Raw genomic sequence first — 225597 nt, 5'->3', positions numbered from 1 at the left:
CCACCACCAGGTGCTCGCCGCCCGGCCGGCCGCCGCGGCCGCGGACTACCGGGACCGGGGCGACCGCTGGCGCACCGGCGTCGCGGCCGAGGAGGAGATCCGGGCCTGGAAGGAGGGCCGCACCGGCTACCCGGTCGTGGACGCGGCCATGCGCCAGCTGGCCCACGAGGGCTGGATGCACAACCGCGGCCGACTGCTGGTCGCGAGCTTCCTCACCAAGACCCTGTACGTCGACTGGCGCGTCGGAGCCCGCCACTTCATGGACCTCCTCGTCGACGGGGACCTCGCCAACAACCAGCTCAACTGGCAGTGGGCGGCGGGCACGGGCACCGACACCCGCCCCAACCGGGTCCTCAACCCCGTGCGCCAGGGCCTGCGTTACGACCCCGACGGCGGCTACGTCCACCGCTGGGTCCCCGAACTGGCCGGACTCCCCGCACCGCGCGTGCACGAGCCCTGGCGGCTCCCCGGCCTGGAGCGGGCCGGCTACGACTATCCCGACCCGGTGATCGGCCTCGCCGACGGGCTGGACCGCTTCCGCAGGGGCCGCGAGGCGGGGGCGGAGTCCGCGGACGGGCCGGAGCCGGGCTCCACGGGCCGCCCGGGGCCGGGGTGAGCGCCCGCCGGTCGGCCGCGCCGTACGGTGGAGAGGTGGAGCCCGACCCCTCGCAACCGCAGGATCAGCCCCGGCCGCAGCCGCAGTCACAGCCCGAGCCCCCGTCCGTCGGCCTCGGCACCGGGGCAGTCGCCCGCCGCCTCGGGGTCTCGCCGACCACGCTGCGATCCTGGGAGCGCCGCTACGCCATCGGCCCGGACCGCCGCGAAGCGGGCCGGCACCGGCTCTGGAGCCCCGCGGACATCGCCCGGCTGGAGCTGATGTGCCGCCTCACCGCCCAGGGCGCACCCCCGGCCGAAGCCGCCCGGGTGGCCCGGGGAGCCCCCACCGACGGCCCGGCCGCTCCCGCCGCCCCGACGCCCGGAGGGCCCCGCGAGCTGCGCCTCGGGGACGTCCGTCCGGAGTGCAGAGGGCTCGCGCGGGCCGCCGTACGACTGGACGCGCCGGCCGTGGAGGACCTGCTGGCGTCCGTGCTCGCGGACCTGGGCCCGGTCACGGCCTGGGAAGAGGTCATCGCGCCGACCCTGCACGCGGTGGGCCGCAAGTGGGCTTCGGCGGGGGAGCGTTACGTCGAGGTCGAACACATGCTGTCCTGGTACGTCTCCGCGGCCCTGCACCGGATCCGGCCCGCCTCCCAGCCGCTCCCGGCCCCGCCCGTGCTGCTGGCCTGCACGCCCGGGGAGCTGCACAGCCTCCCGATGGAGGCGCTGGCCGCCGCCCTCGGCGAACGGGCCCTGCCGGTGCGGATGTTCGGTGCGGCCCTGCCCGCCGACGCCCTGTGCGAGGCCGTCCGGCGGACGGGTCCGCGGGCCGTCGTCCTGTGGGCGCAGTCCCGTACCACCGCGGACGCCGCTCTCGCCAGGGCGGTCGCGGGAATCGAGTGGGGCCCGCGCGGTGCCCGCGGCCACTCGGCGCTGCTGCTCGCCGGACCCGGCTGGGGTGCGGGAGCCGCTGCCCCGCCCGCCCGCGCCGAGCGGTTGTTCGGTCTCCGCTCGGGGCTGGCCGTCATCGAATCGGTTGTGGCACCCCGCGCTCAAGGGACTGCCGCAGGACGTGCAGCGCCCGCCTCATGTGGCTCTTGACCGTGCCCAGCGGGAGCCCGGTGCGGTCCGCGATCTGCGATTGCGTCAGGTCCGCGTAGAAGGCCAGCCGCAGCACCCGCTGCTGCGCCGACGGCAGCCGGGCGAGCTCGCCGAGCATCACCACCCGTTCCACGGCCCGTTCGGGTCCCGGTTCCGGTTCCGGCCGGACCTGGGCGCAGACCCGCGCGGCGGCCTGGGCCGACCGGGCCCGCCGGGTTCGGGCCTCCAGGGCGTCGGCCACCTTGTGCCGGGTGATGCCGGTGAGCCAGGCCCCGAGACCGCCCGGTCCGGGCCGGTAGCCGCCGCGGCCCCGCCACGCGGCGAGGAAGACCTGCTGGGTCACGTCCTCGGCCTCCCGCTCGTCACCGAGGGAGCGTCGCGCGAGCGCGTGCACCAGCGGCCGCCAGCGCCGGTACACCGCCGCCACGCAGTCCTCGTCGCCCGCCGTGAAACCCGCTGCCAGCCGGGTGTCGTCCTGGTCGTCCATGCCCCGAGCCTCGCGGGGACGGCACCCAGGGCCAACTTGCACCGTTTCCGCAGCGTTTTCAGCACGCGACAGAGAGGGGCCTAGGGCGTCTCTTTCGGATCTTGTCGGCCGAGTCCGCGGCGTCTGGTGCCGTGCCTGGGCGTGCTGTCGGGGCGCTCGCGTACTGGGCGTACGTGGTCGCCTTGGCAGTGCGGCCAGGCACGGCACCAGGCGTCGCGGGCCCGGCAAGATCCGAAAGAGACGCCCTAGCCCGATGACTCCCCGCCGGGGTGCATCAGCGGCTGCGTCAGGTACGCCAGCGCCACCGCCAGGACCAGTACGGCGGCCGGCAGCAGCAGCCACCCCACCGACCAGCCGGTCCGTACGAGCAGCGCCCCGGCCAGTCCGCCCGCGAACATCGCGCCGACCGACCACGCCCGCCGCACCCAGGCCGCGGTTCCGTACCCGAAGGCCCGGTCCTGCCCGATGACCGAGCCGCCGAGGAAGGAGGTCAGCGAGCGGGTCACCAGGGTGGTCGGCACCCCGGCCAGGTTCACTCGCAGGCTCGTCACGTTCCGGATCCCCATCGCCAGCGACAGGGCCGCCGAGACCAGCAGCTGCCGGGCGCCGGGAGCTCCGAAGCGGGGCGCCACCCCCCATCCGGCGGCCGCGGCCGTCAGGATCAGCACCGCCTCGGCCGACAGCCCGGTCACGAACCAGCGTCGGCCCCGGCCCTCCACGAAGGCCTCGAGCCGGGCCCCGCACACCACGCCCAGGGCGAACGCGGACAGCGAAACGGCGGGTGCCAGCGAGGGCACCGGGCCGGCGTGGGCCACGCCGAAGGCCAGGAACAGGACATTGCCCGACTGCATCGCCGTGAAGACGGGCCCGAGCGCCAGCAGGCTGACCGCCTCGATCAGTCCGGTCACCGCGGTCAGCACCAGCAGCAGGAGGGTCAGAGGAGGCCGCGTCGTACGGGAGGAACCGGAGCTCATGAGCCCCGACACTGACAGATCCGGCCCGCTCGTCCGGCGCTGACATGCCGCAGGGGCTAGGGTCCGAAGGGTGAGCGATCTGCTGCTGGTGAGGCACGGCGAGACCGCCTGGAGCGCGACGGGACGGCACACCGGGCGCACCGACGTCCCGCTGACCCCGCACGGGGTCGAAGAGGCCATCTCGCTCTTCCCGTACTTCCGGGACAAGCACCCCGCCCTGGTGCTGACCAGCCCGCTCCGCCGGGCCGCCGCCACCGCCGAGCTCGCAGGCCTGACCGGGGGCGTCACGGACCCCGACCTGTACGAGTGGGACTACGGCGCCTACGAGGGCGTCACCACCGTCGAGATCCAGCGCGAGCACCCCGCCTGGTCCCTGTGGACCGACGGAGTACCGCCCGGGGACGCGGAGCACCCCGGCGAGAACGCCGCCCAGGTCGGAGCCCGCGCGGACCGGGTGCTCGCCCGGGTGGCCGGAGTACTGGGCGAAGACCGGGGCAATGTCGTCCTGGTCGCCCACGGACACCTGCTGCGCGTACTGACCGCCCGCTATCTCGGTCTGCCGCCCGAGGCCGGACGGCTCTTCATGCTCCGGACGGGCACCTTCAGCGCGCTGTCCACGGAGCACGGCCTGCCGGTCATCGCGAGCTGGAACTCCCGCCCCTGGGGCACGCGGCCCGCTCCCGTCCCTCCCGCCTCGCCTCGCGCGCGGCCGCCTTCTGCGTGACGATGCGTACATGGCCCACCATGGCTCGGACGGCGTGCCCCCTGAGCCCCCGGAACCACCGCTTCCGGGAGCGAGGACCGTCACGGACCCCGCCGACGCCGCCGGGGAACCCGGGCTCAAGGCCAACGCGATCGGCTTCCTCGACGCGCTCGTCATCGGCCTGAACTCGACCTCGCCCGCCTACTCCCTGGCCGCGGTCATCGGGCCGATCGTCGCGCTCGCCGGCATCTACGCCCCCGGCGTCATGCTGGCCTCCTTCGTCCCGATGCTGCTGATCGCCGCCGCCTTCTACTACCTGAACAAGGTGGACCAGGACTGCGGGACCACCTTCTCCTGGGTGACGCGCGCCATGGGCCCCTGGGCGGGCTGGCTCGGCGGCTGGGCCATCGCGATGACCGGCGTCCTCGTCATCGGCTCGCTGGCCGACGTGGCCGTCCACTTCGGACTGCTCGCCGCCGGACTCGACGGCTGGGCGGCGAACGAGGCCCTGCGCCAGACCCTGACGGTCGTCGTGATCCTGGCCATGACCGCCGTCTGCGTCATCGGCACCGAGATGTCGGCGCGCCTCCAGGACGTCCTGATCCTCGCCCAGGTCTTCTTCCTGCTGGTCTTCGCCGTGGTCGCCCTCTACCGCGTCTACGCCGGCACCAGCAGCCTCGACGGCACCAGACCCGCGATCGAGTGGCTCAACCCCTTCGGCGCCGGCGGCGCCGCCCTCACGGGCGGACTGCTGCTCGGCGTGTTCATCTACTGGGGCTGGGAGTCGGCGGTCAACCTCACCGAGGAGGTCGAGAACTCGGCCACCGCACCCGGCAAGGCCGGCATCTGGTCCACCGTCGTCCTGCTGGTCACGTACCTGTCCGTCGGCTTCGCGGTCGTCGCCTACGCCGGTACGGAGTTCCTCGCCGCGAACGCCGGCGAGGAGGAGGCCGTCTTCGCGGTCCTCGCCCACGAGGTCATGGGCGGCTGGGACTGGATCGTCCTGCTCGCCGTCTGCACCTCCGCCCTCGCCTCCACCCAGACCACGATCATCCCCGCCTCCCGTACCGCCCTGTCCATGGCCCGCCGGCACGCGCTGCCGCCGAAGCTCTCGCACATCCACCCCCGGTTCCGGACCCCGGACGTGAGCACCTGGTGGGTGGCCGGCATCGCGATCGTCTGGTACCTCGCCGTCAACCAGATCAGCGAGAACGCGCTCCTCGACTCCCTGACCGCCCTGTCCCTGCTGATCTCCTTCTACTACGCGCTCACGGGCCTGGCCTGCGCCGTCTACTACCGCCGCCACCTGCTGGAGAGCGTGCACAACTTCCTGCTGATCGGGCTCGGGCCGGTGCTCGGCGCCGGCTTGCTGGCCTGGCTGCTCGTGCAGTCGGTCGGCGACATGTCCGACCCGGAGAACTCGGCCGGCGGCGTCTCCTGGTTCGGACTCGGCCCGCCGCTGGTCATCGGGATCGGCATCGCCGTCGTCGGCGTGCTCGTCATGTGCTTCTGGCGGATCAGGGACGGCCGCTTCTGGCTGGAGCGCCGCGGCGTCGCCGACCCGGCCCTCGTGCACGCGGTCAGGAAGCCCTGACCCGCTGAATCTCCGACTCACCGACTCACCGCGGAACCCCGACCCCCACCCCAACCCCGACCGGAAGCCGGAGAGGAGCCCCGATGTCCGTCGTCCTCGGGTACGACGAGTCGCCCGGTGCCGAGCGCGCCCTGCGCGTGGCCCTCGAGGTGGCCACCGCCTTCGGCGAGCCGCTCGTGCTCGTCTACGGGGCCGCCGCCCCGGGTCTCACCGGCGAGGAGTACCGCGCGCACCAGGCGGCCGTCCGGGAGGCCGGCCGCAGCGCGCTCGCCCGGGCGGTGGAGGCCGCCGACGAGGCGGGAGTGCCGTCCATGGTCGAGGTGGCCGACGCGAAACCGGCCCAGGCGCTGCTCGACGCCGCCGAACGGCACGACGCCCGGGTGATCATCGTGGGGAGCTGGGGTGACAGCCCGATCCGCGGCGCCCTGCTCGGATCCACCCCGCACAAACTGCTGCACCTCTCCCCGGTCCCGGTCCTGTGCGTCCCGACGGAGCACGCTCCCGGGGACTGATCCGCCGCGGCGGGTCCGTTGGCCTCGCCGTGGCCGAAGATCGCCGCTCCCTCCTGGACCAATGGCCCACTCATCACCTCCCGAGTTGAGCCATTGCCCCTGTGGATGCTTATCTGTGTCCTATCCATGTATCTACGGCGCCACGCAGCGCCGGACGGCAACGAGGCCGCTCCGGACCGTGGCGCCTTCGCCGTGCCCGTGAACCGCCCACCACCCCCGGGCGGACGCGGGTCCGGCGTGCTCCATCGCAAGGGGGGCGGCACACCGCCGTGAAGAGGATGTTCGTGGCTCCGGATCCGGGGCGGGCAAGACTCAGGAACGCGTCGCGGGCCGTCATCGGCGTCGCCCTCGCGGTGGCCGTGGCCGAGCTCTGCGGGCTCTCGCTCGTCGCGTCGATCACCGGGGGACTGGCGGCCCTGCTCGCCCTGTTCACGGTGACCGATTCCACCGTGCGCGCCCAGCGCGTGACCACCCTCCTGCTGCCGGCCGCCGGTTTCCCCGTACTGGCCCTGGCCACCACCCTGCACGGCGTACCGCTCGCCCGTGACGCGGTGTTCGTCGCGGTGGTGTTCGCCGGCGTCTACGCCCGCAGGTGGGGGGTGCGCGGCCACGCCCTCGGCATCTTCGCGTTCATGAACTTCTTCATCACGCAGTTCCTGCACGCCCGGCCCGCGCAGCTGCCCGAGCTCTACGCGGCCGTCGGACTGGCCCTCCTGTCGGCCGGCGCCGTGCGGTTCGTGCTGTGGCCGATCGAGCGCCGCGTACCGCCCGCCGCGGTACCGCCCGCGCCGCCCGGGACCGGGCTGGCCCGGCCGACCACCCGCCAGGCCTTCCAGGCCACCGCGGCCTGCGCGGTCGCGCTGGGCATCGGCCAGAGCCTGTCGGAGGACCGCTGGTACTGGGCGGTCGGCACCGCCTGGTGGATCTTCGTCAACACCGCTTCGCGCGGCGAGACCCTGGTCCGCGGCTTCCGCCGGGTCCTCGGCACGGTGTTCGGGATCGGCGCGGGCCTGTTGATCGCCATCCCGCTGAACGGGGCGCCGGCGCCCACGGCCGTCCTCGTGGCGCTCTGCGTCTTCGGGATCTTCTACACCGCCGCCGTGTCCTACAGCTGGATGATGCTGGCCGTGACGGTGATGGCCGGCCTGCTCTACGGACTGCTGGGCGTGCTCGATCCCGGTCTGCTCGTGCTGCGCCTGGAGCAGACGGCCGTCGGCGCGGTGTGCGCTGGGCTGGCCGTGATCCTGGTGCTCCCGGTGACCACCCACGCGACCAACGACATGTGGATCCAGCGCGCCCTGCGCTGCGTGCGCACCTGCACCGCCGAGGCCGCGGCCCGGCTCGCCGGCTCCCCGGTCGCCGACCCGGCGCCGCACGCCGCGGAACTGGAGCTGTTCCTGGGCCGGGTACGGCTTTCGCTTGCTCCGCTCGTCCACCCGTTGAGCCCCTACCGGGGCCGCAAGGCCAGGGCCCGCCGGGTGCTCGCGCTGCTCGACGAGTGCGCCGTGGAGGTCCGCGGGCTGGTCGCGGTGGCGGCGGACCCGGACGCGAGCCACGACGCCCGGCTCGCGGCGGCGTGCTGGCGGGTGGAGGCCGCCGTGGAGGCCCTGTTGGCACCGGAAGCGGAACGCGACTCGGAGCACCGGCCGGCCGCGCCGTCGGTGAACCCGGTGCGGGCCGCCGCGGAGCCCGCGCTGGCGCACCTGCACGGTCTGGAGCGGCTCCTCGCGCAGCTCGACGGACCCCTGCGCACCACGTCGCGCGCCCCGCTGGTGGGGACCTGATCCCGGAGGCCCGCAGGCTCCGGCGATGTCGCGGATGATACGACTCCCCAACTCCCGTCCGCAGGCCGATCGATGAAGATCACACGGAGGAGTGTTCCGGGCGCGCCTTCCGTACGCCGCTGACCTGCGACGTGTACAACGGGTGATTGTTCATTGCACATTCATCCGGCAGGGCGCCGCTTCCCGGCGCGCGGGGTGGACCTGGTCGGACAGGGGGTAACCGCCCGGAATGGAAATACTTCGAGAGCGTTCCAGCACCGCTCGGGTGTGGGAAGCGGCCGAGGAGTTCATCCGCCTGTTCCACAGGGAGAATCCGGCCGCCGGTGATCCGCGCGAGCGGCTCGCCGCGGTACGGGCCGAGCTCGCCGAGACGGACACGTACCGGCACACTCCCGAGGAACTGGAGCACGGCGCCCGTGTCGCGTGGCGCAACAGCAACCGCTGCATAGGCAGGCTGTACTGGAACTCGCTGCGCGTCCGCGACCGCCGCGGGCTCACCGACGCCGACGGGATCGCCGAGGAGTGCTTCGAGCACCTCCGGGAGGCCACCAACGGCGGCCGGGTCCGGCCCACCATCACGGTCTTCGCCCCCGACGCCCCGGACCGCCCCGGCCCGGTCATCTGGAGCGAGCAGCTGGTCCGGTACGCCGGGTACGGAGACCACCACTCGATAACCGTCGGCGACGCCCGCAACGCCGAGCTCACGAGCGCGTTGCTCGCGCTGGGATGGTCCCGCGGCCCCGGCACCCCCTTCGACCTCCTTCCGCTGGTCGTGCAGGGGGTCGACGACAAACCCCGCTGGTTCGACGTCCCCCCGGACGCCGTCCTGGAGGTGCCCATCGAGCACCCCGACGGAGCGGCCGGCGGTGACGGCTGGTCGGACTGGGGCCTGCGCTGGCACGCCGTACCCGCGATCTCCAACATGTGCCTGGAGATCGGCGGCATCCACTATCCGGCGGCCCCCTTCAACGGCTGGTACATGGGCACCGAGATCGGCGCCCGCAACCTCGCCGACACCGACCGCTACAACCTCCTCCCCGCGGTCGCCCGCCGCATGGGCCTCGACACCGCCAGCGACCGTTCCCTCTGGAAGGACCGCGCCCTCGTCGAGCTCAACCGGGCGGTGCTGCACTCCTTCGACCGCGCCAAGGTCACCATCGCCGACCACCACACGGAGTCCCGGCGCTTCCTGACCCACCTGGAGAAGGAGGAGCGCAAGGGCCGTGACGTGGGCGCGGACTGGTCCTGGATCGTGCCGCCCATCTCCGGTTCCGCGACCCCGGTCTTCCACCGCACCTTCGAGGACCGCCCGAGCTCGACCGCCTACGTCCACCATCCCGGCGCCCAGGAACGTGCCCAGGGGCGGGACTTGGTCTAGACCTTCTGTTACCGTCGCTCACGAACGGATCCGGAACGGCGGAGAGGGGCCTCCCGTGGACGACGCGGACAGTGGTGTGGGCGGTACGGACCTTACGGCCCACAGCGGCGGACACCTGGCCTGGATCGGCTCGTTCACCTCGGGGGGCGGCCGCGGTGTCACCACCGCGGCCGTGGATCCGGCCACCGGAGCGCTGACCCCGCTCTCGGCCACGGACGCGGTCGCGGAGCCCTCGTACCTGGCCCACGACCCCGCGACCGGCGTGCTGTACGCCGTGAGCGAGGCCGAACAGGGCGCCGTGGGCGCCTTCCGGACCACCCTCGCGGGGCTCGTCCCCCTCGGGGCGGCCGTCCGCGTCGGCGGCGCCGGCCCCACCCACCTCAGCGTGGCCGGGCGCAGGCTGCTGACCGCCAACTACACCTCCGGCGGCGTCAGCAGCCTGCCGCTCGCCGCCGACGGCTCGATCGGGGAGCCCGCCGCCGTCTTGGCCCACCGGGGCTCCGGCCCCGACTCCGGCCGGCAGAAGGGCCCGCACGCCCACCAGGTGGTGCCGGCCCCCGGCGGGCGCTGGGTGCTCAGCGTCGACCTCGGCACCGACTCGGTACGGGTCTGCGCGCTCGATCCCGCCACCGGAGCCCCGGTGCTCCACGCCGAGACCGTGCTGCGCGCCGGGACCGGCCCCCGGCACCTCGCCTTCCACCCTTCCGGCGAGGTGGTCTACGTACTGCACGAGCTGGAGCCGCAGCTGACCGTCTGCCGCTGGAACGGGGAGGCGGGTGAGCTGGAACCGGTCGCCGAGGTTCCGGTCGCCCTCACGGGCGCCCCAGGGGCCCCGACGCCCTACCCCTCGGCGATCGTGGCCTCCGCGGACGGCCGTTTCGTCTGGGCGGCCGTCCGCGGAGCCGACACGATCGTCACCCTCTCCCTCGCCGACGGGGCGGAGAAGCCGCAGCTCACGGGCACCGTGCCGTGCGGGGGTCGGTGGCCGCGCGATCTCGCCGCCGACCCGTCGGGGCGCCGGCTGTACGCGGCCAACGAGCGCTCCGGCGACGTCACCTGGTTCGACGTGGACCCCCTGACCGGCGAACCGCGCCGGGCCGGCACGGTGGCCGTACCCGCCGCCACCTGCGTGGTCTTCGGCTGACACCGGGGCCGCCGCGGTTCCGGCGCCGTACGCACGAGGGCCCGCGCCCCGGTTCGTTCGATCGAGAACGGTCCGGGGCGCGGGCCCTCGTACGTACGGCATGAGCCGGGGAGGTCAGTGGGCGGCGGCGCCCTGGGTGATGCCGAGCGCGGTGGAGTACTGCGCGACGGCCAGCTTGCCGAGCGCGGGGTACGCGCCGAGCACGTCGGCGGCGCTGCAGCCGGCCTCCTTGCAGGCGGTGTCGAGGAGTCCCTCGGCGGCCTCCGGCCCGACCAGGTACGGGGCCAGCGCGAGCTGCGTCGAACCCTCGCGGCGGAGCTGGTCGGCGATGGCGGCCACCGAACCCTCCTCGTCCAGCGCGGCGGCCATCACCGGCACCGCGAGGCGGGCGGCCAGCAGCATGCCGGTGATGCCCGCGGCCTGCACGGCCTCCTCGCCGCCGGTGGTGACCAGCACGATGCCGTCGGCGGCCGTCGTAACGCTGAAGAGCCTGGCCCGGTCGGCGCGGGCGAGACCGGCCTCGGACAGCCGCACGTGCAGCCCCTCGGCGAGCAGCGGGTGCGGACCCAGCGGGTCGGCGAGCTCGGCGGCGGCCGAGGAGTCCATGAGGGCCTGGCGCATGCGGCGCAGCAGGTCCCCGTCGGGGCCGGCCAGCAGCGGAACGACCACGGCGTCCGGGCCGGTCGGCGTGGGCACCTCCTGCCCGGCGGCGCGGGCGGACTCCGCGCGCGCGGCGCGGTCCCGGGCGACGGTGGTCAGCACGCCCGACAGGGACGGGAACTCGGTGGCGTCGTCACCGTCGAGGAAACCGACCCGGGCGTCCAGGCCGGGCAGCTCGGAGCGGCCGATGCTGATGATCTCTTCCGCGAGCCCCCGCGAGGCGGCCGAAGGGGCACCGGGCACGGCGAGCACCAGCGCGGGCGCGCCCTCGGGCGCCACCGCGGGCTCGGGCCGGCGGTGCCGTCCGGTCTGGCGGGGTCGCGGCATTCGTACGGGCAGGCCATTTGCGGGCCCAGTGGGGGAGCTCATGGCGCCGCATGCTACTGGTTTATCGAAACCGGGTGTTCGGGCAGGGCCTTCTCCGGCGGCATCTGTCCGTATTTATCCGGGGAATGTCAGATACCGTTCGGCTCTTCGGTCACCCGGTCGGTGACGCGGCCGGTCACCCGGTGGCGGGAAGCCGCCAGTCCACGGGCTGCGCGCCCTGGCGGACCAGCAGGTCGTTGGCCCTGCTGAACGGCCGTGACCCGAAGAACCCGTTGTCCGCGGACATCGGGGACGGATGCACCGATTCCACGGCCGGCAGATCGCCCAGCAGCGGCCGCAGGTTGCGCGCCTCGCGCCCCCACAGCACCGACACCAGGGGTTTGCCGCGGGCCGCGAGCGCGCGGATGGCCTGCTCCGTCACCGCCTCCCAGCCCTTGCCGCGATGGGCGTTGGGCTTGCGCGGGGCGGTGGTGAGCGAGCGGTTCAGCAGCAGGACGCCCTGCCGGGTCCATGGGGTCAGGTCCCCGTTCAGGGGCTTGCCCGTGCCGAGATCGGCGTGCAGTTCGCGGAAGATGTTGTCGAGGCTCGGCGGCCACGGACTGACGTCGGGGGCGACGGAGAAGGACAGGCCGATCGCGTGCCCCGGCGTCGGGTACGGATCCTGCCCGACGATCAGCACCTTGACCTCGTCGAAGGGCTGTTGGAACGCGCGCAGCACGTTCGCCCCCGCGGGTACGTAGGTCCTGCCCGCCGCGATCTCCGCGCGCAGGAAGTCGCCCATCGCGGCGATCTGCGCCGCCACCGGCTCCAGAGCCCGGGCCCAGCCCGGCTCGACGATCTCGTTCAACGGTCGTGCTGCCACGGTGGATCACTCTACTGGCCCAGTCCGCCGCCCGCCGCCACCCGTCACGGGGCCCGCCTCAGGCGCTGTCCTCGACGCCGCGGCCGGGGGCGCTCATGTCGCCTGTTCCGGGAGTGCCGTCGGCAAGGCCGTAGCGCAGGTACACCGTTCCCTTGGCGCCGGTGGCCGGGGGCTCGAGCAGCGCGAGGTTGGTGGGCACGGCGCCGTCCTCGAACACCTTCTTCCCGACGCCGAGCACGATCGGGTGCACCCACAGGTCGAGGCGGTCGAAGAGCTTCTCCCGCAGCAGCGTCTGGACGAGGTTCAGGCTGCCGACGACCTTCACGTGCTCGTGCCGGTCACGGATCTCGCGCACCGCGCCGGCGAGGTCCGGGCCGAGGTGGGTGGAGCCGGCCCACGAGAGGTCGGGCCTGCCGCGCGAGGCCACGTACTTCGGGACGCCGTTGAAGAGCGTGGCGATCGCGCCGTCCTCGCCGCCCTTCTGGCGCGGCCAGTAGGCGGCGAAGATGTCGTACGTCCGCCGGCCGAGCAGCAGGGCGTCCGTCCCCTCGTACGCGGCTGCGACCTGCGCCCCGGTGACCTCGTCCAGCAGGGGTGCCTGCCAGCCGCCGAAGGAGAACCCCGCCGGGTCCTCGTCGGGGCCGCCGGGCGCCTGCCCGACGAGGTCGAGGGTCGCGAACAGCTCGATGTGGATGAGGCCCATGGCGTACTCCCGGTGCGTTGGAGGGTTCCTTCACAGGGATAGACCTTCCGGTGCCCGAAAACTCATCGCCACGACGGAGCGCTCCTGCCTTCGGCGGCGGGAAACCCGGCCCCCGTTGTCGCTTCGATATCTGTTCGCAACAGGTTCGATTGCTCCAACTCCACGTCCCGGACGTCCCATTCAACACCGACGACGTTCGAGGGAGACCGTATGGAGCCCCACGAGGACCGCACGCACAGCGCACCCCGCACGCCCGGAGCACCCCGCAGAGGCGGCCCCGGACGACGGAGAACCCACGGCAGACTGGCCGCCGCGCTCCTCGTCGGCGGCCTCCTGCTCGCCGGCTGCGGGAGCGGCGGCTCGAACCGCAGCGCCGACGGGCGGTGGAACGGCGGCGACGCCGGGCCGCGGCCGTCCGCCACCCGCTCCGGCGGGGAAGCCGCGGAAGGGGAGAGCGACGGGCGGCGCCCGACCGGACCGCCCGCCGACTACCTCTCCACCTTCGCGCTCGACGTGGACACCGCCAGCTACGGGTACGCCCGCCGCACCCTCGCGGACGGCAAGCTCCCCGATCCGGCCACCGTGCGCCCCGAGGAGTTCGTCAACAGCTTCCGGCAGGACTACCAGGAGCCCGACGGCGACGGCTTCTCCGTCACCGTGGACGGAGCCCGCACCACCGAGCCGAACTGGTCGCTGGTCCGCGTCGGCCTCGCCACCCGGGTCGGCAACGGCGGGGCGGACGGCGCCGAGGCCCGGCCGCCCGCGGCGCTCACCTTCGTCGTGGACGTCTCCGGTTCCATGGCCGAGCCGGGCCGCCTCGACCTCGTCCGCAGCTCCATGGGCCTGATGACCGACCAGCTCCGCGAAGACGACTCGGTCGCCGTCGTCACCTTCAGCGGCAAGGCCCAGATCCGGCTGCCGATGACCCAGGTCAAAGGCAACCGCGACCGCATCCACGAGGTGATCTCCGCGCTGCGCACCGCCGATTCCACCAACGTGGAGGCCGGGGTCACCACCGGGTACGAGGTCGCGGTCGCCTCGCTGCGCCCCGGCGCCACCAACCGGGTCGTCCTGCTCTCCGACGCCCTGGCCAACACCGGGGCCACCTCCGCCGACACCATCCTGAAGCGGATCGGCGAGGCCCGGACCAAGCACGGGATCACCCTGTTCGGGGTGGGCGTGGGCAGCGAGTACAACGACGCCTTCATGGAACAGCTCGCCGACAAGGGCGACGGGCACACCACCTACGTCTCCGACAAGGAGGGCGCCCGCAAGGTGTTCTGCGAGGACCTCCCGGCGCAGGTGCAGCTGCGGGCCCGCGACGCGAAGGCCCAGGTCGCCTTCGATCCGGGGACCGTCGAACGGTTCCGGCTGATCGGCTACGACGACCGCCGCGTCGCCGACGGCGACTTCAGGAACGACGCCGTGGACGGGGGAGAGGTCGGCTCAGGCCACTCCGTGACCGCCCTGTACGCGGTACGGCTGCGCCCCGGCGCCACCGGACACCTGGCGACGGCGACGGTGCGCTGGCTGGACCCGCGCACCCGGGCGCCGCACGAGGAGTCCGGCCGGATCGAGGCGGGGGCCCTGTCCGGCGACGTGTGGACCGCGGCGTCCCCGCGGTTCCAGGTCACCGCGGTGGCCGCCTACTTCGCCTCCGCCCTGCGCGAGCGCGACGGTGGCTGGGAGCGGGTGCCGGGCTCCGTCCCGCTGGCGAGCCTGGCCGGGCACGCGGAACGGCTGGCCGGGAGCACCGAGGATCCGGCCGTACGCGACCTGGCGCAGGCCGTCTACCAGGCCCGCGGGCTCACCGGCTGAGGTCGCGGCCAGGGCCAGGGCCCGGGTCCGGGTCCGGGTCTGGGGCCGGGCGCCCGGCCCCAGACCCGGGCCGCCGCCGCTAGCCGTTCAGCACGGCGGCCCGGACGCACAGGACGTCGGGAAGGTGTTCCGCCAGCAACTGCCAGCTGTCGCCGTCGTCATGGCTGGCGTACAGCTCGCCGTTGCGGTTGCCGAAGTAGATGCCGGCCGGGTCCGCGTCGTCCGTGCAGAGCGCGTCGCGCAGCACGGTGCCGTAGTGGTCCCCGGCCGGCAGCCCCTTCGTCAGGGGCTCCCAGGTCGTGCCCGCGTCCCGCGTCCGGAAGACCCGGCAGCGGTGTTCCGCCGGGACGCGGTCGATGTCGGCGTTGAGCGGGAAGACGTAGGCGGTGCCGGGCCGGTGCGGGTGGGCGGCCACCGCGAAGCCGAAGTCGGACGGCAGACTGGAGCCGATGTCCGTCCAGCGGGCCCCGGCGTCGTCGCTGCGGTACACGCCCCAGTGGTTCTGCAGGTACAGCCGGTCGGTGTCGCCCGCGTCCTGGGCGATCTTGTGCACGCACTGGCCGAACTCGGGATCCGGATCGGGCAGGAACACCGCCGAGACCCCGCGGTTGGACGGGGCCCAGCTCGCCCCGCCGTCCGTGGTCCGGAATACCCCGGCCGTGGAGACCGCCACCGTGACCAGGTCCGGGTCGCCCGGGTCGGTGATCACCGTGTGCAGGCCCTCGCCGCCGCCGCCCGGGACCCACTTGTCCCGGGTCGGGTGCTCCCACAGGGGGCGGACCAGCTCGAAGGACTCGCCACGGTCGGCCGAGCGGAACAGCGCGGCCGGCTCGGTCCCCGCGTAGACCACGCCGGGGGCCTCGGGGCCGGCCGGGTGGAGCTGCCAGACCCGCTCCAGGGAGGCTCCGGTGTCCTCGGGGAACTTCACGGCGGCCGCGGCGGGCTCCTGCCAGGTCGCGCCCAGGTCGTCGGAGCTGAAGACGGAGGGCCCCCAGTGGGTGCTGTCCCCGGCGACCAGGAGCCGGGGCGCGCCGCCCCGCCGGTCGATGGCGACGGCCGAGACCGCCTGGGCGTTGAAGTGCGGATCGCCGAACTCCCAGGTGCCGCCGGAACCCCGGCGGCCGATGAACAGTCCCTTGCGGGTCCCCGCGAGCAGTAGCACGTCGGTCATGGCCGACACCTCCGGACGTCTTTGTCCTGCACGGCAGCTTTTCCGTCAGTCTGCACCCGGCCACTGACAGCGGCAGGTCGCCGCGCGCGGGCCCGCTCCGGGCCGCCGCCCGGTCATACGAAAGGTCTCGTACTACGAGAGATTTCGTAGTACGGTGAATCTCGTACTTAGCGGCGCCGATTCCCCGGTGCGCTTCCAGTCGCCTCTGGAGACCCCTCATGAGTGCTGCCCCCGTTTCCTTCGCCGCGCTGTTCCAGCCGTGGACCATCCGCTCGGTCACCATCCCGAACCGGGTGTGGATGGCCGCGATGTGCCAGTACAGTGCCGAGCCCTCCGGCCCGGACGCGGGCGTGGCCAACGACTGGCACTTCGCGCACTACGCGGCCCGCGCCACCGGCGGCACCGGCCTGATCATCCAGGAGGCCACGGCCGTCGCCCCCGAGGGGCGGATCTCGCCCTACGACCTCGGCATCTGGAACGACACCCAGGTCGAGGCGCTGCGCCGGATCACCTCCTTCGTCGCCGGCCAGGGGGCGGTCCCCGGCATTCAGCTCGCCCACGCCGGCCGCAAGGCCTCCACCGACCGCACCTGGAAGGGCGGGCAGCCCGTCGGCCCCGAGGCGCACGGCTGGCTGCCCAGCGCCCCGAGCCCGGTGCCGTTCTCCCCGGACCACCCGGTCCCGCACGAGCTGACGGTCGGTGAGATCCAGGACGTCGTGGAGCAGTTCGCGGCCGCCGCCCGGCGCTCGCTCGCCGCCGGCTACCGGGTCGTCGAGATCCACGGCGCCCACGGGTACCTGATCGGCGAGTTCCTCTCCCCGCACAGCAACAAGCGCACCGACGCGTACGGCGGATCCTTCGAGAACCGCACCCGCCTCGCCCTCGAAGTCACCGACGCCGTACGGGCGGTGTGGCCCGAGGAGCTGCCGCTGTTCTTCCGCATCTCCGCCACCGACTGGCTGGAGGAGGACGGCTGGACCGCCGACGAGACCGTCCGGCTGGCCGGACTGCTCCAGGAGCACGGAGTGGACCTCCTCGACGTCTCCACCGGCGGGCTCGCCCCCGGGGTGACGATCCCCGTCGGCCCCGGCTACCAGGTGCCCTTCGCGGCCCGGGTCAAGGCCGAGACCACCCTCCCCGTCGCCGCCGTGGGTCTGATCACCGAGCCGGAGCAGGCCGAGAAGATCCTGGCCAACGGCGAGGCGGACGCCGTCCTGCTGGGCCGCGAGCTGCTGCGCGACCCGTTCTGGGCCCGCCGCGCGGCCGCCGAGCTCGGCGCGCAGATCCGTACGCCCGAGCAGTACCACCGCTCCTGGTGAACCGGTGCGGTGCGGGGACGGGGGTCCCGCACCGCACCCACCGGTCGGATCCGCTCCTACGACCGTTCTCGTACGATGGTTCTCGTACGATGGGGCACGGCAGGAAGCGCGGCATCACCCAGTGAGTGGAGTACGGACATGACGGAACGTGAAGCGGCCCGTGTCCTCGCCCACCCCGAGGCCGCCGAGATCCGGCTCGAAGGGGTCCTGCACGCCCTCTCCGACCCGGTCCGGCTCTCCATCGTCCGCGATCTCGCGGCCACGGAAGCCGAGCTGGCCTGCTCGTACTTCGAGCTCCCGGTCACCAAGTCCACGACCACGCACCACTTCCGGGTCCTGCGCGAGAGCGGTGTCGTGCGCCAGTGCTACCGCGGCACGGCCAAGATGAACGGGCTGCGCCGCGCGGAGCTGGCGGAGCTGTTCCCCGGGCTCCTCGACGGCGTCCTGGCCGCGGCCGCCGCCGAGCAGGCGCGCGACCTCGCCTGAGGCGGGACTGCCGAGCGAGCAGGCCTCATGAGACGGGACGGTCGAGGCGGCCGGACCCCGGCCGGGGAGTCAGTCCGTGCCGCCCGCCGCTCCCAGCAGCCCCGCCCAGTCGGGGATCTTGACGGAGCGCCGGCCCAGGGAGCGCCCCAGTTCCGCCTCCGCCGTCTCGATGGCCAGCCACCCCGGCCACCGGACCGGTCGCAGCCCGGCCTCGCGCAGGGCCTCCAGCGGGTCCCGCTCCCGGTCGCGCCGGGCCAGCGCCCCCGCGTCCTGGAGCAGCGAGGAGGCCGTCTCCTTCGCGCAGGGCCGGTTGGTGCCGATGACCCCGGTCGGGCCGCGCTTGATCCAGCCCGCCACGTACTCGCCGACGGAGGCGCGGCCCTCCCTGAGCACCCGGCCCGCGGCGTGCGGGACGGTACCGCGCCGCTCGTCGAAGGGCAGCCCGGCCAGCGGCACGCCCTGGTACCCCACCGAGCGCAGTACCAGCTGCGCCGGCACGTCCTCGTAGACCCCCGTGCCGGTGACCCCGCCCAGGCCGTCGGGGGCGGTCCGCTCGAAGCGCATCCCGCTGACCCGGCCGTCCGGGCCGCCGAGCACCTCCACCGGGCGCAGGAAGAACCGCAGGGCGATCCGCCGGTCCCCGCCGCTCGCCGGATCCGCGGCCCAGCCGCGCAGCACCTCCACGTTGCGCCGGTTCACCGCGGGCAGGGCCGCGCCCGGGTCCGCGTACGCCGGGTCGAGGGCCAGTTCCGCCGGGTCGGCCAGCGCGTCCACGCCCGGCAGGGTGCCCAGCTCGCGCAGCTCCTTGGTGGTGAACTTGCCCTGGGAGGGCCCGCGCCGGGCCACCATCTGGACCGTGCGCACCGCGCTGGCGCCGAGCGCGCCCAGGGCGGGCTGCGGCATGTCGGTGGGGGCCAGCTCCGGTACGCCCCGGGCCAGGATCCGCGTCACGTCGACCGCCACGTTCCCGGCGCCGACCACGATCGCCGCATCCACCCCGGGCAGCCCGAACGCCTCGGCCGCGGCGTCCGGATGGCCGCTGTACCAGGCCACGAAGGCCGTGGCGGAATGCACCCCGGCGAGGTCCTCGCCGGGGATGCCGAGCAGCCGGTCCCGGGCGGCGCCGACGCAGTAGACCACCGCGTGGTACAGCTCCAGCAGCCGGGCGGTGGGCAGGGCCTCCCCGCCGACCTCGACGTTCCCGAGGAAACGGATCCGCTCGTCCTCCAGCACGGTGCGCAGGCTGCCCTGGAGGGACTTGATCTTCTCGTGGTCGGGGGCCACCCCGTACCGCACGAGCCCGTACGGGGCCGGCAGCCGGTCGATCACGTCGACCCGGATCCCCGGCACCTCACGCTGCTGTACGAGTGTCTGTGCGGCGTAGACCCCGCTGGGGCCCGATCCGACGACGGCGATACGAAGCACGGCCGAGCTCCTCCCGCAGGTGTTCCCAGCATGACACCGGGTGCCGGGGCCGTCAGCCCATCGCGCGCATCCGGTGGATCTCGGCGCTCTGGGTGGCCGCCACCTCGTTGGCCATCTCCTCCACGGCGGCGTTGTTGCCCGCGGCCAGCACCTCGCCGGTCATCTTCAGGGCGCCCTCGTGGTGGGCGGTCATCAGGGAGAGGAAAAGCCGGTCGAAGTCCGGCCCCCTGGCACCGGTCAGCTCCTTCAGCTGCTGCTCGGTGGCCATCCCGGGCATGGCCGCGTGGTCGTGGCCTCCGGGGGCGCCGCCGGGCGCCGGGTTGCGGGCGGTCCATCCCTCCATCGCGCCGATCTCGGGCTTCTGCGCGGCCGCGATCCGCTCGGCGAGCCGTTTGACCCCGTCGGCCGAGGCCCGGTCGGGGGCCAGCGCGCTCATGGTCAGCGCCTGCCCGTGGTGTTCGATCATGTTCCGCACGTACGCTCGGTCCGCCGCGTTGGGGCTGTCGTCGGGCAGTTCCTTCGCCGCCTGTTCGGGGGAGAGGGTGCGGGCCTTCTCGCCGGGTTTGCCGGGAGCGATGACCGCCGGCCCGCCGCCGTCCGCGGCGTCCGCGGAGCCGCCGTCGCGGCAGCCGGTGAGGGGGAGCAGGAGCCCGAGGGCCAGGGCCGCTCCGACGATTCGCCCGAGTGAGACTTTCGCCATGTCCATGCAAAGGACCATACTGCCGGGGTCCGCGTTCCGTTCCCACCACGGGCGGAACCGACCGGACCTTTGGGAGGGCACAGTGACCTCGATGCACACCAGCAGAGCGCGGCGCATATCCCTGGGAGCGGCCGTGGCAGCGGCCGGACTCCTCACCTCGTTACTGGCGGCCGGACCCGCGGCCGCCACCCCGGACCCGGGGGACCTCGTCCCGGGCGCGGGTGCGCCGCAGAGCGCCGCCACCGCGGCCGGCGCGGGACGGGAACTGGCACCCGGCGAGATACCCGGCCAGGACGAGATCGTCCACAGCCGCAACATCAAACCCCTGGCCAACATCCCGAGCACCGACCCGAACCAGATCAACTCCGACATGACGTTCCAGGGCAAGTACGCCTATGCGGGCAACTACAACGGCTTCGTGATCTACGACATCGGCAACCCCAAGGCGCCGAAGAAGGTCACCGAAGTGCTCTGCCCCGGCGGGCAGAACGACGTCTCGGTCGACGGGGACCTGCTCTTCCTGTCCACCGACTCCTCGCGCAGCGACGACTCCTGCACCAGCGTCTCGCAGCCCGCCACGGAGAAGTCCTCGTGGGAGGGCATCAGGATCTTCGACATCAAGGACAAGAAGAACCCCAAGTACGTCAAGTCCGTCGAGACCCCGTGCGGCTCCCACACCCACACGCTGGTGCCGGGCGGCCGGGACGCCTACCTCTACGTCTCCTCGTACAACCCGAGCGACGCCTTCCCCGACTGCAAGCCGCCGCACGACGGCATCTCGGTCGTGAAGGTTCCCAAGAAGAACCCGACGCAGGCCGCGGTCGTGGCCTTCCCGATCCTCTTCCCCGACGGCGGCAACCCGGGCGCGCCCACCAACCCGGGCGTCTCCAAGACCACCGGCTGCCACGACATCACCGTGCTGCCCTCGAAGGACCTCGCGGCGGGCGCCTGCATGGGCGACGGCATCCTCTTCGACATCAGCAAGCCCGAGCAGCCGCGCGTCATCGACCGCGTCCAGGACAACGTGAACTTCGCGTTCTGGCACTCGGCCACCTTCAACGAGCGGGCCAACAAGGTGGTGTTCACCGACGAGCTGGGCGGCGGTGGCGGCCCCACCTGCAACGAGGCCACCGGACCCACCCGGGGAGCCGACGGCATCTACGAGATCACCGGCCGCGGCGACCAGCGCAAGCTCGTCTTCAAGAGCTACTTCAAGATCCCGCGCATGCAGGCCGACACCGAGAACTGCGTGGCCCACAACGGCTCGCTGATCCCGGTCGGCGGCGGCCGCGACATCATGGTCCAGGCCTGGTATCAGGGCGGCATCTCCGTCTGGGAGTTCACCGACTCCACCCGACCGAAGGAGATCGCCTACTTCGAGCGGGGCCCGCTGACCACCGACAAGCTCGGTCTCGGCGGCTCTTGGTCCGCGTACTACTACAACGGGCACATCTACTCGAACGACATCGTCAAGGGCCTCGACGTGCTGCGGCTCGACGACTGGCGCACCGACAGCGCCAAGTGGGTGTGGCTGGACCGGCTCAACGTGCAGACCCAGCCCGACTACCGCTGACGCGGCCCGAATTCCGCCGAGGCACCCCGATCACCGCTGACGCACCCGACTACCGCTGACGCGGTGTGGGAAACGTTCCGCCGGGCGGCCCACCGTCCGGCGGAACACCCAGCTCCCAGTCCAGCCCGTACCGCTGGAACAGCTCGGCCCGCAGCCGGGCCGCCGGCATCGGCGCTCCCGGCAGCAGCACCGCCACCACCGCGCCCATCAACAGGGCCCGCAGCAGCGGATAGTCCGTGTCCACGTCCGCCGATCCGTACCGTACGACGGTGCCCCGCAGCAGCTCCGCGAGCCGCCGCTGCTCGGCGCACTGGACGAAACCCTCGGCCTGCAGGATCCCCGCCATGTGGGTCCGCATCAGCCGGGGCCGCTCCTTGGTCAGTCCGAGGATCGCGTCGATGGCCCGTGCCAGGAGCTCCCGGCCGGCGTCGGGCCCGTCGGGCAGGGGCGGCCGCTCCAGCGCCGCTTCCAGCGTGAGGTGCATCAGCCGGTGCACGGCGGACTGGAGGAGCTGGCGCTTGCCCGGGAAGTAGTAGGACACCAGGCCACGGGCGGTTCCGGCCCGGTCGGCGATGTCGCCGAGGGTGGTGGCCTCGAAGCCGCGCTCCGCGACGAGCTCGACCGTGGCGTGCAGCAGTCGCTCCCGGGAACGCCTGCGCAATTCTTCATTGACCGATGCGCTGCGCGGGGACATGCTTGCTCCTGCGTTGACTGGCTCGCGGCCAGTATACTCAGCGCGCCGGACCGCCTGCTCTGGGCGACACGGGGGATCGCCCAGAGCAGGCACCGTCCGAGACGGCGAGCGCCAGCAGCACCGCGCCCAGCAGCCAGCCCGCCAGGACGTCCGAAAACCAGTGGACGCCGAGGTAGATCCGGGTGAAGCCGACCCCGAGGACCGAGACCGCTGCCAAGACGCCGAGCAGGGCCAGGCCCCGGCGGGGGCGGGTGAGCGGGTGGGAGGACGGCCGCGCCGGCCCGCGTGCGACCAGCCACACGAGCAGGCCGCAGACCACCGTCGCGGTCAGGGCGTGCCCCGACGGATAGGCGGCGTAGTCCGCGGAGACGACCGGATCCGGCCAGACAGGCCGCTCCCGCCCCACCAGGAACTTCAGCCCCTGACTCACCGCCGACGCCGCGAGGGTGGCCAGCGCGATCCGCACCGCGCACCGGACCTCGCCCCGCCACCACAGCCACAGGCAGGCCGCGCCCGCCAGGATCCGCATGGTCCACGGGTCCCAGACCCAGTCGCTGAGCACCCGTACCGGCCGGGTGACCCCGGGGTGGGAGACGGCGTAGGAGTGCAGCCCCCGCGCGATCCGGCCGTCGAGGGACATCAGGGGACCCCAGCGGACGGCCACCAAGACCGTCAGCACGATCGCCGCGGCGGACAGCGCGCACACCAGTGGGATCCGCATCCGTACGTGATCGCTCCGCATCGGCCGATCCTCGCACCCGGCCCGGCTCATCCTCGGCAAGAGCGGCGCGCGTTATCCCGGGAGCCCGTGATTCCGGGAGCCCGCGATTCCCGGCGCCGGTAATCCCGGCGCCCGTGATCCCCGGCGCGCGGCCGCCCTCAGGTCAGCGCGCCGAGTCCCGGTCCGAAGGCCACCAGCAGCGGAACCGCCGGAGCCAGCGTCGCCAGGGCCGTCAGTCGCATCCGGCGCACGGCCGACAGCCGGGGCGCGGCCGCCAGCAGCCGCCGGACCCGTTGGGGGACGTGCCCGTGCGGCGCGGGGGACGGGCCGAAGACCCCGCGGTCCTCGTTCAGGCCGATCAGGGCGAGGGCGGTGGTCAGGCGCCCGTACCGCCGCGAGGCCACGTCGTCGGCCGCCAGCTCCACCAGCCGGTGCATCTGCGCCTCGAACGCGGCGAAGACCGGGACCCGGGGGAACCCCCCGGACAGTGCCCGCGAGCAGTGCAGCAGCCAGTCGTGCCGGGCCGCCGCGTGCCCCTGCTCGTGGGCCAGTACGGCGTCCAGCTGACTCCCCTTGAGCCGGCCCAGCGCCGCCGTCGTGACCACCAGCTGCGGAACCGGACCCGGCAGCCACCAGCTGTCGGGCCGCTGCCCCTCCAGGACCACGAGCCGCGCCCCGGTGGCCTGCTCGCCGGGCAACAGCGGGGCCCGCAGCAGCAGTTCAGCGCCCTGAGCCCGCCGTCGGGCACGGGCCCGCAAGATCTCCCGGGCGAGCATCGCTCCGGTCCACAGCCCGCCGCCGGCCAGCGCGACGGCGGTGCCCGCGGCCCAGAGCCCGCCCACGGCGTCCAGCGCGTAGGCGTCGACCACGCCGTGCGGGGCCGGGGCGAACAGGCGGCCCCGCACGGCGTGCCAGGCGGCGGCCGCGCTCAGCAGCATCGACAGGGCGAAGCACAGGAGCACGGCGCCCACCGCGCACTGCCACGCCCACAGGGCCACGACGGGCTCGCGCTCGGGCCATTCGGCCCGGGCCAGCAGGCGGGGCGCGAGCACCGCGGTCAGGGCGCCGAGCAGCAGGAGAACGGCGGGGACCATCATGGGCCCAGCCTAGGAGCGTGCGGCTACCTGCGGGTATGGTCCGGGCCAAGGGTGACGCAGGACACGTTTGGCCGTTCCGTTCCGTCCGCGGCTCCGCGGCCTCACATCGTGAGCAGCATCGCCAACATGCCGATTCCCATGGCGAGTCGGCAGGCACGGATCACTTCCGCCGGTCCGGCGGGGGCGCCGGTGCCGACCGCGGCACCCCCGGCATCCGTGGTGGCCGCGGCGCCCGAGGCGCCGACGGTGACCAGCCGGGCGCCGCCCAGCACCACGTACCCCGCGTAGTAGACGAGCAGCAGGCCGGTGAGCAGCGGCAGCCCGGCGCCCTGCCCGTGGGCGTGGCCCGCGGACCCCGGCGCCGCGTCCGCGCCCGTCCCGGCGGCCAGCGCCATGTAGACCATGGTCAGCGAGCCCACCAGATGGTGAGTGTGGTGCGGGCCCCCGCGCAGCAGCCACAGGGCGTGCAGCGCCGCTCCGCAGAAGACCGCGCCCAGCACGGGCGCCTGCCAGCCGCCGCCCAGCCGCAGCGGCACCGCCATCAGGGCCATGCCGAACCCCATCGCCGCCTCCCCGGCCGCCGCCCCGCCGCCGGCTCTCCCCGCGCGCCGCAGACAGTACGCCCCGCTCACCGCGCAGAGCAGGACGAGGAGCCAGGCGGAGACGGAGGTGGAGAGGGACGTGGCGGGACCGTGCACGGCGGAACCTCCCGGTTCGTCGGCTTCACCGGAAGAGATGCCCCCTTCACACGGCCATCACGCCGGGCGAGGTTAGGCTCTGTGCGACCACCGGAAGACGCATGTCGCATGACCTCGCGTGACCCAGCGCAGAACGGAGCCCTCGATGCCGAGCGCCGCCCCCCAGGCCTTGACCTACCGCAGTGCCGTGGAGGCGGACATCCCGGCGCTCGTGGAGCTCGTGGAATCGGCGTACCGGGGGGATTCGAGCCGCGGCGGCTGGACCACCGAGGCGGACTTCCTGGACGGACAGCGGACCGACGCCGAGGACGTGGCCCGGATCGTCGGCCACCCCGACGGCATGCTCCTCGTCGTGGAGCGCGCCGGCGAGATCGTTTCCTGCTGCCACCTCGAACACCGCGGCGACCACGTCTACTTCGGCATGTTCGCGGTCCGTCCCGGACAGCAGGGCGGCGGGCTGGGCAAGGCGGTCATGCTGGAGGCCGAGCGTCGCGCCCGCGAGCAGTGGGCGGCCAAGGAGATGCGCATGACCGTGATCAACGTACGGGAGGAGCTCATCGCCTTCTACGTGCGCCGCGGTTACGAGCGCACCGGCGAGATGAGCCCCTTCCCCTACGGAGACGAGCGGTTCGGTGTTCCGCTCCGCGACGACCTGGCCTTCGAGCTGCTGGTCAAGACGCTGTAGTCGCGGCGGCGGGACCCACGGGACGGGCCGTCCGTGGGCCGTCCGCCGTGCGGCACTTCGTACGTGCCGCGCGTGCCGTACGCGTTCGCCGGGGATCAGGCGGTGAAGCGGCCCGTGGAGCGGATCTCCGGGAAGTCGGTGAGCACGCCGTCGAGTTCGAGGGCCCGCGCGAGGCGCAGCCGCTCCAGCGTGTTGACCGTCCATCCCGTCACGCGCAGTCCGGCCTCGTGCGCGGCCTCCACGGTGTGCAGGGTGAGGTGGCCGATGTTCAGGGCCACCGTCTCCGCGCCGGCCAGCGCCGCCCGGGCGACGACCTCCGCGGCGTCCGCCGGGGTCTGGTTCGCGTAGAGCACGGTCCGTACGCCCGGCACCAGCCGGGCCGCCTCCACGAGCACCTCGTCGCGGAAGGAGGCCACTTCCACCCGGCCGGTCAGGTCGCGGCTCAGCAGCAGCCGTGCGAAGGTCCCGACGGCGGCGAGGTCGTGGACCTGGATCCGGAGCGGGGCGCGGACCGCGTCGAGGACCTCGTCCAGGACCGGCACGTGCTCGCCGTCCCCGGCGTCCAGCTCGCGCAGTTCGGCCAGGGTCAGGTCGGCGACGGATCCCGAACCGTCGGTGGTCCGGTCGACCTCGGCGTCGTGCAGGACGACGAGGGCGCCGTCCTTGCTGAGCCGCACGTCCAGCGCGACGACGTCCATGCCGGAGCGTTCCGCGCGGACGAACGAGCGCAGCGTGTTCTCCGGTTCGACACCCATGACCCCGCGGTGTCCGATGGTGAGGAAAGTCAAGGTTCTCATCCTTCCGTCGACGGCGGCTCCCCGCGCGGTCGCGGTGTCCCGACCGGCCGCGCGTGATGTGAGGCGCATGCTAGTGCGCCCCGCATGCGATGAAACCGCCTTTGCGGGGCCTCGGCAATGCCGTCCGGCCGCTCCCCGACGGGCCCGCCGGGGGTTGGGAAGCCCCCGGCGCGGCAAGCGTGGTCACCCGGGCGTGGGCGCGTCCCCACCGGCTTGACGTTCCTGCGCGTGCGGGCCCTCCGGGCCGTCCAGGTCCGCGAGCAGGGCGCGCGTCAGCTCCAGTTCGGCCAGGTGCTGGCGTTCGCTCCAGCGCAGGGCGAGCACCGGGAAGGCCCAGTCGGGCTCGGTGGCCGCGTGTGCCATGGCCTCCCGTACGGAGGCCAACTCCTCGGTGGTGCGCTCCAGATGCTCCGTCACCATCGTGCGCAGCCGCTCCGGCTCGGCCAGGTGCCCGAGCCAGACCCGCAGCAGCAGACCGTGCTTGAGCACCGGGGGGCCCGCCTCGGCGACGTCGGAGGCCCAGCCGGCCAGCGCCTCGCGCCCGGCGGGGGTGATGCCGTAGCGGCGCTTGGCCCGCGCCTCCTCGGGTCCGGAGCGCACGGAGGCCGCGTAGCCGAGCTCCTCGAGGCGGCGCAGTTCGGCGTAGATCTGGCTGATGGCCGGGGACCAGTAGAAGAAGCGCAGCGAGGAGTCCGCCCACTTCTTCAGCTCGTAGCCGGTCCGCTCCCCGGGGAAGGAGAGCAGGCCGAGGACCGCCCACGCGGTCGGTGGCAGCTCTTGCTTCTTCGACGTCTGACTACTAGTCATATTCCGAATAGAAGTGAGACCGGGTACGGGACGCAACCCTGGAGGCACCGTGAAATTCTCCGTGATCTTCGAAGCTCAGCTCGCCGACCCGACCGTGGAACGGGAGCACCAAGTCATCCGGGACTGCGTCGAGCAGGCGGTGCTCGCCGAGCGGATGGGGTTCGACCGGATCTGGGCCGTGGAGCACCACTCCTTGAAGTGGTACGCCCACATGAGTGCTCCCGAGATCTTCCTGACCTGGGTGGCGGCCCGGACCAACACCATACGCATCGGCCACGGAGTCGTGTGCATGCCCTTCGCCTTCAACCACCCCGTCCGGGTCGCCGAGCGCGCCGCGATGCTCGACCTGCTCTCCGGTGGGCGGGTCGACCTCGGGGCCGGGCGGGGCGGCACCGTGCAGGAGACCTCGCTGTGCGGGGTGGACAGGGACCGCACCACGGCGGAGGTGGAGGAGGCGCTGCGGATCATCGGGAAGGCCTGGCAGGAGGAGGAACTGGAGTACCACGGGGAGCTCATCGATATCGATCCGCACCCGATCCTGCCGCGGCCGAGCCAGCGGCCCCATCCGCCGCTGTTCCTCGCGTGCAGCCGGGCCGAGACCCTGGTGCAGGCCGCGGAACTGGGGGTCGGGGCGCTCGTGATGGGATTCGCCGGGCCGGAGTCCATCGCGGGGATGCGCTCCGTCTACGACGCCGCGATCGCCGGCCGGGACGGCGGCCGGTTCGTCTCGACGGCCGTCAACGACCACTTCTCGGTGCTCTGCCCGACGATCGTGCTCGACGACCCGGAGGAGGCGCGGCGGATCGGGATCCGGGGGCAGCGGTTCTTCGCGCAGTCGATCGGCCACTGGTACGGCGGGGCCGGGGTGCCGGACGAAGCGGTGGTTGCGGGTGCCGACGAGGGGGCGGAGATGCGCAGGGCGGCCGAGCAGGTGGTGGCCCGGCTGCACGAGCAGGACATCCCGGTACGGCCGACCGCGACGGCCACCTTCAACGCGGACCACGCCTACGGCAGCGCGGACGAGGCGATCGCGTACGTGGAGCGGCTCCGGGAGGCGGGGGCCGACGAGATCATGTGCCTGATACAGATGGGCACCGTGCCGCAGGCGGCCTGTCTGGAGACCCTGCGCCAGTGGGGCGAGAAGGTCATCCCGCACTTCGCGAACCAGCGGGCGTAGGGCCGCGATGACGGATCCGATGACCGCCGGGGCCGGCCGGGCGGATGGGGTCGACGGGGCCGACGGGGCCGACGGGGCCGACGGGGCCCGCGGGGCTGGTGGGGCCATCGGGTGGGGCGGGGCCGGTGGGGGCGACCGGCTCGATCCCGCCGCGCGGCCCTATGCCGACGCGCTGGCCTCACTCTTTCCCGACCTCGGCGGGCGCGTCACCGATGCCGACGAGGCCCGTCGGATCCTCGCCGCGGTGCCCGCGACGGCCCGGCCGGCCGTCGTGGGGGCCGTGGAGGACCGGGAGGTCCCCGGGCCGGCCGGGGCGCCGCCGGTCCCCGTACGCGTCTATTACCCGGACCCCGAGCGGTGGCCCGGTCCCCGGCCGACCGTGGTGTTCTGCCACGGCGGCGGCTGGGACCTCGGCGACCTCGACGGCTACGACGCCACCGCGCGGGCTCTGTGCCGGGCCTCCGGCGCCGTGCTGGTCTCCGTGGACTACCGGCGGGCGCCCGAGGCCCGCTTCCCCGCCGCCGTCCACGACGCGTACGCCGCCCTGTGCTGGGCGGCCGCGCACCTCGACGAGCTCGGCGGGGATCCGGACGCCCTGGTCGTGGCCGGCGACAGCGCGGGCGGGAACCTCGCCGCCGCCTGCTGCCTGCTGGCGCGTGACCACGGGGGCCCCGCCGTCGCGCTCCAGGTGCTGATCTATCCCTGTCTGGACGCCGCGCAGGACACCGGTTCCTACCGGAGCAACGCCGAGGGGTACTTCCTGACCGCCGCGCACCTGCGCTGGTTCTGGGAGCAGTACCTCGGCCCCGACGGCGACGGCGGCCATCCGCTGGCCTCCCCGCTCGCCGGGGACCCGCACGGGCTGCCACCCGCCCACGTGGTGGTCGCCGGTTGCGATCCGCTGCGGGACGAGGGGGAGGCGTACCACCACCGGCTGCTCGGCGCCGGGGTCCGTTCGGCCCTTGACTCCCACCCCGGGATGTTCCACGGATTCCTCGCGCTGACCGGAGTGCTCCCCGAGGCCCGCCAGGCCTTGGCGCGCCTGGGCGAAGCAATCGTCTCCACGCACGAGAACGGGAAGACTTCCCGTGAAACTGGGGGTGACGCAGGATAATTTCCCGGATCTCCTCTTGAGTGGAAGAGCCTCACCCGCTTACGCTGTGCCGACGTGAGGTTCTCCTGTGGAGGAAGTGACATGACGGAAACTCTTGTGCCGGGTATCGGCGGTGCCGTGATAACCGCCGGTGTACGGGTGGTCGACCACCCGGCGTGGCCCGAGCTCAAGGCCGCCGTGGAGGAGATCCGGCCCTGGCAGTCGGCCGACGGCTCCATCGACTTCGAGGCCGAGGGTGAGCACGCCCGTGCCACCGTCAAGGCCGCGGTCGAGCGCGTGATCGAGGGCATCGAGGCGCTGTCGCCGCTGCTCCCGCACGCGGCCGCGTACCACCGCGCCCTCGTCGGCGACCTGCGCAAGTGGGCCGACGGCGGCTTCGGCGTGCCGGACTTCCTCGACTCCCTGCTGTCCTTCGCCCCGGCCGCCGAGCGCGCCGACGGGCTCCAGCACCTCGTGGTCTTCCCGATGTACACCCAGAACGGCAACCCGGACCGCAACCTCGAAGCCGTCGTGCTGAAGATGGTGTGGCCCGAGTGGCTCTCCGAGCTGGAGCGCACCCGGTACGACAACCCGCTCTTCCTCGGCATCACCTTCGAGGACTTCACCCCGGGCTACGACACCCACTCCGCGGTGCTCTTCCCGGAGACCATCGCGGTGCGCGAGGCCCCCGAGCGCTTCACCTGGGGCGGTATCTTCTGCGACCGCGAGGCCGCCCGCTACCGCAAGGTCACCGAGGCCGCCGTGGACATCCTGGGCATCGAGCTGCCCGAGGACATCGCCCGGATGGTCGAGGACCAGGACCGCTGCGAGAAGGCCTTCGTCCTGTGGGACATGGTCCACGACCGCACCCACAGCCACGGCGACCTGCCGTTCGACCCCTTCATGATCAAGCAGCGCCAGCCGTTCTGGATGTACGGCCTCGAAGAGCTGCGCTGCGACCTCACCGCCTTCAAGGAGGCCGTGAAGCTGGAGTCCGAGGGTAACGAGCACGGCCGCGACGTGCAGTACGCCGTCCTCTTCGACCGGATGTTCCGCTTCCCGGTCTCCGGCGACCGCAACCGCAACTACGACGGCCTCGGCGGCCAGCTCCTCTTCGCGTACCTCCACAAGCACGACGTCGTGCGCTGGACGGACAACAAGCTGAAGATCGACTGGATGCGCGCCCCGCAGGTCACCAACCAGCTGTGTGCCGACATCGAGAACCTCTACCGGGCCGGCATCGACCGCCCGAAGCTCGTCCACTGGTTCAAGGCGTACGACCTGGTCGCCGAGTACCTCGCCCCCCACCCGGGCTCCAAGTGGGCCAAGGGTCCCGACGCCCTGGACCTGACGCAGCCGCCGCGCAAGCTCGTGGACGACGTGCTTCCGGACGAGTTTCCGCTGAGCATGTTCTATGAGGCCCTGGCCAAGAAGCTCAAGGGCGTGATCGCCTCGACCAAGGGCATCACGGCAGGGAACGCCGCGGAACGCGAGACCGCCGCGCGGGTCGCCGCGTGAGCGCTCGCCCACAGGAGGCTGCACAGATGAACGGCTCCGGTAACGGGAACGGGAAGCTCCACGGGGCGGTAGTGGCGGTGGCGGGGGCCGGCGGGCCCGCCGGCCGCGCCACCCTGCTCCGCCTCGCCGAGGCGGGAGCCGTGGTCATCGCGTCCGACGCCGACGCGGCCCGCCTCGCCGAGGCGGTGGACGCCGCGCGCTACGCCCATGGCGGCGCCACCATCACCGGTGACACCGTCGACCTGCTCGACCTGGAGGCCACCAAGGCCTGGGCCGAGCAGACCGAGAAGGAGTTCGGCCGCATCGACGGCCTGGTCCACCTCGTCGGCGGCTGGCGCGGCAGCAAGACCTTCACCGACGTGGACCTCGCGGACTGGGACTTCCTGGAGAAGCTCCTCATCCGCACCGTCCAGCACACCTCGCTCGCCTTCCACGACGGGCTGCTGCGCAGCGACCGCGGACGCTACGTCCTGGTCAGCCAGTCCGGTGCGCACAAGCCGGTCGCCAACAACGCCGCGTACAACGCGGGCAAGGCGGCGGCCGAGGCCTGGACGCTCGCGATGGCGGATTCCTTCCGCAAGGCGGGTGGCGAGGACGGTCCGCAGGCCGCTGCTGCGATCCTGGTGATCAAGGCATTGGTACACGACGCGATGCGCGCCGAGCGTCCCACTGCGAAGTTCGCGGGCTTCACCGACGTCAAGGAGCTGGCCGAGGCCATCGCCGGCGTCTGGGAGCGGCCCGCCACCGATGTGAACGGACAGCGCCTGTGGCTCACCCCCCAACCGTGAAGACCGGTGCCGTGAAGACCGCGATACGCAAGTCAGCCGCGCAGACCGACGCCCGCCGGCACCACGACCCGGCGGTGCGCGGTTTCGCGAGCGACAACTACGCCGGGATCCACCCGGAGATCCTCGCGGCCATCGCGCTCGCCAACGGGGGCCACCAGGTCTCCTACGGCGACGACGAGTACACCGAGAACCTGCAGCAGGTCTTCCGCGGTCACTTCGGCCCGCACGCCGAGGCCTACCCGGTCTTCAACGGCACCGGCGCCAACGTGACCGCCCTGCAGGCGCTCACCGACCGCTGGGGCGCCGTGATCTGCGCCGAGTCGGCGCACATCAACGTCGATGAGGGCGGTGCGCCCGAGCGGATGGCGGGCCTCAAGCTGCTCACCGTCCCCACGCCGGACGGCAAGCTCACCCCCGAGCTCATCGACCGGCAGGCCTGGGGCTGGGAGGACGAGCACCGGGCGATGCCGCAGGTCGTCTCGATCACCCAGAACACCGAGCTCGGCACGGTCTACACCGTGGACGAGGTACGCGCGATCTGCGAGCACGCGCACGCCAAGGGCATGAAGGTCCACCTCGACGGTGCCCGGATAGCCAACGCCGCGGCCTCGCTCGACGTACCGATGCGCAGCTTCACCAACGCGGTCGGCGTGGACGTGCTGTCCTACGGCGGCACCAAGAACGGCATGATGGCCGGCGAGGCCGTCGTGGTGCTGAACCCGGACTCCGTCCGGCAGATGAAGCACATCCGCAAGATGTCGATGCAGCTCGCCTCCAAGATGCGCTTCGTGTCAGTACAGCTCGAAGCGCTGCTCGCGAAGGACCTGTGGCTGCGCAACGCCCGCCACGCCAACGCGATGGCGCAGCGGCTGGCGGCCGGAGTGCGGGAGACCGACGGGGTGGAGATCCTCTACCCGGTGCAGGCCAACGCCGTGTTCGCACGGCTCCCGCACGAGGTCTCGCGGCGGCTGCAGGAGCGCTACCGCTTCTACTTCTGGGACGAGATCGCGGGCGACGTCCGCTGGATGTGCAGCTACGACACCCAGGAGGAGGACGTGGACGGCTTCCTCCAGGCCCTCAAGGAAGAGCTGGCCCGCTAGACCCGCCGGCCGTCCTCGCGTTCCACGTCATAAATCTATAGGCATGCAGTCAAATGCATGAGTATGCTCCTGGATCATGGAATTGATCCAGGAGCATACTGACCTTGCCGCCTATCTGGCCGCCGATGACGTGGTCGATCACGGGCATCCACTGGTGGAAGAGACCGCCGACGCCCTCTGGACCGCCACAGGCGATGCATATTCATACGCCAAAGCGGCCTTCGAATTCGTCCGTGACACCATCCCGCACTCCGCCGACTCCGGCGACGACCGCGTCGCCTGGCGCGCCTCGGACGTCCTCGGTACGCGCAACGGGATCTGCTACGCCAAGGCGCACGCGCTGACCGCGCTGCTGCGCGCCCGGGGCATCCCGGCCGGCCTCTGCTATCAGCTGCTGGGCGACGACGACGGAGCCGACCTCGTCCTCCACGGCCTCGTCGCACTGCGCCTGCCCGACGGCGAGGACTGGTCCCGGGTGGACCCCCGGGGCAACAAGCCCGGCGTGGACGCCCAGTTCACCCTGGACCGCGAACAACTCGCCTTCCCCGTCCGCCCGGAGCTCGGCGAGATCGACTACCCCGGGCTGTACGCGGCCGCGCACCCGGCCACCCTCAAGGCGCTCCAGGAGTCCGCGAACCGGGCGCAGTTGTGGCGGAACCTGCCGACGGGGCTGTAGCCGACGGGTCGGCGACCGCGGAGTCGGCGGCCGCGGCCGGCTCCCGGTCGGGGCCGCGCGCCGCCACCGCGGTGTGCAGCAGGGCCGCGGCCAGTTGCAGGGCGGCGATCGCCAGGACCAGGATCCAGGGCGGTGCGTCGGCGGCGAGCCCCACGAGGGCGGCGCCCGTGGACGCGGCCGTCACCTTCAGCCCGGCGCCGAGCGTGAACACCTGGGTCCGGGTCCCGTCGGGTGCGAACTCCGAGCGGATCCGCAGGGTGGCCGTCAGCAGCGGCCCGTCGCACACCCCCGCCGCGGCGAACGCCACGGCCGCGAGCGGGAGGGACGGGGTGAAGGCCGCCACCGTCAGCGCCACCCCCGTCGCCGCCATGGCCCAGCGGGCGAGCCGGCCCGGGGGGACGGTCGTGATCCTGCCCAGCGTCAGGGAGCCCGTGAGGGCGCCCAGGGCGAATGCGGTCATCAGTACGCCGCCGCCGCCCGGGCTGCCGAGCGAGGTCGCCAGGAGGACCGAGGTCACGGTGAGCGCCCCGAGGCCCAGGAAGGCAAGGGTCGTGGCCGAGGTGATGGCCCGCAGCTGCCGGATCCGCCACAGGGCGGCCAGCCCGGCGCCCATCCCGACCCGGGGCGCGCCGGGGCCCGGCTCCCGGCTTCCGTGCGGACTCCCGTACGGAAGGGTGGCGGCCAGCGCCGCCGCCAGCGCGCCGGACGCGGCCAGGAGCCCCATCGCGGGCCCGGCCGAACCGAAGGCCGCGACGAGGCTCACGGCCGCCGGGGCGGTCACCGCCGCGCCGTTGTAGGTGGAGGCGTCCCAGCCGTACGCCCGGTCGCGCGCGGGGCCGGCCGGAACCAGGCCCGCCACCAGGCTCGACAGCCCGCCCGTCACCATCGGCCCGCAGGAGCCGCCGAGCACCGCCACCGCGAGCACCACGGGCGTCGGAGCCCGTCCGAGCAGCAACGCCAGGGCCGCCACGGCCGTGGTGAAACCCGCCAGGGCGCCCACGTGGAAGAGGCGGGGCCGGCGCGACCTGGCCGCGGCGGCGCCCGCGAGCGGAGCCGCGAGCACGTGCGGGGCCAGCCAGGCGGTCAGGACGAACGCGCCGTGGGCGGCGCTCCCGGTGCGCTGGAGGGCGAGCAGCACGACGGCCATGCCCATGCCCTCGGAGGCGAAGCGCGCCGCCAGTGCGGCGGCCAAGTACCGTCCGAGCCCCGGCATTCCGGCCCCTTTCGCCTTGTGTCCGGATGACGTGGCAGAAGGATGCGAGGTTACGTCATACGGGTGTAGGGCGAAAGCATCGCGATTTTCGGTCAATAGGAAACTTTCCTGTCTGACATCGTTGTCAGCGCGGCGCGGGCATGCGTATCTTCGGCCGCAGGATTCCCCCCACGGAACCCCCCCACGGAACCCCCGATCCCCCCACGGACCCTCCGAAGGAAGGCGCTTCATGCGTTACGGAGTCCCCGCCGGGCTGCTCGCCGCGGCCCTCGGCCTGGTCGCGGCGCTGACCCTCGCCCCCACCTCCGCCGCCGTCACCCCGGACACCCCCACCCCCGCCGTACTCGCCGCCGCCCCCACGGCCTTCGCCCACCCCGGGGTCCTGAACAGTCGCGCCCAACTGGACTTCGTACGGGCCAAGGTGCAGGCAGGGCAGCAGCCGTGGAAGGCGGCGTTCGACGACATGCTCGCGAGCCGGTACGGCTCGCTGTCCCGGACGCCCAAGCCGCGCGAGATCGTCGAATGCGGCTCCTTCTCCAACCCCAACCTCGGCTGCACCGAAGAGCGGGAGGACGCGATAGCCGCGTACACCGACGCGCTCGCCTGGTACATCACCCGCGACGCCCGGTACGCGAAGAAGTCGATCGAGCTGATGGACGCCTGGTCCGCGCGGATCAAGGACCACACCAACAGCAACGCCCCGCTGCAGAGCGGCTGGGCGGGCTCCACCTGGCCGCGCGCGGCCGAGATCGTCAAGCACACCTACACCGGCGGCTGGCCGAACCAGGGGCGCTTCGCCACGATGCTGCGCGAGGTCTACCTGCCCGAGGTGATCGGCGGCAAGCCGAACAGCAACGGCAACTGGGAACTGATCATGATGGACGCCGCCGTCGGGATCTCCGTCCACCTCGACGACCGCGCGAGCTACGACAAGGCGCTGACGGTCTACCTCGGCCGGGTGCCCGCCTACTTCTACCTGGCCTCCGATGGGCCGCAGCCCGCGTACCCGCCTCGCTCCACGATCGACACCAGGAGCGAGCTGATCGACTACTGGCACGGCCAGAGCACCTTCGTGGACGGCCTGGCGCAGGAGACCTGCCGGGACTTCGGCCACACCGGCATGGGCATCGCGGCGGCCATGCACGTGGCGGAGACCTCGCGCATCCAAGGGCGCGACCTGTACCCGGAGTTCAAGGACCGGTTCCGGCACGCGCTGGGCTTCCACGCCAAGTACGAACTCGGTGAGGCCGTGCCCTCCTGGCTGTGCGGCGGGAGCCTGACCAAGGGCCTGGGTCCGGCCACCGAGGTCGGCTACAACGCGCTGCACACCCGGCTCGGCGTCACGATGGAGAACACCCGCCGGCTCACCGAGGGCCGCCGACCGGCGGGAACCGAGAACCACTTCGAGGCGTGGGAGACGCTGACCCACGCGGAGAACCCGAACTGACGCACCCGCGACACCGCGGAGTGCGACACCGAGCGAGTACGACACCGAGCGAGTGCGGCCCCGCCCGATGGGCGGGGCCGCACTCGCTCGCCGTGAGAACGGGCCTCAGCCGGCTTCCTTGACCTGCGCCGGGGTCGGCGCGGTGCCGCCGAGGTGGGCCGGCAGCCACCAGGAGTCCTCGGCGCCCTTGGGCTTGGCCGGGTAGGCGGCCTGGGCGGCGTCCAGCAGCTCCTGTACGCGCTCGCGCAGCCGGCGGGTGATGGCGCCGGCGTACTGGTCGGCGGGCGCCTCCAGCGGTTCGCCCACCCGCATCGTCACCGGGATGTGGCTGCGCTTGAGGTCCTTGGGGCGACCCTTGGTCCACATCCGCTGCGTTCCCCACAGCGCCACCGGGATCAGCGGGACACCGGCCTCCTGGGCCATGCGCGCCGCACCGGACTTGAAGCTCTTGAGCGTGAAGGACTGGGAGATCGTCGCCTCGGGGAACACGCCGATGATCTCGCCGGAGCGCAGCGAGTCGAGCGCGTGCTGGTAGGCCGTCTCGCCCTGGGAGCGGTCCACGGGGATGTGCTTCATGGCGCGCATCAGGGGACCGGACACCTTGTGCCGGAACACCGACTCCTTCGCCATGAAGCGGACGAGCCGCTTCTGCGGGCGCGCGGTCAGCCCGGCGAAGATGAAGTCGAGGTAGCCGATGTGGTTCGAGACCAGGACGGCCCCGCCCTTGCGCGGGATGTTCTCGGTGCCCTTCATGTCGATGCGGACGTCGAGCGCACGGAAGAGGGTGTGCGCGGCACCGATAACCGGGGGGTAGACGAGCTCAGCCATGGTGGGGAGACCCCGCTTTCTGCCTGGAGGTGCTCCCGGCCGGAAGTTACGGCAGCGTAGGTACGCGGCCATGGGGATCGTGCCCCATACGGGAGCCGCAGGCCAGCCCAGGCGCCCGTGCCCGGCGAGATTCTCGTCACGCCGGGAATGCGGCGGGTCCGCGGGGCGCTCCGATCAGCGTACGACCGTACCGGGATGATGGACGAGCGGCCGGACGGGCCGGGTGACGGCGGAGACGGGGGACCGGGTGCGCGCAGGCGAGCGGGACGATGGCGCGGGCAAGGGCTCGGGCACGGGCGAGAGCGAGAGCGCGTGCCGGCTGGGTGCCGCCGAGCTGGGTGCGGAGCCGGGGGAGCGGGCGACGCTCGTCCAGTTCTCCAGCGCCTTCTGCCAGCCCTGCCGGGCCACCCGGCGGATCCTGGACGAGGTCGCGGCCATGGTCGGGGGCGTCCGGCACATCGAGATCGACGCCGAGAAGAACCTGGACCTCGTACGGGTCCTGGGCATCGAGAAGACCCCGACCGTACTGGTCCTGGACGGGGCCGGACGGATCGTGCGGCGGGCCGTCGGCATGCCGCGCAAGGCGGACGTGATCGCCGCCCTGGGCGCCGCCGTGTGACGCCGGGCGCGTCCGGTGAGCCGGTACACACGTCCGCACGCAGCGTGACGCGCCCTACATCTGCCCGTTGAGGCTTGACTGTGTACACGAGAGATCGCCAGGCTTGCGATATGCGGTATGAACTCCTGCTTTACGGACGGGGCACCTTCTGATGACGGCTCCGACAGCTCCGTCCCCGCGGGCCGGCGCCGGCCTGCCCGGCTCGCCCGCGCTGCTGCGCTCGGTGTTCCGCCGGCACGCCGCGGGCGTCGCCGTGATCACTGCCGAGAGCGGCGGCCGGCCGGCCGGTTTCACCGCCACCTCGCTCAACTCGGTCTCCGCCGACCCCCCGCTGCTGTCGTTCACCATCGGCACCGGGTCCTCCAGCTGGCCCGCGATACGGGACTCCGAGCACCTCGGGGTCCACATACTCGGCGAGCACCAGGGGGAGTTGGCCGGCCTGTTCGCCCGCAACGGAGCCGACCGCTTCGGGCCCGCCACCGACTGGGCGCCCGGCCCGCACGGTGTGCCGGTCCTGGGCGGAGTCCTGGCCTGGCTGGTGTGCCGGGTCGTGGCGCGGGTTCCGGCCGGCGAGCACCGGGTGATCATCGCGGAGGCGGTGGCCGGGGACCCGGCGGGGGACCCCGTGGGGGATCCGGGCGGCGAGGCCCGTCCGCTGCTGTACCACCAGGGGCGCTTCAACGCGTTGCGGGACTGAATCGTCCCTGCTGGGGCCGGTTCCGCCGGCGTTGGCCAGATCACAGTTCACCGGCCTTGCAACCTGGCGGCACCCGCTGTGTACTGACGAGTAACATTCCTGACGGGGCGCGGGTCGCCCCGGCGGGAACGGCCCGAGATGGCGCCTATGCTGCCTGAACAAGGCGGTACCAGAAATGTCGATGCGGTAGGAGAGCCGGCGTGAGCCTGAGGATCGTTGTCTGTGTGAAGTACGTGCCCGACGCCACTGGCGACCGGCAGTTCACCGAAGACCTGACCGTCAACCGTGACGACGTCGACGGCCTGCTGTCGGAGCTCGACGAGTACGCCGTCGAGCAGGCGCTGCAGATCGCCGACGAGGCCGACGACGCGGAGATCACCGTCCTGACGGTGGGCCCCGAGGACGCGAAGGACGCGCTGCGCAAGGCGCTGTCGATGGGTGCCGACAAGGCCATCCACGTCGAGGACGACGACCTGCACGGCAGTGACGTCATGGCCACCTCGCTGGTGCTCGCCAAGGCGATCGAGAAGGCCGGTTACGACCTGGTCATCACCGGCATGGCCTCGACCGACGGCACCATGGGCGTCCTCCCGGCGATCCTGGCCGAGCGCCTGGGCGTCCCGCAGGTCACCCTGCTCTCCGAGGTCAAGGTCGAGGACGGTGTCGTCACCGGCCGCCGCGACGGTGACACCGCGAGCGAGCAGCTCCAGGCCTCCCTCCCGGCGCTCGTCTCGGTGACGGACCAGTCGGGCGAGGCCCGCTACCCGTCCTTCAAGGGCATCATGGCCGCCAAGAAGAAGCCGGTGGAGTCCTGGGACCTGGAGGAGCTGGAGATCGAGTCCGACGAGGTCGGTCTCGAAGGCTCCTGGACCGCGGTCGACTCCGCGACCCAGCGTCCGGCCCGCACCGCCGGCACGATCGTCAAGGACGAGGGCGAGGGCGGCAAGTCGCTGGCCGAGTTCCTGGCCGGCCAGAAGTTCATCTAAGAGCTTCGGCCCCTCTCACAACGCCCCCTGACTACTTCGCATTCGCAGGAGCATCCCCAATGGCTGAAGTCCTCGTCTACGTCGACCACGTCGACGGCGCCGTCCGCAAGCCCACCCTCGAACTGCTGACGCTGGCCCGCCGCATCGGCGAGCCCGTCGCCGTCGCCCTCGGCAACGGCGCCGAGGCCACCGCCGCCGTGCTCGCCGAGCACGGCGCCGTCAAGGTCCTCACCGCCGACGCCCCGGAGTTCTCCGACTATCTCGTCGTACCGAAGGTGGACGCGCTCCAGGCCGCGTACGACGCCGTGTCCCCGGCGGCCGTACTGCTCCCCTCCTCCGCGGAGAACAAGGAGATCGGCGCCCGCCTGGCCGTCCGCATCGGCTCCGGCATCATCACCGACGCCACCGACCTGGAGGCGGGTGACGAGGGCCCGGTCGCGACGCAGGCCGCCTTCGCCGCGTCCTTCAGCACCAAGTCCCGCGTCTCCAAGGGCACCCCGGTCATCACCGTGAAGCCCAACTCGGCCCCGGTCGAGGCCGCTCCGGCCGCCGGCGCCGTCGAGGCGCTCGCCGTCACCTTCGGCGCCCTGGCCACCGGCACCAAGGTCACCTCCCGCACCCCGCGCGAGTCGACCGGCCGCCCCGAGCTGACCGAGGCCGCGATCGTGGTCTCCGGCGGCCGCGGCGTCAACGGCGCCGAGAACTTCCACATCATCGAGGCCCTCGCGGACTCCCTCGGTGCGGCCGTCGGCGCCTCGCGCGCCGCCGTGGACGCCGGCTGGTACCCGCACTCCAACCAGGTCGGCCAGACCGGCAAGTCGGTCTCCCCGCAGCTGTACATCGCCTCCGGCATCTCGGGCGCGATCCAGCACCGCGCCGGCATGCAGACGTCCAAGACGATCGTCGCGATCAACAAGGACGCCGAGGCCCCGATCTTCGACCTCGTCGACTACGGCGTGGTCGGCGACCTCTTCGCGGTCGTCCCCCAGCTGACCGACGAGATCAAGGCGCGCAAGGGCTAAAACCCTGTCGCAGGCGTTGACCTGCGAGTAAGTGGTCTCCGGGGCCGTGTGGTGTTTCTCACCGCACGGCCCCGAGTCGTTTGTCCAGGACGGCGGAGGGACCATTGACTGAGCGGAACCCCGTGACTAAATTCTGTAATGCGGATCTAAGATTCCGTGAAGCGGAAAAGAGGAGAGTGCACGATGGGTCAGCAGGAGAAGGTGGCGACGAGCCTCGCAGGCGCGGTCAGCGAGGGCATCAGCGCTTCCCTCAAGCCGGTGGACGCGGAACTCGCGCGCCACTACCCGGGCGACCCCGGCACCCGTCAGCCCATCCACACGGTCTACGTGCCCGGTGACGTCTTCGCCGCGGACACCATCCGTACCTGGGGCGACCAGGCCCTCGCGGCCCTCGACGAGCACGCCCCGGACGCCGCCACCTTCGCCAAGGTACTCGGCATCTCCGACGAGCTGGCCGTACCGGTCTACGACCGCGTCCGCGCCAAGCTCGCCTCCGAGCCCATCGAGGACCTGCGCGTCGACTTCGAGGACGGCTTCGGCGTCCGCTCCGACGAGGAGGAGGACCAGGCCGCGGCCCGCGCCGCCCGCCTCGTCGCCGAAGCCTTCTCCAACGGCACGAACGCCCCGTACATGGGCATCCGGATGAAGTGCATGGAGTCCAACGTCCGCGACCGCGGCATCCGGACCACCGACATCTTCCTCTCGGGCCTGCTCGCGCACGGCGGCCTGCCCGAGGGCCTGGTCCTGACCCTGCCCAAGGTCACCTACCCCGAGCAGGTCACGGCCTTCGTGCAGCTGCTGGAGGCCTTCGAGACCGCCCGCGGCCTGCGCCCGGGCCGGATCGGCTTCGAGATCCAGATCGAGACCAGCCAGTCCATCCTGGCCTCCGACGGCACCGCCGCGGTCGCCCGGATGATCGAGGCCTCCAAGGGCCGCGCCACCGGCCTGCACTACGGCACCTTCGACTACAGCGCCTGCGTCGGCGTCTCCGCCGCGTACCAGTCGAGCGACCACCCCGCCGCCGACCACGCCAAGGCGATCATGCAGGTCGCGGCCGCCGGTACCGGCGTACGCGTCTCCGACGGCTCGACCAACGTCCTGCCGATCGGCACCACGGAGCATGTCCACGAGGCCTGGAAGCTCCACTACGGCCTCACCCGCCGCGCCCTGGCCCGTGCCTACTACCAGGGCTGGGACATGCACCCGGCGCACCTGCCCACCCGCTACGCGGCCGTCTTCGTCTTCTACCGCGAGGGCCTCGAAACGGCCGCCGCGCGTCTGAAGGCGTACGTCGCCAAGATCGAGGGCGACGTCATGGACGAGCCCGCCACCGCGAAGGCCCTGGCCGGCTACCTGGTCCGCGGCCTGGACTGCGGCGCCGTCGGCGCCGACGAGGTCACCGCCCTGACCGGCCTGACCCGCGCGGAACTCGACGCCTTCGCCATCCCGCGCCGCTCGGCGACGCTGACGGCGACCAACTGAGGCGAGTAGCCCCCGAACAAGGCCCGGCCGGTCTGCCCCCGGCCGGGCCTTCGGCATCTCAGGGCCCGGCCTCGGATCACCGGGGCCGGGCCCTCGGTGTGTGCGGGGTCGGCAGGAGCCAGCAGCGCAGGGTGCCGTCGTCCCCGGAGGAGGCCAGCAGGCTCCCGTCGGGGGAGAAGGCGACTCCGCGGACCGCTCCGCCGTGACCGGTCAGCGGCAAGGCGGTGGTGGCCTCGCCCGTGTCAGGGTCCCAGAGCTGCACGGTGCCGTCCGCACCCGCGCCGGCCAGCCGGTCCCCCAGCGGGGAGAAGGCCAGGTCGTACACGGCCCCGGCATGCCCCGGGAGGCGACGGCTGGGGGGAGCCGGGACACTCAGGTCCCACAACAGGATGTGTCCGTCGGCGTCGCCGGTCGCCAGCCGGCGGCCGTCCGGAGAGAAGGCCATGGCACAGACGGTGCTGGAGTGAGCCGCCAGCTCCAGGTCAGATCCTTCCGGGGAGGCCGGAAACCACAGGAATACCCGCTCGCCCACGGCTGCGGCCAGCACGTCCTCGTTCGGGGATGCGGCGAGGGTGGACACGTCTGACAGGCCGGAAGAAATGAGCAAGGTTGCCCTCCGGCCGCCGGACCAGTCCAGGACCGCTACCCGACCTTCGAACCCGATCGAGATCGTCTGCCGCGCCGCGGCGCGGAACACGACGTGCCGTACCAGTGACACGGGGTGGTGGGGCGGTCCGCCGGGTGTCCACAGCCGGGCGGGCTCGCCATAGGAGGGGAACTCCAGCCCCCAGGTGGCCACGTCGGTCGGCACGGACAGGGACTCGGACACCTGGACGCGTTCCGCCGGATCCCACGTGAGGATCCGGTTGTCCTCAGAGTGGACGAGGAGCCGGGTACTGTCCGGCGAGAAGGCCAGCCTGCGCAGAGCGACTCCGCTGTCCGTCGACAGGGCGGGCAGCGCCACGGCGTGACGGGTGCGCAGGGCGGATGCGAGGGCTTGTGCCGCGAGGGGCGCAGAAGGCGAGGGTGGCGCGTCCGGCTCGGCGTGGTAGATCACCAGGGTGTCGGTCTCGCCGCAGACGGCGAGCATGCGGCCGTCGGGGGACACGGCCAACCGGTCGAACGGACCCTTGTGCCCCTCCAGGGGCGGTCCCAGGAGAGCACCGGTCGAAGGGTCCCAGAGGCGTACGGTGCCGTGGTCGCGGAGGGTGGCCAGCAGGCGGCCGTCCCGGGAGAAGGCCGTGCTGTCCCCACGGCCCGCAGCTGTGGGCAGCTTGTACGCGACGGTGCCGGTCGCGGTGTCCCACAGCAGGGTCTCTTCCCTGGAAGTCGTGGCCAGCAAGGCCCCGTCGGCGGAGAACGCGGCCCCGATGGTCTCCGTGATCTTCTCGACGAGGGGTCTGCCGATGCTCCTACCGGTCGGCAGGTCCCACAGGTACAGCGTGCTCTTGGTCCTGAGCGCGGCCAGGATGCCATCGTCGGAACGGCAGAACATCGCCTTGATCTCGCCGATGAGAGGTGATCCGGCGGGCTCGCCGGTCGTCATGTCCCACCGGTGGACGACAGCGTCGTCGGCTGTGACCAGTGTCCGGCCGTCCGTCGTGAAGGCGACCAAGTCGACGCAGCTGTCGTGGCCGAGCAGGGGCGGCCCCGCCCGCTGGAATGTCTCGGTATCCCACAGGGTGACCGTGCCGCCGTCGTCACCGACGGCCAGGAGGCGGCCACTGGGAGAGAACGCCAATGCGTGGGCCACGCATGCGCCTTCGAGCAGGCCGACGGGGACTCCGAGGACGGGATCCCACAGTTGAACCGCCGAACTCTCTGCGTTCTCCCCGTGTTCTCCGGACACGGCGAGGATCCGGCCGTCGGGGGAGAATGCCGCACACCAGTTGTTGTCCGCCCGGGTAGTGAGCACATGGGCCACGGCGAAGCCGGTCTCGCCGACGGGAGCGGGTGAGGGCCCCGGAAGGGGGACTCGCTGTGTGCTGAGGGGTACGGGAGCCGGGGAGCGCCGGACCGGATCCAGGGCGGCCAGTTCGCGCCAGCGCCGGCGCCAGGGTTCCAGCTCGGGGGAGTTGTGCGGTGGGACGGGCCGTTCCTGCCCGAACTCGTCGTACGAGTGGAGGATCCGGACCAGGCCCATGAGGCGGTCCAGGCCTGGAAGGCGGTCCCCGCGGAACGCGTCGCTCTGGGTGGACACGGGAAGCCGGATGCCGGTCTGGGACTTCGCCGCACGCGCGGCCAGTTCACGGTAGGACGGCTTGCCTCGGTCGAGTCGCAGTCGACGCAAGTCCGCCGCGAACGACTCCAGTTCTTCGCTGAATACGCGCACGCTGTCCATCACCGCACAGGTTAGGGCCGTGCCGGGCGCTCCGCCGGACGATCCCGAACAGTGCCGGTCAGTGCCGGTCAGCGCTCGTGTTCGGCGGTGTTCGGAGGCGGTCCGGGTCGTTCGGTCCGGGCGGTGCGTGGGGACGCAGGGCGGTGCAATCGGGGCATGACCACACCTTCGGACCCCGAACCGTCCTTCCTGAGCCTGCACACCGCAGTCGTGCTCCTCGGCGCCCTGTTCGCCGGCTTCGTCACCAGCGGGCTGAGCTCCCTCGGCGGCGTGCACCCGGCCCTGTCCGTCCTCGCCGGGCTCGGCGCCGCGGGCGGGGCCGTGCCCGTGCTGCGGAGTCTCATCCGCTGACCGGGGGGATCTCGCCCGAGCCGCGGGGGATCAGGCGGGTGGGGAGTTCGATGCGGGACGGGGGGAGGTCGGCGCCCGACAGGCGTTGGAAGAGGCGGTCCGTGGCCACGCGGCCCAGGGTCGCGGCGTCCTGGGCGATGACCGTGATGCCGGGGTTCAGCAGGTCGGCGAGTTCGAAGTCGTCGAAGCCGACCAGGGCGACCGGGCGGGGCAGGGACGCGAGGACGCGTACGGCCGTGACCGTCACGCGGTTGTTGCCGGCGAAGAGGGCCGTCACCGGTTCCGGGCCCGACAGCATCGACCGGGCCGTGGCCGAGACGCGTTCCGGGGCCGTTGTCCCCAGGGAGACCCAGGAGGGGTCGACCGGGAGGCCGGCGTCGGCCATGGCCGCGCGGTAGCCCCGTAGCCGCTCGGTCGCCGTGTGGATGTGCGGCTGGTCGCCGATGAAGCCGATCCGGCGGTGGCCGCCCGCGATCAGGTGGGCCACCCCGCCCCGGGCGCCCCCGAAGCTGTCGGACAGCACGACGTCCGCGTCGATCCGGCCCGCCGGCCGGTCCACGAACACCGTGGCCACCCCGGCGCGGATCTCGGGCTCCAGATAGCGGTGGTCGTCCCCGGCCGGGATGACGATGAGGCCGTCCACCCGGCGGGCGCACAGCGCGAGCGCCAATTCCCGCTCGCGGTCCGGGTCCTCGGCGCTGGAGCCGTTGATGAGCAGGGCGCCGTGGGCGCGGGCCACCTCTTCCACGGCCCGGTTGAGCGGCCCGTAGAAGGGGTCGGAGAGGTCCTCCAGGACCAGACCGACGGTGGCGGTGCGGCCCTTGCGCAGCACGCGCGCGCTGTCGTTGCGGCGGAAACCGAGGGTGTCGATGGCCTCCTGGACCCGCTGCTCGGTGTCCGGGGTGACCCCGGGCTCCCCGTTGACCACGCGGGACACCGTCTTGAGGCCCACGCCGGCCCGGGCCGCCACGTCCTTCATGGTCGGCCGGTTGCCGTAGCGGGGTTCGGACGGGCGGCGGGTGTGCGGCACGGTGTCGGACCTCCGGGAGGGCTGGTGCTGGACGGTGCGGGCCCGGCGCTGCCGACAGGCCCCTGACCTTGAGGATAAGCACTCGGCGGGGCGCCGGGGTTTCCGTGGCAGGGTGGTGCGGGCAAGCCACTGGGGGCATCGGGAGAGGGGTAGTCGTGATTGTCTGGATCAACGGCACGTTCGGCGCCGGCAAGAGCAGCACAGCGCGCGAGCTGACCGGCCTCCTGCCGGAGAGCACCTTGTTCGACCCGGAGTTCATCGGTGACGCGCTCCGCGTGCTGCTGCCGCGCAAACGCCTCGCGGAGGTGACCGACTACCAGGACCTGCCGAGTTGGCGGCGACTGGTCGTGGATACGGCGGCGGCCATGCTGGCGGAGCTGGGCGGGGTGCTGGTGGTCCCGATGACGCTGCTGCGGCAGGACTACCGCGACGAGATCTTCGGCGGTCTCGCGGCGCGCAGGATCGCGGTGCGGCATGTGCTGCTGGCCCCGGAGGAAACGATCCTTCGGGAGCGGATCGCGACCCGTGAGGAGCCCGGGGCGCCCGCGGACGTGGACCTGCGGGTGAGGAAGTGGGCCTACGACCACATCCCCGCCTACCAGCACGCGCTGGGCTGGCTCGCGGCGGACGCGCACGTCATCGACAACGGAGCCCTGACCGTACGGGAGACGGCCGAGCGGATCGCCGAGGCCGTACGCACCGACGCGGCCCGGGTCTGCGACATCGTGCAGACTCCGCCGCCGACCCGCGAGACGGTCGCGGCCGGGGTGCTGCTCTTCGACGACGCGGACCGGGTGCTGCTGGTGGATCCGACGTACAAGCCGGGGTGGGAGTTCCCCGGCGGGGTCGTCGAGGCCGGGGAGGCGCCGGCGTGCGCGGGGGTGCGGGAGGTCGAGGAGGAACTCGGTCTCGTACTGGAGCGCCTACCGGAGCTCCTGGTCGTGGACTGGGAGTCGCCGGAGCCCCCGGCGGGCTACGGCGGCCTGCGGCTGCTGTTCGACGGGGGCCGGCTGTCGGCGGCGCAGACCGGGCGGCTGCGGCTGCCCGGGCCGGAACTGCGGGCCTGGCGGTTCGTGTCGGAGGAGGAAGCGGCGGACCTGCTGCCGCCGGTGCGGTACGAGCGGCTCCGGTGGGCCCTGCGGGCGCGCGCACGGGGACGGGCGGCGTACTTGGAGGCGGGGCGGGCGGTTCCGTAGGGGTCGGGCGGGCGGGCGGGGGTCCGGGGCTTGGGGCGGCGGGCGCGGGCGCTTGGGGCGTGTGGGGCCTGGGTGGGCCCCGGCGCCGCAGTCCGCGTCAGCCCGTCGGGGTCGGCGGGGCCTGAGCGGCGGGTGTGGCCCCGGCCTACGACCCGGCTTCCGATCCGGCCTCCGCTTTCGCCGCCGCCTCCGCCGCCGCCGCGAGGAGGGTGGCCGCGGTGTCCGACGTGAGGGGGTCGCCGTGGCCGAAGCAGGCCACCGCGGGGGCCAGCGCGGCGAGCCGGAGCATCGACTCGACGGCCCGGGTGCGGTCCACGTTGAAGACGCCGAGCATCACCTGGCCGACACCGGCGACGCAGTCGCCCGTGAACAGCACCCCGTGCTCCGGGAGATGGACGCCGATGCTGCCCGGCGTGTGACCCGGGGCGTGGACGACGACCGCCCCGCCGCCGAAGGGGAGTACCTCCCCGTCCGTCAACTCCTGCTCCACCGGGGTCGCGGGGGCCTGAGGAACCGTCATCGCGTGTTCCCACAGAGGGAGTTCCCAGTCCAGCAGCACCGGATCCGGCACCGGCCGGTCGCCGCGGATCACCGGGGCGTCCAGTGTGTGCGCCAGTACGGGGGCGCCCCAGCGGGCGGAGAGGTCGCCCGCCGAGCCGAAGTGGTCGCCATGGCAGTGGGTCACGACGACGCGCTCCAGCCGCTCCGGCAGCAGCCCGAGGGAACGTATCGCCCCTTCGATCGCGTCCGCCGAACCGGCGTGGCCCGCGTCGATCAGGGTCAGGGCCTCACCGTCGCGCCAGAGGTAGGCCTGGCCGATGGGGAAGCGGAGCATGTGGAGGCGGCCGGGGATGACTTCTGCAAGATCCATGACCCGAACGTACGAGGGCGAACCACACCATCGGCGGAGATTGCGCCGGTAGCGTGGTTCGCCCGTAGCGGAGAGTCGGGGAACCGCCCGCGACACCGTCAGGCGCGCTTGGACTCCGCGTAGTTGAGGAGGAACAGCGCCTCCGTGACCGACAGGCGCTCCAGCTCCTCCGGGGAGACGCTCTCGTTCACCGCGTGGATCTGCGCCTCCGGCTCGCTCAGGCCGATGAGCAGCATCTCCGCGTCCGGGTACAGCTCGGTCAGCGTGTTGCACAGGGGGATGGAGCCGCCCATGCCGCTGATCTGCATCTCCTGGCCGGGGTACGCCACCTTCATGGCCTGCGCCATGGAGGCGTACGCGGGGCTGTCCGTGTCCGCCTGGAACGGCTGTCCCTGGCCGACGACCTCGAGCTCCAGGCGCGCCTTCCACGGGGTGTGCGCCACCAGGTGCGCCTCCAGCAGCTTGATCGCCTCGGCCGTGTCCACGCCCGGCGGCACCCGCAGGCTCACCAGCGCGCCCGCGCTCGCGTGCACGGAGGGGGTGGCGCCGACCAGCGGCGGGGAGTCGATCGCCAGCACCGTGACGGCCGGCCGGGACCACAGCCGGTCCGCGATCGTGCCCGCGCCGATCAGCTCGACCCCGTCGATCACCTTCGCGTCGGAACGGAAGTCGGCCTCCGGGTACTGGAGCCCCTCCCACACCGCGTCCGAGGCCAGCCCGTCCACCGTGGTCGACCCGTCCGGCGCGCGCAGCGAGGCCAGGAGCTGGATCAGGGCGGCCATCGCGTCGGGGGCGGCGCCGCCGAACATGCCGGAGTGCAGGTTGCCGCCCAGGGTGTCGATCTTGACCTTGAGCAGGCACATGCCGCGCAGGGTCGCGGTGACCGTCGGCAGGCCCGTACGGAAGTTGCCCGCGTCGCCGATCACGACGGCGTCGGCGGCCAGCAGTTCGGGGTGGGCGGTCGCGTACTGCTGGAGACCGCCGGTGCCCTGCTCCTCCGAGCCCTCGACGATCACCTTCACGTTCACCGGGACGCCGCCGTTGGCCTTCAGTGCGCGCAGCGCGAGCAGGTGCAGGATGAACCCGCCCTTGCAGTCGGCGCTGCCGCGGCCGTACCAGCGGCCGTCGCGCTCGGTCAGCTCGAAGGCGGGGGAGATCCAGGCCGCGTCGTCCAGCGGGGGCTGCACGTCGTAGTGCGCGTACAGCAGGACGGTCGGCGCGTCCGCCGGGCCGGGCAGGAACCCGTACACCGACTGGGTGCCGTCGGGGGTGTCGAGCAGCGCCACGTCCTGGAAGCCCTCGGCGCGCAGCGCGTCGGCCACCCAGTTCGCGGCCGCCTGGCTCTCGCTCTGCGGGAACTGTGCCCAGTCCGCCACCGACTGGAAGGCCACCAGCTCGGACAGCTCCTGCTTGGCGCGGGGCATCAGCGAGGCGACGGTCTCGGCGATCGACTGAGACGGCATGGGCACGCTCCTCTTGGGTGCGACGTTGGTGTACGTGTACGGGTTACGTATACGCGACCCGCATGCGCGGGGTGTGCGTATGCGGGCTACGGCAAAGGACTCTTCCGATCCTCGCACAACGGGGCAGTCGATCTCGCGCCGTAGGATTTCCCCGGCATCGGAGCAACGGCATGAACCGCATGATCAGGAGCAGCAGCACATCGTGAGCAGCGACGAGAGCGACAGCGGCGACGTACGCGACGCGGCGGCAGGACAGACCGCTCAGGGGGCGGACGCGCAGACGGCCGGGGAGACCGGCGAGGTGTGGGACGTGGTCGTGGTCGGCGCCGGGCCGGCCGGATCCTCGGCCGCGCACGCGGCGGCCGCCGCGGGGCGGCGCGTTCTGCTGTTGGAGAAGGCGGAACTGCCCCGGTACAAGACCTGTGGCGGAGGCATCATCGGCCCCTCGCGCGATGCCCTCCCGCCGGGTTTCGTGCTGCCCTTCAAGGACCGCGTCCACGCGGTCACCTTCTCGCTGGACGGGAAGTTCGCCCGGACCCGGCGCTCGAAGCAGATGTTGTTCGGGCTGATCAACCGGCCCGAGTTCGACGCGGCGCTGGTCGCCGAGGCGGAGAAGGCGGGGGCCACGGTCCGTACGGGTACGGCCGTCGCGCGAGTGGAACAGCACGGGGCGTCCGTGCCGGACCGGCGGACCGTCGCGGTGATCCTCGCCGACGGCGAGACCGTGCTGGCCCGGGCCGTGGTCGGCGCGGACGGCAGCGCGAGCCGGATCGGTGCGCACGTCGGCGTCGAAATGGACCAGGTCGACCTCGGCCTGGAAGCCGAGATCCCCGTCCCGGAGACGGTCGCCGCGGACTGGAAGGGCCGGGTCCTCATCGACTGGGGGCCGTTGCCCGGCAGCTACGGCTGGGTCTTCCCCAAGGGCGACACCCTCACCGTCGGGGTCATCTCGGCGAAGGGCGAGGGCGCCGCGACCAAGCGGTACCTGGACGACTTCATCGCCCGGCTGGGCCTGTCCGGCTTCGAACCGGCGCTCTCCTCCGGGCACTTGACCCGCTGCCGCAAGCCCGGATCGCCGCTTTCGCGCGGGCGGGTCCTGGTCGCGGGCGACGCGGCCGGACTGCTGGAGCCGTGGACCCGGGAGGGCATCTCCTTCGCGCTGCGCTCGGGGCGGCTCGCGGGGGAGTGGGCCGTGAAGATCTCCGAGGCGCAGGACCCGGTGGACGCGCGCCGCCAAGCCCTCAACTACGCCTTCGCCGTCAAGGCGGGGCTGGGCGTGGAGATGGGCGTCGGCAAGCGGATGCTGGAACTCTTCGAGGCCAAGCCGGGGCTGCTGCACGCGGCGATCACCGGCTTCCGGCCGGCCTGGCTGGCCTTCGCGCGGATCGCGCGGGGGTCGCTGACGCTGGCGGAGATGGTGCGTACGTACCCGCTGGCGCGCAAGGCCCTGCACGTGCTGGACGCACGGCAGGCGCGGGGCCGGGCCGGGGCCGACGCCGAGGCCGGCGGCGAGGTTGGCTCCGGGGCCGGGACCGGGGCCGATTCCGGGTCCGTGTCCGGGTCGGGGGAGCAGGGCGGAGCCCAGGGAGGGGCCAAGGGCTGATCCCGAGGCTGATCCCAGGGCTGGACCCGGGGTGAAGTCGCCGTCTCCGGTGGAGAACGGTGGCGACTAAGTGCGGAATGTGGCGGTCTTGCCGGGGGTAATCGGCGAGGCCGCCGCCGCGTTTCGCGGGCTGGGGCTGGGGCTGGGGCTGGGGCTGGGGCTGGGCCCGGGGCCGGGGGCCGGGAGGGGCGGGGGACCGGGAGGGCGGAGGGCCGGGAGGGCGGAGGGCCGGGAGGGGCGGAGGGCCGGGAGGGCCGGGCCGGGTTCGCGGGCCGGGTCAGGGGGCCGGGTCAGGAGGTGATCGTGATGCGGAAGACCGGGTGGTCCGGGGCGGCGGCTCGGAGGTCGGAGTCCGAGGACTTCGCGGTGACTCCGTTGAAGAAGCGGTTGACCTCCCAGCCCCACTTCCTCAGGTAGCCGCGCAGGACCACGGCCTGCTCGGCCGGGTCGGTGAGTTCGGTGACGGTGAAGGTCTGCACGGTGCGGCCCAGCCGCAGTTCGCCGCCGCCCGCGGCGCGCATGTTGCGGACCCACTGGGAGTGGCCGCGGGCGGAGACCAGGTACCGGGTGCCGTCCTGGAGGTAGGGGTTCACCGGGATCCGCTGCATCGTGCCGGAGGTGCGGCCGCGCACCGACAGCTCGGCCGTTCCGGCCAGGCTCATCCCCGAGCGGGCCAGCTTGCCGATGAGGGCGTTGAAGCGGGTGCCGAGCGGGCCGGCCTGGACGTAGTACGGCTTGGGCGCGTTCATGGTGGCCTCCGGGGCGTTGGGAGAGCACTGCTCTCGCTTGAGAACAGTGTGCACGGATCGGCGCTCCGAAACAAGAGCAGTGCTCTCGGAATGGGGCACTGCTCTTGTTGGTGGGCGGTGCTCTGGCCGCGTGGCACACTGGCCCCCATGAGCACCGTGCGAGGGGCGAGGGAACGAGCCCGCATCGAAGTCACCGCCGCCATCAAGGACGAGGCGCGCCGCGCACTCGCCGCGGAGGGCGCCGCCAAGCTCTCGCTGCGCGCCGTCGCCCGCGAGCTGGGCATGGTCTCCTCCGCCCTCTACCGCTACTTCCCCAGCCGCGACGAGCTCCTCACCGCCCTCATCGTCGACGCCTACAACAGCGTGGGCGCCGCCGCCGAGGCCGCCGACGCCCGCTCGCTCGCCGCCGGCGACACCCCCCGCGCCCGCTGGGCCGCCGTCTGCGCCTCCGTACGCGCCTGGGCGCTGGAGCACCCGCACGAGTACGCCCTCATCTACGGCTCGCCCGTCCCCGGCTACACCGCCCCGATCGACACCGTCGGCCCGGCCTCCCGCGTGGGCAACACCCTCATCGGCATCGTCCGCGCCGCCTACGGGGGCCGTGGCATCGCCCTCCCGCCGCTCCCCGCCGAGCTGCGTCCCGAAGCCGCCCGCATGGCCGCGGACTTCGCCGAAGGGCTGCCCCCCGAGGCCGCCGCGGCCCTGGTGGCCGCCTGGGCGCAGCTCGTCGGACTGATCTCCTTCGAGCTGTTCGGCCAGTTCAACCGGGTCGTCGAGGACCGGGACGCCTTCTTCGCGCACGCCGCCGGGCAGTTGGCGCACGGGGTCGGACTGCCCGCCGTATAGGGCGGGGCCGGGCCGTACCGGCGGGGTCGGGGATAGTTCGCTTGTCAGTTCCTCGTACGGAAGCGGGGGAATCGGCCCTGGTGCGCCCGGCGGCCCGTCTAGTGTTCCTCGGGCCGGGGTCCGCCCCGGTTGCCGTCCCCGGCGCCCGGCCATCGCCCCGGCGCCGACCCCTCCGTCGCTCTGCCGTCGCCCCGAGGAGCAGTCATGACCCGCGCCGCGAAGGCCGTTTACGCCGTCCTGGCCACCCTCTTACTCGCCGCGCCGGCGCCGGCCGTCACCGCGTCGGCGAGTTCGGAGCCGGGCCGGTCCCAGGCCCGGGACCGAACCCCGGCCCTCGCCCCGGCCCCGACCCCCGAGGTGAGACCGACGCCCCGGGCGGCCGGCGTACGGGGCCTGGAGATAGCCGTCCCGGCGTACGTCTGGGCCAACGACCCGATGCTCGTCGATCTCACCGCCACCAGCCCGGCCGCCTCGGTGGTGGTCCTCAACCCGGGCAACGGCGACTCCCCGTTCGACGCCCCCTGGCGGGCCCGCGCCGACGTCCTGCGCACCGGCACCACCGCCACCGGCGAGAAGACCAAGGTGCTCGGCTACGTCCACACCGACCACGGCAACCGCGACATCGCCGCCGTGAAGGCCTCCGTGGACAACTACCTGAAGACCCCCGACGGCCTCCACGTGGACGGCATCTTCTTCGACGTGGTCAGCCGCGACTGCGGCCCGGCCAACGCCACCCGCGACCACTACGCGGAGCTGCGCCGCTACGTGCAGGACACCATGGAGGCCGTCGCCCCCGGCACGCCGGAACTGGTCGTCAACAACCCCGGGACGGCCATCGCCGACTGCTTCCTGGAGCCAGGCCGCCGCACGGCCGACGTCTTCGTCACCTTCGAGGACACGTACGCGGCCTACACGGGCGCCGGCTGGCTCGGCGGCAACGTCTTCAACGCGCTCACCGGCTACCGCTCCGGCGCCGAACTCGACCCGAGCGGCACCGCGTTCTGGCACCTCGTGCACGACGTCCCGGACGCCCCCGCGATGCGCGCGACGCTCCGTACGGCCTTCGAGCGCGGCGCGGGGTACGCCTACGCCACCAGCGCGCAGATGCCGAACCCCTGGGACGCCCAGCCCGGTTGGAAGTACCGCGCCCAGACCTCGTACGCCTCAACCCTGGGCTGAGCCGGCCTCCGTCCGCCCGACGGCGGTGACCTCGACGGTACGGCCGTCGGGATCCACGAGCCGGTGGCGCCCCGGGGCGAGGCCGCCGGCGGAGCCGTCGAAGGCCGGGACGGCCAGGCCCAGCCGCAGGGCGCCGGTGAGACGGTCGTCCCGGGCCGGATAGAGCTCGATCACCATGCCGTCCGGGAGGACGGCGGCGTAGTGCTCCGGTCCGCGGCCGTGGCGTTCCGCGGTGAAGGCCAGGCCGAGGTCCCCGTAGAACCGGCGGCATTCCTCCCACCGCGTTGTGTACAGCACCAGGAGCGACACCCGCACCGCGGACGCCTGCCCTTCACGGCCGGGGACGTCAGGGATCACGCCGGGCCGCCGTCCCCTCCCGGGCGGCGGGCGAAGCGCCACAGGACGTGGGTGATCCGGAGCAGGAACACCGTCGCGGCCAGGACGCCGCCCACCATCGCCAGGGTCCGGTCGGTCGTGGAGGAGAGGTCGAAGGCCAGGGCGGGACCGTACAGCGCCGCGAAGACCAGTCCGGCGGCTAAGGCACCGCTGACGAAGGCGAACACGATCTCGATGGTGACCGTGTCCCGGTCGGCCTGGCTGCGTCGTTCCATGCCCGCAGTCTCGCCGCCCGAGCCGCACCACGACAAGGGGGCTCCCGGTGCGCCCGGAGGTCAGATTCCGGCCGTGTCCACCCAGAGCCGGGCCAGTTCGGCGTCGCCCGTCACGCCCGGCCCGGTGAGCGGCTGCCGGTTCCACAGCGCCGAGTAGAGCCAGGCGGCCTCGCCCGTCAGGGTGCAGTCGGCCTCCGCGCCGTCCGCGCCGTGGGCGTCCGCGCGTACCGTGCGGGCGGGCTCCTGCGACAGGTGTACGGTCCACACCGCGCCGGTGTCGGAGGCCCGTACGCGCAGCACCCGCGGCTCCGCCGTCCGTACCCGGCTCTGCGGCCGCGCGTGGAATCCGGTCAGCAGCTCGTCCACCCCGTCCTCCGCGAAACCGGGGGCCACGATCCCGAAGGGCACGCCGAGCGCGGCTTCCGCGTCCATCCGGTGCACGGTGGTCTCGTGCGCCTGGCGGCGCGCCCAGAAGGCCAGCGGCGAAGGCGGCGCGGTCGGCAGGAAGGTCCAGCACCGCGCGTCGGCGGAGGTCCCGGTCAGGGTCCGTACCAGCGTCGCGTGGCCCTCGCGGAACCAGGCCAGCAGTTCCGCACCCACCAGCTCCGGCGCGTCCGGGAACGGAGCCCGCTCGCTCAGACCCTGCGCCACGTATCCGGTGGCCCAGCGGTGCACGGAGCCGGTGTGGCGCAGCAGATCGGCGACCCGCCACTGCGGACAGGTGGGCACGAGGGCGTCCGTACCGGCCCGTTCCGCGATGTCGGCGAGCCGCTCGCCCTCGCGGGCCACGGTCTTCACATAGCTGATGATCTCCATGGCGGGAGTCTCTCAGCCGCCCGCGGACACGCACAACGAAGGATGATGGAGGTCATGGGACATCCGGAGGGCGAACTCTTCCCGCGCGAGCGCACCGAGATCGTGCCCGGCGCCGTGCACGTGCCCGACTGGCTGGGGCCGGGGCGGCAGCGGGAGTTGGTGGAAGCGTGCCGGGGGTGGGCCCGGCCGCCCGCCGGGCTGCGCACGGTGCGCACCCCGGGCGGGGGGACGATGAGCGCCCGGCAGGTGTGCCTGGGGCTGCACTGGTACCCGTACGGATACGCGCCCACGGCCGTCGACGGGGACGGCGCTCCGGTCAAGGCGATGCCGGACTGGCTGGCGCTGCTGGCCCGCGGCGCCGTGGCCGCGGCGTACGGGAAGGCTCCGGATCCGGCCATCGCCTACGACATCGCGCTGGTCAACTTCTACGAGGGCGACTCCCGCATGGGCATGCACCGGGACGCCGAGGAGCGCTCCGATGCCCCGGTGGTCTCGCTGAGCCTGGGTGATTCCTGCCTCTTCCGCTTCGGCAACACCGCCTCGCGCGGGCGTCCGTATCGGGACGTTGAGCTGCGCAGCGGGGATCTGTTCGTCTTCGGCGGGCCGGTCCGACGGGCCTTCCACGGGGTGCCGAAAGTCCTGCCCGGCACCGCTCCGCCGGGCCTCGGGCTGACCGGGCGGCTGAACATCACGCTCCGGGTCGGCGGGCTCGGGTAGCGGGCGGCGTCCTCGGCGCTCCGATCATGCGAGGATCGCTGTCATGAACGGCAACGGGGCCCCGCGGCGGGTGGGGGATGTGACCGCGGTGTCCGCTGGGACGGACGGGACCGCAGGGGCCGGCACGGCCGAGGGATCCGGCAGGGCGGACGCGTCCGGCGCGTCCATCGCGCCGAAGGCGTCCGCTCTGGGATCCGCGTCGGGATCCGCTCCGGCGTCCGCCTCCGGGTCCGCCGCGGCTCCCACGGTGGCAGCGGCGGCAGCGGCAGCCGGCTCCGCACGGACCAAGCTGGAGCGGGGCCGCGGCGCGCTCGGCCCGGCGCTGGAGCTGGTCCACACCGGCCGGGCCCCGACCCGCGCGGTCCTGACCGCCGAACTCGGCGTCACCCGCGCCACCGCCGGCGCCGTCGCCGCCGAGCTGGAGGCGCTCGGGCTGATCCGCGTGGACTCCCGCCCCGGTGGGGCCGGCGGAACCCAGGGCCGCCCCTCGCACCGGCTCTCCGTGGACGAGAACGGCCCGGTGGCCCTGGCCGCGCAGGTGCACTCGGACGGGTTCCGGGCCGCCTTGGTCGGCCTCGGCGGCCGGATCGTCGCCACGGCTCCCGGCAGGGTCCCCGTGTCGGCCGACCCCGCGCAGGTGCTCGGCGCGGTCGTCGAAGCCGGGGCCGCACTGCTCGCGCAGACCGGCCGGCGCTGCATCGGAGCCGGCCTCGCGGTGCCCTCGGCGGTCGCGGAGCCGGAGGGGACGGCGCTGAACCCGCTGCACCTGGCCTGGCCCGCGGGTTCCCCCGTCCGGGCCATCTTCGCCGACTGTGTGAAGGAGGCCGGCATCGACGGCCCGGCGCTGACCGGCAACGACGTGAACCTCGCCGCGCTCGCCGAGCACCGGCACGGCGCCGGCCGCAGTGCGCAGCACCTGCTGTGCGTGGCCACCGGACACCGCGGGGTCGGCGGCGCGCTGGTCCTGGACGGCCGCCTGCACAGCGGGAGTTCGGGCCTGGCCCTGGAGGTCGGCCACCTCACCGTGAACCCCGAGGGGCGGGCCTGCCACTGCGGCAGCCGGGGTTGCCTCGACGTGGAGGCCGACCCGCTGGCCTTCCTCACCGCCGCCGGGCGCACCCCGGGCCCCGAGGTGTCCCTGCTCCAGCAGGCCCGCGACCTGCTGCGCGAGGAGTCCGCGGACCCCGGAGTACGGGCGGCCACCGAGGAGCTCATCGACCGGCTCGGCCTGGGCCTCGCGGGCCTGGTCAACATCCTGAATCCGGACCGGATCATCCTCGGCGGACTCCACCGCGAGCTGCTCTACGCGGACCCCGAGCGGCTGCGCGCGGTGGTCGCGGACCGCAGCCTGTGGGGGCGCAGCGGCGGCGTGCCGATCCTGCCCTGCACGCTCGACCACAACAGCCTGGTCGGCGCCGCCGAGCTGGCGTGGCAGCCGGTGCTGGACGACCCGCTCGGGACCCTGGGGACGGCGGCCTGACCGCTGTTCCCACGGCTCCGGGCGGGTTCGGCGACCGGAGGCTACCCGGGCCGGGCGCCGACCGAGGCGGTCACCGACAGGCCGGCGGAGACCGGCTCCGGGGGTGCGGCGACGGGCGGGGCCGGCGCGGGTTCCCGTACGGGCTTCTTCGCGGCCCGGTGTGCCGGTTTCTCCGCCAGGAGCACCGGGTGGTGTTCCGGTGCGGCCGGCCCGGGGGCGGCGCGCAGGGAGAACCACACCACCTTGCCCGGGCAGTCGTCCTGCTGCCGGGCCCCCCACGCCTCGCTGAGGGCCTCCACGAGCGCGAGCCCGCGGCCGGAGGTCTCCAGGGCGTCGACCGGGGAAGCGGCCGGGGGAGCGGCCGCGGGCCGGGTGGCCCCGGCGGCCGCGGAGTCCCTGAGCTGCGGGAGGCGGGGATCGCTGTCGTAGACGGACACGGTCAGCCGGCCGAGGCGCAGCTCGATCTCGACCGTGCAGGTCTTGTCCGGCTGCGCATGACGGTGGACGTTGCTCAGCAGCTCCGTCACGCCGAGCGCAGCCCGGTCTATGAGCGGGTCGAGCTGCCAGTGGCGCAGTTGCGCCGAAACGATTCGGCGGATCTGTCCGATCCGCAAGGGCAGGGCCTGCAGTTCGACGACGCAGTGCCTGCGGGAATGACTGATCACGGCTGCGACTCCCCGACATCAGTGTTACGGGTGCTGCACCCTCGGTGACGCCTCCCCAGGGTCACCCACTGTGGGCCGGTGTGCAACCGAACGCGATCGAAAGGGATTCGCATAGATACCCAAAGTGACCGTTTGTGCAGGTGGGCGGAGTACATTTCGAAAGCGGGCGGTGGGCTGAAACGCCCGGCGCGCACTCGGGACATCGAGAAGTACGAAGGAGCACGGCGCATGAGCACCACCACCGGTACGACCGCCACGACCGTCGACGTCGACCGCAGCGACGCTGACTACCGCGCTTGGCTGAAAGAGGCCGTCCGCAAGGTGCAGGCGGACGCGAACCGCTCCGCCGACACCCACCTGCTGCGCTTCCCGCTCCCCGAGGCCTGGGGCATCGACCTCTACCTCAAGGACGAGTCCACCCACCCGACGGGGTCCCTCAAGCACCGCCTCGCCCGCTCCCTGTTCCTCTACGCCCTCTGCAACGGCTGGATCCGGCCCGGCCGCCCCGTCATCGAGGCCTCGTCCGGGTCCACGGCGGTCTCGGAGGCCTACTTCGCCAAGCTGATCGGCGTTCCGTTCATCGCCGTCATGCCGCGCACGACGAGCCCCGAGAAGTGCCGGCTCATCGAGTTCCACGGCGGCGAGTGCCACTTCGTCGACGACTCGATGAAGATGTACGAGGAGTCGGCCGAGCTCGCCGCCCGCACCGGCGGCCACTACATGGACCAGTTCACGTACGCGGAGCGGGCGACGGACTGGCGCGGCAACAACAACATCGCCGAATCGATGTACCAGCAGCTGCGGTTGGAGCGTTACCCCGAGCCCGCGTGGATCGTGGCCACGGCCGGCACCGGCGGCACCTCCGCGACGATCGCCCGCTACGTGCACTACATGCAGCACGACACCCGCATCTGTGTCCCGGACCCGGAGAACTCCTGCTTCTTCGACGGCTGGACCCGCAGCGACCCGCACGCGACCAGCGACTGCGGCTCGCGCATCGAGGGCATCGGCCGGCCCCGGATGGAGCCGAGCTTCGTCCCCGGGGCCATCGACCGGATGATGCGGGTCCCGGACGCCGCGAGCGTCGCGGCGTGCCGGGCGCTGGAGCGGGTGATCGGCCGCAAGGCGGGCGGTTCCACCGGTACCGGGGTGTGGAGCGCGCTGAAGATCATCTCGGAGATGGTCGCTGAGGGCCGCACGGGCAGCGTCGTGACCCTGCTCTGCGACGGCGGCGAGCGCTACCTCGACAAGTACTACTCCGACGCGTGGCTGGCGGAGCAGGGGCTCGACATCACCCCGTACGCGCGGACCCTCGACACCATGCTGGAGACCGGCGTGTGGAGCGAGCCCATCAGCTGAAACGTTTGTCCTGGCCGCCTGGTCCGTGCCCGGTCCGCTGGCTACGCTGTGCTGACTTTGGACGGGGCGCGGCGCGGGGCGGGGAGCCATGGCGGAGTTCACGGACGGCGACGGTAAGGACGTACGGGCCCAAGGCGGGGGCGGCGACGGATCCTTGGCCTGCCCCCGGTGCGGCCGGGAGGACCAGGTGCTCGGCGTGTCCGCCGCGTATCTGCGGTCCAAGGCCAAGATGCGGGTGGAGCGCGGGGGCGGCGAGGACGACAGCGTCACGCTCCGCGAGGAGAACTCGGCGCTGGCCAAGGCCCTCGCCGTCGCCCCGGAGGAGCCGGACGGCGACACCAAGGGCTGCCTCGGCGTGCTGTCCGTCCTGGTGGCGGTCGGCGCGTTCATCTGGGGCGGAATCGCGGGGAAGTGGTTCGAGGGCGACGGGTTCCCGCGGTTCTACGGGGGCGACGGTGACCTCCCCTTGGGAGTCGAGGACCCCACGGCCTACCTGGGCTGGATCTCGGCGGCCTCGCTCGTCCTGGCCCCCCTCCTGCTGGCCTTGTCGGGCCGGGCGGAACGGGTCTGGCGCCGCCGGACCGAGCCGGGCCGGGTGGCCGCCGACCGGGTCTGGGCGGACGGCTGGTACTGCGGACGCTGCGGCACGGTGCACTTCGCCGGAGAACGGGCCATGACCTTGCAGGAGTTCCGCACCCGGGTCTGGTCGGCAGGCGGCTACGGGGACCTGGCCGTGCGGCACCCCGCGGTCTGAACCGGGACGGGCCGCCGGCGAGAAACCCGTAGGCGCGGCGGCGCCGACTGCTTACGCTGGGCCGACTTCGATCACGGCGGGCCTCGGGGGGACCATGGCAGGCATCGAGTACAACAGGCCGGACCGGGACGCGCGCTCGCTCCCCGTGTGTCCCGGCTGCGGCGCCTCCGACGAAGTACGGGCGGTGCAGGCGGTGTTCCTGGAGGGACACCGCGACGTCCGCGAGGAGACCGGCGCCGGCAGCGACCGGCGGACGGTGAACCGGGAGGTCGTCTCGCGCCTGGCCCGGGCCCTGGCGCCCACCCCGCCCACCCCGTCCGTCCAGGGACGCGGCTGCCTGGGCGCGGTCTTGGTGCTCGTGTCGATCGGCACCTTTCTGGCCGGTTCCCTGGCCGGACACTGGTTCACGACGGAGCCCGGGCCGGAGTATCCGTACCCGGGATGGAACGAGCCCCCCGGGCAGGAGGCGGACCTGCTCCTCCTCGGCGTGATCTCGGCGGTCGCGCTCCTGGGCGCCGTCTGTCTCTTCGTCGCGATCGCCCTGGCGAACCGGGCGTACGGCGCGAAGGTTCGGCCCGGCCTGCCCGCCGCCGAGCGGCTCTGGCTCCAGGGCTGGTACTGCGGACGCTGCGCCAGGGTCCACTTCGACGGTGAAGGGGCGGCCCTGACCTTGCACGAGTTCCGCCTCCGGGTGTGGACCGCCGGAGGCTACGGAGACCTGGCCGAACGGTACCGGGAGGTCGACCGGATCGTCGGCATCCGCCCGGACGGCTCCTCCGGGCGGGTACCCCCCTACTGATCCGCCCCGCGCCGCCGCCGCGCCAGCCGCAGGTCCAGCGCGCGGACCGCGGAGCGGAACGAGTGCCCGAGTGCGGGTCGGGCGGCGGTGAGCGCGAGGCGGACCGGGGTGGGACCGTCCGCGGCGAAGGTCCACTGGACGTGGGTGCCGGAGCCGGAGGGGGTCAGGTGCCACTCCTCCAGCAGGGCCCGTATGCCGGGGGCGTTGGTCTCGTCGACCCGGTACGCGTAGCGGCGCTCGGGATCCGCGGCCATGATCGTTTCCTGGAACCGGACCCCGCCCACCAGCCTGATCTCGCGCCCGGCGCCGCCGTGGGTGGGCCGGGCGAGGGTGACGGCCCGGAACCAGCTCGGCCAGCCCTCCAGCTCCTCGGCCAGCGCCCGGTACACGTCCTCGGGGGCGGCCGTCGTACGGCCGGCGAAGACCAGGCGGACGGGGGCCACCTCGATGAAGTCCAGCCCTACGGGGCGGAGTCGGCGGGCCATGGGGAACTCCCTCGGTTCGACGGCCGGCCGGCGGCGTCCGGCGGCGGGCTGTCACCCTAGCTGTCGGCCCGTCAGTTGTCGCTCCGTCCGGGGAGGCGGCGTCCGGTCAGAGTTCCGGTAGGTCCGCCGGGTAGAGCAGGGTGAGATCGTCCTTGCTCGGTTCGGTCAGCTGTGCGACCCGTCCCGCGTGCCGCTCGACCATCGACTCGAAGGTCTGGCGGGCCGTGCGGCCGTTGCCGAAGGCGGGGCCCTTGGGCAGGTCCGTGAAGTAGGTCAGCAGCGCGTCGGAGGTCTTCTCGCCGAGCAGGTACTCGTGCTCCTCGGCCTGCTGCTCCACGATCCGCAGCAGCTCGCCGGGACCGTAGTCCCCGAAGGTGATGGTGCGGGAGAAGCGGGAGGCCACCCCCGGGTTCACGGTGAGGAAGCGGTCCATCTCCGCCGTGTACCCGGCGACGATCACCACCACCGCGTCCCGGTGGTCCTCCATCAGCTTCACCAGCGTGTCGATCGCCTCGCGTCCGAAGTCGCGGCCCGAGTCCTCGGGCGCCAGCGCGTACGCCTCGTCGATGAACAGCACCCCGCCGCGGGCCCGGTCGAAGGCCTCCTGCGTGCGGATCGCGGTGGATCCGATGTGCTCGCCGACCAGGTCGACCCGGGACACCTCCACGAGGTGGCCGCGCTCCAGCACCCCGAGGGACGCCAGGATCTCCCCGTACAACCGGGCCACGGTGGTCTTTCCGGTGCCGGGGGAGCCGGTGAAGACCAGGTGGCGGCGGACCGAAGCGGCCTTGAGTCCGGCCTCCTGCCGGCGCCGGCCGACCTCGATCATGTCCGTGAGCGCGCGGACCTCGCGCTTGACGCTGTCCAGTCCCACGAGCGCGTCCAGGTGCCCCAGCACCTCGACCGATCCGCGAGCCGCCGACTGCCCGGCCGCGGGGGCGTCCGCTTCGTCGGCCGGCCGCTGGGCCGGCACCCGCTCGGCCGTGGCCGCGGCCACGGGGCCGGGCGCCGCCGATACCGTACGGATCCCCGTACGCTCCCCGGCCGCCGTCGAGCCCGCACCCGTGCCCGTGCCCGGGCCGGCGCCCGCGCCGGAGGCCGACCGGGCCGCGAGGCGCGGTCCGGACTCGTCGCTCGTGCAGTCCTCGGCGACGGGACCGTCCTCGGCGAACTCGTAGCCCCCGCGCGCGCAGCGCTCGGTGTGGCAGCGGTGCAGGGAGGTCCGGCAGCCGTCGATGACGTGGAAACCGAAGCCCGCGCTGCCCGTGACCCGGCATGCCGTGAAGGTGCCGCGCCCGCCCGCGGACACGTAGAAGCCGGCTTCGGCGGGGGAGCTGACCGTGCACCGCTCCAGCGCGGGGTCCGCGCCCTTGGTGACGATCACTCCGGTCTGGACGGAGTCGATGGAGCAGTTGGCGAGGGTGCCGCCACTGCCGTGGTCGCGGAACCAGGCGCCCGTGGCGGCCTCCCGGATCCGGCAGTCGTCCAGCTGGGCCGTCGCCCCGTCGCTCACCGAGACGGCGGTGTTGCGCACTTGGGAGATGTCGCTGTCCACGACGTCCACCCGGGAACCGCGGTCCAGTACGAACAGCGCGTCCGGTACGTCGTGCACCCGGCAGGAGTCCAACGAGACGGCGGCCCCGTCGCTGATCCAGACGGCGGGGTAGTCGCCGGTGCTGTCGTGGATCTCGCAGGAGTCGGCGACGACGCGGGTGCCCGGATCCCACACCGACAGGCCGTTGCGGCCGAAGCGGCGGACGGTGGTGCGGCTGAGGGTGAGCACCGAGCGGGAGCGCAGGTCGACCGCGTTCTCCGGGATGTCGTGGATGTCGCAGCCCGCGAGCGTGAGGACGGCGTCCGTGTCGAGGGTGACCCCGTCGGCCGTGGTGCGGTGGACCGCGCAGTCGGTGAGCACGGCCGTGGCACGGGCGGCGACCTGCACGCCGGCGCCCTTGATCTCGTAGACCTCGCAGCCCAGCGCCTCCAGGCCCGAGCCGTCGCCGGTCACGGCGATGCCGGCGCCCGTCGTGTGGTGGATCCGGCAGCGCTCCAGCCGGGGGCGGCCGCCTCCGCGCACGGAGACGCCGGTCTGGCCGGCGGCCACCACCTCGCAGTCGGCGAACACCCCGCCGCCGCCGTCCAGTACGGCGATGCCGGTTCCGGCGGAGTTCTCCACCGTGCAGCGCCGGACCAGCGGGCGCGCGCCGCTCCCGCGGACCTCGATGCCGGCCGCCGAGCGGGTGCTCACCCGCAGGTCGGTGAGCTCGGGAGAGCCGTCCTCGATGAGGAGCGCGGGCGCCGTGGGGTCCTGGCCCTCCAGGTGGAGGTCCTGGATGACGGCCGAGGCGCGGACGGTCAGCGCCACCCCGTCGAGCGGTGCGATCCGCACCGAACCCAGCGAGCCCTCCGGGCCGCGCAGGGTCACGGCGTGGTGCAGCACCAGATTCTCCCGGTAGGTGCCGGGCGCGATGGACAGGACGTCGCCGTCGCCCGCCGCGGCCAGCGCGGCGGTCAGCGTCGGATAATCACCGGAGCGGCGACGCCACCGCGAGGAACCGCCGTGCGTCACCTGGACCGTGCCCTGAGCCATGGTGCTGTCGTGCCCCCACCCTCGTGTTCCGTGTGTCCGGTTCCGTGTGCCCGGCTGCTGATCGTGTCCGGCCGCTGGTCGGAGCAGCCGCTCCGGCGCTCCACCGTAGCGCGCGCGGAGCCGGTGAGTTGCCAGGTCAGTTGCCCGCGTCCGCCCGGCCCCAGTCAGGTCCCGCCGCGGCCCACGCGCGGTCCAGGCGGATGTACCGCCGATGCATGAGCCTTCGTACGACCAGACGGCGAAGCGTCTCCACGAGCGCGGCGATGCCCAGGGCCGCGGCGAGCCCGGCCGCGCCCGCGTGGAAACTGGCGGAGGAGGGATCCAGGGGCTGCCCGACGAGCCGGCCGTGCGTATCGGTCCATATCCGGAACCGGTCGCCGGGATGCGGCGGTTCCTCCGCGGCCGGCACCGTGCCCTGGTGGTTGCTGCCGTCGGGCGCCGTCCACGAGGCCACGATCTGCGTACGCTGCGGGGCCTGGCGCTGCGCCGCCGGTTCGGTGGCCGCGCCGAGGAGCGGATCCGGTGTCGGCCGGACCACCACCGCCGGTACGAGATGGCGCTCCTCGCGCTGTTCGCGCACGGCTCGCTGCAGGGTGCCGTCCACCCTCAGGCCGGCCGCGCAGCCGATGGCCGGAGCCACCAACAGGACGCACACCAGCGCCGCGAAGGCCACCCAGGCCTCGAATAGATCCGTCTGGCGGCGCAGCGGATTGCGCCGCCAACGCCACACTCCCATTGCTGTCCGCACGGTCCGGCTCCCCCTACTTGTGCCAGTCTGCGCCTGCCTGCCGTCCCAGCCTCCCGCATGCCCCGGTCACCCGCATTCCGGGACGCGCGAGACGTGTGTCACCCGATCCGGTACTCACGTCCCGAACGTTCCAACGGGCAGGCGGTGGCGGTTGGTTCCAGGGTGACGCGAGAGCCCCTCGAAGGTGTCATTCCGGGTGGTCTCACCGGCCCTCTGGCGGCTCATCGGTCCCTCGCGCCGTCACTCCAGGACGCGCACCTCGTCGCCGACCCGCAGGGTCCCCAGCCGTACCGGCACCAGTTGCCGCCCGAAGGCCAGCGACTTCCCGATCCGCCGGTGCCTGGCCAGGGTCTGGAGCGGCTCCTTGCCCCGGAGCGCCGTCGTCTGGTCGGTGGTCGTCACGATGCAGCGCCCGCATTCGCGCGCCCCGCGGAAGACGGCGTCGCCGATCGCGACGCGCAGCCAGTGGTCCTCGGCCCAGGCCTCGGCTCCGGACACCACCACGTTCGGGCGGAACCGGTTCATCGGGAGCGGGCCCTCGTCCGGATGGTCGCCCCGGGCGATCAGCGCGTTGAGCGCGTCCAGCGAGGCGAGGGTGGTGATCAGTAGCGGATAGCCGTCGGCGAGGCTCACGGTCTCGCCGGGCAGCGCGTACTGGGGATCGACCGGCCGGCGGACCGCCGGGTCGTCCAGGTGCACCAGGTGGGCCGGTACGCCCAGGTAAGCGGTGAACCAGTCGGCGGCGGACCGCGCCGCCTCGACGGTCTCGATCTTCTTGCCGAAGAGCATCACCGGCTCCAGCGGACCCCGCCCCGGGACCTCCACCGTCAGATCCGCCATGCCCGGCGCCGAGACCTCGAACCCGCCGCCCCCCAGCGGGCGGGCCCGTGCCAAGGCCAGCCTCGGCTGCTGGCGTTGGGTGATGACCGCGCCCTCCGCGTCCACCACCGCCCAACGGCGGTCACCGGACAGACCCCAGGGCTCCACGGCCACCTCATCGGGTGCCGTCCCCGCCACCGATTTGACGGGATGGACGTGGAGCGCCTGGACACGCAGATTCACCATGGGCAAATACTGCCAGCCTCCCTCACGGACTCCGCGGCGACCTCGTCGCGGGGGGCCGGCCCGGCAAGGCGGTCAGTAACCGCGCCCCTGCGGCTGGTACGGACGCCCGTACGGGTCCTCGAACGAGGCGGCCGGTACGGGCGCGGGCTGCGCCTGCATCGGCCGCGGCGCGGCCGGGCGCATCGCCTCGTACCCGGTGCCCGTGGCGACCGGGCGGGGCTGCTGCGGCTGGGGCTGCGGAACGTACCCCGTGCGGGCCGCGAACGGCTGCGGCTGCTGCGGCACGTACGGCACCGGTGCCTGCTGGAGCGGCATCGGCATCGACATGGGCTGAGGCATGGGCGGCATCTGCTGCATCTGTTGCATGTGCGGCATCTGCTGGGGCGCGGCCTGCTGCTGGTACGGGTACCCGTACGCAGGGGCCTGCTGCTGTTGCGGCCGGGCCGGCGGCAGTGCTGCCGGGAGGGCGGGGAGCGCGGACGCGAGGGCCGGGAGGTACCCACCGCTCGAGTAGCCGGCGCTCGGGGAGTCGTAGGCGGCGGGGACCCGGATCGGGGCGATCTGCGGGGTCCCGCGTTCGGCGACGAGGGAGTCGTAGATAGGGGTGTCCGGGAAGGAGGGCGCGGAGTAGTAACCGCCGCCATAAGTGGAGCGGGGGGAGGTCATGGACCTAAGTTAAGCCCACGACTTCACCGGGTCCATAGCGAGGTTCCGTCAACACCGCCCTGACCTGCATATTCGCAGGTCAGGGCCACAGCTTTCACTTCTTGTTCACGTGCACGATTTGGCCACTTCCGCCCCGTCTTGCTCCTACTCGTACTGACCGGTTGGGTGTTGCACGGATGGTGCGCCGACCTCGCGCTGACGAAGCGTCACAACCCCGTGACCTCGAAGGACGTGAAGTTGAAGGGTGGAGTCCGGTTTCAGGCGTCACTGGGGCGGGCATAGGTACGGCCCTTCCACGCCGCTCCGCGTCCGCGGTAGTGCTGCACGGCCGAGTCGACGGTCATCAGGAGGTAGAGCAGCGCGGTGACCGGGAGGAGCGGCGCGAGGACCGCCGGCTGGCGGTAGTGGCGCAGCATCGGCAGGTAGGTTCCGGCCATCAGCAGCCAGGCCAGACCGCCGGCCCAGGCGACGGCGGGCCGGCCGGCGGCGAGGCCGGCGAGGAGCGCGGCCGGCGGCACCAGGTAGACCAGGGCCAGCCCGGCCACCGTCCCGGCCAGGAGGAGGGGCTGGTGGCGCAGTTGCGCGTAGGCGCTGCGCGAGACCATCCGCCACAGGTCCCCGAGGGAGCTGTACGGGCGCACGCTGTCCACCCGCTCCGCGAGGCCGAGCCAGATCCGTCCGCCGGTGCGCTGGACCGCCCGGGCGAGCGAGACGTCGTCGATGACGGCCTGGCGGATCGACTCCGGGATCCCGGCCCGCACGGCGGCCTCGGTGCGCAGCAGGACGCACCCTCCGGCGGCCGCCGCGGTGCGGGAGGCGGGGCGGTTGATCCAGCGGAAGGGGTAGAGCTGGGCGAAGAAGTACACGAAGGCCGGCACGATCAGCCGCTCCCAGACGCTGACGGCGCGCAGCCGGGCCATCTGCGAGACCAGATCGAGGTCGGCGGAGGTCGCGGCGGCGACGAGCTCGCGCAGGCTGTCGGGTTCGTGGGCGATGTCGGCGTCGGTGAGGAGCAGGTACTCGGGGCCCGGACCCGGGCCGGTGGCGGAGCGGGCGTGTGCGATGCCGTGCCGGAGGGCCCAGAGCTTGCCGGTCCAGCCGGCGCCGGGCTCGCCGGGGGAGAGGACCGTCAGGGGCAGCCCGGCGTGCGCGTCGGCGAGCCGCCGGGCGAGCTCGCCCGTGCCGTCCGAACTGCCGTCGTCGACCAGGATGACCTCGGCTGCGCCGGGATAGTCCTGCGCGAGGAGCGAGGGCAGGCTGTACGGCAGCACCTCGGCCTCGTCCCTGGCCGGGACCACGATCGCGACGGACGGCCAGCGGGCGGGGGCGTGCCGGGGAGGCAGACGCGTATCGGTCCGCCAGAACATGCCGTGGCCGAGGGTGAGCCAGAGCCAGACGGCGAGCGAGGCGCACGCGGCGACGAGGAGATAACCCATCCCGGCAGTGTGCCGCGAGCACGGCCGCGGAGACCGGCGGGACACCGGGGTGCGGCGGTCGGGTCCTGCGTGCGTGGGGGCGGTGGGCCTGTTGCCTCGGGTGGGGTGGGGGGATCGATTAAGGTGACCAAGTGAAGATCGCCCTCATGGACTCCGGTATCGGCCTCCTCGCGGCGGCCGCCGCGATGCGGCGGCTGCGGCCGGACGCGGACCTGGTGCTGTCCTGCGACCCCGACGGGATGCCCTGGGGTCCGAGGACCCCGCAGGACCTCACCGGGCGGGCCCTCGAGGTCGCGCGGGCCGCCGCCTCGCACCGGCCGGACGCGCTGATCGTCGCCTGCAACACCGCTTCCGTGCACGCCCTGCCCGCGCTGCGCTCGGCACTGGAGCCCGCGATCCCGGTCATCGGGACCGTACCGGCGATCAAGCCCGCCGCGGCCGCCGGAGGGCGCGTGGCCATCTGGGCCACCCCCGCCACCACCGGAAGCCCCTACCAGCGCGGCCTGATCCGTGACTTCGCCGACGGGGCGCGCGTCACCGAGGTGCCCTGCCCGGGGCTGGCCGACGCCGTCGAGGCCGGCGACGAGGCCGCCGTCGTACGGGCCGTCGCCGCGGCCGCCGCGCTGACCCCGTCCGACGTCACCGACGTGGTGCTCGGCTGCACCCACTACGAGCTGGTCGAGGCCCCCATCCGGGCCGCGCTCGACCGGCGCACCGGCGGCGGCGCGTACGTCTTCCACGGCTCCGCCGAGCCCGTCGCCGTCCAGGCCCTGCGCCGGCTCGGAGCCCGCCCGGAGCCCGGCCTGCCGGCCATCGGCAGCCTGACCGTCCTGCTCAGCGGCCGCCCCGGCGGACTGCCGCAGCCGGCCCTCGGGTACGCGGAAGGCCGTCTGCTGGCCGGGCGGAGCACCGGCGTCGGGGAAGTCGTCGCAGGACCCGTTACGGGCTGACCGAGCGCGGAGGTCAGCTGAACGCGCGGCGGTAGGCGTGGGGGCTGACCCCGGTGGTGCGTTTGAAGCGGTCGCGGAAGGCCGTGGGCGAACCGAAGCCGACCTGGGCGCCGATGCGTTCGACGGAATGCTGCGTGGTCTCCAGGAGGTGCTGCGCCTGGCGGATGCGGGCGCGGTGCAGCCACTGGAGCGGGGTGGTCCCGGTCTGTTCGCGGAAGCGGCGGATCAGGGTCCGCGTGCTGGTTCCGGCGCGGGCGGCGATGTCGGCGAGCGTGAGGTCGGAGGCCAGGTTCTCCTGCAGCCAGGCGAGCAGGGGTTCCAGCACGGAACCCCTGGGGGTGGGCGCGTGGTCGTGCACGATGAACTGCGCCTGCCCGCCCTCGCGCTCCAGGGGCATGACGGACAACCGGGCCGCGTCGGCGGCGACCGCCGAGCCGTAGTCCTTGCGGATCATGTGCAGGCACAGGTCCAGGCCCGCGGCGGCGCCGGCCGAGGTGAGGATCCGGCCGTTGTCGACGTACAGGACGTCCGGGTCGACCTCGATCTCCGGATAGGTGGCGGCGAGGAGGTCGGCCGCCATCCAATGGGTCGTCGCCCGCAGGCCGTTCAGGAGCCCGGTGGCGGCCAGCGGGAACGTGCCCGAGCAGATCGAGGCGATGCGGGTGCCCTGCGCGGCCGCCGCCAGCAGCGCGGCCCGGACGGCGGGAGGGAGCGGGGCCGTGGGGACGTCGGTACCGGGCACGATGATCGTGTCCGCACCCTGGAGCCCCTCCAGTCCCCACGGCGCGCGCAGGGCGAAGGAACCCGCGTCGACCTCCGGCCGCTCCGCGCACACCCGGATCTGGTAGCCCGGGCGGCCGTCCGGCAGGCGGGTGCGGGTGAAGACCTCGATCGGGGTGGACAGATCGAAGGGGATCACCCGGTCCAGGGCGAGGACGGCGACGGTATGCATGTCCGGAACATACCCGGGAACTGTGCTCGATGACCGACCGCAGAAGGCTCCGTACGTAGCTTTGTGCAGGTCGGAGAAGGTTTTCAGGGGGATGGCGTTATCCCGTTGGAAGGTGTCATTAATGCCACTGGGGCGATGGCCGCAGGACCCATAGCGTCAAGGGCGAGCCCGGCACGGACCGGACCGCCGCACGCGGAGGAACCCTTCATGCACGCCCAGATCGTCCTGTTCGACGGCTTCGATCCCCTCGATGTCATCGCCCCCTACGAGGTGCTCCACGCAGGGGGCGCCGCATCCGGCGGCGCGGTGAGCGTGGAGCTGGTCTCCGCCGAAGGACCGCGCGAGGTGGTCAGCGGCACCGGGGGACTGGTGCTGCGCGCCACGGGCGCTCTGGACCCCGGCCGTGCGGGCCTGGTGCTGGTTCCCGGGGCCTCGGGCCGGGTCGGAGAACCGGGTGAGGCCGCGGACCTCGAAGCGGGCGAGGGGGCGTGGCGCGAGGACGAGTTCATCCCCGTCCTGATCGGCCGCACCCTGACCACCGAACTGCCCGCGCTGCTCAAGGCGGCGATGGCCAACCCGCGGATGACGGTCGCCGCCGTGTGCGGCGGCTCGCTCGTCCTGGCCTTGGCCGGCCTGCTGGAGGGCCGCCACGCCACCACCCACCACCTGGGCCTGGACATGCTCGACGCCACCGGCGCGCACGCCGTGCGCGCCCGGGTCGTCGACGATGGCGACCTCGTCACCGGCGCCGGTGTCACCTCCGGACTCGACCTGGGCCTGTACCTGCTGGAACGCGAGGTGGGTCCGAGGATCGCGCAAGCGGTCGAGGAGCTGTTCGCCCACGAACGCCGAGGCACCGTCTGGCGCGACCGGGGCCCGGCCCCGGTCGGCTTCTGACCGAAGCGTCCCTGCCCTGCCTCCCCCTGCCTCCCCCTGCCCTCTCCCTCCCCATCCGCGTGCCCGCTCGCCCCGCACCCCGAGGAAAGAACCACAGCATGTCCGTTGAAGGAACCTGGGACCTGACCGTCTCCACACCCATCGGCCGGATCAACGCCGTCATCGAGCTCCTGCGCCGGGACGGCGACGGCGCCCTGACCGGGATCGCCCGAGGGGCGGGAGAGGAGGTCGCCCTCGCGGACCTCGAATTCGTCCCCGCCGGCGACGGCGACGGAGCCGGCGCCGGTGACCGGCTCACCTGGAAGCAGGCCGTCACCAGGCCGATGCGCCTGAACCTGGCCTTCGCCGTGACGGTGACCGGCGACTCCCTGGCCGGGACCTCCAAGGCCGGCCGCCTGCCGGCGTCCAAGGTCACCGGCCGGCGCCGCGCCACCGGCGTACGGACGGAAGCGGAGCCGCGCCCGTGACCAAGCTCTACCTGTCCCTCCACGTCCTCGCCGCCGTCCTGGCCATCGGGCCGGTCACCGTCGCCGCGAGCATGTTCCCCGCGGCGCTGCGCCGCGCCGCCGGCGCCTCGGCCGCCGATGCCCCGGGTGACCGTGACGCCCTGGCGAACCTGCGGCTGCTGCACCGCGTCTGCCGTGTCTACGCGGCCGTCGGGACCGCGGTTCCGGTCCTCGGGTTCGCCACGGCGAGCAGTCTCGGAGTGCTCGGCAGCGGATGGCTGATCGTCTCGATTGTGCTGACCACCGCGGCGGCCGCCGTCCTCGCCCTGCTGATCCTTCCGGGCCAGGACGCCGCCCTCACCGCACTGCAGGAGCAGGAGCCGCGAGAGGGACCCGATTCCGGTCTCCGCCCGGGGGCCCGGTCCGCCGCTCGCCTCGCGATGCTCACCGGGGTCTTCAACCTGCTGTGGGCCACGGTGACCGTCCTGATGATCATCCGCCCGGGCTCCACCACGGGAGCCTGAGGATCGCCCGCGGTTCCGCACCACTGCCCGGGGCCTACGCCTCCCGGGCGGCAGCCGCGGCCCCGGCCTTCGCGAGGCGTCGGGCCAGGTCCCGTAGCCCGGCGGCGTCCAGTACGTGGTCCCCGTAGCCCGGCACGGGGACGTGCAAGGGGGCCGTCCAGGACTCCGGGACCGCCGCCGCGCCGTACCGCGCCCCGGCCAGGGTGCCGGTCACCGCCGCCACCGTGTCGGTGTCGCCGCCCAGGTCCACGGCGGCCCGTACGGCGTCCGCGAAGCCCGACGTGGTGCGCACCGCCCACACCGCCGAGCCCAGGCAGGGCCACACCGCCCCGTTGAACTCGGTGGCCAGGTCCGGATGCCAGTCCGGGGCCAGGACCCGTGCGTACCGCTCGCGGTGGTCCGGATGCACCTGCGCCAAGGTCGCGGGGAGCGCGGCGAGGGGGTCCCCGCCGTCCAGGGCCACGCGTACGAGTTCGTGGAGGACGGCCGTGCCCTCCCACGCGGCCCGGTCCCCGTGGGTGAGCGCGGCGATCCGCCGGGCGGCGGTCATGGTCGCGTCCCGTCCGCGGGGGGCGAAGTACACCGCCGAGGTCGAGGCGCGCATCAGGGAACCGTTGCCCGCCGCCCGCGCGTTGACCTGGAAGTGCAGTGCGGCGGCCTGGTCCCACGGGTCGCCGCTCGTCAGCACGATCTCCGTCTGTAGCCCGATGTCCTTGGGGTCCCCCGCAGCCCAGCGCCGGAACCGGGCGAAGACGTCGGGAAGTTCCAGCCCGCCGCACTCCAGCAGGGATTCGCCGACCAGCACGGCCATCTGCGTATCGTCGGTGGCTTCGCCCGGATCCCAGCCGCCGCCCCCGCGCATCTCCTCGCCGCGGGTGCTCAACTGCCCGGCGAGCCCGAACTCGTAGGGCGCACCGAGCGCGTCCCCGGCCGCCGAGCCGACCACGGCTCCGACGGCACGGTCGATCCGGTCGGTCACGGGCCCTCCTCCTTCGGTGCGGGGGAGGGTGACGGGGGCGGGGATGGGGACGTGGATGGGGATACGGAGTCCAGCAGACCGCGGGCGAAGGCGTCCAGGTCGTCCAGCCCGGCCGCGACCAGGGTGGCCGGGGCGCCCGTCAGGAGGTGGAGGACGGCTCCGTGCAGCGCGAGGGTGAGTGCGCAGGCCCGCTCCGGACCGGCCGGCAGTCCGGCGGTGGCCAGCAGGTGCCCGAACGCCGCGAAGTCCGCCGCCGCGATCGGGTCCAGCAGCGCGGCCAGCCACGGCCTCCGGGTCGCCTCGGTCTGGAGCTCCATGTACGCCACGACGCGCGGCCGACCGGCTCCGGCCGTATCGCGGAGCAGTCCCGCGAGCAGCGCGGCGAGTCCGTCCCGGTCGCCGGGTCCGGGTCCGGACCCGGCGAGCCGGGCGGCGAGCTCCCGGTACCGCTCCAGGCAGCGCTCGGCGACCGCGCGCAGCAGCGCGTCGCGGGTGGGGAAATAGTTCTTGGAGGTGCCGGGCGGCACGTCGGCCGCCGCGTCGACGGCGCGGTGGGTCAGGCCCCGTCCACCCGCCTCGGAGAGCACCTCGATGGCCGCGTCGCGCAGCCGGTCCCTGCGGTCCTGGTTCACCTTGCCAGCTTAACCACACCCGTGGTACCACAGGTGTGGTACCGCAGGTGTGGTGGTCGGTGGGGACGGCTCGAACGAGGGGGTGCGCCATGGGCGCGAGCGTCGTGGGCAAGGGTGCGGAGCGGGGCTCCGCGGTGGTCGTCGGCGCCGGGGTCGGCGGTCTCGCCACCGCCATCGGCCTGCGCCGGGCCGGATGGGAGGTGGCCGTTCTGGAGCGCCGGGCCGAGCCGGAGCGGTACGGCACCGCCTTCGGCATCCACCCCACCGCCCAGGCGGCGCTGGACCGGCTCGGCCTCGGCGGGGCGCTGCGGGAGCGCGCGGTCCCGTACCGCGACGCGCTGATCCGGCGCCCCGACGGCCGGGTGCTGGCCGCCCTGCCGCTGGAGCGGATCGAACGCAAGGCGGGCCGACCCGAACTCCTCATCTCACGGCCCTACCTGATCGACGCGCTCCTCGCCGAGCTCGCACGGCTCGGCGGCACGGAGATCGCGTACGGCCGGGCCTACGAGGCTTCGGCCGCGCGGGACGCCGACCTCCTCGTCGGCGCCGACGGGATCAACAGCGCGGTCCGCACCGCTCGCTTCGACGGCGGGAGCCGGCCGCACGAGCTCGGCACCACGGCCTGGATCGGCACCGCCGGCTTCGAGACCGGCGTCTACGGCGAGACCTGGGGGCCGGGCCGCTTCTTCGGGATGACACCGGTCGAACCCGGTCGCACCAACTGGTACGCCACCGTTCCCGAGGCCACCACGGCCGACGAACTGCGGGCCGCCTTCGCCGACTGGCACGACCCCATCCCGCGCGTGCTCGCCGACACCGACCCGCAGACGTGGATCCGCTACCGGATGCGCCACCTCCACCCGGCGCTGCCCGCTTTCACCCGCACGGCCGGACCCGGACCGGTCGCGCTCGTCGGCGACGCGGCCCACGCCATGACCCCGAACCTCGGCCAGGGCGCCTGCACCGCGCTCCTCGACGCGGAGGCCCTCACCCGGGCGGTCGCCGCCCACGGCCCCGGTGGACTGCCCGCCGCACTGCGTGCGTACGAGGGCGAGCGCCGCCGCAGCGCCCAGCGGGTGGCATTCGGCTCCCGGACCCTGCACCGCTTCATGACCGTCCGCCGCCCGGCCCTGCGCGACGCGCTCGTCGGCCTGCTGCCCGGCTAGGCCGTCTCCTTCGGATCGTGCCGGGCCCGCGGCGTCTGGCACGGCACCAGACGCCGCGGGCTCGGCCGGTCGCCCGGAACCTCGCGTGCGATTCGGGGCGAGAGGTCGGTGGCGTCCCCGTGGAACGTGAGTACGCTGCTACACATGACGGGTCACCCTCCGGGTCCGCTCTGGACGGGCCGGGCCTCCAACCGTGTGCAGTGGCTGCTCGCCGGAGCCGGTGCGGCCTTTCTGGCGCTCGGGATCGAGATCGCCGTCGACTACGCCTGGGACGCCGGTATCGTCGCGCTGCTCATGGCGGTGATCGGCTGTCTCGCCGCGGGTCTGCTCATCCTCTTCGGCACCCTCGCCTTCGTGCACGCCGCCGTCACCGTCGACGCCGAGGCCGTCGAGGTGCGCTGCGGGCACATCGGGCTGCCGCGCCGCAGGATCCGGCTCACCGAGGTGGAGGCCGCCGAGTACCTGCCCCGGATCACCCCGCAACAGTGGGGCGGATGGGGCTACCGCTGGCGCCCCGAGCGCGGCACCGCCGTCATCGTCCGGCGCGGCGAAGGCCTGGAGCTGCGGCTCGGCGACGGCAAGCTCTTCACCGTCACCGTCGACGACGCGCAGAACGCGGTCCTCGTGATCCGCGCCCATCTGCGTGCCCTGGCCCACTGACACCGCCGTCGGCACAGGCCGGGGACGTACACTCCGCCAGATGAGCAGCAGTGCGACCCGCGCGGCCGGGAACGAAGCCGGGAACGACAGCGGGACCGAAGCCGGGACCGAAGCCCCGAACGACGAAGGGCAGGCGTCGGTGCGGGAGCCCGTGGCGGATTCCCCCTTGCGGCGCCGGGCCGGCCGGCTCGCGCGGCCCGCGCTCGCCGTCCTCTCCGGAGTGCTCCTCTACCTCAGCTTCCCGCCCCGCCCCCTGTGGTGGGTGGCCCCCCTCGCCCTCGCCCTGCTCGGCGGGTGCCTGTACGGACGCCGCGCGCGGACCGGGTTCGGCCTCGGCGTGCTGCACGGGCTCGGATTCCTGCTGCCGCTGCTCGTCTGGACCGGCGAGGGCGTCGGCCCGGTGCCGTGGCTGGCGCTCGTCGCCCTCGAATCCCTGCTGATCGGCCTCACCACCCTCGGCATCGCCCTCGTCAGCCGGCTCCCCGCCTGGCCGCTGTGGGGCGCCGCCGTCTGGATCGCCGGCGAGGCATTGCGCGCCCGCGCCCCCTTCGGCGGCTTCTCCTGGGGCAAGCTCGCCTTCGGCCAGCCCGACGGGGTCTTCCTGCCGCTCGCCGCGCTCGGCGGCACGCCGCTGCTCTCCTTCGCCGTGGCCCTGTGCGGATTCGGGCTGTACGAGGCCCTGCGCGTCGGCGCAGACACCCGCCGGGCCACCGCCGTGCTGCTCGCCGCCACCGCCGTGGCCGCCCCGCTCGCCGGGGCGCTGGCCTCCCGTCCGCTGGTCTCCGACGCGGCCGAGGACGGCACCGTGGTGGCCGCCGTCATCCAGGGCAACGTGCCCCGCGCCGGATTCGACTTCAACGCCCAGCGCCGCCAGGTCCTGGACAACCACGCCAACCGCACGATCCAGCTCGCCGAGGACATCAAGCTCGGCAAGGTCGCGAAGCCGGACTTCGTCGTCTGGCCGGAGAACTCCTCCGACATCGACCCGTTCGCCGAGCCCGACGCCTACGCCGTCATCGACAACGCGGTCAAGACCATCGGCGTACCCGTCGCCATCGGGTCCGTCCTGGCCCCGGAGACGGGCCCGCTGCGCAACACGATGATCCTGTGGGACCCGGTCAAGGGACCCGTCGACACCTACGACAAGCGCAAGATCCAGCCCTTCGGCGAGCGCATCCCGATGCGCTCCTTCGTCCGGCTCTTCAGCTCCGACGTGGACCGGGTGCGACGCGACTTCGGCCCCGGCAAGGAGCCCGGGGTCTTCGACATGGCGGGCAGCGGAGTCGGCATGGTCACCTGCTACGAGGCCGCCTTCGACGACGCCGTCCGCTCCACCGTCCGGGCCGGCGCCCAGGTCCTCGCGGTACCCAGCAACAACGCGACCTTCGGCCGCACCGAGATGACCTACCAGCAGCTCGCCATGGACCGGGTGCGGGCCGTGGAACACAGCCGCACCGTCCTGGTGCCCGTCACCAGCGGGGTCAGCGCCGTGATCCGTCCCGACGGCGAGATCGTCCAGCAGACCAAGATGTTCACCGCCGACGCGCTGGTCGCGGAGATCCCGCTGCGGTCCGCCGAAACGCCCGCCACCCGCTTCGGCCCGCTCGTCGAGTACCTCCTGCTGGCCGTCGCCGCGGGCGGACTCGGCTGGACCCTCGTACGCCGGATGCGCAGGGCCTCGTAAGGTCCGTAAGGTCGGGGAATGACCACACCTGACTTCATCCGCACCCTGCGCGCCACCGCCGGAAACCAGTTGCTGCTGTTGCCCGGGGTGACCGCCGTGGTCGTCGACGACGAGGGGCGGGTGCTGCTGGGCCGGCGCGCCGACACCGGACGCTGGTCGGTCGTCGGCGGAATCGCGGAGCCGGGGGAGCAGCCGGCCGAAACGGCGGTGCGCGAGGTGTACGAGGAGACGGCCGTGCGGTGCGTACCGGACCGGGTGGTGCTGGTGCAGATGCTGCCGCCGATCACCTATCCGAACGGGGACGTCTGCCAGTTCCAGGACATCACCTTCCGCTGCCGGGCCACGGGCGGCGAGGCGCGGGTCAACGACAACGAGTCGCTGGAGGTGGCCTGGTTCGCACCGGACGCGCTGCCGGAGCCGCTGGAGTCCTTCGCGGTGGACCGGATCCGCCAGGCCCTGCGGGACGAGCCGACCTGGTTCGAGTCCCCCGCTCAGCCGTTGTCGGACGCCTCGCGGTAGAGCTCCACCGCCTGGTCGCCCATGACCGCGCTGTAGGAGACCTCCGGCACGGTCCCGCCGCCCTCGTAGCCCCCGAGGACGCCCGCCAGGGCGCCGTCGACGAGCCAGGGGCTGCCGCTGGTGCCGCCGCTGAGGTCCGGGCACTCGATGCGGCGCTGGGTTCCGGAGAACAGGGTCGTGGCGTTGGCGCAGTACAGCGGGGACTCGTCGCGGCTCGGGTAGCCGACGACGGACACCGTGGCGTCGGCCGGCTGCACCGCCGCGACGGGGAAGCCCCCGACCAGGTCCTCGATCCGCCGGTCGTCCGCCTGCCCACCGTCCGCCCGCTCGCCGTCCGCCTGCTCGCCGTCCACCGGGGCCACGGTCGCGAAGGCGATGTCCTGGTCGGGGTCCTCGCCGTCCGTCCAGCCCGGAGCCACGTACGTGCCGGTCAGCTTCCACAGACCGTACGGGGCCCTGCCCTCGCGGTAGCCCGGGACGAAGGTGGTGGTCTCCGGGCTGCCCAGACAGTGCGCGGCCGTGACGATCACATCGCGGTCCTGGCTGCGCACCACGGACGCGGTGCAGAAGTGGCCGTCGTCGAGGCCGCCCGCGAAGAGGGCGCCGACCCGCCCGGACGTCTCGTCGGCCGGAGCCGTGACCGTGACGCCGAGCGGCGGTCGGGCGGGCGCGTCGGGGACGTCGAGGCCGAGCAGGGCCGTCATGACGGCCAGAGCGAGCGGGATCCGGGCGAAGCGCCTGCCGCGGGCACGGGCACGGGCGCGGGGGCGGCGGTCCGGTCGGGAGGGAAGGCGCTGGATCATGCTCCGAGCCTTGCCGGGCAACCTGTGACCGGGGCCGGGGAGCCCATGTGAATCCGCTGTGAATCACCGGCCTGGATCACCGGCGTGGATGGCCGGCCTGGATCCGCTGTGCCTCACCCCCGCGCCTCACCCCCGTGGCACCGCCACGGCGGCCGACCGAATGGGCGCCGCCCGTTGGCCGCGGGCGCGGGGATATGAGGTAGTCGGGGGCACGGGGACCTGAGGTGGCCGGGCGAGACCGTCGCCCGGCGGGTCGCTCCGAGGCGGAGGGCGCAGCGTGCGGGTGGTCAGCTCGGTCGCCGGGTTCCTCGTGGTCCTCGGCACCTTCGTCTCGGTCACCCAGGCCCTGGTGACGCCCCGGGCCATGCGCTCGAAGCTGCCGCGGATCGTGCGCGTCCTGATCCGCGCCCCGTACCAGTTCGTCGCCGACCGGATGCCCAGCGAGCAGCTCAAGGACCGGGTCCTGGCCCCGGCCGCACCGGTCGCGATGCTGTTCCTGCTGGTGATCTGGCTCCTGCTGTTCCTGCTCGGCTACGGGCTCCTGGAACACGGGGTCTCCGACATGCCGCTCGCCGTCGCCCTGCGCGAAGCCGGCTCCTCCGTCCTCACCCTCGGCTTCGCCAGCGTCGACCGCGGCCAGCTGACCGCCGTGGACTTCTGCGCCGCGGCCACCGGCCCCATCGTCATCGGGCTCCAGATCGGCTACCTCCCGACCCTCTACGCCGCCTACGCCCGCCGGGAGGCCGAGGTCAGCCTGCTGCGCATCCGCGGCGGCGTTCCCTCCTGGGGCCCCCAGCTGCTGGCCCGGCACGCCCAGGTCGACCTGGTGGACACCCTGCCCGACCTGTTCCGGGACTGGGAGCGCTGGTCCGCGGAGGTCAGCGAGAGCCATACCAACCACCCCGGGCTGATCCACTTCCGCTCGCCGAGCTGGGACCGCAACTGGCTGATCAGCCTGCTCGCCGTCCTGGACGCCGCCGCGCTCCACCTGGCCTTCAACCCCACGGCCCCGCAGACCCAGATGCGGGTGACCCTGCGCGCGGGCTTCAACTGCCTGCGCGACCTGGCCCGCGAGGAGGGCATCGCCTACGACCCGGATCCGCTGCCGGAGGACCCCATCGAGCTGACCTACGAGGAGTTCCTCGACGGGGTCGTACGGATGCGCGAGCGCGGGGTGACCATGGCCCGCGACCCGGAGCAGGCCTGGCCGCACTTCCGCGGCTGGCGCGTCAACTACGAGGCGGTCGCCTACGCCCTGGCCTACCGCATCGACGCCGTGCCCGCGCCCTGGTCCGGACCCCGCCGCCGGGGCGGCGGCCCCATCGAGGTCCCCACCCCGGTGGACCGCAAGCCGGCGGTCTGAGCCGTCTCTCCAGACGACCTGGGCCCGTCGTCGCAGGGTCAGCCGCGCCGCTCGTACACCGTCACCCGGCGGCCCCGTACCTGCCGGTCCTCCACCACCGTGAACTCCGCGCGCAGCACGGCCGCCTTCGCCCGGTCCGCCGCGGACCCGGAGGGCTTCGCCTTCTTCCCCGAGTCCGTCACCAGGAGGACCCGCCGCTGCTCCCGCAGGGCCGCCGAGATCTGTGCCGGGGCGGCTTCCTCGCCCTTGAGGGTCCCCGACTCCGAAGGGCTCCGGACCAGCGCGATGTCCTTCAGGCCGGCGAACGCCCCCGGCGAGACCAGCGCGGTGTCCCGGCGGGCCGCCGGGACGAAGAGCACCGCGTCGCCGTCGCGCTTCAGGGCGGACACCTCCCCGGCCACCGCCAGGACGTCGTCCACCCGGCTGGCCGGAGACCGGTCGGCCAGTGCCACGGGCAGCAGCGCCACCGCCGAGACCGCGACCACGGCCGGTACGAGCGCGCCCGACGCCCTCGGGTACCGGGGCGCGAGGGCCCGTACGGCCGCGCCCAGCGCCGCTCCGATCAGCAGGGCCAGACCCAGCATGGAGAACAGCACGTACCGGTCGAGGAACAGCGGCTGGATCAGGGAGGCGGCGGTGAGCCCCAGCAGGGGCACCGCCAGCAGCGGCAGGCCGACCGAGGCCGCCGTCAGCCGGGCCGGGAGCCCGGTGCGCGGCCCGCCCCGGAGGTCCGCCAGGGCGGCCAGAGCGCCGATCGCCAGCAGGACGCCCGGGCCGATCATCATGTGCCAGGTCAGCGGCGGTATCCAGGAGACCTGCACGGACTGGGTCCGGCTGAACAGGATCAGCGGCAGCGCCCCCGCCACGCCCGCCCCCGAGGCGAGCAGCCAGGGCGCCACGACACGGCGCCCGGCCCGCGCCCACCACAGGGTCACCGCGTGGGCGGGCAGGATCAGCAGGGAGAACCAGTTCAGCAGGGCGCAGACCAGCACGAGGGCCCCGTACGCCGTCCAGCGCGGCCACGCCCGTCGCCCGGGACGGGCTCCGGTGGCCGTGGTCAGTGGTACCAGCGAGACCAGGAGCAGAGTCGACAGTCCGGCGCCGCCCGCGACCAGCGCGTACGACCGGCCCTCCTGGAGCTGGAACTGCACGGCCGGCAGCAGCCCGAGGGCCAGCCCGCCGGCCAGTCCCGCCCACGGACCCGCCAGCCGGCGCCCGATCAGCGCCACACAGCCGGCGGCGACCGCCACCGCGAGCACCGAGGGCAGGCGCAGGGTGGTCGTGCTCGCCCCGAACACCTCGAAGAGCGCGTGCATCAGCAGGTAGTACAGGCCGTGGACCGCGTCCACCTGGCCGAGCAGGTGCCAGATCTCACCCGGGGAGCGCTCCGCCACCTGCCAGGTCGCCGCCTCGTCCCGCCACACGCTGTTCTGCCGGGAGAGCCCCCACACCCCGAGCGCCAGGGTCCACAGGACCGGAACCAGCCACACGAGGTACGGCCGCCGGGCACCGGTGGCGGTGGATATGTGGGAACTCATGAAAGCTTGACGATCCTCGGGCAGCAGTTCGGGCGGAAAACACCAGTCTATGGACGATACGGAGGGTTCCCGGACCGGGTGTTGTGCACGACGGAGCGTGATCAAGCGGCCCGCCCGCACCTAGCCTCGCGGCAGCAAGGTGCGCAGCAGGCACGCAGGAGCACGAACGAGGGGCGGTACCCGGTGAACTGGCTGATCCACGACTACCGCGAGAGCGATCTCGCGGCCGTTGTCCATCTGATCGACACCACGGCCGAACTCGGCCAGGAGTCGGTCTTCTCACTCGCCGAATGCATCAGCGCCCTCACCGACCGGCAGCCCTGCGTGGTCGCCGTTCACCAGGGCGTCCCCATCGGCGCCGCCCTCGCCTGCGTCACCGGCGAACGCGCCTGGGTCATGCGCATCGCCATCGCCGCCGGCTGGCGCGGCCGCGGCCTGGCCAGCGCGCTGCTCGTGGAGCTGGAGCGGCGGCTCATCGCCGCCCGCGTCGGGCGCATCGCGTACGTCCTGCCCGAGGAGGACCTGCTCGGCGAGGGCCTGCTCAACGCCGGTTACACGCGGCAGCCCGCCGTCGCCTACTTCGAGAAGACCGAGCCGCTGCACGGTCCGGCCGCCGGTCTCCTCGACGACCTCGGCGGCCGCTTCCTGCCGAACGACCTGTGGGCCAAGGTCGCCGGCATGGAGACGGAGAAGGACCTCATCGAGCGGCGCGTGGTGCTGCCGCTCGCCGAGCCCGAGCGGGCCGCCGCGCACGGGGTGCGGCCGCCGCGCGCCATCACCCTCTTCGGCCCGCCCGGCACCGGCAAGACCACCTTCGCCCGGGCCATCGCCTCCCGGCTGGGCTGGCCCTTCGTGGAACTGCTGCCCTCCCGCCTCGCCGACGAGGGCAACCTCGCGGCCGCGCTGCGCGACGCGTTCGCCCGCATCGCCGAGCTGGAACGGGTCCTCGTCTTCATAGACGAGGTCGAGGAGATAGCGCCCGTGCGCACCGAGCCCGCCCAGCCCGGCGGGATCCACGGGGTGACCAACGAGCTGCTCAAGCTGATACCCGGCTTCCGCGAGGGCGACGAACGGCTGCTGGTCTGCGCGACCAACTCCATCCGCTCCCTCGACCCGGCCTTCCTGCGACCCGGCCGCTTCGACTACCTGATCCCGATCGGCACCCCGGACGCGGGCGCCCGCGCCGCGATCTGGGGCCGGTACACGGCGGGCCGTCCCGATGTGGACGTGGCGGCGCTGGTCGAGGCCAGCGAGCTGTTCACCCCGGCCGACATCGAGCACGCGGCGCGGATCGCGGCGCAGGTGTCCTTCGAGCGGGACCTGGAGGCGGTGGGCGCCCGCGGCGCGGCGGCCGCCCAGCTGGGCGCGAGCACGGAGGACTACCTGGAGGCGGTGGCGCAGTGCCGGCCGACGGTGACCCCGGCGATGACGGGGGAGTTCGCGGCGGACATCACCGCGCACGCCCGCTTCTGAGGAAGGAGCGGGAACCGAGCTGCCGCCCGCCACGGACGGGCAGGCGGAAATGGCCCGCAGCCACTCCCCAAAGCGGCTGCGGGCCTCCCGCGCGGACTTGGCATCCGTGCGGGACGGCCACGTTCCGTTGGGGTGTATCGCCGGCTGGAACGTGGCAGTAAACGTGTCGTGAGGGCCGCATCCCTGATGCCCTCGCCGACACGTTCGAGTCAACCAGGAGCGGGGGTTGCGGCGCCTCGGCCGCACGGCCACGATCCCCCCGGCCGGAAGGACCGCTCGGCGGGCCCGGGCCGTTGGCCGAAAGGAGGACCGGGGTTAGGGTCGGGGCATGGCCTTCGTCGTCTTCATGACCCTCCCGGGGCTCGCGCTGCTGCTCACGGCCATCGCCTTCCTCGACCTCACGCTGGAGCGCGCGGGCCGCGCCGGCCTGCTGCCCTGGCGCTGGAACGGCCGCAAGGGACAGATGTCCTCGACCGGCTTCGAGCAACTGCACGCCAGCTTCTCGCCGGGCAAGCAGAACGAGCTCAAGGAGCGGCAGAGCGCGCTGATCATGCGCGACGACGAGGAGGACGGCGCCCCGCCCCGCTCCCGCGTGGACCTCGACGGCGGACTCGCGGTGATCCGGCTGTCTAGGGGCGGCAGCGGTACGTGAACTCTGCCGCGGCCGTGCGCCGTTCGGGGGAGAGAAGCTGGAGCTCGGCCTTCGCGGGGTAGGTGCCCGCTCCCTGGAAGGTCCACAGCAGGTGCAGCCGGGCCTCCTTGCGGCCGCTCGGCACCCGTTCGCTGAGCTGCTCCGAGCGCGTCCCGTCACTGCGCAGCCAGCGGTACGTGAGCACCCCCGGCCGCCCGTTGGTCCGTACGACGGCCACCACATCGGCGGTCCCGTCGCAGCCGGGCCCCCCGGCGCCGGCGGCTCCGGTGGACACCACCACGTCCCCGACCTCCAGGGCCGGGCCGTAGCGCTGCCAGCCCAGATAGCAGAGGACCCCGATCAGGACCACGGCCGCCAGGGTGTAGCGCCGCCACTCGCGCCGCCGGCGGGGGGCCGGGGCCGGGTACAGCGGGAACGGCGCGGGGAGCGCGGCCGTCACCCCCGGTCCGAAGCGCAGGACGGAACCCTCGACCCGGTCCGGCACGGCGCCGACCGGTACTCCGAACCGCGCGGTGGGGCCGGTCCGTTCGACCCCGCCGACGGGGACGAGCCGCTCGGTGCCGTCGAGGCGCGCGGTCGGCTCCGTGCCCGCGGGGGGTCCGGTGATCCAGTGGCTGCCGAGCACGGTGGCGCTGTAGTCGTCGTCGCCCTGCGGGGCGTGGGGATCGCTCATGCCGGCTTGCACCCCCGGATGTAGATGCTCTGGACGGAACTCTGGTTGGCGGCGGCCGGCTTGGTGGTGGCGCGGACGCTCCAGTAGCAGCCGGCGCCCCGCGCGAAGGTGTGCGCGAGGGTCTGCGTGCCGGGGCTTCCGGCGGCGAACTCGACGCTCTGGCGCCCGTCGGGGACGGTCAGGGCGCCCTCGGCGTCACCGGTGAACCACTCGACGATCAGGGTGTACGGGCCCGCGCCGTCGCTGTCGACGGAGAAGGAGGCCGCGGTGGTGCCCGGCGCCGTCTGCCGGAAGGAGGTGACGTTCACCGCGGAGATCCTGACGGACGGGGAGGGGGACGGGGTCGGCGTGGGGGTCGGGGTCGGGGTCGGCGGCTTCGTCACCGTCCAGGTCGGCTTCGGTGTGGGTGTGGGCGTGGCTGTCGGCGTGGGCATCGTGTAGCTCGGACTCGGGGTCGCCGACGGCGACGCGGACGGCGACGCGGACGGGCTCGGGCTCGACGTCGGTGAAGCGGACAGGCTCGGTCCGGGCGCCGGCGCGGGCGCGCCCGGCGTGGACGCGCTCGACGTCGCGAACGCGTTGAGCGCCAGCGCGCCGCGCGGCTCCGAGCCCACCGCCTGGTAGCCGAGTACGGCCACCAGCCCGAGCGCCAGCGCCGCTCCCGCCGCGAGCAGGCCGCGCCCGCCCGGGGCCCAGCCCGGCGGCGGCGCCGGCAGGACCGTGGTGGCCAGGGCGGTGGTGCCCTGCGCCGGGGCGCCCGCGGAGGGGAACAGCAGGGGCAGCAGGGCCGCCAGCGCGGCCAGCTTGCGCTGTCCGCGTTCCTCCCACTGGGGCCCGTACGCCGCCAGGGCCACCGACTCCAGTTCCGCGACGAACGCCTCGGCGTTCTCGGGCCGTTGTTCGGGAGCCTTCGCCAGTCCCCGCCGGATCAGCGGGCGCACCGGCTCGGGCGCCTCGGTCTCGGGGACCGGAGCCTCGATGTGCTGGACCGCGAGCTCGGCGAAGTTCTGCCCGTCGTAGGGCTTGCGGCCGGTGAGGCATTCGAAGAAGGTCGCCGTCGCCGCGTACACGTCGGCCTCGGGCGACGCGGGCCGGCCCTGCCACTGCTCCGGGGCCATGTACGCGGGCGTGCCCGCCGCCCCGGGCGTCGTGCCCAGGGGGGTGGCGATCCCGAAGTCCACCAGCTTGGAGGTCCCGTCGGCCGCGACCAGTACGTTCGCCGGCTTGTAGTCCCGGTGGACCACGCCGGCCCGGTGGGCGTCGGCCAGGCCCAGCAAGGAGCCCTTCAGCAGCACGAGCGCCGCCTCCGGGCCGGTCCGTCCGCACTGCTTCAGCAGGGCGTTCAGCGGGATGCCGTCGACGAGCTCCATGACGATCGCGGCGCCGCCGGGCGCCTCGACGTACTCGTACAGACCGACCACGTAGGGGGAGCGCAGGGCGCCGAGGAGTTGGGCCTCCGCCCGGAACTCCCGGACGAAGACCGGGTTTTCGAGCATCCGGTCGTTCAGGTACTTCACCGCGACGGCCGTGCCGGTGCCCTCGTGGACCGCGAGGACGACACGGCCGCTGGCACCCGAACCGAGCTCGCGGACCTCCGAGTAACCGGGAACCGACCACACGCCGTTCATGCCTTCCCCCTTGCCGTGGCGTGACCGCGCCCCGGAGCCGGTCGTTCCGTGGACCGGCCATCACCTGGGACACATTTCCGCCACGGCCGGTTCCCTGTCGGGGGCACCTCCGTGGCGGGGATCAGGCCGCCGCGGCCCGTGCTCCGATCATGGAGTGCAGCCGGTCGGCCGCCGCCCGCCCGAAGTCCGGGTCGTTGATGTGGGTGTCGTAGTCGTAGATCCGGGCCGCGCTGCCCCGCAGCCCGTCGCGCAGCGCCGAGAACAGGGCCCCGTCGGCTTCGGGGTCGTGGTACGGCCCGCCCGGGGCGCCGAGCGTGGACAGCCCGCGCAGGGGCACGCAGACGGCCGTGGGACCGGTGGCCGTGCGGAGTTTGGCGGCGACCCGGCGGCCGAGCTCGGCGCACTCGGTCCCGGTCGTACGGATCACCGTGATCGAGGGGTTGTGGACGCGGACCCGGCGGTAGCGGACCCGTTCGGGCAGGGTCTCCATCGGGCCGAACTTCACCATGTCCAGCGCCCCCAGGCTCACCACCTGCGGGATCCCGGCCCGCCCGGCGGCGCTGAGCCGGTCGGGACCGGCGGTGAGGATGCCGCCGCACAGGTCGTCGGCGAGCTCGCTGAGGGTGAGGTCGAGGACGCCCGCGAAGATCCCCTGGCCGGCCAGGGTCTCCAGGGTCCGGCCACCGGTGCCGCTGACGTGGAAGACCAGGACCTCGTAGCCCAGCTCGGTCAGCCGTTCCCGGGCCGCGTCCACCCCGATGGTGGTCACGCCCGCCATGCTCGCCGCGATCAGCGGCCGGGGCCCCGAGCCCAGCCGGGCCGGGCGGCGCAGCTCCAGGGCGGAGCGTGCGAAGGCCTCGGCCATCCCGGCGACGGCCGCGACGGCATTGGCGAGGACCGGCGCGGAGACGCTGTTGATCCCCGCGATGTCCACGACGCTGTACATCATCGTGATGTCCGCGGATCCGACGTACGGGGCCACGTCCCCGGACGCCATGGACGAGACCATCACCTTCGGTACGCCGAGCGGCAGGGCGCGCATCGCCCGGGTGGCGATGGACGTCCCACCGCTGCCGCCGATCGCGAGGACTCCGTGCAGCCGGCCTTCGGCGTGCAGGCGTAAGAGGGTCGCTTCCGCGCCCCGGGCCATCGTGGTCACGGCCGCACCCCGGTCGGCGGCGGCGCGCAGCTCGGACAGTTCCGTTCCCGCGGCCCGCGCCACCGCTTCGCGCGGTATGTCGGCGGGGACCCGGGGCTCGTTCATGATTCCTGTGTCGACCGTGATCACTTCGACGCCGGCGCGCAGCAGCCTCTCGCGCAGCCAGCCGTACTCCACACCCTTTGTGTCCAGGGTTCCCACCAGCACGACGTTCGTCATACGTGCAATGTCCATGCAGGTGGGGTTTGTTGGCAAGTAAAGGTCAGGTCAACCCTCGTTCGCCAGGACGTCCAACAGCCGTTCCACGAACGGAATCTGAGACACCACCAGTTTGGTTCTGGCCACCTGGGGGGTGAACCACTCCACCCGGTCCAGCTCGGGGAACTCCTCCATCCGCCCCGACTTGGGCGGCCACTCCATGGTGAAGGTGCCGTGCACCGCGAGGGCCGGATCCAAGTCCGCGCGGACCGCCCAGATGGTCACCAGCTTCCCGCTGGTCATCCGCACCTCGCCCAGCGGCAGGTACGGACCGTCCGGCGGCGGCAGCCCGACCTCCTCCTCGAACTCCCGGCGGGCCGCGTCACGCGCGCTCTCCTCGGGCCCGTACTCGCCCTTCGGGATGGCCCAGGCGCCCGCGTCGCGGCGCTCCCAGAGGGGGCCGCCCATGTGGCCGAGCAGGATCTCCACCTCGGCCCCGGGGTGCCGGCGGAACAGGAGCAGTCCGGCGCTGCGCTTCGTGGTCATGGCCCGATCCCTACCCCGTCCGGGCGCGGCTCAGGCCGTCGGCGGGCCGGGCGGTGGCCGTCCCGCCGCCCGCGCCGCGGCTCAGTGGTCGTGCGGGCCCTGGCGGTGGACCGGGCCGTGGGCGTCCGCGCAGTGCGAGTCGGGCTCCCGGTCCTCGCCGGGGCGGCCGACCGTGAGCAGGGAGTCCTGGGCGTGGTCCACCTGGAGGGTGGTGTGCGTGATCCCGTACTCCTTCGCCAGCAGCGCCTCCAGGTCCCGGCGCACGGCGTGGCAGTCGCCCTCCGGGGCCACCAGGACGTGTGCGGACAGGGCGGCCTGCCCGGAGGTGATGGTCCAGATGTGCAGGTCGTGGACCTCGGTGACGGGCGGCTGCGCGACCAGCCGGTCGCCGACCGTGTCCGGGTCCACGTGGGCCGGGGCGGCCTCCAGGAGGATCCGGCCGGACTCGCGGACCAGTCCGTAACCCGCCTTGACCATCAGGACGACCACGACGAGCGAGGCGATCGAGTCGGCCTGCCGGAAACCGGTGGTGAGCACGATGAGACCGGCGACGGCGGTGCCGATGAAGGCGAACAGGTCGTTGAGGATGTGCTGGTAGGCGCCCTCGACGGCCAGCGAGGTGCGGTTCGCCTTGGAGATGCACCAGGCCGCCACGATGTTGACGACGATCCCCGCCAGCGCCGTCACCAGCACCAGCCCGCCCTCCACGGGCGGCGGATCGAGCAGCCGCCGTACGGCCTCGTACGCCAGCCAGACCGCGAGCAGCAGCAGGGTGAGGCCGTTGGCCTGGGCGGAGAGTATCTCCGCACGCTTGAGGCCGTACGTGAACCCGCCGCGGGCCGGCCGGGCGGCCAGCCGCATCGCGATCAGCGCGAGGACGATCGAGACGGCGTCCGTCAGCATGTGCGCGGCGTCGGAGATCAGGGCCAGCGAGTGAGCCAGGACGCCGATGACCACCTCGACGGCCATGAAGCCCGCGATGAGCCCGAGGGCGATGCCGAGCCAGCGCCGGTCCGCGTCGGCGGCGACACCGTGGCTGTGACCCGCGTGGCCGTGGCCGTGACCGTCGGGGCCTTCGTGACCCTGGTGGCCGGCGGCGACGGTGCCTGCGGCGGCGTGGTCGTGCGGCGCGTGATCGTGATCGTGCGCGCTCATGATGTCCCCCGTGAGTCGTGGCGAGTCGCTTGCGCGTTCCGCTTCGCCTGAAGTGAAGCGCACCTCGAGGCGATGGGCAAAGGCTGCAACGGGGACCGTTGTCATTACCCATAAGCCCGGCCTGACCTGCGGTTATGCCGGGTGCTCCGGATCGTGGGAAAATCGCCCCATGGCCCAGCGCCCCGGTGTGCCGACCGCGCCAGAGCTCCTCCTGGAAACGGACAGGGGCTCCACCGAGATGAGCCCGCGCCGGACGTACCACGTCGGCCGGGACCCCCTCTGCGAGATCTGCCTCGACGACGCCCGCGTCTCCTGGCACCACGCGGTGCTGCGCCCGGACGGCGACCACTGGACGCTGGAGGACGAGGACAGCACCAACGGCACGTGGGTCGACGGCCACCGCGTCCGCGAGTGGGCGGTCGGCGTCGGCAGCGAACTGCGCTTCGGCAGCGCCGCCGACGGACCGCGCGTCCGCTTCGCCGAACCCGCCGCCACCTCCCGGCCCTCCTCGGTCTCCCGCCCGGACATGACCAGCACCTTCCGGCGGCCGACCTCGGTCCGCCCGCTGGCCGACCGGGCCGCGGTCCGCATCGGCCGCGCCCCCGACAGCGACCTCGTCATCGACGACCTCGTCGTCTCCCGCCACCACGCCGAACTGCGCGCCCGCCCCGGCGGCGGGTACGAGATCGTGGACCTGGGCAGCCACAACGGCACCTACCTCAACGGCGCCCGCCTCACCGGGGCCGCCGCCATCGGCGAGGGCGACATCGTCGGCATCGGCCACTCCGCCTTCTGCCTGGTCGGCGACCAGTTGCAGGAGTACGTGGACACCGGCGAGGTCTCCCTCGACGTCCAGGACCTCGGCGTGGCCGTGGACAACGGCCGCAAGACCCTCCTCGACCACGTCTCCTTCCCCGTCGGCGCGACCTCCCTGCTCGCGGTGGTGGGCCCCAGCGGCGCCGGCAAGTCCACCCTGCTCGGCGCGCTGACCGGCCTGCGCCCGGCCGACCACGGCACCGTCTTCTACGACGGCCGCGACCTCTACCGGGACTACGCCGAACTGCGCAGCCGCATCGGCCTCGTCCCGCAGGACGACATCCTGCACGCCCAGCTCACCGTGCGCCGCGCCCTCGCGTACGCCGCCGAACTGCGCTTCCCGCAGGACACCGCCAAGGCCGAACGCGAGGCCCGCGTCGACGAGGTGATCGGCGAACTCGGCCTCCAGCAGCGCGCCGACCAGCCCATCCACAGCCTCTCCGGAGGCCAGCGCAAACGGGTCTCCGTCGCCCTGGAACTGCTGACGAAGCCCTCCCTGCTCTTCCTGGACGAACCCACCTCCGGGCTCGACCCGGGCATGGACCGCTCGGTGATGAACATGCTGCGCGGCCTCGCCGACGACGGCCGCACGGTCATCGTCGTCACCCACAGCGTGCTCAACCTGAGCGTCTGCGACCGCCTCCTGGTCCTCGCGCCCGGCGGCCGCATCGCCTACTACGGACCTCCCGACGAGGCGCTCGGCTTCTTCGGCTTCGACCAGTGGCCCGAGGCCTTCGAAGCCTTCGAGCACGAGCGCGAGCGCGACTGGGCCGGGGAGCACCGGGCCTCACCGCTGTACGGCCGCTACGTCGACGTCGCCGGCCGGGTCCCGGCCGCGGGAGTCGACGCATGGGCCGTGGGCATCCCGCCGAAGCCGCCGCCCAAAGCGCAGAGCTGGGGTTCGCAGCTCTCCACCCTGATCCGCCGGTACGCCGCCGTGCTCAGCGCCGACCGCACCTTCCTGATCATCATGGTCGCCCTGCCCTTCGTCATGGGCGCCATGGCCCGGGCCCTGGCCGGCAGCGAACTCAACGCGGAGACGGCCCTCAACGCCCTGTTCATCCTGTGCGTGGGCGGAGTCCTGACCGGAGCCGCCAACGCCGTCCGCGAACTGGTCAAGGAACGCGTCATCTACCAGCGCGAACGCGCCGTGGGGCTCTCCCGGTCGGCCTACCTGATGTCCAAGGTGGTGGTCCTCGGCGCCATCACCGTGGGGCAGGCCGTGGTCCTCACCCTGGTCGGTCTCGCCGGGGTCAAGACCAACGCACCCGGCGGCAAGGGCCTCTTCATGCCCCCGCTGATCGAGATCACCCTCGTCGTCGCCCTGCTGTCCGTCACCGCCATGGTGCTCGGGCTGCTGATCTCCGCCCTGGTGACCAAGGAAGAGGTCACCATGCCGCTGCTGGTCCTGCTCACCATCGTGCAGGTCGTCTTCTGCGGCTCCCTGCTGAAACTCACCGGGGTCCCCGTCATCGAACAGTTCGCCTGGTTCGTGCCGGCCCGCTGGGCCATGGGCGCGATGGCGGCCACCATCGACCTCGGCGCCATCGTGCCCGGCAAGATCACCCAGGACCCGATGTTCGACCACAAGCCCAGACTGTGGCTCACGGAGGTGGCGGCGCTCGCCGGCCTGGCCGTGCTCTTCGGCTTCCTGGTGGGCCGGGTGCTGCGCCGCCACGAGCCGGCCGTCATGCGGAAGTAGCCGCGATGACCAGCCCCGGCCAAGCCGCGGAATTCAGGCCCACCCACATCGTCCCGCAGGACGGACTCCCCGCGTGGGAGACCCCGGACCTGTCGCGTCCCACGGTGCCCCTGGACGCCTTCCTGCCCGTACGGCTGCTGTCCCGGCGCGGGGAATGGGGGGAGATCCTGTGCGCCAACGGCTGGTCCGCCTGGGTGGACGGACGCCTCCTCCTCGCCGTGCCGCAGCCCCCGCCGACCGGCGGGCGCCCGCTGACCCGCGTCGAGGACCCGCAGCCGCTGCTCACCCGGTGCGCCGAGGAACTGGAACGCTACCGGCGGGCCGTCACCGACCTCGCGGCCGGGCGGCTCGACCCCGAATCCTTCCGGCGGTCCCTGCGGGGACTGCGCGTCGGGGTCGTCGTCGACGGGGAGTCCGTGTGGCTCTACGACGAGACGGCGGGACGGTGGATGTACGGGGACGGGAGCCGTCTGGCCACCTACGCGGTCGTCGCGGGACCCGGTGCCTCACCCGCGCCGCAGTCGCCGCCGCAGGAAGCCGACACCGAGGGGCAGGGCGACGTAAGAGATGTTCCGCATGGTCCGGATGCTCCGCACGAGCCCACGAAGATCGTGCAGCTGCCCGGGACCGAGGCGGGCTGATGTCCTCCGATCCGGCCGCGGAGGCGTTCCGCGGGCGGGCGTCCGACCTGCGGGGGCGGCGGATCGCCGGGTACGTGGTGGAGGCCGAGATCGGGCGCGGGGGGATGGCGGTCGTGTACCGCGCGCACGACGTACGGCTGGACCGGACGGTCGCGCTGAAGCTCCTCGCGCCCGAACTGGCGCGCAACGACGTCTTCCGGCAGCGGTTCGCGCACGAGTCGAAGGTGGCGGCGGCCATCGACCACCCGCACATCGTGCCCGTCTTCGAGGCGGGGGAGACCGACGGGCTGCTGTACATCGCCATGCGGTACGTGCCCGGACAGGACCTGCGGGCCATGCTCGACCGGACGGGCCCGCTGCCGGTGGACGCCGCCGCCCGCATCGCCGGCCAGGTCGCCTCGGCCCTGGACGCGGCGCACGCCCACGACCTGGTGCACCGGGACGTGAAACCCGGCAACATCCTGGTCGCGGGCGGTACCGACAGCGAACACCCCGAGCACGTCTACCTGACGGACTTCGGCCTGACGAAGAAGTCGCTGTCCCTGACCGGGTTCACGAGCGTCGGGCAGTTCGTCGGCACCCTGGACTACGTGGCGCCCGAGCAGATCGCCGGGAAGCCCGTCGACGGGCGCTGCGACGTCTACAGCCTGGGGTGCGTGGTCTACGAGATGATGGCCGGCGCCCCGCCGTTCCAGCGGGACGAGGACATGGCACTGCTGTGGGCCCACCAGTACGATCCGCCGCCGCCGCTGACCTCGCTGAGGCCCGATCTCCCGCCGGGGGTGGACGAAGTGCTGGCACGGGCCCTCGCGAAGACGCCCGAGGACCGGTGGGGGAGCTGCCTGGAGTTCACGGGGGCGCTGCGCCGTGCGGGCGCGGGCGAGGGCCCGGGCGTCGGTGTGGCCGCCTTCGTCCGCGCGCCCGCCCCGGCGGCGTCGGACGGGCCGCCGCCGCCACCGCCTCGGTGGGCGCTGCCGGTGTTCTAGGCCCCCGGGAGGGCGGGGATCGGAACGGACCGGTGCGGTGGTCGCGCCGCGGGCGCGCGGCGCCGCGACGGCATCACTCGATCCTCGCGGGTCGGCCATCTGCAGAAGGTTCTGGCGCCGTACCAGGCCTTCGGCTCGTGCGTCATTGCCGGTCCAGGATCCCCTCGCGCCGGAAACGTGATCATCACAAAGGGAGATCCCCTACCGCAAGGGGCCCTGGTCCTCCGCCGGGGACGGCGCGCACACGACGTGGGCCGTGATCTCGGCGTGGGCGGCGGATGCGTACCAGCCCCTGCGGCCGTCCTCGTCCACGACGGGGTGGGAGGCCAGGACGGTGTGCCGGAGCGTGCCGTCGCGGCCGTGGTCCCAGTGGGTGGTGGAGTACCCGCCGGACTGCACGGCGGTGCCGCGCGGACAGAACACCCTGCTGACGGAGACGGCCTGGGCGGAGGCGTCCTTGCGGCCGGTGTCGCCGGAGAAGTGGCGGGCACCGGGACCGGTCGCCTGGGTGGGGAGGGCCGTGCAGAGGGTCAGGGCGAGCGCGGAGAGGGCGATCAGGCCAGCGGCGTGGAGCGGCCGGAACAGGCCTTTGGTCATGTTCACGGAGACGAGCGTGTCATGCGGAAACGATCCCCCGATGAGCCGATTTGCGACTGTTCACTCGAACGGCGCAACGTGTGGACGAGGGAGCGCGTGGGAGCGGGCAGGCCGGTCAGCGGCCGGTGGGAGCGCTGGGGCCGGCTGGCCGGGCGGGCTCGGCGGGGGACCGGCGGCCGGGTTCGTTGCGGCGGCGCCGGGGGAGCAGGGCGCCGAGGAAGCCCGCGACCGCGCCGGCGAGGAAGGCGAACCCGACCGTACGCCAGAGCAGCGGGCGCAGCTCCACTTCGCCGCCGAGGTCGCTCGCGTCGCCGATGCCGAGCAGGGAGAGCCCGAACTGGGCCTGGATCCGGGCCAGCAGGCACACCACCAGGGTGCCCAGGGCGAGGGCCACGGCCAGGTGGAGCGCGTGCTGCCAGGGGCGGACGTGTGCGGGGGAACGGGTGGCGGCCAGCACGCCGGCGCCGAGCAGCAGGACGACGGCGAGCACCACGAGCCACCACGCCCGGGAGTCCCGCTCCGCGAGGGAGGCCACGTCGATGGTGGACAGGTCCGGGGCGGAGCCCTGGCCGGTCGCGCGCAGCACCTCGTCCAGGACCTTCGGAACGGGGAGCCCGAACGGCCCCTCGGCCTTGCCCTCCCAGGCCCCGCCGAAGCCGAGGGTCAGGGCGGGCCAGACCAGGTTGGGCAGGCCCAGCAGGATCACCGCCAGGGTGCGGTCCGCGTGCCCGCGGGTCCCCGCCACCACCAGGCCGACGCCGATCCCGATCACGACGTACGCGAGGAGCAGTGCGACGACCGCGAAGGCCGCGGGGCGCACCGCCGCGTGGAAGCGGACCAGCCCCGCCGGGAGCGGCGCGCGCCGGGACACCAGCAGGGAGATCAGCAACAGGCCCAGGATCCACAGCAGTCCGAAGCCGAGACTGGCGGGGATCGCGGCCTCGAAGCCCACCGTCGGGCCGGCGTCGAGGACTTCGCCGATGTCGCCGAGGACCGAATCGCCGGTGGAGACCGCGAAGTTCTGGCGGGACAGCAGGGCGACACCGGTCAGCGCCACCAGCCACAGGAGCACCAAGGGCACGGCGCGGGCGAGGAGTCCGCGGGCCCCGGCCACGGCCCGGTTGTGCAGGGGGCGCAGGAAGAGCCAGCCGGCGGTCAGTGCGCCCGCCAGGCTGACGGAGAGGGGGAGCACGGACAGGCTCGCGTCGGCATCCGCCAGGAAGCCGGCCCCGCCCGTCACGTCGACCGAGCCGCCCGCCGCCATCAGGACGACGGCGGCCACCACGTGCGGGAACGCGCCGCCGGGCAGCTCGCCGGCGCCGGCCAGGGCGAGCCCCGCCGAGGCCGCCACGGCCATCACCGCGAAGCCCGCGAGGACCGCGACGAGGGCGTCGCGCCAGGCTCGCGCGACCGGTGCCGTTGTGGGGCTCACCCTGCCACCGTAGGCAGCTCCGCTTGCGGCCACCACCCGGACGGCGCACACAATGGTCGCCAGGAGTGCATGAAATCCGGAGATTTCCGCTGATGACCCGCGGAAGTTCCATAACGGAACGTCCGCGGAGCACCGTACGAAGGACACGAAGGGTCCGCAGCGGAGCATCCACAGGGGACCGGAACCCCTCCGCCTGGGAAGAAGAGCCCGTGACCACTCAACCCTCCGGCCAGCAGCCGCCGTGGCCGACACAGCCGTCACAGCCGCCCTCGCAGCCGCCGTCGTCCTCGTCCGGGCGTCCCACGGGCCCGCCTTCCGGGCCCCTCTCGGGGGGCCGGGAAGGGCCCCCGCCACCGCCGCCGCCGGCCCCTCCCGGAGGATCCGGGGGCGGGGTGCCCCCCGGGCCCCCGGAGCCCCCGCACAAGCCCTGGTGGCGCTCCGTTCCCCGGCTCGCCACCACGATCGTCGCCCTCGCCGCCGCCGTGACCCTGGCCGTCGTACTGACCAGGCCCAGCGGCGGCGGGGGCACCACCACCTCCGCGGGCAACGAGGTCTTCCTGCAGCCCGCGGCGGCGTCCGGGCCCGACCCCTTCACCGAGTCCACCGCCGCCAAGCAGGCGACGCCGCCGCCCGAGAGCCCGCCGCCCCCGCAGCCCTCGAAGCCGGAGACGAAGCCCCCGTCGAAGCCGGAGTCGAAGGCCCCGTCGCCCACGGGAACCACGGTCACCCGCAGCGTCAGCGGCGCCTCGCCCGAGCTGTACGGGGGAACGCCGGCCGTGCCCGCCTGTGACGTCGAGAAGCAGATACGGGTGCTGTCGGCGCAGCCGTCCAAGAACGCCGCCTTCGCCTCGTCGCTCGGCATCGCGCCGACGGCCGTGCCGGGATACCTGCGCTCCCTCACACCGGTCCAGCTCCGGGTCGACACCCGGGTCACCAACCACGGCTACGTGGACGGCCGCTCCACCAGCTACCAGTCCGTCCTCCAGGCCGGGACCGCCGTGCTCGTGGACGACCGGGGGGTGCCGCGGGTGCGGTGCGCCTGCGGGAACCCGCTCGGGCCGCCGGTGGCGCTGAAGGCCAACCCGAAGCGGTTCGGACAGCCCTGGACCTCGTACCAGCCCTCGCAGGTCGTGGTCATCGCCCCGTCCGTGACCATCGTGAACAAGTTCGTGATCTACGACTACCACGACAGCCGCTGGTTCGAGCGCGACCGGGGCGACCACCACGGCCGCCACGACCGGCCGATCCCGCCGCCGGTGATCCCGACCCCGATCTTCACGACCCACCCGCCGTCGCCGACGTTCACTTCGCCGTCGCCGACCTTCACGTCGCCGTCCCCGACCTTCACCTCGCCGTCCCCGACGGTCACTTCCCCGTCGCCGACGCTGACCTCGCCCTCCCCGACGGTCACTTCCCCGTCGCCGACGGTGTCCCCGTCCGAGTCCCCCTCCGAGTCTCCGTCCAAGTCGCCTTCGGAGTCCCCGTCGGTCTCTCCGTCGGAGTCGGCCTCGGCCTCGGCCTCGGCCTCGAAGTCGGCCTCCGAGTCCGCGTCACCGTCCGCGTCACCTTCGGAGTCCCCGTCGGTGTCGCCCTCGGAGTCGGTTTCGGCATCGGTGACCGGGTCGAAGTCCCCCTCGGAGTCACCGTCCGTGTCGCCCACCCCGTCGCCCTCGAAGAGCGCCGTGGCGCCGTCGCCCTCGCGGACCTCGGAGGAACCGAAGCCGACGCCCCCGCCCAGGACCTCCTCGGCGGCGCCTCCTCCGCCCCCGGCGACCTCGGCCCGGCCCCAGCCGCCCAAGCCGACGCCTCCGCCGCTGGTGTCGCCGGAGCCCGAACTGCCGCCTCCGCCGCCTCCGCCGCCTCCGCCCAAGCCGACGCCCGCTCCGGCCACCTCGCTGATCGCACCCCCGCCGCCGCCGCCCTCGCCGACCAGGCCCGGAGACGGTATCGAGCAGGGTTCTGACGCAGGTCAGGACGGAGGTCAGGACGGGGGTAGCGGCAACCAGTAGGACCCCGCCCGACACGAAGACCTCCCCGAGGGCCGTCGGCCCTCGGGGAGGTCTGGTCCTGCCGTCGTGCGGGGGCGGCTGCTAGCGGACGCGCCCGTACATGTTCGGGTTGTACGCGCTGAAGCTGGAGACGCGGACCTGCTTGCCCGGGCGGGGGGCCTCGATGTACTTGCCCCCGCCGAGGTAGACGGCGACGTGGTGGATGCCCGAGACGCTGCCGTTCGAGGTCCAGAACACCAGGTCACCGCGGCGCAGTTCGGAGCGGGAGATCGGGGTGGTGGCCCGGTACTGGTCGGAGGCCACGCGGGGGAGGGTGATGCCCGCGGACCGGTACGCCGCCTGGACCAGGCCCGAGCAGTCCCAGCCGCGGGGGCCGTTGCCGCCCCAGACGTACGGGTCGCCGAGATGGCCGTTGGCGAAGGAGATGGCGCCCTCCGTGCCCTGGCGGATGGGCGTGCCGGAGGAGCCGGACGAACCCGAGGAAGAGCCGGAACCGGACGACCCGGAGGAAGAGCCTGAGCCGGAACCCGAGCCGCCGGCGAAGCGCAGGTACTTGTCCTTGTGCTGGGTCCAGCGCCACCAGCCGGTGCCGTCCTTGTACCAGTACACGCGGTCCGTGGCGTCCCAGCCCGCACGGCCGCGGAAGGTCGGCTCGGTGGTGCGTACGGAGGAGGACGCGGAAGAGGAGGAGGGCGGGGCGCCTGCGGAGGAACGGCCGCTGTTTGCGACGTACTTGCTGTAATGCTGGGTCCAGCGCCACCAGCCGGTCGCGTCCTTGTACCAGTACTTCGAGCCGTCCCAGCCGGCGTGCGCCGGTGCGGGCTCGGCGGACGCGGTGCCCACCCCGGTGCCCATCAGCAGCGTGGCACCGACGGCCGCGACCACGGCGCCGCGCAGGGTGCAGCGACGACGGCGGGACACGGCGGCCGTCATGGCCGTCGTGCCGCGCGCGCAGCCGGTGCAGTCACAGCTGTCGGGTATTTCTTCGGTGAACTCGGGCGTGCGCATGCGTGATTCCTTATCCATCGGGGGTGTTTTCAGCGGGCGTCGGCGGCAGGGCCGCGCGCCGTGTAGAAGGCCACGGTCAAGTCCTTGACCAGGGCCTTGCGTTCGTAGTCGTCCAGGCCCACGAGCCCGCGGTCCGACATCCGGTGCACGGTGTCGTCGACGGCGTCGAGCACGGAGGTGAGGACGGAATCCCGGTGCCGGGCGTCGATCGAGGCGACCCGGCGGCGCTGCATCGCCGCGGCGACCTCGGGGGCGTACTCGACGTTCAGCGGCCGGGCGGAGAAGACTTCGACGCCGACGGCCCTGCACTCGGCTGCGAGGAGCCGGGTCAGTTCGTCGCCGACGGCCTCGGTGTCGCGCAGGGTGTCCGGTCCGTCCGGCCCGTCCGGCTCCGGGCCGAAGGAGTCGGCGGGCATCCGGGAGAGCACCCGGGCGGTCGCCGACTCCACCTGTCCGCGCAGGTACGCGGTGTGGTCGTCGACGGCCAGGAGTGCGCGGGCGGTGTCCTTGACCCGCCAGACGACGAGGACCACGGACCGCAGCGCGGTGCCCTCGGAGTCGACGACGCAGAGCGGTTCGCTGCGCCAGTGGCGCAGCCGCACGTCGACGCGGGTGTGGCGGGGCACCGGGTTGGACCAGATGAGCCCCGCACGCCGGATCGTGCCGCGGTAGCGGCCGAAGAGGGTCAGCGACCAGGCCTGACCGGCACGGCCGCGCCGCAGTCCGCCGAGCGCGGCGAACGTGAGGAGCGCGCAGCACGCGACGGTGGCCAGGGGCCAGGCCTCGGCGGGTGAGGTGGAGGGGCGGAGCTCCTCCAGTCGGGCGAGGGCGGCGGCGCCGCCCGTGGCGAGCACGGCGGTGAGCAGCGCCCACCAGCCGGAACAGGCTCGCGCGGGGTGTTCGGTGAGCTCGGGATCGAGCACGGCGGGAAGGGTCCGGGGGTGGCCCGGAGCCGGGGCCGCGGCCGCGGCCGGATGGGCGGGCCGGGGTATCGCCGCGCGGACGGGGGCCTGCCGAAGGGTGTCGGGGTCCGCCGGCGGACCGCCGGGCCGGCGGGGGCCGCCCGGGCCCGCTGCGCGGGTGGCGTCGGTGGTGACGTGGGCCCCGGCGGGCTCCTCGTCACGGAACAGGGGCCCCAGGACCAGCGGATCCCGGTACGGCCGTACGACCAGACTTCCGCGCCCGGTACGGGCCCCGGAGGCGGAGCCTGCGCCCGATCCCGAGCGCCGGCCGGAGTCCGTGGAGTCGGGTGCGCCGGTGTCGAGGCGGGTGGAGTCGCTGGGCGGGGCGGATATCCGTCCGGGGGTCCGGGCCGCTTCCTCCGCGCCTTCCTCCGTCCGCTCCTCCGCTCCTTCCGCCCCTCCCTCGGGTATTCCGGCCGGTTCTCCGGTCCTCTTCGGCGCTCGCGACAAGCCACACCCCACACAGCCGTGGGCGCCAACGACCCCGTGCCGGGGGGTTGCTGACACCAGCAAAGATGATCATGAACGGATCGATCTTCGCGAAATCGTACAAGTCGCCTATTAGGCGAAAGTCGCGACAGGCCGGGACTTTGGGCCTTTTTCGCACCGGTTTCGGGCGTCTGGGGAGGCCGCTAGCGCACGTGGGGAGGCGGGAACAGGCCGACACGCCGGATCCCCCCTTCGCGTCCCGTGAACCCGCACCCCTCCCCGTACCACCGGGAGCACGCTCCCGCGGACCGGCGCGGACCGTGCGGGAGTGAGACCCTGAAGGTGTGGCCGAAAGGGGAATGACCCCCCAGGTCGAGTGGCCTGCCCGGACGGACACGAGCCTCGCGCTCAACCACATGGGCACCTTCGACTGGGACCTCGACAGCGGGCAGATGTTTCTGGACACCACCGCCCTCGGGGTCTTCGACCTGCGCCCCGAGGAGTTCACGGGCACCCCCGCCGGCCTGCGCGTCCGCCTCGCGCCCGGCGAGGACGCCCGGCTCGACGCACGCATCGCGCAGGCGCTGAAGGCCGGCCGCAGCCACTACGGGGCCTACGTGCGCAGCCGCGACCGGGACGGGGCCCCGGGCTGGACCCACATCCAGGGCCGCATCCTGCGGGACACGCACGGACGTCCGTACCGGATCATCGGGATCATCCGCGACGCCGTCCACGACCCCGGCGAGCCCGGCGCGGCCGGTGAGCGCGACGAGGGCCGGCGCCGGATGACCGGGGTCGTCGAGCGGACCACGGCGATCCTCGCGCACGCCCGCACGGTCAACGACGTCACCGACGTCCTCAAGGACCCCGAGGCCCTCGGCCATCTCGGCGCGGTCAGCGTCATGCTCGGCGTGGTCGACGGCGGCCGGATCCACCTGGTCGCGGAGGGGCAGATCGGGGCGTACGTACCGGAGACCGAGTACACGCGGATCGACGCACCCCTGCCGATGAGCGAGGCGGTACGGACACTGCGGCCGGTGTACCTCGGCTCCCGCGAGGAGTTCCAGCACCGCTATCCGGAGCTGTGGCCGTACATCGAGCCGCTGGCCGTCCGCAGCGGGGTCTACCTGCCGCTGATCGCCCAGGGCAGGCCCGTCGGCGCCCTCGGACTGCTCTACGCGCGGGAGGGCGACTTCAACGCCGAGGAACGCAACGTGCTCATGGCGCTGGGCAGCGGCATCGCCCAGAGCCTCCAGCGGGCCATCCTCTTCGAGCAGGAGCACGACCTCGCCGAGGGCCTCCAGAAGGCCATGCTGCCGCGCCGCATCCCGGACGTGGCGGGTGCGGTGATCGCCGTGCGGTACCGGGCCGCGCGGATGGGGCGGGACATCGGCGGCGACTGGTACGACGTGGTGCCGCTCGGCGAGGGCCGGGTCGGCGTGATGATCGGCGACGTGGAGGGCCACGACACGGACGCCGCCGCCGTCATGGGCCAGCTGCGCATCGCCCTGCGCGCGTACATCGCCGAGGGACACACCCCCGGCGCGGCCATGGCGCGGGCCTCGGCCTTCCTGCGGGACCTGGAGACGGAACGCTTCGCCACGTGCACGTACGCCGACATCGACCTCACCAGCGGCATGGCCCGGATGGTCCGCGCCGGGCACCTCGACCCCGTGGTGCGGCGCGGCGACGGCAGTTGCCACCGGGTGCAGGTGGCGGGCGGGCTGCCGCTGGGGCTGCCGGCGCGCGAGCCGGACGCGCCGGGTGCGGGTGGCTCCGGTGCGGGTAGGGCCGGGACCCCGGGTGCTTCCGCCGCCGCGGACGCCGCCGGTGCGGGATACCCCGTCACCAGCCTCGAACTGCACCCCGGGGACACCCTGCTGCTGTGCACGGACGGGCTGACCGAACGTCCGGGCCGGGATCCCGACACGGGTGTGCGCGAGCTCATGGAGGCGGTCCGGGACGGCCCGGCGGACGTGGAGGAACTCGCCGACGTGCTGTGCGACCTGGTCGGGGACTCGGGCGGCGGCGACGACATGGCCCTGCTCCTGCTGCGCCGGCGCGGCACCCCGCTCCCGCGCGGCGGCGGCCCGCTGCGGCACCGCCTCACCCCGGGCGACCCGGACGCCCCGGCGCTGGCCCGCCACCTGATCCGGGCGGCCGCCGCGGCGTGGGGCGCCTGGGACCAGGCCGACGAGATAGAGCTGGCCGCGGACGAGCTGATGACCAACGCACTGGTCCACACGGACGGAGTCGGCGCCGTCAGCATGCGGCTGACCCCGGCGGGCCGGATCCGGATCGAGGTGGAGGACACCAGCAGCGCCCTGCCGCGGCGGCGGGAGGCCGACGACTGGGCGGTGTCGGGGCGCGGCCTGATGCTGGTGGACCGGCTCGCGGACGCCTGGGGCGTGGAGCCGCGGGGCGGCGGGAAGTGCGTGTGGTGCGAGTTCGCCGTCCAGGCGCCGGCCGTCCCCGATCCCGAGGTCCGGGCTCCGGGCGACCAGGATCCCGCGCGCCGGGATGCCGCCGACGAGGATCCCGCGCGCCGGGATGCCGCCGACCAGGATTCCGGGGCCGGGTAGGCGGGGCCCGCAGGTGCGGGCGGTGAACCACCCCGGTGCGGGCGAATGGCTGACAGTCACCGGACTCGCGCTGTGTTCATGTGCTCATATGCACGGAGCTGGTCGATCCTGCCTGGATGTCCCCCCTGCGTCCCGTGCGTCCCCTGCGTCCCGTGCACCGCCTGCGCCCCCCGGGCCCGCTGTCGCCCGGCCCGCTGTCGGCCCTGCTCACGGTGCTGCTGCTCGTGGCCCCGGCGCCCCAGCCGGCAAGCGCCTCCGGGAGCGGCGGGGGAGAGGGGATCGAGACGGCCCGTACCGCCCGGCAGATCGCCCCCGGGGTACGGCTGGAGTCGTACGACCGGCTCGAAGCCGACCGGTGGCTGCGCATCGACGAACTCGACGTGCAGCTGGCGGGCGCCGGCTCCGGTGTGCGTGCGGAGTACCTCGGCGGCCGGGGCGTCGCCACCGTCTCCGACTCCGCGGCCCGTCACCCCGCCGGGCCGGGCCGCCGTGTGGTCGCCGCCGTGAACGGGGACTTCTTCGACATCCGGGGTACGGGCGCCCCGCTCGGCCCCGGCATCGGCGCCGGACGGCTGCTGCACGCGGCCTCGGGAGACGCCGGACAGGCCGTCGGCTTCGGCGCCGACGGGCCGGGCCGTGTCCTGCGCCTGGCCCTGGGCGGGAGCGTCACCCTGCCCGGCGGAGCGGTCCGCCCGCTCGCCGGTTTCAACACCGCGCGCCCGCCCGCCGAGGGCTTCGCCGCCTACACCGCCGACTGGCCGGCGGACGGACTCCCCGCGACCGGACCGGCGGTGGAGCTGCGCGACGGCCGGGTCACGGCCGTGCGCGCGGCGGTACGGCGGCCCGCGCGCCGGGAGCGTCCCGCACCCGGAACCACCGTGCTGGTCGCGGCGGGCGCGGCGGCGCCGGAACTCGCCGCCCTGCGCCCCGGGGACGCGGTCGCCGTGGCGGCCCGGCCGGTGGCCGCCGGGGGCGGGCCGCTCCCCGTAAACGCGGTCGGCGGCCGGGAGGTGCTCGTGGTGGCCGGGGTTCCGCAGAACCACGACGGCGAGCCCAACAACGCGGCCGCGCCGCGCACCGCCGTCGGCTTCTCCCGCGACGGCCGCCGGGCCCGCCTGGTCACCGTCGACGGCCGCCAGCGCGACAGCGGAGGCCTGACCCTGACGGCGCTCGGCCGGCTGATGCACCGGCTCGGCGCCCACGACGCCCTCAACCTGGACGGCGGCGGCTCCTCGACCCTGCTCGCCGCGCTCGCCGGGCAGGCGGCGCCGACCGTGGAGAACTCCCCGTCCGACGGCCGCCAGCGCCCGGTCCCCAACGGCCTGGCCCTGACCGCGCCGGCCGGGGACGGCCGCGCCGCCGGCTACCGGATCGAGCCCGTCGGCGGCGCCGCGCGCGCCTTCCCCGGCCTGGCCCGGACCCTCGGGGCCACCCCGTACGACGCGCACCTCGGTCCGGTGCCCGCACGGGAGAACGCGACGCCGGGCTGGTCCCTCCCGCGGGGCCGGGGCCGGATCGATCCCGGCGGGATCCTGCGCGCGTCGGGCCCCGGCCCGGTGGAGGTACGGGCACGCCTCGGAGCGGCGAGCGGGACGCTCCGCGTCGACGTGCTCGGCGCCCCGACCCGGATCCGCGCGGTTCCGGACCGCATCGGGCTCGCCGAGGCGGGCGAGACCGCGCGCTTCGTCCTGACCGGCTACGACGCGCAGGGCGCCGCCGCCGTGGTCGAACCCCGGGACGTGGAGCTCGACTTCGACCGTTCCCGCTGGAGGGTGGCCGACGACGGGCGCGGCGCGTTCACGGTGACGGCCCGCGTCCCGAACGCGACGAGCCAACTCCGCGCCACGGTACGAAGCACCGCGGGCGCAGCGGCTGCCGCACCCGTCTCCGGTGCCGCCCCGGCCCCGGCACCCGCCCCGGCCCTACTGGCCCTCGGGGTGGGCCTGTCGGACGTGCCGCTCGCGGATCTGGAGGACGCCACCCGCTGGACCGGCCCCGGGGCCGCGCCCGGGCAGGGCCGTCCCGGCCGGGGGCTCGTCCTCACACCGCCCGCCGGGGGAGGGACCGCCGCAGGGACCGCGCCCCGGCCCCTTCGGGTCCCCGAACTGGCCCGGTCGTTGTCCCTCTGGGTGAACGGTGACGGCTCCGGGACCCGGCCCGCGGTGGAACTCGCCGACGGCGACGGGGCCGCCGCGGTCCTGCGCGGGCCCGCGGTGGACTGGACCGGCTGGCGGGAGATCAGCCTGCCGCTCCCGGCGATGGCGGAGCGCCCCTTCACCGTGACCCGGCTCTCGGCCACCGCCCCCGCACCCGCCCGCGCCAAGGCCCCGGCCAGGGCGGGCGTCGTACCGCGGCTGGTGCTGGACGGTCTGGTGGCCGCGACGCCGCCGACCGGGGTGGTTCGTACGGGCGGTGTGCCGGATCCGATCGTGGCCACGGCGGCACGGGTGGATTCACGGCCCTGGCGGTTCGCGGTCGGCCCCGCCGGTGCGCGGCAGGCCGCGGCCTCCGTCGCCGCCGTCGACTTCGCGCTGACCGGCGTCGGCCGCCCGGCCTTCGTGCACCGGGGCGTACGGTTCCTCCCGCTCGGCTCCACGCGCCCCACCCTCGCCGGCGGCGGGCTGGAGCGGATCACGGCCTTGCGCGCGGCCCTCGCGGCGGCCTCCCGGGAGCAGGGCACCGGCGCGGTGGCCGTCGTAGAGCCGTACGCGCCCCAGGCCGTCGACCGCAAGGAGGCCGCCCTGCGGCTGCGGCTCCTGGCGGAGTTCCGCCGGGCCACCGGCAAGCGGGCCGTGGTCATCACGGTCGGCGCGCCCCGCTTCGCGGCCGGCCGTGCGGAGGGCGTGCTCACCGTCGCGGCCCCGCGCACCGGCCGCACCGTGATCGGCGCCGACGCCTTCGCGGCGGGCGACTGGCTCTCCGTACTCCCGGCCGGCGGCCGGTGAACCCGGCAGGGGGCATCCCGTGGAACCCGTCAGGAATGGAGAAGCCCCCGCCGGCCCCCCGCCCGTAGCGTGAAACCCATGGACATCAGCCTTGCGCAGTGCTTCATCGCCGTCGACGACCACGACACGGCGCTCCCCTTCTACCGGGACGTCCTCGGGCTGGAGGTCCGGGGCGACGTCGGCTTCGGGGGGATGCGCTGGGTGACCCTCGGTTCGCCCGCGCAGCCGGATGTGGACATCGTCCTCGAACCGCCCGTCGCGAACCCGAACGCCTCGTCCGCCGACCGCGAGGCCATGGCGGAACTGCTGGCCAAGGGCCTGCTGCGCGGTGTCATCTTCGCCACCGAGGACTGCGACGCCACCTTCGACCGCATCCGGGCCGCCGGCGCCGAGGTGCTCCAGGAGCCGATCGACCAGCCGTACGGTGTCCGGGACTGCGCCTTCCGCGACCCGGCCGGCAACATGCTCCGGTTCCACCAGCCCCGCACGCACTGAGATCCACCGCACCTCTTACCTGGCGCCGCTCACCGACGACACCGCCGATCGGGTAGACAGGAAGGCGTTGCCGCGACCGCGCGGGCGACGCCGGCCCGACCCGGCGGCGCCGGCCGAACAGTATGGAGACACGATGAGCAAGGTCACGAGGACGGGCGCGCAGTCACCCGAGCCGCACGCCGCCGACGTCCACGACCTGATCCGCGTACACGGCGCGCGGGTGAACAACCTCAAGGACGTCAGCGTCGAGATCCCCAAGCGCCGGCTCACGGTCTTCACCGGCGTGTCCGGCTCGGGCAAGAGCTCCCTGGTGTTCGACACCATCGCCGCCGAATCGCAGCGGCTGATCAACGAGACCTACAGCGCCTTCCTCCAGGGCTTCATGCCGACCCTGGCCCGGCCCGAGGTGGACGTGCTCGACGGGCTGACCACCGTGATCACCGTCGACCAGCAGCGGATGGGCTCCGACCCCCGCTCCACGGTGGGCACCGCCACCGACGCGAACGCGATGCTGCGCATCCTCTTCAGCCGGCTCGGAAAGCCGCACATCGGCTCGCCCAAGGCCTTCTCCTTCAACGTGGCCTCGATCAGCGGGGCCGGCGCGGTCACCATGGAGCGCGCCGGGCAGACCGTGAAGGAGAAGCGCACCTTCAGCATCACCGGCGGCATGTGCCCGCGCTGCGAGGGCCGGGGCTCGGTCAACGACATCGACCTCACCGCGCTGTACGACGACACCAAGTCCCTCAGCGAGGGCGCCCTCACCATCCCCGGCTACACGATGGAGGGCTGGTACGGCCGCATCTTCAGCGGCTCCGGCTTCTTCGACATGGACAAGCCGATCCGCAAGTACACCAAGCGCGAGCTGAGCGACCTGCTCCACAAGGAGCCGACGAAGATCAAGGTCGAGGGGATCAACCTCACCTACGAGGGCATCATCCCGAAGCTCCAGAAGTCGATGCTGTCGAAGGACGTGGAGGCGCTGCAGCCGCACATCCGGGCGTTCGTGAAGCGTGCGGTGACCTTCACCGTCTGTCCCGACTGCGAGGGCACCCGGCTCAGCGCGGGGGCGCGGTCCTCGAAGATCAAGAAGATCAGCATCGCCGACGCCTGCGCGATGCAGATCAGCGACCTGGCCAAGTGGGTCCGCGACCTCGACGAGCCCTCGGTGGCCCCGCTCCTGGCCACGCTGCGCCAGACCCTGGACTCGTTCGTGGAGATCGGGCTGGGCTACCTGTCCCTGGACCGGCCCTCGGGCACGCTGTCGGGCGGCGAGGCCCAGCGCGTCAAGATGATCAGGCACCTCGGCTCCTCGCTCACCGACGTCACCTACGTGTTCGACGAGCCCACCGTCGGCTTGCACCCCCACGACATCCAGCAGATGAACCGGCTCCTGCTGCGGCTGCGCGACAAGGGCAACACGGTGCTCGTCGTGGAGCACAAGCCGGAGACGATCGCGATCGCCGACCACGTCGTCGACCTCGGCCCCGGCGCGGGCCAGGGCGGCGGCACCATCTGCTTCGAGGGCACCGTCGAGGGGCTGCGGGCGGGCGACACCATCACGGGCCGGCACTTCGGAGACCGCGCGAGCCTGAAGGAAACGGTGCGCGAGCCCGACGGGAAGCTGGAGATCCGCGGCGCGAAGACGCACAACCTGCGGGGCGTCGACGTCGACGTACCGCTCGGGGTGCTCGTCGTGGTCACCGGCGTGGCGGGCTCCGGCAAGAGCTCGCTCGTGCACGGTTCGATCCCCGCGAGCGAGGGTGTCATCTCGGTGGACCAGGGCGCGATCCGCGGTTCCCGGCGGAGCAACCCGGCGACGTACACGGGCCTGCTCGAGCCGATCCGCAAGGCCTTCGCCAAGGCCAACGGCGTGAAGCCGGCCCTCTTCAGCGCCAACTCCGAGGGCGCCTGCCCCGGCTGCAACGGTGCGGGGGTCGTCTACACCGACCTGGCGATCATGGCCGGCGTCTCGACCATCTGCGAGGAGTGCGACGGCAAGCGCTTCCACGCCTCGGTCCTGGAACACCACCTCGGCGGCCGCGACATCAGCGAGGTCCTCGCGATGCCGGTCACCGAGGCCGCCGAGTTCTTCGGCGAGGGCGAGGCGCGCACCCCGGCCGCGCACAAGATCCTGGAGCGGCTGGCGGACGTCGGGCTGGGCTACCTCAGCCTCGGGCAGCCGCTGACCACCCTCTCCGGGGGCGAGCGGCAGCGGCTCAAGCTGGCCACGCACATGGGGGAGAAGGGCGGGGTCTACGTACTCGACGAGCCGACCGCGGGCCTGCACCTCGCCGACGTCGAGCAGCTCCTCGGCCTCCTCGACCGGCTCGTCGACTCCGGCAAGTCGGTGATCGTGGTCGAACACCACCAGGCGGTCATGGCGCACGCCGACTGGATCATCGACCTCGGCCCCGGCGCCGGTCACGACGGCGGCCGGATCGTCTTCGAGGGCACTCCGGCCGCCCTCGTCGAAGGCCGCGCCACCCTCACCGGCGAGCACCTCGCGACCTACGTGGGCGCCTGAGCGCGTCCGCCGGCAGGTTCCCCGTCGCTCCGGCGGGGAACCTGCCCCCGTGGCGGACGCTCCGAGGCCCTTCCGGACCGGGTCGGCCGAGCCCACCCGGTCCGGAAGGACGGCTCAGACCGTGACGGGCACATCGACGGCCGGGAAGTCGACTCCGGTACGGGCCACGGAGTCGAAGCAGTTCGTGAAGACGGTCAGGGCCACGGCGCCGATGATCTCCCCGTCCCCGTCCCCGTCCCCGACCTCGGCGCACACGTCGCCCGGACCGGGGTAGGGGCCGCTCAGAGGCTCACGACGGTGACCTCGGTCGCCTTCACGCTGGTCCACACCGCGGCGCCGTCGACGATGCCCAGTTCCGCGGCGGCCTCGGGAGTGATCTCCGCGACCAGGTCGGGTGCCTGGTCCGAGCCGACCAGTACGCGCAGCCGGCTGCCGACCGCGGTGATCTCTCGTACGGTGCCGGGCCATACGTTACGAGGGCTGCCGCCCGGGCGGTCCCGGTGCACGGACACCGCCTCGGGGGCGATGATCGCGAGCGCCTGCGTCCCTTCGGGCAGCGCCTCGGCCACCACCAGGCGCCCCCCGCCGGCGAGTTCCAGACCGTCGGCCGAGGACGTGCCGGGCCAGGCGTTGCGCCCCAGCATCCGGGCCACCCACGGAGACCGCGGGTGCCGGGTCACCTCGGACGGCGGGGCGTCCTGCAGGGTCCGCCCGTCGGAGAGTACGAGGACCCGGTCGGCCAGGGACACCGCCTCGACGGGGTCGTGCGTGACGATCAGGCAGACCCCGCCGAAGCCGGCCAGATGGGTGCGCAGGGTGTGCCGGACATGGGCGCGGGTGGTCTGGTCGAGGGCGGCGAGGGGTTCGTCGAGCAGGAGCAGCCGGGGCCGGGCGGCCAGCGCGCGGGCCAGCGCCACCCGCTGGGCCTGCCCGCCGGAGAGCTGGGCGGGCTTGCGGTGGGCGAGGTGTCCGACGCCGAGCCGGTCCAGCCAGGCCTGCGCCTCCGCCCGGGCCGCGGCCCGGGGCACCCGGCGGGCGCGCAGCCCGTACGAGGTGTTGGCGAGCGCACTCAGGTGCGGGAACAGCGCCCCGTCCTGGGGGACCCAGGCGACCTGGCGCCGGTGCGGGGGCAGGTCGGTCACGTCGGCGTCGCCGAGGCGGAGTTCCGCGTGGGCGCGGGGGGTGAGCCCGAGCAGGGCCCGGAGGAGGGTGGTCTTGCCCGCGCCGTTCTCGCCGACGACGGCGATGGTGGTGCCGGGTTCGGCGTCGAGGATGAGCTCGTTGAAACCGGTGACGCTGGCGTGCAGCGGCCAGTGCCCGCCGTCGGCCGGCGCCTCGGGGGAGACCGACGTCCCGGGGGAACCCGGAACCCCGGGGGCGCCCGGAACCGCGGACGGTACGGGGACCACCGGGACCACGGGGGCCGGGCCGGCGGTCTCCTCGGAGTCCACCGGCGCGCCGGACTCCCCGCGGGCGGCGGGGGTTCCCGTCCACCGCCCGCGCAGGGCGACGAGTACGGCCATGGCGATCGCGAGCAGCAGCAGGGACACGGAGGTGGCGGCCTCGGGCTGGTCCTGGAGCAGCAGGTAGACCTGGAGCGGCAGGGTCTGGGTGGTGCCCGGGAGGTTGCCCGCGAAGGTGATGGTGGCACCGAACTCGCCGAGCGCCCGGGCCCAGGTCAGCGCGGCTCCGGCGATCAGGCCCGGGGCCACCATCGGCAGCGTCACGGTGAAGAACACGCGCAGCGGCGTGGAACCCAGGGAGGCGGCGGTCTCCTCGTAGCTCGGCTTGAGCCCGCCGAGCGCGCCCTCCAGGCTGATCACGAGGAAGGGCATCGCGACGAAGGTGGCCGCGATGACCGCGCCGGAGGTGTGGAAGGGCAGCGTGATGCCGAAGGTGCCCTCCAGCCAGGGTCCGAGCAGCCCGCGCCGGCCGAAACCGAGCAGCAGGGCGACACCGCCGACCGTGGGCGGCAGCACCATGGGGAGCAGGACCAGCGAGCGCACGAGCGCCTTGCCCTTGAACTCGACGCGGGCCAGCAGCCAGGCCAGCGGCACCCCGAGGAGGAGGGAGAGGCCGAGGGCCCACAGGGACACGACGAGCGAGAGCCGGAGCGCCTCGACCACACCGGGGCTGGTGAGGTGCGCGCCGAGATCGCGCCACTGGGTGCGGCTGAGGATGCCGACGAGCGGCATCAGCAGGAACGCCACGGCGAGCAGCGCGGGGAGCGCCAGAGCCACGGGAGGCCGGGCGCGGCGGGTACGGAGTCTGCTCATGTGGGTTCCTGGCCGGGGATGTCGGGACGTCGCCGGGGCGAGGTCGGGACGCCCGGGCCGCGTGTGAAGGGTAATGCGCGGACGGCGAACGGAGGGGGACCGCCCGTCCCCCCGGACCGGGCGGTCCCCCTCCGTTCGCCGCTGCCGGCAGGCGGTTACGGCTTCTGGAAGCCCGCGTCCTGAAGGATCTTCTGAGCCTCCGGGGTGCTCAGCCACGCCACGAACGCGGCCGCGGCCTCGGCGTTCTTGGAACCCTTGAGCGAGGCGGCCGGGTACGAGGCCACGGCGTTCTCGGCGTCCGGGATCTCCACGACGGCGACCTTGTCACCGGACTTGAGGGTGTCGGTCTTGTAGACGAGACCGGCGTCGGCCTCGCCCAGCTCGACCTTGCTCAGCACGGCGCGGACGTTGGGCTCCTGGGAGACCGGCTTCACCTCGATCTTCTGCGCGTCGAGGATCTGCTTGCTGTAGCGGCCGACCGGAACCTCGGGCGCGGCCAGTACGACCTTGATCTTGGTGTCGGCGAGGTCCTTGAGGCCGGCGATCTTGAACGGGTTGCCCTTGCCGGTGGCGATGACCAGACGGTTCTTGGCGATGATCGCCGGGTCGTTGGTCTCGCCCAGCAGGCCCGTCATGGTCTTGGTGTCGGCGGTGACCAGAGCGTCGGCCGGGGCACCCTGCTTGACCTGGGCGGCGAGCTCCTGCGAACCCGCGAAGGAGAAAGTGATCTTGGTGCCGGGGTGTGCCTTCTCGTACGCCGCGCCGGCGGTCTTGAACACGTCGGTGAGGGAGGCCGCGGCCAGCACCGTCAGGTTCGCGGCCTTGGGCTCGGCGGACGCGGAGGCGCTCGGGGAGGCGGCCGTGTCCTTCTTGTCGTCGCCGCTGCCGCAGGCGGCGAGCGCCGGCACGAGCAGGGCGGCGGAGAGGGTGAGCGCGGCGGTGCGGCGGTTCAGGGGCAGGAACGGGGACATGAGCTGGTGCTCCTCGGTGGGGTCGGCGGCCGGCCTGGTGCCGGATCCGCGCGGTGGTGACCCGCGCCGGTGACGGGCGGAGCGGGTGGGGGCGCGTCGTACTGAGCGGTTGTGCGGAGCGGGGTCAGGCGCGGTCGATGTGCACGCTGGTCGACTTCACGCGGGCGGTGGCCCGCATGCCGACCCGCAGGCCGAGTTCGTCGACCGCCTCCCGGGTCAGCAGGGAGACCAGGCGGTGGGGACCGGCCTGGATCTCGACCTGGGCGGCCACGTTGCCGAGCTTGACGGCGGTGACGATGCCCGGGAAGGCGTTGCGGGCCGAGGTGTAGGTCTCGCCCTCCTCGGCGTGGGCCCCCTGGCCCACCTCGACGGAGAAGGCGGCCAGGGCGCGACCGTCGATCAGCCGGCGACCGCTCTCGTCGCGATGGGTCGCGACACGGCCGGCGTCGGCCCAGCGGCGGGCGGTGTCGGGGCTGACGCCGAGAAGGCGGGCCGCCTGACCGATGGTGTAGGACTGCATGTGCGACAAGGTAGGTGCACGTGTGCGGCATTTGCAATTCCATTGGGATGATATCCATGGCAGGTGCCAACTCGTTGTCGGAACTGCCAAAAGCCGCTCCGTTTCCGAGGGCTCGGCCCGGCCCGGCTCGTCTCGCTAGAGTCGGTGCATGGCTGAAGAGGGAACCGCGGGTGCGGGGTCGGCGCGGGTCGACGTGTGGATCTGGTCGGTCCGGCTGACGAAGACGCGCGCGATCGCCGCCACGGCGTGCCGGGCGGGACACGTGCGGGTCAATGGGGAGCGCGCGAAGCCGGCCCAGGCGGTGCGGGCCGGGGACGAGGTGCGCCTGTTCCACGCGGGGCGCGAGCGCATCGTGGTGGTCCGGCGCCCGGTCTCCAAGCGGGTCGGAGCCCCGGCCGCCGCGGAATGCCTGACGGACAACAGCCCGCCGCCGCCGACCCCGGTGGAGGCGGCGGTGGTCGGCATCCGCGACCGCGGCGCGGGCCGCCCGACGAAGCGCGAACGCCGCGAGATCGAAACCCTGCGCGGCGGCCGGTAGGGCGGCAGCGGGCGTACGGCCTGCCCCGGAGGCCTCGGAGGCCTCGGAGGCCCCCGGCCGGTCGCCGCTGGTCCCGGCCGGTCTCGGTCGGGACCTGCTGGTACCCGCTGGTGTCCGCCGGCCCTGGTCGGTCTCCGCGGCTCCCGGTCAATCCCCGGTCCGTACCCGCTGGTCCCCGGTCTGCCCTAGTCCGTACCTGGCGGTCCCCGGTCCGTACCCGCCGGCCCCCGGCCGGCCCCAGTCCGTCCCCGTCGGTCTCGGCGGCACCCAGAGGTGCCCGGTCCGGGCCGGCTCCGTCGGTGTATCGGCGCCGGTTGTGTCGACTTATCCATATCCCCGCGCGGCCGCCGTTGCGCCTCGCACCGCGCTCGCTCGCCCACCCGCCCGGGGAAAATTTCTGCAAGCCATTGCACCGCTTCTCCCCCTAAAGGGTCCATGAGGGCTGCCCCGATGTGCGCGGTGGCGAGATTTCCCGTTCACGAGGGCTTCACGTGCTGGTGACAGCCCGCTAACCTCCCCGCAAAACCTTGCGGCAAGTTTTCAATGCCGCGGAGCCGCAGGGCTGTTGGGCCCCGCTTCGAGGAGCAGACCTTGAGATCACGTACGCGCTCACATCCCAGAGGGCGGTCCACCGCCCTGGCCCTGGCCGTCGCGGGGAGTCTGGCGGCCGCGCTGCCGGCCGCCGGGGCCTCGCTCGCCGAGGCGGCTCCCGCCGCCGTGACGGCGGTCGGCGACGGCACGGCGACGGTCTTCTACTACACCAAGACCCGCAACTGGACTGCCTACAAACTGCATTGGGCACCCGACGGCGGTAGCTGGACCACCGTGCCCGGCACCGGGATGGAAGCCGCCTGTACCGACTGGGTGAAGAAGACCGTCAGCCTCGGCTCGGCCGCCGGCCTTCAGGCGACCTTCAACAACGGCCAGGGGACCTGGGACAACAACGGGGGCAAGAACTACGCCCTGGGCACCGGGGTCATCACCGTCAAGGACGGGGTCGTGGCGCACAGCGACCCCTGCGCCGCGGACCCGGGCGGCGGCACGGGCACCGGCGCGAGCGCCACCGTCTACTACGCGACGGCGACCGTCGGCTGGCCGACCGTCAATCTGCACTGGGCGCCGACCGGCGGCGCCTGGACCACCGTCCCCGGCACCGGAATGGACCCGGCCTGCACGGGCTGGGTGAAGAAGACGGTGTCGCTCGGCTCGGCCGCCGGCCTCGCAGCGACCTTCAACAACGGCAACGGCACCTGGGACAACAACAACGGCAGGAACTACGCCCTCGGCACGGGTTTGTCCACGGTGAAGGACACCACGGTCACCGCGAACGCCGCGGACCCGTGCGCCGCCGCCGTCCCCGACACCACCGCGCCCACCGTGCCCGCCGGCCTCCGGGCGGCCGCGACCGACGTGTCCACCGTCGTGACCTGGGACGCCGCCACGGACGACCGGGGAGTGACCGGCTACCAGGTCACCCGCTCGGGCGGCACCAAGGGCACCGTGGTCACCTCGGTCGCCTCCACGGTCCTCACCGAATCCAACCTGGAGGAGCGCACCGCCTACACCTACACGGTCAAGGCGGTGGACGCGGCCGGGAACACCTCCGCCTCCTCGGCCTCGGCCGTCGCCACCACCGGAACCCGGCCCCCGGCCCCCGCCGGATCCGCGCCGCTGGGCGGAGACCCGCGCAAGGACCCGATCTACTTCGTCCTCACCGCCCGCTTCAACGACGGTGACGGCGCCAACAACCGGGGCGGCAGCCAGGACGTGAAGTCCGGGAACGCCGCCAACAACGACCCCATGTTCAGGGGAGACTTCAAGGGTCTGGTCGAGAAGCTCGACTACGTCAAAGCCCTCGGCTTCTCCGCGATCTGGATCACCCCGGTCGTCCTGAACCGCTCGGACTACGACTACCACGGCTATCACGGCTACGACTTCTACAAGGTCGACCCCCGCCTGGAATCGGCGGGCGCCTCCTATCAGGACCTCATCAACGCCGCCCACGCCAAGGGCGTCAAGATCTACCAGGACGTGGTCTACAACCACAGTTCCCGCTGGGGCGCCAAGGGCCTGTTCACCCCCACCGTCTACGGCGTGCGCGACGCGCAGTGGTCCTGGTACTACGACGAGAAGCAGGCCGGCTTCGAGTACGACGGCCTCACCGTGGACCCCAAGAGCGGAAAGTCGTACTACAACGGCGACTTGTGGTCGACCGCCGAGCCGTCCGGCAACACCTGCGTCAACTGGGGCGTGGCCACGCAGTACAAGAGCGCCGAGGGCTACACCATCTACAACTGCCAATGGCCCAATCCCACCTCGGGCATGTTCCCCAAGGCCCTGTTCCACCAGTGCTGGATCGGCAACTGGGAGGGTGAGGACGCCCGTTCCTGCTGGATCCACGAGGACCTGGCCGACTTCAACACCGAGAACGCGGCCGTCCAGAACTACCTCATAGGCGCCTACAACAAGTACATCGACATGGGCGTCGACGGCTTCCGCGTGGACACGGCCGTGCACATTCCCCGCGTCACCTGGAACCGCCGCTTCCTGCCCGCCATCCAGCAGCGCGTGGCCCAGCAGTTCGGCGCCCAGAAGGCTCAGGACTTCTACGTGTTCGGCGAAGTCGGCTCCTTCGTGAACGACAAGTGGAACCGGGGCTCGGCCAACCAGTCGGCCCAGTACTACACCTGGAAGGAATCGGCGACGTACAGCGCGGACGACGCCACCGCCGCCGTCCAGCAGTACACGACCGACAACGATCCGGCGAAGCAGCCGACCAGCACCAACGCCTTCCTCGACGGGAACCTCTACCACGCCCCCGACCACAGCAAGTTCTCCGGCATGAACGTCATCGACATGCGCATGCACATGAACTTCGGCGACGCGAACAACGCCTTCCAGAACGGCAAGGGCTCCGACGACAGCTACAACGACGCCACCTACAACGTCGTCTACGTGGACAGCCACGACTTCGGCCCCGGAAAGTCGTCCACCCGCTATGCGGGCGGCACCGACGCCTGGGCCGAGAACATGGCCCTGATGTGGACCTTCCGCGGCATCCCGACCCTGTACTACGGCTCCGAGACCGAGTTCCAGGCCGGCAAGCAGATCGACTGCGGCCCGACCTGCCCGCTCGCCGGCACCGGCCGCGCGTACTACGGGGACAAGATCGCGGGGTCGGTCACCGCCTCCGGCTTCTCGAAGGTCGCCACGGCCACCGGGCCGGTCGCCACGACCCTCGAAGCTCCCCTGGTGAAGCACCTCCAGCGGCTGAACGAGATCCGCCGCGCCGTGCCCGCGCTCCAGATGGGCCAGTACTCCACCGAGGGCGTCTCGGGGGGCATGGCCTTCAAGCGCCGCTACACCGACGCCGCCACCGGAGTGGACAGCTTCGCCCTGGTGGCCGTCACCGGCGCCGCGACGTACACGGGCGTACCCAACGGCACGTACAAGGACGCCGTCACCGGCGACGTGAGGACCGTCTCCAACGGCACCCTGTCCGTCCCGGCCCCCGGCAAGGGCAACCTGCGGGTCTACGTGCTCGACCTGGGCGGCGGCAACGCCGCCCCCGGCAAGGTGGGCGCCGCCGGCCCCTACCTGAAGTAGCGTCGCCGCCCGGTCACCGGAGGAGACCGGTCAGGAGCTCGCGCTGGTCGTTGGCGAGGAGGGCGAGCTGCGTGCGGTTGGCGAGGCCGCACTTGTGCAGGGCACGGGAGAGATGGGTCTTGACCGTGCCCTCCGCGAGGCCGAGCCGCTCGGCGATCTCCCGGTTGCCGAGCCCGTCGGCGAGCGCGACCACACAGCGCAGCTCGCCCTGGGAGAGGCTGTGGACCCGTGCCATGACCTCGGGCGTCGGCGCCGGGTGGTGGTGGCTGGCGAACCGGCTCATGACGGTGGTGATCACGTCGGGGCTGAGCACGGCGCGGTGTCCGGCGGCGCTGCGGACCGCCTCGCGCATCTCCGCGCCCGAGGCGGTCTTCAGCAGGTAGCCGTCGGCGCCCGCCCGCCAGACCCGGGCCACCTGTTCCTCGTCCGCGATCGTCGTCAGGATGAGGATGCCGAGGCCCGGGTGGCTCTCGCGCAGCAGCCGGGCGGTCTCGGCGCCGTCCGGGCCGCCCGGCATGGCCAGGTCGAGGAGGACGACGTCGGGGGAGCGGGCCGCGACGACCTCCACGGCCTCGGAACCCGAACCGGCCTCGCCCACGACCTCGATCTCGTCCGGGACGGCGAGGATGGTGCGCAGTCCCGCGCGGATGACGTCCTCGTCATCGGTGATCACGATACGGATCACTGCTCTGCTCCTTCGGGTGAGTGGGGGACGTGGGCGCGCAGCAGGTAGCCGCCGCCCCGGAGCGCCTCGTCGGCCCCGGAATCCGTACCGGCACCGGAATCGTGATCCGCCTCGGCGGGGCCGTCGACCGGCCCCGCCTCGAGCCCGCCGCCCAGCGACTCCAGCCGGCCGCGGAGCCCGGCCTGCCCGAGGCCGGTACCCGGCGCGAGCGACCGTACGGGCGCCCCCGGCGGCCCGTTGCGGACGTCGAGCGTCCAGCCGGACGGGTCCGTGCGCAGCGCCAGCCGCACGGCCGAACCGGGCGCGTACCGCAGGATGTTGGTCAGCCCCTCGGTGACCACCCGGCGGGCGGCCTCCCGATGGGCCGCGGGCAGTCGCCCGAAGCCCTCGGCGAACCCGTCCGCGAGCCGTACGTCGACCCCCGCCGCCCTGACACTGTCGAGCGAGCGGCTCAGGGCGTCCAGTCCGGCGGCGCCGTCCGGGGCCTTCGTGTCCAGCTCGCGCAGCCGGAGCACGGCGGTCATGCCCCGCAGATGGTCCGACGCGGCCCCGCACTGCCGCTGCGCCGCGTCCAGCAGCCCGTCGGCCGCCGGGTCCCACCCGCCCACGGAGCTCCGTAGCGATTCGACCAGGATGTTCAGCAGGGCCACGTCATGGCCCAGCAGATCGTGGAACTCCCGTACGAGCCTGCGCCGTTCGGAGTTGACCGCCTCGGCCGCCCGCTCCCGGGCCACCTCTTGGAGGTGGGCCCGCTCCGCCAGGTGCCGGCTGCGGGTCACGCCCACCACGCTCGTCAGGGCCACGGTGGAGGCCAGCAGGGCCAGGCTGGAGGGAGAGCTCTCGTGGACCAGGGGCGGGCCCGAGCCCAGCGCGTTGAGCGTGATGAGCTCGGCGGTGGCAGCCACGCCGAACCCGTAGGCGTAGAGGATGCGTTGGTGGCGGCCGGCGGCGTAGGCGAGGAAGAAGAGGGCGATGAACTTCGCGCTGAGGGCGGTCGCGGCCAGGACCACGAGGGCGGCGAGCGGGAAGCGGGTCCGGCGCCACAGCAGCGCGGCGCAGGAAACGAGGATCCCCAGCCAGCGCAGCACGGGGTGGCTGGCCCAGGACTGGTGCGCGACCTCGGCGTACACCTCGAAGGGGACGGTGATCAGCAGGCACGTCACGGCGGCGGCCCGGTCCCAGGCGGCGGGACCCCAGGAGTTCCACCTCATGTCCTGCTCCCTCCTCACCTGCTGATACGTCGTTGGATCGTGTACGAGCACCCTGCCATCGGCAGGGAGCCCGGCCCGGCGCGCGACACGGCGCGCGTCCCGCCCGGAACCGGACCGGGAGGGACGCGCGCGGGGCGCAGGCCGTGTCAGTGGGCGGCGGACCGGACGCCGGGGCGGCGGTCCAAGAACCAGTGGGCGGCGAGCTTGAGCTGGTCCTCCAGGAGGAAGCAGCAGATCGCGTAGCCCCAGACCGCGGCGGCCCAGCCCCAGCCGAGCGGGGTCATTCCGACGCCGAACACGGTGACGAGGGTGGCGATGGTCTGGGCGACGGCGACCGCGATGACCAAGGGCTTGGCCGGGGCCGGGGAGGTCCAGAACCGGCCCCGGGTGCGGGTCACGAAGATGGTCAGCTGCCCGGAGACCGACAGGCTCAGGTAGACGAGGGAGTGGATCAGTCCGTCGCTCAGGTGGAAGACCTCCCGGCCGAGGACGAAGAGCAGGAAGGTTTCGGCGACGCCGACCGCTCCCAGCACCGTGGCCACGGTCAGCACGCTGCGCATGTCCCAGGTCACGGGCTTGTGGGAGCCGCGGACCTTGTCGTAGGCGATCGTCAGGATCGCACCGTCGTTCAGCAGAGCCAGCAGGACGATCATCATCGCGGTGACCGGGAAGAAGTTGTACGCGACGATCGTCAGGGTGATCAGGCCGAGCACCCGGATGGTCTCCGTGATGCGGTAGGTGGCGTAGTTGACCATCCGCTGGATGATCTCCCGGGCCTGGCTGATCGCGTGGGAGATGACCGACAGGCCGGGGGTCAGCAGCACCACGTCGGCGGCGGCCCGGGCGGCGTCCGTGGCGTCGGCTACGGCGATGCCGGCGTCGGCCTGCTTGAGCGCCGGGGCGTCGTTGACCCCGTCGCCCGTCATGCCGACGATGTGGCCGCGCTCCTGGAGCATCTTGACGATGCGGTACTTGTGCTCGGGGAAGACCTGCGCGAATCCGTCCGACATCTCGACGAGTTCGGCGAGCTCCGCCTCCGGACGGCTGTCGTCCAGCGCGTGGGTGTTCAGGATGTTGTCGCCCATCCCGATCTGACGGGCCAGCTCCCGGCTGATGGCGACCTGGTCGCCGGTGACCATCTTCACCGAGACGCCCAGTTCGTTCGCCGCGGCCACGGTGTCCGCGGTGTCCTCGCGCGGCGGATCGGCCAGCGGCAGGATGCCGAGCAGGCGCCAGGCCCCCGACTCGTCGGTACGGGCCACGCCCAGGGAGCGGAAGCCGCGGGCCGCGAAGGAGTCGGCGATGGCGGCGACGTGCGCCGCGGACGGGTCCCCGTCGCACAGCCGGGCGATGACCTGGGGAGCTCCCTTGCTCACGTGGTACGCGCCCGGCGCCGGGCCGGGACCGGGGCCGAAGCCGACGGTGGCTTCGGTGCGCTTGGTGACCGGGTCGAAGGGGACGAAGTCGGTGACCGGCAGGCCGTGCGCCCAGCCGGTGCCGGAGCCGGAGTCGGTGCCGGGGTCGGTCAGCCGGTCGGCGGCGGTGGAGATCACGATCCGGTCGATCGGGTCGCCGTTCTCGGCGCGGGAGGCCAGGGCGGCTGAGCCGAGCAGGTCGGCCTGGTCGATGCCGTCCGGGACCCAGGGGTCCAGGATCGCGAGGCGGTTCTCGGTCAGGGTGCCCGTCTTGTCGGAGCACAGGATGTCGATGCTGCCCAGTTCCTCGACGGCGGGCAGGTTCGAGACGACGGCGCCGCGCTTGGCGAGGTTGCGGGCACCGACCGCGAGCGTCACGGACATGACGGCGGGCAGGGCTACGGGCACGGAGGCGATGACGACGACGAGCGCGAACTCCAGGACGGAGAGCACCGGGTTGCCGCGGGCCACCGAGACGATGACGGTGAGGGTGACCAGGGCGACGGCCAGCAGGATCAGGTAATTGCCGATCTTCAGGACGGCCTGCTGGAGGTGGCTGACGGAACCGGCCTCGCCCACGAGGGCGGTGGTCTTCCCGAAGAAGCTGTTCGTACCGGTGCCCTCGACCACGGCGTCGGTCTCACCGCGGACGATGACCGATCCGGAGTACAGGGTCTCGCCGCGGCCCCGCTCGACGGGCAGGGATTCGCCGGTCAGGGCGGCTTGGTCGACTTCGAGGGTGCCCGAGCCGAGGGCCCGTACGTCGGCCGGGACGACGTCCCCGAGCCGGACCCGGACGATGTCGCCCGGAACCAGTTCGCGGACGGCCTCCGTGCGCCAGACCCCGTCGCGCAGGACGCGGGCCTCGGTGGCGAGGCGCTGCTTGAGGGCGGCGATGGCGTTGGCGGCCTCGTGCTCCTCCATGAAGGCGACCAGGCCGTTGACGACGAGCAGGACGCCGATGATGGCCACGTCGACCCAGTGCTGGACGGCGATCGAGAGGATCAGCGCGGTCTCGATCATCCAGGGGATGGGGGCCCAGAAATAGCCGAGGAACTCCCGCAGGGGGTTCTTGTGTTCCTCGGCGATCTCGTTCGGGCCGTGCTCCCGCAGGAGGCGGTGTGCCTCGGCGGTGGTGAGCCCGTCCGGCCATGAGGCCGGGGGCTCGAAATCCTCGGGCTCCTCGGGTGCGCCGGGATCGGTCGGCCCGGTGGCGGCGCCGGTGGCCGGTCCCGCGGGTGCTCCGGTGGTCGCGGTGAGGGCCGCGGGTGTGGCGGGGACGGTGGGGACGGTGTCGGTGCTCATGGCGGTCACTTGCCTCCGTGCAGCAGGGAGACGAAGGAGGGGATCTCCATCGGGCGGGCCCCGCTGGTCATCGCCCTGTGTGCGTGCGAGACCGTGCCGGCCCGCAGGATGCGGATGACGTGGCTGCCGCACGCGGCGCACTCGGAGCGGGTCAGCGGGGAGGGCACCCGGTCGCCGTCCACCGTGCAGAGCGTGCGCTGGACGCCGGTGCCGTCGATGTAGTGCTGGACGTCGTACCGCTTCTCCCAGCCGAAGCCGCAGTCGAGGCAGCTGAAGGCGTAGGCCTCGTGGAGGACTTCGGGAACGGTGTGGGAGGTGAATTCGTCGATCGCGCTCATCGCGTGTTCCTCGTGACCGGTGGTGGACTTCTCGTCCGCAGGTGCTGCGGTGCCAGGGGGTCGGTGCCCGGTCTCTCACTCCGACCTCTTCCAGGAAACGACCATCGAATGCCCTGTTGGGGCGGTGAACGACCCTTGTTTCGGGGCCTGGGCCCCGCCCTCCCGGGCCGATTCGTAAGCGAAAGTGAGCGAAAGTGAGCGAGCCTCTCCGCTCTCGCGCATGTGTTCGAATGTCGCGTTATCCTGGATCCATGCACGCACTCCAGGGCTCGCTCTTCGATCAGGGCGATGAGATCCGGCTCGGCCCGCCGGTGGGAATCCGGCGCACCGAGCTGGGTGCCGGGGCCTGGGTCGATCACCTGCCGGGCTGGCTGACCGGCGCCGACGCGCTGTTCGAACGGCTCGCGGCGGACGTCCCGTGGCACGCCGAGCGGAGGCAGATGTACGAGCGGGAGGTGGCGGTCCCGCGGCTGCTCGCGCACTACGGCGAGGCGGCCCCGCTGCCGCACCCCGCCCTCACCGAGGCGCGGGACGTGCTGAGCCGTCACTACGCCCCCGAGCTGGGCGAGCCCTTCGCCACGGCGGGCCTGTGCCTCTACCGCGACGGGCGCGACAGCGTCGCCTGGCACGGCGACCGGACCGGCCGCTCCGCCACCGAGGACACGATGGTCGCCATCCTCTCGGTCGGCGACCCCCGCGACCTGGCGCTGCGGCCCCGCGATGGCGGCCCCACCCTGCTCCGCCTGCCCCTGGGCCACGGCGACCTGGTGGTGATGGGCGGCTCCTGCCAGCGGACGATGGAGCACGCCGTCCCGAAGACGGCCCGCCCCGTCGGCCCCCGCATCAGCGTGCAGTTCCGCCCGCGCGGGGTGAGCTGAGCCGACGGCCGCCGAAGGCCCCTAAGCCGCGTCGAGTTCCTTGGGCGGGCGGGCCGCCGAGGCCGCCGCGTGGAGGGAGCGCAGGGCCAGGAGCAGGACGCCGATGTCGTCCAGGTAGACAGGGTCGGGGATCAGGTCCACCGGGGAGACCGTGTACGCCACGGCGACCCAGAACAGGGCCTTGTCGCGCAGGGGGATGCCCGCGTCGCGCAGGAGCTTGCGGGCCGCGAAGACCCGTACGAGGAGCACGGCCGCGGTGACCGCCAGGCCGGCCGCCACCACCCCCGCCACGACGAGCCAGACCGTCGTCGCGTCCATCAGGCGCCCTGGGGCCGCAGCCGGCGGCTGACCTCGCCGAGCCCGTCCGCGAGCGCGTCGAGCTGCTCGGGGGTGAGGACGTCCACCAGGATCTCCCGCACCGTGGTCACGTGCCCCGGCGCGGCTTCCGTCAGCCGGGCGCGGCCCGCCTCGGTGAGGACGGCGTAGATCCCGCGGACGTCGGACGGGCAGGTGCGGCGGCGGACCAGTCCCGCCTTCTCCATCTGTGTGACCTGGTAGGACAGGCCGCTCTTGGAGTTGACGAGCCCGTTGGCGAGTTCCGTCATGCGCAGCTCGCCCTCCGGCGCCCTGGCGAGCCGTACGAGGATCTCGTACTGCGGGTGCGAGAGTCCGGAGTCGTCCTTGAGCTGCTGATCGAGGCGGCGGCCGACCAGGGCGGAAGCGGCCAGGAACCCCTGCCAGGCGCGCATTTCGCGGTCGTCCAGCCATTTCGTTTCAGCCATGGATCCAGGCTACACGTGCCGTTCCAATTTGAACCGGCGGTGGATGCGGGGTTAGGGTCACAGCATCGTTCGAATTTGAACAACCTGCCCCTCGGGCCGCCCGACCGGAAGGACCCCCCCCATGACCAGCCCCTCCGTCACCACGCCGAAGCCGCGAGCCGGCGAGCAGGCCGCGCCCCTCGCGCGCGCCTCTGCCGCCGCGCTGTCCACCCCCGCCCACGACGTCGGCCTGCTCCTCCTGCGCGTGGTCCTCGGTCTGACCATGGCCGGCCACGGCGTCCAGAAGCTCTTCGGCTGGTTCGGCGGCGGCGGCATCAGCGGCACCGGCCAGTTCTTCACCGCCAGCGGATACCCGGCGGGCGACGCCATGGCCGTCCTTGCCGGCCTGACCGAAACCCTCGGCGGGCTCGGCCTCGTGCTCGGGCTGCTCACGCCGCTGGCGGGTGCCGCCCTGGTCGGAACCATGATCAACGCGATCGCGGTGAAGGGCACCGGCTCCTTCTTCGCCCCGCAGGGCGTCGAGTACGAGCTCCTGCTCACCGCCGGCGCCGCCGCCCTCGCGCTCACCGGGCCCGGCCGGTACGCCGTCGACCGCTTCCTGCCCGTCCTGCGCGGCCACCGCCTCGCCCACGGCGCCCTCGCGGTCGGCCTCGGCGTCGTCATCGCGGGCGTGCTGCTCCTCGTGAGGAACTGAGGGGAAAGAGAGCCGTCGCGGGGCAGGCTCCAGGCGGGGACCCGTACGGGCTGATTGAGTACGGGTATTCGGGGGAAAGTGCCCTAAATGACACAACCCATCGAAGACTACGCACTCATCGGCGACCTGATGACCAGTGGACTGGTCGGCCGCGACGGGTCCATCGACTGGCTGTGCCTGCCGCGCTTCGACTCGGCCGCCTGTTTCGCCGCCCTCCTCGGCGACGAGGAGAACGGCCACTGGCGCATCGCCCCGTCGGCCGCCCCCGACTCCGCGCGCTGCGCCCGCCGCGCCTACATCGACGGCACCCTCGTCCTGGAATCCTTCTGGGAGACCGAGGACGGCGCCTCGTTCAAGGTCATCGACTTCATGCCGCAGCGCGACACCGCGCCCGACCTGATGCGGATCGTCGAAGGCCTCACCGGCGAATCGACCGTGAGCAGCACCCTGCGCCTGCGCTTCGACTACGGCCACGTCGTGCCCTGGGTCCGGCGCGGCGGCAACCGCGAGGGCGACCGGGTCGCCGTCGCCGGGCCCGACGCCGTGTGGCTGCGCAGCGAACCCTCCGTGCACACCTGGGGCGAGGGCATGAGCACCCGCTCCGAGTTCACCGTCGCCGCCGGCGAGCGCGTCGCCTTCGTGCTCACCTGGCACCCCTCGCACGAACCGCGCCCCGAGCCCGTGGAGCCGTACGCCGCCTTGGAGCAGAGCCTCGCCGACTGGCGGGCATGGAGCGGCCGGTGCACGTATGAGGGCCCCTACCGCGACGCGGTGATCCGTTCCCTGATCACCCTCAAGGCCCTCACCTACGCCCCGACCGGCGGGATCGCCGCCGCCGCGACCACCTCCCTGCCGGAGGAGCTCGGCGGCGTCCGCAACTGGGACTACCGCTACTGCTGGCTCCGCGACTCCACCCTCACCCTCGGCTCCCTGCTGGCCACCGGCTACCTCGACGAGGCCCGCGCCTGGCGGGAGTGGCTGCTGCGGGCCGTCGCGGGCGACCCGGCCGACCTGCAGATCATGTACGGGATCGGCGGTGAACGGCGCATCCCGGAGAGCGAGCTGCCCTGGCTGAAGGGGTACGCGGCCTCCGCGCCCGTCCGGGTCGGCAACGCGGCCGTCGACCAGCTCCAGCTCGACGTGTACGGAGAGGTCCTCGACTCCCTGTACGTGGCCCGCTCCGCAGGACTCCCCGCCGAGTGGCACTCCTGGAAGATCCAGCTCGCGCTCCTCGACTTCCTGGAGCAGAACTGGCACCGCCCCGACGAGGGCCTGTGGGAAGTGCGCGGCCCGCGCCGCCACTTCACCCACTCCAAGGTGATGGCGTGGGTCGCCGCCGACCGCGCCGTGCGCACCCTGGAGCTCAACCCCAGGCTCCCCGGCGACGTGCAGCGCTGGCGCACCATGCGGGAGGCGGTGCACCGCGACGTGTGCGAGAACGCCTACGACCCGGAGCGGGGCACCTTCACCCAGTACTACGGCTCCCGCGAGCTGGACGCGGCCACCCTCCTCATCCCCCGCGTCGGCTTCCTGCCACCCGACGACCCCCGGGTCGTCGGCACGGTCGACGCGGTGCGCGAGGAACTGGGCCGCAGCGGCCTGGTCCGCCGCTACAGCACCGAGGGGCTCTCGGTGGACGGCCTGCCGGGCGACGAAGGGGCGTTCCTCGCCTGCTCGTTCTGGCTGACCGACGCCCTGTACCTGACCGGGCGGGAGAAGGAGGCGCGGGAGCTCTTCGAGCGGCTGCTGTCCGTACGCAACGACGTCGGACTCCTCGCCGAGGAGTACGACCCCGTCTCCGGACGCCAACTCGGCAACTTCCCGCAGGCGTTCAGCCACGTCGGCCTGGTGAACACCGCGCTCACCCTGAGCGGCGCCAGTCTGGCGGCCGGCCAGATGTGAGGAGCGCCGGGTGAGGAGCGCGGCCGGCGGATGGGTGCGGCGGGTGAGGGGCGGCGGTCAGCCCGGGCGCAGCGCCCGGGCCAGCCGGCCGCGCAGCCGTGCGAACTCGGGGGAGGCCCGCAAACCCGCGACGTCCGTGGCCGGGTCGCGGGGGAGCGGCACCGGCAGGTCCTCCACCACCCGCCCGGGCCCCGCGGCCATCACCAGGACACGGGATCCCAGCAGCACCGCCTCCTCCACCGAATGCGTCACGAACAGCACCGTCGTGCCGAGCCGCCCGGCCAGGGAGCGGACCTCCTCCTGGAGGCGCTCCCGGGTCAGCGCGTCCAGCGCGGCGAACGGCTCGTCCATCAGCAGGAGTTCGGGCTCCGCCGCCAGGGCGCGGGCCAGCGCCACCCGCTGCTGCTGGCCGCCGGACAGCTCCCAGGTGCGGCGTCCCGCCATGCCGGGCAGTCCCACCCGGTCCAGCAACTCGACGATCCGCTCAGGTCGTTGGACCCGCGGCACCCCGTGGCGGGCCAGCGCGAAGCCGAGGTTCCCGCCGACGGTCCGCCACGGGAACAGCCTCGGCTGCTGGAACACCACCCCGGCGCCCCGCCCGGGGCGCGGAGCGGCGCCCCGGACCAGGGCGGTACCCGAGGCCGGCTGCGCGAAGCCGGCGATCACCCGCAGCAGGGTGGTCTTGCCGCAGCCGGAGGGGCCGACGAGGACGACGAACTCGCCCGCCCGGACCCGTAGATCCACCGCGTCGAGCACCGTCACGGGCTGCTTCGCCGGTCCGTAGCGGACCGACACCCCGGAGAGGGCCACGGCGAATTCTTCCTCCACGGCGGCGGAGACGTCGACATCTACGTCACCGCCGACGGCGGGATCGGGCTCAGTGCGCGGCACGGCCGAGCTCCTCCACCGCGAGGGCGCGGCCGAAGGCGGCCTCGTCCGGCACGGAGTCGACCTTCTTCTGCTCCTTCAGGAAGACGGCCGCGTCGTGCAGGGTCGCCGCCAGCTTCCCGGGGGCGCCGGGCGTGCCCAGGTAGTCGGGGCCGGTCTGCTCCTTCGCGCTCAGCAGCACCAGCTCCGAGAGCTGGCGCTTCGCCTCCTCCGGCGCCAGTCCGAGCTCCGCTCCGATGGACTTCGCGGCCTGATCGGGGGCCGTGCGGGCCTGCCCGACGGCCTGGTCCTGCGCCTTGATCCAGGCCGTGACCACCTCGGGGTGGGCGGCCGCGAACTTGTTCGTCACGACGCCCAGGTCGGCGGTGGGCTTGCCCTGCTCGGCGAGCTGCCGACTCGTGATGAGCACCTTCCCGTCCTTGGTCAGCTCGCTCAGCGTCGGCGTCCACACGTACGCCGCGTCGATGTCCCCGCGCTTCCACGCGGCGAGGGCGTCCTGCGGCTGGAGGTCGATGGTCTGCACGGCCGCCGCGTCCACCCCGGCGGCCTTCAGCGCGGCGAGCAGCGAGTAGTGCGCCGTGGAGCCGAAGGGCGTGGCCACCTTCTTCCCGACCAGGTCCTTGACCGAGCCGATCGCCGGCTTGGCGACCAGCGCCTCGTTGTCGCCGATCAGGTCGTGGATCCACACCACCTTGTACGGGATGTTCAGCGGGGCCGACAGTCCCTTGGTGACCGGGCTCGACCCGGCCAGGCCCAGGTCCACCGATCCGGCGATCACGGCCGTGTTGACGTCGCCGCCGGACTCGAACTTCACCCACTTCACGTCGGCTTCGGGCAGGGCCTTCTCCAGCAGCTTCTGGTTCTTCACGATCAGGTCGGCATTGGGTATCGCCTGGTAGGCGATCCGTACGCTGATCCGCCCCGGCCCGGCCGCCGAGTCGTCCCCGTCCGCCCCGCACGCGACGGTGGTGGAAGCGGTCAGGGCGACGGCGGCGGCCAGCAGCAGGGCGCGGCGGGAAACGTTTCGGGGCACGGTGGAACTCCAGGATTGAGAAAGGGGGTTGGGGAAGAAGAAGGGGAGGTGGGAGGGGGCGGGCGTCAGCCGCGGCCGCGCCAGGGGACGGCGAACCGCTCGATTCCCCGGAGCAGGGCGTCGAGCACGATCCCGGACAGTCCGATGGCGAGGATCCCGGCGATCACCAGGGCCGTCTGGTTGTAGCGCTGGGCGTCGCGGATCATGCCGCCGATGCCGGGCACGCCGTTGATGGTCTCCGCCGCCACGACCGAGGTGTACGCGACCCCGACGGCGATCCGGATGCCGGTGAGGATCTCCGGCAGCGCGGCGGGCAGCCGCACCGACAGCAGCAGGGATGCCGGACCGGAGCCCAGCGCCCGCGCCGCTTCGACGAGTTCGTCCGGGACGGTCCGTACGGCAGCCGCCGTGGCCGCGGCGATCGGCGGTAGCGCGGCGATCACCAGCAACCAGATCTTCGGCGCCTCGTCGATGCCGAACCAGATGACGAGCAGCGAGAGGTACGCGAGCGGCGGCAGGGTGCGCAGGAAGGTCACGGCCGGCTCCAGCACCACCGCGAGCGGCCGGACGGTGCCGATCAGCAGCCCCAGGGGCACCCCCGCCAGCACCGCGTACGCGGAGCCGGTGCCGATGCGGCCGAGGCTCACCCCGAGGTGCTCGATCAGCAGATGGCCGCCGTAGCCGCGCACGCCGTCGTGCGTGGTGGACGCCAGCAGGAACTGCCGCCACACCTCACCGGGCGAGGGGACCAGCACCCTCGGCCACAGCTCGGCCGCCACCGCAGCCTGCCAGGCGGCGAGCAGCACGGTCAGGGCGAGGAGGCGCAGGGCGGTCCAGCGCAGTGCCTCCAGGATCCGGGCACGGGACCGCCGCGGGGCCGTGCCGGAGGCGTCCGGCGTGTCCGGCGTGCCCGGCGGGGCTTCGGACGGGGCGGGTCGGGGCCCGGCCTTCGTGGTCAGGGCGGTCACGCGGTCGCCGCCCCGGTCAGGGCGCGCAGGCGCGGAGCGACCTCTTCGCCCACCCGGTAGGCCTCTTCGAGGTGCGGATAGCCGGACAGGATGAACTCGTCGACGCCCAGGGCCCGGTACTCCGCCAGCCGCTGCGCGACCTCGTCGTGCGAGCCGACCAGGGCCGTGCCGGCACCCTCGCGGACCAGCCCGATGCCCGCCCACAGATTCGGCGCCACCGTCAGCCGTTCGGCGTCCGCGACTCCGCCGTGCAGGGCCGCCATCCGGGCCTGCCCCGTGGAGTCCATGGCGGCGAACCGCTCCTGGCTCGCCCGGACGGCGGCCGGATCCAGCCCGGCGAGGATCCGGTCGGCCTCCGCCCAGGCCGCGGCCGCGGAATCCCGGCTGATGACGTGCAGCCGCAGCCCGAAGCGGACCGTACGGCCCGCCGAACGGGCCCGCTCGCGCAGCCGGTCGATGCGCGCGGCGATGGCCGACGGCGGCTCGCCCCACAGCAGTTGGACGTCGGCCCGCCGGGCGGCGACCTCCTCGGCGGCGGGCGAGGCCCCGCCGAAGTAGAGCGGGACCGGGTGGCGCAGCTCCGGATCGGTGAGGCGGGCTCCCTCGATGTGCAGATGGGCGCCCTCGTGGTCCACCGACTTCCCGTCCAGCAGATCCCGCAGCACGGCCATGACCTCGTCGGTGCGGGCGTAGCGCTCGTCATGGGCCAGACCGTCCCCGTAGGCACGCTGTTCGGCGGGGTCGCCGCCCGTCACCACGTTCAGTCCGAGCCGGCCTCCCGCGAACCGACGGAAGGCGTCGGCCTGTTGGGCGATCAGCGTCGGGCTGGCGAACCCCGCGCGGAAGGCCACGAGGAATCCGATCCGGGTGGTGTGCTGGGCGAGCGCGGACGTCAGGATCCACGGATCGACGCAGCCGAGCCCGACCGGTGTCAACAGCGAGTGAAATCCGGCCTGTTCGGCGGCGCGAGCGACCTGGGCGAGGTACGGGACGTCCGCGGGCCGGCGGGTGGCCGTGCGGCTGCGCCCCTGGACGGCGGTGACCCCGCCGGGGTCGCGGCCGTCCCCGCCCGTGGGCAGGAACCAGTGCAGCAGGAGCGGATTCTCGGGCATGGCGAAACCTCGTCGGAGCAGCGTGACGCGACGCACCGCCGCGGCGAGGATCGGCTGCGGGGCGGCGGTGGCACGGGTACGGGGAAGTGCGGGCGGGAATGCGGGAGTCCGCGCGACCGGAAGCGTGGCCGGCCCGGCCCCGAAGGCAGGACTACGGCCGCCGCGAACGGCGCGGTGGAGGGGGGCGAAGGGTGCGCCGAGAGGCGCGGACTCATCCGTACGGAGTCAGATACGGCGGATCGGTGAGATCAACAGCCGTGCGTACGGGAGGCGGCAGCCCGACAGAGCATGGTCGACACGCGCAGCAGATCTACGTGACGACGCGATGTGAGTACGGGGGCCATGGGGTGCATCCTGTCGGTGTCCGGGTGGTATCGACAAGCGGGGTCCGGATGGTGGACGAAATCGTCTCAGATGATGGGCGGGGAGGGGATCGGGCGGGCTACCGGCGCCGGTTGAAGGGCAGCCGGCCGAGGACCAAGGCCATGCCGCAGGTGTCGGTGAGGGCGGAGAAGACGAGCCCGGCCGCGATCCCGGCGCCGAGCAGCTCGAACGCCGGGTGCACCAGCAGGCCGAGGAGCAGACCGAGGAGGACGAGCGCGCCCGCGGTCAGCCGGACCTGGCGCTCCATGGCCCAGACCCGGCGGGGCCCCTCGGCGGGGTAGTCGAGCGGGTGCCCGTGCGCCGACCACGAGGTGGTGCCGCCGGTGAGGCTGGTGGCCGCGATGCCGTGCCCGGCCAGGGTCCGCGCCGCGTTCTGCGAGCGGGTCCCCGAGGCGCACACCAGCAGCAACTCCCGCTCCCGCGCGGCCTCGCGCAGCTCGGGCAGGGAGCGGCCGATCCGGTCGAGGGGGATGTTCAGCGCGCCGGGCAGGTGCCCGGAGGCGTACTCGCCGGGGGTGCGGACATCGACGATCCGGAACTCGGTGTGACGGGCGTGGACCTGGCTGACATCGAGGAGGGCGAGGTTGCTGCTCATGGCGAACGGGCTCCTTCGGGAAGGGCAAAGGGGGTGCACGGGGGTGCGGGAGGTGAGGGGGTGCGGTGGGGCCGTGGGACCTCGGGGGGCGCCGGGGCGACGGGGACGTCGGCGGTGGCGGGGCGGGCGGTCCGGAGCAGGCAGGCGTCAGCGGGGACAACAGGAGCGCGACAGGAGGCGCTGGGTGACGGCCATGGCGCGGAGCATAGACGAATGGGCCGAGCGGGCAAGACACCCGTTCCACCATTCGGGACGGAGGTACGGGACTCAGCGCCGGGGGCCGGTCCCCGCGCGGGCGTCCTCCCGGCGCCGCAGCAGCTCGGCACTGGCGGCGTCGGCGGGCAGGAAGGCCTCCAGGTGCAGCTCGGCCAGGGTCACGTCCACGGCCGTCGAGAAGGAGGTGAGGGTGGTGAGCAGCCGGAGCTCTCCCTCGAAGGTCCGCAGCCGCAGCGGCACGGCGAAGCCGAGGTGCTCGGCCGGGGCGGAGCGGTCGCCCGAGCCGTCGCCGGAGCCTGAGCGGTCGCCCGCGCCGTCGTCCGTGGCCGGCAGGTACCCGTCCAGCTCCTCCACCAGCGCCTCCAGTCCCGGATCGGGGTGCGCCGAGGCCCGGATGCGCAGGCTCTCCGTGATGTGCCGGCCCCAGGCCGCCAGGTTCACCACGCGCGGCCCCATCCCCTCCGGGTGCAGGGCGAGCCGCAGGACGTTCACCTGCGGAGCGAGCAGGTGCGCGGCCGCGCCCTCCGTCAGTACGTCGAACGCCGCGTTCGCCACGACGAGTTCACCCCGGGGGCCGGCCACCACCGCCGGATACGGAAGGTGCCCGGTCAGGATCGACCGCAACGCCTCCATGGCCGGCCCGATGGTCTCCGCGTCCCGCGCGGATTCGGCGTACAAGGGTGCGTAACCAGCGCTGAGAAGAAGGGAATTGCGCTCCCTGAGGGTCAGCCCGAGGGATTCGGCGAGCCGCACCACCATCGCCCGCCCCGGCACCGAGCGGCCGCTCTCGATGAAGCTGAGGTGGCGCTGCGTGGTCCCGGCGAGGGTGGCCAGTTCGAGCTGGCTGATGCGCCGCAGCGCCCGGCGGCGGCGCATCTCGCGGGCGAAGGGCGTCGGCTCGGCAGGAGCGGTGGTGGTCATGTCCCCCTTTCTAGCCGCCGTTTCCACGGAGCCATCGATTCCCCGGAGGGAATTGCCGCTCGTGTCCGGGGGCCGCAGCATCGGGGTCATCGGAAGCAGATGTCGGCAGATGACGGACGACCGGCCGGAGGCCACCATGCGCGCGTACCACCTGGAGACGTTCGGCACGATCGAGGGCATCGTCCCGCGGGACCACGGCGGCCCGCGCCCGCTGCCGGCCGGACCGACCGGGATCGTGGTCCGCGTCCGGGCCACCTCCCTCAACAAGCGCGACCTGCTCATCCTGCGCGAGCGCTACCCGCTGCCCGCCGTGCCCGGGGTGGTCCCGCTGAGCGACGGCGCGGGCGAGGTGGTCGCGGTCGGGGAGGCGGTGACCCGGTTCGCGGTCGGTGACCGGGTCTCCTGCACCTATTTCCCGCGCTGGCGGGACGGCAGGATCACCCCGGCCCTGGTCGACCAGCCCGGCTGCACCCTCGACGGGATGCTCGCGGAGTACGCCCTGCTCGACGAGGAGTGGGCGGTCCGCGTGCCGGACCACCTGACCTGGGAGGAGGCCGCGACCCTGCCCTGTGCCGCGGTCACCGCCTGGAACGCGCTCACCGGCGGGGAGGGCGGAGCTCCCCTGCCGGGTCAGAGCGTGCTGACCCTCGGCACCGGTCCGGTCGCCCTCTTCGCGGTGCAGTTCGCGAAACTGCTCGGCTGCCGGGTCGTCTCGACCACGTCGAGCGAGGAGAAGGCCGACCGGCTGAAGGCACTGGGGGCCGACGCGGTCGTGAACTACGTGCGCACACCCGAGTGGGGTTCTACCGTGCGGGAGTTGACCGACGGGGGCGCCGACCTGGTCGTGGAGACGGGCGGCCCGGACACCATCGAGCAGTCTGTGCGCGCCAGTTCGCTCTACGGCCAGATCGCCCTGCTGATCACCGCCAGCGCCACGAAGTCAGGGATAGAGATCTCGCACGCCGCGTACGCGGCGAGCCTCGCGACGATCCGGCGGGTGTTCGTCGGCAGCCGGACGCAGTTCGAGTCGATGAACCGGGCCGTCGCGACCCACGGGCTGCGGCCCGTGATCGACCGGGTGCTCCCCTTCGAGGAGGCCCGCGAGGCCTACCGCGGCTACGCCGAGGACGCGCCCTTCGGCAAGGTGGTCATCCGCGTGGGACCGTGACCCGGTGCCAGGGCCGTACGCAAAGAGGTGCGGGGCCACGGGATGTGCACCCGTGGCCCCGCACCTCGCTTCGACCGGTCGACCCCTACGCGGAGGCGGCAGGCGCCCCGGCCGAAGCCGGGTCGTCCTCGTCCACCGGGATGGTGACCAGCCAGCGGGTGTCCTTGTGCGGGCGCAGGTACAGCGCCCAGTACACGGTGGCGACGGCGGTGATCCCGCCGGTCCACAGCAGGTACTGGGTCTCCTGCTGGGTGAGGATGTACGCGAACACCAGGATCAGCACGATCGGCACGGCGGGCCACAGCGGCATCCGCCAGGCGGCCGTCTCGCGGTGCGCCCCGCGGCGCCCGAACAGCGCGGCCACGGCGACCAGCAGGTACATGCCGGTCACCGAGACGCCGGTGACCCCGTAGAGGGTGTCCAGGTTGACGAAGCACATCGCCGCGCCGGGGATGCCGACGAGCAGGGTGGCCACCCACGGGGAGCCGAACCGGCCGAGCCGCGAGAGCGCGGCGTTGACCGGCGCGGGCCAGGCCTTGTCGCGTGCGGAGGCGAACAGCACCCGGGAGTTCTGGATGACCATGACGATGCCCGCGTTGACGATGGCGAGGGCCACACAGAGGCTGACGAAGGTGCCGACGGCCGAGTTGGACCAGGCGGTCACCATCGTGCCGAGGTCGCCGGAGGTCAGGGCCTCCAGGTCGGGGGCGCCCAGGGTGATGGCGATGACCGGGACCAGGATGACGGCGGCGGAGATGGCGAGGGTGGCCAGCACGGTCCGCGGGACGTTGCGGCGCGGGTTCTCCAGCTCCTCCGAGAGGTAGACGGCCGTCGAGAAGCCCTGGGTGACGAAGAGCGCGATGGCGAGCCCGGAGACGACCATCATCGCGGTGACCGTGGACGTGCCGCCGCCCTCCGCCGCCACGGTGCCGTGCACGAGGGCGCCGGCGCCCCGCTCGCTGTGGGCGAAGCCGAGGACGGCGACGAGCCCGGCCGCGACGACCTCCAGGACGAGGAAGATGCCGGTGATCCAGGCGTTGGCCCGCAGGTCGAGGAGACCGGCGAGGGTGGCCAGCAGCATCACGCCGGCGCCGGCGGCCGGGGCCGGTATGTCGACGACGGGGGCGAGGTAGTCGGCGGTGCCCATGGCGATCACGGGCGGCACGATCATCACGACCAGCAGGGACAGGACGAAGACCAGCCAGCCGGCCAGCCGGCCGGACAGGGTGGACACCATCGCGTACTCGCCGCCGGCGCTGGGGATGAGGGTGCCCAGCTCCGAGTAGCAGAACGCGACTCCGATGCAGAGCAGGGAGCCGATCGCGATGGTGAGCGCGGTCCAGGTGCCGAGGCTGGAGAAGAGGTCCGGGACCACGACGAAGAGGGTCGAGGCCGGCGTCACGCACGAGAGGGTGAGCAGGGTTCCGCCGACGACGCCGATGGAACGCTTGAGCTTCTGGGGCACGGGACCGGTGGCGGGGGAGAGGGCCTGAGGGGCGCTGATCGTGTCAGACATCGGTGCGGTGTTCCGATCGGCAGATGCGGTGAGTGAGCGCGGGAGCGGTATCGCCTCCGGGGCGGTGGTGGGCAGATCTGGTTCGGTGGCTCCCGGGCCGAATGGAATCTCCGCGAGATCCGCAGGTCAAGAGCTGTTCACCTGCGGATTTCGTCGTCCGGTGGCGGGTCGGCGGCCCCGTAGGTCGTGAACGCCGTGTGAACGCTGCGCGATCACCGTGTGCGATAACCGCATGTGACCGCGGGTAAATTTTCTTCCGCTTTGCCGACCCGCCGCCCTCCCGTGTCACGGAAGGGCGGGGGCGGCGGGCACTGCGGGGCCAGCGGGGCCGACAGGGAGGGCAGGGAGAGCGGGGAGGGTGGCGAGGGCCGCCGCCGGGATCCGCTCCAGGACTCCGCCCGCGAAGACGTCGTAGAGCGGGAGCGTCTCCAGGTGGACGTAGCCGATGTGGCAGTCGCAGACCGCCAGGGGGCAGGCGCGCGGCCGCAGCGCGGCCCGGTACGAGCCGTCGTAGAGGTTGCCCAGCTCCGCCTTGACGAAGTGGCAGCGCCGGACGGTGCCGGAGCCGTCCACCGAGATCACCGAGGCGCCCGTGCGGCACGGCAGCCCCGCCGAGCGGTGCGGGTGGCGGCTGAACGGGAAGAGCGGATCCAGGGCGGTCCAGTCGGCGGCCTCCGGATCGGTGTACGCGTGCCCCTCCGCCGCGTTGACCCACAGGTACACCTCGGGCGGCAGCGCGGCGCGCAGCCGGCGTGCCTCCGCGAGGTGCTCCGGCAGGCCGACCACGCCCACGCTGAACCGCACCCCGGCGGCGGCCAGTTCCCGGCACTTGCCCAGGAACCGGTCGTACGGGGTCTGCCCCGGGTGGTACGTGCACCACAGCGCGAGCGTGTCCGGATCCGCGTCGGCGGTCCAGCCGGTGCGTCCGCTCAGGTTGGTCTGGATCGCGACCCGGCGCACGTGCGGCAGGTGCGACAGCTCCACCAGGGCGCGCCGGTACCAGGAGCGGACCAAGCCCTCGCCCCACGGGGTGAACAGGACGGACAGCCGGTCGCCGGTGTTCGCGGCCGCCCAGCCGGTGAACCGTTCCAGCGCGGCCCGGTCGGCGGTCAGCAGCTCCCGGCTGTCCCGCCGTTTGGCGAACGGGCAGTAGGGACAGTCGTAGTCGCAGGAGGACAGCGGCCCCCGGTAGAGCACGGTCAGGTCCATGGGCGCCCCCTCCGCTCCTCGCCCCGCCCCCGTCACTTGCGCTCGTACGCGGCCATCACGGCCCGCACGTCCGCCGAGAACAGGGCCGGGCCCGCCGCGTCCGAGTGCGCCAGCCCCTCCGGCGTCAGCCGCAGCAGCTCCGCGTCGTCCTCGAGCCAGCCGCGCTCCGCGAAGGCCGCCAGCTCCGCCGGGAAGTCCTCCCAGGGGCCGCTCCCGAACCGCTCCCGGTACTCGCCCACCGGCATCCCGCGCGCCTGGAGCAGGGACTGCAGCAGGTGCCGGCGCCGGGCCTCGTCCGGGTCGATCCGGCGTCCGTGCCAGGCCCGCGCGAAATCCTCCCCGGGGCGGCTCACGTAGTCGTCGATGATGCCGCGGATCTCGCTCATGCCGACCGCGTAGTCGAAGGAGTAGTGCAGCCCGGCCGTGTAGGAACGGGCCCCGCAGCCGAGGCCGATCATGCCGTCGGTCTGGCAGGCGCCCGGTTCGATGTCCTGATCGGCGCCTTCCCCGGGGGCCCCGGCCCGGCGGAACATCCGCATCGACACCTGCTCGTACCCGGAGGCCAGCAGGTGGTCCCGCCCGGCCCGGTAGAGCCGCAGCCGCTGCTCGTCCCACCCGGCGGCCGTGGACTCGCCCGGCCTGCGCCCCAGGCCCGTCAGGGGGCGCACGTACAGCGGGTAGAGGTAGAGCTCCTCCGGGCGCCAGACGAGGGCCGCGTCCAGCGAGTGGCGCCAGCTCGCCTCCGTCTGCCCGTCGATGCCGTAGATCAGGTCGATGTTCAGCACCGGTATCGCCGCGTCCCGGACCCGGGCCAGCGCCGTCTCCACGTCCGCCCGCTTCTGCGGGCGCACGGCGGAGCGCGCCTCCTCGGGCACGAAACTCTGCACGCCCAGGCTGAGCCGGGTCGTGCCCCGGTCGGCCAGGACGGCGAGCCGGTCCGCCGTCGCGGTGGCCGGCGAGGCCTCCACGGACAGCGGCACCGCCCGCAGGTCGGCGCCCGCGGCCTTCTCCGCGATATCGCAGAGCCGTTCCAGCTCGGACGCCGTCAGGAAGGTCGGCGTCCCGCCGCCGAAGGCCGCCGCCGTGAACCGCACGGGCTCCTCGTCGCCCAGCGCGCCGCGGACCGCCGTCGCCTGCCGCTCCAGCGCGTCGAGGTAGGCCGTGGTCAGCCCCTCCGGCGCGCCGATCCGGGTGAAGAGGTTGCAGAAACCGCAGCGCACCTCGCAGAAGGGGATGTGGAGGTAGAGGGACAGGGCGTCCTTGGGCTGCCGTGCCCACTCCCGGCTGAGCTCGGCGGGCTCGGGCAGCGCGCGGTACGCCGTCTTGTGCGGGTAGGCGTAGACGTAGTTCTCGTAGGGGGTCGGGCGGGTCGGGCCGCTCATGGGGGCTGTGGAGGTCATCGGGGGCCGGGCTCCTCGTGGTTCAGGTGGAACTGTGCGTACGGGACCGTCCAGACGGCCTCGTGGGCGAGCCGGTGGCCCGTGTACCCGTCGTCCCCGTACGTGGTCCCGTGGTCGGAGCAGACGATCGCGAAGCAGCGGCGCCGCGACCGCATCGCGTCGAAGAGCCGCCCGATGTGCCGGTCGACGTACTCCAGCGCGGCCGCGTGCGTCTCCCACGAGTCCCCGTCCGCCGCGCTCGACCCGGGGGAGTGGAACCAGTTGGGCTGGTGCATGGCCGACACGTTCAGGAAGAGGAAGAGCCGCCGGTCGTGCGGCAGTTCCTCCACGATCCGCTCGGCTCGGGACACCTGGGCCTCGAAGGAGACCGGGGACGCCACCCCGAACTCCGGTTCCCAGTGCGACTCCTGGAACATCCCGGGCAGTACGGAGCCCAGCGCGGCCGCCTTGTTGAAGAAGCCGACGCCGCCCACGCACACGGTCCGGTAGCCCGCCCCGGCCAGCCCCGACACCAGGTCCGGGGTGTCGAACACCCAGGTCCGCCCGGCGGTGGTCTCACTGCCCGGGAACCGGGCGGCGAACAGCCGCGGATGCGGGCCCGGCCCGTCGGGGGTGGGCAGGAAGCCGGCGAACATGGCCTGGTGGGAGGCGTAGGTGAAACTCCCCGGCGCGTGCCGCCGCTCCCACGCCCCGCCGGGCAGGTGCGCCGCCAGGTTCGGGATCCGGCCCTCGGCGGCCAGCCGCGCGGCCACGTCGTGGCGCAGTGTGTCGAGGGTGACGAGCAGCAGGTCGTCCCGGCCGACGACCTCGTTCATGTCGGGGTCCGGGTACGGGCCGGGGTATGGACCGGGCGCGGGGTCAGGGGCGGGCGGCGGCGCGTGCATGCTGTTCCTGTCGTACGGCGGCCACTTGGGCCGCGTAGGTGTCCAGGCCCTCGGCGGGCGAGCCGGGCAGTCCCGTCAGCCGGGGCAGCAGGTCCCCGAAGGCGTTGACCTCGCCCACGGCGAAACTCCGCCAGCCGAGGGCGGGCAGCAGATCGACCCCGACGCACAGCGTCCTCGGGAAGGCGTCCGCCGCCCGCTCGCAGACGGTGAGCGCGTCCGCCTCCCAGCGGCCGCCCGCCTCCGTCACGGCGGCGATGGCCGCGTCGAGATCGCCGCGGGCACCGCCCAGGTGCAGGTTCGTGAGCGGACCGGCGGCCGTGCGGACTACGGCGTGGGTGGCCCGGCCTCCGATGACGACGACCCGCAGATCGGCGGAGCGGCCCCGCTGGGAAGCCTTCGGCAGCCACCGCTCGATGTGCAGGCCGTCGGGGGCCAGCGCGTCGACGACGGCGCCGATCACCCGCTCGTCCTCGTACCGCCGCAGGCGCAGCGAGTTGTGCAGGGCTCCCGAAGGGGCCCGCTCCACGGAGGTGGTGGCCCGGATCCGGCCGCCCGCGCCCGTCTCCACCGCGAGCACCCCGGAGGCCGAGGAGCCGTGCGCGAGCTTCACGAACGCCCGGCGGTAGCCGGGGAGGGCGAGGACCGCCCGGACCTCCTCCCAGCCGCGCACCGGCGTGCGGACGGCGGCCGGGCCCGAGGTGGGCGAGGCGGGGACGGGCGTCCCCGCGGCGGCCAGCACTCCGTGGCAGAGCCGCTTGTCGAACAGCACCGCCAGGTCGTCCGGATCGCACGTCAGCGTGCCGCCGGCCGAGCGGACGTCCTCGGCCACCGCACGCACCGCCTCGGTGAACCGGCGGTACCAGCGTCCGGTCCCCTCGACCCGGGTGGTGTCGGCGGCCCCGCGCAGCAGCCGCTCCACCTCGGGGTCCTCGCCGGGGGAGTCGATCCGTACGCACTCGCCCGCCCGGAAGACGGCTCGGCCGGTCAGCACGTCCCGCCACGGAACCATCCGCGCTCCGGGCAGCCCGGCGGCGCGCACGGCGTCCTGGAAGAGGGCGACCCGGCGGTTGTCCGGATTGCCGACGACGGCCATGGGGGCAGGGGCAGAGACAGAGGCCGGAGTGACGGCGTGAGCCGTACGGCTCACTCCGCCACCGCGACGTAGCGGTACACGGTGTCCTCGTCCACATCCGGGCTCTGCACGTCGCCGAGGTCGACCTCCACGCCGTGCGGGGCGAGCGCCGCGCGGAGCCGCTCGCGCAGCGGCTCGCTGACGTAGTGGTGGTGGAGGTCGAGCTTGGTGAGGTGGGTGAGCGGGCGCCCCGCCAGCAGGGCTTCGACGCCCGCGTCGTCCAGGATCCCCATGGAGAGGTCCAGTACCTCCAGTTGCTCGACGACCGGAGCGGCGGCGAGGGCGGCGGCGACCTCGTTCTGCATGTCGCTGTTGCGCAGCGCGAGCCGGCGCAGGGCCGGCAGCCGCTCACCGGTCAGGAACGGCGCCAGATCGCCGGCCTCCGCGTCCCCGCCGTACTGGGAGGTGCCCAGCCACAGATCGAGCTCGGTGAGCGCGGGCAGTTCGCTCGCGGCGACCCCGCGCACCACCTCCCGGGGCAGCCCGCCGGCCTCGACCCGGAGCACGCGCAGCGCCTCGTGCCGCACGGGCGGGAAGACCAGGCCCTCGCCGCCGCGCACCCCGAACTCCTCCAGCGCGGGGAACGCCCGCAGCAGCGGGCCCACGTCCGACTGCTGGATCCAGGAGATCTCGCACTCCTCGAAGGTGATGTCGCCGACGAACAGCGCCCGCAGCGCGGGGAACTCGGGCGCGGCCCCGGCGAGCGCCTCGACGATCACGGAGGCGGAGGTCTCGTACGCCTCGGACCAGCCGCCCACGATCAGGGCCCGCACCTGCCGGGTGTCCACGGACTCGGCGAACCGGGCGAAGGCCTGCGGCCACTCCTCCTCGGCGTCGTAGGTGTCCACCGAGATCCGCCAGGCCACGGACCCGGGCTCGGGCAGCTCGCGGGTGTCCTTCGGCCCCGGGAAGTCGAAGGCCGGCAGGCCGCTCAGCTCGCTCAGGTGCTTCCCGATGGTCATGTGCGCTGCTCCTGACGGGTGTGGCCGGCAGTGGCCCGGCCGTGCGTGTCGTCCGACAACAGTTCTACCAAGCCCCACCGACAGCACCGGCGGCCGGAGGCGCGGAGCGGCGGGACGTCTGCCGGGAGGCACCGGTCAGGGCCGCCCGGCGCGGCGCAGTCGGTGCGACAGTTCGCCCACGGCCGTACGGGGGCGGTGTTCGGGACACCGGCGCGGCCGCTCCGCCGCGGTCCGCAGGCTGCGGGCCTCCTTGACGCGGGCGTAGCCCCGCATCCGCTCGGCCGCCCCGCGGATCTTCCGAGGTGTCATGACCCCGATGCCGGCACGGGAGTCGGCCCGGGCCGGGAGCCGGGCGCCTCCTGGGGGAGGGCGCTCGGCTCCCGGCCCGTCTCCGGTCAGCGCTTGCGGTAGCCGCGCGCGTCCTCGGCGGCGGCCAGTACGGCGTCGATGTCGCCGCCGATCGCCGAGGTCAGCGTGATGGCCACGGCGCCCTCGAGGAACGGCGCGTCCACGATCCGTGCGCCGGCGGGCAGGTGCGAGGGCTCCTCGCCGAGCAGGGCGTTCACCGTCAGCACCGCACTGCCCATGTCGCAGAGGACCGCCACGCCCTGGCCCTCGTCCACCGAGCGCGCGGCGGCCGTGATCAGCTCCGCGCTGGTGCCGATCCCACCGTCGGGGGTGCCGCCCGCCACCGCGAGCGGAGCCGGCTCGACCGATCCGATCAGCGCGCCCGCCAGGGCCGCCACGGACTCCGCGACCGCCTTGCTGTGCGAGACGAGCACGATGCCGACGCGGCCGGTACGGGTCTTCGGCGCCTGCTCCCGCACCTGCGCGGGCTCCCCGGCGGCGGCCGGCTCCTCCGGGACGAGCTCCGCCTCGGGGGCGTCGACCGCGGCGCGCAGTGCCTCCATCAGCAGGGCCACGGAGTTGGCCCCGGCGTCCTGGTGGCCGATGCTGCGCTCGCCGAGGTAACTGGCCCGGCCCTTGCGGGCTTCGAGCGGCTCGGTGGCGTCGGCGCCCGCGCGGGCCGCCCGTACGGCCTCGTCCAGGGCCTCGCGCAGCGGCCGGTCCGCCTCGCCGGCTTCGGCCAGCGCCGTCACCGCGGGGGCCAGGGCGTCGACCAGGGTGGCGTCGCCGAGTTCCGCGCCGCCCAGCTTCTGCACGGACTTGAGCCCGGCACCGAGCGCGGCACCCAGCTCCGCCACGGTCGGCGTGCCGGTGTCGCCGAGCACCTTGCCCGTGCGGCGCAGCGCGGTGCCGAACAGCGGTCCGGAGGCGCCGCCGACGGTGTTCGTCAGGGTGGAACCGGCCAGTGTCAGCAGCGCCCCCGGGGTGGTGGGCCGCTGTTCGGCCACGGCGGCGCCGACGGCGCCGAAGCCCCGTACGAGATTGGCGCCGTGGTCCCCGTCGCCGATGACCGCGTCCAGCTCGGTGAGGCGCGCGCTGTCCCGCCGTACGAGCCGGTTGGTCTCGGCGATCCAGCGGCGGAAGTAGGCGGTGTCCAGTGCCGCTTCCGGCACGGCGGCCTCGGTGGACGGGGTCGGGGAGGGCGTGGAGGTGGTCGGGCTGGCGGGCGTGGCGGTCATGGGGCAAGGCTCCTGGAGGGTGTCGGGAGGGGAAGAGCGGTCGGGGTCAGCAGCCCCAGCGCAGGGACGGGGTGTCCACCGGGGCGTCCCACAGGCGCAGCAGTTCGTCGTCGGCGCGGCACAGGGTGAGGGTGCAGCCGGCCATGTCCAGGCTGGTGACGTAGTTGCCGACCAGGGAGCGGGCCACGGTGATCCCGCGTTCGCCGAGCACCCGCTCGACCTCGGCGCGCATGATGTACAGCTCCACGGGAGGGGTCCCGCCGAGGCCGTTGACGAGGAGGATGACGGGTGCGCCGGCCGACTCCGGGAGGTCGTCGAGGATGGCGTCGAGCATCGCCTCGGCGGTCTCGGCGGCCGTCATGATCTTCCGGCGCTCGCGGCCGGGCTCTCCGTGGATGCCGATGCCCAGTTCGATCTCGTCCTCGCCGAGCGTGAAGTTGGGGCTGCCCTTGGCGGGGGTGGTGCAGGAGGTCAGGGCGACGCCGTAGCTGCGCGCGTTCGCGTTGACCTTGCGGGCGACCGCGGCGACCTCGGCGAGCGGAGCACCCTCCTCGGCCAGCGCGCCCGCGATCTTCTCCACGAACAGGGTGGCTCCGGTGCCGCGGCGGCCCGGTCCGTGCTCCGTGCGGGCGACGGCCACGTCGTCGTCCACGACGACCTGCTCGACCTTGACGCCCTCGTCCTCGCAGTCCTCCGCCGCCATCGTGAAGTTGAGGATGTCGCCCGTGTAGTTCTTCACGACGTGCAGGACGCCCGCACCCGCGTCGACCGCGCAGGTCGCCGCCGCGATGTTGTCCGGCACCGGGGAGGTGAACACCGGGCCGGCCACGGCGGCCGCCAGCATGCCGCGCCCGACGAACCCGGCGTGCAGCGGCTCGTGCCCGCTGCCGCCGCCCGACAGCAGCGCGACCTTCCCGGCCGGCTCCCCGGCCGGGAAGGCGGCCCGCGTGACGATGCCCTTCTCCGCCTCGACGCGGAGCCCCGGGTGAGCGGCGGCCATTCCGCGCAGTGCGTCGGCGACGACACTTTCGGGGGAATTGATGAGCTTCTTCACGGGGGCCTCTTTCCTGGAAAGGGGAGCGCGGAACGGGGAACTCGGCGCGCCGGTCCGGGGCGGAAATAGGAATGACGGGGCGGCATTAACTCGGCACCGCCGCCGATCCGCCACCGTTCCCGGGGCACTTGGCTGGAACTTTACCCTGGCAAACCTTCGGAACAGCTCGGGCCCTTGGTCCCGGATCCGGGCGCAGAAAGGCCCGTCAATGAGGGGACCGTGCATATTTCGGGGTGTCGTAAGAATTCGTGATAGGGATGAATGAGCAAGCGCAATTGAATTCGCAATGAGGAGGATTCGCGTGAAGACCGTCGGTACGCGCATGATGATCAGCCCGCCGAAGTACGTGCAGGGCGCCGGGGCGATGAACGACCTGGGCGAGCACACGGCCCGCCTCGGGACGAACGCCGTGGTCCTCGCGGACAAGGGCGTCTGGGGCTTCGTCGACACGGCCGTCACGGATTCCCTCTCCGCGGCCGGGGTCGAGCTGACCAAGGAGGTCTTCGGCGGACTCTGCACCCAGAAGGAGATCGACCGGGTCGCCGCCGCGGCCAAGGCCGCCGGCGCGGACGTGGTCATCGGCATCGGCGGCGGCACCGCCATCGACACCGCGAAGGCCGTCGGCCACGCGCTCGGCGACATCGCCGTCGTCTCCGCGCCCACGGTGGCCTCCACCGACGCGCCGACCAGCGCGCTCGCCGTGATCTACACCGAGTCCGGTGCCTTCGAGCGCTACTCCTTCTTCCAGCGCAACCCCAACCTGGTGCTCGTCGACACCGCGCTCGTCGCGGGCGCGCCCAGCCGGTTCATCGTCTCCGGCATGGGCGACGCGCTCGCCACCTGGTACGAAGCCCGGGTCTGCGTGGCCGCCAACCGGGTCGCCATGGCCGGCGGTCTCGCCACCGAGGCCTCCCTCGCGCTCGCCCGGCTGTGCTGGGAGACGCTGATGGAGTACGGCCCCCAGGCCCGGCTGGCCGCCGAGGCGCACGTGGTGACCCCGGCGCTGGAGAAGGTCACGGAGGCCAACACGCTGCTCTCCGGCCTCGGTTTCGAGTCCTGCGGGCTCGCCGCCGCGCACGGCATCCACAACGGGCTGACCGTCTCGCACAAGGTGCACGGCATGATGCACGGCGAGAAGGTCAACATCGGCACCCTCGCCCAGCTGGTCCTTGAAGGCGCCCCGACCGACGAGCTGGACACCTACCTGCGCTTCAGCCGCGCCGTGGGCCTGCCCACCACCCTCGCGGAGATCGGCCTCGGCGACCCGGACCGCGAGGAACTCCTCGCCATCGGGCGCGCGGCCACCGCGGAGGGCGAGACCACGCACAACATGCCCTTCCCGGTGACCCCGGAGATGGTCGCCGACGCCCTGATCGCGGGCGACTCCTACGCGCGGGCGTACGCCAAGCGGTAGGAGGCGGGCAGGTCAGGCAGGGTGCGGGCGACGCAAGGGTTGCCGCACCCTGCGGGGCCGTCCTACGGGTTCGTCCTACGGGGCTCCGGGCGCGGGCCGTCCCCCGCGCCCCGGGCCTCGCCGGGGACGGCCCCGTCCGGGTCCACCGTGGTCGCCGCCGCGAGGGGGGCCTCCGGGGCGGACGTGCGGGACGCCAGCAGCAGGGCGATGTCGTCCGGGCGGTCGGTGGAGTGCCCCGCCTCGGCGACCAGCCGGTCCGCCGTCTCGGTCAGCGGCGCGGGACCGGCGTCCGCCAGCGCGGCGCGCAGCCGCTCCACCCCCACGTCGATGTCCGCACCGGGCATCTCGACCAGCCCGTCGGTGTAGAGGGCGAGCACCGCCGCCGGCTCGATCCACAGCCGGGTCACCGGGTACACGGCCTCGGCGTCGATGCCGAGCACCATCCCGCCCGGCAGGTCCAGCACCTCCGTCCGGCCGCCCGGATGCCGCAGCAGCGGCTGGGGGTGCCCGGCCCGGACGGCCAGGGCGAGGCCGGTCGCCGGGTCGAGGAGGACGTAGCAGCAGCTCGCGAACTGGCCCGGGTCGAGGTCGATGAGCAGCTCGTTCGTGCCGCGCATCACCTGCTCCGGCTCGTTGCCGCTGAGTGCGAAGGCCCGTACGGCGCTGCGCAGTTGGCCCATCGTGGCCGCGGCGGCCACCCCGTGTCCCTGGACGTCGCCGATGACCAGCGCGAGCCGTCCGCCGGCCGTCTCGATGACGTCGTACCAGTCGCCGCCCACGTCCATCCCGGCGGTGCCGGGCAGGTACCGCCCCACCGTGACCACGTTCTCGCGGACCGGCAGCCGGTGCGGGAGCAGGGCCGCCTGGAGCCCGCGGGCCAGCGCCGCTTCGCTGTCGTAGCGCCGGGCCCGCTCCAGCGCCTGCGCGATCAGCCCGGCCAGTGCCGTGAGGACCGTACGCTCCTCCGGGCTGAAGCCGCGCGGGGCGTCGAAGCCGAGGATGCACGAGCCGACCGGCCGGCCGGAGGCGATCAGGGGGAGGAAGGCCCGGGCGCCGACGGCGGCGTCCAGCTCGATCCCCGGATAGGCGGCGGCCAGGTGCTGCATCGACTCGAAGAACAGCGGCCGGCCCGAGGTGAGGGTCTCCACCCCGGGCAGTCGCACGTCCAGCGCGACCCCGTCGAACCGGTCGAGGAAGCCCCGGGGGAAGCCGGTCTCCCACGCCAGGTGCAGATGCCCCTCACCGAGCAGGTAGATCGCCAACTGCCGCCCGCCGAAGGCCGGGAGCAGCTCGTCGGTGACCACCATCGACACCTGGCGGGCCGTCACCGCCTCGGTCAGCGCGATCGCCAGCGCCACCGGCCGGTACAGGGTCGAAGCCCGGTCGGCGGGCGAGCCCTGGCCGGGGGAACCGAGCCCCGTGCCCGGCCGCACCAGCGACTCGGGTGCGTACGTGGGCGGTTCGGACTGGGCGATGGTGACGGTGACCCCGTCGATCGAGGGGTGCAGCCCCACCGACAGCCAGTGCGGGGAGGGTTCGGTTCCGCGTGGGGCGGCTTGGAAGTGCACGGGAGCGGGGGCGAGGAACACGGCCCGGAAGTGGTCCTCGTAGGCGGGGTGTCCGAGCCAGGGCAGCGCCTCCCAGAGGATCCGGCCGGAGAGTTCCGCCCCGTCGGAGCCGAGCAGGGTCGTGGCGATGGAGCGGGCGCGGGAGTTGGTGAAGCCGATCACGCCCTGCCGGTCCACGGACAGGACGGCCAGGTCCAGCCGGTCCATGGCGGCGCGGGCGCCGGTGGCGGGGTTCTCGGCGGGGCTGCCCGCCGGGCTGCCGGTGGCGCCGCCCGCCGCCCTGCCGGTGGCGTGGCCCGCAACGCCGCGCCCCGCGTCGCCCGCAAGCCCGCGCCCCGGTTCGCCCGCCGGGCCCGGACCGGGGAAGCACACCGGGTCGCCCTCCCAGGTCACCTCGGCCCCGCCCGCGGCGAGCGCCGCGAGCTCCCCGGCCAGCCGGGTGGCCACCGCGCGCAGCCGCTTCCGGTCGCCGGGTCCGACCGGGACCCCGGGTGTCGCGGGGCGCAGCACGAAGAGGACGCCGTAGCGCTCGCGGCCCCGGGTCACGGGCTCGTAGAGCGAGGCGAAGGGGAACGGCAGCCCGGCCATCAGCTGGGGGAAGCGCCGCATCGCCGACTCCGCGTCGGACAGGTGCACGGACTGGCCGGACCGGTAGGCCTCGGCGACGGGGTAGGGCCGGTTCACCTGCATCCGCCACCAGGGGCGGAACAGCGGACCCGGGAGCCCGGTCACGGCCGCCATCAGCATGAGCCCCTCGGTGCCGGAGCGCAGGTAGATCCCGCCCGCGTACCCGCCGGCGGCCCCCACGGCATCGAGAGCGGCCCGCGCGAGCACCTGGGCCGTGGCGTCGGTGACGGGGCCGCCAGTGTCCGGTCTGGCCGTCACCCCTCCAGAATGCGCTCGGGCCGCCGCTTCCGCACACCCCGCGCAGGCCGCCTTCCGCCAGGCCCGCCGATGATCGGACGGATGGCGGCGCAATTCGGAATTCCGTGCCCTGAATGGCGGAAGGGATCATGCCGGGCTAGGCCGTCTAGGCCGATCGGCCGAGGGGCGGGGCGGGAGCGGGGGGCGGAAAGGCCCTGTCGATCAGGGCCTTTGCCCGGCTTCCGGTGCTCCTCGAATTGCTTAGGTTTGCCTAAGTGGATTCGAACAAGGAGGTCCGGTGCCGTCGCTCAACGACAGCCGTCCAGGGACGACCGTACGCATCACGGGGATCGATCCCGGTCAGGCAGGGGGGAGCAGGCGCCGGCTCCTGGAGTTCGGCTTCGTGCCCGGCGCGGACGTCACCGTGATCGCCCGGGGCGCCACCGGCGGCCTGCTCGTCGGGCTCGGGGACACCCGGGTCGCGCTGGACACCCGTACCGCCGGCCGGCTGAGGTGCGCCGGATGAGCTGTCACGCCACCGGGGCCGGAGCCGGTGCCACCATCATGGCGGAGCGCCGGACCGGTCTGCCGTTCGTCGCCCTCGTCGGCAACCCCAACGTCGGCAAGTCCACCCTCTTCAACGCCCTCACCGGCGCCCATCAGCGCGTCGGCAACTGGCCGGGCAAGACCGTCTCCGTCGCCCAAGGCGACTGGCGCACCGCCGGGGGCCGCCCGCTGCGCGTCGCCGACCTGCCCGGCTCCTACAGCCTGCTGCCCGACTCCCCGGACGAGGCGCTGGTGCGCGACGTGCTGACCGCACCGGCGGGGGAGCGGCCCGACGCCGTGGTCTTCGCGCTCGACGCGGCCAACCCGGCCCGCAACCTCTACCTGCTCTCGCAGATCCTCGACACCGACATCCCCGTCGTGGTCGCGCTCACCATGACCGACGTCGCCGCCCGGCGCGGCGCGCCCCCCGGCCCGGAGGCGCTGGCCCGCGAGCTCGCGCTGCCCGTCGTACGGGTGGAGGGACGCTCCGGGACCGGGCTGGACCTGCTCGCCGACGCGGTGTGCGAAGCCCTGGACGCGGAAGCCCCGCGCCGTGCGCGCACCTCCGCCTGGGCCGCCGGCTCGCCCGTGGCGGCCGAACTGGCGGAGCTGGCCGCGGCGGCCTCCGGGCTGACCCCGCACCCCGCGCGGTGGCTGGCCGTGAGCCTGCTCTGCGGCGAGGAGCCGCCCGAGGTCCCGGCGGAGCTGACCCGGCGGGCCGGGGCGGCGGCGGACCGCCTCGCGGCGACGGAGGCAGGGGCGGACGCGGACGTGGACGTGGATGCGGGGGAGGGTGACACCGACGCCGAGCTCCTCGTCGCCGAGGCCCGCTACGCCTGGGCGCACGCCGTCATCGAACGCGCGGCGCCCCGCCCGGCCGGGGCCCGGCCTACCCTCACCGACCGGGTGGACCGGCTGTTGCTGTCCCGGGGCTTCGGCATCCCGTTCTTCCTCGCCGTCATGTGGGGCGTCTTCGAGGCCACCACCGTCCTGGCCAAACCCCTCCAGGACGGCCTCGGCGACTTCGTCTCCGGACCCGTCAGCGGGGGAGCCGACCGGCTGCTGGAAGCCCTCCACGCACCCGGCTGGCTGACCGGACTGCTGGTCGACGGCCTGATCAACGGAGTGGGCCAACTGCTCACCTTCGTCCCGCTGATGATCATCATGTTCCTGCTGCTGGCCCTGCTGGAGGACTCCGGCTACTTCGCCCGCGCCGCGTTCGTCGCCGACCGCCTGATGCGCACGCTGAGGCTGCCCGGCCGCGCCTTCCTGCCGCTCGTCGTCGGCTTCGGCTGCAACGTCCCCGCGCTCGCCGGGACAAGGATCCTCAACCGCCGCTCGCACCGGCTGCTGGTCGGCCTGCTCATCCCCTACATGAGCTGCACCGCCCGCCTCGCCGTCTACGTGATGATCGCGGGCGTCTTCTTCGGCTCGAACTCCGGCACCGTCGTCTTCTTCCTCTACGTCGCCTCCGTGCTGCTGGTCGTCGGCATGGGGCTGATCCTGCGGCCCCTGCTGTTCCGCGGCATGAAGGAGGAACCGCTCGTCCTGGAACTGCCCCCGTACCGGCTGCCCACCCTGCGGGTCACCGGTGCGCAGGTCTGGCAGAAGCTCGCCGCCTTCCTGCGCACCGCCGGTGGCATCATCGTCGCGACCGCGGCGGCCGTCTGGCTCCTCATGGCGATCCCGGCCGCGGCCGGCCACGGAGGCTTCGGCAAGGTCGACGTCGAACAGAGCGTGTTCGGTACGGTCACCCGCGCCACGGCGCCCCTCGTGGCCCCGGCCGGCTTCGGCGACTGGCACGCCACGGCGGCGCTCGGCACCGGCCTGATCGCCAAGGAGGGCGTGATCTCCACCCTCGCCCAGACCTACTCGGCCGAGGAGGACGGCGATCCCCAGCTCACCGCGAGCCTGCACGCCACCTTCGAGGAGTCCTCCGGCGGGCACCAGCGGGCGGCCGCGCTCGCCTTCCTGGTCTTCATCCTGGCTTACACCCCCTGCTTCGCCACCCTGGCCGCGCAGCGTGCCGAGATCGGCACCCGCCTGACCGTCATCGGCTTCGGCATCCAGCTGGCGGCGGCCTGGCTGCTGGCCGTCGGGGTCTTCCAGATCGCGAGGCTGGTCTGGTGAGCGGGGCCGGTGGGACCGGCGGGGGCGCCGGACCGGGCATGTTGCGCCGCCTGCTGCGGGCCTTCGAGGAGGCGGCCCCGGGCGAGGGGCTGGCGCAGATCGCGGACCGGCTGGGCCTCGGCCGGGCCGAGGCGGCCGACATGGCCGGGTACTGGGTGCGCAAGGGGCGGCTGCGGCGCGAGGAGATCGGCGCCGTGGACTGCTCGGGCTGCTTCTTCGCCTCGCGCGGGTGCACGACCTGCCCCGACGGCTCCGCCGCCGTCCCGCGGCCGTCCCTGGTCGCCCTGACCCCCGTACGGCAGAATCCGAAAGGGACGGCCTAGCTCTCACCGGACCCGGACCCGGACCCGGACCCGGACCCGGTGCCGCTTCGCGTAGGACCAGGTCACCGCGGTCATCAGGGCCGGTACGGCCAGCAGCGGGGCGAAGGCGAAGCCCCACACGGTCTGCGGCGTACCGCTCGCCAGGTAGCTGTGGCTGTCGACGGTGAAGAGGACCACGAGTTGCGACAGCGCCCCCAGGACCAGAACGCCCGAGGCGGTCCAGGCCAGCGGGGCGAGGACCCCGGGGCGCCGCGGCCGCCACCGGTCGCTGACGAGCAGCACCGGTAACAGGGCGGCCAGTTCGGCGAGGACGGCGAGCCCGACCACATAGGCGATGCCCCAGCCCGGGATGCCGTAGACCTCGCGCAGCACCTGGTCGCCGTAGCCCACGTAGACCCCGGATGCCATGGCGATGCGCCACAGGCCGGACGGGACGGCGCAGAGGGCGATGGCGTGCGCGGCCCGGTGGGCCCAGACGGGTGCGGGCTCGGGTGCGGCGGCGGGCAGAGGGCTGGTCGCTGTCGTTGTCATGCACACCATGCTGGCCGCGGCCAGGGCGGCCGCGCGTCACCCGTGACGGCGGAGCGTATCCGCCCGGCGGACGAGGGCGCGGCCCCGTAAGCCGTACGGACTGATCCGAACGCATCCCCCGTCCGGGGGAGGTCCGGGGTGGGGGGCCGTCGGCCGGGCGCCCGGACGGGCAGGCTTGCGGGCATGCGACAGCAGTACGACACGTCAACGCCCCCGCCGGCCTTCTCGGTCGCCGACGCCTTCACCCTGCGCACCGCCCTGGACGCCCTCGGCGGCGTCCGTGGGCTCGACACCCTCGACATGGCCTGCGGACACGGCACCACCACCCGGCTGCTGGCGAGCGCCGGGGCCCGCCGGACGGTGGGCGTCGACAGCTGCCCCGAGCGCATCCGCCGGGCCCGGGAGACCGGGGCGGATCTCGCGCACGCCGTCGAGTACGTCGTCGCGGACGCGGCGGCCGGCCTGCCGGCCCTGGGTCCGTTCGACCTGGCCACGGCCGTGTACCTCTTCAACCAGGCCCACGACCGCACCGCCCTGCACGCCATGTTCCGCGCCGTACGCGCCACCCTGCGCCCCGGCGGGCGGCTGCTCGCCATCGTGCCGAACCCGGGGGCCTTCCCCTACGCGGACTGGGAGCCGTACGGGATCAGCGTCGTCGAGCGCTCTCCCGGCGGGGACGCGCCGCTGCTGCGGGCCCGGCTGGAGACCGACCCGCCGGTGCCGTTCGAATGCCGCGAGTGGGCGCACGCCGACTTCGCGGAGGCCGCGGCCGACGCCGGCTTCGCCACCGTGACCTGGCAGCCGACCCGGACCCCGCCCGCGTGCGAGACCCGGGACGAGACCTACTGGGCCCGCTACCGCACGGCCCCCGTCGGCTCCCTGATGAACTGCGTGGCCTGAGCGGCCGCCGGCGTGGCTCGTGTGCCCGGCGGCCGCGGCTCAGGACTCCGCCGCCGCCGCGCGGATCAGCTCCACGATCCGGTCACGGGCCGCCCGGCCCTCCGGGAGCGGCATCAGGGGGTAGTCGTGCGGCAGCCCCGGCTCCTCGATGAACTCCACCTCGGCGCCGGCCGCCCGCGCCTTGTTCAGCAGTTCGCGGCTGTCGGTCGTCAGGACGTCCCGCGTGCCCGTGAACACCGTCAGCGGGGCCAGCCCCGCGAACGAGCCGTGCAGCGGGCTCACCCGGGGATCGTCGGCCGCCAGGTTGCCCGCGTACAGCCGCCCGGCCTCCCGCAGGCCCGGGCGGGCCAGCATCGGGTCGCCCGCCTCGATGGCCGCCTGGTCGGGGTGGCTCATGGACACGTCCAGCCAGGGCGAGATCAGCACGATCCGCGAAGGCTGCGCCCCGTTGCGGTCGCGCAGCCGCTGCGCTGCGGCCAGTGCCAGCCCGCCGCCCGCCGAATCCCCGAGGAGCACCGTGCCGCCGGCGCCCCCGCTCGCGATCAGGCCGCTGAGCAGATCGGCGGCGACGGGGACGGTCCGGTCGGCGGTTCCGCGCGGGGCCAGGATGTACGCCGGTACGACCACCCGGGCCCGCGCCTGCGTGACCAGGGTCCGGATCAGCGACCAGTGCGGCCGGACCAGTTCGTTGATGTACCCGCCGCCGTGCACGTACAGCACCCGGGCGGCCGGTTCCACGCCCAGCGGCGAAACCTCGTACACCGGCCAGGCCCCGACGAACGTCCGCGAGACCTCCGCCACCCGGCCCAGCGAACGCGGCGGGAGGTGCGACGCCGGGCGCCGCATCGATTCCGCCACATGGGTACGGACCGCCTCGGCGCTCCCGAACCGTCTTCGCCGTCCCGCCGCGATCAGCGCGACCGAAAGCGCCCTGCTGCGCAGACTCGGCACGCCCCTCACCTCCCCATACCCGGCCCGGCCCACTCCCCGGCCCCTGCCCGTCACCCCAGGAGCATAGGCGTGAAGCTGCGCTGTGGACCCGCTTAAGAAATCCTCGATGGACTGATCACCCGCAGGTCGGCAGATTGGTGCCGTCCGAACGCTGCCCGGCCCGCACGCCCCGTAGCGCTCCCTTCCGCATGCCTGGAGCCACCCCCATGAAGGCACTCGTCAAGCACAAGGCCGAGCCCGGTCTGTGGCTCATGGACGTTCCCGAGCCCGAGTACGGCCCCGGCGACGTGCTGATCAAGGTGCTGCGCACCGGCATCTGCGGAACGGACCTGCACATCCGGTCCTGGGACGGCTGGGCCCAGGGGGCCGTCAAGACCCCGCTGGTGCTCGGTCACGAGTTCGTCGGCGAGGTGGCCGCGCTCGGCGCGGACGTCCACGAGGACATCGAGGTCGGCGCGCTGGTCAGCGGCGAGGGCCACCTGGTGTGCGGTAAGTGCCGCAACTGCCTGGCCGGGCGCCGCCACCTGTGCCGCAGCACGATCGGGCTCGGGGTCGGGCGCGACGGCGCCTTCGCCGAGTACGTCGTCCTGCCCGCGCAGAACGTGTGGGTGCACCGGGCCAAGGTCGACCTCGACGTCGCGGCGATCTTCGACCCCTTCGGCAACGCCGTGCACACGGCGCTCTCGTTCCCGCTGGTCGGCGAGGACGTACTCATCACCGGCGCGGGACCGATCGGCATCATGGCGGCGGCCGTGGCCCGGCACGCGGGAGCGCGCAACGTGGTCATTACCGACGTCAGCCCGGAGCGTCTGGAGATCGCCCGCAAGGCCGGCGCCACCCTCGCGCTCGACGTCTCGAAGGCGACCATCGCCGACGCGCAGGCCCAGCTCGGCCTGCGCGAGGGCTTCGACATCGGCCTGGAGATGTCCGGCCGCGGCGAGGCCATGCGCGACATGATCGACAACATGACGCACGGCGGCCGGATCGCCATGCTGGGCCTGCCGGCGCAGGAGTTCGCCGTCGACTGGGCCAAGGTCGTCACCTCGATGATCACCATCAAGGGCATCTACGGCCGTGAGATGTTCGAGACCTGGTACGCGATGACCGTGCTGCTGGAGGGCGGGCTCGACCTCAGCCCCGTCATCACCGGCCGGTACGCCTACGGGGACTTCGAGGCCGCCTTCGACGAGGCGGCGACCGCCCGCAGCGGCAAGATCATCCTGGACTGGACCCAGGCGTAGCCCTCCGGGCGTGGCCGCCCGGGCGGGCGGCCCCCACAGACCATCTCCCTCCGGCCGGGCCCCGCATCACCCCCCTCCGCGGGGCCCGGCCCCCCTCCTCTTCCGCCCCCTCCCCCTCCCCCTCCTCCTTCCGCCGCACCAGGAGAAAGAGAGCACCGCACATGTTCGAGACCGTCCGCGCGGACCTCCGTACCACCCTCGACGAGATCCGCGCCGCGGGTCTGCACAAGCCCGAGCGCGTCATCGGCACCCCGCAGAACGCCGCCGTCGCCGTGACCTCGGGCGGCGCCGCGGGCGAGGTCCTCAACTTCTGCGCCAACAACTACCTCGGTCTCGCGGACCACCCCGAGGTGGTCACCGCGGCGAAGGAGGCCCTGGACCGCTGGGGCTACGGCATGGCCTCCGTGCGCTTCATCTGCGGTACGCAGGAGGTCCACAAGGAGCTGGAGGCGCGGCTCTCCGCCTTCCTCGGCCAGGAGGACACGATCCTGTACTCCTCCTGCTTCGACGCCAACGGCGGAGTCTTCGAGACCATCCTCGGCCCCGAGGACGCGGTGATCTCCGACGCCCTCAACCACGCCTCGATCATCGACGGCATCCGCCTCTCCAAGGCCCGCCGCTTCCGCTACGCCAACCGCGACATGGCGGAGCTGGAGACCCGGCTCAAGGAGGCCACCGAGGGTGGCGCCCGCCGCAAGCTCATCGTCACCGACGGCGTGTTCTCGATGGACGGGTACGTCGCCCCGCTCGCCGAGATCTGCGACCTCGCGGAGCGCTACGACGCCATGGTCATGGTCGACGACTCGCACGCCGTCGGCTTCGTCGGCCCCGGCGGCCGCGGCACCCCCGAACTGCACGGGGTCATGGACCGCGTGGACATCATCACGGGCACCCTCGGCAAGGCACTGGGCGGAGCCTCCGGCGGCTACGTCGCGGCGCGCGCCGAGATCGTCGAGCTGCTGCGCCAGCGCTCGCGCCCGTACCTCTTCTCCAACTCCCTCGCCCCGGTCATCGCGGCGGCCTCCCTCAAGGTCCTCGACCTGCTGGAGTCCGCCGACGACCTGCGCGAGCGGCTGGCCGCCAACACCGCGCTCTTCCGCACGAAGATGACCGAGGCCGGCTTCGAGATCCTGCCCGGCGACCACGCCATCGCCCCCGTGATGATCGGCGACGCGGCGGAGGCGGCCAGGATGGCGGAACTCCTGCTGGAGCGGGGGGTCTACGTGATCGGCTTCTCGTACCCGGTGGTGCCGATGGGCGCGGCGCGGATCCGCGTCCAGCTCTCGGCCGCCCACTCCACGGCCGACGTGGAACGCGCGATCGCGGCCTTCATCGACGCGCGGGCGGCCCTGGCGGGCGCCTAGGCCGTCTCTTCCGGATCTTGCCGGGCCCGCGACGTCTGGCACCGCGCCTGGCCGCACTGCCGAGGCGCCCCCGTACGCCCCGTACGCGAGCGCCCCGACAGCACGCCCAGGCACGGCACCAGACGCCGCGGGCTCGGCCGACAAGATCCGAAAGCGACGCCCTGGTCCTGAGGCCCGGGCCGGTCCGTGATCACGGGCGGTCCGGGCAATCCGGCACGTGATCGCCGGCGGTCTGGAGCGGGTCCGGGCGCAGCCCCGTACGCCTGCTTTCCAGCCCGTCCGGCGTTTGAGGGCCGGGGTCCGGGCAGAGCCCGGGGAACGGGCGAAGGGCGGGTAGGGGACGGTCTCGGGCCCGCGGGCTCCGGCCCGCGGCCCCGGCCGGACCTCCGCCCGGCCCGGGCCTGCCCGGATACCCGGGTGGGGGCGGGACACCCCCGACTCGGGTCACCCCGGCCCCGTCCGTTCGGTCGGCCCGGCAGGGCCTCGTGGGCTGCGAGAATGGCAGCGTGATCGACCCCCGGAGGCTGCGCATCCTGCGGGCCGTCGCGGACCACCGTACGGTGACCGCCGCGGCCGCCGCGCTGTACCTCACCCCCTCCGCCGTCTCCCAGCAGCTCGCGGCGCTGGAGCAGGAGACCGGGCACGCCCTGCTGACCCGCAGCGGCCGGGGCGTCCGGCTCACCGCGGCCGGTCAGATCCTGCTCGGGCACACCCACGAGGTGCTCGCACAGCTGGAGCGGGCGGAAGCGGAACTCGCCGCCTACGCGGGCGGCTCGGCGGGCGAGGTCACCGTGGCAGCCTTCGCCACCGGAATCGCCGAAGTACTGGCCCCGGCCATCACCCGGCTCGCCGCTGACCACCCCGGGATCCGGCTGCGCGTACGCGACGCGGAGGGCGACCAGAGCCTGCTGCTCCTGCTCGACGGGGAGGCGGACCTGGCGCTGGCCGTGGAGTACCGGGGAGCCCCGGGCGCCGACGACGGCCGGCTGTCGGTGCTGCCGCTCTACGCCGAGCCCTTCGACGCGGTCCTCCCGGCCGGGCACGCGCTCGGGGACCTGCCCGAGGTGTCCCTGGCCGACCTCTCCGATGCGGACTGGGTGGGCCAGTACCCCGGCAACCCCTGCCACGACGTGATGCTCCTCGCCTGCGAACTGGCGGGGTTCCAGCCCCGGTTGGTGCACTCCTCCGACGACTTCCGGGCAGTGGTGGCCCTGGTCGGCGCCGGCGCCGGAGTGGCCCTCGTGCCGCGCTCGGCGCTGCGCGGCATGGACCTCAAGGAGGTCCAGGTCCGCCCGGTGTCCGGGCCCGCGCCCACCCGCCGCGTCTTCGCCGCCACCCGGCGCGGCGCCGAGGCGCACCCGCTGATCGCCCCGGTCCTGGCGGCCCTGAGCCGTGAGGCGGACCGGCTGCCGGAACACTGACCGAGGGGGGTCCCGGGCCTACCGGGCGGCCTGACCGAAGCCCCGCTCGGCGATCTGCCCGGAGCCCTCACCGGAGCCCTCACCGACCGTGAAGACGGCGCCGGGCGCGGCGTGGTCCACGGGCCCGGAGTAGCGGGCAGCGGCGCGGGACACCGCCTCGGCCGGTTCCATGTCGCGGCCGACGTGCGTGACGACCAGCCGCCCGGCGCGGGCCGCGCGCGCGGTGTCGCCGGCCTCCTCGGGGGTGTGGTGCACCGGTTCGCCGTCGGCCGCGTGCACGGAGCTGTCGGCCTCGCAGAGCAGGAGCGCGCAATCCTCAGCGAACCGGGTCAGGGCCGCGCAGGGCGCCGTATCCCCGGAGTACACGAGGGACCGGCCTTCCGACTCGGCGCGCAGCGCGAAGGCGGGCATGCCGTGGGACACCGCCCGGCTGGTGAGGCCGAGCGCTCCGACCGGCGCGCGGTGGCCGTCGTACAACTCGTGGACCTCGAAGGCGGCCTCGACCGGGCTGCGGTCCGGGCCGTTGGTGAGGAAGCCCGCCAGCCGGTCGGCGATCCCGGGTGGTCCGTAGAGGGGGAGCGGCGCGGGCCGCCGTACGTCGGCGTACAGCAGGCCGTAGTACGCGGTCAGCAGGTCGGCCGTGTGGTCGGCGTGCAGGTGTGAGATCCATATCGCGTCCAACTCGCCGAGCCCGACGTGCCGTTGGAGCGGCCCGAGCGTCCCGCTGCCCGCGTCGACCCAGACCCGGGCGCCGCCGCCTTCGAGCAGGTAGCCGGAGCAGGGATTGTCGCGGGTGGGGTACGGCGTCGCGCTCCCCAGGACGGTGAGCCGGAGAGGGGCGTCTGCCGTCCGCGCGGTCCGTGCCGTCCGGGGAGTCTGTGCCATCCGGGGAGTCTAGGATCAGGCGCCCTCGGCACTCTCGCGGGGGTCGGTGGCCATGATCCGCTCGGGCGGGACCGGGATCCATGCCCTCATGATGCCGGATCGCCGACCGCAGCCCCGGCCGCGGCCCGCGGCCCCCGAAAGGGCCCCGCGGGTCCGGGACCGCTCAGGCGCGGATGACCTCCACGCCCGCCGCCTCGAAGGCCTCGGCCACCGACGGGGACAGGCCGGTGTCCGTCACCAGGACGTCCACGGCGTCGGTCGAGACGATCCGGGCGAAGGCGCGGACGCCCAGCTTGCTGGAGTCGGCCGCGATCACCACGCGGCGGGCGCGCTCGCAGAGCAGCCGGTTCATGGCCGCCTCGTCCTCGTGGCGGGTGGCCGCCCCGTCGGCCGGATCGAAGGCGTCCACACCGACGACGGCGGTGTCCACCGAGAGCTGCCCGAGCACTTCCATGGCGAGGGGGCCGGTGAGCTCGTAGGACTGGGGCCGGGCCACGCCCCCGGTGAGCACGATCTTGAACTGCGGTCTGATGACCAGCTCGCCCGCGATGTTCAGCGCGTTGGTGACCACGGTGAGGGCGGGTGAGCCGGTCGAGGCGGTGGCGAGGTCGGGCCGGGCGGCCAGCGCGCGCGCCACCTCGGTGGTCGTGGTGCCGCCGGTCAGGCCGATCACCTCGCCCGGGACGATCAGCGCCGCGACGGTCTCGCTGATGCGGCGCTTCTCGGCGGCCCGGCGCGAGGTGCGGTAGCGCAGGGGGAGTTCGTACGAGACCCCGTGCAGGACCGCTCCGCCGCGCGTGCGGACCAGCAGCTGCTGCTCGGCGAGCTGGTCGAGGTCGCGCCGGATGGTGGCGGCGGACACGCCGAGGGCCTCGGCGGCGGGTTCCACTTCCAGCTCGCCCCGCTCCACCAGCAGGTCCAGCAGTGTCTGCCAGCGTTCCTTGCGGGTCATCGGCCGCCCTTCCGGTCGTGTCTTCGAATCTCGCTTCGCCGTTCGCTTCGGCGCTCCCTCTTGGCCTACACGTCGAGATTAACGCAGGGGATCATCCCTGAGATGCTTGAAGTTGCGCGAAAGTCCCCAGTATCTTGCAGGAACACGCACTTAGAGATGCACGCACTGCGCTAGGGAGCCGCCATGAGCCATGTCGCGTACGAGTTGGGCACACAGCCCGCATGCTGGGAGCGGGCCGCCGAACTGGCCCCGGAACACCGGGCGGTGCTGCCACGGCCGGGGGAGCGTACCGCGATCGTCGGATGCGGGACCTCGTACTACATGGCCCAGGCCGCCGCCGTGTTGCGCGAGGAGGCCGGGCAGGGCGAGACCGACGCCTTCCCCGCCTCGGAGTTCCCCCGGCACCGGCGCTACGACCGGGTCGTCGCGCTGACCCGGTCCGGGACCACCACCGAGGTCCTCGACCTGCTCGCCGGGCTGCGGGACGCGGGCGTGCCCACCACCGCCGTCATCGGGGACCCCGCCACCCCCGTCATCACCCTCGCCGACGCCCTCGTCGTCCTCGACTTCGCCGACGAGCAGTCCGTCGTGCAGACCCGCTTCGCCACCACCGCCCTCACCCTGCTGCGCGCCCACGTGGGCCTGCACAGCCCCTCCGTCGTCGCCGACGGGCGCGCCGCACTCGCCGACCCGCTCCCCGCCGAGCTGGAGACCCGGGGGCAGTTCACCTTCCTCGGACGAGGCTGGAGCGTGGGCCTCGCCAACGAGGCGGCGCTGAAGATGCGCGAAGCCGCCCTGGCCTGGGCCGAGTCCTACCCGGCCATGGAGTACCGGCACGGCCCCATCAGCGTCTCGGCGCCCGGCACCGCCACCTGGTCGCTCGGCGACGCCCCCGACGGGCTCGCCGAACAGGTCCGGGGGACCGGAGCCCAGTGGGTGGCCGGGCACCTCGACCCGCTCGCCGAACTGGTCCGCGTACACCGCCTGGCCGTCGCCGTCGCCGCCCACCAGGGGCTGGACCCGGACGCGCCGCGCAATCTGACCCGGTCCGTCATCCTCACCACGGGCGAGGAGGCCGTCCGATGAGCCTCGTCCCCGCCGGCCGGCTCGTCCTGGAGGCCGCCGCCCAGGGCCGCGCCGTCGCCGCCTTCAACATCATCACGCTGGAGCACGCCGAAGCCGTCGTCGCGGGCGCCGAGGCCGCCGGACTGCCGGTGGTCCTCCAGCTCAGCGAGAACGCCGTCAAGTTCCGGGGCGGGGCACTGCTGCCGATCAGCCGCGCGGCCGTCGCCGTGGCCGAGGCCGCAGGGGTCCCGGTCGGGCTGCACCTGGACCACGTCAAGAGCTCCGAACTGCTCCGGCAGGCCGTGGACGCCGGATTCAGCTCGGTCATGTACGACGCCGCGCACCTCTCCTACGCCGAGAACCTGGAGGCCACCCGCTCCGCCGCCGACTGGGCGCACGTCAACGGGCTCTGGATCGAAGCCGAGCTGGGCGAGGTCGGCGGCAAGAACGGGGCCGCGCCGCTGGACCCGCACGCACCCGGAGCCCGTACCGACCCGGACGAGGCGCGGCGGTTCGTCGCCGACTCCGGGGTGGACGCGCTGGCCGTCGCCATCGGCAGCAGCCACGCCATGACCAGCCGGACCGCCGCCCTGGACCACGTGCTGCTCGGCCGCCTGGCCAAGACGGTCGAGGTCCCGCTGGTGCTGCACGGTTCCTCCGGTCTGCCGGACGCGGAGCTCGCCGCGGCCGTCGCCGGCGGCATCCGCAAGGTCAACATCGGCACCGCGCTCAACGTGGCGATGACCGAGGCCATCCGCACCCACCTGACCCCGGCCGATCCCCGTCCGTATTTGACCGCCGCAAGGGAGGCGATGACGGCGACGGCCGCCGCTATGATCAGCGCCCTGAACTGACCGGAACGGGTACTGGGGGGACTGGATGGACACACAGCGGGGTCTCGGCAGCAGACGGCGGCTTCTTCTGGGACTGGGGGCCCCGCTGCTGCTCGGCGCGGCGGGCCTCGGCTACACACTGTGGCCCGAGGAAGAAGCGAGCGAGAAGGTGCGCACCGATGTGGCACCGCTCAACCGGCGGTTCTGGACCGCGCTCGGTGACGTGTCCGAAGCGCACTGGCTGGGCTACGGCATCGACGAATCCGGGGGCGGCCGGTCGGTACCGCGCCCGGATTCCCGGATGCGGCTGGTCGGGGTCGCCCGTCTCAAGCAGGGTACGGCGAGCCGCATCATGCGCGACCCCGCCCACCACTTCGAGGAAGGGCCCCTGGAGGGTCTGCCCGCCCCGCTGAAGCCGTACGCGCCCTCCAGCGCGGCCTGGAAGCAGAGCCTGACGTACGACAAGGTCGCGCTCGAGGAAGGGCTGGGCGTGGTCCCGTCGGGCACCTTCCGCTTCGACGGGATCCGCGACCTCGTGTACTTCGACTACGTCTTCCTCTACACCTGAGCGGTGGCCCGGAGGTTTCCTCCCGCTCAGTGGGAGGACGGCCGCGGCGGCATTGAAGCCGCGGCCCGGGCGGTGTTTCGTCGGATGCCGGAGCAGAGCAGGCGCCGCCGAGGGAAGGCCACCGCACATGCCGGAGCAACAGCAGTCGCACCCCATGCCACCCCACCTGCCACGGCCTCACCTGCCACAGCCGTATCAGCCACAGCCGTATCAACCACAGCCGTATCTGCCGCACCGCTTCGGGGTGTTCCTCGCCCCCTATCACCGGCCCGACGGCGACCCCGCGCTCCAGCTGCGCCGGGACCTCGAGCTCGCCGCCGACCTCGACCGGCTCGGCTACGAGGAGCTGTGGGCCGGTGAACACCACTCCGCCGGGTACGAGATCATCGCCTCGCCCGAGGTGTTCCTCGCCGCGGCGGCCGAGCGCACCGGCCGCATCATGCTCGGAACGGGCGTCAACTCGCTGCCCTACCACCAGCCGTTGATCCTCGCCGACCGGATCTGCCAGCTCGACCAGCAGTCCCGCGGCCGCGCCATGCTCGGAGTCGGTCCGGGGCAACTGCCCTCCGACGCCTTCATGATGGGCATCGACACGCTCCACTCCCGCGCGATGATGGCCGACTCGCTCGACGCGATCGTGCGGCTGTTGCGCGGGGAGACGGTCACGGCCGCCACCGACTGGTTCGCCCTGGAGGAGGCCCGGCTCCAGCTCGGGCCCTACCGGGGCCGGGAACTGGAGGTCGCCGTCGCCTCCGCCGTATCGCCCACCGGGGCGGTACTCGCCGGACGCCACGGGGTCGGCATGCTCTCGCTCGCCGCCGCCGACCCCGCCGGGTACGCGGCGCTCGACGCCAACTGGGCCGCCCACGAGCGCGCCTGCGGCGAGGCCGGCCGGCCCGCCGACCGCTCCGCCTGGCGGCTGGTCACCCCCGTGCACCTCGCCGAGACCCGCGAACAGGCCCTGCGCGAAGCCGAGTACGGCGCCCCCGGCATCGTGGACTACATCGAGAAGCTGAGCGGGACCCGCCTGGACGGCTGCGCCACCCCGGCCGGCGCCGTCGAACGCTGGACCACCGAAGGGCTGCCCACCTTCGGCCGGGCCGTCATCGGCACCCCCGAGGACGCCGTGGAGCGGATCGGGCAACTCGCCGAGAAGACGGGCGGGTTCGGGACCTTCCTCATCCTGCGGCTGGACCTCGCCGAGCCCGCCGCCGCCCTGCGCAGCCTGGAGCTCTTCGCCGAGCGGGTCGTCCCCCGGCTGACCGGCCACACCGAGGCCCGGCGGGCCAGCCTGGAGTGGGCCGGGCGCAACAGCGAGCGCTTCACCGGGGCCGTGCGCCGCTCCACGATGGAGGCCATCGCCCGCAAGGGGGAGGTCCGTTGAGGGCCGCGGTGTTCGAAGGCGGCCGGTTCCGCGTGGGGGAGCACCCGGATCCGGTGCCCGGCCCGGGGCAGGCGCTCGTGGAGACCGAAGCCTGCGGGATCTGCGGCTCCGATCTGAGCGCGGTCGCTCACACCGACGAGTTCCTCCGGGCCTCCCGGGACAGCGGAACCACCAGCTTCCTCTTCGACCCGGACCGGCCGCTGGTGATGGGCCACGAGTTCTCCGGCCGGGTCCTCGCCTACGGGCCCGGCGCGACCGGTCCCGAACCGGGCACCGGGGTCGTCGGCCTGCCCTGGGCGGTCGATCCGGGCGGAGTCGTGCGGACCGTGGGCTACAGCAATGCCTTCCCCGGCGGATTTGGCGAACGGATCGTCGTACAGGCACAGGCACTGATGCCCGTACCGCCGTCCCTGGACCTGGCTCTCGCCGCCCTGACCGAGCCGCTGGCCGTGGGCTTCGGGAACGTCGCCCGCAGCGCGGCGGGGAAGGACACCCCGGCCGTGGTCGTCGGCTGCGGCCCGGTCGGCCTCGGAGCCGTCGCCGCGCTGCTCGAGCGCGGCGCCGGACCCGTGGTGGCCTCCGACCCGTCGGCGCCGCGGCGGGCGGCCGCCCTGCGGCTCGGCGCGCACGCGGTGGTGGACCCGGCCGAGCGGGACCCCGTAGGACTCTGCGCGGAGCTCTCGGGAACCCGACCGCGCCCCACCGTGGTCGTCAACTGCGTGGGCGTGCCCGGCATGCTGAACCAGCTCCTGCACACCGTCCCGCGCGGTACCGAGATCCTGCAGATCGGCGGGGTGATGACCGAGGACGTGATCCGCCCGGTGGTCGGCATCTACAAGGACGTCACGATCCGCATGTGCCTGACCTACCCGCCCGAGGAGTTCGGTGCCACCCTCGCCCGCCTCGCCGACGGCCGCATCGACCCCGGGTCCCTGGTCACGGGAGAGGCGGGCTTCGGCGGGCTGGACGCGGCCTTCGCCTCCTTGCGGCGGCCGGAGGAGCACATCAAGGTCCTGATCCGGCCGGGGCGGGAGGGAACCGGAGTGGTGGCCCGCTGACTGGCCCCTTTCCGGCCGGCCGCCGACTTCCCGCTGACCCTTCCGGATTCTTGGAACAGGTTCTAGTCTGCCCCCGCGGCGGCGGCGGCCGTCCGCGCGACCTTGAACCACGAGAGACCCGGAGGGGCCGTGCACCTCGAATACACGCCTGAGCAGCAGCGGTTGCGCACCGAGCTGCGCGCCTACTTCGCCGAACTGATCCCGGACGACGTCCACGCGCGGTACGAGGACCCGGCCGAGCAGAAGCGCTTCTACCGGGAGACCATCCGCCGGCTCGGCGCGGACGGCTGGCTCGGGGTCGGCTGGCCCAAGGAGTACGGCGGGCGCGGGATGTCGCCCATGGACCAGTTCATCTTCTTCGACGAGGCCGCGCAGGCCGTCGTACCGCTGCCGCTGATGGCGCTCAACACCGTCGGGCCGACCATCATGCAGTTCGGCACCGACGAGCAGAAGGCGTACTTCCTGCCCAAGATCCTCGCGGGGGAGATCGACTTCGCCATCGGCTACAGCGAACCCGACGCCGGCACGGACCTCGCCGCCCTCAAGTGCAAGGCCGTCCGCGAGGGCGACGAGGAGACCGGCACCTACGTCGTCGACGGGCAGAAGATCTGGACCACCAACGGCGACACCGCCGACTGGGTCTGGCTCGCCGTCCGCACCGACCCGGACGCCCCCGCCCACAAGGGCATCACCATGCTCTTGGTGCCGACCTCCGACCCCGGGTACTCCTGCACCCTGATCAACACCCTGGCTTCGCACGACACCACCGCCAGCTACTACGAGAACATCCGGGTCCCCGCGAGCCGCCGGGTCGGCCAGGAGAACAAGGGCTGGCGCCTGATCACCAACCAGCTCAACCACGAGCGCGTCACCCTCGCCGCGCACGGCACCATGGCCATCCGTGCCCTGCACGACGTCCAGCGCTGGGCCGCCGAGACCAAGCTCGCCGACGGCCGCAGGGTCATCGACCTCTCCTGGGTCCGCGGCCGCCTGGCCCGTACCCACGCCCGCCTCGACGCGATGAAGCTGCTGAACTGGCAGATGGTCAACGCCGTCCAGGACGGCGTCCTCACCCCGCAGGACGCCTCGGCCGTCAAGGTCTACGGCTCCGAGGCGCGCCGGGACGCGTACGCCTGGCTGATGGAGGTGGTCGGCGCGGCGGGTTCCCTCAAGGACGGCTCCGCGGGCGCGGTCCTGCACGGCGAACTGGAGCGCGGCTACCGCAGCGCGGTCATCTTCACCTTCGGCGGCGGCAACAACGAGATCCAGCGCGAGATCATCTCGTGGATCGGCCTCGGCATGCCGCGGGTGCGCCGCTGACCGTCTTCGCGACGAGGTCGGGCCGGTGGGAACTACTGGAGGCGTGTCGCGGTCCGGACGAGGTCGGCGACCGCGCGGGACCGGCTGTGCGGGGGCCAGGCGATGACGGTGGTGACCGCCGGCGCGTCCAGCACGGGCACGGCGGCGAGGTCATCGTGCAGCTGGGCCCGGCACGACTCCGGTGCGACCGCGCACGCGCGGCCGAGGGCGACGAGCTGCAGCAACTGCGCTTGGTCGCGGACTTGTGGGCCCGGGCCGGGCGGGTAGGTGCCGTCGGGGTCGGGCCAGCGGGGCAGGGGCAGGCCGGGCAGGCTGGTGACGTCGGCCATGTGCACATGGGCGCGGGCGGTGAGCGGGTGCCCGGCCGGCAGCACCACGACCTGGCCCTCCGTGCGGAGTTCCTCGCTGTGGAACCCGGCCGTCGAGTCGAACGGCCGGTGCAGCAGCGCCACGTCGGCCCGGCCCTCGCGCAGGAGTCGCTGCTGCTCGGCAGGGCCGCACAAGATGACGTCGACGGGGACCGCGCCGGGTTCGGCGGCGTACGCGTCGAGCAGTGCGGCCAGCAGTTCTCTGGACGCGCTGGCCTTCGTGACCAGGGTCAGGCCGGGACGGCCGGTCGCGGAAAGGGCTGCGCGGCGGGTCCGGCGCTCGGCGGCGTCGACCGCGTCGAGGGCCGCCCGCCCCTCGGTCAACAGCACCGTGCCGGCCGCCGTCAGCGTGACGGCGCGACTGGTCCGATCCAGCAGCGCTGCCCCGAGCCGGCGTTCGAGCTGCTGGATCGCCCGTGACAGAGGCGGCTGCGCGATCCCGAGCCGCTGCGCGGCCCGCCCGAAGTGCAGCTCCTCGGCGACGGCGACGAAATAGCGCAGTTCCCGGGTCTCCATGCCGCCACGGTACTCCAGATCGATACCCTGACGGTATCGCTGCCCACCCGATCGGTCTTGGACCCCCGCCGGGGTCCGGGAGCAGCATGGTCCCCATGAGCGAAGAGACGATCGCGCTGGTCACCGGCGCGAACAAGGGAATCGGCTACGAGATCGCCGTGGGCCTGGGCGCCCTCGGCTGGAGCGTCGGCGTCGGCGCCCGAGACGGCCGGCGCCGTGAGGCGGCGGTGGAGCGACTGCGCGCGGCCGGCGTCGACGCGTTCGCCGTACCACTGGACGTGACCGACGACGCGAGCGCCACCGCCGCCGCACAGCTGATCGAGGAACGGGCGGGTCGCCTCGACGTGCTCGTCAACAACGCCGCCATCACCGGCGGCATGCCACAGGAGCCGACCCGGGTCGATCCGGCCACCATCCGGACGGTCGTGGAGACCAACGTGATCGGTGTCATCCGCGTCACCAACGCGATGCTGCCGCTGTTGCGCCGCTCAGCCTCACCGCGGATCGTGAACATGTCCAGCAGCGTCGGCTCCCTCGCCCGCCAGTCGGGCCCCGACGCCGAGCAGTCGGCAGGTCCGGTGGCCGTGGCGTACGCGCCGTCGAAGACGTTCCTGAACGCCGTCACCCTCCAGTACGCCCGGGAGCTGAGCGGCACGAACATCCTGATCAACGCCGGCTGCCCCGGCTACGTCGCGACCGACCTCAACGGCTTCCGCGGCGTGCGCACCCCCGAACAGGGCGCGGCGATCGCCGTCGAACTCGCGACCCTGCCGGACGGCGGCCCGACCGGACGGTTCTTCGACGACGCGGGTGTAGTGCCCTGGTGATGCGCACGGCGGTCGGGCCGTGTGAAGGGGGCGGTCGCTCAGGCCTGCGGGCGGTGGTCGGGGTGGATCCAGCCGGGTTTCCTGAACTTCAGGAAGCAGACGGGCGCCACGATGCCCAGGAGCAGCAGGCCGCCGCCGACGATCAGCAGGTAGCGCCACAGGGGCTGGCCGCCGAACTGGTCCGGCGGTACGAAGCCGATGAGCAGCGCGGCGACCGAGGCCACGGCCCCGGTGCCCGCCACCCAGGTCACGGCGGGCACCCGGAAGCCGCGCTCCACCTCGGGCCGGGTCCTGCGGAGCCGGACCACCGCCGCGAACATCAGCAGGTAGGCGATCAGATAGATCTGCACCGTGATCACCGAGAACATCCAGTACGCGCTGGAGACGTCGCCGCTGAAGGCGTACAGCACACCGATCAGCGTGGTGATCACGCCCTGCGCGACCATGATGTTCTGCGGGGTGCCGTACTTGTTGAACCGCTGGAAGACCGGGGGCAGGTACCCCTCCTGACGGGAGAGCAGGACCAGGCCCTTGGCGGGGCCGGACAGCCAGGTGAGCATGCCGCCGAGAGCGGCCGCCACCAGCATCACTCCCACGACCCTCGTCATCCATCCGATGTGGAAGTGGTCGAAGAAGGCCTGGAAGGCCTGCATCAGCCCGGCGGTGAGGCTCAGCTCCGAGGACGGCATCACCCAGGAGATCGCCAGGGCCGGAAGGATGAAGATCAGCAGGACCAGGCCCGTCGCCAGGAACATCGACCTCGGGTACTCGCGCTTCGGGTGCCGCAGCGAGGAGACGTGTACGCCGTTCATCTCCATGCCCGCGTAGGACAGGAAGTTGTTGACGATCAGGACCAGGCTGGCGAGCCCCGTCCACGGCGGCAGCCAGTGGGAGGCGCCCATGGGCTGGGCGGAGGGGTTGCCCTGGCCCAGGAAGACGATGCCGAGGACCACCAGGAGCACCCCGGGGACCAGGGTGCCGATGACGAGCCCGGCGGAGGAGAGGCCCGCGACCGTCTTGGTGCCGCGGGAGGAGATCCAGACCCCGGTCCAGTAGACGACGACGATGACGATCGCGACGTAGAGCCCGTTCTCGGCGAGCCGGGGGTTGACGACGTAGGCGAAGGTGCTGGCCACGTACGCCAGCAGGCTCGGGTAGTACGCGATGGTCATGGCGAACTGGCACCACACCGCGACGAACCCGAGCGGTTTGCCGAGCGCCTCGCTGACCCACCGGTAGATGCCGCCGGACCAGCCCGAGGCCAGCTCGGCGCCGACCAGGGCGGTCGGCAGGAGGAAGACGACGGCGGGCAGGAGGTAGAGGAAGACGGCGGCGAGACCGTAGATCGCCATGGAGGGCGAGGGGCGGAGGCTGGCGACGGAGGCGGTCGTCATCAGGGCGAGCGTCACCCAGGAGATGAACTGCCTCTTCGTCCCGCTGCCGGCACCGGCCCCCGCTTCGGCCTCGTCGGGTGTCTCTTCCGTGGTGACCATGGACCCATGCTCGACGCCCGCCCCGGCGCGCGCACATCGAAAGCGGCGGCCTTCCGCACCGCCCCTGCCCCCGGGGCCGCCCGTGCTCCCGTCCTCGCTCCGCCGAACGGTCTAGCCCGCCGCGGTGACCGTTTCGGCGTGCCGGGCCTCCGTCGCGGCGATCACCCTCTGCCGGGCCAGCCGCCGAGCCTGCTTGAGCTTCACGTCGGCCACGAGGACGGGGACGTACCAGAGCCAGCCCCACACGCTGTAGGACAGCGTCCCGCTCAGCACCAGCGCCTTGTTGGTGGCCACGACCAGCACGAAGCTGGCGACGTACGCGACCACCCGGTGACGGACCATGAGGCGCAGCGGTGCCCGCCAGGGGCCGGCCAGCAGTTCCAGCGCGGCGGCCACCTCGGCGGCCCGCAGGTCTTCGGGATGGGCGGGCGCGGCCGTGCCGCCGTGCTCCAGCGCGTCCGCGACATCGGCGCTGTGGGACGTCCGAGCCGCCTGGTCGGCCCGCACGGTGTCCGCCTTCGCCCGTACGTCCTGCCAGTAGCCCCGCCCGGCCCAGCCGAGAGCGTCCTCCACCCTGGCCGCCTCGGGCGACCCCGGCGGCGCCAGCTCGGCTATGCGCTCCTTGAGCGGATTCGCCTTGGCGCCACGCCGCGGATGCGTCCAGTTGTCGGCCCGCAGGCAGAGCTCCAGGTAAGAGACGAGCAGACCGAGGTCCTCCGGCCACCGTGCGAGCCCCGCCGTGTAGGCGGCCTCCGCCTCCGCGTCGTGGTCGTCCTCGTCCTCCGCGGCGTGCGCGAGTCCGAGCCACCGGTAGAGCACCGGATCGGGTCCGAGCTCGGACAGGCCGGATTCGGCCAGGCTTCGGACCTTGGAGAAAGCACGCAGGGCGAAGAGCTCCTCGCAGCGTACGGCGTAGTCGTCGTGTGTCATGGTTCCCGCCCCAGTCGATCAGTACGGTCACTTTCAGCCATACAAATCCGCTGGTCAAGGGCTAGACCTGGCCCGCTCCGCCGTCCACGAAGAGTTCGATCCCGGTGATGAAGCTGCTCTCCCGGGAGGCGAGGAACAGGGCCGCCGCGGCCACCTCCTCGGGGCGTCCGGCCCGGCCGAGCGGGACTCCGGCGGTCGCCCGTTCGCGTACGTGCGCCGGGGCACCGGCCAGCGCCGGGGTGTCGATCGGGCCCGGGCTGAGGGTGTTGACCCGGATGGCGCGCCCCGCGAGCTCCAGCGCCAGGCTGCGCGCGAGGGACCGTACGGCCGCCTTCGTGGCGGCGTACACCCCGTAGCGCGTGGACGCCGAGGAGCCGGCGGCCGAGCCCAGCAGGATCACCGAGGCGCCGTCGCGCAGCAGCGGCAGGGCCCGTTGGACGGTGAAGAAGGCGCCCCGGAAGTTGAGGTCGGAGGTGGCGTCGAACTGCTCCTCGGTGAACTCGGCGAAGCCGCCGGGCGGGCCGCCGCCCGCGTTCACGACCAGCACGTCGACGGCCCCGCAGCCCGCGGCGGCGACCGCCGCGTAGAGCCGGTCCAGGTCGGCGACGCGGGAGGCGTCACCCGGGACGGCCACGGCGCCCGGGCCCAGCTCGCGGACCGCCGCGGCGAGTTCCTCCGGCCGCCTGCCGGTGACGAAGACCCGGGCGCCCTCCGCCACGAAGCGGCGGGCCGTCGCCAGGCCGATGCCGGACGAACCGCCCGTGACGACCGCGACCTGGCCTTCGAGCTGTCCCGTATGCCCTGCACGTGCCGCATGCCCCGTACTCATGACCGTGCCTCCGCGTCCCGAGGGGAGGCGGGTGCGGTCCGCCGGCGGGAAAGCCTAGTGGCGCGCACGGGCGTGCGTGCGGCCGTTCGGTGGAATGCTGGAAGGGCCCACGCACGGCGAGGGCTCACGGCACGGGCTCACAGCGCGAGCCCACGGCAAGGCCGCACCGTCACGGGGGAGGAGCCGGACATGGACGAGAGCGCGGGCCCCGATCCGGGGCTCTACGGCCCCGGCTCCGTGACCTGGCAGTGCCACGGGGACCCGGTCATGTGGATCGCCGGGGTCCGCGCGCTGTACCTCCAGGCCCTGCACCCGCGCGCGGTCCGCGGAGTCATGGAGAACAGCTCCGCCTTCAGCGGGGAGAACGGCGGGGGCGACGCCTGGGGGCGCCTGCTGCGCACCGCCGACTTCGTCGGCACCGTCACCTACGGCACCGCCGAGGCCGCAGAGCGGGCCGGTGCCCGCGTCCGCAAGATCCACACCCTGCTGTCGGCGACCGATCCGGCCACCGGCGCGCGGTTCCGGGTGGACGAGCCGGAACTGCTGCTCTGGATCCACTGCGCGCAGATCGACAGCTTCCTGCACGTCCTGCGCCGCTCCGGGGTCCCGCTCACCCCCGCGCAGGCGGACCGCTACGTGGCCGAGAACCGCGTCAACGCACGGCTCGTCGGCCTGGACCCGTCCGGGGTGCCGGGGGACACCGCGTCCCTCGCCGCCTACTTCGAGCTGATCCGCCCCGAACTCGCCGCCGGACCCGACGCGCACGCCGTCGACGCCTTCCTGTGCGCCCCTCCCATCCACCCCCTCCTGGTCCCTGGCCGAAACCTCCTGTGGCGCCCGCTCGCCGCCCTCGCCTACGGGTCCCTCCCCGGCTGGGCGCACCAGCTGTACGGCCGCCCCGCACCCGCCCCGCGCAGCGTTACCCGCCGCTTGCGTCTCACCGGTACCCTGCTGCGCAGCATTCCCGCAGGTCTGCGCTGGCAGCTGCCTCCAGGTCACATCTTGAAAGCGATGCGCCGCATGGGCCCCGGGAGCCGCCCCGCGCCGTACACACTGCGTACATCAGCGGCCATACTGGACCGGCCGGGGAGGGCATAGCACGACACACGGGGGCGACTTCAAGACATGGCGGAGTCCAGACTGATCCACGGCCGGTACCGGTCGCTCGATCTGATCGGCCGCGGCGGCATGGGCGAGGTGTGGCGGGCCCGCGACGAGTCGCTGGGCCGGCAGGTCGCCGTCAAATGCCTGAAGCCCCTCGGGCCCGAGCAGGACACCCACTTCACCCAGGTGCTGCGCGAGCGCTTCCGCCGCGAGGCCCGCGTCGCCGCCTCCCTCCAGCACCGCGGCGTCACCGTCGTCCACGACTTCGGCGACGACAGCGCGGCCGGCGGCCCCCTCTACCTCGTCATGGAGCTCCTCGAAGGCCGCAACCTCAGCCAGCTCCTCGAGGACAACGACGCGCGCCCGCTCCCCGTGGACGTGGTCGTCGACATCGCCGAGCAGATGGCGGCCGCCCTCGGCTACACCCACGACCAGGGAGTCGTCCACCGCGATCTGAAGCCCGCGAACATCATGCGGCTCACCGACGGCACGGTGAAGATCTGCGACTTCGGCATCGCCCGGCTGGCCGCCGACATCGGCTTCACCGCGAAGCTCACCGGCGGCGGCATGGCCATGGGCACCCCGCACTACATGTCGCCCGAGCAGATCGCCGGCGGCGAGGTGGACCACCGCAGCGACCTCTACTCCCTCGGCTGCGTCCTGTACGAGATCGCCACCGGAGCCCCGCCCTTCGACCTCGGCGACTCCTGGTCCGTGCTGGTGGGCCACCGCGACACCGCGCCCGTGCCCCCGCGCGAGCACCGGCCCGAGCTGCCGGCCTCCTTCGAGCGGCTGGTGCTCGACCTGCTCGCCAAATGCCCCGAGGACCGGCCGGGCGACGCCCGCCACCTGCACCGGCAGCTCGTCGAGGCCCGGCTCGGCCCCGGCTCGGCGACCGGAGGGGCCTCCGGAGCGCACCCGCCGCTGCCCGGGTGGGCCGACGGGATGACCGCGGGACGCAGGGCCGGCATCGAGGCCCGCCCCGCGAGCGGTGAGTGGGCCGTCCTCACCGGCTCCTGGACCGCCGCGCGATCGAGCGGGGAGCAGCGGACGGCGACCGGGGCGGCCATCGGCGCCGCCACCGTCCCCCCGGGCGGGCGGGCCGCCGCCACCGGGCCCGGCCCCGCGCCGACCGTCGTACGCCCGCGTCCGGCCGAGGACCCCCGGCTCACCGCCGCCTACGGATCTCCGTACGGCCCCGGCCCGGCCCTCACGGGCCCGGCCGCGCTCGACGCCGGCCACACACGGGCCTTCGCCCTCAGCCGGGCCGGCCGCACCGAGGAGGCCCTCGCCGGCTACGCGGCCGTCGCCGAAGGCCGCGCCCGGGTGCTCGGAGCCGACCATCCGGACACCCTCGCCGCACGGCAGGAGGCGGCGTACGAGACGGGCCTGCTCGGCCGCCACCGGGAGGCCTACGAGGGCTACCGCGCGGTGCTCGCCGCCCGGGAGCGGACCGTGGGCCGGATCCACCCCGACACCCTGCGCTGCCGGCACAACCTGGCCTGCGCGCTGGGCGCGCTCGGCCGCTTCTCCGAGGCCCACAACGCCGCCGCCGAGGTGGCCGCCGACCGGGCGGCCGTCCTGGGGGCGGAGCACGCGGACACGCTCCTGACCCGGTACGAGGTGGCGTACGCCCTGGGCCGCCTGGACCGCTGGGAGGAGGCCCTGGAGGGCTTCCGGCACATCGCGGCCGTACGGGAGCGGGTGCTCGGCCGGGACCACCCCGACACGCTGGCCGCGCGCTACGAGGCCGGTATCGCGCTGGGCCGGACCGGGCGCTCGGCCGAGGCCCTGGACCTGTTCCGGGACCTGGTCCGCGACCGCACGCGCGCCTACGGGGCCGCCGACCCGGAGACGCTGCGCGCCCGGCACGTCCTCGGGGTGAACCTCGGACGCCTGGAGCGCTGGGAAGAAGCGGTGGCCGAAGCCCGCGAGGTGGGCGAGGCGCGGGCCCGCACGCTCGGCGCCGAACACCCCGACACCCTGGTCAGCCGCCGCGAACTGGCCGTGGGGCTCGGCCGGCTGGGCCGCTGGGACCAGGCGCTGCCCGTCTACCGGGAACTCTCCGGCATCCGCGAACGGTCGCTGGGCGACGGCCACCCGGACACGGTCGCCGCCCACGCCGACGAGGCGCACTGTCTGGAGCGGCTCGGCCAGGTGTGTTACCAAGAGCCATGACGACCTCGCGGGGCTTCGGGCACGACGTGTACGACACGGTGATCGTGGGCGGGGGCCACAACGGCCTCGTCGCCGCGGCCTACCTGGCCCGGGCCGGCCGCTCGGTCCTGGTCCTGGAGCGGCTCGGCCGCACCGGCGGGGCCGCCGTGTCCACCCGGCCCTTCCCCGGCGTCGACGCCCGCCTCTCCCGCTACTCCTACCTCGTCTCGCTGCTCCCGGCCAAGATCGTGCGCGAGCTGGGGCTGGACTTCGAGGTGCGCAGGCGCACCGTCTCCTCGTACACCCCGGTCGAGCGCGCCGGACGCCCGGGCGGACTGCTCGTCGGCGGCGGCGAGGCGCGCACCCGGGAGTCCTTCGCGCGGCTGACCGGCTCGGAGCGGGAGTACGAGAACTGGCGCGCCTTCTACGGGACCACCGGGCGGGCCGCCGAACGGCTCTTCCCGACCCTGACCGAGCCGCTGCCCACGCGGACGGAGCTGCGGGCGCGGCTCGACGACGAGGCGGCCTGGCGGATGCTGTTCGAGGAGCCGATCGGCCGGGCCGTCGAGCGGGAGTTCGCCGACGACCTGGTGCGCGGGGTGGTCCTCACCGACGCGCTGATCGGCACCTTCGCCGGCGCCCACGACCCCGGCCTGGCCCAGAACCGCTGCTTCCTCTACCACGTCATCGGCGGCGGCACCGGCGACTGGGACGTACCGGTCGGCGGCATGGGCGCGCTCACGGACGCGCTGGCCGCGTCCGCGCTGGCGGCCGGGGCGGAGATCGCCACCGGGCACGAGGCCCTGCGCATCGACACGGACGGCACGACCGCCCCGGCCGAGGTGACCTTCCGTACGGCGACGGGCGAGGGACGGGTCGCCGGCCGGGTGGTGCTCGTCAACGCCTCGCCGCGGGCGCTGGCCGAACTCCTGGGCGAGGAACCGGCGCAGCCGGCCCCCGAGGGGGCCCAGCTCAAGGTCAACATGCTGCTGCGCCGCCTGCCCCGGCTGCGGGACACCTCCGTGGACCCGCGCGAGGCCTTCGGGGGCACCTTCCACATCGCGGAGGGGTACGAGCAGCTCGCCCGGGCACACGCGGAGGCCGCCGCCGGTGAACTGCCCTCCGTACCGCCCTCGGAGATCTACTGCCACTCGCTGACGGATCCGACGATCCTGGGGCCCGAGCTGGCGGAGCAGGGCTACCAGACCCTGACCCTCTTCGGACTGCACACCCCGGCGCGGCTGTTCGGACACGACAACCAGGGGGCGCGCGAGGTGCTCCTCGCCGCCACCCTCGCCCAGCTCGACGCACACCTGGCCGAACCGCTCACCGACTGCCTGGCCTTCGACGCCGACGGCCGTCCGTGCATCGAGGCCAAGACCCCGCTGGACCTGGAGCGCGAACTGCGGCTGCCCGGCGGGCACATCTTCCACCGGGACCTGTCCTGGCCGTACTCCGACTCCGACTCGGGGGAGGGCGGAGGCCGTTGGGGCGTGGAGACCGCCCACCGCAACGTACTGCTGTGCGGGGCGGGGGCGGTCCGCGGCGGTGGCGTCAGCGGGGTTCCCGGCCACAACGCGGCGATGGCGGTCCTAGGTCACTGACGCACCCCGGACGCCTTGTCAGCCGACGGGGTCGATCACGACGATCGGGATCTCCCGGCTGGTCTTGGTCTGGTACTCGTCGTACGAGGGCCAGTGCTTCACCATCAGCGGCCAGAACTCGGCACGCTCCTCGGAGGTCGCGGTCCGCGCGATGCCCTGCATCACCTTGGGGCCGACCTGTACCCGGACCTCGGGGTGCTCGGAGAGGTTCCGGTACCAGAGCGGGTCCGCCGGGTCGCCGCCCTTGGAGGCGACGATGAGGTAGCGCCCGTCGTCCTCGCCGTAGATGAGCGGGGTCCGCACCGGCTTCCCGGACTTGCGGCCGATGGTGGTGAGCAGCAGGGTCTGCGTGTTGTTCCAGTACTGCCCCTCGGTCCCGCCCGAACCGACGTACAACTTGACGTGATCCAGGGTCCAGCCCGGCTTGGGGTCGATCGGGTCATCCCAGTCGATGTCGGTCATATGGACTCGCCTGCCTTCGGGTTGAACGGTCAACGAACCACAACAACGAGCGTCGACGCTCCAGGGCACGGCCCCTTCCGTCCTAGGTCGTCTGCCCGAATCCGTCGAAGGCGAACAGGTCGTCCAGGGCGCGCCGTGCGGCGCGGGCCGGGGTGGCGCGGACGGCGAGGTCGCGGGCGGCCACCGCGAGGGGGTGCCGGAGGGCGGCCACCCGGCCCGCGCGGCGGGAGCGGACGCGCAGGGCGTCGGTGCGGGCGCAGCGGGCCGCGCTGTAGGCGGCCAGGGCGGCCCGTACGTCGGCTCCCTCCAGCAGGTGCGCGAGGGTGGCGGCGTCCTCGACGGCCTGGCACCCGCCCTGGCCGAGGTTGGGGGTCATGGCGTGGGCCGCGTCGCCGAGCCAGGCGAGGCGCCCCTGATGGAACCGGGGGAGCGGGGCGGCGAGGTCGTACAGGTCGTGCTGGAGCACGGTCGCCGGGTCGATCCGTGCCAGCAGGGCGGGGAGCGGGTCGTGCCAGTTGCCGTAGCGGCGCAGGAGCTCGGCGCGGACGTCGGCGGGCCGGTACCCCTCGGGGACGACGGCGGTGGCGTAGAGGTACACGCGGCCGTCGGCGAGCGGGGCGACACCGAAGCGCTCCCCGCGGCCCCAGGTCTCCGTGGCGGCGCGCACGGGCGGGCCGCCGGCCGCGAGGACGGTCCGCCAGGCGGTCTCCCCGCTGTAGTGCAGGCCGGGGTGGGCCGGGAAGTACTGGCGGCGGATCGGGCTGTGGATGCCGTCGGCGGCAATGACGAGGTCGGCGGTGAGGGGGCCGGCCGGGGTGCGGACCACCGGATCGCCGTCCGCGTGGTCGACGGCGGTCACCGCCGTGCCGTAGCGGACGGCTCCCTCGGGGAGCGCGGCGGTCAGGGCGGCGGCCAGGGCCGGGCGGTACACGGCGAGCGGGGGCCGGCCGTACCGGGCGGTCAGCGCGGCGGCGTCGGCGCGGTGCAGCAGGCGGCCGCCGGAACGGCGCAGGTCCATCGCGGCCGGGGCGGCGTGCCCCGTCGCGCGGGCGGCGTCGAAGCCGATCGACGCGTAGGCGCGCAGGGCGTTGGGCGCGAGGACGATCCCCGCGCCGACGGCGGACGGCTCCGCCGCGCGTTCGCAGACGGTGACCTCCCAACCGCGACGGTGCAGGGCCACCGCCGCCGAGAGTCCGCCGATCCCCGCACCCGCGACCACCGCATGACGTCGGGTCATGACGGGTCCTCCCTTGCTCCGCACGGCCTCTACGGATGTAGAGGATTCTTAGTCGCACTCTACACTTGTAGAGTGGCGGTATGAGTTCCCCCGAGCGCGGAAGCGACCGCAGAACCCTGATCGCGGACAGCGCGATCGACCTCGTGGCCTCCGCCGGGCTGAGGGGCCTGACCCACCGGGCGGTCGACGGAGCGGCCGGGCTTCCGGCGGGCAGCACCTCGTACTACTTCCGTACGAGGACGGCCCTGATCGGCGCCTGCTACGCGCGGCTGGCCGAGCTGGACCTCGGCGACTTCGACGGGGGCGCCGCGGTTCCACCGTCACCCGCGCCCCCCTCGACGGCTCCGTCGTCACCATCACCGTCACCGGTGTCACCGTCACCGTCACCGGCGGACCGGGACGCCGTCGCCGCGGCGCTCGCCGCACTGCTGTACCGATGGCTGACCACGGGGCGCTCACGCCAACTGGCGCGCTTCGAGCTGAGCCTGGAGGCCGCACGGAACCCGGAGCTGGCCACGGAACTCCACCGGGCCGGCCAGGGCTCGCGGGCCCGGGCGGCCGGGATCCTCGCGGCACTCGGCGCCGCCCGACCGGCCGAGTCCGCCGAGCTCCTGGTCGCCTGGGCCGACGGACTCCTCTACGACCGCCTCGCGGGCGCGCTCGCCCGTTCCCGCCCGGCCCCCGACCCGGCCGAACTCGCCTCGGTGGCCCGCAGGATGCTCGACGCGGCCCTCGACTAGGACCTGTCCGGCCCTCGACCGCGACCTGTCCGGCCGGCGCCGGCCGGCCGGACGTCAGGCGCGGGCTCGGGCCGGTACCTCGCGGACGAGAAGGAGCGCCACGGCGCCCAGGAGGGTGCCGGTGACGCGGCGTTGCACGGTGGCCCAGCTCGGGCGCCGCCCGAGGAAGGCGGCGATGGCGCCGGCGGCCATGACGATGAGGGCGTTGACGGTCAGGCTCACCACGATCTGGACCGAACCGAGCGTCAGGCCCTGCGCGGTCGGATGCCCGCGATGGGGGTCGATGAACTGCGGGATCAAGGTCAGGTACATGATCGCGGCCTTGGGGTTGAGCAGGTTGGTGGCCAGCCCCATGCGGAAGAGCCGGGCCGGGCTGTCACGGGGAACGTCACGGACCTCGAACATGCCTCGCCCTCCGGGGCGCAGGGCCTGCCAGGCGATGTGGGCGAGGTAGAGGACGCCGGCGGCCTTGAAGCCGATGAACAACCAGGGCACCGCGACGAACACGACCGCGAGGCCGAGGTTGCCCATCAGCATGTAGACGACGAAGCCGACGCCGGTGCCGGCCAGGGAGACGAGCCCCGCGGCACGTCCCTGGCTGATGCTGCGCGAAACGAGGTAGATCATGTTGGGCCCGGGGGTCAGCGCCATGACCAGCGCGGTGAGGGTCATCCCGAGCGCGGACGCACCGGATATGGGCGAGGAAAGCGAGGTGAGGGACATGCCTCCACCCTGATGTAATGCCCTTGTGCATCTCAACCCTTACGGCGAGTACGCCGTGCTCCTCGCCCGTTCCTTGGCCGACGACTGGCCCGACACCCGCGCCGGGATCGTCGAGCGGACCCGGGAGTTCGGCATGACGATGTCCTTCCCCGAGCGGCCCGACGACCACGCCCGCTGCCGCGCGGTGCTCGATGACTGGATCCGGGTCGTCGACGCCCGCGACCCGAACGAGCGGGCGGAGATCCTCAACGGGCAGATGGCCTCCGCGACCGCCTATCCACGCCTGACCGACCACAACGGCGAGGGCTGGCACCTGCACTACCGGGACGTCGACGACGATCTGGCGCGCGTCCTGCACGCCGTGTTCAGCGTCGGCACCGCACTGCACCTGACGACTCGCGGCATGGGCCGGCTCGGCCGGTGCGCGGCCCGGCCCTGCGTGAACGTCGTCGTCGACACGTCCCGGAACGGCACCCAGCGGTACTGCTCACCGCGCTGCGGCAGCCGGGACGCCGTCCGTCGGCACCGCGCCCGTCAACGCGAGCGGTGACGGGCCGCGCCGCGAGCGGCGACGGCCCGCGCAGCGGCCGGTCAGGCCACGGCCTTCAGTCCGCCGAGCGGGACCACCCCGTGGCCTCGATGCGGGAGGCGTCCGCGGGGCGGTCCTCGGCGAAGAGCAGGTGGGAGGGTTCCGAGACGCGCAGGACGTCCACGTAGGAGCCGCGGCCCACGTAGCGGCCCCGGGCCGTGTGGCGGAAGCGCAGGTGGACCTCGCGGCCGGCCCAGGCGGTGAGCGGGGCTTCGAGGCGGTGCCAGATGCGGCCCGACCAGCCGGAGACGGAGCCCCGCGGCCACTGTTCGGCGGCGCCACCGGTGGTGCGGACGGTGCTGAAGGGGAGCGGCTCCCAGGTCTGCCCGTCGGCGGAGGCCTCCAGGTGCAGCGCTCCCTCGCCGGGGACGGTGTCCCACCACAGCGCGCAGCGCAGCCGGGCGCAGTCGGTGGTGGGGGTGAGGGGCGGGAGGGTCAGGGTGCCCGAGCCGCCGGTGTCCATGCCGGAGTACCAGGCCGGGCCGCCGTGCTTCGTACGGACGGGGACGGCGCGGGCGAAGCGGTTGCCGGTGGCGACGCGGGGGGCGCTGCCGGCGCGCCAGGTGCGCACGGGGTGGACGGAGTTGCCCAGGAGGATCAGGAAGGAGTCCGTGGAGGGGTCCAGGACCAGGGAGGTGCCGGTGAAACCGGTGTGGCCGGCGGAGTGCGGGGTGGCCATGGCGCCCATGTACCAGTGCTGGTAGAGCTCGAAGCCCAGGCCGTGGTCGTCGCCGGGGAAGGCGGTGTTGTAGTCGGTGAAGAGGAGCTCGACGGAGGCGGGGCGCAGGATGCGCTTGCCGGCGTAGACCCCGCCGTCGAGGAGGGTGCGGGCGAGGATCGCCAGGTCCCAGGCGGTGCCGAAGACCCCGGCGTGACCGGCGACGCCGCCCAGCGCGTACGCGTTCTCGTCGTGGACCTCGCCCCAGACGAGCCCGCGGTCCAGCCCGGACCAGGGCGGGCGCTGCACCTCGGTGGCGGCCGTGACCCGGCGCCAGGAGAGCGGTGGGTTGTAACGAGTGCGGTGCATCCCGAGCGGAGCGGTGATCTCGTCCTGGAGCAGGAGGTCCAGCGTGTGACCGGTGATCCGTTCCAGGAGCAGTTGGAGGGCGATGAGGTTGAGGTCGGAGTAGCGGTAGACCGTGCCCGGGGTCTCCTGGGGTCGCACCGACCACAGCAGCCTCAACTGCCCGGCTTTGGTGGGCTCCTGGTAGAAGGGGGCCCAGGAACGGAGCCCCGAGGTGTGCGTGAGGAGCTGGCGCACGGTGACCGACTCCTTGCCCCCGCCCGTGAACTCGGGCAGGTACCGGCTCACCGGCGCCTCCAGCTCCAGGTGCCCGCGCTCCATCTGCTGCACGGCCAGCAGGGAGGTGAACAGTTTGGAGAGGGAGGCCAGGTCGAAGACCGTGTCCTCGGCGATCGCGATCCGCTGGGCGGCCGGGAACTCCCGGACCCGGTCGGTGCGGCCGTCGTAGTCGGCGTACCGGACGGCGTCGCCCATCGCCCGGTGCAGCGCCACCGTGCGGCCCCGGCCGGCGAGGACCACGGCCCCGGCGTAGTAAGGGTGTTCGGGGGAGGGGCCGAGGAAGCGCCGCGCCTCGTCCGCCACCCCTTCGAGGTGCTTCTCCAGCAGCCCGGCCTGGCGGGCGGAACCGTACCGCAGCCGCAGCCCCTGGAGCGCGCGCCGCTCGGCCGGCCCCCCGGAGGCCCCCGCGGACCCGGGCAGCGCGGCCTGGAGCACGAGCACACCGCCCAGCGCGAGCAGCCGCGCACCGAGCCGCCGCCGGGACAGCCCGCGCCCGGGGCCGGTGCCGGGACCGGTTCCGCTGCCGTTGCCGTCGCTGATGCCGTTGGCGGAGTGTTCCGCGCCGGTCGTGCCGGAGTCCTTCGTGTCACCGTCCGTGCCACCGTCGTTCCCGGCTGCCCGTCGTGTCTTCATGACCGGTCCTCCCGTCCACCGTCGTGCCCTCCCGAGTATCTGCCCGCTCACGACACGGGCCCCGCGGTGACCGGCCGGCAAAGAATCTGACGCTGCATCAGAAAACCTCTTCCCTCGGCGGCCGGGCTGCGGCATCCTGCCGCCCATGGAGACGGAGCTGAGCAGAAAACTGGGAATCGAGCACGCCATCTTCGGCTTCACGCCCTTCCCGGCCGTGGCCGCTGCCATCACCCGCGCGGGTGGGTTCGGGGTGCTCGGGGCGGTCCGCTACACCGCCCCCGACGACCTCAAGCGCGACCTCGACTGGATGCAGGAGCACACCGACGGCAAGCCCTACGGGCTCGACGTGGTCATGCCCGCGAAGAAGGCCGTCGACGGCGTCAGCGAGGCCGACATCGAGGCGATGATCCCGGCCGCGCACCGTGAGTACGTCCGCGACACCCTCGCCAAACACCACGTACCCGAACTCCCGGAGGGAGAGGCCTCCGGCTGGCGCATCACCGGCTGGATGGAGCAGGTCGCCCGCAACCAGCTCGACGTCGCCTTCGACTACCCCATCAAACTCCTGGCGAACGCGCTGGGTTCCCCGCCCGCCGACGTCATCGCGCGCGCCCACGACCACGGCGTCCTCGTCGCCGCCCTCGCCGGCAGCGCCAAGCACGCCCGCCGGCACGCCGAGGCCGGCATCGACATCGTCGTCGCCCAGGGCTACGAGGCCGGCGGACACACCGGCGACATCGCCACCATGGTCCTGGTACCCGAAGTGGTGGAGGCCGTCGCCCCGATCCCGGTCCTCGCCGCCGGCGGCATCGGCAGCGGCGAGCAGATCGCCGCCGGACTGGCCCTCGGCGCCCAGGGCGCCTGGCTCGGCTCCCTCTGGCTGACCACCACCGAGGCGGACATGCACTCCCGCGCCCTCACCGAGAAGCTCCTCGCGGCCGGCTCCGGCGACACCGTCCGCTCCCGCGCGCTGACCGGCAAGCCCGCCCGGCAGCTGCGCACCGAGTGGACCGACGCGTGGGACGACCCGGAGGGCCCCGGCGCCCTGCCGATGCCCCTCCAGGGACTCCTCGTCGCGGAGGCCGTGTCCCGCATCCAGAAGTACGAGATCCAGCCGCTGCTCGGCACCCCCGTCGGGCAGATCGTCGGCCGGATGAACAGCGAGCGCAGCGTCCAGGCCGTCTTCGACGACCTCACCAGCGGCTTCGAGCGCGCCATCGACCGCATCACCCGCATCGCCGGCCGGGCCTGAGGCTCCGAGGAGTGGACGAGATGACCGACACACCCCCCAACGGCTTCTGGGCCCAGGCGACCGCCGACCCCGAGCGCACCGTCCTGGTCACCCCCGAGGGCGAGGACTGGTCCGCCGCCCGGCTGCACGCCGACGTCAACCGCCTCGTGCACGGCCTGCGCGCCGCCGGCCTGGAGCGGGGGGACGTCTTCGCCGTCGTCCTCCCCAACAGCGTCGAGTTCCTCACGGCCTACCTGGCCGCCTCCCAGGCCGGGTTCTACCTCGTCCCGGTCAACCACCACCTCGTCGGCCCCGAGATCGCCTGGATCGTCTCCGACTCCGGAGCCAAGGTCCTGATCGCCCACGAACGCTTCGCCGACGCCGCCACCGCCGCGGCCGACGAGGCGGGCCTGCCCGCGAGCCACCGCTACGCGGTCGGAGCGGTCGCGGGCTTCCGTTCGTACGGCGAACTGCTCGACGGGCAGCCGGACACCGCCCCCGCCGACCGCACCCTCGGCTGGGTCATGAACTACACCTCCGGCACCACCGGCCGGCCGCGCGGCATCCGCCGTCCGCTGCCCGGCAAGCTCCCGGAGGAGACGTACCTCGGCGGCTTCCTGGGCATCTTCGGCATCCGCGCCTTCGACGACAACGTGCACCTCGTCTGCTCGCCGCTCTACCACACGGCCGTCCTGCAGTTCGCGGCCGCGGCCCTGCACATCGGGCACCCGCTCGTCCTGATGGACAAGTGGACCCCCGAGGAGATGCTCCGCCTGATCGACGGCCACGCCTGCACGCACACCCACATGGTCCCGACGCAGTTCCACCGGCTCCTCGCGCTCCCGCAGGAGACGAAGGACGCGTACGACGTCTCCTCCATGCGGCACGCCATCCACGGCGCCGCGCCCTGCCCCGACCACGTCAAGCGGGCGATGATCGACTGGTGGGGCGGGTGCGTGGAGGAGTACTACGCGGCGAGCGAGGGCGGCGGCGCCTTCGCGACGGCCGAGGACTGGCTGAAGAAGCCGGGAACCGTCGGCAAGGCCTGGCCGATCAGCGAACTCGCCATCTTCGACGACGACGGCGAGCGGCTGCCCGCCGGTGAACTCGGCACCGTTTACATCAAGATGAACACCGGCGGCTTCAGCTACCACAAGGACGAGGGCAAGACGAAGAAGAACCGCATCGGCGACTTCTTCACCGTCGGGGACCTCGGCCTGATGGACGAGGAGGGCTACCTCTTCCTCCGCGACCGGAAGATTGACATGATCATCTCGGGCGGTGTGAACATCTACCCGGCCGAGATCGAATCGGCGCTGCTCACCCATCCGGCGGTCGCGGACGCCGCCGCCTTCGGCATCCCGCACCCCTCCTGGGGCGAGGAGGTCAAGGCGGTCATCGAACCGGCCGAGGGCTTCGCGGCGAGCGACGCGCTGGCCGCGGAGATCCTGAACCACTGCGAGCGCCAACTGGCCGGGTACAAGCGGCCCAAGACCGTGGACTTCATCGAGACGATGCCGCGCGACCCCAACGGCAAGCTGTACAAGCGCCGGCTGCGCGAGCCGTACTGGGAGGGTCACGAGCGCGCGATGTGACATGACCTACGGAGGCCTCCCCGGCCATGGCCGGGGAGGCCCCGGAGTTTCAGCTGCCCGGCCTTGCGCGCCGTGCGGTGTCCGCCATGATGCGGGGGCATGGGACAGCGGGCGCCGGACGGCGCGGGCGGAGCGGGCGGGACGGGCGGGGACCGCGCGGCCCGGCACGGGACCGTGCCGGGCCGCACGCGACGAACAGTCGGTGGGGCGGGGTGCCGGCCCTCACCTACGACCGAGAATGGCGCGGATCACCCCGCCGACGGCCCGCAGGACCTGGGCGCGGTCCCGCGAAGCGGCGCCCTTCATAGCGCCCGGAGGCGGCCCGAATCCTGGCCGGGGTGGACGGGCGGCGGGACACCGCGGCCGCCCTGCTGGTCCGCCTCGCCGAGGACCCCGCCCTCGCCCATATCCGCCTGTGGGTGGCCACCGCCCTCGGCAGGGTGCGGGGCCATGAGGACAGTGCCGCCGCCTTGCTCGTGTCCATCGCCGAGGACACCCGCAGCTACTCCCGTGTGGCGGCGGCCGCGGCTCTGGCCGGGGTGGAGGGGTACCGGGCGGCAGCCGTCGGCCTGCTGGCCGATCTGGCCGGGAATCCCGGTTGGCGCGCCACCCTGCGGATCGGGGCAGCCGGCGCGCTGGCGGGGCTGGAAGGGCACCGGGCCGCGGGCGCCACCCTGCTCACCCGCTTCGCCGACGACGCCGAACTCGACGAAGCCGACCGGGTGTGGGCGGCCGAACAGCTGGCCGGGGTGGAGGGGTACCGGGCCATGGCACTCGCTCTGCTCACGCGTTTCGCCGAGGAGTTCAAGGGCATCGCCAGGTGGAACGCGGTCGACGCCCTGGACGAGATCCGCGGCGGCACCCCATGAGCGGGCGGACACGGCACCTGAGGGACCCTCGGGGAGTCCGCCACGCCCGGGGAGCGTGACGAGCGCCACGCCAGAGCCCTGGAAGCGCACCTTCCGCCGCATCCAGGGATCACTTCTGGCAAGTTGGCTGATATGAGTACGGCAACGCACAGATCCCCCCTGACCGACTGGACCGTCGTGGTCCCCGTGGTGGCGCTCGTCGCGCTCGTCTTCAGCTGGGGGCGCGACCTGCCCTCGCTCGCCGTGGCCCTGGTGGCCCTCTGCCTGGCCGGCGCCGTGCTGGCGGCGGTCCACCACGCCGAGGTCGTCGCGCACCGGGTCGGCGAACCCTTCGGCTCACTGGTGCTCGCCGTCGCGGTCACCGTCATCGAAGTGGCCCTCATCGTCACCCTGCTGGCCGACGGCGGCAGCAAGACCTCCTCCCTCGCCCGGGACACCGTCTTCGCCGCCGTCATGATCACGTGCAACGGCATCGTCGGCCTGTCCCTGCTCGTCGGGGCCCTGCGCAACCGCGTCGCCGTCTTCAACGCCGAGGGCTCGGGTGCGGCCCTGGCGACCGTCGCCACGCTCGCCGTACTCAGCCTGGTGCTGCCCACCTTCACCACCTCCAAGCCCGGCCCCGAGTTCTCCACGGCCCAGCTGGCCTTCGCCGCCACCGCCTCGCTCGCCCTCTACGGGCTGTTCGTCGCCGTCCAGACGGTCCGCCACCGGGACTACTTCCTGCCCGTCGACACCAAGCGGATCCGCAAGGAGGCCGCGCAGGCGGCCGCCGCCGCGGCCGCGGGCGAGGACGACGAGCACGCCGAACCGCCCACCGCCCGCGCCGCCCTGATCAGCCTCGGGCTGCTGCTCGTCGCGCTCGTCGCGGTCGTCGGAAACGCCAAGGCGGTCTCCCCGACCATCGAACGCGGCGTCGCGGACCTCGGCCTGCCCTACGCCGTGGTCGGTGTGATCATCGCCCTGCTCGTCCTGGCGCCCGAGACCCTGGCCGCCGTCCGCGCGGCCCGCCGCGACCGGGTGCAGACCAGCCTCAACCTCGCCTACGGCTCCGCCATCGCGAGCATCGGGCTGACCATCCCGGCCATCGCCCTCGCCACCATCTGGCTCTCCGGGCCGCTGGTGCTCGGGCTCGAACCCGTCCACATGGTGCTGCTCGCGCTGACCGTCGTCGTCGGCGCCCTGACCATCGTCCCGGGCCGCGCCACGCTGCTCCAGGGCGGCGTGCACCTCGTACTGCTGGCCGCCTACCTCTTCCTCGCCGTCAGCCCCTGAGCACACCGCGACCCCGTACGTCAGGCCCCGGAGGCTCGTCGTACGGGGTCGCGCGTCGTTCGGGTCAGTGCCGCTCGCGCGGCCAGACCACCTTCAGCCGGGGCGAGGTGAGGATGTCCCGCTCGCAGAACCGTGACTTCACCCAGCGTTCCTGGGAGAAGAGGCGGGTCTGGTCGGCCGCGTACGGGGAATCCGGGTTCGAGGACTGGCTGTACGTCAGCAGCGTGCGCGCCACCGGACAGCGGCCGCCGTCCCAGCCGACCGCCTGGATGTGGCTGGAGCCGTGCAGGACCTCCGGGTAGCCCCCGGCCGCCGCGTTCCACGGAGCCTCGATCTTGTTCCAGACGCCCAGGGCCTCCGTACCGCCGCCCACCGGCAGCCTCTGCCCGCCGCGCACCACGAACTGGTGCTCCCCGAGCGGGGCGTCCGCGGCGATGCCCGCCGCCCTCAGCTCCGTCACCGTGTCCGCCAGGGCCCGCGCGATGCCGGGCGCCGCCCGGTTGAGCGTACGGGGCGTCCGTACCGGATCGGCCGCGTCGAAGGGCACCAGCCACAGGTCCCTGGCCGCCGTGTTCGCGGTCAGCTTCCGCCAGAACCGGTCGAAGAGCAGGGCTCCTCGGCTCGAGGCGTCGGCCGTGCGGTCCCAGGCCGCCAGCACCCCGCAGGCCGCCGACACGTCCACGGCGGCGCCGTCGGAGCCCGTGGCCGTCCCGCCCGGCAGGGCCGCGCAGGCCTTCGCCGCGTCGGCCGCCGCCAGATCACCGGCCGGCACCCGGTTCGCGAACTGCTGCTCCTGCAGGTCCGCCACCGTCAGCCCGCCCCGGCCCGCCATCGCGGAGACGTCCTCCAGGGCGCCCCGCGTACGCAGCGACCGCGGGGTCCCGGCATTGCCCCAGATCCGCTCGTACCCGGTGAGCGGCCGCTCGGCGTTGGCCAGCCAGGCGCTGTCGTTGGAGTTCTCGGCGTATGCGGCGTCCCTCAGCGTCGGCGCACTGCCCGGCCCGAAGATCCCGGGCTGCACCGCGTCCGGATCCGAGCCGGGAGCGCACTCACCGCGCGAACCGTCCAGCACCGCCAGTCCCGAGGCCGGGTACGTGGCCCTGCCCAGCGGGGTCGAGCAGCGCGCGGCGAGCTCGTCCGTGATGCGGGGGAGCACCTGGGACTGGGTGAAGAGGGTGCCGCCCGCCGCATCGGCGGCCACCGTGTTGACCCACGGCAGGCCCTGGGTGCGCCGCAGGGCGTCCTGGACGCCGGATACCGAACGGGCCCGGCCCATGGCCAGCGCGGTGTCGGAGCCGCGCAGGTTCACGGCGTTGGGGTCGGCCAGCGCGTAGGCGGTGGTCGTGGTCCAGGGCAGCGGGAGACCGGCGCCGAGCCCGGACAGGACCGGGCCGTACCGGGTCCACCACTGGGTCCGGGTGACCGGGGCGCCACCCGCGACCTGGACGCTGACGGTGCGCCGGGTCATTTTCTCCGGCGTGCCGTCCACCAGATAGGCGGTGGGGTCGGCCGGGTCCAGGGCCAGCTGGTGCAGGTTGACGGGGGTGCCGGTGGCCACGGTGTGGCTCCAGGCGACCTTCTCGTTGAAGCCGATGTTCACCACGGCGGTGCCCAGCAGCGAGCCGCCCGAGACGTTCAGCTCGCCGGGGATGGTCTGCTGCGACTGCCAGAACCGGCGGCCGCCCTGCCACGGATAGTGCGGGTTGCCGAGGAGCAGGCCCGAGCCGTTCGCGGTGGTGGAGCCGGCGAAGGCCACCGCGTTGGAGCCCCGGTCGTAGCGGGTGGTGTCGAAGAACTCCCGGGCCGCCTCCGCGGCCGCCGCCGGATCGGGGCCGGCCGCCTCCGGCCCGGCCGGGGCGGCCGTCGCGCCCGGGGGCCGCGCCGAGGTGATCCCGTCGACGGCGCGGCCTTGGCCGCCGAGCACCGAGACGGCGAAGCCGCGGGCCGCGACGTCGGTGACGGTGACCGGGCGCACCCACCCGGCGCCCTTGCAGGCCGGGTCGGTGATCCGGTTCTGGGCCAGCCAGGCGTTGTAACCGGCGGCCCAGCCCCGCATCAGGTCCTTGACCTCCTTGCCCGGCCCGGCCGGCGCGGGCGCGGCCAGCAGCTTCTCCACGGTGCCGGAGTCGCGCACGCCCTTGAAGAACAGGTCGCTGGAGAGGTTTCCGGCGGCGGAGGAGAGAGAACCGTCGGGCACGGCGTCCGGGCCGAACCACCGTGACCGCTCCCCGGAAACGGTCAGGAACCCGTCGGCGAGCACGCACACCTGGTCGGCGGCCTGCGCCCAGCCGGTGCCGAACCCGAGGTGGGCGTAGTCCCGGGCCAGGATGTGCGGGATCCCGTTCTCGGTGTACCGGATGACGGCGGACAGGCCGCCGCCGGACGGGCCGGAGCCCTGGTCCAGGGCGGCGGCCTCGGGCACCGCCGTGGCGGCGGCCAGTAATGCGGCGGCGGTGAGCGCGACGCGACGGAGGAGCGGGCGGGCGCGACGGCGTCCGTGGAAAAGGCGCAACGTACCTCCCAAGTAGCCTGCGGACGGGCGGAAATGCCCGTGCGGATGGGTGGCGCTGGTGTGCCCCCACACTCATGCAGGCCACCTGACGTCATGTCAACATGCCGTTTGGTATCCCCGGTCGTTCCGGCCGGGCATCAGCCCGGCCCGGGTCATTGACCCCGGCCGTCCGCGCAGACGAAGATCCCGCCATGACCCCGGTGCGGAAGAACACGGTCGACGGACTGCTCCACGACAGCGCGCGGCGCGTCCCGGACCGGATCGCGGTCCGCTACCGCGAGCGGACCTGGACCTACGCGGAACTGGACGCGGCCGTCTCGACGGGCGCGGCCGTGCTGCGCGGGCGCTACGGGCTGGCCGAGGGGGAGCGGGTCGCGACCTTCGGGCACAACTCCGACGCCTACCTCCTGGCCTTCCTCGCCTGCGCCCGGGCCGGGCTCACGCACGTCCCCGTCAACCAGAACCTCACCGGCGAGGACCTCGCGTACATCCTGGAGAACTCCGGGAGCGCGCTGGTCCTCGCGGACCCCGACCTTGCGGGACGGGTCCCCGAGGGCTTCGCGACGCGCCCGCTGCGCGACGCGCCCGGCTCCTTCCTGGCCGAACTGACCGATCCGGCGGAACCGGCGGAACCGGCGGAACCGGCCGAACCGGCCGAACGGACAGTGCCTGCCGGGCCCACTGTGCCTGCCGGGCCCGTGGGCCTCGCCCGCTCCGGGGACCCGTCCCGGCTGGCGCAGCTCCTCTACACCTCCGGGACCACCGCCCTCCCCAAGGGGGCGATGATGACGCACGAGGCGCTCTGCCACGAGTACGAGAGCGCGATCGCCGCCCTGGACCTATCGGAGGGCGATCTGCCGGTGCACTCCCTGCCGCTGTACCACTCGGCGCAGATGCACGTGTTCCTGCTGCCGTACCTGGCGGTGGGCGCGCGGAACACGATCGTGGACGCGCCGGTGGCGGAGGAGATCTTCGACCTGGTGGAGGCGGGGGAGGCGGACAGTCTGTTCGCCCCGCCGACGGTGTGGATCGGGCTCGCCAACCACCCGGACTTCGCGGACTTCGCCGTCCGCGATCTGTCCGCCCTCCGCAAGGCGTACTACGGGGCCTCGATCATGCCGGTGCCCGTCCTGGAACGGCTGCGCGCACGGCTGCCCGGACTCGGCTTCTACAACTGCTTCGGCCAGAGCGAGATCGGCCCGCTCGCCACGGTGCTGCGGCCGGAGGAGCACGAGGGGCGGATGGACTCGTGCGGGCGGCCCGTCCACCACGTGGAGGCGAGGGTCGTGGACGAGGACGGGGCGGAGGTGCCCGACGGCACGGCGGGCGAGGTGGTCTACCGCTCCCCGCAGCTCTGCCTGGGCTACTGGAACGACGCGGAGGCCACGAAGAAGGCCTTCAGGGACGGCTGGTTCCGCTCCGGTGACCTGGCGGTCCGGGACCCGGAGGGGTACTTCACGGTCGTGGACCGGGTGAAGGACGTCATCAACTCGGGCGGGGTCCTGGTCGCCTCGCGGCAGGTCGAGGACGTGCTGTACACCCACCCGGGCGTGGCCGAGGCCGCGGTGGTCGGCCTGCCGGACGAACGGTGGATCGAGGCCGTCACGGCGGTGGTGGTCCCGCGCGACGGGGTGACGGAGGAGGAACTCCTGGCCTACGCCCGCGAGAAGCTGGCCCACTTCAAGGCCCCGAAGCGGATCCTCTTCGTGGACGCCCTCCCGCGCAACGCGAGCGGCAAGATCCTCAAGCGCACCCTCCGCGACCGCTTCTCGTCCCCGGCCTGACGGGCTCCGCGCGCAGGTCAGGGAAGATCGTCCATCCGGCCTCGCCTGGACTGGGCGCTGACGACCGCCGGCATCGCGGGTGCCACCGCGCCCTGCGGAAGGACCGGCGGCTACGGTTCCCGGTCCTCGGGGAGGCCGTCGTCCTGGAGGCGGCGCAGGACGAGGTGTTCGTGGAAGAGCCGGCCGACGAGAGCGCCGCCGTAGACCACGAAGCCGACGCCGACCAGCCAGGACTGGACGACCAGGAGGGTGCCGAAGGGTCCGTAGGTCACGGCGTTGGAGGCGATCAGCGGGGAGAACACCAGCTGCGAGAAGATCCGCAGGCCGAGGAGGCCCAGGCTGGTGCACACGGCCCCCGGGAGCAGGGCGCGCCAGCGGACCCGCCCGCCGAGAAGGATCCGCTGGGAGGTCCAGAAGAACAGGCAGGTGCCGACGAGGTCGCCCGAGGTGCCGAGGACGGTGCCGAGGGCGTCGTTGGAGGGGGCGGGGATGGCGACCAGCAGGGCGAGGTAGCAGACCAGCAGCGCGAGCCAGACGACGTGCCGCCACATGGTGTGCCAGCGGGCCGTCGGCAGGTCCCACACCTTCTCGTACCCGGTCTGCACGGCGGAGCCGAAGGTCAGGCCGAAGACCGCGAGGGCGGCGAGACCGAAGGCGGTGGTCCGCTCCAGCGCCAGGTCCGCGGCGCCGAACAGCATCTCCACGCGCTCCCGGGAGAACTCCGCCACCCCGAGGGCCTGACCGAGCCAGCGGCCGAAGCCCGAGCCGCTGCCCGGCGCGGCGGCCGCGACGACGACGAGCAGCGGCACCAGGGTGAGGAAGCCGAGTGCGGCGAAGCCCATGGCCCGGTGCATCAGCTCCATCTCCCGGCCACGGCTCCATGCCAGCCCGGCCGGTGAGGCCTGGAGCCGGTCGTGGATCCGCCGGTAGGTCGAGGTCACGCCTCTGTCCCTACCCGGACAGCCCCGCCCTGTCCCGGCCCGCCCCCGGAATTGGGCCCGAAGGGGTGGCCACTCGCGCCCGGCCCCGCCGACTGCTCGGCTCGCGCGTCCGGGAACCCGGCGCGACGCGTGGCCGGTATGGCCCTTCCCTCCTGGATTGCTGCGGTATCGCCACCGCATGATGGGCCGGTCCGGGCTCTTCCGGATCCGCCCTTCACAGGAAGGCACCGTCTTGAGACGTACGCATCGTCGCGCCGGGGTCCTGCTCGCCGCGTTGCCGCTGTGCACCCTTCTGCTGGTCCATGCCGCCCCGCGTGCCGAGGCCGCTCGGCCTCCGCAGTGTGCTGCCGGCGCCCTGCCCGTCCACCCCGCCCGGCCGGGTCAGGGCGAGCAGGGTGTGCTCGTCGCGATCCAGCCGGACGCCGCACCCAGGAGCGGCGGCACCCACGTGGTCCTGAACGGCAGCGGGCTGACCCCCTACACCCGGGTGCTCTTCGGCTCCCTGGCACCCGACGGCTGCTTCACGGGGCTGGAGGCCACCGGTGTGACGGTCATCAGCGACGGCGCCCTGATCGCCACCGTCCCCCAGTGGCCCGTGGCGGGGACCGTCTCCGTGGTGGCGGCGACACCCTGCGGCCGGCTCACGAACCAGCTCCCCTTCACCTTCGTGGACTAGGTCGTCCTAGGCCGTCAGGATTCTCGGAGGTCCACCATGCGCTTGATCTTGCCCACCGAGCGTTCGAGGGTCTCCGGGTCCACCACCTCCACCGCGACCGAGACTCCGACGCCCTCCTTCACGGCACGCACCACCGAGGCGGCCGCGGCCGCCCGCTGACCGGCGTCGCTGCCGCGGCGGGCCTCCACCCGTACCGTCAGGGCGTCCAGCCGGCCCTGCCGGGTCAGGCGGAGCTGGAAGTGCGGGGCCAGGGCGGGGGTCCGCAGGAGCACCTCCTCGATCTGGGTCGGATAGACGTTCACCCCGCGCAGGATGATCATGTCGTCGCTGCGGCCGGTGATCTTCTCCATCCGGCGGAAGGCCGGCCGGACGGTGCCGGGCAGCAGCCGGGTCAGGTCCCGGGTGCGATAGCGGATGACGGGCATCGCCTCCTTGGTGAGCGAGGTGAAGACCAGTTCCCCGGGCTCACCCTCGGGCAGTACGGCGCCCGTCAGCGGGTCGACCACCTCTGGGTAGAAGTGGTCCTCCCAGATATGGAGACCATCCTTGGTGGATGCGAACTCCTGTGCGACGCCCGGGCCCATGACCTCCGAGAGCCCGTATATGTCGACCGCGTCGATGTTCAGGCGTTCCTCGATCTCCCGGCGCATCTCCTCCGTCCACGGTTCGGCGCCGAAGATCCCCGTGCGGAGGGAAGTGGCGCGAGGGTCGATGCCCTGGCGCTCCATATCGTCCAGCAGGGTCAGCATGTAGGAAGGGGTCACCATGATGACCTCCGGCTTGAAGTCCTGGATCAGCCGGACCTGGCGGTCCGTCATCCCGCCCGAGGCGGGCACGACCGTACAGCCCAGGCGCTCCGCGCCGTAGTGGGCGCCCAGGCCGCCGGTGAACAGGCCGTATCCGTAGGCGATGTGGACGATCTGGCCCGGCCTGCCGCCCGCCGCGCGGATCGAGCGGGCGACGACATCCGCCCAGGTGGACAGATCCGCGTCCGTGTACCCGACGACCGTCGGGCGGCCCGTGGTGCCGCTGGAGGCGTGGATCCGGCGGACCTCGGAGCGCGGTACCGCGAACATCCCGAAGGGGTACTGGTCGCGTAGGTCGGACTTGGTGGTGAAGGGGAACAGGGCCAGATCGGAGAGGCTGCGGCAGTCGTCGGGACGCAGGCCGGCCTTGTCGAAGGCCTGGCGGTAGAAGGGCACCCGTTCGTACGCCCGGCGCAAGGTTTCCCGCAGCCGGGTCAACTGGAGCGCCGCCAGCTCGTCCCGGCCCATCCGCTCGCCCGCGTCCGCGCCGTCCTCGTGGCCCTGCGTGTACGTACCCATGTCGCCCACCCCTTGTCCGGGTCAACCTGTCCGAGTCAACCGACCGATCATTCGGTAGATTGCCGGACGGCGGCGGCCAAATCAATTACTCGAACGGGTGATCGTCTGCTGAGATTGGGCCCATGGCGACCTCCACACCCTCCACCTGCACCTTTACCTTCACCACCTATGACGGAACCGAACTCGCGTACCACGTGCAAGGCGAGGGCGAGCCGCTCGTCTGCCTCCCAGGCGGCGCCATGCGGGCCTCCGCCTACCTGGGCGACCTCGGCGGACTGTCCGCCGGGCGCCGGCTGATCCTGCTCGACCTGCGCGGCACCGGGGACTCCGCGATCCCGGCCGACACCTCGACGTACCGGGTCGACCACCAGGTGGCCGACGTCGAGGCGCTGCGCCGCCACCTCGGCCTGGAGAGCGTCGACCTGCTCGCGCACTCGGCCTCCGGCAACCTGGCCCTGCTCTACACGGCGGCGCACCCGGGGCGGGTGCGCCGGCTGGCCCTGATCACACCGACCTGCTGGGCCGTGGACCTCGCGGAGTCCCCGGAAACCCGGCTCGCGGACGTCCGCCGCAGGGGCGGCGCCGAGCCCTACGACACGGCCCTCGCGGCCTACGAGAGGGCGCTCGCGGTCCTCGCCGCCGGCGGGGTCCCCGACGAGGCCGACTGGGTGGCTTCGATGCCCCTCGCCTACGGGCGCTGGGACGAGGCGGCGCGCGCCCACGCGGCACTGAGCCCCGTCCAGAAGAACGCCGCGGCCTCCGCCGCCTTCGCCGGGGCGGGAGCCTTCGACCCGCCCGCCACCCGGGCCGCGCTGGGCCGGTTCGCCGGAGAGGTGCTGGTCCTGGCCGGGGAACTGGACTCCAACCCCTCTCCGGCCCTCGCCGCCCGGCTCGCGGAGCTCTTCGTGCACGGCGTCGTCGACGTACAGGGCGGCGGCGGACACTTCCCCTGGCTGGACGAGGCGCGGTGGTTCGCGGCCCGCGTAGAGCGGTTCCTGGCCACCGGAGCCTGAGCGGCGACCACCAGAGCCTGAGCGGCGACCACCGAAGCTCGAGCAGCGCCACCGGAGCCTGAGCGGCTACGGCAGTCGCGCGGGAGCACGGGAACGCCCGCGGGCCGGGACCCAGATGGGTCCCGGCCCGCGGGCGTGCGCAGGGCGGGGTCAGCCCGCGGCGCCCGCGTCCGCCTCCGTGGCCACCGACTTCGCCCACCGGTAGTCCGCCTTGCCGCTCGGGGAGCGCTGGATGGCGGGGGTGATGACCAGTTGGCGCGGGATCTTGTAGCCCGCCAGCTTGGTGCGGCAGTGGGCCTGTATCTCGTCGAGCGTCGGGTCGGCGGCGCCCTCCTTGATTTGGACCACCGCCGCCACGTGGCTGCCCCACTTCGGGTCCGCGACCCCGGCGACCAGGGCGTCGTAGACGTCCGGGTGGGACTTCAGCGCCTGCTCGACCTCCTCCGGGTACACCTTCTCGCCGCCCGTGTTGATGCACTGCGAGCCGCGGCCGAGGACGGTGACGATGCCCTGCTCGTCCACGGTCGCCATGTCACCGAGCAGCACCCACCGCTCGGATCCCTTCTGGAAGAAGGTCTCGGCGGTCTTGACGGGGTCGTTGTAGTAGCCCAGCGGGACGTACCCGCGCTGCGCGAGTCGTCCCGGTTCGCCGACCGGCACCGGCTCGTGGGTGACCGGGTCGACCACCTGCGTGCGCTCGTTGACCTCCAGCCGGAAGCCCTTCTCCGGGCTGGAGTCGTTCGTCGCGCGGCCGTTCGAACCGGACTCGGACGAGCCGAAGTTGTTCAGCAGCATCACGTTCGGCACGAGCGCCTGGAACTCGGCGCGCACCGTCTCCGACATGATCGCGCCGGAGGAGGAGACGCTGAAGAGGGAGGACAGGTCGGTGCCCTTCAGGGGGCCGTTGAGGGCGTCGATGAGCGGCCGCAGCATGGCGTCGCCCACCAGCGAGACGCTGGAGACCTTCTCCTTCTCGATCGTGCGCAGCACCTCTTCGGGCGCGTACTTGCGGTGGATGACCACCCGCTGCCCGTAGTTGAAGGCGATGAAGGACGTCAGCGTGGACGTGCCGTGCATCAGCGGCGGCGCGGGGAAGAAGGTCAGCCCGGCGCCCTTCGAGGCGACGCGCTCGGCCAGTTCCTCGGGCCGCTTCACCGGTTCGCCGGTCGGCTCGCCCCCGAAGAGGCCCGCGAAGAAGAGGTCCTCGGCGCGCCACATGACGCCCTTGGGCATGCCGGTCGTGCCGCCGGTGTAGATGATGAAGAGGTCGTCGGGGGAGCGGGGCGGGAATCCGCGGCCTGGCGAGCCGGCCGCCTCCGCGTCGGCGTACGCGACCGGCGCGATCGAGGGCTCCGGCGCGCCCTCGGGGGTCGGGCCGACGCGGATCAGGTGACGGAGCTTCGTCGTCTGCGGGAGCGCCGCGGCGACCCGCTCGGTGAACTCGCCCTCGAAGACGAGCGCGGCGAGGTCGGCGTCGTTGTAGAGGTAGACGAGCTCTTCCTCCACGTAGCGGTAGTTCACGTTCACCGGCACCAGGCGGGCCTTGAGGCAGGCGAGGACGGTCTGGAGGTACTCGATGCCGTTGTAGAGGTGCAGGCCCAGGTGCTCACCGGCCTTCAGGCCGCTGTCCAGCAGATGGTGCGCGATGCGGTTCGCCGCCGCGTCCAGCTCCGTGTACGTGAGGCGGCGCTCGGCGCCGGTCCCGGGGTGGTCCACGTACACGAGGGCCTCGCGGTCCGGGACCACGTCCACGACCGACTCGAACAGGTCGGCAATGTTGTACTCCACCGGTCCTCCTGACCCAGAAAATCCCATGGCTGGTCTGCTCGGCGGTCATTAGAGCGTCGCCAACCCCAACAGGGAAGGGGACCGTCCAAGAAATCTGACTGGGTGTCAGAAAACTATTGAACTGCACCCGCCCCTACTGCAACCTGTTCTAGGTCTTGAGACGGGAGGACGGCAATGGGTGGGACAGAACACCTGACCGTGGAACGCCACGGAGCCACGCTGGTGCTCACCATGAACAGGCCCGAGGCGAAGAACGCGCTCTCGCTGCCGCTGCTGGTGGGGCTGTACGACGGCTGGCTGGAGGCCGACGCGGACGACACGATCCGCTCGGTGGTGCTGACGGGAGCCGGCGGGGACTTCTGCGCCGGCATGGACCTGAAGGCGCTGGCCGGCAAGGGCATGGCGGGCGACCAGTACCGGGACCGGCTCAAAGCCGACCCGGACCTGCACTGGAAGGCGATGCTGCGCCACCACCGGCCGCGCAAACCCGTCATCGCGGCGGTGGAGGGCTACTGCGTGGCCGGCGGGACGGAGATCCTCCAGGGGACCGACATCCGGGTCGCGGGCGAGGGGGCCACCTTCGGGCTGTTCGAGGTCAAGCGGGGGCTCTTCCCGATCGGCGGCTCGACGGTCCGGCTGCCGCGGCAGATCCCGCGGACGCACGCGCTGGAGATGCTGCTGACGGGGCGGCCCTACACGGCCGAGGAAGCCGCGCGGATCGGGCTCGTCGGGCGGGTGGTACCGGCCGGAACGGCGCTGGACGCCGCGCTGGAGATCGCGGAGCGGGTCAACGCGTGCGGGCCGCTGGCGGTGGAGGCGGTGAAGGCCTCCGTCTACGAGACGGCCGAGATGACCGAGTCGGAGGGGCTCGCCTCCGAACTCCTCCGGGGATGGCCGGTCTTCGATACGGCCGATGCCAAGGAGGGGGCGCGGGCCTTCGCCGAGAAGCGGCCGGCGGTGTACCGGCGGGAGTAGTGTCCGCGTGCCCGCGGCGGGCCCACCCGTCCGGTGAAGCCGGTCCGCGATCCGCGATCCGCGGTTCGGGTGCGGCGCCGTTGCCGAAGCCGGCCCCCGGGCTCTCGCGTCTCGAGTCGCCGGGGGTGAATCGCCCCCGGCGGTGCCCGGTTCGCCGTGCGGGGGCGGATGCCCGGGTGCGGCGCCGTTGCCGGGGGCCAGTCCCCGGAACCCTGCTCCTCGAACGCCGGAAGGGCTGAATTCTCGTCCGGCGAGACCGGGTGCGAGCCCCGGTGGCGTCGGACGCGGGGCACGCGTTCCGGCGGCACCCGCCTCGGGCCGCGGTGGACCCGTCGCCCGGCCTGCGGCGTCGGCTTGTACGTCCGGTGCCGGCACACGCGTCCGGCGTCGGCCCCAACCGTTCTTGAACCCCCACACATCGGAGACCCGCCCATGACAGCCGCCTCGCCACCCGAGATCCTCCGCGCACCCCTTGTCGTCGAGTTCCCCTTCACCCGCTCCCTCGGCCCCGTGCAGAGCGCCTTCCTCACCGGGCTGCGCGAAGGGGTCGTCCTCGGGGTCACGACCGCCGACGGCAAGGTGATGGTGCCGCCCGTCGAGTACGACCCCGTCACCGCCGAGGAGATCCGCGACCTGGTCGAGGTGGGCACCACGGGGACCGTCACCACCTGGGCCTGGAACGGTTCGCCGCGCCCCAACCAGCCCCTCGACACACCCTTCGCCTGGGTGCTCGTCCGCCTCGACGGCGCCGACACCGCCCTCCTGCACGCCCTCGACGCCCCCGGACCCGAGGCCGTCGCCACCGGCATGCGCGTCCGCGTGCGGTGGGCCGCGGACCGGACCGGGGCCATCACCGACATCGCCTGCTTCGAGCCCGCCGGAGACGGGGAGCCGCAGGACGGGCAAGCGGCCCCGCACAGCGGGGAGTTCGCCGACGCCGTCACCGGGATCGTCGCCGAGGCCCGCCTGGACTACTCGTACAGCCCCGGCCGCGCGCAGACCGCGTACATCGCCGGGCTCGCCGAGCAGAAGACCATCGGCGAGCGCTGCCCCTCCTGCCACAAGGTGTACGTGCCCCCGCGCGGTGCCTGCCCCACCTGCGGGGTGGCGACGACCGACCGGGTCGAGGTCGGGCCAGCGGGCACCGTCACCACCTTCTGCATCGTCAACATCAAGGCCAAGAACCTCGACATCGAAGTCCCCTACGTCTACGCCCACATCGCCCTCGACGGCGCCGGCCTCGCCCTGCACGGCCGGATCGGCGGCATCCCGTACGACCAGGTGCGGATGGGGCTGCGGGTCGAGCCGGTCTGGACCGAGGGCGGGAGCTACCCCGACCACTACCGCCCCACCGGAGAGCCGGACGCGGACTACGACGTGTACAAGGAGCTCATCTGATGGCCCGATACGCCCGCGAGGTCGCGGTGGTCGCCTTCGCGCAGAGCGACCACCTGCGCCGCACCGACGAGCTCAGCGAAGTCGAGATGGTCATGCCGGTCCTGCACAAGGTGCTGGCCGCCACCGGACTGAAGGCGGGTGAGATCGGCTTCACCTGCTCCGGTTCCAGCGACTACCTGATGGGCCGGGCCTTCTCCTTCACCATGACCCTCGACGGGGTCGGCGCCTGGCCGCCCATCTCCGAATCGCACGTGGAGATGGACGGCGCCTGGGCCCTGTACGAGGCCTGGGTCAAGATCCAGACCGGCGAGGCCGACACCGCGCTCGTCTACTCGTACGGGAAGTCCTCGCCGGGGTCGGTGCGCGACGTGCTGACCCGCCAGCTCGACCCGTACTACGTGGCTCCGCTCTGGCCCGACTCGGTGGCCCTGGCCGCCCTCCAGGCCCAGGCGCTCATCGACGCGGGGGAGACCGACGAAGCCGGTCTCGCCGCGATCGGAGCCCGCAGCCGGGCCTCCGCGGGAGCCAACCCGCACGCCCAGCTCAGCGGCGCCGTCGCGCAGGGCGACTACCAGGTCGCCCCGCTGCGCACCGGCGACTGCCCGCCCATCGGCGACGGCGCGGCCGCCGTCATCCTGGCCGCCGGGGACGTGGCCCGCCGGCTGTGCGAGCGGCCCGCCTGGATCACCGGCATCGACCACCGCATCGAGGCCCACAGCCTCGGGCTGCGCGACCTCACCGACTCCCCGTCGACCCGGATCGCCGCCGAGCGCGCGGGCGTCTTCGAGGCCCCGGTGGACACCGCCGAACTGCACGCGCCCTTCTCCTCCCAGGAGGTCGTGCTGCGCAAGGCCCTCGGGCTCGGCGGGGACGTCGACGTCAACCCCTCCGGCGGAGCGCTCGCCGCCAACCCGATGATGGCCGCCGGCCTGATCCGGATCGGCGAGGCGGCCGCCCGCATCCACCGCGGCGAGTCCGACCGGGCCGTCGCGCACGCCACCTCCGGCCCCTGCCTCCAGCAGAACCTGGTCGCCGTCCTGGAAGGGGACCGAGCATGAGCACCTCCGCCGCGACGGGCAAGGAGCCGGTGGCCATCGTCGGCATCGGCCAGACCAAGCACGTGGCCGCCCGCCACGACGTCTCCATCGCCGGACTGGTACGCGAAGCCGCCGCGCGGGCCCTCGCCGACGCCGAGCTGACCTGGGCGGACATCGACGCCGTCGTCATCGGCAAGGCCCCCGACTTCTTCGAGGGCGTGATGATGCCGGAGCTGTACCTCGCCGACGCCCTCGGCGCCGTCGGCAAGCCCATGCTCCGCGTGCACACGGCCGGTTCGGTGGGCGGCTCCACCGCGCTGGTCGCCTCCAACCTGGTCGCCGCCCGGGTGCACCGCACCGTGCTGACCCTCGCCTTCGAGAAGCAGTCCGAGTCCAACGCCATGTGGGGGCTCTCGCTCCCCGTCCCCTTCCAGCAGCCGCTGCTGGCGGGGGCCGGCGGGTTCTTCGCCCCGCACGTGCGCGCGTACATGCGGCGCACCGGGGCCCCCGACACGGTGGGCTCGCTCGTCGCGTACAAGGACCGCCGCAACGCGCTGAAGAACCCGTACGCGCACCTGCACGAGCACGACATCACGCTGGAGAAGGTCCAGGCGTCCCCGATGCTGTGGGACCCGATCCGGTACTCCGAGACCTGCCCGTCCTCCGACGGGGCCTGCGCGATGATCCTCACCGACCGGGCGGGCGCGGCCCGTTCGCCGAAGCCGCCGGCCTGGGTGCACGGCGGGGCGATGCGCAGCGAGCCGACCCTCTTCGCGGGGAAGGACTTCGTGTCCCCGCAGGCGGGCAAGGACTGCGCGGCCGACGTCTACCGGCAGGCGGGGATCACCGATCCCCGGCGGGAGATCGACGCCGTGGAGATGTACGTGCCGTTCTCCTGGTACGAGCCGATGTGGCTGGAGAACCTCGGCTTCGCCGATGAGGGCGAGGGCTGGAAGCTGACCGAGGCCGGAGTCACGGAACTCGACGGGGACCTGCCCGTCAACCCGTCGGGCGGAGTCCTGTCCACCAACCCCATCGGCGCCTCCGGCATGATCCGCTTCGCGGAAGCGGCCCTCCAGGTGCGCGGCCAGGCGGGGGAGCACCAAGTCCCGGACGCCAGGCGGGCGATGGGACACGCCTACGGCGGCGGGGCGCAGTTCTTCGCGATGTGGCTGGTCGGAGCGGAGCAGCCCGGCACCTGAGCGGAAACCGCATTCCGGGCGGGGTGCCGTACAGGCCACGAGTGACGCGCGGTGGCCTGTGCGGCACGGCGTGCGATGGCTAACCTGGCCCCGGGACGACGAACCGGGAGTACCGGGAGGAGCACGCACGTGGCAGAGAGCATGACTTCGAAGGCGCCCGCCGGCTGGGGAAAGCCGGACCTCGACCTGACCGAGGCGGACTGGCAGTCGAGCAGCCGGGGGTCGGGTGGCGTGGGGTCGGGTGACGTACAGATCGCCTTCGTGGAGGGGTTCATCGCGATGCGCAACGGCGACCGCCCCGAAAGCCCGTCGCTCATCTTCGCGCCGGACGAGTGGCGCAAGTTCGTCCTGAACGCGCGGGGCGGGGAGTTCGACCTGACCTAGGCCGTCTCTTTCGGATCCTGCCCAAGGACACGCCGCACCACCGGGCGCGGAGCCGCCGCCCCGGTGCTGCGGCGCCTTGGTGGGGAACCGCCGGCCCGGTGGAGAGCCGCCACCCGGTCGGAGGCCCGGGCCCGGTGCTCCCGTAAACCCCTTGCCGGACCCGGCAGGGCCTCGGCATCATGACCGCCATGACGATCACCCCCCGAAAGGGCGATGCCGCGTAGACGGCCCGGCGCCCTGCGCGCCGAACGAGGAACGTACGAAGACCGGCGGCCACCCGCCTGGGCGCGGGAACTCCCGCCCGTGGACCGGCTGTCGGCCGAGGCCGCGGCCGCCGCGCACTGGGCCCGGCCCGGACGGGGCTACGAGCTCGTGGACCTGCTCACCCGGTACCGGACCTTTCTGAGCCGCCCCGGCGGCCCCCTGCTCCTGGTCCCCTCCGAGTGTCCGGCCTGCCCCGGCTGCGCCCGCGACGACGTCGCCATCGTCCGGGACGACCTGGGCGAGCTGTACCGGGAGCTGCCGCCGGCCGCCCGCACCGAGCTGGGCCGCGTGCTGCGCGGCCTGGACGCGCGGTTCCGCCGTCGCACGCTCCCGCACCCGGACCCGCCCGCCGGGGGCTGGGCGGACTGGAGCGGCAGACCGCGCGCCTGGTGGCACCGGAGGCTCTACGAGGGCGACTGACCCGGGGGCGTACCGATGCCCCGGCGGCGTACCAGTCATAACGGGATGACCGGTACGGTAGGGGCATGAGCGGAGAAAACGACCTGCAGAAGCTGCTGAGCGGAATGCGCCCCGAACTGAACGACGGGCTGTACGTGTTCTGCACCATCCCCGGCGACACCGACCCGGAGGCCCTGGCCGGGCTCACCCCCGTCGCCTCCATCCTCGAACCCGAGGGGCTCACCCTCGTGCTGAGCCAGGAGGACGCCGACGAGGCCGGACTCCCCTACGAGTACACCGCCGGCTGGATCACCCTGCGCATCCACTCCGCCCTCGACGCCGTCGGCCTCACCGCGGCCTTCGCCACCGAACTCGCTGCACACGGCCTGAGCTGCAACGTCATCGCCGGCTACCACCACGACCACCTCTTCGTGGACGCCGCCCGGGCCGACGAGGCCGTGGCCGTTCTGGAAGCGCTCGCGGACCGTTCCGCACAGGACTGACCCCTCCACGCATACACCAGCCGGCGGCCCCCGGAAGAAGATCAGCTTTATTTGCCGCAGCAGCCTTCCCGGGCGCGCGCGCGGGCGTACGCTGAACCCCCGAACAGGCCTGGGGGGTACCAGCCATGACGGAACGCCGGACCCGCAAACGGCGCACGATGTTCGAACGCGACACGGAGCTCAGCGCCGTCGGCGAAGCCCTGGACCAGCTCACGGACCCGGGCCCCGACGCCGGCGGAGCCCTGCTGGCCTTCTCTGGACCCGCCGGCCTCGGCAAGACCACGCTCCTGTCCGAAGTCCGCCGCCGCGCCCACACCAAGGCCTGCACCGTCCTCGCCGCACGCGGCGGCGAACAGGAGCAGAGCCAGCCCTTCCACGTCGCCCGCCAGCTCATCCAGCCCCAACTGGCCGGCACCTCCGACGCGGAACTGCGCGAGGCCCTCGGCAGCTGGTACTCCATCGTCGGCCCCGCCCTCGGCCTCTGCGCGGCCGAACAGGGAGCCCCGCCCGACCCGCAGGGCCTGCGCGACGGACTCGACTGGGTCCTCACCCACCTCGTCGTACAGCGCGCCCCCGTCGTCCTCGTCCTGGACGACGCCCACTGGGCCGATCCCGAGTCCCTCTCCTGGCTCGCCGCCTTCGCCCCGCGCGCCGAACACCTTCCGCTCCTCCTCGTCGTCGCCTACCGCCCCGACGAACTGCCCGCACACGCCGAGGCCTTCCGTACGCTGCCCGGCCGCGCCGGACACCGCCCGCTGGACCTCGCACCGCTCACCGCCGAAGCCGTCTCCGGCCTGATCCGCGAAGCCGTCGGGGACCACGCCGACGAGGCGTTCTGCCGCGAGGCCTGGGCCGTCACCACCGGCAACCCCTTCGAAGCCGTCGAGCTCACCGCCAAGGTCCGGGACAAGGGCCTCGCCCCCGTCGAAGCCAGCGCCCCGCTGCTGCGCGACCTCGCCGCCGCCCAGCGCGGCAGCGGCCTCGTCGCCCGCCTGCACAGCCTCGGCCCCTCCACCGTCCGCTTCGCCTGGGCCTGCGCCGTCCTCGGCACCGACATCCCCCGGGAACTCGCCGCCCGCGTCGCCGGACTCGGCACCGAGGAAGCCGTCGACGCCACCGGGCGGCTGCGCGACGCGCGCATCCTGTCGGGCGCCGTCGAGGAAGCGGACGAAGCCGGGCTGGAGTTCGTCCACCCCCTCATCGCCACCGCGATCTACCGCGCGATCCCCGACGCCCTGCGCGTCGCCCTGCACGGCAAGGCCGCGGCGGCCGTCGTCGACGCGGGACTCGGGCCCTCCGCCGCGGCCCGGCACCTGCTGGAGACCCATCCCGAGAACGACCCCTGGGTCGTGCGCACCCTGCGCGAGGCCGCCGGCGAGAACCTCCGGGCCGGCGCCCCCGAAGCCGCCCGCCGCCAGCTCGCACGGGCCCTGCGCGAACCCCCGGACTTCGACGAGCGCGCGGCCGTCCTGTACGAACTGGGCTGCGCCTCCCTGCTCACAGAGCCCGCCAACACCGTCAACCACCTGCGCGCCGCCCTCGCGGAGCCCTTCGAGGACCCGGCACTGCGCCAGGGCATCGTCATCCGGCTGGCCCAGGTGCTCTCGCACAGCGACCGGCTCGCCGAGGCCTCGGAATGCCTCGCGCGCGAGATCCCGTACACCCAGGACGTACGCGGCCGGCTGCGCCTGCAGTCCGAGCAGTTCATGTGGGACGCCTTCAACGCCGCCGAGCCGGACTCCCCGGCGCGCTCACGGCGGCTCGCGAAGCTCGCGGACCGCCTCGGCGGGCGGGACCTCACCGAGCGGTACGTCATCGGCCTGCGCGCCTGGGACGCCTGCCTGCGCGGGGAGCCGGTCGACGTGGTGCTCCACCATGCCGGGCGGGTCCTGGAGACCGAGTTCAGCTGGGCGTACGCGGACCGGGGCTTCGAGGTCCCGGTGCTCGTCGCGATGGTGCACATGTACGCCGACCGGCCGGAGCGGGCCGAGGAGCTCTTCGAGGCCGGCACCGCCGAGTTCGAGCGGCAGGGCTGGCGCGGCGCTCACCTGTCCTTCGCCTACAGCCTGCGCGCCTACATCCGCTACCGCCGGGGGCGGCTGGCCGAGGCGGAGGAGCTGGCGCGGGCCGGACTGCGCCTCGCCGAGCGCGTCGGGCGGCGCACGCCCGTGCACTGGTACGCCATCGCGATCCTCGTCACCACGCTGCTGGCGCGCGGCCGGGCGGACGAGGCCTGGGAGCTGGTGCGCGAGCACGAGTACGGGGAGCCCTTCCCCGCGGCGGTCGTCTTCCCCGACTCCCAGACCGTCTACGCGGAACTGCTGCTGGCCCGCGGCCAGGCGAAGGCCGCGGCGGCGGAGCTGGAGGCCGTGGACCGGCGGCTGACCCCCCGGGGCATCCAGAACCCGTCCTGGTGCCCGTGGCGGCTCCACCTGGCCCGGGCGGTGGCCGCGGAGGACCCGGCGCGGGCGCGCGAGCTCTCCGAGGAGGCGGTACGCCGGGCCCGCGCCTTCGGAGCCGCGTCCGGCATCGGACAGGCCCTGCGGGTGGCCGCCGAGGTGGCTGCGCCGGGGGACCGGGCGGTCCTCCTGGGGGAGGCGGTGGAGGTCCTGTCGGCTTCGCCGGCGGCGTACGAGCTGGCGCTCGCGCTGGCCGCGCTGGGGGAGGAGCGGGGGGACGCCGAGACCCTGCGGCGTGCGGTGGTGGCGGCCCGCGCCTGCGGTGCGGACGGCCTGGTGGCCACCGCCACGGACGCGCTGCTCGCCCGCGGCGGCACCTCTCCGCGCCTCCCCGTCCCCGCCCCGGTGCCCGACTCCGGCCCGGCCCCGGTGCGCTGACCGGCTCGCCGGGGCGGGGACGGGCCCTGCGGGGCGAGGTCCCCTACCCAACCTTCGCCCGTTCCCCGGGGGCTCCGCCCCGGACCCCGCTCCTCACACGCCGGAGGGGCCGGATTTTCGCCGGCGTCGGCCACAGCCGGCCTCGCCGGCCTTTGAGGCGCGGTCCGGGGCGGAGCCCCAGGGGCGTCCGGGCGCAACCCGGGGAACGGCGGAAGGGCGCGACCGGGACTTCGCCCCGCGCAGCGGCAAGCGGGCGCCGCGGGGGCTTCGCCCCGTGCGGCGGGACGGCCGTCGCGGGGGCCGGCGGCCGGAGGGCCCGGGTCAGGGGGTGCGGGGCCGGGAAAGGCGGCGGGGCACGTACCATTGCGGCATGTCCTTCCTCCGCCGCCACCGCGCCGCCACACCCGCCGGCCCGGACTTCGACGTCCTGGCCATGGACCCGGGGGACTGGCCGGGCAATCTCGGGGCCGGGCTGCTGCCCGCGCCCGACGGCAGCTGCCAGGGTGTGTTCCTCCGCTACGACCTGTTCGGCGGACGCGGCCCCGCGATGATCATCGGAAACCTCCCCGAGGGATCCCCCGCGCGCGACCTCTCCGAGGGCCAGGTCCCCTTCGAGGTGGCCCAGCTCCTCGACGCCCTCGAGAACGACGAGGACGTCGAGGTCACCGGCGCCGAGGACTGCCCCGTCATGCAGGGCGACAACCTCCTCATCGTCCGGAAGATCAAGCTCTCCGAGAGCCGGATCAGCTGCGTGCAGTTCGACCGCAGTGACAACGTGCTGGTCACCATCGCGAGCTGGGACCGCCCGATCACGGACGACCTCTACGCGCTGCTGAAGCCGCTCCCGGCCGAGCTCTTCCAGCAGGGCTAGCCAGCAGGGCTAGCCGGCGGGGCCGGTCCGGTGGGGCCGGCCGGTCACGCGTCCGCGATGTCGTTGGCGGCCACGTAGCCGAACGTCATCGCGGGACCGATCGTCGACCCGGCTCCCGCGTAGCTGTGCCCCATCACGGCCGCACTCGCGTTGCCCGCCGCCCACAGTCCCCGGATCACGGATCCGTCCGCGCGCAGCGCGCGCGCCCGTGCGTCCGTGATGATGCCGCCCTTCGTGCCCAGGTCACCCGGCACGATCTTGAAGGCGTAGAACGGCGGCGCCCAGATCGGGGCGAGACAGGAGTTCGGCGTCACGCCCGGGTCGGTGTAGTAGTGGTCGTAAGCGGTGTCGCCCCGGTGGAAATCGGGGTCGGTGCCGTTCCACGCCTGCGCGTTGAACCGGTTGAGGGTGGAGCGCAGGGCGGCCGCGGGCACCCCGATCTGGTTGGCGAGCGCGTCCCAGGTCCACGCCTTCTTCGCCGCCCCCGCCTGGTACCAGGAATCGGGGAAGACGATCGTCGGCAGGATGTCCTTGAACAGGTACTTGTTGCGGTAGTTCTGATCCACGATCAGCCACGCCGGAATGTGCGAGCCGGTCGCACCCCGGTCCTTCTCGTACATCACGTGCACCACATCGCTGTACGGGGCGGCCTCGTTGACGAAGCGGGCACCCTTCGCGTTGACCATCAGGCCCCCGGGCAGCGTCCGTTCCGCCAGGCAGAAGTACGGCTCGGCGGGGAGCGGGATCGACGGGCCCCACCAGGCGTCTTCCATCAACGCCAGCGCCGCGCCCGCCCGTTGGCCCGCCCGGATCCCGTCGCCCGTGTTCTCCTTCGCGCCGACCGACCACTGGGTGCCGATCGGCTGCTGCTGGTACTGGGCCCGCATCTCGGCGTTGTGCTCGAAGCCGCCCGAACCGATGACCACACCCTTGCGGGCTCGCACCACGCCCCGTACGCCCGCCTTCTCCACCACGACGCCCGTGACCGCGCCGGCCTCCTGGACCAGGTCCACGAGCGGGCTGTTCAGCCAGACCGGAACCCCGGCCTGGAGCAGGCCCGCCCGCAGGCCCGTCGCCAGGGCCTGGCCCATCGTCAGCGGCTTCTGCCCGCACAGCGCGGCCGCGGTGCCGCGCGCCAGGCATTCGGTGGACACCGCGAGCCCCTTGGCGCTCACGGCGGCGAGGTTGAGCCACTTGTAGTCCTGGCTGAACACCACCATGCCGGCCGGCACGGGCATGTACGCCGGGTTCAGGTGGGCCAGTTCGGCGCCGAGGATGTTCCCGTCGATCTGGTCCGGCTCGATGGAGCGGCCGTTCGGGAGCCCGCCGGGGAGGTTCGGGTAGTAGTCGCTGTAGCCGTCCATGAAGCGGAAGCGCAGCGGACTGTTGGCCATCACGAAGTCCAGCATCCGGGGGCCGTTGGCGAGGAAGGCCGCCTGCCGGTCCGGGGAGGAGCCGTTGCCGACCACGGCGGACAGGTACTGCGCCGCCTTCGCCGGGGTGTCCGGGACGCCCGCGCCCAGGATCACCGAGTTGTTGGGGAGCCATATCCCGGCACCGGACCGGGCGGCCGAGCCGCCGAAGGTCGGGGCCTTCTCGATCACGAGGACGCTCAGGCCCCGCTTGGCCGCGGTGAGCGCGGCGGTCATTCCGGAGGCCCCGGAGCCGACCACGACGACGTCGTACTCGCCGAGCGAGGGCTCACCGGCCGCGTGGGCGGCGGCGGTCGGCAGCAGGGCCGCGGCCAGTACGCCCGCCCCCGCCCCGGCCATGACCGTCCGGCGGGAGGGGAGGGCGGAACTCGGGTCGGGGCTCGGGTCGGGACTCGCATCGGAACTCGGTACGGAACTCGCTGCGGAGGCGGTTCTCGCGGTCATGGGCAGGCTCCAGCGGAGAGGGGGTGAGGGGACGGATCCAGCATTCTGATGCTGAGTCAGAAAAGGTGTTCGGGGGATCATGTGAAGTCAAGGCATACGCGCCGGTCGCACTCCGGGCCCGGACGCACGAAAGCCCGTGCCGCACACACCGGGTGTGTGCGGCACGGGCTTTCGTGGGCGGCCGCGCGGTGCGCGGCTCGGGTCAGCGCGTGCCCACCGCCGCACGGACCGCCCTGCGGGCCATGCCCGCGTCGTCGTGCAGGCGGCGCAGCAGCAGGCGCTGCTCCTCGCCCGAGGACAGGGAACCGGCCTGCGGCGCCTGGGTCGGCGTGGCCGCCAGCATCGAGCGCTGCACGGCCGTCTCCGACATCCGGATCTCCCGGGTGAGCACCAGCATCAGGTTGACCAGGAACGCGTCCCGCGCGGCCGGTCCGGCCGCCTGCGCCAGGCGGCTGATCTGGGCCCGGGCGGCCGGGGCGTCGCCCAGTACCGTCCACAGGGTGGCCAGGTCGTAGCCCGGCCGGTACCAGCCCGCGTGCTCCCAGTCGAGGAGCACCGGACCCGTCGGGGACAGCAACAGGTTCGACAGCAGCGCGTCGCCGTGGTTGAACTGCCATGGGTTGCCCGACATCTTCACGCCGTGCAGCAGCTTCTGCAGATCGCCGAAGTCACGGTCGGTCAGCAGGCCGAGCTGGTAGTCCCGGGCGATCCGCCGGTCGTAGTCCAGCGGCCGCCCGAACAACTCGTCGGCGGGCTGCCAGCCGTTCACCTGGCGCACCGCGCCGAGCGCGGCCCGCAGGTCGGCCCGCGGCGGGGCCTCCACCGGATGCCGCTGGAGCGCGGCGACCCGGCCGGCCATCCGCTCGATGATCAGTACGCAGTTCTCCGGATCGGCGGCGATCAGCCGCGGCACCCGGACCTGCGGGCGGTGCCGGACGAACGTCCGGTACGTCGCTATTTCGTGCCGGTACCGCTCGCGCCACTCGGGCGAGTGATCCAGTAAAACCTTCGCTACGGCCGTCATCCGTCCGGTGGTTCCCACCAGCAGGACCGAACGGCCGCTGCGGCGCAGTACCTGGACGGGCGCGAACTCCGGACAGATGCGCTGGACGGAGGCGAGTGCGGTGCGCAACTGCGCGCCCTGCGGACCCGACAGGTCGATTCTTCCGCTGAGCGGCTGCGATCCCATACCCGGCATCCGCCGTGCCCGTACGGCGCCCTGCGCCGAGGCCGCGGGGCGGCCGGGTTCGAGGTAGGGGCCGCCGCCCGCGGGGAGCGTGCGGTGCGGCCGGACCGGGGCGGACACGGAGGACGTGGCTGCGTACATGGCGTTACGGATCCCTTCGTGCGCCGACGAGTTGCATACGCCGCCCCGCCGGATCCCGTGCATCACCCTGGGGAGTTCCGCCGGTGACCGGGTCGGGGAGGCGCATTCCTACCTGACACCCCGGCGTGGGTGGCGGACCACATTGCGTGCCCTGGCGAACCCTGGCGAATAGTCGCTCGGCATCTGACGGGGGGTTACTGTCAACTCAGCCGAGAACCTGGGGGCTTGACGTGAGCAAAGGTCCAAACACCCGTCTGAACGACCTGTTCGGCCTGGCCGGCTGGTCCAAGGGCGAACTGGCGAGGATGGTCAACCGGCAGGCGGCCTCGATGGGCCACCACCAGCTGGCCACCGACACCTCGCGGGTGCGGCGCTGGATCGACATGGGGGAGACCCCGCGCGAACCGGTGCCCACGGTACTGGCAGCACTGTTCACCGAGCGGCTCGGTCGTGTCGTGACCATCGAGGACCTCGGGTTCGTACGACAACGGCGCACCGCCAAACAGCAACCGGACGGGGAGCAGGAGAACCCCGACGGAATGCCCTGGGCGCCCGAACGCACAGCCGCGGTCCTCACCGAATTCACGGGAATGGACCTCATGCTCAACCGTCGCGGTCTGATGAGCGCGGGTGCCGCGCTCACCGCCGGCTCAGCCCTCAGCAACGCCATGCACGACTGGCTCCACACCGACCCCGCCCGCGCGAAGGACGTACAGCGCCACGGCGACGGCTTCCAGGCCGACTCCGCGGGCTACGACCGCTACGAGGCGGCGCCCATCGGCTCCCAGGAGATCGAGGCGCTGGAGCGTTCGGTGGAGGTCTTCCGCGCCTGGGACGCCTCCAGAGGCGGCGGCCTCCAGCGCAAGGCCGTGGTCGGGCAGCTCAACGAGGTGGGCGGCATGCTCGCGTACCACCACCCCGACCACCTCCAGCGCAGGCTGTGGGGGGTGGCGGCCAACCTGGCGGTCCTGGCGGGCTGGATGTCCCACGACGTGGGCCTGGAGCCCACCGCGCAGAAGTACTTCGTCATCGCCGCGCACGCGGCCCGCGAGGGCGGCGACCGGCCGCGCGCGGGGGAGGCGCTGTCCCGCGCGGCCCGTCAGATGGTCCACCTGGGCAAGCCCAACGAGGCGCTCGACCTGATGAAGCTGGCACAGTCCGGCTCCGGCGAGCAGACCCTGCCGCGGACCCGCGCCATGCTGCACACCATCGAGGCCTGGGCGCAGGCCGCCCTCGGCAAGGGGCAGGCCATGCGCCGCACCCTGGGCGAGGCCGAGGACCTGTTCGTGTCCACCTCGGGCGACGTGCCGCCGCCGTCATGGATGCAGCACTTCGACGAGGCCGATCTGCACGGTATGCAGGCGCTGGCCTTCCGCACCCTCGCCGACCACGACCCCTCGGCGGCGACCATCGCGCAACAGCACGCGCAGGAGGCCCTGCGGCTGCGGGCCGACGGCCACCAGCGCTCGAAGATCTTCGACTACATCTCGATGGCCTCCGCCTGCTTCATCGCCGACGACCCGGAACAGGCCGACCGCTACGCCCGGCTGGCACTGGTCTCGATGAACGAGACCTCCTCGCACCGGACATGGGACCGGTTGCGCGAGATGTACCGGCTGACGGGGCACTACTCCGGATTCGCCGGCATCGAGGAGCTCCGCGAGGAGATCAAGCTGGCCCTCCCGAACAGCCCCGTGGCGCGGTCGGTCTGAGAACGGTGACCGACGGCCCGAACAAGACGAGAGAGGTCCCACGACGAGAAGGGCCGCGCCTTCCGGCGCGGCCCTGAATCCCGCGAAGCGTACGCGACCCGCTGCCCGCTACGAGCCGATCCGGGCCACCAGCACGCAGGCGTCGTCCTCGCGCTCACCCTCGCCGAACTCCCCGATCACCAGGCGCACACAGTCCTGGGCCGACCGGGCGGCGGAGAAGTGCGGTGCCAGCGCCAGCAGCCGTTCGGTTCCGTCGGCCTTGCTGAATTCGATGCTGCGCGGAGTCAGTCCGTCGGTGTGCAGGACGAGGACGTCGCCCACCTCCAGGCGCTCCTCGGCCTGGCCGTACGCGGCTCCGGAGGTCGCTCCCAGCAGGACGCCCTCGGGCGGCAGCAGGGAACGGCCCTGGCCGCGCCGGAACAGCAGCGGGGCGGGGTGGCCGGCCTGCGCCCAGGACAGCACCCGGCGCGCGGGATCGTAGCGGCAGCACACCGCGGATCCCAGCGCGGGCTGGACGGAGGTTTCCAGCAGTTGGTTCAGCCAGCCCATCAGCGGGCCCGGCTCGATGCCCGCCATCGCCATCCCGCGCAGGGCGCCGAGCATCATCGCCATGCCGGAGGTGGCGGTCACCCCGTGACCGGTGAGGTCACCGACCGTCAGCATCGACTGGCCGCCGGGGAGTTCGAGAGCGTCGTACCAATCGCCGCCGATCAGCGCGCTGGTCGCGGAGGGCAGGTAGTGCGCCGCGACGTCCAGTGCCCTGGTGTTGTCGTGCGGGAACCGCAGGGAGCCGCGCCACGGGGGGAGCACGGCTTCCTGCAGCTCGACCGCCAGCCGGCGCTCGGTCTGCGCGATCTCCTGCCGGCGCTGCAGCGAGTCTCGGGACTCGCGCACCGCCCGCTGGCTCCGGCGCAGTTCACTCACGTCCCGCAGCACGGCCCACATGGAGGCCGTGCAGCCGTCGGAGTCGAGTACCGGCTCGCCCCTCATGTGCAGCGTCCGGACCCGGCCGTCGGCCCGGACGATGCGGAACTCGCCGTCGATCGGCCTGCCGTCCACCAGACAGGCCGTCACCATCGCGGTCAGCAGCGGCTGGTCCTCGGCGAACAGGGTGGATCCCAGTTCGTCGAGGGGCAGTGCGCCGGCCTCGGGGGAGCGGCCGAAGATCTGGAAGAGTTCGTCGGACCAACTGACCTCGTCGGTCAGCAGGTTCCACTCGGCACTGCCGACCCTGGTCTGCTGTGCCTCGGCGCCCGTCTCGGGGGCGGCCTGCGGCAGCGCGGCGAACTCGGCGGAGGTGGGCGGCAGTCCCTCTTTGAGCTGACCGAGGTGGGCGCGGAGGTCGTCGAGGTGGTGGACGGCGAGATCGCACAGCGCGCGCTGCCAGCGGCCCTGGGCGTCGTCGTCGACCACGGTGTCGCGGCGGACCGCGTCGACTTCTCCCCGCAGCTGTCGGGTCTGAGAGATCAGCGCGTCCACCGACCCTGGCTCGGGGGGTTGCGCGGGGCGGTCCGCGTACAAGTGGGACGGCATCTGAACTCCGATACAGGCGCGGCACGGCCAAGTCTGAGGAGGGACCGGTTCTGAAGGAAGGGCCGTTAAGGACTGTTGCACAGCCGACGACGGCCTGTAAGGCGTTTGGCAACATCTGAGGAGGACTTGCACCAGGCATATGCCTGAGGCCTTCAGGCCCTCCTGGAGTGTGCGAACGAATCCGGTCAGCCGGTGCCGGCGGGCCGCTGTGGCAACCCCGCAGGCCCTTGCCCGTACCGGGTCCTCGCAGGGCGATCCGTTCCGGGTGGATCCCGCCGGAGTGCGTCGTGGGCGGCCTCCGGCAGCTCCGTCCCGCTCCGCCCGCCGTCCGCCGGCCGTCCACCCGCTCCGCCCGCCCGCGTCGTCCAACCGCGGCCGGAAAGCGGCCTGTCGGACGGCGGTGATCGATCGTACGGCCGAGGTGTACGAGGCCGGCGCCCCGCCGAACCGGCGAAGGACACGCGGGACCCGGATCAACACGGTGATGCGGGCGCCCCCCGAACGAAGGACCCCGCGCCGTCCGCGATGTCGTCCAGGAGGTGATCCGGACTTCCCCACGAACCCCGGAATGGCTACTCTACGTGCCGGTAATGAGCCGGGGAGGCTCGCTGGGACAGGCCGCGCAGGGTTGGGGACACAACGACATGACCGGGCACAGCCACGCGCCGACCGACGGGAACGGCCCCGCGCCGACTGATGGGCACGGGCTCGCACCGGGCGACGGGAACGGCTCCGCACCGAGCGACGGGAACGGCTTCGCCTCGAGCGACGGGAACGGCCCCGCCCGCGGGCAGAGCCGACGGTCCTTCCTCACCTATCTGATCGCCGCCCCGACCCTCGCCCTCGTCACCCGCGCCGGCGCCGACCTCCTCGCCCCGCAGCCCGCGCACGCCGTGATCCCGACCCTGCCCGCCCCCGCCGACCTGGTGGACCTCGGCGACCTGTTCATCCTGGCCGGCGCCCCCACCTCCGCCCTGCTCGCGCTCGTCGTGGAGGCCGACGGAACCGTCCGCTTCCGGCTGCCGCGCGAGGAGGTCGGCCAGGGGCTCACCACCGCCGTGGCCATGCTCGTCGCCGAGGAACTGGACGCCCCGCTGGCCGCCGTACGGGTCGAACTGGACGACGCACGACCCGAGCTGCTCTTCAATCAGCTCACCGGATCCTCCAACTCCATCCGCTCCCTCTACGGCCCGGTCCGCCAGTGCGCCGCCACCGCCCGGGCCCGGCTGGTCGCGGCCGCCGCCGTGCGCTGGAGCCTCCCGGTATCCACCTTGACCACGGCCGCCGGCGCCGTCCGCGCCCCCGACGGCCGCACCGCGGACTACGGCTCCCTCGCCGCGGCAGCCGCCGACCCCGCGCTGATCGTCCTCGGGGCCACCCCCAAGCCGGCGGCGAAGCACGCCCTGGTCGGCAGGCCCACCAGCCGGATCGACGCCCGCGCCATGGTCACCGGGGCCCAGCGCTACACCCTGGACCTGGACGTGCCCGGGGCCAAGCCCTGCGTGGTCCGCCGCCCGCCGACGCTCGGCGGCGGCGTCCGCTCCGTCGCCAACCTCGCCGCCGTCCGGGCCATGCCGGGCGTTCTGCACGTGGTCACCATCGCCACCGGGGTCGCGGTCGTCGCCGAGACCTTCGGCCAGGCCCTCGACGCCAAGGCCGCCCTCCAGGTCACCTGGGGCCCGGGCCCGGCCGACCAGCTCTCGGACGCGGCCGTACGGACGAAGCTGCGCGCCGCCACCCCGCCGCTGCTCGTGCCGCCGCTGCTCACCGCGCACGTGGACGCGGAGTTCGACTTCGCCTTCGTCAGCCACGCCCCGATGGAGACCAACTCGGCCGTCGCCGATGTCCGGGACGACCGCGCCGAGATCTGGTCCGGGCTCAAATCGCCGATCGTGGCCCGCGAGACGATCGCCGCCGACCTCGGCCTGCCCCTCGACAAGGTCACCGTCCACGTGGTGCAGGCGGGCGGCTCCTTCGGCCGCCGGCTGTTCTTCGACGCGGCCCTGGAAGCGGCCCGGATCTCCAAGGCCTGCCGCCGCCCGGTCCGGCTGATGTGGACCCGGGTGGACGACACCCGGCACGGCCGGATGCGCCCGGCCACCCACCACAAGATCCGGGCCACCCACGCGCTGGGCGAGGTGCTCAGCTTCGAACACCGGGTCGCCGCCGCGGAGACCGACTTCCGGCACGGGCTCGGCGAGATCATCACCGCGACCGCCGCCAGTCTCCCGCTCGGCATCGGCAACGCCACCCTCGCCCAGACCCTCTTCCTCACCACGATCAAGTCCCCGTACCACTTCGGGCTCACCACGCAGGCGCTCACCGAGGTCCCGACCGGCGTTCCCACCGGGTCCTGGCGCTCGGTGTACTCGGCGAACACCCGCGGGGCCGAGGAGATCGTGGTGGACGAGCTGGCCGCCGCGACCGGCCGGGACCCGTACCAGTTCCGCCGCACCTTCCTGAAGACGGCCGCCCAGCGCGCCGTCCTCGACAAGGCGGCCACCGAAGGGGGCTGGGGCCGGGCGATGCCGGCCGGGTGCGCCCAGGGCATCGCCTTCCACGAGGAGTACAAGTCCCGGACGGCCTGCCTGGTCGAGATCGACACCAGGGACCCGGAACACATCCGCGTCACCAAGGCGGTCATCGCCGTCGACGTGGGCCTGCCCGTCAACCCGCGCGGTCTGGAGGCCCAGATGATCGGCGGCCTGACCGACGCGATCTCCACCACGCTCAAGGCCGGCCTGCACCTGGACAAGGGGCTCCCGCTGGAAGGCAGTTACAGCCAGTTCCACTGGGCGCGGCAGCGCGACACCCCGAAGGACGTACGCGTCTTCGTGCTCCCGGCGACCGGAACCGAGCCCGGCGGGGCCGGCGAGCTGGGCCTGCCCGCCGCCGTGGGCGCCATCGCCAACGCCTACGCCCGGGCCACCGGCACCAAGCCGCGCAGTTTCCCCCTCGACTTCGACGTCGACTTCACCCCGTACCCGCGCTAGTCAGCCAGGAGCCGAGCCGTGCCCTCGCACACCTTCACCGTCAACGGGCAGAGCGTCACCGTGGACGCCCCCGACGATCTGCCCCTGCTGTGGGTGCTCCGCGACATGCTGAACGTGCGCGGCCCCAAATACGGCTGCGGAGTGGACGTCTGCAAGGCCTGCACCAGTCACCTCGACGGGGTGGACGTCCGCCCGTGCGTGGTGCCGGTCTCCGCGTGCGCGGGGAAGAGGGTGACCACCATCGAGGGGCTGGCGGACGGCGAGGACCTGCACCCGGTGCAGGAGGCCTGGCTCGAACAGGACGTCGCCCAGTGCGGCTTCTGCCAGCCCGGTCAGATCATGGCGGCCGTCGCCCTGCTGCAGCGGACCGGCACCCCCACGGACGAGGACATCGACGCGATCGCCAACATCTGCCGCTGTGGCACGTACTTCCGGATCCGGGAGGCCATCCACAGCGCGGCGGCGAAGATGGCGGCGCCGAAGACGGCGGCGCCGAAGATCTAGGCGGTTCACCCCATGACACAGGGTTGATATGGGACGAATCGACACGGTTTTGGCTGATCATGCCTGAATGAGGCGTATCAATGCGAAACGTGTGCTGGTCGGCGAACCGCTCGACACCGCGCGTCTGGGCGAGACCCTGCTGCCCAAACGGCTCGCGCTCCCGATCTTCTGCAGCGACCCGCTCTCCTCCGTGGCGTACGCCACCGAGGAGATCCTGCTGATCCTCGCCCTCGGCGGGGTCGCGCTGCTCCACCTCGCCTGGTACGCGGCCGCCGCCATCGTGTTCCTGCTCGTGGTCGTCGTCGCCTCCTACCGGCAGACCTGTTACGCCTACCCGGGCGGCGGCGGCGCCTACATCGTCAGCTCCAAGAACCTCGGCCAGACCGCCGCCCTCACCGCCGCGAGCGCCCTGCTCGTCGACTACGTCATGACCGTCGCCGTCTCCGTGGTCTCCGGCGTCGCCGCCATCACCTCCGCCATCCCCTCCCTCTCCGACCACGAAGTCCCCCTGTCGGTGGGTTTCGTGGTGCTGCTGACCCTCATGAACCTGCGCGGGGTACGGGAATCCGGCCGGGTCTTCGCCGTCCCCACCTACGGCTTCGTCCTCGTCATCTACCTGATGTTCGCGGTGGCCGCCTACCGGCTCGCGACCGGCGACGCGATCCGCGCCGAATCCGCTGACCTGCCGATCACCGCCGAGGGCAACTACGCCGGTCTCGCGGTGGTGCTCCTCGCCCTGCGGGCCTTCGCCTCCGGCTGTACCGCGCTCACGGGCGTCGAGGCCATCAGCAACGGCGTCCCCGCCTTCCAGAAGCCGAAGAGCAAGAACGCGGCGACCACCCTCGCCGCCATGGGCGTGCTCGCCGTCACCATGTTCGCCGGGATCACCGTCCTCGCCATGAGCTACAAGGTGCACGTGGCCGCGGACCCGACCGAGCTGGGCCTGGCCCCCGGAACCCCGATGTCCACCGCGCTCGCCCAGATCGGCCGGGCCACCTTCGGCAGCTGGCACTTCATGTTCTACCTGCTGCAGGCCGTCACGGCCGGCGTGCTGATCCTCGCCGCCAACACGGCCTTCAACGGGTTCCCGATGCTCGCCTCGATCCTCGCCAAGGACCGGTACGTGCCCCGCCAGCTCTTCAACCGCGGCGACCGGCTCGTCTACTCCAACGGCGTCGTCCTGCTGGCCCTCGCCGCCATCGGCCTGATCGTCGCCTTCGACGCCCAGCTGACCCGCCTCATCCAGCTCTACATCATCGGCGTCTTCGTCTCCTTCACCCTCTCCCAGGCGGGCATGGTCCGGCACTGGCAGCAGGAGCTCGCCTCCCCGGAGACCCGCAAGGAGGAGCGGATCCACATCCACCGCCGGCTCGCCATCAACGCGGTCGGCGCCACCATGACCTTCGTGGTCCTGGTCATCGTCCTGATCACCAAGTTCACCCACGGGGCCTGGCTCGTCGTCATCGCGATGCCGCTGCTCTTCATCGGCATGAAGGGCGTACGCCGCCACTACGACACCGTGGCCCGCGAACTCGCCGTCGCCCCCGGGGTCAAACCCCGCAAGCCCGCCCGCCACCACGTCGTCGTCCTCGTCGCGTCCGTGCACGCCCCCACGCTCAAGGCCCTCGGCTTCGCCATGGGGCTGCGCCCCGACACCCTGACGGCCGTCTCGGTGGCCGCCGACGAGGAGAGCGCGAACCGGCTGCGCGCGGACTGGGCGGACCACGACCCGGGCATCCCGCTCAAGGTGCTGCACTCCCCGTACCGCGAGGTGGTCGGACCCGTGCTGGCCTACGTACAGGAGCAGGCGGCCGCCGAGGGCACGGACATGCTCTCCGTGGTCATCCCGGAGTACGTGGTCGGGCACTGGTGGGAGCAGCCCCTGCACAACCAGAACGCGCTGCGGCTCAAGGCGCGCCTGCTGTTCACGCCCGGGGTCGCGGTGATCGACGTGCCGTACCTGCTGGAGTCCGCGAGGTCGGAGGCGAAGGGGGAGCGTCAGGAGGGGGCGGGGACCCGGCCGGGCGCTGGGTGACCGCCGTGTGGGCCAGCGCCAGTTCCACGACGTGGGCGGGATCGGCCAGCGAGCGGCCGGTGAGCTGCTCCAGGCGGCGCAGCCGGTTCGAGACGGTGTTGCGGTGGCAGTACAGCCGCTGGGCGGCGTACGTGGTCGAACCCCGGCAGAGCAGCCAGGTGCCCAGGGTGGTCAGCAGCACCCTGCGGTCCTCCGGGGCCAGCGCCAGGACCGGACCCAGCACCACCTGACGCAGCCGGCCCGCGAGCTCGGGCTCGGCCGCGACCAGCGCCGCCGGCAGCCGCTCGTCCAGCAGGGCGGTGTGCGGGCCGTCGGCTCCCGGCGCCGCGCGCAGCGCGAGGACGGCCAGCCGGCGGGCCCCGGCCAGCTCGCCCGGAGTCTCCACCACCGGGCTCACCCCGGCCCGTAAGCCGAGGGGCGCGAGCAGATCGGTCACGGAGGCGAGCGGCAGCCGGCCCAGGTCCACCAGGCCGGTCTCCCCGTCGGCCCGGATCCGCCACAGCACGCGCGGGGCGCCCCCGGCCGCGACCGTCCCCGCGCCGTCCCCGGAGTCGAGGACCACCACGGCGAAGCGGCCGCGCTCCGGCAGCCCGAGCCGCCGCGCCGACTCGGCGGACCGGCCCGCGGGACCGCCGCCGTCGAACAGGGCGTCGAGCAGGGCCCCCCGCAGCTCCCGCTCGCGGTCGCCGCGCACCGCGTCGGCCCGGCGGTAGGACTCGGCCGTCGCGTCCGCCATCCGGTCGACCACGTCCCACAGTGCGGGCGCCCCGGGCAGCAGCCGGGGCAGCGCCGCCCGGTCGTGGGCGGCGACGGCCTCGGTCAGGACCTGCCACAGCAGCCGGCCGGTGAGCCGGTGGACACGCAGCAGGGAGTCCAGGGGCAGCCCCTGCCGGGCGCGGAGCTCCCCGTCGGCGCGGGCCTCGGCAAGCTCGAGCGGCAGGCCGCGGGCCTCGCGGAGCAGGCCGTCGACGGCCTGGCGGAGCAGGTGGTGGACCCGCTCGCGCAGTGCGGCCCGGCCCAGCAGGGCGACGTAGACGGCGCAGGCCGGGTCCCCGTCCGGCGCCCGGTCGGCGAGCCGCTCGGCCGCCACGGCGATCCGGCGGTCCAGGTCCTCGCGTATCTCCCCGATGATCCGCTCCATGACGGGCAGGGTGGCACGTCGCGGGGGGTGCTGGGGAGGGCCTCGACGAGGCGGTGTCCGCTAGCGTGTCCGAAGCACTGCGCGTGCAGTGCATATGCGGCGGTCATACCGGCAGCCACGTCCACACCGTCAGGGATCCACCCATGCGCCAGAATCCCGAGCGCCGCGCCGCGCTGCTCGACGCCGCCATCGAAGTCCTCGCCCGCGAGGGCTCGCGGGGGCTGACCCTGCGCGCGGTGGACACGGAGGCCGGGGTTCCGACCGGCACCTCCTCCAACTACTTCGCGAACCGCGCCCAGCTCCTGGTGCAGATCCTGCACCGCACCCGCGAGCGGCTGACCCCCGACCCGGCGGACCTGACGGGCCCGTTCGACACGAAGGTGCTGCTGCGCCGGCTCCTGGAGCGCATGCGCCGCGAGCGCAGCGTCCACACCGCGATGCTGGAACTGCGGCTGGAGGCCACCCGGCGACCCGAACTCCAGGAGGTGCTGGCCGGGTTCCAGGGCGCCGAACTGGAGGCGAACATCGCCTGGCACCTGGAGGCGGGACTGCCGGGGGACCGGCAGGGCGTGGTCCTGATCTACCTGGCCATGCTCGGGCTGATCGTGGACGACCTGACCGTGCCGGGGCTGCTGGACCCCCACGCGGTGGAAGGGCTCATCGACACGATGGTCGAACGCCTCCTCCCGGAGGGCCCCGCCGACTGACTATCGTGCCGGTAGGACTGCTTCCGGCAGGACCGTCACAACGGGCGGAACCGGCGGGACAGGTACGACCGGCTCGCATCGCGGAGATCGCGGGAGGGGACCGTGGCAATGGCGGACACGACGGGGCGGGCAACGGGCGAAAGCGCCCGCGGCCCGGGCGGCGGCATCCAGTGGCTGGCGGGCTGGAGCGCCTGGTACGTCGGCCTCACCTTCGCCCGGGGCATCGGCCCCGAGGAACTGGCCGTGCGGCTCGGCGCCCTGCCGGACCTGCGCCCCGGGCCGCTCGGGGCCATCGACGCGTGGAGCATGGTCACCGAGACCCTGGACGGCGACGGCGTGGCCCGGGTCGGGAGCTGGGGCGGCTGGTCCTTCGCCGTGGAGCACGGAGTGCCCGCCGGGGCGCACCGCCTCGCGGAGGTCTCCGGCTCCGGGGTCGAGGCCGTGTACCTCGACCCGCAGCCCGATCACCCGCCCAAGCAGTTCGCGTACGCCCGGGACGGCGAGCTGGTCTGCTGTTTCGGCATCGGCGAGGAGCACTGGCGCGGCGGCCACCGGCCCGATTTCCTCCTGCCGGAGCTGGTCGAGGCCAAGATCCTCACCCCGGACGGCTGCTACGCCCGCCCCGAGGACGAACCGCACGAGGAGCGCGACCGCCTCACCCTCGCCGTACTGGAACACCGCTTCGCGCTGTCCCTGCCCCGCCGCCTCGTCGAGGAGACCCCCCTCCCGGCCTTCGTGACCTGCACGCAGTAGGCCGTCGGCTCAGCCGGCGTGGTCCCGGATCACCCGGCGGGCCGGCACGGCGCGGGCCGGAGCCGGCTCGGCGGGTGCGTGTCGTCGACGCTGTGCCCGCGCCGGGCCGAGACCCTGCGCAGCCGCCCGGGCCGTCAGGGCGTTCAGGAACCAGTCGACGATGCTGCCGTGGTTCACCGAGCCCAGGACGGAGTGCCATTCGGCGAGGGACCGCAGGGCGCCGTGCATCAGGAACGAGGAGCGGACGTCGCCGTTCGCGCCCCGCCCGATCTCCTCCGCCGGCTGCTCCCCGTGGCGCCCGGCCAGCCGTGATCCGCGGTCCGCGAAGAATGGAGGGGTCCGTTCAGGCCACTGCGGCCGCCTGGGGATGGCCGGTTTTGGTCGGGAGGGTGCGTCTTGTGACACTACGGGGGTGAACGCGACCGAGTTGTTCCATCAGACGCTGCGCGAGCGGATCGCCCCGGCACTGCGCGACGCGGGTTTCACCGGAACGGGGCTGGAGTACCGGCTCCGCGCCGCCGAGCCCGACCACGCACTGCTCGGCTTCCAGCGGAGCGCTTCGTCCGGGCCCGCCGAATGCAGGTTCACCATCAACCTGCGCGCGGTCCCGTACGAGGAACACGAGGCCCTGCGGCGGCTGCGGCCGGCCCTCGGGACCCGGCTCAGCGCCAACCGGATCGGCCCCGTCGGCTGGCACGCCCGGATCGGACGCCTCCTCGGCCATCCGCACGACCACTGGTGGACCATCACCGACGAGCGCACCGCCGCCCGTGTCGCGGACGAGGTCACGGACGTGGTGCTGCGCCACGCCGTCCCCGCCCTGTGGGGCGAGGTGACCGACCGGCCGCCGCTGCCGGGGCCCGTGGTGGATCCGGTGCCCGACTGTCTGGACCCGGTGTGCCTGCGGGTGGACAGCGGTCCGTTCCCCGTCGCGAGCGGGGTGGCCCCCCTGCCCGTGGACCTGGAGGGCGCCCTCGTCCTGGAGACGGGCGAACGGCGCCGGGCCTCGCCCTTCCTCACCGTCCACGACGAGCTGACCGACACGGAAGCCCGGATCGTCATCGACGCGCCCTGGCGGCTGGAGCAGCCGCTCTTCGGCTCGGTCCGGGTCGGCATCGCCGCCGACGGCGACGTCCGGGTCTCCGCCAGCCCCGGCAGCATGCTCCCCGGCCATCCGCTGGCGCTCCTCGGCGAACTGGCCCTGTGCCGGATCAACACGGCCGAGGTCACCGGCAACGGCTCCCTGCGGCTCACCTTCGAGCAGGGCTCCCCGCGCGAGGCCTGCCTCACCGTCTCCGGCGCGCCGCACGCGCTGACGGTCGGCGAGCCCTGGCACATCGAGGGATGGACACCGGCCCGCATCTGATCCGGCCCGGCGCCGTGGGCGTCAGCCGCCGAGCTGCCGCGCCAAGTGCCGGATCATCGACTCGGTCGCCACGCGGCCGGCGCGGGCACGGTGAAGGGCTCCGCGGCCGAAGCGAAGGTGGCGACCCGCAACTGGCCCTCCCGCAGCCCCGCGATATCGCGCAGCGCCTCCTCCGCGGCCTCGATCTCGGTGAGCACGCGGGTGGCGTGGGATACCAGGGTGTGCCCGCGGGGGTCAGGCGTACGCTCCGACCGGAGCGCTCCAGCAACGGACAACCGGCCCGGCGTTCGAGCGCGGACAGCTGCTGGGAAGCGGCGGAGGCGGTGACATCGGCGCGCAGTGCGGCACCCGCGATGGTGCCCGTGCGTGCGACGTCCACGAGGAGCTTCGGGTTCCGGGGGGCGAGGCTTAGTTGATCTTATGCTCAGGTTTACGCGCGTCCGCTGGTTTTGAGGCCGGTGAGCGACTTTGATGGGTTTGCCAGGCCTCGTACCGGAGCAGGGGGGACCACTCATGGGTACCGAACACAGCCCGAAGGGCAGCGCGGAGACCGCCGCCAAGGCGGACGGCACGGACAGCGGCAGCCCCACCACCACCGCTCCCACCCTCATCGGTTCCGTACAGCGGGCGTTGCGGCTCGTGGAAGCGATGTACACGGAGGGCGGGGCGACCGCCAAGCGGCTCGCCCGGCTCACCGGAATCCCGTTGCCCACCGTGTACCACCTGCTGCGCACCCTCAGCCACGAGGGCTACGTACAGCGCGAGGGCGGATCCTTCCGGCTCTCGGACGATCTGCCGCTCGCCTCGTGACGGCGGTCCGCGCGCGGGCGGTTCGGGGCGCGTGTTCGAAGTTAGTGATCAAAATGTGTGGGGTTCCGGCCAAGCTGTCACGTGCCATCGCGCATGTTCCAGCGGAAAATGCCAGAACGCCCTTCCACAGTGTGGAACTTGAGTAAGTTCCCTTCTGTCGCGCCGTAGCCCGTGCACCACGCACGGTCCGGCCGGGAGGGGAGCCCGCGTGCCCGGGATCGACGAATGCCTGCTCGAAGCCATGGCCCTGCCTGGTGCCAGGGGGGCCGCGCTGGTCGACTGGAGCAGCGGACTGGCCCTCGGCACCGCCGGGGAATCACCGGTGGGGGACCACGAGACCACCGCTGCCGAGACCGCCGAACTGGCCCGGGCGGCCGCCGAGTACGAGTCCTTCGCCCCGGAGGGGACCGAGGCGCCGGACGGCGCCGGGCCGCCCGTGGAGGACCTGATCGTCACCACCCGGACCGGCTACCACGTGCTCCGCTTCGTCGAGACCAGCTTCGACAGCAGCGTGTTCCTGCACCTGTGGCTCGACCGGACCGACGGGAACCTCGCCCTGGCCCGGCACAGACTCCGGGCCCTGGCCGAGGAGCTGGTGCTGAAATGACCGCCGTCGCCACGGTCGCCGTCTCCCCACTGCTCACGCGGCTCGCCGCCGAGCGCGCGACCGGCGCCCTGTTCCGCGAGCGCGGCACGCTCTTCCTGGAAGACGGCCGCGTGGTGCACGCGGAGAGCCCGGCCACTCCCGGCCTCGAGGTCCTGCTCACCACCGGCGGCGGCCTCACCCACGAGCGCTGGACCGAAGCCGTGAACGAGGCCGGAGCCCGCCGGCAAGTCGCCCGGTTCCTCGTCGACAGCGGTGGGCTCGCCGGCGGCGAGCTGGAGATATGCCACCTCGCCGCCATCTTCGACGCCGCCTTCTTCGCACTCTCCCCGGGCAGCGGCCCCTCCCGCTTCCGGCGCGGGGCCACCCACTGGATCGGCTCCGTCCGTTCCGTTCCGGCCGCGGCCGTCGAGCGGGAGACCTGCCGCCGCCGGGAACTGCTCGACGCGGTCTGGCCCTATCCGCTGCTGGACACCTCCCCGGTCGTGCCCCGGGCCGCCGCCCCCGGGCAGACCGTCACCGCCCGCCAGCGGATCCTGCTCGACCTGGCCGACGGGGCGCGCACACCGGCGGACCTCGCCTGGGTGCTGGGCCGGCCGGCCTTTCACACCCTGCTCGACGTACGACGCCTCGCGGCGGCCGGGCTGGTCGAGACCCCGCACGCGCCGGCACCCGCCGCCGCGGCGGAGGCGCCGCTGCCCGACTGGATGACGCAGGCGCAGTCCCCGGACGTGGCGCTGCTGCGCCGGTTACGCGACGCACTGGAGGCAAGCCTGTGAGGCTCCCGCTGCGACCCGCCCAGCGCGGCGACCGTTCCGAGCGGCGGCAGTCCGAAAGGAGAAAGTCCGACATGAGTACGGTGCCCGCCGAAGCCGAGGCCGAGATACTCGCCGAGCTCCGCCGGCTGAGGGCCCGGGTCCCGCAGCTGGGCGGCGCCCTCGCCGCGAGCGTCGACGGCCTGGTCCTGGCCCACGACAGTGCCGCCGCCGAGGCGGAATCCGTCGCGGCGCTGACCGCCGCGGCCCTCGGAGTGGCCCAGCGCCTCAGCGACTGCACCGGGCAGGGCGGGTTCCGCGAGCTGCTCGTGCGCGGGGAGGGCGGCTACGTCGCCACCTACGCGGCGGGCGACGCGGCGGTGCTGACCCTGATCGCGGAGCCGCGCGTCAACGTCGGCCGGCTCCACCTGGAGGCCCGCCGTTCCAGCCTGCGCATAGCGGAGCTGATCGACCAGAGCCTCGGCCGCCGCGGCCCGGGTCCGGGCTCCTGACCCCGTAGGGCTGCCCGTGCCGCATCGCACCGCCCGCATCGCACCGCCGGAACCGTACTGACCGAACCGTTACCGACCGAAAACGTCCAGGACACCGAAGAGAAAAGAGAAAAGCCATGGCCAACGTGGAGACATCGCTCAAGGAAGCCACTACCACCATCGACGGCGTGCTCGGCGCCGCCCTGGTCGACTGCAGCAGCGGTATGGCCCTCGGCACCATCGGCGGCGGAAAGGACCTCGACCTCACGGTCGCCGCGGCAGGCAACACCGACGTGGTGCGGGCCAAGCTCCGCACGATGGAGATGCTCGGCCTGAAGGAGGAGATCGAGGACATCCTCATCACCCTCGGAAGCCAGTACCACCTGATCCGGCTCCTGAAGGGCCGGGGCTCCGCGGGGCTCTTCCTCTACCTCGCGCTCGACAAGACGCGGGCCAACCTCGCGATGGCACGGCACCAGCTGAAGAAGATTGAGGCGGAGCTGGAAGTCTGACCCGATGACGGCGAGGTGGCGGGCGGCTGAACTCATGGCCGCCCGCCCCGCAGCTTCTCACTTATGCCCGAGATGACCGAATTCTTATCATCTCGTTACAGCGTAGGATGCTGTAATCGGCTGATCATCAAAGTGTTATTGAGCTGGAGAACCCCCACCCCATGCCTCCGCGCCTGAGCATCGTCGTGCCCGTCTACAACGTCGAGCTCTACCTCGACGAGTGCCTGGAGTCCCTCGCGGCACAGACTTTCGGTGACTTCGAAGTCGTGCTCCTCGACGACGGCTCCACCGACGGCAGCGCGGCCCTGGCTCAGGCCTTCGTGGACCGGGACGACCGCTTCCGGCTGGTCCTCCAGAAGAACGCGGGACTCGGCGCGGCCCGCAACGCGGGCGCCCGCCACATCAGCCCCGACAGCGAGTTCCTGGCCTTCGTCGACAGTGACGACACCCTGCCGCCGAACGCCTACCAGCGCATGATCGACGCCCTCGACAAGACCGGCTCCGACTTCGCGGCCGGCAACGTCAAGCGCTTCCGCTCCGTCGGCATGCAGCAGGCCTGGGGACACAGGGTCCCCTTCGCCTCGACCCGGCTGAAGACCCACGTCTCGAAGTTCCCGGCGCTGGTCACCGACCGCACCGCGTGGAACAAGGTCTACCGGCGCAGCTTCTGGGACGAGCACGCCTTCCAGTACCCGGAAGGCATCCTCTACGAGGACGCCCCCGTCTCCATCCCCGCGCACTACCTCGCCAAGAGCGTCGACGTCATCGGCGAGTGCGTCTACCACTGGCGCGTCCGCGAGGCCGGTGAACGCTCCATCACCCAGCGGACCACCGATCCGGTCTCGGTCATCGACCGGGTCACCTCCATCCGGCTGGTCCGCGAGGCCCTCCAGCGCAAGCAGGACGCCGCGCACGCCCGCCACCTGCGCGACTACGACCGCAACCTGCTGACCGAGGAACTCCAGCTCATCTACAAGTTCGTTCCCGAAGGCGGCGCGGATTTCCGTGCGACGTTCGCCAAGGAGGTCGGCGCCCTCATCCGGGAGATGGGCTCCGGAACCTGGGCCGACCTGCCGGTCGGGGACCGGCTCAAGGCCTACCTCGCGGAACAGGGCCGGGTCGAGGAGTTCGTGGCCCTCATACGCCACCAGCGCGCGTTCCACCACAGCCTGCCGGTCAAGGGGCTGGCCCGCCCCCAGGCCGACTACCCCTTCCTCAAGGCGCCGGTTCCCGCGAAGGTCCTCGCCGTCGGCCCGAGCGAACGACACGTCATCAGCCGCGTGGAGCAGGTCCACTGGGCCGACGGCAAGCTGCTGCTGCGCGGCTACGCCGTGCCCGGACACCTGGGCGCCGAGAGCCGCCTCGGCTCGCGCAAGATGCTGGTCTTCCGCGAGCAGGGCAAGCGCAAGGCCAAGGGCAAGGGCAAGAACAAGCCCCGCCGGGCCGTGGTCACCACCCGTACCGTCGCCTCCCCCCTGGCCACGGCGAACTCCCCGCACCTCACCCTGCGCCACGCCGACTGGGCCGGATTCAGCGCCGCCATCGACGCCACCGCCTTCCAGACGAACGGCCAGTGGAACGAGGGCGTGTGGACCGGGTCCGTCATCGCCACCGGCGCCGGCGGTCTGCACCGCGAGCGGCTCTCCCACGGCGAGCACGACAGCGGACAGAACCCGCCCGTGCACTGGGTCGCCCCGGACGTGCGGATCGTGCCGAGCACCGGCGGTCTCTTCAGCGTCCAGGTCGAGATCGTCCGCGCCCGCGCCCTGGACGTCCGCCTGGACGGTGACGGCATCGAGGTGTCGGGCGAGCTCGCCGCCGAGGTCGGCGCCGGGGCCACCCTGCGCGCGCTGCACGCCTCCAGCCGGGCCGTGCTCAACCTCCCGATGGACACCGCTCCCGCGGTCGACGGCGGCCGGATCCCCTTCACCGTTCGGCTCCCGCTGGCCGATCTGGCCGCCGTCCCCACCTCCCCGGGCGCCCCCGGCCAGTGGGCCCCGAAGCCGTGGAACCTGACCGTGATCGGCGCCGACGGCGCGGAACACCGCCTGGCACAGGACGAGCGCGCCGGATTCGCCGGACTGGTCGTCCCGCTGCCCGGCGACGAGCCCGGACGGGCCCTCTTCGCCAAGCGCGGCACCACCGGACACCTCATCCTCTCGATCCAGCCCTCCCCGCCGCTGGTCGACACCGTCGAGACCGAGAACGGCGCCCTGACGCTCCGGGGCCGGTTCGTCGCGCCCCTGGACGAGCCCTACGAGCTGGTCCTGCACAATGCGTCCGGCACGGAGTTCAGCTATCCCGTGGCCTGTGACGGGGGCGCCTTCGAAGCCTCCTTCGAGCCGGTGTTCCCCGAGAACCACGCCGGCCGCGTCCCGCTGCCGCAGGGCCGCTGGTGGCCCACGCTGCGCCCGGTCTCCCAGGGCGGGGCCACGGCGAGCCTGCTCGGCGTCGACCGGGGCGTCCCGCTGCAGTTCGCCCCGACCGCCCTGTACTCCGGACCCCACGCCGTGACGACCCTGGGCCGCCGGATGCGCGTCGAATCGCGCCTCTACGACCGGCTCGTCCTGGTCGCCGATCCGATGCTCAGCCCGCACGACCGCTCGCGCTACGCGCAGCGGGTCGCGCGCGATGTCACGTACCCGGCGCAGCGGGCCCTCCCGCTCAAGGACGTCGTGCTCTACGACGCCTTCCAGGGGCACGGCGCCGGAGACTCGCCCCGCGCCATCCACGAGGAACTCCTGCGGCGCGGCGAGAAGCTCGACCACGTCTGGCTGGTGCGCGACGGCCGCGTCGAGGTCCCGGAGACCGCGCGCGCGGTCCAGTACGACGGCCTCGAATTCTGGGAGCTGCTCGCGCGGGCCAAGTACTACGTGGTCAACGACAGCGTGCCGCTCGCCTTCCGGCGCCGCCCCGGCCAGACCGTCGTACAGACGTGGCACGGAACGCCGCTGAAGCAGATCGGCCACGACTTCAACCACGACTACTACACCAGCCCCGCGGTGCTGGAGGCGCTGGAGCACGACAGCGCGCAGTGGTCGCTGCTCGCCTCCCCGGGCTCGTACGCCACGCCGGTCCTGAAGCGGGCGCTCGGCTACGACGGCGAGGTCATCGAGTCGGGCAGCCCGCGCACGGACGCCCTGGTGCGTCCCGACGCGGCGCGGATAGCGGAGGTCCGCCGGCGGCTCGGCCTGCCGGAGGGCAAGAAGGTCGTCCTCTACCTCCCCACGTGGCGGGAGAACCGCGAGGGCTGGACGCTCACCTCCGGCTACAAGCTCGACCAGCGGATCGACCTCGACGCGGCCCGGCGCGAGCTCGGCGAGGACCACGTCCTGCTGCTCCGCAGCCACCACAAGGTCACCGAGCAGGTGTGCGAAGGCGCCCGCGACGGGTTCGTCGTCGACGTGTCGCGCTGGCCCGACACCACCGACCTGCTGCTCGTCGCCGACGTACTGATCTCGGACTATTCCTCCGCGATCTTCGACTTCGCGCACACCGACCGGCCGGTCCTGCTCTTCACGTACGACCTGGAGCACTACCGCGACACCCTCCGCGGCTTCAGCTTCGACCTGGAGAAGAAGGCCCCGGGCCCGCTGCTCAGGGATTCGGCG

200 protein-coding genes and 4 pseudogenes (2 of these 204 running past the window's edge) are annotated in these 225597 nt (G+C 73.3%); 109 read left to right on the top strand and 95 right to left on the bottom strand.

Annotated features, from left to right (window positions below; translation table 11 throughout):
• Together ACFYYB_RS22030 and ACFYYB_RS22025 are read left to right on the top strand one after the other, a co-directional pair.
• Positions 1-616: the end of a cryptochrome/photolyase family protein gene (locus tag ACFYYB_RS22030; RefSeq protein ID WP_389436920.1), read on the top strand. It extends 806 nt beyond the left edge of the window; the window shows 616 of its 1422 coding nt (coding positions 807-1422); its start codon lies beyond the left edge, outside the window; it ends in the stop codon at positions 614-616.
• A gap of 35 nt (positions 617-651) precedes the next feature.
• Positions 652-1698, top strand: a complete 1047-nt coding sequence (locus ACFYYB_RS22025; RefSeq protein ID WP_389436919.1) for a MerR family transcriptional regulator — start codon at positions 652-654, stop codon at positions 1696-1698.
• Here the strand turns inward: ACFYYB_RS22025 and ACFYYB_RS22020 are convergent.
• Together ACFYYB_RS22020 and ACFYYB_RS22015 are read right to left on the bottom strand one after the other, a co-directional pair.
• Positions 1622-2185, bottom strand: coding sequence for an RNA polymerase sigma factor (locus ACFYYB_RS22020; RefSeq protein WP_389436918.1), 564 nt, complete (start codon positions 2183-2185; stop codon positions 1622-1624). The two genes, ACFYYB_RS22025 and ACFYYB_RS22020, sit on opposite strands and share 77 nt — an antisense overlap.
• A gap of 245 nt (positions 2186-2430) precedes the next feature.
• Positions 2431-3159, bottom strand: a complete 729-nt coding sequence (locus ACFYYB_RS22015; RefSeq protein ID WP_389436917.1) for a YoaK family protein — start codon at positions 3157-3159, stop codon at positions 2431-2433.
• Positions 3160-3229: 70 nt separating this feature from the next.
• Here ACFYYB_RS22015 and ACFYYB_RS22010 point away from each other — a divergent pair, with 70 nt between their 5' ends.
• The 6 genes from ACFYYB_RS22010 to ACFYYB_RS21985 all read left to right on the top strand — a co-directional run bounded on the left by ACFYYB_RS22010 (position 3230) and on the right by ACFYYB_RS21985 (position 10274).
• Positions 3230-3883, top strand: coding sequence for a histidine phosphatase family protein (locus ACFYYB_RS22010; RefSeq protein WP_389436916.1), 654 nt, complete (start codon positions 3230-3232; stop codon positions 3881-3883).
• A gap of 10 nt (positions 3884-3893) precedes the next feature.
• Positions 3894-5456 carry an APC family permease gene (locus ACFYYB_RS22005; RefSeq protein WP_389436915.1) on the top strand — a complete coding sequence of 521 codons (1563 nt, stop codon included), beginning with the start codon at positions 3894-3896 and terminating at the stop codon, positions 5454-5456.
• Positions 5457-5539: 83 nt separating this feature from the next.
• Positions 5540-5968: a universal stress protein gene (locus tag ACFYYB_RS22000; RefSeq protein ID WP_327308164.1), complete on the top strand. Its 429-nt coding sequence runs from the start codon at positions 5540-5542 to the stop codon at positions 5966-5968.
• A 278-nt stretch (positions 5969-6246) separates the two neighbouring features.
• Positions 6247-7752, top strand: a complete 1506-nt coding sequence (locus tag ACFYYB_RS21995) for an FUSC family protein (protein WP_389437235.1) — start codon at positions 6247-6249, stop codon at positions 7750-7752.
• 229 nt (positions 7753-7981) lie between these two features.
• Positions 7982-9130, top strand: coding sequence for a nitric oxide synthase oxygenase (locus ACFYYB_RS21990; RefSeq protein WP_389436914.1), 1149 nt, complete (start codon positions 7982-7984; stop codon positions 9128-9130).
• A 76-nt stretch (positions 9131-9206) separates the two neighbouring features.
• Entirely contained in the window at positions 9207-10274 is a 1068-nt protein-coding gene (locus ACFYYB_RS21985; protein ID WP_389437234.1) for a lactonase family protein, read from the top strand.
• 114 nt (positions 10275-10388) lie between these two features.
• On the opposite strand, the gene ACFYYB_RS21980 is transcribed toward ACFYYB_RS21985, so the two are convergent.
• The 3 genes from ACFYYB_RS21980 to ACFYYB_RS21970 all read right to left on the bottom strand — a co-directional run bounded on the left by ACFYYB_RS21980 (position 10389) and on the right by ACFYYB_RS21970 (position 12826).
• The gene (locus ACFYYB_RS21980) at positions 10389-11303 is read right to left on the bottom strand and encodes a sirohydrochlorin chelatase (RefSeq protein WP_389436913.1); all 915 of its coding nucleotides are present in this window, start codon (positions 11301-11303) and stop codon (positions 10389-10391) included.
• Between the two features lie 133 nt (positions 11304-11436).
• Positions 11437-12123 (bottom strand): uracil-DNA glycosylase, encoded by a 687-nt coding sequence (locus ACFYYB_RS21975; RefSeq protein ID WP_389436912.1) that lies wholly within the window; start codon positions 12121-12123, stop codon positions 11437-11439.
• Positions 12124-12181: 58 nt separating this feature from the next.
• Positions 12182-12826 (bottom strand): dihydrofolate reductase family protein, encoded by a 645-nt coding sequence (locus ACFYYB_RS21970; protein ID WP_389436911.1) that lies wholly within the window; start codon positions 12824-12826, stop codon positions 12182-12184.
• A 210-nt stretch (positions 12827-13036) separates the two neighbouring features.
• Between ACFYYB_RS21970 and ACFYYB_RS21965 the strand changes: the two genes are divergently transcribed.
• Positions 13037-14644: a von Willebrand factor type A domain-containing protein gene (locus ACFYYB_RS21965; protein ID WP_389436910.1), complete on the top strand. Its 1608-nt coding sequence runs from the start codon at positions 13037-13039 to the stop codon at positions 14642-14644.
• A 79-nt stretch (positions 14645-14723) separates the two neighbouring features.
• Here the strand turns inward: ACFYYB_RS21965 and ACFYYB_RS21960 are convergent, their stop codons facing one another.
• Positions 14724-15815, bottom strand: a complete 1092-nt coding sequence (locus ACFYYB_RS21960) for a WD40/YVTN/BNR-like repeat-containing protein (RefSeq protein WP_389436908.1) — start codon at positions 15813-15815, stop codon at positions 14724-14726.
• 218 nt (positions 15816-16033) lie between these two features.
• Between ACFYYB_RS21960 and ACFYYB_RS21955 the strand changes: the two genes are divergently transcribed.
• Both ACFYYB_RS21955 and ACFYYB_RS21950 read left to right on the top strand, forming a co-directional pair.
• Positions 16034-17134, top strand: a complete 1101-nt coding sequence (locus ACFYYB_RS21955; protein ID WP_389436907.1) for an NADH:flavin oxidoreductase/NADH oxidase — start codon at positions 16034-16036, stop codon at positions 17132-17134.
• 138 nt (positions 17135-17272) lie between these two features.
• Positions 17273-17620, top strand: coding sequence for an ArsR/SmtB family transcription factor (locus tag ACFYYB_RS21950; RefSeq protein WP_389436906.1), 348 nt, complete (start codon positions 17273-17275; stop codon positions 17618-17620).
• Positions 17621-17689: 69 nt separating this feature from the next.
• Here ACFYYB_RS21950 and ACFYYB_RS21945 read toward each other — a convergent pair whose 3' ends face one another.
• Entirely contained in the window at positions 17690-19045 is a 1356-nt protein-coding gene (locus tag ACFYYB_RS21945; RefSeq protein ID WP_389436904.1) for an FAD-dependent oxidoreductase, read from the bottom strand.
• A 52-nt stretch (positions 19046-19097) separates the two neighbouring features.
• Positions 19098-19751, bottom strand: coding sequence for a DUF305 domain-containing protein (locus ACFYYB_RS21940; protein ID WP_389436903.1), 654 nt, complete (start codon positions 19749-19751; stop codon positions 19098-19100).
• A 76-nt stretch (positions 19752-19827) separates the two neighbouring features.
• On the opposite strand from ACFYYB_RS21940, the gene ACFYYB_RS21935 reads away from it, so the two are divergent.
• A complete protein-coding gene (locus tag ACFYYB_RS21935; protein WP_389436902.1) occupies positions 19828-21318 on the top strand; it encodes an LVIVD repeat-containing protein in 1491 nt (496 codons plus the stop codon).
• Positions 21319-21367: 49 nt separating this feature from the next.
• Here ACFYYB_RS21935 and ACFYYB_RS21930 read toward each other — a convergent pair whose 3' ends face one another.
• The 4 genes from ACFYYB_RS21930 to ACFYYB_RS21915 all read right to left on the bottom strand — a co-directional run bounded on the left by ACFYYB_RS21930 (position 21368) and on the right by ACFYYB_RS21915 (position 24528).
• On the bottom strand, positions 21368-22012 hold the full coding sequence (locus ACFYYB_RS21930) for a TetR/AcrR family transcriptional regulator (RefSeq protein WP_389436901.1): 645 nt from the start codon (positions 22010-22012) through the stop codon (positions 21368-21370).
• A 37-nt stretch (positions 22013-22049) separates the two neighbouring features.
• Positions 22050-22754: a phosphatase PAP2 family protein gene (locus ACFYYB_RS21925; protein WP_389436900.1), complete on the bottom strand. Its 705-nt coding sequence runs from the start codon at positions 22752-22754 to the stop codon at positions 22050-22052.
• A 137-nt stretch (positions 22755-22891) separates the two neighbouring features.
• On the bottom strand, positions 22892-23830 hold the full coding sequence (locus ACFYYB_RS21920) for a M56 family metallopeptidase (protein ID WP_389436899.1): 939 nt from the start codon (positions 23828-23830) through the stop codon (positions 22892-22894).
• A 101-nt stretch (positions 23831-23931) separates the two neighbouring features.
• On the bottom strand, positions 23932-24528 hold the full coding sequence (locus ACFYYB_RS21915; protein WP_389436898.1) for a DUF5134 domain-containing protein: 597 nt from the start codon (positions 24526-24528) through the stop codon (positions 23932-23934).
• A 145-nt stretch (positions 24529-24673) separates the two neighbouring features.
• Here ACFYYB_RS21915 and ACFYYB_RS21910 point away from each other — a divergent pair, with 145 nt between their 5' ends.
• Positions 24674-25213: a GNAT family N-acetyltransferase gene (locus ACFYYB_RS21910; protein ID WP_389437233.1), complete on the top strand. Its 540-nt coding sequence runs from the start codon at positions 24674-24676 to the stop codon at positions 25211-25213.
• A 95-nt stretch (positions 25214-25308) separates the two neighbouring features.
• Here the strand turns inward: ACFYYB_RS21910 and ACFYYB_RS21905 are convergent, their stop codons facing one another.
• Positions 25309-26001 carry a glycerophosphodiester phosphodiesterase gene (locus ACFYYB_RS21905; protein ID WP_389436897.1) on the bottom strand — a complete coding sequence of 231 codons (693 nt, stop codon included), beginning with the start codon at positions 25999-26001 and terminating at the stop codon, positions 25309-25311.
• A gap of 192 nt (positions 26002-26193) precedes the next feature.
• A complete protein-coding gene (locus tag ACFYYB_RS21900) occupies positions 26194-26817 on the bottom strand; it encodes a PadR family transcriptional regulator (RefSeq protein WP_389436896.1) in 624 nt (207 codons plus the stop codon).
• Positions 26818-26866: 49 nt separating this feature from the next.
• Between ACFYYB_RS21900 and ACFYYB_RS21895 the strand changes: the two genes are divergently transcribed.
• The 6 genes from ACFYYB_RS21895 (at position 26867) to ACFYYB_RS21870 (ending at position 33169) form a co-directional block, all read left to right on the top strand.
• Complete coding sequence (locus ACFYYB_RS21895; RefSeq protein ID WP_389436895.1) at positions 26867-27994, top strand: LLM class flavin-dependent oxidoreductase; 1128 nt, start codon at positions 26867-26869, stop codon at positions 27992-27994.
• Between the two features lie 7 nt (positions 27995-28001).
• On the top strand, positions 28002-29108 hold the full coding sequence (locus ACFYYB_RS21890) for an alpha/beta hydrolase (protein WP_389436894.1): 1107 nt from the start codon (positions 28002-28004) through the stop codon (positions 29106-29108).
• An 81-nt stretch (positions 29109-29189) separates the two neighbouring features.
• On the top strand, positions 29190-30605 hold the full coding sequence (locus ACFYYB_RS21885) for a DUF6421 family protein (RefSeq protein ID WP_389436893.1): 1416 nt from the start codon (positions 29190-29192) through the stop codon (positions 30603-30605).
• A 26-nt stretch (positions 30606-30631) separates the two neighbouring features.
• Positions 30632-31393, top strand: a complete 762-nt coding sequence (locus ACFYYB_RS21880; RefSeq protein ID WP_389436892.1) for an SDR family NAD(P)-dependent oxidoreductase — start codon at positions 30632-30634, stop codon at positions 31391-31393.
• Entirely contained in the window at positions 31390-32493 is a 1104-nt protein-coding gene (locus ACFYYB_RS21875) for a threonine aldolase family protein (protein WP_389436891.1), read from the top strand. The genes ACFYYB_RS21880 and ACFYYB_RS21875 overlap by 4 nt, the downstream gene beginning before the upstream one ends.
• Before the next feature lie 76 nt (positions 32494-32569).
• On the top strand, positions 32570-33169 hold the full coding sequence (locus tag ACFYYB_RS21870; RefSeq protein ID WP_389436890.1) for a transglutaminase family protein: 600 nt from the start codon (positions 32570-32572) through the stop codon (positions 33167-33169).
• Here ACFYYB_RS21870 and ACFYYB_RS21865 read toward each other — a convergent pair.
• Positions 33105-34382: an MFS transporter gene (locus ACFYYB_RS21865; protein WP_389436889.1), complete on the bottom strand. Its 1278-nt coding sequence runs from the start codon at positions 34380-34382 to the stop codon at positions 33105-33107. The genes ACFYYB_RS21870 and ACFYYB_RS21865 overlap by 65 nt on opposite strands.
• Before the next feature lie 229 nt (positions 34383-34611).
• Here ACFYYB_RS21865 and ACFYYB_RS21860 point away from each other — a divergent pair, with 229 nt between their 5' ends.
• Complete coding sequence (locus ACFYYB_RS21860; RefSeq protein ID WP_389436888.1) at positions 34612-35829, top strand: alginate lyase family protein; 1218 nt, start codon at positions 34612-34614, stop codon at positions 35827-35829.
• 105 nt (positions 35830-35934) lie between these two features.
• On the opposite strand, the gene ACFYYB_RS21855 is transcribed toward ACFYYB_RS21860, so the two are convergent.
• On the bottom strand, positions 35935-36657 hold the full coding sequence (locus tag ACFYYB_RS21855) for a lysophospholipid acyltransferase family protein (protein ID WP_389436887.1): 723 nt from the start codon (positions 36655-36657) through the stop codon (positions 35935-35937).
• A 247-nt stretch (positions 36658-36904) separates the two neighbouring features.
• Here ACFYYB_RS21855 and ACFYYB_RS21850 point away from each other — a divergent pair, with 247 nt between their 5' ends.
• The 5 genes from ACFYYB_RS21850 (at position 36905) to ACFYYB_RS21830 (ending at position 41463) form a co-directional block, all read left to right on the top strand.
• On the top strand, positions 36905-37276 hold the full coding sequence (locus tag ACFYYB_RS21850) for a thioredoxin family protein (RefSeq protein WP_389437232.1): 372 nt from the start codon (positions 36905-36907) through the stop codon (positions 37274-37276).
• Positions 37277-37427: 151 nt separating this feature from the next.
• A complete protein-coding gene (locus ACFYYB_RS21845) occupies positions 37428-37973 on the top strand; it encodes a flavin reductase family protein (protein WP_389436886.1) in 546 nt (181 codons plus the stop codon).
• A 200-nt stretch (positions 37974-38173) separates the two neighbouring features.
• Complete coding sequence (locus tag ACFYYB_RS21840; protein ID WP_327308204.1) at positions 38174-38959, top strand: electron transfer flavoprotein subunit beta/FixA family protein; 786 nt, start codon at positions 38174-38176, stop codon at positions 38957-38959.
• Between the two features lie 59 nt (positions 38960-39018).
• On the top strand, positions 39019-39981 hold the full coding sequence (locus ACFYYB_RS21835; RefSeq protein ID WP_389436885.1) for an electron transfer flavoprotein subunit alpha/FixB family protein: 963 nt from the start codon (positions 39019-39021) through the stop codon (positions 39979-39981).
• Between the two features lie 183 nt (positions 39982-40164).
• The gene (locus tag ACFYYB_RS21830; protein ID WP_389436884.1) at positions 40165-41463 is read left to right on the top strand and encodes a DUF6986 family protein; all 1299 of its coding nucleotides are present in this window, start codon (positions 40165-40167) and stop codon (positions 41461-41463) included.
• Between the two features lie 76 nt (positions 41464-41539).
• Here the strand turns inward: ACFYYB_RS21830 and ACFYYB_RS21825 are convergent, their stop codons facing one another.
• Complete coding sequence (locus tag ACFYYB_RS21825; RefSeq protein WP_389436883.1) at positions 41540-43804, bottom strand: hypothetical protein; 2265 nt, start codon at positions 43802-43804, stop codon at positions 41540-41542.
• Between the two features lie 156 nt (positions 43805-43960).
• On the opposite strand from ACFYYB_RS21825, the gene ACFYYB_RS21820 reads away from it, so the two are divergent.
• Positions 43961-44155, top strand: coding sequence for a hypothetical protein (locus ACFYYB_RS21820; RefSeq protein WP_389436882.1), 195 nt, complete (start codon positions 43961-43963; stop codon positions 44153-44155).
• Here the strand turns inward: ACFYYB_RS21820 and ACFYYB_RS21815 are convergent.
• Complete coding sequence (locus ACFYYB_RS21815) at positions 44145-45134, bottom strand: LacI family DNA-binding transcriptional regulator (protein WP_389437231.1); 990 nt, start codon at positions 45132-45134, stop codon at positions 44145-44147. The genes ACFYYB_RS21820 and ACFYYB_RS21815 overlap by 11 nt on opposite strands.
• Before the next feature lie 206 nt (positions 45135-45340).
• Here ACFYYB_RS21815 and ACFYYB_RS21810 point away from each other — a divergent pair, with 206 nt between their 5' ends.
• A complete protein-coding gene (locus ACFYYB_RS21810; RefSeq protein ID WP_389436881.1) occupies positions 45341-46381 on the top strand; it encodes an NUDIX domain-containing protein in 1041 nt (346 codons plus the stop codon).
• A 145-nt stretch (positions 46382-46526) separates the two neighbouring features.
• Here the strand turns inward: ACFYYB_RS21810 and ACFYYB_RS21805 are convergent, their stop codons facing one another.
• Positions 46527-47252 (bottom strand): MBL fold metallo-hydrolase, encoded by a 726-nt coding sequence (locus tag ACFYYB_RS21805; RefSeq protein WP_389436880.1) that lies wholly within the window; start codon positions 47250-47252, stop codon positions 46527-46529.
• A gap of 98 nt (positions 47253-47350) precedes the next feature.
• The gene (locus ACFYYB_RS21800) at positions 47351-48715 is read right to left on the bottom strand and encodes a dipeptidase (protein WP_389436879.1); all 1365 of its coding nucleotides are present in this window, start codon (positions 48713-48715) and stop codon (positions 47351-47353) included.
• A gap of 202 nt (positions 48716-48917) precedes the next feature.
• Between ACFYYB_RS21800 and ACFYYB_RS21795 the strand changes: the two genes are divergently transcribed.
• Positions 48918-50318 carry a geranylgeranyl reductase family protein gene (locus tag ACFYYB_RS21795; protein WP_389436878.1) on the top strand — a complete coding sequence of 467 codons (1401 nt, stop codon included), beginning with the start codon at positions 48918-48920 and terminating at the stop codon, positions 50316-50318.
• A 290-nt stretch (positions 50319-50608) separates the two neighbouring features.
• Here the strand turns inward: ACFYYB_RS21795 and ACFYYB_RS21790 are convergent, their stop codons facing one another.
• On the bottom strand, positions 50609-51067 hold the full coding sequence (locus ACFYYB_RS21790; RefSeq protein ID WP_389436877.1) for a nitroreductase/quinone reductase family protein: 459 nt from the start codon (positions 51065-51067) through the stop codon (positions 50609-50611).
• A 147-nt stretch (positions 51068-51214) separates the two neighbouring features.
• On the opposite strand from ACFYYB_RS21790, the gene ACFYYB_RS21785 reads away from it, so the two are divergent.
• Entirely contained in the window at positions 51215-51913 is a 699-nt protein-coding gene (locus ACFYYB_RS21785; RefSeq protein ID WP_389436875.1) for a TetR/AcrR family transcriptional regulator, read from the top strand.
• A 204-nt stretch (positions 51914-52117) separates the two neighbouring features.
• On the top strand, positions 52118-53092 hold the full coding sequence (locus tag ACFYYB_RS21780) for a spherulation-specific family 4 protein (RefSeq protein ID WP_389436874.1): 975 nt from the start codon (positions 52118-52120) through the stop codon (positions 53090-53092).
• Here the strand turns inward: ACFYYB_RS21780 and ACFYYB_RS21775 are convergent.
• From ACFYYB_RS21775 to ACFYYB_RS21765, 3 genes are read right to left on the bottom strand one after another with little or no spacing between them, the layout of a single operon-like run.
• Positions 53078-53449, bottom strand: coding sequence for a glyoxalase/bleomycin resistance/dioxygenase family protein (locus tag ACFYYB_RS21775; RefSeq protein ID WP_389436873.1), 372 nt, complete (start codon positions 53447-53449; stop codon positions 53078-53080). The genes ACFYYB_RS21780 and ACFYYB_RS21775 overlap by 15 nt on opposite strands.
• Positions 53446-53703, bottom strand: coding sequence for a DUF6332 family protein (locus tag ACFYYB_RS21770; protein ID WP_389436872.1), 258 nt, complete (start codon positions 53701-53703; stop codon positions 53446-53448). Before ACFYYB_RS21770 ends, ACFYYB_RS21775 begins: the two co-directional genes overlap by 4 nt.
• A 60-nt stretch (positions 53704-53763) precedes the next feature.
• Positions 53764-54519, bottom strand: a complete 756-nt coding sequence (locus ACFYYB_RS21765) for a maleylpyruvate isomerase family mycothiol-dependent enzyme (RefSeq protein WP_389436871.1) — start codon at positions 54517-54519, stop codon at positions 53764-53766.
• Positions 54520-54573: 54 nt separating this feature from the next.
• On the opposite strand from ACFYYB_RS21765, the gene ACFYYB_RS21760 reads away from it, so the two are divergent.
• Entirely contained in the window at positions 54574-55236 is a 663-nt protein-coding gene (locus ACFYYB_RS21760) for an alpha-ketoglutarate-dependent dioxygenase AlkB family protein (protein ID WP_389436870.1), read from the top strand.
• 43 nt (positions 55237-55279) lie between these two features.
• Entirely contained in the window at positions 55280-56716 is a 1437-nt protein-coding gene (locus ACFYYB_RS21755) for an ROK family protein (protein WP_389436869.1), read from the top strand.
• Positions 56717-56757: 41 nt separating this feature from the next.
• Here ACFYYB_RS21755 and ACFYYB_RS21750 read toward each other — a convergent pair whose 3' ends face one another.
• Positions 56758-57381 (bottom strand): ATP-binding protein, encoded by a 624-nt coding sequence (locus tag ACFYYB_RS21750; RefSeq protein WP_389436868.1) that lies wholly within the window; start codon positions 57379-57381, stop codon positions 56758-56760.
• 228 nt (positions 57382-57609) lie between these two features.
• Between ACFYYB_RS21750 and ACFYYB_RS21745 the strand changes: the two genes are divergently transcribed.
• The 3 genes from ACFYYB_RS21745 (at position 57610) to ACFYYB_RS21735 (ending at position 60293) form a co-directional block, all read left to right on the top strand.
• Positions 57610-58740 carry a PLP-dependent cysteine synthase family protein gene (locus ACFYYB_RS21745; RefSeq protein WP_389436867.1) on the top strand — a complete coding sequence of 377 codons (1131 nt, stop codon included), beginning with the start codon at positions 57610-57612 and terminating at the stop codon, positions 58738-58740.
• An 88-nt stretch (positions 58741-58828) separates the two neighbouring features.
• Positions 58829-59494 (top strand): hypothetical protein, encoded by a 666-nt coding sequence (locus tag ACFYYB_RS21740; protein WP_389436866.1) that lies wholly within the window; start codon positions 58829-58831, stop codon positions 59492-59494.
• A gap of 94 nt (positions 59495-59588) precedes the next feature.
• The gene (locus tag ACFYYB_RS21735) at positions 59589-60293 is read left to right on the top strand and encodes a hypothetical protein (RefSeq protein WP_389436865.1); all 705 of its coding nucleotides are present in this window, start codon (positions 59589-59591) and stop codon (positions 60291-60293) included.
• On the opposite strand, the gene ACFYYB_RS21730 is transcribed toward ACFYYB_RS21735, so the two are convergent.
• From ACFYYB_RS21730 to ACFYYB_RS21705, 6 genes are all read right to left on the bottom strand, one after another.
• On the bottom strand, positions 60287-60778 hold the full coding sequence (locus tag ACFYYB_RS21730; RefSeq protein WP_389436864.1) for an SRPBCC family protein: 492 nt from the start codon (positions 60776-60778) through the stop codon (positions 60287-60289). The genes ACFYYB_RS21735 and ACFYYB_RS21730 overlap by 7 nt on opposite strands.
• A 106-nt stretch (positions 60779-60884) precedes the next feature.
• On the bottom strand, positions 60885-63368 hold the full coding sequence (locus ACFYYB_RS21725) for a right-handed parallel beta-helix repeat-containing protein (protein ID WP_389436862.1): 2484 nt from the start codon (positions 63366-63368) through the stop codon (positions 60885-60887).
• Between the two features lie 136 nt (positions 63369-63504).
• Positions 63505-64116, bottom strand: a complete 612-nt coding sequence (locus tag ACFYYB_RS21720; RefSeq protein ID WP_389436861.1) for a hypothetical protein — start codon at positions 64114-64116, stop codon at positions 63505-63507.
• A gap of 240 nt (positions 64117-64356) precedes the next feature.
• A complete protein-coding gene (locus tag ACFYYB_RS21715; protein ID WP_389436860.1) occupies positions 64357-65181 on the bottom strand; it encodes an MOSC domain-containing protein in 825 nt (274 codons plus the stop codon).
• A gap of 72 nt (positions 65182-65253) precedes the next feature.
• Positions 65254-65847: a DUF6643 family protein gene (locus ACFYYB_RS21710; protein WP_389436859.1), complete on the bottom strand. Its 594-nt coding sequence runs from the start codon at positions 65845-65847 to the stop codon at positions 65254-65256.
• Positions 65848-66104: 257 nt separating this feature from the next.
• The gene (locus tag ACFYYB_RS21705; protein ID WP_389436858.1) at positions 66105-67283 is read right to left on the bottom strand and encodes a glycosyltransferase; all 1179 of its coding nucleotides are present in this window, start codon (positions 67281-67283) and stop codon (positions 66105-66107) included.
• 131 nt (positions 67284-67414) lie between these two features.
• On the opposite strand from ACFYYB_RS21705, the gene ACFYYB_RS21700 reads away from it, so the two are divergent.
• The gene (locus ACFYYB_RS21700; protein WP_389436857.1) at positions 67415-68233 is read left to right on the top strand and encodes a glutamate racemase; all 819 of its coding nucleotides are present in this window, start codon (positions 67415-67417) and stop codon (positions 68231-68233) included.
• Positions 68234-68246: 13 nt separating this feature from the next.
• On the opposite strand, the gene ACFYYB_RS21695 is transcribed toward ACFYYB_RS21700, so the two are convergent.
• Positions 68247-69185 carry a GlxA family transcriptional regulator gene (locus ACFYYB_RS21695; RefSeq protein WP_389436856.1) on the bottom strand — a complete coding sequence of 313 codons (939 nt, stop codon included), beginning with the start codon at positions 69183-69185 and terminating at the stop codon, positions 68247-68249.
• A 207-nt stretch (positions 69186-69392) separates the two neighbouring features.
• On the opposite strand from ACFYYB_RS21695, the gene ACFYYB_RS21690 reads away from it, so the two are divergent.
• The 3 genes from ACFYYB_RS21690 to ACFYYB_RS21680 all read left to right on the top strand — a co-directional run bounded on the left by ACFYYB_RS21690 (position 69393) and on the right by ACFYYB_RS21680 (position 71052).
• Positions 69393-70082, top strand: coding sequence for a DJ-1/PfpI family protein (locus tag ACFYYB_RS21690; RefSeq protein ID WP_389436855.1), 690 nt, complete (start codon positions 69393-69395; stop codon positions 70080-70082).
• A gap of 98 nt (positions 70083-70180) precedes the next feature.
• Positions 70181-70549: a hypothetical protein gene (locus ACFYYB_RS21685; protein ID WP_389436854.1), complete on the top strand. Its 369-nt coding sequence runs from the start codon at positions 70181-70183 to the stop codon at positions 70547-70549.
• Positions 70546-71052 (top strand): hypothetical protein, encoded by a 507-nt coding sequence (locus tag ACFYYB_RS21680; protein WP_389436853.1) that lies wholly within the window; start codon positions 70546-70548, stop codon positions 71050-71052. Before ACFYYB_RS21685 ends, ACFYYB_RS21680 begins: the two co-directional genes overlap by 4 nt.
• A gap of 34 nt (positions 71053-71086) precedes the next feature.
• On the opposite strand, the gene ACFYYB_RS21675 is transcribed toward ACFYYB_RS21680, so the two are convergent.
• Both ACFYYB_RS21675 and ACFYYB_RS21670 read right to left on the bottom strand, forming a co-directional pair.
• On the bottom strand, positions 71087-72031 hold the full coding sequence (locus tag ACFYYB_RS21675; RefSeq protein ID WP_389436852.1) for an ADP-ribosylglycohydrolase family protein: 945 nt from the start codon (positions 72029-72031) through the stop codon (positions 71087-71089).
• Positions 72028-72663, bottom strand: coding sequence for a TetR/AcrR family transcriptional regulator (locus tag ACFYYB_RS21670; RefSeq protein WP_389436851.1), 636 nt, complete (start codon positions 72661-72663; stop codon positions 72028-72030). The genes ACFYYB_RS21675 and ACFYYB_RS21670 overlap by 4 nt, the downstream gene beginning before the upstream one ends.
• 89 nt (positions 72664-72752) lie before the next feature.
• On the opposite strand from ACFYYB_RS21670, the gene ACFYYB_RS21665 reads away from it, so the two are divergent.
• The 4 genes from ACFYYB_RS21665 to ACFYYB_RS21650 all read left to right on the top strand — a co-directional run bounded on the left by ACFYYB_RS21665 (position 72753) and on the right by ACFYYB_RS21650 (position 76692).
• Positions 72753-73829: an FAD-dependent oxidoreductase gene (locus tag ACFYYB_RS21665; RefSeq protein ID WP_389436850.1), complete on the top strand. Its 1077-nt coding sequence runs from the start codon at positions 72753-72755 to the stop codon at positions 73827-73829.
• Between the two features lie 144 nt (positions 73830-73973).
• Positions 73974-74489 carry a hypothetical protein gene (locus ACFYYB_RS21660; RefSeq protein ID WP_389436849.1) on the top strand — a complete coding sequence of 172 codons (516 nt, stop codon included), beginning with the start codon at positions 73974-73976 and terminating at the stop codon, positions 74487-74489.
• Between the two features lie 40 nt (positions 74490-74529).
• On the top strand, positions 74530-76173 hold the full coding sequence (lnt, locus tag ACFYYB_RS21655) for an apolipoprotein N-acyltransferase (protein WP_389436848.1): 1644 nt from the start codon (positions 74530-74532) through the stop codon (positions 76171-76173).
• A gap of 18 nt (positions 76174-76191) precedes the next feature.
• Positions 76192-76692, top strand: a complete 501-nt coding sequence (locus ACFYYB_RS21650) for an NUDIX domain-containing protein (protein ID WP_389436847.1) — start codon at positions 76192-76194, stop codon at positions 76690-76692.
• Here ACFYYB_RS21650 and ACFYYB_RS21645 read toward each other — a convergent pair.
• A complete protein-coding gene (locus ACFYYB_RS21645; protein WP_389436846.1) occupies positions 76665-77495 on the bottom strand; it encodes a trypsin-like serine peptidase in 831 nt (276 codons plus the stop codon). The two genes, ACFYYB_RS21650 and ACFYYB_RS21645, sit on opposite strands and share 28 nt — an antisense overlap.
• 277 nt (positions 77496-77772) lie before the next feature.
• Between ACFYYB_RS21645 and ACFYYB_RS21640 the strand changes: the two genes are divergently transcribed.
• Positions 77773-78858, top strand: a complete 1086-nt coding sequence (locus ACFYYB_RS21640; protein WP_389436845.1) for a hypothetical protein — start codon at positions 77773-77775, stop codon at positions 78856-78858.
• 38 nt (positions 78859-78896) lie between these two features.
• Here ACFYYB_RS21640 and ACFYYB_RS21635 read toward each other — a convergent pair whose 3' ends face one another.
• Complete coding sequence (locus ACFYYB_RS21635; protein ID WP_389436844.1) at positions 78897-80396, bottom strand: hypothetical protein; 1500 nt, start codon at positions 80394-80396, stop codon at positions 78897-78899.
• 183 nt (positions 80397-80579) lie between these two features.
• On the opposite strand from ACFYYB_RS21635, the gene ACFYYB_RS21630 reads away from it, so the two are divergent.
• Positions 80580-81869 carry an ATP-binding protein gene (locus ACFYYB_RS21630; RefSeq protein ID WP_389436843.1) on the top strand — a complete coding sequence of 430 codons (1290 nt, stop codon included), beginning with the start codon at positions 80580-80582 and terminating at the stop codon, positions 81867-81869.
• 328 nt (positions 81870-82197) lie between these two features.
• Complete coding sequence (locus tag ACFYYB_RS21625) at positions 82198-82521, top strand: DUF6191 domain-containing protein (protein ID WP_389436842.1); 324 nt, start codon at positions 82198-82200, stop codon at positions 82519-82521.
• Here the strand turns inward: ACFYYB_RS21625 and ACFYYB_RS21620 are convergent.
• The 5 genes from ACFYYB_RS21620 to ACFYYB_RS21600 form a co-directional block, all read right to left on the bottom strand.
• Complete coding sequence (locus tag ACFYYB_RS21620; RefSeq protein WP_389436841.1) at positions 82499-83194, bottom strand: hypothetical protein; 696 nt, start codon at positions 83192-83194, stop codon at positions 82499-82501. The genes ACFYYB_RS21625 and ACFYYB_RS21620 overlap by 23 nt on opposite strands.
• Positions 83191-84822, bottom strand: a complete 1632-nt coding sequence (locus ACFYYB_RS21615; RefSeq protein WP_389436840.1) for a serine/threonine-protein kinase — start codon at positions 84820-84822, stop codon at positions 83191-83193. Before ACFYYB_RS21615 ends, ACFYYB_RS21620 begins: the two co-directional genes overlap by 4 nt.
• Before the next feature lie 121 nt (positions 84823-84943).
• A complete protein-coding gene (locus tag ACFYYB_RS21610) occupies positions 84944-86200 on the bottom strand; it encodes a Tm-1-like ATP-binding domain-containing protein (protein ID WP_389436839.1) in 1257 nt (418 codons plus the stop codon).
• Positions 86201-86248: 48 nt separating this feature from the next.
• The gene (locus ACFYYB_RS21605; RefSeq protein ID WP_389436838.1) at positions 86249-86725 is read right to left on the bottom strand and encodes an NUDIX domain-containing protein; all 477 of its coding nucleotides are present in this window, start codon (positions 86723-86725) and stop codon (positions 86249-86251) included.
• Between the two features lie 81 nt (positions 86726-86806).
• Positions 86807-87880: a cation diffusion facilitator family transporter gene (locus ACFYYB_RS21600; RefSeq protein WP_389436837.1), complete on the bottom strand. Its 1074-nt coding sequence runs from the start codon at positions 87878-87880 to the stop codon at positions 86807-86809.
• Positions 87881-88049: 169 nt separating this feature from the next.
• Between ACFYYB_RS21600 and ACFYYB_RS21595 the strand changes: the two genes are divergently transcribed.
• The 3 genes from ACFYYB_RS21595 to ACFYYB_RS21585 are packed head-to-tail and all read left to right on the top strand — an operon-like array spanning position 88050 to position 92025.
• Positions 88050-90398 (top strand): FHA domain-containing protein, encoded by a 2349-nt coding sequence (locus ACFYYB_RS21595; RefSeq protein WP_389436836.1) that lies wholly within the window; start codon positions 88050-88052, stop codon positions 90396-90398.
• Between the two features lie 5 nt (positions 90399-90403).
• On the top strand, positions 90404-91039 hold the full coding sequence (locus ACFYYB_RS21590; RefSeq protein ID WP_389436835.1) for a hypothetical protein: 636 nt from the start codon (positions 90404-90406) through the stop codon (positions 91037-91039).
• Entirely contained in the window at positions 91039-92025 is a 987-nt protein-coding gene (locus ACFYYB_RS21585) for a serine/threonine-protein kinase (RefSeq protein WP_389436834.1), read from the top strand. The genes ACFYYB_RS21590 and ACFYYB_RS21585 overlap by 1 nt, the downstream gene beginning before the upstream one ends.
• A gap of 201 nt (positions 92026-92226) precedes the next feature.
• Here the strand turns inward: ACFYYB_RS21585 and ACFYYB_RS21580 are convergent, their stop codons facing one another.
• Both ACFYYB_RS21580 and ACFYYB_RS21575 read right to left on the bottom strand, forming a co-directional pair.
• Positions 92227-92628, bottom strand: a complete 402-nt coding sequence (locus ACFYYB_RS21580; RefSeq protein WP_389436833.1) for a hypothetical protein — start codon at positions 92626-92628, stop codon at positions 92227-92229.
• Positions 92629-92737: 109 nt separating this feature from the next.
• A complete protein-coding gene (locus tag ACFYYB_RS21575; protein WP_389436832.1) occupies positions 92738-94054 on the bottom strand; it encodes a streptophobe family protein in 1317 nt (438 codons plus the stop codon).
• A 209-nt stretch (positions 94055-94263) separates the two neighbouring features.
• On the opposite strand from ACFYYB_RS21575, the pseudogene ACFYYB_RS21570 reads away from it, so the two are divergent.
• Positions 94264-95571, top strand: a pseudogene (locus ACFYYB_RS21570) (DUF6777 domain-containing protein); the annotation flags it as partial.
• 573 nt (positions 95572-96144) lie between these two features.
• Here the strand turns inward: ACFYYB_RS21570 and ACFYYB_RS21565 are convergent.
• Positions 96145-97071, bottom strand: coding sequence for a C40 family peptidase (locus ACFYYB_RS21565; protein WP_389436831.1), 927 nt, complete (start codon positions 97069-97071; stop codon positions 96145-96147).
• A 29-nt stretch (positions 97072-97100) separates the two neighbouring features.
• Positions 97101-98483 (bottom strand): SPFH domain-containing protein, encoded by a 1383-nt coding sequence (locus tag ACFYYB_RS21560; protein WP_389436830.1) that lies wholly within the window; start codon positions 98481-98483, stop codon positions 97101-97103.
• Positions 98484-98821: 338 nt separating this feature from the next.
• Between ACFYYB_RS21560 and ACFYYB_RS21555 the strand changes: the two genes are divergently transcribed.
• The 4 genes from ACFYYB_RS21555 (at position 98822) to ACFYYB_RS21540 (ending at position 107008) form a co-directional block, all read left to right on the top strand.
• On the top strand, positions 98822-101044 hold the full coding sequence (locus ACFYYB_RS21555; RefSeq protein WP_389436829.1) for a SpoIIE family protein phosphatase: 2223 nt from the start codon (positions 98822-98824) through the stop codon (positions 101042-101044).
• A gap of 116 nt (positions 101045-101160) precedes the next feature.
• Positions 101161-103989, top strand: a complete 2829-nt coding sequence (locus tag ACFYYB_RS21550; protein ID WP_389436828.1) for a phosphodiester glycosidase family protein — start codon at positions 101161-101163, stop codon at positions 103987-103989.
• Between the two features lie 78 nt (positions 103990-104067).
• On the top strand, positions 104068-104484 hold the full coding sequence (locus ACFYYB_RS21545; protein WP_389436827.1) for a VOC family protein: 417 nt from the start codon (positions 104068-104070) through the stop codon (positions 104482-104484).
• Positions 104485-104617: 133 nt separating this feature from the next.
• The gene (locus tag ACFYYB_RS21540) at positions 104618-107008 is read left to right on the top strand and encodes an ATP-binding cassette domain-containing protein (protein ID WP_389436826.1); all 2391 of its coding nucleotides are present in this window, start codon (positions 104618-104620) and stop codon (positions 107006-107008) included.
• Positions 107009-107122: 114 nt separating this feature from the next.
• Here ACFYYB_RS21540 and ACFYYB_RS21535 read toward each other — a convergent pair whose 3' ends face one another.
• From ACFYYB_RS21535 to ACFYYB_RS21520, 4 genes are all read right to left on the bottom strand, one after another.
• Positions 107123-107263, bottom strand: coding sequence for a hypothetical protein (locus tag ACFYYB_RS21535; RefSeq protein ID WP_389436825.1), 141 nt, complete (start codon positions 107261-107263; stop codon positions 107123-107125).
• Positions 107264-107289: 26 nt separating this feature from the next.
• Positions 107290-109284 carry an ABC transporter permease gene (locus ACFYYB_RS21530; RefSeq protein ID WP_389436824.1) on the bottom strand — a complete coding sequence of 665 codons (1995 nt, stop codon included), beginning with the start codon at positions 109282-109284 and terminating at the stop codon, positions 107290-107292.
• 155 nt (positions 109285-109439) lie between these two features.
• Positions 109440-110255: a molybdate ABC transporter substrate-binding protein gene (gene modA, locus ACFYYB_RS21525; protein ID WP_389436823.1), complete on the bottom strand. Its 816-nt coding sequence runs from the start codon at positions 110253-110255 to the stop codon at positions 109440-109442.
• A 124-nt stretch (positions 110256-110379) separates the two neighbouring features.
• A complete protein-coding gene (locus ACFYYB_RS21520) occupies positions 110380-110775 on the bottom strand; it encodes a molybdopterin-binding protein (protein WP_389436822.1) in 396 nt (131 codons plus the stop codon).
• Between the two features lie 148 nt (positions 110776-110923).
• Here ACFYYB_RS21520 and ACFYYB_RS21515 point away from each other — a divergent pair, with 148 nt between their 5' ends.
• Together ACFYYB_RS21515 and ACFYYB_RS21510 are read left to right on the top strand one after the other, a co-directional pair.
• Complete coding sequence (locus ACFYYB_RS21515; RefSeq protein WP_274547381.1) at positions 110924-111313, top strand: RNA-binding S4 domain-containing protein; 390 nt, start codon at positions 110924-110926, stop codon at positions 111311-111313.
• Between the two features lie 543 nt (positions 111314-111856).
• The gene (locus ACFYYB_RS21510) at positions 111857-114919 is read left to right on the top strand and encodes a carbohydrate binding domain-containing protein (RefSeq protein WP_389436821.1); all 3063 of its coding nucleotides are present in this window, start codon (positions 111857-111859) and stop codon (positions 114917-114919) included.
• Positions 114920-114932: 13 nt separating this feature from the next.
• On the opposite strand, the gene ACFYYB_RS21505 is transcribed toward ACFYYB_RS21510, so the two are convergent.
• From ACFYYB_RS21505 to ACFYYB_RS21490, 4 genes are all read right to left on the bottom strand, one after another.
• Positions 114933-115604: a response regulator gene (locus tag ACFYYB_RS21505; protein WP_389436820.1), complete on the bottom strand. Its 672-nt coding sequence runs from the start codon at positions 115602-115604 to the stop codon at positions 114933-114935.
• Positions 115601-116815 carry a sensor histidine kinase gene (locus ACFYYB_RS21500; protein ID WP_389436819.1) on the bottom strand — a complete coding sequence of 405 codons (1215 nt, stop codon included), beginning with the start codon at positions 116813-116815 and terminating at the stop codon, positions 115601-115603. Before ACFYYB_RS21500 ends, ACFYYB_RS21505 begins: the two co-directional genes overlap by 4 nt.
• Positions 116816-116961: 146 nt before the next feature.
• Positions 116962-119535, bottom strand: a complete 2574-nt coding sequence (locus tag ACFYYB_RS21495) for a plasma-membrane proton-efflux P-type ATPase (RefSeq protein ID WP_389436818.1) — start codon at positions 119533-119535, stop codon at positions 116962-116964.
• A 5-nt stretch (positions 119536-119540) separates the two neighbouring features.
• Positions 119541-119873, bottom strand: coding sequence for a hypothetical protein (locus ACFYYB_RS21490; protein WP_389436817.1), 333 nt, complete (start codon positions 119871-119873; stop codon positions 119541-119543).
• Positions 119874-120124: 251 nt separating this feature from the next.
• Here ACFYYB_RS21490 and ACFYYB_RS21485 point away from each other — a divergent pair, with 251 nt between their 5' ends.
• Positions 120125-120751 (top strand): alpha-ketoglutarate-dependent dioxygenase AlkB, encoded by a 627-nt coding sequence (locus ACFYYB_RS21485; protein WP_389436816.1) that lies wholly within the window; start codon positions 120125-120127, stop codon positions 120749-120751.
• Positions 120752-120772: 21 nt separating this feature from the next.
• Here the strand turns inward: ACFYYB_RS21485 and ACFYYB_RS21480 are convergent, their stop codons facing one another.
• Together ACFYYB_RS21480 and ACFYYB_RS21475 are read right to left on the bottom strand one after the other, a co-directional pair.
• Positions 120773-121069 carry a YkvA family protein gene (locus tag ACFYYB_RS21480; RefSeq protein ID WP_389436815.1) on the bottom strand — a complete coding sequence of 99 codons (297 nt, stop codon included), beginning with the start codon at positions 121067-121069 and terminating at the stop codon, positions 120773-120775.
• On the bottom strand, positions 121069-121533 hold the full coding sequence (locus tag ACFYYB_RS21475; protein WP_389436814.1) for a MarR family winged helix-turn-helix transcriptional regulator: 465 nt from the start codon (positions 121531-121533) through the stop codon (positions 121069-121071). The genes ACFYYB_RS21480 and ACFYYB_RS21475 overlap by 1 nt, the downstream gene beginning before the upstream one ends.
• Before the next feature lie 121 nt (positions 121534-121654).
• Here ACFYYB_RS21475 and ACFYYB_RS21470 point away from each other — a divergent pair, with 121 nt between their 5' ends.
• Positions 121655-122227: a DoxX family protein gene (locus tag ACFYYB_RS21470; RefSeq protein WP_389436813.1), complete on the top strand. Its 573-nt coding sequence runs from the start codon at positions 121655-121657 to the stop codon at positions 122225-122227.
• Positions 122228-122314: 87 nt separating this feature from the next.
• Positions 122315-124129, top strand: coding sequence for a glycoside hydrolase family 15 protein (locus ACFYYB_RS21465; protein ID WP_389436812.1), 1815 nt, complete (start codon positions 122315-122317; stop codon positions 124127-124129).
• Between the two features lie 57 nt (positions 124130-124186).
• Here ACFYYB_RS21465 and ACFYYB_RS21460 read toward each other — a convergent pair whose 3' ends face one another.
• The 6 genes from ACFYYB_RS21460 to ACFYYB_RS21435 form a co-directional block, all read right to left on the bottom strand.
• Entirely contained in the window at positions 124187-124957 is a 771-nt protein-coding gene (locus tag ACFYYB_RS21460; protein WP_389437230.1) for an ABC transporter ATP-binding protein, read from the bottom strand.
• Positions 124958-125006: 49 nt separating this feature from the next.
• The gene (locus ACFYYB_RS21455) at positions 125007-126050 is read right to left on the bottom strand and encodes an ABC transporter substrate-binding protein (RefSeq protein WP_389436811.1); all 1044 of its coding nucleotides are present in this window, start codon (positions 126048-126050) and stop codon (positions 125007-125009) included.
• A gap of 65 nt (positions 126051-126115) precedes the next feature.
• Positions 126116-127009, bottom strand: coding sequence for an ABC transporter permease (locus ACFYYB_RS21450; RefSeq protein ID WP_389437229.1), 894 nt, complete (start codon positions 127007-127009; stop codon positions 126116-126118).
• A gap of 5 nt (positions 127010-127014) precedes the next feature.
• On the bottom strand, positions 127015-128130 hold the full coding sequence (locus tag ACFYYB_RS21445) for an LLM class flavin-dependent oxidoreductase (protein WP_389436810.1): 1116 nt from the start codon (positions 128128-128130) through the stop codon (positions 127015-127017).
• A gap of 442 nt (positions 128131-128572) precedes the next feature.
• Positions 128573-129109, bottom strand: coding sequence for a rhodanese-like domain-containing protein (locus tag ACFYYB_RS21440; protein WP_389436809.1), 537 nt, complete (start codon positions 129107-129109; stop codon positions 128573-128575).
• A gap of 267 nt (positions 129110-129376) precedes the next feature.
• Entirely contained in the window at positions 129377-130246 is an 870-nt protein-coding gene (locus tag ACFYYB_RS21435) for a helix-turn-helix domain-containing protein (RefSeq protein WP_389436808.1), read from the bottom strand.
• A 109-nt stretch (positions 130247-130355) separates the two neighbouring features.
• Between ACFYYB_RS21435 and ACFYYB_RS21430 the strand changes: the two genes are divergently transcribed.
• Positions 130356-131414, top strand: a complete 1059-nt coding sequence (locus ACFYYB_RS21430; protein ID WP_389436807.1) for an NAD(P)-dependent alcohol dehydrogenase — start codon at positions 130356-130358, stop codon at positions 131412-131414.
• A gap of 85 nt (positions 131415-131499) precedes the next feature.
• Here ACFYYB_RS21430 and ACFYYB_RS21425 read toward each other — a convergent pair whose 3' ends face one another.
• From ACFYYB_RS21425 to dhaK, 10 genes and pseudogenes are all read right to left on the bottom strand, one after another.
• The gene (locus ACFYYB_RS21425) at positions 131500-132930 is read right to left on the bottom strand and encodes an APC family permease (protein ID WP_389436806.1); all 1431 of its coding nucleotides are present in this window, start codon (positions 132928-132930) and stop codon (positions 131500-131502) included.
• Between the two features lie 285 nt (positions 132931-133215).
• Positions 133216-134139 (bottom strand): STM4011 family radical SAM protein, encoded by a 924-nt coding sequence (locus tag ACFYYB_RS21420; protein WP_389436805.1) that lies wholly within the window; start codon positions 134137-134139, stop codon positions 133216-133218.
• A 32-nt stretch (positions 134140-134171) separates the two neighbouring features.
• Positions 134172-135539, bottom strand: a complete 1368-nt coding sequence (locus ACFYYB_RS21415; RefSeq protein WP_389436804.1) for an STM4012 family radical SAM protein — start codon at positions 135537-135539, stop codon at positions 134172-134174.
• Positions 135536-136354, bottom strand: a complete 819-nt coding sequence (locus tag ACFYYB_RS21410; protein WP_389436803.1) for an STM4013/SEN3800 family hydrolase — start codon at positions 136352-136354, stop codon at positions 135536-135538. Before ACFYYB_RS21410 ends, ACFYYB_RS21415 begins: the two co-directional genes overlap by 4 nt.
• A gap of 43 nt (positions 136355-136397) precedes the next feature.
• The gene (locus ACFYYB_RS21405) at positions 136398-137516 is read right to left on the bottom strand and encodes an STM4014 family protein (protein WP_389436802.1); all 1119 of its coding nucleotides are present in this window, start codon (positions 137514-137516) and stop codon (positions 136398-136400) included.
• 50 nt (positions 137517-137566) lie between these two features.
• A complete protein-coding gene (locus ACFYYB_RS21400) occupies positions 137567-138517 on the bottom strand; it encodes an STM4015 family protein (RefSeq protein ID WP_389436801.1) in 951 nt (316 codons plus the stop codon).
• Between the two features lie 135 nt (positions 138518-138652).
• The gene (locus tag ACFYYB_RS21395; protein ID WP_389436800.1) at positions 138653-138826 is read right to left on the bottom strand and encodes a hypothetical protein; all 174 of its coding nucleotides are present in this window, start codon (positions 138824-138826) and stop codon (positions 138653-138655) included.
• An 86-nt stretch (positions 138827-138912) separates the two neighbouring features.
• Positions 138913-139428 (bottom strand): PTS-dependent dihydroxyacetone kinase phosphotransferase subunit DhaM, encoded by a 516-nt coding sequence (locus tag ACFYYB_RS21390; RefSeq protein WP_389437228.1) that lies wholly within the window; start codon positions 139426-139428, stop codon positions 138913-138915.
• Positions 139402-140103, bottom strand: a pseudogene (gene dhaL / locus ACFYYB_RS21385) (dihydroxyacetone kinase subunit DhaL); the annotation flags it as partial. The gene ACFYYB_RS21390 and the pseudogene dhaL, both read right to left, overlap by 27 nt.
• A gap of 46 nt (positions 140104-140149) precedes the next feature.
• Positions 140150-141157, bottom strand: a complete 1008-nt coding sequence (gene dhaK, locus ACFYYB_RS21380; RefSeq protein ID WP_389436798.1) for a dihydroxyacetone kinase subunit DhaK — start codon at positions 141155-141157, stop codon at positions 140150-140152.
• A gap of 301 nt (positions 141158-141458) precedes the next feature.
• Between dhaK and ACFYYB_RS21375 the strand changes: the two genes are divergently transcribed.
• Positions 141459-142571 carry a glycerol dehydrogenase gene (locus ACFYYB_RS21375; protein WP_389436797.1) on the top strand — a complete coding sequence of 371 codons (1113 nt, stop codon included), beginning with the start codon at positions 141459-141461 and terminating at the stop codon, positions 142569-142571.
• Between the two features lie 62 nt (positions 142572-142633).
• Here the strand turns inward: ACFYYB_RS21375 and ACFYYB_RS21370 are convergent, their stop codons facing one another.
• A complete protein-coding gene (locus ACFYYB_RS21370) occupies positions 142634-145024 on the bottom strand; it encodes a SpoIIE family protein phosphatase (protein ID WP_389436796.1) in 2391 nt (796 codons plus the stop codon).
• Positions 145025-145301: 277 nt separating this feature from the next.
• On the opposite strand from ACFYYB_RS21370, the gene ACFYYB_RS21365 reads away from it, so the two are divergent.
• Genes ACFYYB_RS21365 through ACFYYB_RS21355 form a run of 3 tightly spaced genes read left to right on the top strand, consistent with a single transcriptional unit; the run spans position 145302 to position 148002 of the window.
• Entirely contained in the window at positions 145302-145529 is a 228-nt protein-coding gene (locus ACFYYB_RS21365) for a FeoA family protein (protein WP_250739058.1), read from the top strand.
• Positions 145526-147679, top strand: a complete 2154-nt coding sequence (gene feoB / locus ACFYYB_RS21360) for a ferrous iron transport protein B (RefSeq protein ID WP_389436795.1) — start codon at positions 145526-145528, stop codon at positions 147677-147679. The genes ACFYYB_RS21365 and feoB overlap by 4 nt, the downstream gene beginning before the upstream one ends.
• A complete protein-coding gene (locus ACFYYB_RS21355) occupies positions 147676-148002 on the top strand; it encodes a helix-turn-helix domain-containing protein (RefSeq protein ID WP_389436794.1) in 327 nt (108 codons plus the stop codon). Before feoB ends, ACFYYB_RS21355 begins: the two co-directional genes overlap by 4 nt.
• Before the next feature lie 3 nt (positions 148003-148005).
• Here ACFYYB_RS21355 and ACFYYB_RS21350 read toward each other — a convergent pair whose 3' ends face one another.
• Positions 148006-148533 carry a hypothetical protein gene (locus ACFYYB_RS21350; RefSeq protein ID WP_389436793.1) on the bottom strand — a complete coding sequence of 176 codons (528 nt, stop codon included), beginning with the start codon at positions 148531-148533 and terminating at the stop codon, positions 148006-148008.
• Between the two features lie 183 nt (positions 148534-148716).
• Here ACFYYB_RS21350 and ACFYYB_RS21345 point away from each other — a divergent pair, with 183 nt between their 5' ends.
• Entirely contained in the window at positions 148717-149433 is a 717-nt protein-coding gene (locus tag ACFYYB_RS21345) for a class I SAM-dependent methyltransferase (RefSeq protein ID WP_389436791.1), read from the top strand.
• A 39-nt stretch (positions 149434-149472) separates the two neighbouring features.
• Here the strand turns inward: ACFYYB_RS21345 and ACFYYB_RS21340 are convergent, their stop codons facing one another.
• A complete protein-coding gene (locus tag ACFYYB_RS21340) occupies positions 149473-150384 on the bottom strand; it encodes an alpha/beta hydrolase fold domain-containing protein (RefSeq protein ID WP_389436790.1) in 912 nt (303 codons plus the stop codon).
• Between the two features lie 206 nt (positions 150385-150590).
• Here ACFYYB_RS21340 and tdh point away from each other — a divergent pair, with 206 nt between their 5' ends.
• The 3 genes from tdh (at position 150591) to ACFYYB_RS21325 (ending at position 154410) form a co-directional block, all read left to right on the top strand.
• Positions 150591-151625, top strand: a complete 1035-nt coding sequence (gene tdh, locus ACFYYB_RS21335) for an L-threonine 3-dehydrogenase (protein ID WP_327308295.1) — start codon at positions 150591-150593, stop codon at positions 151623-151625.
• Positions 151626-151786: 161 nt separating this feature from the next.
• Positions 151787-152989 carry a glycine C-acetyltransferase gene (locus ACFYYB_RS21330; protein WP_389436788.1) on the top strand — a complete coding sequence of 401 codons (1203 nt, stop codon included), beginning with the start codon at positions 151787-151789 and terminating at the stop codon, positions 152987-152989.
• A gap of 506 nt (positions 152990-153495) precedes the next feature.
• Positions 153496-154410 carry a LysR substrate-binding domain-containing protein gene (locus tag ACFYYB_RS21325; protein ID WP_389436787.1) on the top strand — a complete coding sequence of 305 codons (915 nt, stop codon included), beginning with the start codon at positions 153496-153498 and terminating at the stop codon, positions 154408-154410.
• Positions 154411-154428: 18 nt separating this feature from the next.
• On the opposite strand, the gene ACFYYB_RS21320 is transcribed toward ACFYYB_RS21325, so the two are convergent.
• A complete protein-coding gene (locus ACFYYB_RS21320) occupies positions 154429-155295 on the bottom strand; it encodes an MBL fold metallo-hydrolase (RefSeq protein WP_389436786.1) in 867 nt (288 codons plus the stop codon).
• 163 nt (positions 155296-155458) lie between these two features.
• Positions 155459-156247 (bottom strand): DeoR/GlpR family DNA-binding transcription regulator, encoded by a 789-nt coding sequence (locus ACFYYB_RS21315; protein ID WP_389436785.1) that lies wholly within the window; start codon positions 156245-156247, stop codon positions 155459-155461.
• A 183-nt stretch (positions 156248-156430) separates the two neighbouring features.
• Between ACFYYB_RS21315 and ACFYYB_RS21310 the strand changes: the two genes are divergently transcribed.
• The 6 genes from ACFYYB_RS21310 to ACFYYB_RS21285 all read left to right on the top strand — a co-directional run bounded on the left by ACFYYB_RS21310 (position 156431) and on the right by ACFYYB_RS21285 (position 162475).
• Entirely contained in the window at positions 156431-157333 is a 903-nt protein-coding gene (locus tag ACFYYB_RS21310) for an SIS domain-containing protein (RefSeq protein WP_389436784.1), read from the top strand.
• Entirely contained in the window at positions 157330-158166 is an 837-nt protein-coding gene (locus ACFYYB_RS21305; RefSeq protein WP_327308301.1) for a class II fructose-bisphosphate aldolase, read from the top strand. Before ACFYYB_RS21310 ends, ACFYYB_RS21305 begins: the two co-directional genes overlap by 4 nt.
• A 25-nt stretch (positions 158167-158191) precedes the next feature.
• The gene (locus tag ACFYYB_RS21300; protein WP_389436783.1) at positions 158192-158713 is read left to right on the top strand and encodes a hypothetical protein; all 522 of its coding nucleotides are present in this window, start codon (positions 158192-158194) and stop codon (positions 158711-158713) included.
• A gap of 244 nt (positions 158714-158957) precedes the next feature.
• Positions 158958-160097 (top strand): LLM class flavin-dependent oxidoreductase, encoded by a 1140-nt coding sequence (locus ACFYYB_RS21295; RefSeq protein WP_389436782.1) that lies wholly within the window; start codon positions 158958-158960, stop codon positions 160095-160097.
• Positions 160094-161155 carry a zinc-binding dehydrogenase gene (locus ACFYYB_RS21290; protein WP_389436781.1) on the top strand — a complete coding sequence of 354 codons (1062 nt, stop codon included), beginning with the start codon at positions 160094-160096 and terminating at the stop codon, positions 161153-161155. Before ACFYYB_RS21295 ends, ACFYYB_RS21290 begins: the two co-directional genes overlap by 4 nt.
• 129 nt (positions 161156-161284) lie before the next feature.
• Positions 161285-162475 (top strand): acyl-CoA dehydrogenase family protein, encoded by a 1191-nt coding sequence (locus tag ACFYYB_RS21285; protein WP_327308306.1) that lies wholly within the window; start codon positions 161285-161287, stop codon positions 162473-162475.
• Between the two features lie 32 nt (positions 162476-162507).
• Here the strand turns inward: ACFYYB_RS21285 and ACFYYB_RS21280 are convergent, their stop codons facing one another.
• Complete coding sequence (locus ACFYYB_RS21280; protein WP_389436780.1) at positions 162508-163359, bottom strand: LysR family transcriptional regulator; 852 nt, start codon at positions 163357-163359, stop codon at positions 162508-162510.
• Positions 163360-163454: 95 nt separating this feature from the next.
• Between ACFYYB_RS21280 and ACFYYB_RS21275 the strand changes: the two genes are divergently transcribed.
• Positions 163455-164186, top strand: a complete 732-nt coding sequence (locus ACFYYB_RS21275) for an SDR family NAD(P)-dependent oxidoreductase (protein WP_389436779.1) — start codon at positions 163455-163457, stop codon at positions 164184-164186.
• A gap of 38 nt (positions 164187-164224) precedes the next feature.
• On the opposite strand, the gene ACFYYB_RS21270 is transcribed toward ACFYYB_RS21275, so the two are convergent.
• The 3 genes from ACFYYB_RS21270 to ACFYYB_RS21260 form a co-directional block, all read right to left on the bottom strand.
• Entirely contained in the window at positions 164225-165679 is a 1455-nt protein-coding gene (locus tag ACFYYB_RS21270) for an APC family permease (RefSeq protein ID WP_389436778.1), read from the bottom strand.
• A gap of 111 nt (positions 165680-165790) precedes the next feature.
• A complete protein-coding gene (locus ACFYYB_RS21265; RefSeq protein ID WP_389436777.1) occupies positions 165791-166609 on the bottom strand; it encodes a hypothetical protein in 819 nt (272 codons plus the stop codon).
• A gap of 61 nt (positions 166610-166670) precedes the next feature.
• Complete coding sequence (locus tag ACFYYB_RS21260) at positions 166671-167438, bottom strand: SDR family oxidoreductase (protein WP_389436776.1); 768 nt, start codon at positions 167436-167438, stop codon at positions 166671-166673.
• A 189-nt stretch (positions 167439-167627) separates the two neighbouring features.
• On the opposite strand from ACFYYB_RS21260, the gene ACFYYB_RS21255 reads away from it, so the two are divergent.
• The 3 genes from ACFYYB_RS21255 to ACFYYB_RS21245 are packed head-to-tail and all read left to right on the top strand — an operon-like array spanning position 167628 to position 172303.
• Positions 167628-168536 (top strand): oxygenase MpaB family protein, encoded by a 909-nt coding sequence (locus ACFYYB_RS21255; protein ID WP_389436775.1) that lies wholly within the window; start codon positions 167628-167630, stop codon positions 168534-168536.
• A gap of 27 nt (positions 168537-168563) precedes the next feature.
• Entirely contained in the window at positions 168564-170720 is a 2157-nt protein-coding gene (locus tag ACFYYB_RS21250) for a tetratricopeptide repeat protein (protein WP_389436774.1), read from the top strand.
• Positions 170717-172303, top strand: a complete 1587-nt coding sequence (locus tag ACFYYB_RS21245) for a phytoene desaturase family protein (RefSeq protein ID WP_389436773.1) — start codon at positions 170717-170719, stop codon at positions 172301-172303. Before ACFYYB_RS21250 ends, ACFYYB_RS21245 begins: the two co-directional genes overlap by 4 nt.
• Positions 172304-172321: 18 nt before the next feature.
• Here ACFYYB_RS21245 and ACFYYB_RS21240 read toward each other — a convergent pair whose 3' ends face one another.
• Together ACFYYB_RS21240 and ACFYYB_RS21235 are read right to left on the bottom strand one after the other, a co-directional pair.
• Complete coding sequence (locus ACFYYB_RS21240) at positions 172322-172765, bottom strand: nitroreductase family deazaflavin-dependent oxidoreductase (RefSeq protein ID WP_389436771.1); 444 nt, start codon at positions 172763-172765, stop codon at positions 172322-172324.
• A gap of 82 nt (positions 172766-172847) precedes the next feature.
• Entirely contained in the window at positions 172848-174002 is a 1155-nt protein-coding gene (locus tag ACFYYB_RS21235) for an FAD-dependent monooxygenase (protein ID WP_389436770.1), read from the bottom strand.
• 80 nt (positions 174003-174082) lie between these two features.
• Here ACFYYB_RS21235 and ACFYYB_RS21230 point away from each other — a divergent pair, with 80 nt between their 5' ends.
• Complete coding sequence (locus ACFYYB_RS21230; RefSeq protein ID WP_389436768.1) at positions 174083-174742, top strand: TetR/AcrR family transcriptional regulator; 660 nt, start codon at positions 174083-174085, stop codon at positions 174740-174742.
• Positions 174743-174796: 54 nt separating this feature from the next.
• Here ACFYYB_RS21230 and ACFYYB_RS21225 read toward each other — a convergent pair whose 3' ends face one another.
• Positions 174797-175465 carry a LysE family translocator gene (locus ACFYYB_RS21225; RefSeq protein ID WP_389436767.1) on the bottom strand — a complete coding sequence of 223 codons (669 nt, stop codon included), beginning with the start codon at positions 175463-175465 and terminating at the stop codon, positions 174797-174799.
• Between the two features lie 25 nt (positions 175466-175490).
• Between ACFYYB_RS21225 and ACFYYB_RS21220 the strand changes: the two genes are divergently transcribed.
• Positions 175491-176015: a CGNR zinc finger domain-containing protein gene (locus tag ACFYYB_RS21220; protein ID WP_389436766.1), complete on the top strand. Its 525-nt coding sequence runs from the start codon at positions 175491-175493 to the stop codon at positions 176013-176015.
• Positions 176016-176070: 55 nt separating this feature from the next.
• On the opposite strand, the gene ACFYYB_RS21215 is transcribed toward ACFYYB_RS21220, so the two are convergent.
• Positions 176071-177990, bottom strand: a complete 1920-nt coding sequence (locus ACFYYB_RS21215) for a serine hydrolase (RefSeq protein ID WP_389436765.1) — start codon at positions 177988-177990, stop codon at positions 176071-176073.
• 145 nt (positions 177991-178135) lie between these two features.
• On the opposite strand from ACFYYB_RS21215, the gene ACFYYB_RS21210 reads away from it, so the two are divergent.
• From ACFYYB_RS21210 to ACFYYB_RS21195, 4 genes are all read left to right on the top strand, one after another.
• Positions 178136-179242: a nitronate monooxygenase family protein gene (locus ACFYYB_RS21210; protein ID WP_327308321.1), complete on the top strand. Its 1107-nt coding sequence runs from the start codon at positions 178136-178138 to the stop codon at positions 179240-179242.
• Positions 179243-179262: 20 nt separating this feature from the next.
• Positions 179263-180816 carry an acyl-CoA synthetase gene (locus ACFYYB_RS21205; RefSeq protein WP_389436764.1) on the top strand — a complete coding sequence of 518 codons (1554 nt, stop codon included), beginning with the start codon at positions 179263-179265 and terminating at the stop codon, positions 180814-180816.
• 338 nt (positions 180817-181154) lie between these two features.
• Positions 181155-181685, top strand: coding sequence for a hypothetical protein (locus ACFYYB_RS21200; RefSeq protein WP_389436763.1), 531 nt, complete (start codon positions 181155-181157; stop codon positions 181683-181685).
• Positions 181686-181817: 132 nt separating this feature from the next.
• A complete protein-coding gene (locus tag ACFYYB_RS21195) occupies positions 181818-182957 on the top strand; it encodes a calcium:proton antiporter (protein WP_389436762.1) in 1140 nt (379 codons plus the stop codon).
• Positions 182958-183021: 64 nt separating this feature from the next.
• On the opposite strand, the gene ACFYYB_RS21190 is transcribed toward ACFYYB_RS21195, so the two are convergent.
• Positions 183022-185469 (bottom strand): penicillin acylase family protein, encoded by a 2448-nt coding sequence (locus ACFYYB_RS21190; protein WP_389436761.1) that lies wholly within the window; start codon positions 185467-185469, stop codon positions 183022-183024.
• Positions 185470-185660: 191 nt separating this feature from the next.
• Here ACFYYB_RS21190 and ACFYYB_RS21185 point away from each other — a divergent pair, with 191 nt between their 5' ends.
• Positions 185661-187253 (top strand): fatty acyl-CoA synthetase, encoded by a 1593-nt coding sequence (locus ACFYYB_RS21185; RefSeq protein WP_389436760.1) that lies wholly within the window; start codon positions 185661-185663, stop codon positions 187251-187253.
• Positions 187254-187363: 110 nt separating this feature from the next.
• Here the strand turns inward: ACFYYB_RS21185 and ACFYYB_RS21180 are convergent, their stop codons facing one another.
• On the bottom strand, positions 187364-188194 hold the full coding sequence (locus ACFYYB_RS21180; protein WP_389436758.1) for a YhjD/YihY/BrkB family envelope integrity protein: 831 nt from the start codon (positions 188192-188194) through the stop codon (positions 187364-187366).
• A 232-nt stretch (positions 188195-188426) separates the two neighbouring features.
• Between ACFYYB_RS21180 and ACFYYB_RS21175 the strand changes: the two genes are divergently transcribed.
• Complete coding sequence (locus ACFYYB_RS21175) at positions 188427-188870, top strand: IPT/TIG domain-containing protein (RefSeq protein ID WP_389436757.1); 444 nt, start codon at positions 188427-188429, stop codon at positions 188868-188870.
• Positions 188871-188884: 14 nt separating this feature from the next.
• Here ACFYYB_RS21175 and paaK read toward each other — a convergent pair whose 3' ends face one another.
• Positions 188885-190195, bottom strand: a complete 1311-nt coding sequence (gene paaK / locus ACFYYB_RS21170; RefSeq protein ID WP_389436756.1) for a phenylacetate--CoA ligase PaaK — start codon at positions 190193-190195, stop codon at positions 188885-188887.
• Positions 190196-190317: 122 nt separating this feature from the next.
• Here paaK and ACFYYB_RS21165 point away from each other — a divergent pair, with 122 nt between their 5' ends.
• The gene (locus tag ACFYYB_RS21165) at positions 190318-191208 is read left to right on the top strand and encodes an alpha/beta fold hydrolase (protein ID WP_389436755.1); all 891 of its coding nucleotides are present in this window, start codon (positions 190318-190320) and stop codon (positions 191206-191208) included.
• A gap of 150 nt (positions 191209-191358) precedes the next feature.
• On the opposite strand, the gene ACFYYB_RS21160 is transcribed toward ACFYYB_RS21165, so the two are convergent.
• Positions 191359-192996: an acyl-CoA synthetase gene (locus ACFYYB_RS21160; protein ID WP_389436754.1), complete on the bottom strand. Its 1638-nt coding sequence runs from the start codon at positions 192994-192996 to the stop codon at positions 191359-191361.
• A 174-nt stretch (positions 192997-193170) separates the two neighbouring features.
• Here ACFYYB_RS21160 and ACFYYB_RS21155 point away from each other — a divergent pair, with 174 nt between their 5' ends.
• From ACFYYB_RS21155 to ACFYYB_RS21115, 9 genes are all read left to right on the top strand, one after another.
• Complete coding sequence (locus tag ACFYYB_RS21155; protein ID WP_389436753.1) at positions 193171-193971, top strand: crotonase/enoyl-CoA hydratase family protein; 801 nt, start codon at positions 193171-193173, stop codon at positions 193969-193971.
• Between the two features lie 432 nt (positions 193972-194403).
• Positions 194404-195369: an OB-fold domain-containing protein gene (locus ACFYYB_RS21150; protein WP_389436752.1), complete on the top strand. Its 966-nt coding sequence runs from the start codon at positions 194404-194406 to the stop codon at positions 195367-195369.
• Positions 195369-196427, top strand: a complete 1059-nt coding sequence (locus tag ACFYYB_RS21145) for a thiolase domain-containing protein (RefSeq protein WP_389436751.1) — start codon at positions 195369-195371, stop codon at positions 196425-196427. Before ACFYYB_RS21150 ends, ACFYYB_RS21145 begins: the two co-directional genes overlap by 1 nt.
• Positions 196424-197608: a thiolase domain-containing protein gene (locus ACFYYB_RS21140; protein ID WP_389436750.1), complete on the top strand. Its 1185-nt coding sequence runs from the start codon at positions 196424-196426 to the stop codon at positions 197606-197608. Before ACFYYB_RS21145 ends, ACFYYB_RS21140 begins: the two co-directional genes overlap by 4 nt.
• Before the next feature lie 141 nt (positions 197609-197749).
• Positions 197750-197992 (top strand): DUF397 domain-containing protein, encoded by a 243-nt coding sequence (locus ACFYYB_RS21135; RefSeq protein WP_389437227.1) that lies wholly within the window; start codon positions 197750-197752, stop codon positions 197990-197992.
• 213 nt (positions 197993-198205) lie between these two features.
• Entirely contained in the window at positions 198206-198676 is a 471-nt protein-coding gene (locus ACFYYB_RS21130) for a hypothetical protein (protein WP_389436749.1), read from the top strand.
• Between the two features lie 65 nt (positions 198677-198741).
• Positions 198742-199158: an ACT domain-containing protein gene (locus ACFYYB_RS21125; protein WP_389436748.1), complete on the top strand. Its 417-nt coding sequence runs from the start codon at positions 198742-198744 to the stop codon at positions 199156-199158.
• A gap of 125 nt (positions 199159-199283) precedes the next feature.
• The gene (locus ACFYYB_RS21120; RefSeq protein ID WP_389436746.1) at positions 199284-201995 is read left to right on the top strand and encodes an ATP-binding protein; all 2712 of its coding nucleotides are present in this window, start codon (positions 199284-199286) and stop codon (positions 201993-201995) included.
• Between the two features lie 370 nt (positions 201996-202365).
• Complete coding sequence (locus ACFYYB_RS21115; protein ID WP_150520950.1) at positions 202366-202866, top strand: hypothetical protein; 501 nt, start codon at positions 202366-202368, stop codon at positions 202864-202866.
• A 44-nt stretch (positions 202867-202910) separates the two neighbouring features.
• Here the strand turns inward: ACFYYB_RS21115 and kstD are convergent, their stop codons facing one another.
• Entirely contained in the window at positions 202911-204638 is a 1728-nt protein-coding gene (kstD, locus tag ACFYYB_RS21110) for a 3-oxosteroid 1-dehydrogenase (protein WP_389437226.1), read from the bottom strand.
• Between the two features lie 307 nt (positions 204639-204945).
• Positions 204946-206070, bottom strand: coding sequence for an aminoglycoside phosphotransferase family protein (locus ACFYYB_RS21105; RefSeq protein ID WP_389436745.1), 1125 nt, complete (start codon positions 206068-206070; stop codon positions 204946-204948).
• A 230-nt stretch (positions 206071-206300) separates the two neighbouring features.
• On the opposite strand from ACFYYB_RS21105, the gene ACFYYB_RS21100 reads away from it, so the two are divergent.
• Positions 206301-207782 (top strand): hypothetical protein, encoded by a 1482-nt coding sequence (locus ACFYYB_RS21100; protein ID WP_327308344.1) that lies wholly within the window; start codon positions 206301-206303, stop codon positions 207780-207782.
• A gap of 108 nt (positions 207783-207890) precedes the next feature.
• On the opposite strand, the gene ACFYYB_RS21095 is transcribed toward ACFYYB_RS21100, so the two are convergent.
• Positions 207891-209315 (bottom strand): PP2C family protein-serine/threonine phosphatase, encoded by a 1425-nt coding sequence (locus ACFYYB_RS21095; protein WP_389436744.1) that lies wholly within the window; start codon positions 209313-209315, stop codon positions 207891-207893.
• Positions 209316-209959: 644 nt separating this feature from the next.
• Here ACFYYB_RS21095 and ACFYYB_RS21090 point away from each other — a divergent pair.
• The 3 genes from ACFYYB_RS21090 to ACFYYB_RS21080 all read left to right on the top strand — a co-directional run bounded on the left by ACFYYB_RS21090 (position 209960) and on the right by ACFYYB_RS21080 (position 214847).
• Positions 209960-212308 (top strand): molybdopterin cofactor-binding domain-containing protein, encoded by a 2349-nt coding sequence (locus ACFYYB_RS21090; RefSeq protein WP_389436743.1) that lies wholly within the window; start codon positions 209960-209962, stop codon positions 212306-212308.
• Between the two features lie 18 nt (positions 212309-212326).
• The gene (locus tag ACFYYB_RS21085; protein ID WP_389436742.1) at positions 212327-212812 is read left to right on the top strand and encodes a (2Fe-2S)-binding protein; all 486 of its coding nucleotides are present in this window, start codon (positions 212327-212329) and stop codon (positions 212810-212812) included.
• Positions 212813-212879: 67 nt separating this feature from the next.
• Positions 212880-214847, top strand: a complete 1968-nt coding sequence (locus ACFYYB_RS21080) for an APC family permease (RefSeq protein WP_389436741.1) — start codon at positions 212880-212882, stop codon at positions 214845-214847.
• Here the strand turns inward: ACFYYB_RS21080 and ACFYYB_RS21075 are convergent.
• Positions 214738-215988: a helix-turn-helix domain-containing protein gene (locus tag ACFYYB_RS21075; RefSeq protein WP_389436740.1), complete on the bottom strand. Its 1251-nt coding sequence runs from the start codon at positions 215986-215988 to the stop codon at positions 214738-214740. The two genes, ACFYYB_RS21080 and ACFYYB_RS21075, sit on opposite strands and share 110 nt — an antisense overlap.
• Positions 215989-216131: 143 nt before the next feature.
• Here ACFYYB_RS21075 and ACFYYB_RS21070 point away from each other — a divergent pair, with 143 nt between their 5' ends.
• On the top strand, positions 216132-216695 hold the full coding sequence (locus ACFYYB_RS21070) for a TetR/AcrR family transcriptional regulator (protein WP_389436739.1): 564 nt from the start codon (positions 216132-216134) through the stop codon (positions 216693-216695).
• A gap of 108 nt (positions 216696-216803) precedes the next feature.
• A complete protein-coding gene (locus ACFYYB_RS21065; RefSeq protein WP_389436738.1) occupies positions 216804-217448 on the top strand; it encodes a DUF6461 domain-containing protein in 645 nt (214 codons plus the stop codon).
• A gap of 9 nt (positions 217449-217457) precedes the next feature.
• On the opposite strand, the gene ACFYYB_RS21060 is transcribed toward ACFYYB_RS21065, so the two are convergent.
• Entirely contained in the window at positions 217458-217676 is a 219-nt protein-coding gene (locus ACFYYB_RS21060) for a hypothetical protein (protein ID WP_389436737.1), read from the bottom strand.
• Between the two features lie 184 nt (positions 217677-217860).
• On the opposite strand from ACFYYB_RS21060, the gene ACFYYB_RS21055 reads away from it, so the two are divergent.
• Positions 217861-218814 (top strand): DUF4304 domain-containing protein, encoded by a 954-nt coding sequence (locus ACFYYB_RS21055; RefSeq protein ID WP_389436735.1) that lies wholly within the window; start codon positions 217861-217863, stop codon positions 218812-218814.
• Positions 218815-218867: 53 nt separating this feature from the next.
• Here ACFYYB_RS21055 and ACFYYB_RS21050 read toward each other — a convergent pair whose 3' ends face one another.
• Positions 218868-219011: a hypothetical protein gene (locus ACFYYB_RS21050; protein WP_389437249.1), complete on the bottom strand. Its 144-nt coding sequence runs from the start codon at positions 219009-219011 to the stop codon at positions 218868-218870.
• Positions 219012-219049: 38 nt separating this feature from the next.
• Positions 219050-219193 (bottom strand): annotated as a pseudogene (locus ACFYYB_RS21045) (LysR family transcriptional regulator); the annotation flags it as partial.
• A 269-nt stretch (positions 219194-219462) separates the two neighbouring features.
• Here ACFYYB_RS21045 and ACFYYB_RS21040 point away from each other — a divergent pair.
• The 6 genes and pseudogenes from ACFYYB_RS21040 to ACFYYB_RS21015 form a co-directional block, all read left to right on the top strand.
• A pseudogene (locus ACFYYB_RS21040) lies at positions 219463-219597 on the top strand (helix-turn-helix domain-containing protein); the annotation flags it as partial.
• A gap of 235 nt (positions 219598-219832) precedes the next feature.
• Positions 219833-220231, top strand: coding sequence for a hypothetical protein (locus tag ACFYYB_RS21035; protein WP_389436734.1), 399 nt, complete (start codon positions 219833-219835; stop codon positions 220229-220231).
• Positions 220228-221007, top strand: a complete 780-nt coding sequence (locus ACFYYB_RS21030) for a transcriptional regulator (protein ID WP_389436733.1) — start codon at positions 220228-220230, stop codon at positions 221005-221007. The genes ACFYYB_RS21035 and ACFYYB_RS21030 overlap by 4 nt, the downstream gene beginning before the upstream one ends.
• 71 nt (positions 221008-221078) lie before the next feature.
• On the top strand, positions 221079-221495 hold the full coding sequence (locus ACFYYB_RS21025) for a roadblock/LC7 domain-containing protein (RefSeq protein ID WP_389436732.1): 417 nt from the start codon (positions 221079-221081) through the stop codon (positions 221493-221495).
• A 116-nt stretch (positions 221496-221611) separates the two neighbouring features.
• The gene (locus tag ACFYYB_RS21020) at positions 221612-221986 is read left to right on the top strand and encodes a hypothetical protein (RefSeq protein WP_389436731.1); all 375 of its coding nucleotides are present in this window, start codon (positions 221612-221614) and stop codon (positions 221984-221986) included.
• A 161-nt stretch (positions 221987-222147) separates the two neighbouring features.
• Positions 222148-225597, top strand: partial view of a CDP-glycerol glycerophosphotransferase family protein gene (locus ACFYYB_RS21015; RefSeq protein WP_389436729.1) — the 5' portion only. 141 nt of this gene lie beyond the right edge of the window; only the first 3450 of its 3591 coding nucleotides appear in the window; the start codon lies at positions 222148-222150; its stop codon lies beyond the right edge, outside the window.

The sequence above is a fragment of the Streptomyces sp. NPDC002886 genome, from assembly GCF_042888445.1.
GTDB lineage: Bacteria > Actinomycetota > Actinomycetes > Streptomycetales > Streptomycetaceae > Streptomyces.
This window is presented reverse-complemented; position numbering and strand designations above follow the sequence as displayed.

Excerpts from the sequence above, each read along its gene's own strand:
- ACFYYB_RS22020 (WP_389436918.1), bottom strand. The coding sequence starts at position 2,185 with ATGGACGACCAGGACGACACCCGGCTGGCAGCGGGTTTCACGGCGGGC.
- ACFYYB_RS22015 (WP_389436917.1), bottom strand. The coding sequence starts at position 3,159 with ATGAGCTCCGGTTCCTCCCGTACGACGCGGCCTCCTCTGACCCTCCTG.
- ACFYYB_RS22005 (WP_389436915.1), top strand. The coding sequence starts at position 3,894 with ATGGCCCACCATGGCTCGGACGGCGTGCCCCCTGAGCCCCCGGAACCA.
- ACFYYB_RS22000 (WP_327308164.1), top strand. The coding sequence starts at position 5,540 with ATGTCCGTCGTCCTCGGGTACGACGAGTCGCCCGGTGCCGAGCGCGCC.
- ACFYYB_RS21995 (WP_389437235.1), top strand. The coding sequence starts at position 6,247 with ATGTTCGTGGCTCCGGATCCGGGGCGGGCAAGACTCAGGAACGCGTCG.
- ACFYYB_RS21990 (WP_389436914.1), top strand. The coding sequence starts at position 7,982 with ATGGAAATACTTCGAGAGCGTTCCAGCACCGCTCGGGTGTGGGAAGCG.
- ACFYYB_RS21980 (WP_389436913.1), bottom strand. The coding sequence starts at position 11,303 with ATGAGCTCCCCCACTGGGCCCGCAAATGGCCTGCCCGTACGAATGCCG.
- ACFYYB_RS21970 (WP_389436911.1), bottom strand. The coding sequence starts at position 12,826 with ATGGGCCTCATCCACATCGAGCTGTTCGCGACCCTCGACCTCGTCGGG.
- ACFYYB_RS21965 (WP_389436910.1), top strand. The coding sequence starts at position 13,037 with ATGGAGCCCCACGAGGACCGCACGCACAGCGCACCCCGCACGCCCGGA.
- ACFYYB_RS21960 (WP_389436908.1), bottom strand. The coding sequence starts at position 15,815 with ATGACCGACGTGCTACTGCTCGCGGGGACCCGCAAGGGACTGTTCATC.
- ACFYYB_RS21955 (WP_389436907.1), top strand. The coding sequence starts at position 16,034 with ATGAGTGCTGCCCCCGTTTCCTTCGCCGCGCTGTTCCAGCCGTGGACC.
- ACFYYB_RS21950 (WP_389436906.1), top strand. The coding sequence starts at position 17,273 with ATGACGGAACGTGAAGCGGCCCGTGTCCTCGCCCACCCCGAGGCCGCC.
- ACFYYB_RS21940 (WP_389436903.1), bottom strand. The coding sequence starts at position 19,751 with ATGGACATGGCGAAAGTCTCACTCGGGCGAATCGTCGGAGCGGCCCTG.
- ACFYYB_RS21930 (WP_389436901.1), bottom strand. The coding sequence starts at position 22,012 with ATGTCCCCGCGCAGCGCATCGGTCAATGAAGAATTGCGCAGGCGTTCC.
- ACFYYB_RS21925 (WP_389436900.1), bottom strand. The coding sequence starts at position 22,754 with ATGCGGAGCGATCACGTACGGATGCGGATCCCACTGGTGTGCGCGCTG.
- ACFYYB_RS21920 (WP_389436899.1), bottom strand. The coding sequence starts at position 23,830 with ATGATGGTCCCCGCCGTTCTCCTGCTGCTCGGCGCCCTGACCGCGGTG.
- ACFYYB_RS21910 (WP_389437233.1), top strand. The coding sequence starts at position 24,674 with ATGCCGAGCGCCGCCCCCCAGGCCTTGACCTACCGCAGTGCCGTGGAG.
- ACFYYB_RS21900 (WP_389436896.1), bottom strand. The coding sequence starts at position 26,817 with ATGACTAGTAGTCAGACGTCGAAGAAGCAAGAGCTGCCACCGACCGCG.
- ACFYYB_RS21890 (WP_389436894.1), top strand. The coding sequence starts at position 28,002 with ATGACGGATCCGATGACCGCCGGGGCCGGCCGGGCGGATGGGGTCGAC.
- ACFYYB_RS21885 (WP_389436893.1), top strand. The coding sequence starts at position 29,190 with ATGACGGAAACTCTTGTGCCGGGTATCGGCGGTGCCGTGATAACCGCC.
- ACFYYB_RS21880 (WP_389436892.1), top strand. The coding sequence starts at position 30,632 with ATGAACGGCTCCGGTAACGGGAACGGGAAGCTCCACGGGGCGGTAGTG.
- ACFYYB_RS21870 (WP_389436890.1), top strand. The coding sequence starts at position 32,570 with ATGGAATTGATCCAGGAGCATACTGACCTTGCCGCCTATCTGGCCGCC.
- ACFYYB_RS21865 (WP_389436889.1), bottom strand. The coding sequence starts at position 34,382 with ATGCCGGGGCTCGGACGGTACTTGGCCGCCGCACTGGCGGCGCGCTTC.
- ACFYYB_RS21860 (WP_389436888.1), top strand. The coding sequence starts at position 34,612 with ATGCGTTACGGAGTCCCCGCCGGGCTGCTCGCCGCGGCCCTCGGCCTG.
- ACFYYB_RS21855 (WP_389436887.1), bottom strand. The coding sequence starts at position 36,657 with ATGGCTGAGCTCGTCTACCCCCCGGTTATCGGTGCCGCGCACACCCTC.
- ACFYYB_RS21845 (WP_389436886.1), top strand. The coding sequence starts at position 37,428 with ATGACGGCTCCGACAGCTCCGTCCCCGCGGGCCGGCGCCGGCCTGCCC.
- ACFYYB_RS21835 (WP_389436885.1), top strand. The coding sequence starts at position 39,019 with ATGGCTGAAGTCCTCGTCTACGTCGACCACGTCGACGGCGCCGTCCGC.
- ACFYYB_RS21830 (WP_389436884.1), top strand. The coding sequence starts at position 40,165 with ATGGGTCAGCAGGAGAAGGTGGCGACGAGCCTCGCAGGCGCGGTCAGC.
- ACFYYB_RS21825 (WP_389436883.1), bottom strand. The coding sequence starts at position 43,804 with ATGGACAGCGTGCGCGTATTCAGCGAAGAACTGGAGTCGTTCGCGGCG.
- ACFYYB_RS21820 (WP_389436882.1), top strand. The coding sequence starts at position 43,961 with ATGACCACACCTTCGGACCCCGAACCGTCCTTCCTGAGCCTGCACACC.
- ACFYYB_RS21815 (WP_389437231.1), bottom strand. The coding sequence starts at position 45,134 with ATGAAGGACGTGGCGGCCCGGGCCGGCGTGGGCCTCAAGACGGTGTCC.
- ACFYYB_RS21805 (WP_389436880.1), bottom strand. The coding sequence starts at position 47,252 with ATGGATCTTGCAGAAGTCATCCCCGGCCGCCTCCACATGCTCCGCTTC.
- ACFYYB_RS21800 (WP_389436879.1), bottom strand. The coding sequence starts at position 48,715 with ATGCCGTCTCAGTCGATCGCCGAGACCGTCGCCTCGCTGATGCCCCGC.
- ACFYYB_RS21790 (WP_389436877.1), bottom strand. The coding sequence starts at position 51,067 with ATGAACGCGCCCAAGCCGTACTACGTCCAGGCCGGCCCGCTCGGCACC.
- ACFYYB_RS21785 (WP_389436875.1), top strand. The coding sequence starts at position 51,215 with ATGAGCACCGTGCGAGGGGCGAGGGAACGAGCCCGCATCGAAGTCACC.
- ACFYYB_RS21780 (WP_389436874.1), top strand. The coding sequence starts at position 52,118 with ATGACCCGCGCCGCGAAGGCCGTTTACGCCGTCCTGGCCACCCTCTTA.
- ACFYYB_RS21770 (WP_389436872.1), bottom strand. The coding sequence starts at position 53,703 with ATGGAACGACGCAGCCAGGCCGACCGGGACACGGTCACCATCGAGATC.
- ACFYYB_RS21765 (WP_389436871.1), bottom strand. The coding sequence starts at position 54,519 with ATGGAGATCATCAGCTATGTGAAGACCGTGGCCCGCGAGGGCGAGCGG.
- ACFYYB_RS21760 (WP_389436870.1), top strand. The coding sequence starts at position 54,574 with ATGGGACATCCGGAGGGCGAACTCTTCCCGCGCGAGCGCACCGAGATC.
- ACFYYB_RS21755 (WP_389436869.1), top strand. The coding sequence starts at position 55,280 with ATGAACGGCAACGGGGCCCCGCGGCGGGTGGGGGATGTGACCGCGGTG.
- ACFYYB_RS21745 (WP_389436867.1), top strand. The coding sequence starts at position 57,610 with ATGAGCACCACCACCGGTACGACCGCCACGACCGTCGACGTCGACCGC.
- ACFYYB_RS21740 (WP_389436866.1), top strand. The coding sequence starts at position 58,829 with ATGGCGGAGTTCACGGACGGCGACGGTAAGGACGTACGGGCCCAAGGC.
- ACFYYB_RS21735 (WP_389436865.1), top strand. The coding sequence starts at position 59,589 with ATGGCAGGCATCGAGTACAACAGGCCGGACCGGGACGCGCGCTCGCTC.
- ACFYYB_RS21730 (WP_389436864.1), bottom strand. The coding sequence starts at position 60,778 with ATGGCCCGCCGACTCCGCCCCGTAGGGCTGGACTTCATCGAGGTGGCC.
- ACFYYB_RS21725 (WP_389436862.1), bottom strand. The coding sequence starts at position 63,368 with ATGGCTCAGGGCACGGTCCAGGTGACGCACGGCGGTTCCTCGCGGTGG.
- ACFYYB_RS21715 (WP_389436860.1), bottom strand. The coding sequence starts at position 65,181 with ATGGTGAATCTGCGTGTCCAGGCGCTCCACGTCCATCCCGTCAAATCG.
- ACFYYB_RS21710 (WP_389436859.1), bottom strand. The coding sequence starts at position 65,847 with ATGACCTCCCCCCGCTCCACTTATGGCGGCGGTTACTACTCCGCGCCC.
- ACFYYB_RS21705 (WP_389436858.1), bottom strand. The coding sequence starts at position 67,283 with ATGGGTTATCTCCTCGTCGCCGCGTGCGCCTCGCTCGCCGTCTGGCTC.
- ACFYYB_RS21695 (WP_389436856.1), bottom strand. The coding sequence starts at position 69,185 with ATGCATACCGTCGCCGTCCTCGCCCTGGACCGGGTGATCCCCTTCGAT.
- ACFYYB_RS21690 (WP_389436855.1), top strand. The coding sequence starts at position 69,393 with ATGCACGCCCAGATCGTCCTGTTCGACGGCTTCGATCCCCTCGATGTC.
- ACFYYB_RS21685 (WP_389436854.1), top strand. The coding sequence starts at position 70,181 with ATGTCCGTTGAAGGAACCTGGGACCTGACCGTCTCCACACCCATCGGC.
- ACFYYB_RS21665 (WP_389436850.1), top strand. The coding sequence starts at position 72,753 with ATGGGCGCGAGCGTCGTGGGCAAGGGTGCGGAGCGGGGCTCCGCGGTG.
- ACFYYB_RS21660 (WP_389436849.1), top strand. The coding sequence starts at position 73,974 with ATGACGGGTCACCCTCCGGGTCCGCTCTGGACGGGCCGGGCCTCCAAC.
- lnt (WP_389436848.1), top strand. The coding sequence starts at position 74,530 with ATGAGCAGCAGTGCGACCCGCGCGGCCGGGAACGAAGCCGGGAACGAC.
- ACFYYB_RS21650 (WP_389436847.1), top strand. The coding sequence starts at position 76,192 with ATGACCACACCTGACTTCATCCGCACCCTGCGCGCCACCGCCGGAAAC.
- ACFYYB_RS21645 (WP_389436846.1), bottom strand. The coding sequence starts at position 77,495 with ATGATCCAGCGCCTTCCCTCCCGACCGGACCGCCGCCCCCGCGCCCGT.
- ACFYYB_RS21635 (WP_389436844.1), bottom strand. The coding sequence starts at position 80,396 with ATGAGTTCCCACATATCCACCGCCACCGGTGCCCGGCGGCCGTACCTC.
- ACFYYB_RS21625 (WP_389436842.1), top strand. The coding sequence starts at position 82,198 with ATGGCCTTCGTCGTCTTCATGACCCTCCCGGGGCTCGCGCTGCTGCTC.
- ACFYYB_RS21620 (WP_389436841.1), bottom strand. The coding sequence starts at position 83,194 with ATGAGCGATCCCCACGCCCCGCAGGGCGACGACGACTACAGCGCCACC.
- ACFYYB_RS21615 (WP_389436840.1), bottom strand. The coding sequence starts at position 84,822 with ATGAACGGCGTGTGGTCGGTTCCCGGTTACTCGGAGGTCCGCGAGCTC.
- ACFYYB_RS21610 (WP_389436839.1), bottom strand. The coding sequence starts at position 86,200 with ATGACGAACGTCGTGCTGGTGGGAACCCTGGACACAAAGGGTGTGGAG.
- ACFYYB_RS21605 (WP_389436838.1), bottom strand. The coding sequence starts at position 86,725 with ATGACCACGAAGCGCAGCGCCGGACTGCTCCTGTTCCGCCGGCACCCC.
- ACFYYB_RS21600 (WP_389436837.1), bottom strand. The coding sequence starts at position 87,880 with ATGAGCGCGCACGATCACGATCACGCGCCGCACGACCACGCCGCCGCA.
- ACFYYB_RS21595 (WP_389436836.1), top strand. The coding sequence starts at position 88,050 with ATGGCCCAGCGCCCCGGTGTGCCGACCGCGCCAGAGCTCCTCCTGGAA.
- ACFYYB_RS21590 (WP_389436835.1), top strand. The coding sequence starts at position 90,404 with ATGACCAGCCCCGGCCAAGCCGCGGAATTCAGGCCCACCCACATCGTC.
- ACFYYB_RS21585 (WP_389436834.1), top strand. The coding sequence starts at position 91,039 with ATGTCCTCCGATCCGGCCGCGGAGGCGTTCCGCGGGCGGGCGTCCGAC.
- ACFYYB_RS21565 (WP_389436831.1), bottom strand. The coding sequence starts at position 97,071 with ATGCGCACGCCCGAGTTCACCGAAGAAATACCCGACAGCTGTGACTGC.
- ACFYYB_RS21555 (WP_389436829.1), top strand. The coding sequence starts at position 98,822 with ATGACCCCCCAGGTCGAGTGGCCTGCCCGGACGGACACGAGCCTCGCG.
- ACFYYB_RS21550 (WP_389436828.1), top strand. The coding sequence starts at position 101,161 with ATGTCCCCCCTGCGTCCCGTGCGTCCCCTGCGTCCCGTGCACCGCCTG.
- ACFYYB_RS21545 (WP_389436827.1), top strand. The coding sequence starts at position 104,068 with ATGGACATCAGCCTTGCGCAGTGCTTCATCGCCGTCGACGACCACGAC.
- ACFYYB_RS21540 (WP_389436826.1), top strand. The coding sequence starts at position 104,618 with ATGAGCAAGGTCACGAGGACGGGCGCGCAGTCACCCGAGCCGCACGCC.
- ACFYYB_RS21530 (WP_389436824.1), bottom strand. The coding sequence starts at position 109,284 with ATGAGCAGACTCCGTACCCGCCGCGCCCGGCCTCCCGTGGCTCTGGCG.
- modA (WP_389436823.1), bottom strand. The coding sequence starts at position 110,255 with ATGTCCCCGTTCCTGCCCCTGAACCGCCGCACCGCCGCGCTCACCCTC.
- ACFYYB_RS21520 (WP_389436822.1), bottom strand. The coding sequence starts at position 110,775 with ATGCAGTCCTACACCATCGGTCAGGCGGCCCGCCTTCTCGGCGTCAGC.
- ACFYYB_RS21515 (WP_274547381.1), top strand. The coding sequence starts at position 110,924 with ATGGCTGAAGAGGGAACCGCGGGTGCGGGGTCGGCGCGGGTCGACGTG.
- ACFYYB_RS21510 (WP_389436821.1), top strand. The coding sequence starts at position 111,857 with ATGCCGCGGAGCCGCAGGGCTGTTGGGCCCCGCTTCGAGGAGCAGACC.
- ACFYYB_RS21500 (WP_389436819.1), bottom strand. The coding sequence starts at position 116,815 with ATGAGGTGGAACTCCTGGGGTCCCGCCGCCTGGGACCGGGCCGCCGCC.
- ACFYYB_RS21495 (WP_389436818.1), bottom strand. The coding sequence starts at position 119,535 with ATGAGCACCGACACCGTCCCCACCGTCCCCGCCACACCCGCGGCCCTC.
- ACFYYB_RS21490 (WP_389436817.1), bottom strand. The coding sequence starts at position 119,873 with ATGAGCGCGATCGACGAATTCACCTCCCACACCGTTCCCGAAGTCCTC.
- ACFYYB_RS21485 (WP_389436816.1), top strand. The coding sequence starts at position 120,125 with ATGCACGCACTCCAGGGCTCGCTCTTCGATCAGGGCGATGAGATCCGG.
- ACFYYB_RS21480 (WP_389436815.1), bottom strand. The coding sequence starts at position 121,069 with ATGGACGCGACGACGGTCTGGCTCGTCGTGGCGGGGGTGGTGGCGGCC.
- ACFYYB_RS21475 (WP_389436814.1), bottom strand. The coding sequence starts at position 121,533 with ATGGCTGAAACGAAATGGCTGGACGACCGCGAAATGCGCGCCTGGCAG.
- ACFYYB_RS21470 (WP_389436813.1), top strand. The coding sequence starts at position 121,655 with ATGACCAGCCCCTCCGTCACCACGCCGAAGCCGCGAGCCGGCGAGCAG.
- ACFYYB_RS21465 (WP_389436812.1), top strand. The coding sequence starts at position 122,315 with ATGACACAACCCATCGAAGACTACGCACTCATCGGCGACCTGATGACC.
- ACFYYB_RS21445 (WP_389436810.1), bottom strand. The coding sequence starts at position 128,130 with ATGCCCGAGAATCCGCTCCTGCTGCACTGGTTCCTGCCCACGGGCGGG.
- ACFYYB_RS21440 (WP_389436809.1), bottom strand. The coding sequence starts at position 129,109 with ATGAGCAGCAACCTCGCCCTCCTCGATGTCAGCCAGGTCCACGCCCGT.
- ACFYYB_RS21435 (WP_389436808.1), bottom strand. The coding sequence starts at position 130,246 with ATGACCACCACCGCTCCTGCCGAGCCGACGCCCTTCGCCCGCGAGATG.
- ACFYYB_RS21430 (WP_389436807.1), top strand. The coding sequence starts at position 130,356 with ATGACGGACGACCGGCCGGAGGCCACCATGCGCGCGTACCACCTGGAG.
- ACFYYB_RS21425 (WP_389436806.1), bottom strand. The coding sequence starts at position 132,930 with ATGTCTGACACGATCAGCGCCCCTCAGGCCCTCTCCCCCGCCACCGGT.
- ACFYYB_RS21420 (WP_389436805.1), bottom strand. The coding sequence starts at position 134,139 with ATGGACCTGACCGTGCTCTACCGGGGGCCGCTGTCCTCCTGCGACTAC.
- ACFYYB_RS21415 (WP_389436804.1), bottom strand. The coding sequence starts at position 135,539 with ATGACCTCCACAGCCCCCATGAGCGGCCCGACCCGCCCGACCCCCTAC.
- ACFYYB_RS21410 (WP_389436803.1), bottom strand. The coding sequence starts at position 136,354 with ATGAACGAGGTCGTCGGCCGGGACGACCTGCTGCTCGTCACCCTCGAC.
- ACFYYB_RS21405 (WP_389436802.1), bottom strand. The coding sequence starts at position 137,516 with ATGGCCGTCGTCGGCAATCCGGACAACCGCCGGGTCGCCCTCTTCCAG.
- ACFYYB_RS21400 (WP_389436801.1), bottom strand. The coding sequence starts at position 138,517 with ATGACCATCGGGAAGCACCTGAGCGAGCTGAGCGGCCTGCCGGCCTTC.
- ACFYYB_RS21395 (WP_389436800.1), bottom strand. The coding sequence starts at position 138,826 with ATGACACCTCGGAAGATCCGCGGGGCGGCCGAGCGGATGCGGGGCTAC.
- ACFYYB_RS21390 (WP_389437228.1), bottom strand. The coding sequence starts at position 139,428 with ATGGAGGCACTGCGCGCCGCGGTCGACGCCCCCGAGGCGGAGCTCGTC.
- feoB (WP_389436795.1), top strand. The coding sequence starts at position 145,526 with ATGAGCTGTCACGCCACCGGGGCCGGAGCCGGTGCCACCATCATGGCG.
- ACFYYB_RS21350 (WP_389436793.1), bottom strand. The coding sequence starts at position 148,533 with ATGACAACGACAGCGACCAGCCCTCTGCCCGCCGCCGCACCCGAGCCC.
- ACFYYB_RS21345 (WP_389436791.1), top strand. The coding sequence starts at position 148,717 with ATGCGACAGCAGTACGACACGTCAACGCCCCCGCCGGCCTTCTCGGTC.
- tdh (WP_327308295.1), top strand. The coding sequence starts at position 150,591 with ATGAAGGCACTCGTCAAGCACAAGGCCGAGCCCGGTCTGTGGCTCATG.
- ACFYYB_RS21330 (WP_389436788.1), top strand. The coding sequence starts at position 151,787 with ATGTTCGAGACCGTCCGCGCGGACCTCCGTACCACCCTCGACGAGATC.
- ACFYYB_RS21320 (WP_389436786.1), bottom strand. The coding sequence starts at position 155,295 with ATGGCACAGACTCCCCGGACGGCACGGACCGCGCGGACGGCAGACGCC.
- ACFYYB_RS21315 (WP_389436785.1), bottom strand. The coding sequence starts at position 156,247 with ATGACCCGCAAGGAACGCTGGCAGACACTGCTGGACCTGCTGGTGGAG.
- ACFYYB_RS21310 (WP_389436784.1), top strand. The coding sequence starts at position 156,431 with ATGAGCCATGTCGCGTACGAGTTGGGCACACAGCCCGCATGCTGGGAG.
- ACFYYB_RS21305 (WP_327308301.1), top strand. The coding sequence starts at position 157,330 with ATGAGCCTCGTCCCCGCCGGCCGGCTCGTCCTGGAGGCCGCCGCCCAG.
- ACFYYB_RS21300 (WP_389436783.1), top strand. The coding sequence starts at position 158,192 with ATGGACACACAGCGGGGTCTCGGCAGCAGACGGCGGCTTCTTCTGGGA.
- ACFYYB_RS21280 (WP_389436780.1), bottom strand. The coding sequence starts at position 163,359 with ATGGAGACCCGGGAACTGCGCTATTTCGTCGCCGTCGCCGAGGAGCTG.
- ACFYYB_RS21275 (WP_389436779.1), top strand. The coding sequence starts at position 163,455 with ATGAGCGAAGAGACGATCGCGCTGGTCACCGGCGCGAACAAGGGAATC.
- ACFYYB_RS21270 (WP_389436778.1), bottom strand. The coding sequence starts at position 165,679 with ATGGTCACCACGGAAGAGACACCCGACGAGGCCGAAGCGGGGGCCGGT.
- ACFYYB_RS21265 (WP_389436777.1), bottom strand. The coding sequence starts at position 166,609 with ATGACACACGACGACTACGCCGTACGCTGCGAGGAGCTCTTCGCCCTG.
- ACFYYB_RS21260 (WP_389436776.1), bottom strand. The coding sequence starts at position 167,438 with ATGAGTACGGGGCATGCGGCACGTGCAGGGCATACGGGACAGCTCGAA.
- ACFYYB_RS21255 (WP_389436775.1), top strand. The coding sequence starts at position 167,628 with ATGGACGAGAGCGCGGGCCCCGATCCGGGGCTCTACGGCCCCGGCTCC.
- ACFYYB_RS21250 (WP_389436774.1), top strand. The coding sequence starts at position 168,564 with ATGGCGGAGTCCAGACTGATCCACGGCCGGTACCGGTCGCTCGATCTG.
- ACFYYB_RS21245 (WP_389436773.1), top strand. The coding sequence starts at position 170,717 with ATGACGACCTCGCGGGGCTTCGGGCACGACGTGTACGACACGGTGATC.
- ACFYYB_RS21240 (WP_389436771.1), bottom strand. The coding sequence starts at position 172,765 with ATGACCGACATCGACTGGGATGACCCGATCGACCCCAAGCCGGGCTGG.
- ACFYYB_RS21235 (WP_389436770.1), bottom strand. The coding sequence starts at position 174,002 with ATGACCCGACGTCATGCGGTGGTCGCGGGTGCGGGGATCGGCGGACTC.
- ACFYYB_RS21230 (WP_389436768.1), top strand. The coding sequence starts at position 174,083 with ATGAGTTCCCCCGAGCGCGGAAGCGACCGCAGAACCCTGATCGCGGAC.
- ACFYYB_RS21225 (WP_389436767.1), bottom strand. The coding sequence starts at position 175,465 with ATGTCCCTCACCTCGCTTTCCTCGCCCATATCCGGTGCGTCCGCGCTC.
- ACFYYB_RS21215 (WP_389436765.1), bottom strand. The coding sequence starts at position 177,990 with ATGAAGACACGACGGGCAGCCGGGAACGACGGTGGCACGGACGGTGAC.
- ACFYYB_RS21210 (WP_327308321.1), top strand. The coding sequence starts at position 178,136 with ATGGAGACGGAGCTGAGCAGAAAACTGGGAATCGAGCACGCCATCTTC.
- ACFYYB_RS21205 (WP_389436764.1), top strand. The coding sequence starts at position 179,263 with ATGACCGACACACCCCCCAACGGCTTCTGGGCCCAGGCGACCGCCGAC.
- ACFYYB_RS21195 (WP_389436762.1), top strand. The coding sequence starts at position 181,818 with ATGAGTACGGCAACGCACAGATCCCCCCTGACCGACTGGACCGTCGTG.
- ACFYYB_RS21185 (WP_389436760.1), top strand. The coding sequence starts at position 185,661 with ATGACCCCGGTGCGGAAGAACACGGTCGACGGACTGCTCCACGACAGC.
- paaK (WP_389436756.1), bottom strand. The coding sequence starts at position 190,195 with ATGGGTACGTACACGCAGGGCCACGAGGACGGCGCGGACGCGGGCGAG.
- ACFYYB_RS21165 (WP_389436755.1), top strand. The coding sequence starts at position 190,318 with ATGGCGACCTCCACACCCTCCACCTGCACCTTTACCTTCACCACCTAT.
- ACFYYB_RS21155 (WP_389436753.1), top strand. The coding sequence starts at position 193,171 with ATGGGTGGGACAGAACACCTGACCGTGGAACGCCACGGAGCCACGCTG.
- ACFYYB_RS21150 (WP_389436752.1), top strand. The coding sequence starts at position 194,404 with ATGACAGCCGCCTCGCCACCCGAGATCCTCCGCGCACCCCTTGTCGTC.
- ACFYYB_RS21145 (WP_389436751.1), top strand. The coding sequence starts at position 195,369 with ATGGCCCGATACGCCCGCGAGGTCGCGGTGGTCGCCTTCGCGCAGAGC.
- ACFYYB_RS21140 (WP_389436750.1), top strand. The coding sequence starts at position 196,424 with ATGAGCACCTCCGCCGCGACGGGCAAGGAGCCGGTGGCCATCGTCGGC.
- ACFYYB_RS21135 (WP_389437227.1), top strand. The coding sequence starts at position 197,750 with ATGACTTCGAAGGCGCCCGCCGGCTGGGGAAAGCCGGACCTCGACCTG.
- ACFYYB_RS21130 (WP_389436749.1), top strand. The coding sequence starts at position 198,206 with ATGCCGCGTAGACGGCCCGGCGCCCTGCGCGCCGAACGAGGAACGTAC.
- ACFYYB_RS21125 (WP_389436748.1), top strand. The coding sequence starts at position 198,742 with ATGAGCGGAGAAAACGACCTGCAGAAGCTGCTGAGCGGAATGCGCCCC.
- ACFYYB_RS21120 (WP_389436746.1), top strand. The coding sequence starts at position 199,284 with ATGACGGAACGCCGGACCCGCAAACGGCGCACGATGTTCGAACGCGAC.
- ACFYYB_RS21115 (WP_150520950.1), top strand. The coding sequence starts at position 202,366 with ATGTCCTTCCTCCGCCGCCACCGCGCCGCCACACCCGCCGGCCCGGAC.
- kstD (WP_389437226.1), bottom strand. The coding sequence starts at position 204,638 with ATGGCCGGGGCGGGGGCGGGCGTACTGGCCGCGGCCCTGCTGCCGACC.
- ACFYYB_RS21105 (WP_389436745.1), bottom strand. The coding sequence starts at position 206,070 with ATGTACGCAGCCACGTCCTCCGTGTCCGCCCCGGTCCGGCCGCACCGC.
- ACFYYB_RS21095 (WP_389436744.1), bottom strand. The coding sequence starts at position 209,315 with ATGCCGTCCCACTTGTACGCGGACCGCCCCGCGCAACCCCCCGAGCCA.
- ACFYYB_RS21090 (WP_389436743.1), top strand. The coding sequence starts at position 209,960 with ATGACCGGGCACAGCCACGCGCCGACCGACGGGAACGGCCCCGCGCCG.
- ACFYYB_RS21080 (WP_389436741.1), top strand. The coding sequence starts at position 212,880 with ATGAGGCGTATCAATGCGAAACGTGTGCTGGTCGGCGAACCGCTCGAC.
- ACFYYB_RS21075 (WP_389436740.1), bottom strand. The coding sequence starts at position 215,988 with ATGGAGCGGATCATCGGGGAGATACGCGAGGACCTGGACCGCCGGATC.
- ACFYYB_RS21070 (WP_389436739.1), top strand. The coding sequence starts at position 216,132 with ATGCGCCAGAATCCCGAGCGCCGCGCCGCGCTGCTCGACGCCGCCATC.
- ACFYYB_RS21065 (WP_389436738.1), top strand. The coding sequence starts at position 216,804 with ATGGCGGACACGACGGGGCGGGCAACGGGCGAAAGCGCCCGCGGCCCG.
- ACFYYB_RS21060 (WP_389436737.1), bottom strand. The coding sequence starts at position 217,676 with ATGCACGGCGCCCTGCGGTCCCTCGCCGAATGGCACTCCGTCCTGGGC.
- ACFYYB_RS21030 (WP_389436733.1), top strand. The coding sequence starts at position 220,228 with ATGACCGCCGTCGCCACGGTCGCCGTCTCCCCACTGCTCACGCGGCTC.
- ACFYYB_RS21025 (WP_389436732.1), top strand. The coding sequence starts at position 221,079 with ATGAGTACGGTGCCCGCCGAAGCCGAGGCCGAGATACTCGCCGAGCTC.
- ACFYYB_RS21020 (WP_389436731.1), top strand. The coding sequence starts at position 221,612 with ATGGCCAACGTGGAGACATCGCTCAAGGAAGCCACTACCACCATCGAC.